The organism is Streptomyces sp. NPDC038200, assembly GCF_055600785.1.
In genome coordinates this window covers 1-225,009 of the sequence record NZ_JBVJYH010000015.1, presented here as the reverse complement: position 1 = coordinate 225,009, position 225,009 = coordinate 1, and the positions used below count along the sequence as shown (strand labels likewise).

Annotated in this window: 213 protein-coding genes, 1 tRNA gene and 2 riboswitches (1 of these 216 only partly in view); of the genes, 95 read left to right on the top strand and 119 right to left on the bottom strand. The window is 72.4% G+C overall.

Going from position 1 to position 225,009, the window contains the following annotated elements:
* The 5 genes in view from ACZ7KF_RS28100 to ACZ7KF_RS28080 are tightly spaced (each overlapping or abutting the next) and all read left to right on the top strand, a layout consistent with a single transcriptional unit that may run on beyond the window.
* Positions 1-224, top strand: the final stretch of a protein-coding gene (locus tag ACZ7KF_RS28100) for an ADP-ribosylglycohydrolase family protein (RefSeq protein WP_471080670.1). The gene continues 961 nt to the left of window position 1, outside the view; the window shows 224 of its 1,185 coding nt (coding positions 962-1,185); its start codon lies off the left edge, out of view; the stop codon is at positions 222-224.
* Complete coding sequence (locus tag ACZ7KF_RS28095) at positions 212-1,660, top strand: ADP-ribosylglycohydrolase family protein (RefSeq protein ID WP_471080667.1); 1,449 nt, start codon at positions 212-214, stop codon at positions 1,658-1,660. Before ACZ7KF_RS28100 ends, ACZ7KF_RS28095 begins: the two co-directional genes overlap by 13 nt.
* Entirely contained in the window at positions 1,657-2,550 is an 894-nt protein-coding gene (gene rbsK / locus ACZ7KF_RS28090) for a ribokinase (RefSeq protein ID WP_471080664.1), read from the top strand. The genes ACZ7KF_RS28095 and rbsK overlap by 4 nt, the downstream gene beginning before the upstream one ends.
* The gene (locus ACZ7KF_RS28085) at positions 2,547-3,752 is read left to right on the top strand and encodes a CaiB/BaiF CoA transferase family protein (protein WP_471080661.1); all 1,206 of its coding nucleotides are present in this window, start codon (positions 2,547-2,549) and stop codon (positions 3,750-3,752) included. Before rbsK ends, ACZ7KF_RS28085 begins: the two co-directional genes overlap by 4 nt.
* Complete coding sequence (locus ACZ7KF_RS28080; protein ID WP_471080658.1) at positions 3,749-4,561, top strand: HpcH/HpaI aldolase/citrate lyase family protein; 813 nt, start codon at positions 3,749-3,751, stop codon at positions 4,559-4,561. The genes ACZ7KF_RS28085 and ACZ7KF_RS28080 overlap by 4 nt, the downstream gene beginning before the upstream one ends.
* A gap of 270 nt (positions 4,562-4,831) precedes the next feature.
* Here ACZ7KF_RS28080 and lgt read toward each other — a convergent pair whose 3' ends face one another.
* The 11 genes from lgt to hisI form a co-directional block, all read right to left on the bottom strand.
* Complete coding sequence (lgt, locus tag ACZ7KF_RS28075; RefSeq protein WP_471080655.1) at positions 4,832-5,815, bottom strand: prolipoprotein diacylglyceryl transferase; 984 nt, start codon at positions 5,813-5,815, stop codon at positions 4,832-4,834.
* 82 nt (positions 5,816-5,897) lie between these two features.
* Positions 5,898-6,671, bottom strand: coding sequence for a DsbA family protein (locus tag ACZ7KF_RS28070; RefSeq protein WP_471080652.1), 774 nt, complete (start codon positions 6,669-6,671; stop codon positions 5,898-5,900).
* A 96-nt stretch (positions 6,672-6,767) separates the two neighbouring features.
* Positions 6,768-7,586: a tryptophan synthase subunit alpha gene (trpA, locus tag ACZ7KF_RS28065; protein ID WP_471080649.1), complete on the bottom strand. Its 819-nt coding sequence runs from the start codon at positions 7,584-7,586 to the stop codon at positions 6,768-6,770.
* Positions 7,583-8,866, bottom strand: coding sequence for a tryptophan synthase subunit beta (trpB, locus tag ACZ7KF_RS28060; RefSeq protein WP_471080647.1), 1,284 nt, complete (start codon positions 8,864-8,866; stop codon positions 7,583-7,585). The genes trpA and trpB overlap by 4 nt, the downstream gene beginning before the upstream one ends.
* 62 nt (positions 8,867-8,928) lie before the next feature.
* Positions 8,929-9,147 carry a tryptophan biosynthesis modulator TrpM gene (gene trpM / locus ACZ7KF_RS28055; RefSeq protein ID WP_471080644.1) on the bottom strand — a complete coding sequence of 73 codons (219 nt, stop codon included), beginning with the start codon at positions 9,145-9,147 and terminating at the stop codon, positions 8,929-8,931.
* Between the two features lie 20 nt (positions 9,148-9,167).
* Positions 9,168-9,977: an indole-3-glycerol phosphate synthase TrpC gene (trpC, locus tag ACZ7KF_RS28050; protein WP_471080641.1), complete on the bottom strand. Its 810-nt coding sequence runs from the start codon at positions 9,975-9,977 to the stop codon at positions 9,168-9,170.
* A 135-nt stretch (positions 9,978-10,112) separates the two neighbouring features.
* The gene (locus ACZ7KF_RS28045; protein WP_471080758.1) at positions 10,113-10,544 is read right to left on the bottom strand and encodes a DUF2752 domain-containing protein; all 432 of its coding nucleotides are present in this window, start codon (positions 10,542-10,544) and stop codon (positions 10,113-10,115) included.
* A gap of 190 nt (positions 10,545-10,734) precedes the next feature.
* Complete coding sequence (locus ACZ7KF_RS28040) at positions 10,735-10,992, bottom strand: HGxxPAAW family protein (RefSeq protein WP_471080638.1); 258 nt, start codon at positions 10,990-10,992, stop codon at positions 10,735-10,737.
* A 216-nt stretch (positions 10,993-11,208) separates the two neighbouring features.
* A complete protein-coding gene (locus ACZ7KF_RS28035; protein WP_471080636.1) occupies positions 11,209-11,847 on the bottom strand; it encodes a TIGR02234 family membrane protein in 639 nt (212 codons plus the stop codon).
* 70 nt (positions 11,848-11,917) lie between these two features.
* The gene (locus ACZ7KF_RS28030) at positions 11,918-13,396 is read right to left on the bottom strand and encodes an anthranilate synthase component I (RefSeq protein ID WP_471080633.1); all 1,479 of its coding nucleotides are present in this window, start codon (positions 13,394-13,396) and stop codon (positions 11,918-11,920) included.
* Between the two features lie 11 nt (positions 13,397-13,407).
* Entirely contained in the window at positions 13,408-13,809 is a 402-nt protein-coding gene (gene hisI / locus ACZ7KF_RS28025; RefSeq protein WP_471080630.1) for a phosphoribosyl-AMP cyclohydrolase, read from the bottom strand.
* A gap of 83 nt (positions 13,810-13,892) precedes the next feature.
* On the opposite strand from hisI, the gene ACZ7KF_RS28020 reads away from it, so the two are divergent.
* Positions 13,893-14,528, top strand: coding sequence for a TIGR03085 family metal-binding protein (locus ACZ7KF_RS28020; protein WP_471080627.1), 636 nt, complete (start codon positions 13,893-13,895; stop codon positions 14,526-14,528).
* Positions 14,529-14,570: 42 nt separating this feature from the next.
* Here the strand turns inward: ACZ7KF_RS28020 and ACZ7KF_RS28015 are convergent, their stop codons facing one another.
* The 10 genes from ACZ7KF_RS28015 to hisD all read right to left on the bottom strand — a co-directional run bounded on the left by ACZ7KF_RS28015 (position 14,571) and on the right by hisD (position 22,289).
* On the bottom strand, positions 14,571-15,848 hold the full coding sequence (locus ACZ7KF_RS28015; RefSeq protein WP_471080624.1) for an MFS transporter: 1,278 nt from the start codon (positions 15,846-15,848) through the stop codon (positions 14,571-14,573).
* A gap of 14 nt (positions 15,849-15,862) precedes the next feature.
* On the bottom strand, positions 15,863-16,450 hold the full coding sequence (locus ACZ7KF_RS28010; protein ID WP_471080621.1) for a helix-turn-helix domain-containing protein: 588 nt from the start codon (positions 16,448-16,450) through the stop codon (positions 15,863-15,865).
* A 114-nt stretch (positions 16,451-16,564) separates the two neighbouring features.
* The gene (hisF, locus tag ACZ7KF_RS28005; protein ID WP_471080618.1) at positions 16,565-17,320 is read right to left on the bottom strand and encodes an imidazole glycerol phosphate synthase subunit HisF; all 756 of its coding nucleotides are present in this window, start codon (positions 17,318-17,320) and stop codon (positions 16,565-16,567) included.
* A complete protein-coding gene (locus ACZ7KF_RS28000; RefSeq protein WP_471080615.1) occupies positions 17,317-17,712 on the bottom strand; it encodes a RidA family protein in 396 nt (131 codons plus the stop codon). Before ACZ7KF_RS28000 ends, hisF begins: the two co-directional genes overlap by 4 nt.
* On the bottom strand, positions 17,709-18,434 hold the full coding sequence (priA, locus tag ACZ7KF_RS27995; RefSeq protein WP_471080612.1) for a bifunctional 1-(5-phosphoribosyl)-5-((5-phosphoribosylamino)methylideneamino)imidazole-4-carboxamide isomerase/phosphoribosylanthranilate isomerase PriA: 726 nt from the start codon (positions 18,432-18,434) through the stop codon (positions 17,709-17,711). Before priA ends, ACZ7KF_RS28000 begins: the two co-directional genes overlap by 4 nt.
* Before the next feature lie 3 nt (positions 18,435-18,437).
* Positions 18,438-19,082, bottom strand: a complete 645-nt coding sequence (gene hisH, locus ACZ7KF_RS27990; protein WP_471080609.1) for an imidazole glycerol phosphate synthase subunit HisH — start codon at positions 19,080-19,082, stop codon at positions 18,438-18,440.
* On the bottom strand, positions 19,073-19,237 hold the full coding sequence (locus ACZ7KF_RS27985; protein ID WP_201838685.1) for a hypothetical protein: 165 nt from the start codon (positions 19,235-19,237) through the stop codon (positions 19,073-19,075). The genes hisH and ACZ7KF_RS27985 overlap by 10 nt, the downstream gene beginning before the upstream one ends.
* A gap of 3 nt (positions 19,238-19,240) precedes the next feature.
* Positions 19,241-19,834 carry an imidazoleglycerol-phosphate dehydratase HisB gene (hisB, locus tag ACZ7KF_RS27980; RefSeq protein ID WP_030743584.1) on the bottom strand — a complete coding sequence of 198 codons (594 nt, stop codon included), beginning with the start codon at positions 19,832-19,834 and terminating at the stop codon, positions 19,241-19,243.
* Positions 19,831-20,967 carry a histidinol-phosphate transaminase gene (locus ACZ7KF_RS27975; protein WP_471080606.1) on the bottom strand — a complete coding sequence of 379 codons (1,137 nt, stop codon included), beginning with the start codon at positions 20,965-20,967 and terminating at the stop codon, positions 19,831-19,833. Before ACZ7KF_RS27975 ends, hisB begins: the two co-directional genes overlap by 4 nt.
* Positions 20,964-22,289 (bottom strand): histidinol dehydrogenase, encoded by a 1,326-nt coding sequence (gene hisD / locus ACZ7KF_RS27970; protein ID WP_471080603.1) that lies wholly within the window; start codon positions 22,287-22,289, stop codon positions 20,964-20,966. The genes ACZ7KF_RS27975 and hisD overlap by 4 nt, the downstream gene beginning before the upstream one ends.
* A gap of 198 nt (positions 22,290-22,487) precedes the next feature.
* Here hisD and ACZ7KF_RS27965 point away from each other — a divergent pair, with 198 nt between their 5' ends.
* From ACZ7KF_RS27965 to ybaK, 4 genes are all read left to right on the top strand, one after another.
* Complete coding sequence (locus ACZ7KF_RS27965) at positions 22,488-24,065, top strand: oxidoreductase (RefSeq protein ID WP_471080600.1); 1,578 nt, start codon at positions 22,488-22,490, stop codon at positions 24,063-24,065.
* A 142-nt stretch (positions 24,066-24,207) separates the two neighbouring features.
* Positions 24,208-25,260 (top strand): hypothetical protein, encoded by a 1,053-nt coding sequence (locus ACZ7KF_RS27960; protein WP_471080597.1) that lies wholly within the window; start codon positions 24,208-24,210, stop codon positions 25,258-25,260.
* 11 nt (positions 25,261-25,271) lie between these two features.
* Positions 25,272-26,012 (top strand): LON peptidase substrate-binding domain-containing protein, encoded by a 741-nt coding sequence (locus ACZ7KF_RS27955; protein WP_471080594.1) that lies wholly within the window; start codon positions 25,272-25,274, stop codon positions 26,010-26,012.
* Positions 26,013-26,046: 34 nt separating this feature from the next.
* A complete protein-coding gene (gene ybaK, locus ACZ7KF_RS27950; RefSeq protein ID WP_471080591.1) occupies positions 26,047-26,550 on the top strand; it encodes a Cys-tRNA(Pro) deacylase in 504 nt (167 codons plus the stop codon).
* A 49-nt stretch (positions 26,551-26,599) separates the two neighbouring features.
* Here the strand turns inward: ybaK and ACZ7KF_RS27945 are convergent, their stop codons facing one another.
* The 4 genes from ACZ7KF_RS27945 to ACZ7KF_RS27930 form a co-directional block, all read right to left on the bottom strand.
* On the bottom strand, positions 26,600-27,232 hold the full coding sequence (locus ACZ7KF_RS27945) for an AAA family ATPase (RefSeq protein ID WP_471080588.1): 633 nt from the start codon (positions 27,230-27,232) through the stop codon (positions 26,600-26,602).
* A 34-nt stretch (positions 27,233-27,266) separates the two neighbouring features.
* A complete protein-coding gene (locus tag ACZ7KF_RS27940; RefSeq protein WP_471080585.1) occupies positions 27,267-28,088 on the bottom strand; it encodes an ABC transporter permease in 822 nt (273 codons plus the stop codon).
* A gap of 82 nt (positions 28,089-28,170) precedes the next feature.
* Entirely contained in the window at positions 28,171-29,181 is a 1,011-nt protein-coding gene (locus tag ACZ7KF_RS27935; protein ID WP_471080582.1) for an ABC transporter ATP-binding protein, read from the bottom strand.
* A 149-nt stretch (positions 29,182-29,330) separates the two neighbouring features.
* Positions 29,331-30,551 (bottom strand): NYN domain-containing protein, encoded by a 1,221-nt coding sequence (locus ACZ7KF_RS27930; protein WP_471080579.1) that lies wholly within the window; start codon positions 30,549-30,551, stop codon positions 29,331-29,333.
* A 226-nt stretch (positions 30,552-30,777) separates the two neighbouring features.
* Here ACZ7KF_RS27930 and ACZ7KF_RS27925 point away from each other — a divergent pair, with 226 nt between their 5' ends.
* Positions 30,778-30,954, top strand: coding sequence for a hypothetical protein (locus ACZ7KF_RS27925; RefSeq protein ID WP_225822454.1), 177 nt, complete (start codon positions 30,778-30,780; stop codon positions 30,952-30,954).
* A gap of 72 nt (positions 30,955-31,026) precedes the next feature.
* On the opposite strand, the gene dnaE is transcribed toward ACZ7KF_RS27925, so the two are convergent.
* Positions 31,027-34,566 carry a DNA polymerase III subunit alpha gene (dnaE, locus tag ACZ7KF_RS27920; protein WP_471080576.1) on the bottom strand — a complete coding sequence of 1,180 codons (3,540 nt, stop codon included), beginning with the start codon at positions 34,564-34,566 and terminating at the stop codon, positions 31,027-31,029.
* 205 nt (positions 34,567-34,771) lie between these two features.
* On the opposite strand from dnaE, the gene ACZ7KF_RS27915 reads away from it, so the two are divergent.
* From ACZ7KF_RS27915 to ACZ7KF_RS27900, 4 genes are all read left to right on the top strand, one after another.
* Positions 34,772-36,097 (top strand): DUF2252 domain-containing protein, encoded by a 1,326-nt coding sequence (locus tag ACZ7KF_RS27915; RefSeq protein WP_471080573.1) that lies wholly within the window; start codon positions 34,772-34,774, stop codon positions 36,095-36,097.
* 68 nt (positions 36,098-36,165) lie between these two features.
* Complete coding sequence (locus tag ACZ7KF_RS27910; protein WP_471080571.1) at positions 36,166-36,846, top strand: hypothetical protein; 681 nt, start codon at positions 36,166-36,168, stop codon at positions 36,844-36,846.
* A gap of 66 nt (positions 36,847-36,912) precedes the next feature.
* Positions 36,913-37,755, top strand: coding sequence for a thioredoxin domain-containing protein (locus tag ACZ7KF_RS27905; protein WP_471080568.1), 843 nt, complete (start codon positions 36,913-36,915; stop codon positions 37,753-37,755).
* A gap of 207 nt (positions 37,756-37,962) precedes the next feature.
* Positions 37,963-39,633: an alkaline phosphatase D family protein gene (locus tag ACZ7KF_RS27900; RefSeq protein WP_471080565.1), complete on the top strand. Its 1,671-nt coding sequence runs from the start codon at positions 37,963-37,965 to the stop codon at positions 39,631-39,633.
* Between the two features lie 21 nt (positions 39,634-39,654).
* Here the strand turns inward: ACZ7KF_RS27900 and ACZ7KF_RS27895 are convergent, their stop codons facing one another.
* Positions 39,655-40,224 carry a dienelactone hydrolase family protein gene (locus ACZ7KF_RS27895; RefSeq protein ID WP_471080562.1) on the bottom strand — a complete coding sequence of 190 codons (570 nt, stop codon included), beginning with the start codon at positions 40,222-40,224 and terminating at the stop codon, positions 39,655-39,657.
* 107 nt (positions 40,225-40,331) lie between these two features.
* Here ACZ7KF_RS27895 and ACZ7KF_RS27890 point away from each other — a divergent pair, with 107 nt between their 5' ends.
* A complete protein-coding gene (locus ACZ7KF_RS27890; RefSeq protein WP_471080559.1) occupies positions 40,332-41,438 on the top strand; it encodes a mechanosensitive ion channel family protein in 1,107 nt (368 codons plus the stop codon).
* A gap of 134 nt (positions 41,439-41,572) precedes the next feature.
* Here ACZ7KF_RS27890 and ACZ7KF_RS27885 read toward each other — a convergent pair whose 3' ends face one another.
* The 5 genes from ACZ7KF_RS27885 to ACZ7KF_RS27865 all read right to left on the bottom strand — a co-directional run bounded on the left by ACZ7KF_RS27885 (position 41,573) and on the right by ACZ7KF_RS27865 (position 46,553).
* Positions 41,573-43,159, bottom strand: coding sequence for a Na+/H+ antiporter (locus ACZ7KF_RS27885; RefSeq protein ID WP_471080556.1), 1,587 nt, complete (start codon positions 43,157-43,159; stop codon positions 41,573-41,575).
* 182 nt (positions 43,160-43,341) lie between these two features.
* Positions 43,342-43,809 (bottom strand): GNAT family N-acetyltransferase, encoded by a 468-nt coding sequence (locus ACZ7KF_RS27880; protein WP_471080553.1) that lies wholly within the window; start codon positions 43,807-43,809, stop codon positions 43,342-43,344.
* Entirely contained in the window at positions 43,806-44,750 is a 945-nt protein-coding gene (locus ACZ7KF_RS27875; RefSeq protein ID WP_225822442.1) for an RluA family pseudouridine synthase, read from the bottom strand. Before ACZ7KF_RS27875 ends, ACZ7KF_RS27880 begins: the two co-directional genes overlap by 4 nt.
* A 113-nt stretch (positions 44,751-44,863) precedes the next feature.
* Positions 44,864-45,499, bottom strand: a complete 636-nt coding sequence (gene lspA / locus ACZ7KF_RS27870; RefSeq protein ID WP_471080550.1) for a signal peptidase II — start codon at positions 45,497-45,499, stop codon at positions 44,864-44,866.
* Between the two features lie 67 nt (positions 45,500-45,566).
* A complete protein-coding gene (locus tag ACZ7KF_RS27865; protein ID WP_471080547.1) occupies positions 45,567-46,553 on the bottom strand; it encodes a TraR/DksA C4-type zinc finger protein in 987 nt (328 codons plus the stop codon).
* A 606-nt stretch (positions 46,554-47,159) separates the two neighbouring features.
* Between ACZ7KF_RS27865 and ileS the strand changes: the two genes are divergently transcribed.
* Positions 47,160-50,303 (top strand): isoleucine--tRNA ligase, encoded by a 3,144-nt coding sequence (gene ileS / locus ACZ7KF_RS27860; protein ID WP_471080544.1) that lies wholly within the window; start codon positions 47,160-47,162, stop codon positions 50,301-50,303.
* Positions 50,304-50,383: 80 nt separating this feature from the next.
* On the opposite strand, the gene ACZ7KF_RS27855 is transcribed toward ileS, so the two are convergent.
* The 17 genes from ACZ7KF_RS27855 to rsmH form a co-directional block, all read right to left on the bottom strand.
* Positions 50,384-50,458: transfer RNA gene (locus tag ACZ7KF_RS27855), tRNA-Ala, on the bottom strand.
* Positions 50,459-50,666: 208 nt separating this feature from the next.
* A complete protein-coding gene (locus tag ACZ7KF_RS27850) occupies positions 50,667-51,806 on the bottom strand; it encodes a DivIVA domain-containing protein (protein WP_471080541.1) in 1,140 nt (379 codons plus the stop codon).
* Between the two features lie 52 nt (positions 51,807-51,858).
* Entirely contained in the window at positions 51,859-52,149 is a 291-nt protein-coding gene (locus ACZ7KF_RS27845; protein ID WP_225822437.1) for a YggT family protein, read from the bottom strand.
* 60 nt (positions 52,150-52,209) lie between these two features.
* Entirely contained in the window at positions 52,210-52,851 is a 642-nt protein-coding gene (locus ACZ7KF_RS27840; protein WP_471080538.1) for a cell division protein SepF, read from the bottom strand.
* 128 nt (positions 52,852-52,979) lie between these two features.
* Entirely contained in the window at positions 52,980-53,699 is a 720-nt protein-coding gene (locus ACZ7KF_RS27835; RefSeq protein ID WP_471080535.1) for a YggS family pyridoxal phosphate-dependent enzyme, read from the bottom strand.
* A gap of 6 nt (positions 53,700-53,705) precedes the next feature.
* Positions 53,706-54,470 carry a peptidoglycan editing factor PgeF gene (gene pgeF / locus ACZ7KF_RS27830; RefSeq protein ID WP_471080532.1) on the bottom strand — a complete coding sequence of 255 codons (765 nt, stop codon included), beginning with the start codon at positions 54,468-54,470 and terminating at the stop codon, positions 53,706-53,708.
* Positions 54,467-55,678 carry a cell division protein FtsZ gene (gene ftsZ / locus ACZ7KF_RS27825; protein WP_471080529.1) on the bottom strand — a complete coding sequence of 404 codons (1,212 nt, stop codon included), beginning with the start codon at positions 55,676-55,678 and terminating at the stop codon, positions 54,467-54,469. Before ftsZ ends, pgeF begins: the two co-directional genes overlap by 4 nt.
* Before the next feature lie 279 nt (positions 55,679-55,957).
* The gene (locus ACZ7KF_RS27820) at positions 55,958-56,749 is read right to left on the bottom strand and encodes a cell division protein FtsQ/DivIB (RefSeq protein ID WP_471080526.1); all 792 of its coding nucleotides are present in this window, start codon (positions 56,747-56,749) and stop codon (positions 55,958-55,960) included.
* 26 nt (positions 56,750-56,775) lie between these two features.
* Positions 56,776-57,864, bottom strand: coding sequence for an undecaprenyldiphospho-muramoylpentapeptide beta-N-acetylglucosaminyltransferase (gene murG, locus ACZ7KF_RS27815; protein ID WP_471080523.1), 1,089 nt, complete (start codon positions 57,862-57,864; stop codon positions 56,776-56,778).
* 6 nt (positions 57,865-57,870) lie between these two features.
* Complete coding sequence (ftsW, locus tag ACZ7KF_RS27810; protein ID WP_471080521.1) at positions 57,871-59,232, bottom strand: putative lipid II flippase FtsW; 1,362 nt, start codon at positions 59,230-59,232, stop codon at positions 57,871-57,873.
* Positions 59,233-59,300: 68 nt separating this feature from the next.
* The gene (gene murD, locus ACZ7KF_RS27805) at positions 59,301-60,737 is read right to left on the bottom strand and encodes a UDP-N-acetylmuramoyl-L-alanine--D-glutamate ligase (protein ID WP_471080518.1); all 1,437 of its coding nucleotides are present in this window, start codon (positions 60,735-60,737) and stop codon (positions 59,301-59,303) included.
* A complete protein-coding gene (mraY, locus tag ACZ7KF_RS27800; RefSeq protein WP_225822606.1) occupies positions 60,719-61,789 on the bottom strand; it encodes a phospho-N-acetylmuramoyl-pentapeptide-transferase in 1,071 nt (356 codons plus the stop codon). Before mraY ends, murD begins: the two co-directional genes overlap by 19 nt.
* Positions 61,789-63,204 carry a UDP-N-acetylmuramoyl-tripeptide--D-alanyl-D-alanine ligase gene (locus ACZ7KF_RS27795; RefSeq protein WP_471080515.1) on the bottom strand — a complete coding sequence of 472 codons (1,416 nt, stop codon included), beginning with the start codon at positions 63,202-63,204 and terminating at the stop codon, positions 61,789-61,791. Before ACZ7KF_RS27795 ends, mraY begins: the two co-directional genes overlap by 1 nt.
* Positions 63,205-63,208: 4 nt before the next feature.
* Entirely contained in the window at positions 63,209-64,729 is a 1,521-nt protein-coding gene (locus ACZ7KF_RS27790; RefSeq protein ID WP_471080512.1) for a UDP-N-acetylmuramoyl-L-alanyl-D-glutamate--2,6-diaminopimelate ligase, read from the bottom strand.
* 177 nt (positions 64,730-64,906) lie between these two features.
* Positions 64,907-66,871 carry a peptidoglycan D,D-transpeptidase FtsI family protein gene (locus tag ACZ7KF_RS27785; protein ID WP_471080510.1) on the bottom strand — a complete coding sequence of 655 codons (1,965 nt, stop codon included), beginning with the start codon at positions 66,869-66,871 and terminating at the stop codon, positions 64,907-64,909.
* A 5-nt stretch (positions 66,872-66,876) separates the two neighbouring features.
* Positions 66,877-67,464 carry a cell division protein FtsL gene (ftsL, locus tag ACZ7KF_RS27780; RefSeq protein WP_471080507.1) on the bottom strand — a complete coding sequence of 196 codons (588 nt, stop codon included), beginning with the start codon at positions 67,462-67,464 and terminating at the stop codon, positions 66,877-66,879.
* 67 nt (positions 67,465-67,531) lie between these two features.
* Entirely contained in the window at positions 67,532-68,488 is a 957-nt protein-coding gene (gene rsmH / locus ACZ7KF_RS27775; RefSeq protein ID WP_471080504.1) for a 16S rRNA (cytosine(1402)-N(4))-methyltransferase RsmH, read from the bottom strand.
* Between the two features lie 357 nt (positions 68,489-68,845).
* On the opposite strand from rsmH, the gene ACZ7KF_RS27770 reads away from it, so the two are divergent.
* The 4 genes from ACZ7KF_RS27770 (at position 68,846) to ACZ7KF_RS27755 (ending at position 74,522) form a co-directional block, all read left to right on the top strand.
* Positions 68,846-69,457, top strand: a complete 612-nt coding sequence (locus tag ACZ7KF_RS27770; protein ID WP_471080501.1) for a beta-class carbonic anhydrase — start codon at positions 68,846-68,848, stop codon at positions 69,455-69,457.
* A 246-nt stretch (positions 69,458-69,703) separates the two neighbouring features.
* Positions 69,704-70,780 (top strand): AAA family ATPase, encoded by a 1,077-nt coding sequence (locus tag ACZ7KF_RS27765; RefSeq protein WP_471080498.1) that lies wholly within the window; start codon positions 69,704-69,706, stop codon positions 70,778-70,780.
* Positions 70,780-72,141 (top strand): DUF58 domain-containing protein, encoded by a 1,362-nt coding sequence (locus tag ACZ7KF_RS27760; protein ID WP_471080495.1) that lies wholly within the window; start codon positions 70,780-70,782, stop codon positions 72,139-72,141. Before ACZ7KF_RS27765 ends, ACZ7KF_RS27760 begins: the two co-directional genes overlap by 1 nt.
* Positions 72,138-74,522, top strand: coding sequence for a transglutaminase TgpA family protein (locus ACZ7KF_RS27755; RefSeq protein WP_471080492.1), 2,385 nt, complete (start codon positions 72,138-72,140; stop codon positions 74,520-74,522). Before ACZ7KF_RS27760 ends, ACZ7KF_RS27755 begins: the two co-directional genes overlap by 4 nt.
* A 177-nt stretch (positions 74,523-74,699) precedes the next feature.
* Here ACZ7KF_RS27755 and ACZ7KF_RS27750 read toward each other — a convergent pair whose 3' ends face one another.
* From ACZ7KF_RS27750 to ACZ7KF_RS27740, 3 genes are all read right to left on the bottom strand, one after another.
* On the bottom strand, positions 74,700-75,083 hold the full coding sequence (locus tag ACZ7KF_RS27750) for a DUF3040 domain-containing protein (protein ID WP_471080489.1): 384 nt from the start codon (positions 75,081-75,083) through the stop codon (positions 74,700-74,702).
* Positions 75,084-75,358: 275 nt separating this feature from the next.
* Positions 75,359-76,129 (bottom strand): methyltransferase, encoded by a 771-nt coding sequence (locus ACZ7KF_RS27745; RefSeq protein ID WP_471080487.1) that lies wholly within the window; start codon positions 76,127-76,129, stop codon positions 75,359-75,361.
* Between the two features lie 123 nt (positions 76,130-76,252).
* On the bottom strand, positions 76,253-76,831 hold the full coding sequence (locus ACZ7KF_RS27740) for an SAV_6107 family HEPN domain-containing protein (protein WP_471080484.1): 579 nt from the start codon (positions 76,829-76,831) through the stop codon (positions 76,253-76,255).
* 166 nt (positions 76,832-76,997) lie between these two features.
* Between ACZ7KF_RS27740 and ACZ7KF_RS27735 the strand changes: the two genes are divergently transcribed.
* From ACZ7KF_RS27735 to ACZ7KF_RS27715, 5 genes are all read left to right on the top strand, one after another.
* Positions 76,998-77,888 (top strand): ATP-binding cassette domain-containing protein, encoded by an 891-nt coding sequence (locus ACZ7KF_RS27735; RefSeq protein WP_471080481.1) that lies wholly within the window; start codon positions 76,998-77,000, stop codon positions 77,886-77,888.
* Positions 77,860-79,944, top strand: coding sequence for a YhgE/Pip family protein (locus tag ACZ7KF_RS27730; RefSeq protein ID WP_471080478.1), 2,085 nt, complete (start codon positions 77,860-77,862; stop codon positions 79,942-79,944). Before ACZ7KF_RS27735 ends, ACZ7KF_RS27730 begins: the two co-directional genes overlap by 29 nt.
* Before the next feature lie 47 nt (positions 79,945-79,991).
* Positions 79,992-80,621 carry a TetR/AcrR family transcriptional regulator gene (locus ACZ7KF_RS27725; RefSeq protein ID WP_471080475.1) on the top strand — a complete coding sequence of 210 codons (630 nt, stop codon included), beginning with the start codon at positions 79,992-79,994 and terminating at the stop codon, positions 80,619-80,621.
* A 405-nt stretch (positions 80,622-81,026) separates the two neighbouring features.
* Positions 81,027-81,629: a DUF4126 domain-containing protein gene (locus ACZ7KF_RS27720; protein WP_471080472.1), complete on the top strand. Its 603-nt coding sequence runs from the start codon at positions 81,027-81,029 to the stop codon at positions 81,627-81,629.
* 58 nt (positions 81,630-81,687) lie between these two features.
* Positions 81,688-83,199, top strand: coding sequence for a phytoene desaturase family protein (locus tag ACZ7KF_RS27715; protein ID WP_471080469.1), 1,512 nt, complete (start codon positions 81,688-81,690; stop codon positions 83,197-83,199).
* Positions 83,200-83,260: 61 nt separating this feature from the next.
* On the opposite strand, the gene ACZ7KF_RS27710 is transcribed toward ACZ7KF_RS27715, so the two are convergent.
* The 6 genes from ACZ7KF_RS27710 to ACZ7KF_RS27685 form a co-directional block, all read right to left on the bottom strand.
* Positions 83,261-84,190: an SCO2102 family sporulation regulator gene (locus ACZ7KF_RS27710; protein WP_471080466.1), complete on the bottom strand. Its 930-nt coding sequence runs from the start codon at positions 84,188-84,190 to the stop codon at positions 83,261-83,263.
* 56 nt (positions 84,191-84,246) lie between these two features.
* Positions 84,247-85,170 (bottom strand): methylenetetrahydrofolate reductase [NAD(P)H], encoded by a 924-nt coding sequence (gene metF, locus ACZ7KF_RS27705; RefSeq protein ID WP_471080463.1) that lies wholly within the window; start codon positions 85,168-85,170, stop codon positions 84,247-84,249.
* Between the two features lie 91 nt (positions 85,171-85,261).
* Positions 85,262-85,909, bottom strand: coding sequence for a thiamine phosphate synthase (gene thiE, locus ACZ7KF_RS27700; RefSeq protein ID WP_471080461.1), 648 nt, complete (start codon positions 85,907-85,909; stop codon positions 85,262-85,264).
* 92 nt (positions 85,910-86,001) lie between these two features.
* Positions 86,002-86,367 (bottom strand): Rv2175c family DNA-binding protein, encoded by a 366-nt coding sequence (locus tag ACZ7KF_RS27695; RefSeq protein WP_471080458.1) that lies wholly within the window; start codon positions 86,365-86,367, stop codon positions 86,002-86,004.
* 64 nt (positions 86,368-86,431) lie between these two features.
* A complete protein-coding gene (locus ACZ7KF_RS27690; RefSeq protein ID WP_471080455.1) occupies positions 86,432-87,664 on the bottom strand; it encodes an NAD(P)/FAD-dependent oxidoreductase in 1,233 nt (410 codons plus the stop codon).
* Positions 87,665-87,696: 32 nt separating this feature from the next.
* Positions 87,697-88,047, bottom strand: coding sequence for an avidin-fold protein (locus ACZ7KF_RS27685; RefSeq protein ID WP_471080452.1), 351 nt, complete (start codon positions 88,045-88,047; stop codon positions 87,697-87,699).
* A gap of 52 nt (positions 88,048-88,099) precedes the next feature.
* Positions 88,100-88,212, top strand: a riboswitch (TPP riboswitch).
* On the opposite strand from ACZ7KF_RS27685, the gene thiO reads away from it, so the two are divergent.
* The 6 genes from thiO (at position 88,210) to ACZ7KF_RS27655 (ending at position 94,085) form a co-directional block, all read left to right on the top strand.
* Positions 88,210-89,376 (top strand): glycine oxidase ThiO, encoded by a 1,167-nt coding sequence (gene thiO, locus ACZ7KF_RS27680; RefSeq protein ID WP_471080449.1) that lies wholly within the window; start codon positions 88,210-88,212, stop codon positions 89,374-89,376. It overlaps the preceding riboswitch by 3 nt.
* Positions 89,373-89,585, top strand: coding sequence for a sulfur carrier protein ThiS (thiS, locus tag ACZ7KF_RS27675; protein WP_471080446.1), 213 nt, complete (start codon positions 89,373-89,375; stop codon positions 89,583-89,585). The genes thiO and thiS overlap by 4 nt, the downstream gene beginning before the upstream one ends.
* A 3-nt stretch (positions 89,586-89,588) precedes the next feature.
* Positions 89,589-90,383, top strand: a complete 795-nt coding sequence (locus ACZ7KF_RS27670; protein WP_471080443.1) for a thiazole synthase — start codon at positions 89,589-89,591, stop codon at positions 90,381-90,383.
* 193 nt (positions 90,384-90,576) lie between these two features.
* On the top strand, positions 90,577-92,514 hold the full coding sequence (pknB, locus tag ACZ7KF_RS27665; protein WP_471080440.1) for a Stk1 family PASTA domain-containing Ser/Thr kinase: 1,938 nt from the start codon (positions 90,577-90,579) through the stop codon (positions 92,512-92,514).
* A 99-nt stretch (positions 92,515-92,613) separates the two neighbouring features.
* A complete protein-coding gene (locus ACZ7KF_RS27660) occupies positions 92,614-93,492 on the top strand; it encodes a deoxyribonuclease IV (protein ID WP_471080438.1) in 879 nt (292 codons plus the stop codon).
* A 74-nt stretch (positions 93,493-93,566) separates the two neighbouring features.
* Complete coding sequence (locus ACZ7KF_RS27655) at positions 93,567-94,085, top strand: DUF4396 domain-containing protein (protein WP_471080436.1); 519 nt, start codon at positions 93,567-93,569, stop codon at positions 94,083-94,085.
* Positions 94,086-94,143: 58 nt separating this feature from the next.
* On the opposite strand, the gene ACZ7KF_RS27650 is transcribed toward ACZ7KF_RS27655, so the two are convergent.
* Complete coding sequence (locus ACZ7KF_RS27650; protein ID WP_471080434.1) at positions 94,144-94,776, bottom strand: sulfite oxidase-like oxidoreductase; 633 nt, start codon at positions 94,774-94,776, stop codon at positions 94,144-94,146.
* Positions 94,777-94,949: 173 nt separating this feature from the next.
* Here ACZ7KF_RS27650 and bfr point away from each other — a divergent pair, with 173 nt between their 5' ends.
* Positions 94,950-95,465 carry a bacterioferritin gene (gene bfr / locus ACZ7KF_RS27645; RefSeq protein WP_471080432.1) on the top strand — a complete coding sequence of 172 codons (516 nt, stop codon included), beginning with the start codon at positions 94,950-94,952 and terminating at the stop codon, positions 95,463-95,465.
* A 19-nt stretch (positions 95,466-95,484) separates the two neighbouring features.
* On the opposite strand, the gene ACZ7KF_RS27640 is transcribed toward bfr, so the two are convergent.
* Both ACZ7KF_RS27640 and ACZ7KF_RS27635 read right to left on the bottom strand, forming a co-directional pair.
* Positions 95,485-95,709, bottom strand: coding sequence for a (2Fe-2S)-binding protein (locus tag ACZ7KF_RS27640; RefSeq protein WP_471080431.1), 225 nt, complete (start codon positions 95,707-95,709; stop codon positions 95,485-95,487).
* A gap of 138 nt (positions 95,710-95,847) precedes the next feature.
* The gene (locus ACZ7KF_RS27635) at positions 95,848-97,200 is read right to left on the bottom strand and encodes a class II 3-deoxy-7-phosphoheptulonate synthase (RefSeq protein ID WP_471080429.1); all 1,353 of its coding nucleotides are present in this window, start codon (positions 97,198-97,200) and stop codon (positions 95,848-95,850) included.
* A gap of 105 nt (positions 97,201-97,305) precedes the next feature.
* On the opposite strand from ACZ7KF_RS27635, the gene ACZ7KF_RS27630 reads away from it, so the two are divergent.
* Together ACZ7KF_RS27630 and ACZ7KF_RS27625 are read left to right on the top strand one after the other, a co-directional pair.
* Entirely contained in the window at positions 97,306-97,362 is a 57-nt protein-coding gene (locus ACZ7KF_RS27630) for a trp operon leader peptide (RefSeq protein ID WP_189697087.1), read from the top strand.
* Positions 97,363-97,455: 93 nt separating this feature from the next.
* Positions 97,456-99,312 carry an anthranilate synthase family protein gene (locus tag ACZ7KF_RS27625; RefSeq protein ID WP_471080426.1) on the top strand — a complete coding sequence of 619 codons (1,857 nt, stop codon included), beginning with the start codon at positions 97,456-97,458 and terminating at the stop codon, positions 99,310-99,312.
* A gap of 17 nt (positions 99,313-99,329) precedes the next feature.
* On the opposite strand, the gene ACZ7KF_RS27620 is transcribed toward ACZ7KF_RS27625, so the two are convergent.
* The 4 genes from ACZ7KF_RS27620 to ACZ7KF_RS27605 form a co-directional block, all read right to left on the bottom strand.
* The gene (locus ACZ7KF_RS27620) at positions 99,330-100,358 is read right to left on the bottom strand and encodes a 6-phosphofructokinase (RefSeq protein WP_471080423.1); all 1,029 of its coding nucleotides are present in this window, start codon (positions 100,356-100,358) and stop codon (positions 99,330-99,332) included.
* A 112-nt stretch (positions 100,359-100,470) separates the two neighbouring features.
* Entirely contained in the window at positions 100,471-101,148 is a 678-nt protein-coding gene (locus ACZ7KF_RS27615) for a response regulator (RefSeq protein ID WP_471080420.1), read from the bottom strand.
* A complete protein-coding gene (gene macS / locus ACZ7KF_RS27610) occupies positions 101,145-102,371 on the bottom strand; it encodes a MacS family sensor histidine kinase (RefSeq protein ID WP_471080417.1) in 1,227 nt (408 codons plus the stop codon). The genes ACZ7KF_RS27615 and macS overlap by 4 nt, the downstream gene beginning before the upstream one ends.
* Positions 102,372-102,413: 42 nt before the next feature.
* Positions 102,414-103,154, bottom strand: a complete 741-nt coding sequence (locus tag ACZ7KF_RS27605; protein ID WP_471080755.1) for a lysophospholipid acyltransferase family protein — start codon at positions 103,152-103,154, stop codon at positions 102,414-102,416.
* Positions 103,155-103,259: 105 nt separating this feature from the next.
* Between ACZ7KF_RS27605 and ACZ7KF_RS27600 the strand changes: the two genes are divergently transcribed.
* The 3 genes from ACZ7KF_RS27600 to ACZ7KF_RS27590 all read left to right on the top strand — a co-directional run bounded on the left by ACZ7KF_RS27600 (position 103,260) and on the right by ACZ7KF_RS27590 (position 105,455).
* Complete coding sequence (locus ACZ7KF_RS27600; RefSeq protein ID WP_471080414.1) at positions 103,260-104,039, top strand: alpha/beta hydrolase; 780 nt, start codon at positions 103,260-103,262, stop codon at positions 104,037-104,039.
* Positions 104,032-104,718: a hypothetical protein gene (locus tag ACZ7KF_RS27595; protein WP_471080411.1), complete on the top strand. Its 687-nt coding sequence runs from the start codon at positions 104,032-104,034 to the stop codon at positions 104,716-104,718. Before ACZ7KF_RS27600 ends, ACZ7KF_RS27595 begins: the two co-directional genes overlap by 8 nt.
* A 71-nt stretch (positions 104,719-104,789) precedes the next feature.
* A complete protein-coding gene (locus ACZ7KF_RS27590) occupies positions 104,790-105,455 on the top strand; it encodes a TetR/AcrR family transcriptional regulator (protein WP_471080408.1) in 666 nt (221 codons plus the stop codon).
* 7 nt (positions 105,456-105,462) lie between these two features.
* On the opposite strand, the gene ACZ7KF_RS27585 is transcribed toward ACZ7KF_RS27590, so the two are convergent.
* The 7 genes from ACZ7KF_RS27585 to ACZ7KF_RS27555 form a co-directional block, all read right to left on the bottom strand.
* Positions 105,463-106,869 (bottom strand): serine hydrolase domain-containing protein, encoded by a 1,407-nt coding sequence (locus tag ACZ7KF_RS27585; protein ID WP_471080405.1) that lies wholly within the window; start codon positions 106,867-106,869, stop codon positions 105,463-105,465.
* A gap of 108 nt (positions 106,870-106,977) precedes the next feature.
* Entirely contained in the window at positions 106,978-107,742 is a 765-nt protein-coding gene (locus ACZ7KF_RS27580; protein ID WP_471080402.1) for an endonuclease/exonuclease/phosphatase family protein, read from the bottom strand.
* 65 nt (positions 107,743-107,807) lie between these two features.
* On the bottom strand, positions 107,808-108,761 hold the full coding sequence (locus ACZ7KF_RS27575; RefSeq protein WP_030605596.1) for an ROK family glucokinase: 954 nt from the start codon (positions 108,759-108,761) through the stop codon (positions 107,808-107,810).
* Positions 108,762-108,828: 67 nt separating this feature from the next.
* A complete protein-coding gene (locus tag ACZ7KF_RS27570; protein ID WP_471080399.1) occupies positions 108,829-109,317 on the bottom strand; it encodes a DUF5304 domain-containing protein in 489 nt (162 codons plus the stop codon).
* Between the two features lie 56 nt (positions 109,318-109,373).
* Positions 109,374-110,591 carry an ArsA family ATPase gene (locus tag ACZ7KF_RS27565; protein ID WP_471080396.1) on the bottom strand — a complete coding sequence of 406 codons (1,218 nt, stop codon included), beginning with the start codon at positions 110,589-110,591 and terminating at the stop codon, positions 109,374-109,376.
* Positions 110,592-110,635: 44 nt separating this feature from the next.
* Positions 110,636-111,079 (bottom strand): SRPBCC family protein, encoded by a 444-nt coding sequence (locus tag ACZ7KF_RS27560; protein WP_471080393.1) that lies wholly within the window; start codon positions 111,077-111,079, stop codon positions 110,636-110,638.
* A 123-nt stretch (positions 111,080-111,202) separates the two neighbouring features.
* On the bottom strand, positions 111,203-111,958 hold the full coding sequence (locus ACZ7KF_RS27555) for a metallophosphoesterase family protein (RefSeq protein ID WP_471080752.1): 756 nt from the start codon (positions 111,956-111,958) through the stop codon (positions 111,203-111,205).
* A gap of 339 nt (positions 111,959-112,297) precedes the next feature.
* Between ACZ7KF_RS27555 and ACZ7KF_RS27550 the strand changes: the two genes are divergently transcribed.
* Positions 112,298-114,094, top strand: a complete 1,797-nt coding sequence (locus tag ACZ7KF_RS27550) for an AMP-dependent synthetase/ligase (RefSeq protein ID WP_471080390.1) — start codon at positions 112,298-112,300, stop codon at positions 114,092-114,094.
* Positions 114,095-114,107: 13 nt separating this feature from the next.
* Here ACZ7KF_RS27550 and ACZ7KF_RS27545 read toward each other — a convergent pair whose 3' ends face one another.
* Both ACZ7KF_RS27545 and ACZ7KF_RS27540 read right to left on the bottom strand, forming a co-directional pair.
* Entirely contained in the window at positions 114,108-115,745 is a 1,638-nt protein-coding gene (locus ACZ7KF_RS27545; RefSeq protein WP_471080387.1) for a GMC oxidoreductase, read from the bottom strand.
* A gap of 217 nt (positions 115,746-115,962) precedes the next feature.
* On the bottom strand, positions 115,963-117,105 hold the full coding sequence (locus tag ACZ7KF_RS27540) for a glycosyltransferase family 4 protein (RefSeq protein WP_471080384.1): 1,143 nt from the start codon (positions 117,103-117,105) through the stop codon (positions 115,963-115,965).
* A gap of 135 nt (positions 117,106-117,240) precedes the next feature.
* Between ACZ7KF_RS27540 and ACZ7KF_RS27535 the strand changes: the two genes are divergently transcribed.
* Positions 117,241-118,476, top strand: coding sequence for a glycosyltransferase 87 family protein (locus ACZ7KF_RS27535; protein ID WP_471080381.1), 1,236 nt, complete (start codon positions 117,241-117,243; stop codon positions 118,474-118,476).
* On the opposite strand, the gene ACZ7KF_RS27530 is transcribed toward ACZ7KF_RS27535, so the two are convergent.
* Entirely contained in the window at positions 118,437-119,759 is a 1,323-nt protein-coding gene (locus tag ACZ7KF_RS27530) for an MATE family efflux transporter (RefSeq protein ID WP_471080378.1), read from the bottom strand. The genes ACZ7KF_RS27535 and ACZ7KF_RS27530 overlap by 40 nt on opposite strands.
* A gap of 90 nt (positions 119,760-119,849) precedes the next feature.
* On the opposite strand from ACZ7KF_RS27530, the gene ACZ7KF_RS27525 reads away from it, so the two are divergent.
* Positions 119,850-120,383 (top strand): PadR family transcriptional regulator, encoded by a 534-nt coding sequence (locus ACZ7KF_RS27525; protein ID WP_471080375.1) that lies wholly within the window; start codon positions 119,850-119,852, stop codon positions 120,381-120,383.
* Here ACZ7KF_RS27525 and ACZ7KF_RS27520 read toward each other — a convergent pair.
* The 5 genes from ACZ7KF_RS27520 to ACZ7KF_RS27500 form a co-directional block, all read right to left on the bottom strand.
* Entirely contained in the window at positions 120,364-121,551 is a 1,188-nt protein-coding gene (locus ACZ7KF_RS27520) for a hypothetical protein (RefSeq protein ID WP_471080372.1), read from the bottom strand. The two genes, ACZ7KF_RS27525 and ACZ7KF_RS27520, sit on opposite strands and share 20 nt — an antisense overlap.
* 27 nt (positions 121,552-121,578) lie before the next feature.
* The gene (locus ACZ7KF_RS27515) at positions 121,579-122,592 is read right to left on the bottom strand and encodes a C40 family peptidase (RefSeq protein WP_471080369.1); all 1,014 of its coding nucleotides are present in this window, start codon (positions 122,590-122,592) and stop codon (positions 121,579-121,581) included.
* Positions 122,593-122,829: 237 nt separating this feature from the next.
* On the bottom strand, positions 122,830-123,864 hold the full coding sequence (locus tag ACZ7KF_RS27510; RefSeq protein WP_471080366.1) for a C40 family peptidase: 1,035 nt from the start codon (positions 123,862-123,864) through the stop codon (positions 122,830-122,832).
* Between the two features lie 212 nt (positions 123,865-124,076).
* Positions 124,077-125,420, bottom strand: coding sequence for an NYN domain-containing protein (locus ACZ7KF_RS27505; protein WP_471080363.1), 1,344 nt, complete (start codon positions 125,418-125,420; stop codon positions 124,077-124,079).
* A gap of 46 nt (positions 125,421-125,466) precedes the next feature.
* Positions 125,467-125,706: a hypothetical protein gene (locus ACZ7KF_RS27500; RefSeq protein WP_014672226.1), complete on the bottom strand. Its 240-nt coding sequence runs from the start codon at positions 125,704-125,706 to the stop codon at positions 125,467-125,469.
* Between the two features lie 155 nt (positions 125,707-125,861).
* Between ACZ7KF_RS27500 and ACZ7KF_RS27495 the strand changes: the two genes are divergently transcribed.
* Together ACZ7KF_RS27495 and ACZ7KF_RS27490 are read left to right on the top strand one after the other, a co-directional pair.
* The gene (locus tag ACZ7KF_RS27495; RefSeq protein WP_471080360.1) at positions 125,862-126,605 is read left to right on the top strand and encodes a rhomboid family intramembrane serine protease; all 744 of its coding nucleotides are present in this window, start codon (positions 125,862-125,864) and stop codon (positions 126,603-126,605) included.
* Entirely contained in the window at positions 126,602-126,883 is a 282-nt protein-coding gene (locus ACZ7KF_RS27490) for an Lrp/AsnC family transcriptional regulator (RefSeq protein ID WP_030742549.1), read from the top strand. Before ACZ7KF_RS27495 ends, ACZ7KF_RS27490 begins: the two co-directional genes overlap by 4 nt.
* On the opposite strand, the gene ACZ7KF_RS27485 is transcribed toward ACZ7KF_RS27490, so the two are convergent.
* From ACZ7KF_RS27485 to ctaE, 7 genes are all read right to left on the bottom strand, one after another.
* On the bottom strand, positions 126,880-129,126 hold the full coding sequence (locus ACZ7KF_RS27485) for a protein kinase domain-containing protein (protein ID WP_471080357.1): 2,247 nt from the start codon (positions 129,124-129,126) through the stop codon (positions 126,880-126,882). The genes ACZ7KF_RS27490 and ACZ7KF_RS27485 overlap by 4 nt on opposite strands.
* Positions 129,127-129,254: 128 nt before the next feature.
* On the bottom strand, positions 129,255-130,619 hold the full coding sequence (locus ACZ7KF_RS27480; protein ID WP_471080354.1) for an aminotransferase class V-fold PLP-dependent enzyme: 1,365 nt from the start codon (positions 130,617-130,619) through the stop codon (positions 129,255-129,257).
* Positions 130,620-130,762: 143 nt separating this feature from the next.
* Positions 130,763-130,879: riboswitch (SAM riboswitch) on the bottom strand.
* An 80-nt stretch (positions 130,880-130,959) separates the two neighbouring features.
* Positions 130,960-132,024 carry an anthranilate phosphoribosyltransferase gene (gene trpD / locus ACZ7KF_RS27475; protein WP_471080351.1) on the bottom strand — a complete coding sequence of 355 codons (1,065 nt, stop codon included), beginning with the start codon at positions 132,022-132,024 and terminating at the stop codon, positions 130,960-130,962.
* Between the two features lie 121 nt (positions 132,025-132,145).
* On the bottom strand, positions 132,146-133,783 hold the full coding sequence (gene qcrB, locus ACZ7KF_RS27470; RefSeq protein ID WP_471080348.1) for a cytochrome bc1 complex cytochrome b subunit: 1,638 nt from the start codon (positions 133,781-133,783) through the stop codon (positions 132,146-132,148).
* The gene (gene qcrA / locus ACZ7KF_RS27465; protein WP_471080345.1) at positions 133,780-134,838 is read right to left on the bottom strand and encodes a cytochrome bc1 complex Rieske iron-sulfur subunit; all 1,059 of its coding nucleotides are present in this window, start codon (positions 134,836-134,838) and stop codon (positions 133,780-133,782) included. The genes qcrB and qcrA overlap by 4 nt, the downstream gene beginning before the upstream one ends.
* Complete coding sequence (gene qcrC / locus ACZ7KF_RS27460; RefSeq protein ID WP_471080342.1) at positions 134,835-135,647, bottom strand: cytochrome bc1 complex diheme cytochrome c subunit; 813 nt, start codon at positions 135,645-135,647, stop codon at positions 134,835-134,837. The genes qcrA and qcrC overlap by 4 nt, the downstream gene beginning before the upstream one ends.
* Positions 135,648-135,709: 62 nt before the next feature.
* Positions 135,710-136,330 (bottom strand): aa3-type cytochrome oxidase subunit III, encoded by a 621-nt coding sequence (gene ctaE / locus ACZ7KF_RS27455; RefSeq protein WP_030348419.1) that lies wholly within the window; start codon positions 136,328-136,330, stop codon positions 135,710-135,712.
* 154 nt (positions 136,331-136,484) lie between these two features.
* Between ctaE and ACZ7KF_RS27450 the strand changes: the two genes are divergently transcribed.
* The gene (locus ACZ7KF_RS27450) at positions 136,485-136,886 is read left to right on the top strand and encodes a response regulator (protein WP_471080339.1); all 402 of its coding nucleotides are present in this window, start codon (positions 136,485-136,487) and stop codon (positions 136,884-136,886) included.
* A 107-nt stretch (positions 136,887-136,993) separates the two neighbouring features.
* On the opposite strand, the gene ACZ7KF_RS27445 is transcribed toward ACZ7KF_RS27450, so the two are convergent.
* The 4 genes from ACZ7KF_RS27445 to ctaC all read right to left on the bottom strand — a co-directional run bounded on the left by ACZ7KF_RS27445 (position 136,994) and on the right by ctaC (position 141,513).
* Entirely contained in the window at positions 136,994-138,256 is a 1,263-nt protein-coding gene (locus ACZ7KF_RS27445) for a L,D-transpeptidase (protein WP_471080336.1), read from the bottom strand.
* 169 nt (positions 138,257-138,425) lie between these two features.
* Positions 138,426-138,824 carry a cytochrome c oxidase subunit 4 gene (locus tag ACZ7KF_RS27440; protein WP_225822688.1) on the bottom strand — a complete coding sequence of 133 codons (399 nt, stop codon included), beginning with the start codon at positions 138,822-138,824 and terminating at the stop codon, positions 138,426-138,428.
* Positions 138,821-140,554 (bottom strand): aa3-type cytochrome oxidase subunit I, encoded by a 1,734-nt coding sequence (gene ctaD / locus ACZ7KF_RS27435; RefSeq protein ID WP_471080333.1) that lies wholly within the window; start codon positions 140,552-140,554, stop codon positions 138,821-138,823. The genes ACZ7KF_RS27440 and ctaD overlap by 4 nt, the downstream gene beginning before the upstream one ends.
* The gene (gene ctaC / locus ACZ7KF_RS27430; RefSeq protein WP_471080330.1) at positions 140,551-141,513 is read right to left on the bottom strand and encodes an aa3-type cytochrome oxidase subunit II; all 963 of its coding nucleotides are present in this window, start codon (positions 141,511-141,513) and stop codon (positions 140,551-140,553) included. Before ctaC ends, ctaD begins: the two co-directional genes overlap by 4 nt.
* Positions 141,514-141,829: 316 nt before the next feature.
* Here ctaC and ACZ7KF_RS27425 point away from each other — a divergent pair, with 316 nt between their 5' ends.
* The gene (locus ACZ7KF_RS27425; RefSeq protein WP_471080327.1) at positions 141,830-143,218 is read left to right on the top strand and encodes an aminotransferase class V-fold PLP-dependent enzyme; all 1,389 of its coding nucleotides are present in this window, start codon (positions 141,830-141,832) and stop codon (positions 143,216-143,218) included.
* Positions 143,219-143,418: 200 nt separating this feature from the next.
* Here ACZ7KF_RS27425 and ACZ7KF_RS27420 read toward each other — a convergent pair whose 3' ends face one another.
* Positions 143,419-144,393 (bottom strand): carbohydrate kinase family protein, encoded by a 975-nt coding sequence (locus ACZ7KF_RS27420; RefSeq protein WP_471080324.1) that lies wholly within the window; start codon positions 144,391-144,393, stop codon positions 143,419-143,421.
* Between the two features lie 130 nt (positions 144,394-144,523).
* On the opposite strand from ACZ7KF_RS27420, the gene ACZ7KF_RS27415 reads away from it, so the two are divergent.
* Both ACZ7KF_RS27415 and ACZ7KF_RS27410 read left to right on the top strand, forming a co-directional pair.
* Positions 144,524-144,733, top strand: a complete 210-nt coding sequence (locus ACZ7KF_RS27415; RefSeq protein ID WP_471080321.1) for a hypothetical protein — start codon at positions 144,524-144,526, stop codon at positions 144,731-144,733.
* Positions 144,734-144,861: 128 nt separating this feature from the next.
* Positions 144,862-146,445 carry a hypothetical protein gene (locus ACZ7KF_RS27410; protein ID WP_471080318.1) on the top strand — a complete coding sequence of 528 codons (1,584 nt, stop codon included), beginning with the start codon at positions 144,862-144,864 and terminating at the stop codon, positions 146,443-146,445.
* Positions 146,446-146,512: 67 nt separating this feature from the next.
* On the opposite strand, the gene ACZ7KF_RS27405 is transcribed toward ACZ7KF_RS27410, so the two are convergent.
* Positions 146,513-146,869 (bottom strand): iron-sulfur cluster assembly accessory protein, encoded by a 357-nt coding sequence (locus ACZ7KF_RS27405; RefSeq protein WP_030340884.1) that lies wholly within the window; start codon positions 146,867-146,869, stop codon positions 146,513-146,515.
* A gap of 260 nt (positions 146,870-147,129) precedes the next feature.
* Here ACZ7KF_RS27405 and nadA point away from each other — a divergent pair, with 260 nt between their 5' ends.
* On the top strand, positions 147,130-148,314 hold the full coding sequence (nadA, locus tag ACZ7KF_RS27400) for a quinolinate synthase NadA (protein ID WP_471080315.1): 1,185 nt from the start codon (positions 147,130-147,132) through the stop codon (positions 148,312-148,314).
* A 179-nt stretch (positions 148,315-148,493) separates the two neighbouring features.
* Here nadA and ACZ7KF_RS27395 read toward each other — a convergent pair whose 3' ends face one another.
* From ACZ7KF_RS27395 to ACZ7KF_RS27385, 3 genes are all read right to left on the bottom strand, one after another.
* Positions 148,494-151,595, bottom strand: coding sequence for an efflux RND transporter permease subunit (locus ACZ7KF_RS27395; RefSeq protein WP_471080312.1), 3,102 nt, complete (start codon positions 151,593-151,595; stop codon positions 148,494-148,496).
* Between the two features lie 204 nt (positions 151,596-151,799).
* A complete protein-coding gene (locus ACZ7KF_RS27390; protein ID WP_471080309.1) occupies positions 151,800-152,480 on the bottom strand; it encodes a response regulator in 681 nt (226 codons plus the stop codon).
* Positions 152,477-153,694 (bottom strand): sensor histidine kinase, encoded by a 1,218-nt coding sequence (locus ACZ7KF_RS27385; RefSeq protein ID WP_471080306.1) that lies wholly within the window; start codon positions 153,692-153,694, stop codon positions 152,477-152,479. Before ACZ7KF_RS27385 ends, ACZ7KF_RS27390 begins: the two co-directional genes overlap by 4 nt.
* Positions 153,695-153,984: 290 nt before the next feature.
* On the opposite strand from ACZ7KF_RS27385, the gene ACZ7KF_RS27380 reads away from it, so the two are divergent.
* Positions 153,985-155,349: a hypothetical protein gene (locus tag ACZ7KF_RS27380; RefSeq protein ID WP_471080303.1), complete on the top strand. Its 1,365-nt coding sequence runs from the start codon at positions 153,985-153,987 to the stop codon at positions 155,347-155,349.
* Positions 155,350-155,367: 18 nt separating this feature from the next.
* Here the strand turns inward: ACZ7KF_RS27380 and pspAA are convergent, their stop codons facing one another.
* Both pspAA and ACZ7KF_RS27370 read right to left on the bottom strand, forming a co-directional pair.
* Positions 155,368-155,646, bottom strand: coding sequence for a PspA-associated protein PspAA (gene pspAA, locus ACZ7KF_RS27375; protein WP_471080300.1), 279 nt, complete (start codon positions 155,644-155,646; stop codon positions 155,368-155,370).
* Positions 155,647-155,678: 32 nt separating this feature from the next.
* The gene (locus tag ACZ7KF_RS27370) at positions 155,679-156,470 is read right to left on the bottom strand and encodes a PspA/IM30 family protein (RefSeq protein ID WP_471080297.1); all 792 of its coding nucleotides are present in this window, start codon (positions 156,468-156,470) and stop codon (positions 155,679-155,681) included.
* Positions 156,471-156,716: 246 nt separating this feature from the next.
* On the opposite strand from ACZ7KF_RS27370, the gene ACZ7KF_RS27365 reads away from it, so the two are divergent.
* From ACZ7KF_RS27365 to ACZ7KF_RS27355, 3 genes are all read left to right on the top strand, one after another.
* Positions 156,717-157,343 (top strand): DUF3043 domain-containing protein, encoded by a 627-nt coding sequence (locus ACZ7KF_RS27365; RefSeq protein WP_471080294.1) that lies wholly within the window; start codon positions 156,717-156,719, stop codon positions 157,341-157,343.
* 83 nt (positions 157,344-157,426) lie between these two features.
* Positions 157,427-158,164 carry a class I SAM-dependent methyltransferase gene (locus tag ACZ7KF_RS27360; RefSeq protein WP_471080749.1) on the top strand — a complete coding sequence of 246 codons (738 nt, stop codon included), beginning with the start codon at positions 157,427-157,429 and terminating at the stop codon, positions 158,162-158,164.
* A 57-nt stretch (positions 158,165-158,221) separates the two neighbouring features.
* Positions 158,222-159,295 (top strand): S1C family serine protease, encoded by a 1,074-nt coding sequence (locus ACZ7KF_RS27355; RefSeq protein WP_471080291.1) that lies wholly within the window; start codon positions 158,222-158,224, stop codon positions 159,293-159,295.
* 36 nt (positions 159,296-159,331) lie between these two features.
* Here ACZ7KF_RS27355 and ACZ7KF_RS27350 read toward each other — a convergent pair whose 3' ends face one another.
* A complete protein-coding gene (locus tag ACZ7KF_RS27350; RefSeq protein ID WP_471080288.1) occupies positions 159,332-159,541 on the bottom strand; it encodes a hypothetical protein in 210 nt (69 codons plus the stop codon).
* An 81-nt stretch (positions 159,542-159,622) separates the two neighbouring features.
* Between ACZ7KF_RS27350 and ACZ7KF_RS27345 the strand changes: the two genes are divergently transcribed.
* The gene (locus tag ACZ7KF_RS27345; RefSeq protein ID WP_471080285.1) at positions 159,623-160,825 is read left to right on the top strand and encodes a bifunctional adenosylcobinamide kinase/adenosylcobinamide-phosphate guanylyltransferase; all 1,203 of its coding nucleotides are present in this window, start codon (positions 159,623-159,625) and stop codon (positions 160,823-160,825) included.
* Positions 160,826-160,832: 7 nt separating this feature from the next.
* Here ACZ7KF_RS27345 and ACZ7KF_RS27340 read toward each other — a convergent pair whose 3' ends face one another.
* Positions 160,833-161,816: a class I SAM-dependent methyltransferase gene (locus ACZ7KF_RS27340; RefSeq protein WP_471080282.1), complete on the bottom strand. Its 984-nt coding sequence runs from the start codon at positions 161,814-161,816 to the stop codon at positions 160,833-160,835.
* Positions 161,817-161,949: 133 nt separating this feature from the next.
* Here ACZ7KF_RS27340 and cobT point away from each other — a divergent pair, with 133 nt between their 5' ends.
* The 3 genes from cobT (at position 161,950) to ACZ7KF_RS27325 (ending at position 165,760) form a co-directional block, all read left to right on the top strand.
* Positions 161,950-163,053, top strand: a complete 1,104-nt coding sequence (gene cobT, locus ACZ7KF_RS27335) for a nicotinate-nucleotide--dimethylbenzimidazole phosphoribosyltransferase (RefSeq protein WP_471080279.1) — start codon at positions 161,950-161,952, stop codon at positions 163,051-163,053.
* A gap of 165 nt (positions 163,054-163,218) precedes the next feature.
* Positions 163,219-165,015: a phosphatidylglycerol lysyltransferase domain-containing protein gene (locus ACZ7KF_RS27330; RefSeq protein ID WP_471080276.1), complete on the top strand. Its 1,797-nt coding sequence runs from the start codon at positions 163,219-163,221 to the stop codon at positions 165,013-165,015.
* A 10-nt stretch (positions 165,016-165,025) separates the two neighbouring features.
* On the top strand, positions 165,026-165,760 hold the full coding sequence (locus ACZ7KF_RS27325) for a hypothetical protein (protein WP_471080273.1): 735 nt from the start codon (positions 165,026-165,028) through the stop codon (positions 165,758-165,760).
* Here ACZ7KF_RS27325 and ACZ7KF_RS27320 read toward each other — a convergent pair.
* Complete coding sequence (locus ACZ7KF_RS27320) at positions 165,700-166,464, bottom strand: hypothetical protein (protein WP_471080270.1); 765 nt, start codon at positions 166,462-166,464, stop codon at positions 165,700-165,702. The two genes, ACZ7KF_RS27325 and ACZ7KF_RS27320, sit on opposite strands and share 61 nt — an antisense overlap.
* A gap of 147 nt (positions 166,465-166,611) precedes the next feature.
* Here ACZ7KF_RS27320 and ACZ7KF_RS27315 point away from each other — a divergent pair, with 147 nt between their 5' ends.
* Entirely contained in the window at positions 166,612-167,406 is a 795-nt protein-coding gene (locus tag ACZ7KF_RS27315; RefSeq protein WP_471080267.1) for an adenosylcobinamide-GDP ribazoletransferase, read from the top strand.
* Here the strand turns inward: ACZ7KF_RS27315 and ACZ7KF_RS27310 are convergent.
* The gene (locus ACZ7KF_RS27310) at positions 167,387-169,423 is read right to left on the bottom strand and encodes a hypothetical protein (RefSeq protein WP_471080264.1); all 2,037 of its coding nucleotides are present in this window, start codon (positions 169,421-169,423) and stop codon (positions 167,387-167,389) included. The genes ACZ7KF_RS27315 and ACZ7KF_RS27310 overlap by 20 nt on opposite strands.
* A 345-nt stretch (positions 169,424-169,768) precedes the next feature.
* On the opposite strand from ACZ7KF_RS27310, the gene ACZ7KF_RS27305 reads away from it, so the two are divergent.
* The 7 genes from ACZ7KF_RS27305 (at position 169,769) to ACZ7KF_RS27275 (ending at position 180,354) form a co-directional block, all read left to right on the top strand.
* Positions 169,769-171,331, top strand: coding sequence for a leucyl aminopeptidase (locus ACZ7KF_RS27305; protein ID WP_471080261.1), 1,563 nt, complete (start codon positions 169,769-169,771; stop codon positions 171,329-171,331).
* A gap of 283 nt (positions 171,332-171,614) precedes the next feature.
* On the top strand, positions 171,615-173,003 hold the full coding sequence (lpdA, locus tag ACZ7KF_RS27300; protein WP_471080259.1) for a dihydrolipoyl dehydrogenase: 1,389 nt from the start codon (positions 171,615-171,617) through the stop codon (positions 173,001-173,003).
* 61 nt (positions 173,004-173,064) lie between these two features.
* On the top strand, positions 173,065-174,903 hold the full coding sequence (sucB, locus tag ACZ7KF_RS27295; protein ID WP_471080256.1) for a 2-oxoglutarate dehydrogenase, E2 component, dihydrolipoamide succinyltransferase: 1,839 nt from the start codon (positions 173,065-173,067) through the stop codon (positions 174,901-174,903).
* Between the two features lie 230 nt (positions 174,904-175,133).
* On the top strand, positions 175,134-175,757 hold the full coding sequence (locus ACZ7KF_RS27290) for a GntR family transcriptional regulator (RefSeq protein WP_225822663.1): 624 nt from the start codon (positions 175,134-175,136) through the stop codon (positions 175,755-175,757).
* Between the two features lie 259 nt (positions 175,758-176,016).
* Positions 176,017-178,719, top strand: a complete 2,703-nt coding sequence (gene aceE / locus ACZ7KF_RS27285; RefSeq protein ID WP_471080253.1) for a pyruvate dehydrogenase (acetyl-transferring), homodimeric type — start codon at positions 176,017-176,019, stop codon at positions 178,717-178,719.
* A 77-nt stretch (positions 178,720-178,796) separates the two neighbouring features.
* The gene (locus tag ACZ7KF_RS27280; RefSeq protein ID WP_471080250.1) at positions 178,797-179,780 is read left to right on the top strand and encodes a helix-turn-helix transcriptional regulator; all 984 of its coding nucleotides are present in this window, start codon (positions 178,797-178,799) and stop codon (positions 179,778-179,780) included.
* Between the two features lie 55 nt (positions 179,781-179,835).
* Positions 179,836-180,354, top strand: coding sequence for a DUF4240 domain-containing protein (locus ACZ7KF_RS27275; RefSeq protein ID WP_471080746.1), 519 nt, complete (start codon positions 179,836-179,838; stop codon positions 180,352-180,354).
* A 112-nt stretch (positions 180,355-180,466) separates the two neighbouring features.
* Here the strand turns inward: ACZ7KF_RS27275 and ACZ7KF_RS27270 are convergent, their stop codons facing one another.
* A complete protein-coding gene (locus ACZ7KF_RS27270; protein ID WP_471080247.1) occupies positions 180,467-181,387 on the bottom strand; it encodes a peptidoglycan recognition protein family protein in 921 nt (306 codons plus the stop codon).
* A 198-nt stretch (positions 181,388-181,585) separates the two neighbouring features.
* On the opposite strand from ACZ7KF_RS27270, the gene ACZ7KF_RS27265 reads away from it, so the two are divergent.
* Positions 181,586-182,770, top strand: a complete 1,185-nt coding sequence (locus ACZ7KF_RS27265) for a MarP family serine protease (RefSeq protein ID WP_471080244.1) — start codon at positions 181,586-181,588, stop codon at positions 182,768-182,770.
* Positions 182,771-182,773: 3 nt separating this feature from the next.
* Here the strand turns inward: ACZ7KF_RS27265 and ACZ7KF_RS27260 are convergent, their stop codons facing one another.
* Positions 182,774-183,262, bottom strand: a complete 489-nt coding sequence (locus ACZ7KF_RS27260) for a GNAT family N-acetyltransferase (RefSeq protein ID WP_471080241.1) — start codon at positions 183,260-183,262, stop codon at positions 182,774-182,776.
* Between the two features lie 72 nt (positions 183,263-183,334).
* On the opposite strand from ACZ7KF_RS27260, the gene ACZ7KF_RS27255 reads away from it, so the two are divergent.
* Positions 183,335-184,231, top strand: coding sequence for a TIGR01777 family oxidoreductase (locus ACZ7KF_RS27255; RefSeq protein WP_471080238.1), 897 nt, complete (start codon positions 183,335-183,337; stop codon positions 184,229-184,231).
* A 180-nt stretch (positions 184,232-184,411) separates the two neighbouring features.
* Positions 184,412-185,785: an NAD(P)/FAD-dependent oxidoreductase gene (locus tag ACZ7KF_RS27250; protein ID WP_471080235.1), complete on the top strand. Its 1,374-nt coding sequence runs from the start codon at positions 184,412-184,414 to the stop codon at positions 185,783-185,785.
* 114 nt (positions 185,786-185,899) lie between these two features.
* Here ACZ7KF_RS27250 and ACZ7KF_RS27245 read toward each other — a convergent pair whose 3' ends face one another.
* Positions 185,900-187,366 (bottom strand): regulator, encoded by a 1,467-nt coding sequence (locus ACZ7KF_RS27245; protein ID WP_471080232.1) that lies wholly within the window; start codon positions 187,364-187,366, stop codon positions 185,900-185,902.
* 235 nt (positions 187,367-187,601) lie between these two features.
* On the opposite strand from ACZ7KF_RS27245, the gene lipB reads away from it, so the two are divergent.
* The 6 genes from lipB to ACZ7KF_RS27215 all read left to right on the top strand — a co-directional run bounded on the left by lipB (position 187,602) and on the right by ACZ7KF_RS27215 (position 193,101).
* Positions 187,602-188,399, top strand: coding sequence for a lipoyl(octanoyl) transferase LipB (lipB, locus tag ACZ7KF_RS27240; protein WP_225822655.1), 798 nt, complete (start codon positions 187,602-187,604; stop codon positions 188,397-188,399).
* 125 nt (positions 188,400-188,524) lie between these two features.
* Entirely contained in the window at positions 188,525-189,490 is a 966-nt protein-coding gene (gene lipA, locus ACZ7KF_RS27235; protein WP_471080229.1) for a lipoyl synthase, read from the top strand.
* 229 nt (positions 189,491-189,719) lie between these two features.
* A complete protein-coding gene (locus ACZ7KF_RS27230) occupies positions 189,720-189,917 on the top strand; it encodes an SCO2195 family GlnR-regulated protein (protein WP_225822653.1) in 198 nt (65 codons plus the stop codon).
* 60 nt (positions 189,918-189,977) lie between these two features.
* Positions 189,978-190,679: a DUF4191 domain-containing protein gene (locus tag ACZ7KF_RS27225; protein ID WP_225822652.1), complete on the top strand. Its 702-nt coding sequence runs from the start codon at positions 189,978-189,980 to the stop codon at positions 190,677-190,679.
* Positions 190,680-190,889: 210 nt separating this feature from the next.
* Complete coding sequence (locus ACZ7KF_RS27220; protein ID WP_471080225.1) at positions 190,890-191,993, top strand: right-handed parallel beta-helix repeat-containing protein; 1,104 nt, start codon at positions 190,890-190,892, stop codon at positions 191,991-191,993.
* 43 nt (positions 191,994-192,036) lie between these two features.
* Positions 192,037-193,101: a methyltransferase gene (locus ACZ7KF_RS27215; RefSeq protein WP_471080222.1), complete on the top strand. Its 1,065-nt coding sequence runs from the start codon at positions 192,037-192,039 to the stop codon at positions 193,099-193,101.
* Between the two features lie 76 nt (positions 193,102-193,177).
* Here the strand turns inward: ACZ7KF_RS27215 and ACZ7KF_RS27210 are convergent, their stop codons facing one another.
* From ACZ7KF_RS27210 to ACZ7KF_RS27180, 7 genes are read right to left on the bottom strand one after another with little or no spacing between them, the layout of a single operon-like run.
* Positions 193,178-193,510 carry a TcmI family type II polyketide cyclase gene (locus ACZ7KF_RS27210; protein ID WP_471080219.1) on the bottom strand — a complete coding sequence of 111 codons (333 nt, stop codon included), beginning with the start codon at positions 193,508-193,510 and terminating at the stop codon, positions 193,178-193,180.
* Positions 193,511-193,531: 21 nt separating this feature from the next.
* Positions 193,532-194,011, bottom strand: a complete 480-nt coding sequence (locus tag ACZ7KF_RS27205) for an SRPBCC family protein (protein WP_471080216.1) — start codon at positions 194,009-194,011, stop codon at positions 193,532-193,534.
* A gap of 1 nt (position 194,012) precedes the next feature.
* Positions 194,013-194,267, bottom strand: coding sequence for an acyl carrier protein (locus tag ACZ7KF_RS27200; protein WP_225822647.1), 255 nt, complete (start codon positions 194,265-194,267; stop codon positions 194,013-194,015).
* 23 nt (positions 194,268-194,290) lie between these two features.
* Positions 194,291-195,535, bottom strand: a complete 1,245-nt coding sequence (locus ACZ7KF_RS27195) for a ketosynthase chain-length factor (protein WP_471080213.1) — start codon at positions 195,533-195,535, stop codon at positions 194,291-194,293.
* Between the two features lie 7 nt (positions 195,536-195,542).
* Positions 195,543-196,802 (bottom strand): beta-ketoacyl-[acyl-carrier-protein] synthase family protein, encoded by a 1,260-nt coding sequence (locus ACZ7KF_RS27190; protein WP_471080211.1) that lies wholly within the window; start codon positions 196,800-196,802, stop codon positions 195,543-195,545.
* The gene (locus ACZ7KF_RS27185; protein WP_471080208.1) at positions 196,799-197,236 is read right to left on the bottom strand and encodes a cupin domain-containing protein; all 438 of its coding nucleotides are present in this window, start codon (positions 197,234-197,236) and stop codon (positions 196,799-196,801) included. The genes ACZ7KF_RS27190 and ACZ7KF_RS27185 overlap by 4 nt, the downstream gene beginning before the upstream one ends.
* Positions 197,237-197,268: 32 nt before the next feature.
* Positions 197,269-198,351, bottom strand: coding sequence for a SchA/CurD-like domain-containing protein (locus ACZ7KF_RS27180; protein WP_471080206.1), 1,083 nt, complete (start codon positions 198,349-198,351; stop codon positions 197,269-197,271).
* Positions 198,352-198,551: 200 nt separating this feature from the next.
* Between ACZ7KF_RS27180 and ACZ7KF_RS27175 the strand changes: the two genes are divergently transcribed.
* Entirely contained in the window at positions 198,552-200,204 is a 1,653-nt protein-coding gene (locus tag ACZ7KF_RS27175) for an FAD-dependent oxidoreductase (protein WP_471080203.1), read from the top strand.
* 72 nt (positions 200,205-200,276) lie between these two features.
* Here ACZ7KF_RS27175 and ACZ7KF_RS27170 read toward each other — a convergent pair whose 3' ends face one another.
* Positions 200,277-200,744 (bottom strand): RDD family protein, encoded by a 468-nt coding sequence (locus tag ACZ7KF_RS27170; protein WP_471080200.1) that lies wholly within the window; start codon positions 200,742-200,744, stop codon positions 200,277-200,279.
* A gap of 210 nt (positions 200,745-200,954) precedes the next feature.
* Between ACZ7KF_RS27170 and glnA the strand changes: the two genes are divergently transcribed.
* The 5 genes from glnA to pspAB all read left to right on the top strand — a co-directional run bounded on the left by glnA (position 200,955) and on the right by pspAB (position 205,623).
* On the top strand, positions 200,955-202,364 hold the full coding sequence (glnA, locus tag ACZ7KF_RS27165) for a type I glutamate--ammonia ligase (protein ID WP_471080197.1): 1,410 nt from the start codon (positions 200,955-200,957) through the stop codon (positions 202,362-202,364).
* 177 nt (positions 202,365-202,541) lie between these two features.
* Positions 202,542-203,531, top strand: a complete 990-nt coding sequence (locus tag ACZ7KF_RS27160) for a GlxA family transcriptional regulator (protein WP_471080195.1) — start codon at positions 202,542-202,544, stop codon at positions 203,529-203,531.
* Positions 203,532-203,630: 99 nt separating this feature from the next.
* Positions 203,631-203,885, top strand: coding sequence for an SCO2583/SCO2584 N-terminal domain-containing protein (locus ACZ7KF_RS27155; RefSeq protein ID WP_471080193.1), 255 nt, complete (start codon positions 203,631-203,633; stop codon positions 203,883-203,885).
* Between the two features lie 229 nt (positions 203,886-204,114).
* Positions 204,115-205,035 (top strand): zinc metalloprotease HtpX, encoded by a 921-nt coding sequence (gene htpX, locus ACZ7KF_RS27150; RefSeq protein WP_471080190.1) that lies wholly within the window; start codon positions 204,115-204,117, stop codon positions 205,033-205,035.
* Positions 205,036-205,038: 3 nt separating this feature from the next.
* On the top strand, positions 205,039-205,623 hold the full coding sequence (gene pspAB / locus ACZ7KF_RS27145) for a PspA-associated protein PspAB (RefSeq protein WP_471080743.1): 585 nt from the start codon (positions 205,039-205,041) through the stop codon (positions 205,621-205,623).
* Between the two features lie 19 nt (positions 205,624-205,642).
* Here the strand turns inward: pspAB and ACZ7KF_RS27140 are convergent, their stop codons facing one another.
* A complete protein-coding gene (locus tag ACZ7KF_RS27140) occupies positions 205,643-205,912 on the bottom strand; it encodes a hypothetical protein (protein WP_471080188.1) in 270 nt (89 codons plus the stop codon).
* Positions 205,913-206,205: 293 nt separating this feature from the next.
* Here ACZ7KF_RS27140 and ACZ7KF_RS27135 point away from each other — a divergent pair, with 293 nt between their 5' ends.
* Positions 206,206-207,387, top strand: coding sequence for a winged helix DNA-binding domain-containing protein (locus tag ACZ7KF_RS27135; RefSeq protein ID WP_471080185.1), 1,182 nt, complete (start codon positions 206,206-206,208; stop codon positions 207,385-207,387).
* Positions 207,388-207,436: 49 nt separating this feature from the next.
* On the opposite strand, the gene ACZ7KF_RS27130 is transcribed toward ACZ7KF_RS27135, so the two are convergent.
* Positions 207,437-207,751, bottom strand: coding sequence for a hypothetical protein (locus ACZ7KF_RS27130; protein ID WP_471080182.1), 315 nt, complete (start codon positions 207,749-207,751; stop codon positions 207,437-207,439).
* A gap of 219 nt (positions 207,752-207,970) precedes the next feature.
* On the opposite strand from ACZ7KF_RS27130, the gene ACZ7KF_RS27125 reads away from it, so the two are divergent.
* Both ACZ7KF_RS27125 and ACZ7KF_RS27120 read left to right on the top strand, forming a co-directional pair.
* The gene (locus tag ACZ7KF_RS27125; RefSeq protein WP_471080179.1) at positions 207,971-208,339 is read left to right on the top strand and encodes an arsenate reductase family protein; all 369 of its coding nucleotides are present in this window, start codon (positions 207,971-207,973) and stop codon (positions 208,337-208,339) included.
* Positions 208,340-208,458: 119 nt separating this feature from the next.
* Positions 208,459-209,196, top strand: coding sequence for a hypothetical protein (locus ACZ7KF_RS27120; RefSeq protein WP_471080176.1), 738 nt, complete (start codon positions 208,459-208,461; stop codon positions 209,194-209,196).
* Between the two features lie 3 nt (positions 209,197-209,199).
* Here the strand turns inward: ACZ7KF_RS27120 and ACZ7KF_RS27115 are convergent, their stop codons facing one another.
* The gene (locus ACZ7KF_RS27115; RefSeq protein WP_471080173.1) at positions 209,200-210,054 is read right to left on the bottom strand and encodes an alpha/beta fold hydrolase; all 855 of its coding nucleotides are present in this window, start codon (positions 210,052-210,054) and stop codon (positions 209,200-209,202) included.
* 69 nt (positions 210,055-210,123) lie between these two features.
* Here ACZ7KF_RS27115 and ACZ7KF_RS27110 point away from each other — a divergent pair, with 69 nt between their 5' ends.
* From ACZ7KF_RS27110 to ACZ7KF_RS27075, 8 genes are all read left to right on the top strand, one after another.
* Positions 210,124-210,642 carry a MarR family winged helix-turn-helix transcriptional regulator gene (locus tag ACZ7KF_RS27110; protein ID WP_471080170.1) on the top strand — a complete coding sequence of 173 codons (519 nt, stop codon included), beginning with the start codon at positions 210,124-210,126 and terminating at the stop codon, positions 210,640-210,642.
* Between the two features lie 135 nt (positions 210,643-210,777).
* On the top strand, positions 210,778-211,809 hold the full coding sequence (gene glnII / locus ACZ7KF_RS27105) for a glutamine synthetase (protein ID WP_225822626.1): 1,032 nt from the start codon (positions 210,778-210,780) through the stop codon (positions 211,807-211,809).
* A gap of 475 nt (positions 211,810-212,284) precedes the next feature.
* Positions 212,285-212,407 carry a hypothetical protein gene (locus tag ACZ7KF_RS27100; RefSeq protein WP_471080166.1) on the top strand — a complete coding sequence of 41 codons (123 nt, stop codon included), beginning with the start codon at positions 212,285-212,287 and terminating at the stop codon, positions 212,405-212,407.
* Between the two features lie 119 nt (positions 212,408-212,526).
* Positions 212,527-213,102: a winged helix-turn-helix domain-containing protein gene (locus tag ACZ7KF_RS27095; RefSeq protein ID WP_471080163.1), complete on the top strand. Its 576-nt coding sequence runs from the start codon at positions 212,527-212,529 to the stop codon at positions 213,100-213,102.
* 61 nt (positions 213,103-213,163) lie between these two features.
* Positions 213,164-214,207 carry an NAD-dependent epimerase/dehydratase family protein gene (locus tag ACZ7KF_RS27090; RefSeq protein ID WP_471080160.1) on the top strand — a complete coding sequence of 348 codons (1,044 nt, stop codon included), beginning with the start codon at positions 213,164-213,166 and terminating at the stop codon, positions 214,205-214,207.
* A 32-nt stretch (positions 214,208-214,239) separates the two neighbouring features.
* Entirely contained in the window at positions 214,240-215,517 is a 1,278-nt protein-coding gene (locus ACZ7KF_RS27085) for a sensor histidine kinase (protein ID WP_471080157.1), read from the top strand.
* Entirely contained in the window at positions 215,502-216,155 is a 654-nt protein-coding gene (locus tag ACZ7KF_RS27080) for a LuxR C-terminal-related transcriptional regulator (RefSeq protein ID WP_471080154.1), read from the top strand. The genes ACZ7KF_RS27085 and ACZ7KF_RS27080 overlap by 16 nt, the downstream gene beginning before the upstream one ends.
* 136 nt (positions 216,156-216,291) lie before the next feature.
* Positions 216,292-217,836 (top strand): DUF1996 domain-containing protein, encoded by a 1,545-nt coding sequence (locus ACZ7KF_RS27075; RefSeq protein ID WP_471080151.1) that lies wholly within the window; start codon positions 216,292-216,294, stop codon positions 217,834-217,836.
* Between the two features lie 99 nt (positions 217,837-217,935).
* Here the strand turns inward: ACZ7KF_RS27075 and ACZ7KF_RS27070 are convergent, their stop codons facing one another.
* Entirely contained in the window at positions 217,936-218,328 is a 393-nt protein-coding gene (locus ACZ7KF_RS27070; RefSeq protein WP_471080149.1) for a hypothetical protein, read from the bottom strand.
* A 97-nt stretch (positions 218,329-218,425) separates the two neighbouring features.
* On the opposite strand from ACZ7KF_RS27070, the gene ACZ7KF_RS27065 reads away from it, so the two are divergent.
* The 5 genes from ACZ7KF_RS27065 (at position 218,426) to ACZ7KF_RS27045 (ending at position 223,686) form a co-directional block, all read left to right on the top strand.
* Positions 218,426-218,953 carry a tetratricopeptide repeat protein gene (locus ACZ7KF_RS27065; RefSeq protein WP_471080740.1) on the top strand — a complete coding sequence of 176 codons (528 nt, stop codon included), beginning with the start codon at positions 218,426-218,428 and terminating at the stop codon, positions 218,951-218,953.
* 49 nt (positions 218,954-219,002) lie between these two features.
* On the top strand, positions 219,003-220,910 hold the full coding sequence (locus ACZ7KF_RS27060) for a hypothetical protein (protein ID WP_471080146.1): 1,908 nt from the start codon (positions 219,003-219,005) through the stop codon (positions 220,908-220,910).
* A 74-nt stretch (positions 220,911-220,984) separates the two neighbouring features.
* Complete coding sequence (locus ACZ7KF_RS27055) at positions 220,985-221,884, top strand: metal-dependent hydrolase (RefSeq protein ID WP_471080143.1); 900 nt, start codon at positions 220,985-220,987, stop codon at positions 221,882-221,884.
* The gene (locus ACZ7KF_RS27050) at positions 221,884-222,933 is read left to right on the top strand and encodes a PDR/VanB family oxidoreductase (RefSeq protein ID WP_471080140.1); all 1,050 of its coding nucleotides are present in this window, start codon (positions 221,884-221,886) and stop codon (positions 222,931-222,933) included. The genes ACZ7KF_RS27055 and ACZ7KF_RS27050 overlap by 1 nt, the downstream gene beginning before the upstream one ends.
* 60 nt (positions 222,934-222,993) lie before the next feature.
* Positions 222,994-223,686, top strand: a complete 693-nt coding sequence (locus ACZ7KF_RS27045) for a TetR/AcrR family transcriptional regulator (protein WP_471080737.1) — start codon at positions 222,994-222,996, stop codon at positions 223,684-223,686.
* A 51-nt stretch (positions 223,687-223,737) separates the two neighbouring features.
* On the opposite strand, the gene ACZ7KF_RS27040 is transcribed toward ACZ7KF_RS27045, so the two are convergent.
* Positions 223,738-224,103 (bottom strand): 5-carboxymethyl-2-hydroxymuconate Delta-isomerase, encoded by a 366-nt coding sequence (locus ACZ7KF_RS27040; RefSeq protein ID WP_471080138.1) that lies wholly within the window; start codon positions 224,101-224,103, stop codon positions 223,738-223,740.
* A gap of 32 nt (positions 224,104-224,135) precedes the next feature.
* Positions 224,136-225,009 (bottom strand): alpha-1,6-glucosidase domain-containing protein (locus ACZ7KF_RS27035; RefSeq protein WP_471080135.1); only part of this gene is annotated, 874 nt, incomplete at its 5' end.

Below are 225,009 nucleotides of genomic sequence, written 5' to 3'. Positions count from 1 at the left end.
GCGACTCGATCGCCACGATGGCCGGTGCGCTCGCGGGCGCGCTCGGCTCGCCCGTGCCCGAGGAGTGGGCGAAGACGGTCGCGGACGCGAGCCGCCTGGACCTGTGGGCGCCGGCCCGCGCCCTCACCGAGGTCGCGCACGAGATCTTCGAGCGGGACGTGCGTCGCCGGCGCGCTCACGAGCAGGCGTTCACCACCCTCGGAGGCCGGCCGTGCTCCGACTGACCTGGGTCCAGCCGGAGGACCTGCTGGGCCACGAGCTGCGCCAGGCCCGGCTGGACGGGCGCGAGCCCTCGGCGATCGAGGCGCGCTGGCGGGCGGCGGGCGGGCCGGACGCGCCGGAGCGGGCGGGCGCGTCCGCGCACCGGGTCTCCCGCTATCTGCGGCTGCTGGCCGAGGACCTGCTGGACGAACTCGCCGATCTGCCCGGCCGCTTCGCCGAGGACGAGCCGACGGACCTGGCCCGCATCAAGTCCCGGTGCCCGGACTGGCCGGCGTCACCGGCCGCCCGGCGGCGGCCGGCCCGCGACCCCGGGCAGCAGGCGGCCGACCGCACCCGCACGACGGATCCGCGCCCTGCCCCGTCCGGCGTCGCCGGGGACCGCTTCCCGGCCGCCCTGGAAGCCGCCTGGCTGGGCAGGGCCATCGGCTGCCTCCTCGGCAAACCGGTGGAGAAGCTCCCGCTCGACGGCATCCGGGCTCTCGCCAAGGCGACCGGCAACTGGCCCCTCACCGCCTACTTCACCGCCCGGGGAGTCCCGGCGGACCTCCTCGCCGCCCACCCCTGGAACCGCCGCTCGGCCGCCACCTCCCTCGCCGAGAACATCGACGGCATGCCGGTGGACGACGATCTCGACTACCCGCTCCTCAACCTCCTCCTGCTCCAGCGCCACGGACGCGACTTCACCACCGACGACGTGGCGCGGCTCTGGCTCGACGAGCTGCCGCCCGGCCGTACCTTCACCGCCGAGCGCATCGCCCACCGCAATCTCCTCGCCGGTATCGAACCCCCGCACACGGCCCGGCACCGCAACCCGTTCCGCGAGTGGATCGGCGCCCTGATCCGCGCCGACATGCACGGCTGGAGCAATCCCGGCGACCCGGCCGCCGCCGCCGAACAGGCGCACCGCGACGCGGTCCTGACCCACACCGCCAACGGCGTGTACGCGGCGATGTTCACGGCCGCCACGATCGCCGCCGCCGCCACCGGCACGCACGACGTCCACGCCTGCCTGCGCGCCGGCCGCACGGTGGTCCCGACCCGCTCCCGCCTCGCGAGCGCGCTCGACCACGCCGTCCACCTGGCCACCGTCACCCCCGACTTCGACGAGGTCGTGGACGAACTCCACGCCGTCTACGCGCCCGCCCACCACTGGGTCCACGCCCTGCCCAACACCGCCCTGATCGCCGCCGCCCTCACCCACGCCGACGGCGACTTCACGGGCTCCGTCTGCCGTGCGGTGTCGGGCGGCCTGGACACCGACTCCGCCGGGGCGACCGCGGGCAGCATCGCCGGCCTCCTCGCCGGCTCCCCCGCCGCGCTCCCCGACCGCTGGCGGGCCCCGCTGAAGAACCGGCTCGCCACCACCGTCGCCGATTTCGACGGCACCGGCTTCGACACCCTCGCCCACCTCACCCACCTGGAGGCGACCCGACCATGACCCACATCGCCGTCCTCGGCAGCACGAACATGGACCTCGTCACCTATGTCGCCAAGGCCCCGCAGCGCGGGGAGACCGTGACCGGACGGGAGTTCCGCACGATCCCCGGCGGCAAGGGTGCCAACCAGGCGATCGCCGCGGCCCGCGCGGGCGCCACCGTCTCGATGATCGGCGCGGTCGGCAACGACGCCTTCGGCCTGCGGCTGCGCGACACCCTCGAACACTCCGGCGTGGACACCGACTTCCTGCGCACGGTGGAGGGCCCCTCCGGTACCGCGCACATCGTGGTGGACGACGAGGGCGGCAACGCGATCGTCGTCATCCCCGGCGCGAACGGCACCGTCGACCATCTCTCCCCCGGCGACGAGGGGGTGATCGCCACCGCCGACGCGCTGCTGCTGCAACTGGAGATCCCGCTGGCGGCGGTCGTCGCGGGCGCGGAAGCCGCCCGTCGGCACGGCGTCCGGACGGTTCTCACCCCGGCCCCGGCCCAGCCGCTGCCGCCCGAACTCCTCGCCGTCGTCGACCTGCTGGTGCCGAACGAGTACGAGGCGGTCACCCTCACCGGCCGCACCGACCCGCGCGAGGCGGCGGCCGCCCTGCTGGACCTGGTGCCGGAGGTCGTCGTCACGCTGGGCGCCACGGGCTGCCTCTTCCTCACCCGTGGCGTCGAACCGCTCGTGGTCCCCGCGCCCCGCGTGAGCGCCGTCGACTCCACGGGCGCGGGCGACACCTTCGTCGGCGCGCTCGCCGTGGCCCTCGCCGAGGAGAAACCGGTACGGGAGGCCCTGTCCTGGGCGGCTGCCGCGGCGGCGATCTCCGTCCAGCGGGAAGGGGCGTCGGCGTCGATGCCGTACCGCCCGGAGATCGATGCCCAGTACACCGCATGAGTACGACGACACGGACGCTGCCGGCCCTGGACGGCCTGCGGGTGCTGGACCTGGCGACCCTCTTCGCGGGGCCGATGGCCGCCACGCTGCTGGGGGACTTCGGCGCGGAGGTGATCAAGGTCGAGCATCCCCGGCGGCCCGACCCCTCCCGCGGTCACGGCCCGGCCAAGCACGGCGTCGGCCTGTGGTGGAAGGTGCTCGGCCGCAACAAGCGGGCCATCACCCTCGATCTGTCCACGTCCGGGGGCCGGGCCACCCTGCTGCGGCTCGCCGCCACCGCCGACGTGGTGATCGAGAACTTCCGCCCCGGCACCCTGGAGCGGTGGGACCTCGGCTGGCCCGAGCTGTCGGCGGCCAACCCCCGGCTGGTCCTCGCCCGGGTCACCGCCTTCGGCCAGTTCGGCCCGTACGCGCACCGCCCCGGCTTCGGCACCCTCGCCGAGGCGATGAGCGGCTTCGCCGCGGTCACCGGCGAACCGGACGCGGCCCCGACACTGCCGCCCTTCGGTCTCGCCGACTCGGTCGCGGGCCTGGCGACCGCGTACGCCGTGCTGACGGCGCTGGCCGCGCGCGAGCGCACCGGCGCGGGCCAGGTCGTCGACATGGCGATCATCGAACCGATCCTGTCGGTCCTCGGCCCGCACCCCACCTGGTACGACCAGCTGGGCTACGTCCAGGAACGCACCGGGAACCGGTCCGCGAACAACGCCCCGCGCAACACCTACCGCGCCGCCGACGGCACCTGGATCGCCGTCTCCACCTCCGCCCAGTCGGTGGCGGAGCGGGTGCTGCGGCTGGTGGGGCGCCCGGAGCTGATCGAGGAGCCGTGGTTCGCCACGGGTGCCGGCCGGGCCGCGCACGCCGACGTCCTGGACGAGGCGGTCGGCTCCTGGATCGCCGCCCGCCCCCGCGCCGAGGTGCTCGCGGCCTTCGAGAAGGCGGAGGCCGCGGCGGCGCCCGTGCAGGACGTCCGGGACGTCCTGGCCGACCCCCAGTACCAGGCCCTGGACACGGTCACCACCGTCGCCGACCCGGAGCTGGGGCCGCTGCGCATGCAGAACGTCCTCTTCCGCCTCTCCGCCACGCCCGGCGCGATCCGCTGGGCCGGCCGCCCGCACGGCGCCGACACGGACGCCGTCCTCACCGAGCTGGGCCTCACCCGGGCCGACCTCGCGGCTCTGCGCGCGGCGGGCGCCCTGTGAGCCGCCACCCGCTGACCTGGCTCTACGCCCCCGGCGACCGCCCGCACGTGGTCGCCAAGGCACTGGCGGCGGGCGCCGACGTGGTGGTGGTCGACCTGGAGGACGCGGTCGACCCGGACCGCAAGGGGTACGCCCGCGCGGCCACCGCGGAACTCCTGACGGAGCCGCAGCCGGTCCCGGTGCACGTCCGTGTCAACGCCCCGGAGAGCCCGTGGGCCGCCGCCGACCTCACCGCCCTGACCGGCCAGCCGGGCCTGGCCGGTCTGCGGCTCCCGAAGGTGACGGCGCCGGAGGAGGTACGGCGGGTGGCCGTGGCCACTCCGGTCCCCCTCTTCGCGCTGCTGGAGTCGGCCCTCGGCATCGAGCACGCCTACGCCATCGCGACCGCCCACCCGGCTCTGCGGGGCATCGCCCTGGGCGAGGCGGACCTCCGGGCCGACCTGGGGGTACGGGCCGACACGGGTCTCGACTGGCCGCGCTCCCGGGTGGTCGTCGCGGCCCGCGCCGCGGGTCTCGCCCCACCGCCCCAGTCGGTCCACCCCGACATCCGTGATCTGGACGGCCTCGCCGCGTCCTGCGTCCACGGCCGCGCCCTCGGCTTCCTGGGCCGCGCCGCGATCCACCCCCGGCAGCTGCCGGTGATCGAGCGGGCCTATCTGCCCACTCCGGCGGAGATCGAGCACGCGGAAACGATCATCAAGGCGGCGGCGACCGACCAGGGCGCCCAAGCCCTCCCCGACGGCCGCTTCATCGACGCGGCGGTGGTGGCCATGGCCCGGCGCACCCTGTCACTGACCGACAGAACCTGAAACCCGCCCGCCACAGAGCCTGGAACCCCGCCCGCGACCGACGCCCCTCCCCACGCAGTACCGATCACCGCACCCCGGCCGACCCGACCCGCCCCCCCGAGACGCACCCCCAGGAGGCCGGCGGTCGCCGCTGCCTCTCCCCGGTCGCGACGGCGATCGGCGGCGGCGGTGAGGGGCGGCGGTGCCGGACCCGGCTCGGCCGGCCGGTTCGTCATACGCCGAGGGCGCCCGGAAGAGTCCGGGCGCCCTCGGCGTAGGGGAAACCGGTGGTCAGCTCTTCTTGGCCGACTCCGCCTCGTCCTTCGGCGCCGGTGACTTTGCGGAGTCGCCGGCCGGCGCCCCGGCCTTCTCGTCGGCCTTGCCCTCGCCCTCGACCTCGGCAGCGGTCTCCGTGCTCTCGGCCGAACCGCCGGAGGCGCCCTCGGAGACACCGTCGGCGACGCCGGGCTCGACCACGGCCTCCCGCCCCGGCCGCTTCTTCGCCGACAGCACGATGTACACCACGGCCAGCAGGAAGACGCCCAGCGCGGTCCAGTCGTTGAGGCGGAGGCCGAGGATGTGGTGGGCGTCGTCCACCCGCATGTACTCGATCCAGCCGCGGCCCACGCAGTACGCGGCGACGTACAGGGCGAACGCCCGGCCGTGGCCCAGCTTGAAGCGGCGGTCCGCCCAGATGACCAGGAGGCCGACGCCGACGCACCACAGGGATTCGTAGAGGAAGGTCGGGTGGTAGTACCCCGGCACCCGGCCGCCCTCGGAGGAGGTGATGTGCAGCGCCCAGGGGACGTGCGTCTCACGGCCGTACAGCTCCTGGTTGAACCAGTTGCCCCAGCGGCCGATGGCCTGCGCGAACGCGATGCCGGGGGCGACGGCGTCGGCGTACGCGGGCATCGGGATGCCCCGGCGCCGCGCGCCGATCCACGCGCCGAGCGCGCCGAGCGCGATCGCGCCCCAGATGCCCAGGCCGCCCTCCCACACCTTGAAGGCGTCCACCCAGTCACGGCCCTCGCTGAAGTACAGCTCGTAGTCCGTGATGACGTGGTAGAGCCGGCCGCCGACCAGGCCGAAGGGCACGGCCCAGACGGCGATGTCGGCGACCGTGCCGGACTGCCCGCCGCGGGCGATCCAGCGCCTGTTGCCGTACCAGACGGCAACGAAGACGCCGATGATGATGCAGAAGGCGTAGCCGCGCAGCGGGATGGGGCCGAGGTACAGCACCCCGTGCGACGGGCTGGGGATGTAGGCAAGGTTCATGGCAGATCCGACGCTACCGTGCCGGGCCGTGGGGACGGCAAGCAGCCCGGCTACGGGTCCATAACGGGGGCGTGAGAAATACTCACCCGCGGCCGGCGGCCTCCACCATCTCCTTCAGCTTGGCCGGGGTCATCGTCCGGTCCTGGTAGATGTCCTTGCCGTTGAGCACCACCGTCGGCGTGCTGCTGTACCCGGCGGCCGCCATAGCCTGGTGGGACTTGTTCACCCAGCTGTCGTGGGTGCCGTTCTCGACGCATTTACGGAAGGCGGGGGTGTCCAGGCCCTTCACCTTGCCGGCCAGTTCGATCAGCTTGTCGTTGTCGGCGAAGGCGTCGTCGCTCTCCTCCGGCTGGTTCGCGTACAACACGTCGTGGTATTCGCGGAACTTGCCGGCGTCCTGGGCGCAGGCGGCGGCGTTGGCGGCGCGCAGCGAGCCGGTGCCGCCGAGATTGCCGTCGATCAGCCGGACCAGGTGGTAATCGATGCTGAGCTTGCCGGCGTCGGCCAGTTCGTGGAGTGTCGGCCGGTACGCCGCCTCGAACGCCTGGCAGGCCGGGCAGCGGAAGTCCTCCCAGACGGTGAGCGTCGACTTGGCGCCGGCCTTGCCGACCGGGATCGCGAGGCTGCCCTTGCCCTGCGCGCCCGAGGGCGCCACGGTCGGGCCCGCTTTGCTGCCCTTGTCCTTGCCGGCGTTCGCGGCGACCACGCCGATCACCGCCGCGAGGCCCAGCACACAGACGACGCTCGCGCTCACGATCAGCGTGCGCCGTCGTTTCTCCGCGGCCTTCTGCTTCTCGCGTTCGACCGCCAGCCGCTCCCGGGCGGTGCGCTTTCCGTCACGGTTCTTCTCGCTCACACCCCCAGAACGAACCGGGGAGACGCAGCGCGCCTCCCCGGCCTCAGGTCCACCCGTTCGAGTGACCGAATCGTCCGATACGGGACATCACCGGTGTTACGCCTGTCCGCGTACCCCCTTCGCCAGCTGCCCGGCCAGCTCGCGGACCGCCGCGACCCCGGAGGCCTGGTCCGGAGCGTCCAGCATCCGCTTCACGAAGGCCGAGCCGACGATGACCCCGTCCGCGAAGTCCGCGACCTCGGCGGCCTGGGCCGGGTTGGAGACACCCAGCCCGACGCAGACGGGCAGGCCGGTGCCGGTGCCACGGGTGCGCTGCACCAGTTCCTGGGCCTGCGCGCCGACGGACTCGCGGGTGCCGGTGACGCCCATCAGCGAGGCCGCGTAGACGAAGCCGCTGCCCGCCGCGGTGATCTGGGCGAGCCGCGCGTCCTTGCTGCTCGGCGCCACGACGAAGACGGTCGCGAGGCCGTGCTTCTCGGCGTGCTCCCGCCACAGGGCCGACTCCTGCACCGGCAGGTCGGGCAGGATGCAGCCGGCGCCGCCCGCCTCGGCCAGCTCGGCGGTGAACCGCTCGACGCCGTACCGGTCGATGGGGTTCCAGTACGTCATGACGAGCACCGGCTTCCCGGTGGCCTCGGACGCCTCCCGGACCGTACGCAGGACGTCCGCGATCTTGACTCCGCCCCGCAGGGCGATGTCGTCGGCGGTCTGGATGACGGGGCCGTCGAGCACCGGGTCGCTGTGCGGCAGGCCGACCTCGACGACGTCGGCGCCGCCGTCGAAGACGGCCTTGATCGCCTCGATGCCGCCGTCCACGGTGGGGAACCCGGCCGGCAGGTAGGCGATGAGCGCGGCGCGGCCCTCCGCCTTGGCGCCCGCGAGGGTGTCGGCCAGCAGCTGCATGTTCCCGCTCACTTGGCGTCCCCCTCGATCTCGGCGGTGTCGGCTTCGTTGGCGGCCACCTCGGCGTCGGTGTCGTAGAGGCCGAAGTAGCGGGCGGCGGTGTCCATGTCCTTGTCACCGCGGCCGGACAGGTTGACGACGATCAGACCGTCCTTACCCAGTTCCCTGCCGACCTCCAGGGCGCCGGCCAGGGCGTGGGCGCTCTCGATGGCCGGGATGATGCCCTCGGTGCGGGACAGCAGGCGCAGGGCCTGCATGGCCGCGTCGTCGGTGATCGCCCGGTACTCGCCGCGGCCGGAGTCGCGGAGGTAGGAGTGCTCCGGGCCGACGCCCGGGTAGTCCAGGCCGGCCGAGATCGAGTACGGCTCGGTGATCTGGCCCTCGTCGTCCTGGAGGACGTACGACCGGGAGCCGTGCAGGATGCCGGGCTCGCCCGCGGTCAGGGTGGCCGCGTGCTCGCCGGTCTCGACACCGTGCCCGGCGGGCTCGCAGCCGATGAGGCGGACGCCCTCGTCGGGGAGGAAGGCGTGGAAGAGGCCGATGGCGTTGGAGCCGCCGCCGACACAGGCGACGGCCGCGTCCGGGAGGCGGCCGGCGCGCTCCAGCAGCTGGCGGCGGGCCTCGACGCCGATGACCCGGTGGAAGTCGCGGACCATGGCCGGGAAGGGGTGCGGGCCGGCGACCGTGCCGAACAGGTAGTGGGTGTGGTCGACGTTCGCGACCCAGTCCCGGAACGCCTCGTTGATGGCGTCCTTGAGGGTGCGGCTGCCGGACTTCACGGCGACGACCTCGGCACCGAGCATGCGCATGCGGGCCACGTTGAGGGCCTGGCGGCGGGTGTCGACCTCGCCCATGTAGATCGTGCAGTCGAGGCCGAACAGCGCGCACGCGGTGGCCGTGGCGACGCCGTGCTGGCCGGCGCCGGTCTCGGCGATGACCCGGGTCTTGCCCATGCGCTTGGTGAGCAGGGCCTGGCCGAGCACGTTGTTGATCTTGTGGGAGCCGGTGTGATTGAGGTCCTCGCGCTTGAGGAACACCCGGGCGCCGCCCGCGTGTTCGGCGAACCGCGGCACCTCGGTCAGCGCGCTGGGACGGCCGGTGTAGTGAGCGAGCAGGTCGTCCAGCTCGCGGGCGAACTCGGGGTCCGCCTTCGCCTTGTCGTACTCGACGGCGACCTCGTCCACGGCGGCGACGAGCGCCTCCGGGATGAACTTGCCGCCGAACGCGCCGAAGTAGCCCTCGACGCTGGGGACCCGACCCTCCGGGTCAGGGAAGAAGAAATCACTGGGCATGCCAGAACCTCACGGTGAGTGCACGGAAGAAGACACTATGCGCCGTGGGGCATCGGGGTTGGTCAGTCGACCGCGGGCCCGTTGGGGCAGGCCGCGCGGTTCCCCGCGCCCCTGAAGGCCGGCCGCTGCCATCGCATGCCGTTCACCTGCCCGGGTTCGTCACCGATGACGTAGCGCACCCTGCGGCCGTGGACACGCCTCGCCGGGGCGCGGCAGCCCCTCGGGCGGCAGCCGCGCGCCAGGCGGGCGTACCGGTCCACGGTCGTCATGGTGACAGTCATCGTCATCAGCCTAGCGGTGATCAGCCCCGGCCGTGGCGCAGCGCCGGGTGCTCGCCGGCGGCCACCAGGTCGGCCACGGCCGCCTTCGGGTCGCGGCCGGTCACCAGGGACTCGCCGACCAGTACCGCGTCGGCGCCCGCGTTGGCGTAGGCGATCAGGTCGTGCGGGCCGCGGACTCCGGACTCGGCCACCTTCACCAGGTGCGCCGGAATCTCCGGGGCCACCCGCTCGAAGGTGCCGCGGTCGACCTCCAGCGTCTTCAGGTTGCGCGCGTTGACGCCGATGATCTTGGCGCCGGCGTCCACCGCCCGCTCGACCTCGTCCTCGTCGTGCACCTCGACGAGGGGGGTCAGGCCGATGGACACCGCGCGCTCGATCAGCGACTCCAGGGCCGACTGGTCGAGGGCCGCCACGATGAGCAGCGCGAGGTCGGCGCCGTACGCCCGGGCCTCCCACAGCTGGTACGACGTGACGATGAAGTCCTTGCGCAGGACCGGGATGTCCACCCGCGAGCGGACGGCCTCCAGGTCGGCGAGCGAGCCGCCGAAGCGGCGCTGTTCGGTGAGGACGGAGATGACGGCCGCGCCGCCCGCCTCGTAGTCCGCGGCGAGTCCGGCCGGGTCGGCGATCGCCGCCAGCGCGCCCTTGGAGGGGCTGGAGCGCTTGACCTCGCAGATCACCTTGACGCCCTCGCCCTTGAGCGCGGCCACCCCGTCCTTGGCGGCGGGGGCCTTGGCCGCACGCTCCTTGAGCTCGTCGAGGCTGACGCGTGCCTGCCGCTCCGCGAGGTCGGCACGGACTCCGTCGATGATCTCGTCGAGCACACTCACGCGAGCGGCCCCCTTTCAGACGGTGGTTCCTGCGGGCTCTGAAAACCCGTGGTCAATGCGATGGTATCCGCAGGAGGGCCGAGGCTTCGCATCCGGCGGACGCCCGGTCCCACTACCTGGACATTCGCCATTCGATCAAGGATGAAGCCAGCCACCGAACGGCAGATTCCGGACGACCGTGAACACCAGCAGCACGACGCCGACGGCCCACAGGTGTGCCGGTCCGAGGCCGGTACGCCCGGTCCGCGGCGGCCGCCCGCGCGCCGCGCGGGCCACCCACACGACCCAGAGCACGGCGAAGCCCAGACAGGCCGCCACGCCCAGCGCGTTGTCGCGCAGCGCCGCGGGGAGGTCGCCGTGGACCACGGCGTGCACGCCGCGCAGTCCGCCGCAGCCCGGGCAGTACAGGCCGGTGAGGGCGTACAGGGGGCAGACGGGGTAGTGGCCGGGTTCGTTCGGGTCGACGGCACCGACGTACGCGAAGGCCCCGGCGACGGCCGCGAACAGCCCCACGGGGACGGCCAGCCGCCGCCGGACGGACGCGGGGGCCGGGCCCGGGACGCACAGCGGGTCCCGGGCCGGGACGCTCAGCGGGCCCGGGGCCGGGACACTCGGCGGGTCCGGGGCCGGAACCGTACGGCTGTCGGCGCTCACCCGGGCATTGTCCCCCGCCGCCGCGTCAGCCGCGCGACAGACGAGAGGGGCGGCCCGCACCCCTGAGGGATGCCCGGCCGCCCCTTGTCGGAAAGCGCTGCGCTCAGCCCTCGGCGGCCACCGGCTCGCGGGTCGCGGCGGGAGCGGCGTGCTGGAAGGCGTGCGTCTGCTTCGGCTGGCCGAGGCCCATGGCGCGCATGGCGGCGCCGACCACGCCACCGAGGACCACGATCGCCATGCCGGCCCAGAAGCCGACCGGCTGGGCCATCACCATGAAGGCGCCCGCGACGCAGAAACCGATGAAGGCGATGATGACACCGGTCCAGGCGGCCGGGGTGTGACCGTGGCTGCTGCCCGCCATGACTTGCTCCTCGTTGCTGTATACGTGTCGAGCCGGACGCTCGCCGTCCATTGTCCCGTACGCGGGCGCGTGCCGGACGCGGGGGTGGCGTCTGGTTCACCACACGTCTGGTTCGCCACACAGCGGCTTCACCACACGTCTGGTTCACCGCCCAGCGGCTTCACCGGGTCGACCACGCGTCCGGTTCACCGCGTCGAGCCGGTGCGGGGCTCCGGCTCAGGCGCCCGTCGGGTCCTCGCCCCGGTCCAGGGCCTTCCAGATCTCCTCGGGCCGCTCCGGGTCGGCCGGCCGGGCCGTGCGCCGCGGGCGGGCGGTGCCGCGCTCGTAGCGGCCGGACATCGCGGGCCAGCGGCTGCCGTAGCGCAGGGCGAGCAGCCCGGCGAGCAGGATCAGCAGGCCGCCGGCCGCCGCGACGTAGGGCCAGCCGGTGTGGGTGAGCGCGTCGACCGTGGCGGAGGTGTCGCCGCTGGCCTTGGCGGCCTTCTCGTCCAGCGCCGAGCTGTCGGAGGCGGTCAGGAGGGCCGCGGCGGCGATCCCGGCACCGGAGAGCGCGAGCAGCCCGGAGACGGCGAGGCGGCCCGCCCTGCGGACGGCGAAGACGGCCACGAGCGCGGCGAGGCCCACTATGGCGAGGGCCGCGGGGACGCCCGTGACGTCACTGCCCTTGGCGGTCAGCGGGAACGCGCCGCCGGCCACCGTCGCGGTGCCCTCCGCCCAGCGCTGCCGCGTCGCGAGCAGCGCCACGGCCGCGCCGAGCGCGCCGAACAGGAGGGCCACGGCGAGGCTCCGCCGGCCGGACCGGGCGGGCGCGGCGGCTTCGGAAGAGGGGTGAGGTGCAGCTGTCACGTACTCCACTATCGCCTGAACCCCGTGCGAACCGGCACCCGGGGTTGCCATGAGAGGCATCCGGGGGCCGAGAAAGGCCCTACCGCCCCAGGCGGTTCGCCGTGTGCACCGCCCGCAGCACCGCCGCCGCCTTGTTGCGGCACTCCTGGTCCTCGGCGACCGGGTCGGAGTCGGCGACGATGCCGGCGCCGGCCTGGACGTAGGCCGTGCCGTCGCGGAGCAGGGCCGTACGGATGGCGATCGCGGTGTCGGAGTCGCCGGCGAAGTCCAGGTAGCCGACGCAGCCGCCGTACAGGCCGCGCCGGGACGGCTCCAGCTCGTCGATGATCTGCATGGCCCGGGGCTTGGGGGCGCCGGAGAGGGTGCCCGCGGGGAAGCAGGCGGTGAGCACGTCGAAGGCGGTGCGGCCGGGGGCCACCGTGCCGGTGACGGTCGAGACGATGTGCATCACGTGCGAGTAGCGCTCGATGGACATGAAGTCGACCACCTCGACCGAGCCCGGCCGGCAGACCCGGCCGAGGTCGTTGCGGCCGAGGTCGACCAGCATCAGGTGCTCGGCGCGCTCCTTGGGGTCGGCGAGCAGCTCGTCGGCGAGGGCCTGGTCCTCCTGCGGGGTGGTCCCGCGGTGCCGGGTGCCGGCGATGGGGTGGACCATCGCGCGGCCGTCCTCGACCTTGACCAGCGCCTCCGGGGAGGAGCCGACGACGTCGAACCCGTCGAAGCGGAAGAGGTACATGTACGGCGAGGGGTTGGTGGCCCGCAGGACCCGGTAGACGTCCAGGGCGCTCGCGGTGCACGGGGTCTCGAAGCGCTGGGAGGGCACCACCTGGAAGGCCTCGCCCGCGCGGATGCGCTCCTTGACGTCCTCCACCGCCGCCTGGAAGTCGGGGCCGCCCCACCGGGCGGTGTACGCGGGCAGCTCGGAGGGCGGGAGGTGGGCCGGGGGCTGGGCGACCGGGCGGGAGAGGTCGGCCTCCATGGCGTCCAGGCGGGCCACGGCGTCGGCGTACGCCTCGTCGACGCCCGTGTCCAGGTCGTTGTGGTTGATCGCGTTGGCGATCAGCAGGACCGACCCCTCCCAGTGGTCCATGACGGCGAGGTCGCTGGTGAGGAGCATGGTCAGCTCGGGCAGCCGCAGGTCGTCGCGCTCGCCGGGGCCGATCTTCTCCAGGCGGCGGACGATGTCGTAGCCCAGGTAGCCCACCATGCCGCCGGTGAAGGGCGGCAGGCCCTCCTGGTGGGGGGTGTGCAGGGCCTGGAGGGTGGCGCGCAGGGCGGCGAGGGGGTCGCCGTCGGTGGGGACGCCGACGGGCGGGGCGCCGAGCCAGTGGGCCTGTCCGTCGCGCGCGGTGAGCGTGGCGGCGCTGCGGACCCCGACGAAGGAGTACCGGGACCAGGACCGGCCGTTCTCCGCGGACTCCAGCAGGAAGGTGCCGGTGCGCTCGGCGGCGAGCTTGCGGTAGAGCGCGACGGGGGTGTCGCCGTCGGCGAGGAGCTTGCGCGTGACCGGGATGACCCGGCGGTCGGTGGCGAGCTTGCGGAACGTCTCGAGGTCCATGGCCGCTGACCTTACTGACCGGATCCGGATGCGCCGGTATCGGCGGCGCCCAGCAGCACGTCCTCGTCGAAGCAGGTGCGGGCGCCGGTGTGGCAGGCGGCGCCCACCTGGTCGACCTGGACCAGCAGGGTGTCGGCGTCGCAGTCCAGCGCCACCGACTTCACCCACTGGAAGTGACCGGAGGTGTCGCCCTTGACCCAGTACTCGCGGCGGCTGCGCGACCAGTAGGTGCAGCGGCCCGTGGTGAGCGTCCGGTGCAGCGCCTCGTCGTCCATCCAGCCGAGCATGAGCACCTCGCCGGTGTCGTACTGCTGGGCGATGGCGGGGACGAGCCCGTCGGCGCTGCGCTTGAGCCGCGCGGCGATCTCCGGGTCGAGGCTGCTGGGCCGGGGGCTGCCGGTCGTACTGGTCATGGATGCCATTGTGCCGCGCCGCACCGGCACGGTTCGGACGCCGTCCATTGGGCGGACCGATCATGTGGTCGTAGGCTTTCAGTATGTCGACCTTCGCCAAGCGTGAACGGCTCCTGTTCGCCGACCTCTTGGACACCGTCGGCCCGGACGCCGAAACCCTCTGCGAGGGCTGGCGGAGCCGGGATCTGGCCGCCCACGTGATCGTCCGCGAGCGCCGCCCCGACGCGGCCGGGGGCGCGCTGCTCAAGCCGCTCGCGGCACGCCTGGACAGGGTGATGGCCGAGTACGCCGCGAAGCCGTACGAGGAGCTGATCCAGCTGATCCGTACCGGCCCGCCCCGGTTCTCGCCGTTCCAGCTCAAGCAGGTCGACGAGGCGGCCAACATCGTCGAGTTCTACGTCCACACCGAGGACGTCCGCCGCGCCCAGCCGGACTGGGCGCCTCGCGAGCTGGATCCGGTCTTCCAGGACGCGCTGTGGTCGCGGCTGGAGCGCGTCGCGCGGCTGATGGGCCGGGGCGTGCCGACGGGCCTGGTGCTGCGCCGCCCGGACGGCCAGACGACGGTGGCGCACCGGGGCACCCCGGTGGTCACGGCCACCGGTGAGCCGTCGGAGCTGCTGATGTTCGCGTTCGGCCGGCAGAGCGCGGCCCGGGTGGAGCTGGACGGCGACGCCGACGCGATCGCGCGGCTGCACGAGTCCAAGCAGCTGGGCATCTGAGACGGCCCGGCGTCCGGGAGGAGCCCGGGGAGTGAGCCGCGGTCAGCGGGGGAGTTCGGCGCGGCGCAGGCCCGGCACGAGGAGGGCGACGGCTCCGCCCAGGCCGCAGACGGTCGCGCTGACGACGTAGACCGGGCCGAGCCCCCAGGCGCCGATCGCGGCGGCGGCGAAGGGCATGCTCAGCGGGGTGAGGCCGAGGCTGACCAGGCTGGAGACGGAGGTCACCCGGCCCAGGTAGGCGGGGTCGGTCCCGGTCTGGAGCAGTGCGCCGCACAGGGCGCCGCTGAGCCCGGTGAGCAGGCCGACGAGCACGGCCGTGGCGACGGCGGCCGTGAGGGCGGGGACGTAGGCGAGAGCGCCGACGGCCACCGCGCCCGCGGTGCACGCGCACCCGATGACCAGCCCGGCGCGGGGCAGCCGGCCCCGGACGGCCAGCAGCAGGGAGGCGGCTCCGGCGCCGACGCCGAACCCGGCGAGCACCCAGCCCATGCCGGAGGCGCCCCAGCCGCGCCGGTCGGCGAGCAGGGTCAGGCCCACGTTCAGGGGGCCGACGAAGCCCAGGTCGCCGAGGGCGATGGCGAGCATGAGCGGGCCGAGGACCCGGTGGCCGCGGACGTAGCGCAGCCCCGCCTTCAGGTCGCTCCAGGGGGTGGCGCCGGGGCGGGACGCGGCCGGGGCCCCGTCGTCGGCGCCGGGAGCGGTGCCGGTGGCGTCGGCGGGCAGCTCCCGCACCCGGAGTGACATCAGCAGCGGTACCGACAGGGCGATGAGGAGTCCGGCGAGAGCGAACGCGGCCGGGGCGCCGCCGGCCGCCACGGCGAGGCCGCCGAGCGGGGCGCCCACGACGCTCGAGAAGCGGATGGCGAGGCCGCGCATGCCGTGGACGCGGGCGAGCTGGTCCTTCCCGGTGATCCTGGCCGGGAGGGCTCCCACGGCGGGCATGAACACGGCGTCGACGACGCCGAAGACGAGTGCCAGCAGGGCGAGCGGCCACAGGCCGGGGCGGGTGAGGAACAGCAGGGCGGCCACGGCGAGGACGGCGGCGCAGCGTACGGCGTCACTGCCGATGACGACTCTGCGCGGCCCGAGCCGGTCGGCCACGACTCCCCCGCCGAGCATCAGCACGGCCCTGGGCAGCGCGCTGGCGGACATCACCAGCCCGGCCTGCGCGGGACTGCCTGTCTGGACGGCGGCCCAGGACAGGGCGAGGTAGTAGACGCTGTCGCCCAGCATCGAGGACGTGTAGGCGGCGAGCCAGCGCAGGACGTTGGGGTCGCGGTGGGCCCGCACGTCGGCGGGCGGTATGAGCGTGGCGGTCACGGAAGGCCGTCCTCTCAGACGCGGAACGGGAAGCCGTACACGTGCAGCGCGACGTGTTCACGTCCCGCGGTGTCGCCCGCGGCCTCGCGGGCGCGGCCCTGCTCGTCGTACCGCTTGAGCAGGGCGATCAGGTCTTTCCTGAGGTCGGCCAGTTCGCCGGCGGTGAGCCGGAGCAGTGACTCGGCGTCGAGGGCCGCCTCGTTCCACTCCGGCGCCCAGTGGGCGCGCTCGTCGAGGTACCTCCGGTACAGCTCGGCGCGCTGGTCCAGGAACAGCCGCGAGGCCGCCAGGTGCGCGGCCACCTTCTCGGGGGCGTCACGGAAGTCCTGGTCGCGGATGGACACGCCTTCGGAGGACGGCTGCCACCAGCGCTCACGTGCGTCGGCGCTGCGCGGCTCGGCCTCCTCCACCAGCCCGTGCTCGGCCAGCTTGCGCAGGTGGTAGCTGACCAGGGAGACGGCCTCGTCGACCTGTTCGGCCAGCTGGGAGGCGGTGGCCACCTCGCTGACGAAGAGCAGGCGGTAGAGCTTCATGCGCAGGGGATGGGCGAGCGCCTTGAGGGTGCCCGTGTCCGTGATCCGGCGGTCTTCTTCGCTGGCCATGCCACGACCCTAGATGCGAAAGAAATATTGCGCAACAACTCTTGCGCAATATTCCTTTCGTATCTCCTCATGCGAAAGCCCCGGCCACGGTGCGGCCGGGGCTGTCGCCGACGCCTAGCGGACGGGGTGTCCCGCCCCCCGCAGCGTCTCCTTCACCTCGCCGATGCGCAGGTCGCCGAAGTGGAACACCGACGCCGCCAGGACCGCGTCCGCGCCCGCCGCGACGGCCGGCGGGAAGTCGGCCAGCTTGCCGGCGCCGCCGGACGCGATCACCGGGACGGTCACGTGCTTGCGGACCGCCGCGATCATCTCCAGGTCGTAGCCGTCCTTGGTACCGTCCGCGTCCATCGAGTTGAGCAGGATCTCCCCCGCGCCCAGCTCGGCGGCCCGGTGCGCCCACTCGACGGCGTCGATGCCGGTGCCGCGCCGGCCGCCGTGGGTGGTCACCTCGAAGGATCCGGACTCGGTGCGGCGGGCGTCGACGGACAGGACCAGCACCTGGCGGCCGAAGCGCTCCGCGATCTCGCGGATCAGCTCGGGGCGGGCGATCGCCGCGGTGTTCACACCCACCTTGTCGGCGCCCGCCCGCAGCAGCTTGTCCACGTCCTCGGCCGTGCGGACGCCGCCGCCGACGGTCAGCGGGATGAACACCTGCTCGGCGGTGCGGCGCACCACGTCGTACGTCGTCTCCCGGTTGCCCGAGGACGCGGTGATGTCCAGGAACGTCAGCTCGTCGGCGCCCTCGGCGTCGTACACCTTGGCCATCTCGACGGGGTCGCCCGCGTCGCGCAGGTTCTGGAAGTTGACACCCTTGACGACCCGGCCGTTGTCCACGTCCAGGCAGGGGATGACTCGTATGGCCAGGGTCATGCCGTAGCTCCTCGGAACGCCTCCACCTCGACCTCGACGACCAGGCTGGGGTCCACGAAGCCGGAGACGATGATCATGGATGCGGCGGGCCGGACGGCGTCGAACAGCTCCTTGTGGGCACGGCCGACCTCGTCCACGTCACGCGCGTGCGTGAGGTACATGCGCGTGCGCACGACGTCGTCCCGGCCGAGCCCCACCTGCTCCAGTGCCGCCAGGGCGACCTGGAACGCGTTGACCGCCTGCTCGTACGGGCCGCCCCCGGCGATCTGTCCGTCCACGATGGAGGTACAGCCCGAGACCAGGACCAGGCCGTTCGGCAGCTCCACCGCGCGGGAGTAGCCGAACTGCTCCTCCCAGGGCGCGCCGGTCGACACGCGTCGGACGTCGCTCACTTGGCTACCGCCTCCAGGGCCTCTTCCAGGGTGAACGCCTTCGCGTACAGGGCCTTCCCGACGATGGAGCCCTCGACACCGAGGGGGACCAGTTCGGCGATGGCACGCAGGTCGTCCAGGGACGACACGCCGCCGGAGGCCACGACCGGGCGGTCCGTGGCCGCGCACACGTTCTTCAGCAGCTCCAGGTTCGGGCCCTGGAGGGTGCCGTCCTTGGCGATGTCGGTGACGACGTAGCGGGCGCAGCCCTCCTTGTCGAGGCGCGCCAGCGTCTCGTAGAGGTCGCCGCCGTCGCGGGTCCAGCCGCGGCCGCGCAGGGTGGTGCCGCGCACGTCCAGGCCGACCGCGATCTTGTCGCCGTGCTCGGCGATGACCTTGGCGACCCACTCGGGGGTCTCCAGGGCGGCGGTGCCGAGGTTGACCCGGGTGCAGCCGGTGGCGAGGGCGGCGGCGAGGGTGTCGTCGTCGCGGATGCCACCGGACAGCTCCACCTTGATGTCCATCGCCTTGGCGACCTCGGCGATCAGCTCACGGTTGTCGCCCGTGCCGAACGCGGCGTCCAGGTCGACCAGGTGCAGCCACTCGGCACCCGAGCGCTGCCAGGCGAGGGCGGCCTCCAGCGGGGAGCCGTAGGAGGTCTCGGTCCCGGACTCGCCGTGGACGAGGCGTACGGCCTGGCCGTCGCGGACGTCGACGGCGGGGAGGAGTTCGAGCTTGGCCATGGTCTACAGGGTTCCGATCCAGTTGGTGAGGAGCTGGGCGCCGGCGTCGCCGGACTTCTCGGGGTGGAACTGGGTGGCCCACAGGGCGCCGTTCTCCACGGCGGCCACGAACGGCTCGCCGTGCGTCGACCAGGTGACCTTGGGGGCCTCGATCAACGGGTTGTGCGTCTCCAGGGACCAGTCGTGGACGGCGTAGGAGTGCACGAAGTAGAAGCGGGCGTCGCTGTCCAGTCCCGCGAACAGCCGCGAGTCGGCCGGGGCGTCGACGGTGTTCCAGCCCATGTGGGGCACGACGTCGGCCTGGAGCGGCGCGACCGTGCCGGGCCACTCGTCCAGGCCCTCGGCCTCCACGCCGTGCTCGATGCCGCGCGCGAAGAGGATCTGCATGCCGACGCAGATGCCCATCACCGGGCGCCCGCCGGACAGCCGGCGGTCCACGACCCAGTCGCCGCGGGCGGCGCGCAGGCCCTGCATGCAGGCGGCGAACGCGCCGACGCCCGGCACGAGCAGGCCGTCGGCGTTCATCGCCCGGTCGAAGTCACGGGTGATCTCGACATCGGCGCCCACGCGCGCGAGGGCGCGCTCGGCGGACCGGACGTTGCCGAAGCCGTAGTCGAAGACCACGACCTTCTTGGTGCTCAATTCCACACCTCCAGCCGCAGGACGCCCGCGACCAGACACATGCCCGCGCCGATGGAGAGCAGCACGATGAGGCTCGTGGGCATCTTCTGCTTCACGAACGAGACGATGCCGCCGACCAGGAAGAGGCCGACGACGATCAGAAGGGTCGACAGACCGTTCATGGGTTAGAGCGCGCCCTTCGTGGAGGGGAGGATGCCCGCCGCGCGCGGGTCGCGCTCGGAGGCGTAGCGCAGGGCCCGGGCCAGCGCCTTGAACTGGCACTCCACGATGTGGTGCGCGTTGCGCCCGTACGGCACGTGCACGTGCAGCGCGATCTGCGCCTGGGCGACGAAGGACTCCAGGATGTGCCGGGTCATCGTCGTGTCGTACTCGCCGATCATCGGCGCCATCTTCTCGGGCTCGGTGTGCACGAGGTACGGGCGGCCGGACAGGTCGACGGTGACCTGGGCGAGGGACTCGTCCAGCGGGACCGTGCAGTTGCCGAAGCGGTAGATGCCCACCTTGTCGCCGAGGGCCTGCTTGAAGGCGGCGCCCAGCGCGAGGGCGGTGTCCTCGATGGTGTGGTGGGAGTCGATGTGCAGGTCGCCGTCGGTCTTCACGGTCAGGTCGAACAGACCGTGCCGGCCGAGCTGGTCGAGCATGTGGTCGTAGAAGCCGACACCGGTGGCGATGTCGGTCCGCCCGGTGCCGTCGAGGTCTATCTCGACCAGGACCGAGGTCTCCTTGGTGGTGCGCTCCACGCGTCCTACGCGGCTCATGCCTCAAGCTCCTTCGGGGGCGTGGGGGTGTCCCCCACGAAACACTGCACATCACGGACCGCGTCCAGGAACGCGTCGTTCTCCTCCGGGGTGCCGGCGGACACCCGCAGCCACCCCGGTACGCCGTTGTCCCGGACGAGGACGCCCCGGTCGAGGATCTTCCGCCAGGCCTCGTGGGCGTCGTCGAACCGGCCGAACTGCACGAAGTTGGCGTCGGACTCGGTGACCTCGTAGCCGATCGCGCGCAGCTCGGCGACCAGCCGATCGCGCTCCGACTTCAGCTGCTCGACGTAGCCCAGCAGCGTGTCGGTGTGCTCCAGCGCGGCCAGCGCGGTCGCCTGGGTGATCGCCGAGAGGTGGTAGGGCAGCCGGACGAGCTGGACCGCGTCCACGACGGCGGGGTCGGCGGCGAGATAGCCGAGGCGCAGGCCCGCCGCGCCGAAGGCCTTCGACATGGTGCGGGAGACGACCAGGTGCGGGCGGCCCGCGAGCAGCGGCAGCAGCGACTCGCCGTGGCTGAACTCGACGTACGCCTCGTCCACGATCACCATGGACGGCTTGGCCGCCTGCGCCGCCTCGTACAGCGCGAGGACCGTCTCGGGCGGGACCGCGTTGCCGGTGGGGTTGTTGGGGGTGGTGATGAAGACGACGTCGGGCCGGTGCTCGGCGATCGCCCGTTTCGCGGCGGCGAGGTCGATCGTGAAGTCCTCGCCTCGCGGACCGGAGATCCAGCCGGTCCCCGTCCCGCGCGCGATGAGCGCGTGCATCGAGTACGAGGGCTCGAAGCCGATCGCCGTACGCCCCGGCCCGCCGAAGGTCTGCAGCAGCTGCTGGATGACCTCGTTGGAGCCGTTGGCGGCCCAGACGTTCTCGATGCCGAGCGGGTACTTGCCCGTCTTCGTCAGGTACGTGGCCAGCTCGGCGCGGAGCTGGACCGCGTCCCGGTCCGGGTAGCGGTTCAGGTCGCGGGCGGCCGCACGGACCCGCTCCACGATCCGCTCGACCAGCGGCTCGGGCAGCGGGTAGGGGTTCTCGTTGGTGTTCAGCCGTACGGGGACGTCCAGCTGGGGCGCGCCGTAGGGGGACTTGCCGCGCAGCTCGTCCCGTACGGGGAGATCGTCGATGCCGGTCACTTGCTCGTCGGTACCTTCCAGCCGAACCTCGCCTTGATCGCGGCGCCGTGCGCGGGCAGGTCCTCCGCCTCCGCCAGCGTCACCACGTGATGCGCGACCTCGGCCAGCGCGTCCTTCGTGTAGTCCACGATGTGGATGCCGCGCAGGAAGGACTGCACCGACAGGCCCGAGGAGTGGCAGGCGCAGCCGCCGGTGGGCAGGACGTGGTTGGACCCGGCCGCGTAGTCGCCCAGCGAGACGGGGGCCCAGGGGCCGATGAAGATCGCGCCCGCGTTCCTCACCCGGTCGGCGACCGCGGCGGCGTCGGCCGTCTGGATCTCCAGGTGCTCGGCGCCGTAGGCGTCGACCACCTTCAGGCCCTCCTCGATGCCGTCCACGAGGACGATCGCGGACTGCCTGCCCTTGAGCGCGGGCACGATCCGGTCGTCGATGTGCCGGGTGGCCGCGACCTGCGGCGCCAGCTCCTTCTCCACCGCCTCCGCCAGCTCGGCGGAGTCGGTGACCAGCACGGCCGCGGCGAGCGGGTCGTGCTCGGCCTGGCTGATCAGGTCCGCGGCGATGTGCACCGGGTCGGCGGTGGAGTCCGCGAGGACCGCGATCTCGGTGGGGCCGGCCTCGGCGTCGATGCCGATCTTGCCGGTGAAGTAGCGCTTGGCGGCGGCGACCCAGATGTTGCCGGGGCCGGTGACCATGTTGGCCGGCGGGCAGGACTCGGTGCCGTGCGCGAACATCGCGACGGCGGTGGCGCCGCCGGCCGCGTAGACCTCGTCCACGCCGAGCAGGGCGCAGGCGGCGAGGATCGTCGGGTGGGGCAGGCCGCCGAAGTCGGCCTGGGGCGGGGAGGCGAGCGCGATCGACTCGACACCGGCCTCCTGGGCCGGCACGGCGTTCATGATCACGGAGGACGGGTAGACCGAGCGGCCACCGGGCGCGTACAGCCCGACGCGCTCGACCGGCACCCACTTCTCGGTGACCGAGCCGCCGGGCACGACCTGCGTGGTGTGCGTCGTACGGCGCTGCTCGCGGTGGACCAGGCGGGCGCGGCGGATGGACTCCTCCAGGGCGGCGCGCACCGCGGGGTCGAGGCCGGCGAGGGCGTCGGTGAGCGCCTGGGCCGGGACACGGACGGATTCCAGCCGTACTCCGTCGAACTTCTCGGCGAAGTCGATCAGCGCCGCGTCGCCACGATGATGCACGGCCTCGCAGATCGGACGCACCTTCTCCAGGGCGGCCGAGACGTCGAAGTCGGCTCGGGGCAGCAGGTCGCGCAGGGCGGGTCCCTCGGGGAGGGCGTCGCCGCGCAGATCGATTCGGGAGATCACAGTCCCAATTCTCTCAGACCGCCGCCGACGGCCGTCCGCGCGTATCAATGGCTGATACAGAACGTGGGCCAAAGGCTGGTACATAGGCTGGCCGGAACCCGGAAGATCAGCTTCACGCCTGGTGTTCCGGGGGTCACGCAGCGGGCATGAACGGCTGTACGAAAACCACCGAAAACCACTGAACCGGGAGGGAGCGCGGTGACCGAGGGGGCCGGCGACCGCACCGGGGACCTGCCGGACGACCTGACCGCGACCGAGGCGGGCATGTGGCAGGCCTTCCGCAACGGCAGCGTGTACGACCTGAGCAGCGGCGAGTTCGCGGTGGACGATCCGCACGGCGGGCACCCCTGGGGCCCCGAGCGGACCGTACGGGCCCGCATCGTCTGCTGGCTGCTGCTGGACGGCCCGCCGGCGCTCGCGGGCCGGGTGTCCTCGCTGAAGCTCGTGGGCGTGCGGATCACCGGCGCCCTGGACCTGTCGGGCGGCCAGGTCACGCCGTACGTGGAGCTGCGCGGCTGCCGCTTCGACGAGGAGGTGCGGCTGCCGGAGGCCCGGTTCACGACCGTACGCCTGGTGGACTGCGCGGTGCCCCGCCTGGAGGCGGCCCGGGTGCACACCGAGGGCGATCTGCACCTGCCGCGCTGCCGGTTCCCGAACGGGGTCCGGCTGACGGACGCGCACATCGGCACCGATCTGCTGCTCAACCAGGCGATCGCGTACCGCGACCGCAGCGGACGGTCGATCGCGGCGGACGGGATGACCGTCGGCCAGGACCTCCAGGCGGAGATGCTGGAGTCGCACGGCGAGTTCAGCCTGCGCGGCGCCCAGATCGGCGTCTCGCTCAGCCTGCGCGGCGCCAAGCTCGCCAACCCCTACTCCCGCTTCGCCCTCAACGCCCCCCAGATGTCGGTCGAGCGCACCCTGTACCTGACCCCGGCCGGCGTGGGCAGCCCGCTGCTGAGCGGTACGACACCCGCGCGCGGGACACGCATCCAGCGGTTCGAGTGCCAGGGCGGGGTGCGACTGGACGACGGGCGGTTCGGCGACGCCGTCGACCTGGAGCGGGCCCGGTTCGTCCTCACCGACGACCAGGAACTGTCGCTGCGCCGGGTGCAGACCCCGGAGCTGCGCTTCCTCGGGGACCGGCCGCAGCGCGGCAAGGTGGTGCTGTCCGGCGCGCGGATCGTGAACCTGGTGGACCGCGCGAGCAGCTGGCCGGGCCCGGGCAGCCTGCACATGGGCGGGTTCGCCTACGAGAGCCTGGTGCCGCAGGGCCCGTTCCCGCTGACCCTGCGCCTGGACTGGGTGGCGGCGGCCACCGCCGAGTACGCCCCGGAGCCGTACGAGCGGCTGGCCTCGGTGCTGCGCGCCGCCGGGGAGGACGAGGACGCGCGCGAGGTGCTGCTCGCCAAGCAGCGGCGGCGGCGCGAGACGCTGCCGGTGGCGGCCAAGCTCTGGGGCTACGTCCAGGACTGGACGGTCGCCTACGGCTACCGTCCGGGCCGGGCCGCCGTATGGATGGCGGTGCTGTGGGCGGCGGGCACGCTCGCGTTCGCCCACGCGGACCATCCGCCGGTCAGCCCCGGGGGCCACCCGGCCTGGAGCCCCGCACTGTTCACACTGGACCTGCTGCTGCCGGTGATCGACCTGGGCCAGGCCGCCCAGTGGCAGCTGCGCGGCGGCTGGCAGTGGCTGGCGGCGGCGATGATCCTGCTGGGCTGGGTGCTGGCGACGACGGTGGCGGCGGGCGCGAGCCGGCTGCTGCGGCGGGGCTGAGACCTCTCCGCTCCACACGACTCGCTCACATCATCCGCACATCACGTGAACATGTACGTTTTACCGGCCCTTGACCGTACGGCGTACAACCTTCCATGACTTGCCACGGCCCTCTGGCGCCGCCCCGACCTGCGGTCTTTCAATGGTCGACACCATGGCTCTGCTGCCCTCGTTCATCCGCCCCACCCGGATGACCAAACGCTCCCCGCGCCCGGCCGGCCGACCACCGGCCGGGGACGAGGCCGTGCTCGACGCGCCCGACGCCCGGCTCTCCCCCGCCCTGGTCGCGGCCGGCCGGGGCGAATACGCCGCCGCGGCCGGCCTGCTCGCCGCCACCCGCGGCGCGGCCGCGTGGGAGGACCGGGACCGGTACGTCCGGCGCCTGGCCGCCTTCGCCCGGTCCCGGCCCGAGTGGTACGAGGAGTGGCGCGCCGCCGCCCCGGACGACCCCGGGGTGCTGCTGGTCGGCACCCAGCTGGCGGTGGACCGCGCCTGGCCCTCACCGGCCCGCGCCGAGCTGCTGCGCGAGGTGAGCCCGCTCATCACCGCCGCCGCCCGCGCCGACGACCGCGACCCGGTGCCCTGGCGGATCGCGCTCGACCACGCCCGCGGCTCGCGGGCCGGGCACCGCTATTTCGGGGAGCTGTGGGAGGCGGCCGTACGGCGCGCCCCGCACCACTACGGCTGCCATGTGGCCGCCCTGCGCTATCTGAGCGTCTCCTGGCACGGCTCCCACCACGAGTGCTTCGACTTCGCCGACCGGGCCGCGCAGGACGCCCCGGCCGGGTCGCCGGTCCAGGCGCTGCCGGCCCGGGCGGCCTTCGGCTACCTCACCGACGGCTGCGGCCCCGCGGTGCCCCGCGCCCGGCTGGACGCGGCGGCCGACCGCGCCATCGCCCTGTCCGCGCGCCTCCCGGCGGCCGACCCCGGACCCGCCGAGATCCGCAACAAACTGCTGTACGTCCTGCTGCGGCTGGACCGCCGGGAGGACGCCCGCACCCAGCTCCGTCTGATCGGTCCGTACGCCACGTCCTTCCCCTGGGACCGGTTCTCCGACGACCCGCTCGGCCACTTCCTGCGGCTGCGCGAACACCTGGAGACGGCGGGCCCACGGCCCGTCCCGGCCGGGCTGTTGTCGGCGCCGCCGGAGCCCCTGGGCGGCCACGGCGGACACGCCCGCGGCGCCGACCATTAGGCTGGGGCGCCGTGACCACCGTCCGTCTCCCGCTCTTTCCGCTGAACTCGGTGCTGTTCCCCGGGCTCGTGCTGCCGCTCAACGTCTTCGAGGAGCGTTATCGCGCCATGATGCGCGAGCTGCTGAAGACCCCCGAGGACGAACCGCGCCGGTTCGCCGTCGTCACCATCCGCGACGGCCACGAGGTCGCGCCGAGCGCCCCGGGCATGCCGGATCCCACGGCACAGCCCGAACGGGGCCCGGCCGCGGGGTTCGGTCCCGAGCCGCTCCGGTCCTTCCACGGGGTGGGCTGTGTGGCGGACGCGGCGACCGTCCGGGAGCGGTCCGACGGCTCGTTCGAGGTGCTGGCGACCGGGACGACCCGGGTGCGGCTGCTGTCCGTGGACGCCTCCGGCCCGTTCCTGACCGCGGAGCTGGAGGAGCTGCCCGAGGAGCCCGGGGACGAGGCCGGCGCGCTGGCCGAGGGCGTCCTGCGCTCCTTCCGGCAGTACCAGAAGCGGCTGGCGGGCGCCCGCGAACGCTCGCTGTCCACCGGCGCCGAGCTGCCGGACGACCCGGGCGTGGTGTCGTACCTGGTGGCGGCGGCCATGGTGCACGACACGCCGACCAAGCAGCGGCTGCTCCAGGCCCCGGACACCGCGTCCCGGCTGCGGGACGAGCTGAAACTCCTTCGCGCGGAGACGGCCATCATCCGTAACCTGCCGTCGCTGCCCGCGTTCGAGCTGACGCGGGCGCCGACGAGTCTGAACTGAGGAACACCGGGAAGGCCGAGGCCGAGACACTCCGATGGCGAAGAAGTCGAAGAAGCAGCAGCAGTCCGGGGGTACGCCCGCCACGGTGGCGCTGACGGGAGCGGGCGTGGACTTCACGGTGCACGCCTACGACCACGACCCGTCCCACCCCTCCTACGGCGAGGAGGCGGCGGAGGCGATGGGCGTCTCCCCCGACCGCGTCTTCAAGACCCTGGTGGCCGACGTGGACGGCTCCCTGGTGGTCGGCGTGGTGCCGGTGGCCGGCTCCCTGGACCTGAAGGCCCTGGCGGCGGCGGTGGGCGGCAAGCGGGCGGCGATGGCCGACCCGGTCCTCGCCGAACGCACCACGGGCTACGTCCGCGGCGGCATCTCCCCGCTCGGCCAGCGCAAGAAGCTGACCACGGTCCTCGACGACTCGGCGGGGAGCCACCCCACGATCTGCGTGTCGGCGGGCCGGAGGGGGCTGGAGGTGGAACTGGCCCCGGCGGACCTGACCCGGCTGACGAACGCGATCCTCGCGCCGATCGGCCGCGGCTGACTCCGCCGGCAGATCCGGACGGCCGAGTCCGGCGGCCGGGACGCCGCGGTCAGCCCTGCGGGTACGGGGCCTCGGGATCCCGGGGCCCGAACAGCGCGGTCAGCCCCAGGTGCGCCAGCAGCCCGGCGAACGGCCAGGCCAGCAGCGCTCCCTTGGCCGAAAGCTTCAGCGGCGCCGAGAACGTCACCCCCTTGCCCACGGCCTGCGCGTGCGCGAGCACGTCCGACCCGGGACCGAGCCACACGCCCAGCCGCCAGGCCAGCAGGGACCCCAGCAGCCCGCCGAGCCCCAGCGCCACGACCGCCGGCACACCGCCACGCCGCCGCAGCAGGAACACCACGACCGCGCTGACCAGCCCGAACGCCAGGCCCAGCAGAGCGAACGTGCCGTCCACCCCGACCGCCTGCTCGCCCTCGGAGTCCTTCAGGTAGACGACCCAGCTCTTGTCGATCTCGTCACCGACCAGCGGCACGTGCGGCGCCAGCCACCACCACAGCAGCCCCAGCAGCACCCCGCCCAGCACCGACGCCACCGTGATCACGGCGGCCGTCCGTATCTCCGCCCTCATCCCGGGACCGTCCTGTTCGTACGCACCTTCCATGGGTGCCCCGGCCGGCGGCGGAGCCTGCCGGACCTGGTGCGCGGAGTCGTCGTGCGGCGGCGGAGTCAGCGGTGCGGTCACCCTGCCATCGTGCCAGGTCGCGCTGTGGGCCGCGTCACCGGACGGCGGCCCTGCGGTACGCCCAGGTCGCCACGGCCAGCGAGACGACTCCGACACCCGCACACACCCCCAGGTCAACGAGGACGACGGCCCAGTCCGGGTGTGCCCCGAACGTCCGGGCGTACGCCTCCACGCCGTACGTGGAAGGCAGCAGGTCCCGCGCCAGCCGGAGGACCTCCGGCATCCGGTCGGCCGGCAGGACACCCAGCAGCAGCGCCGCCGACATGCCCAGCTGGCCGAGGAGCGTGGCCAGCTCCGGCCGGGGCGCGAGCAGCCCGCAGGCGGCCCCCAGCCCGGCCAGCGCGGCACCGGCGAGCGGGATGACGGCCACCAGGATCCACAGGTTGGACAGGGGCAGCCCGAACAGCACGCATCCGAAGACGGCGGTCACCAGGGTGCCCGGCACGGTGAAGGAGGCGTACGCCGCCGCCGCGCCCAGCACCACCGCCGCCGGCGGCACCGGCAGTGTGGCGTAGTGATCGAGACCGCCGCTGGCCCGCAGCTGCCCGAAGTACTGCGACAGCAGGTTCAGCGCCACATAGGCGACGACCAGCACGGACGACCCCGCCACCACGGACTGGGCCTCATGGCCGCTGTCGACGACCCCGCGCATCATCACGGCGATGCCGACGGACTGGAAGGTCGCCACGAACAGCAGCGGGATCCGCGCCACCCGGGCCCGGGACAGCTGCGCCCGGTAGACGGCCGCCAGCGACGGCCACAGCCGCGCCGACGGCCCCAGCTCGGCCGCGCCGGACGCCGGCTCCGGCACGGCCCGGGAGCCGCCCGACAGAACCTCGGCGGGTACGACACTCACGACGAGCTGCTCCTCTTCCCTACGGCAGTCGCGTTCCGAACGGCAGTCGCGAAGACCCATACGCATGCGGCGGCCGGTGCGCTCATGCCTTCACCAGCCCCTGCCGGGCCGCTCCGCCCAGCGCCAGATAGACATCCTCCAGGCTGGGCGTGGCCAGCGTGAAGTCGTCCAGGGCGGCGAAGGCGGCTCCGCCGGTCACCGTCGCGACGACGGCGCGGGCCTCCTCGGGCGCGAGCCGGAGCGTCCAGCGCCGGCCGGACTCCACGGCCCGCTCGCGCAGGACGGCGACCTCGGGCACCTCCAGCGGCGCCCGCTCCCGCCACACCAGCTCGACCCGCACCTCGCCGGCGACCTGTGCCTTCAGTCCGGCGGGGGTGTCGCAGGCGATGACCCGGCCCTGGTCGAGCACGGCGACCCGGTCCAGGACCGTCTCGGCCTCGATGACGTTGTGGGTGACCAGCAGCACGGTCGTGCCGTGCTCGGCCCGCCGCCGGTCCACGGCCGCCCAGACCGCGCGCCGGGCCACCGGGTCCATGCCGGTGGTCGGCTCGTCCAGTACGAGCAGCGTCCGCCGGCCGACGAGGGCGGCGGCGAAACAGGCGAGCCGGCGCTGCCCGCCGGACAGCTTCTTCAGCGCCCGCCCGGCGATCGGGGTCAGGCCCAGTTCCTCCAGTACCGCGTCCCGCTCGGCGCGCGCCCGCCGTGCGTCCAGGCCGCGCAGGCGCCCGGTGGTCTCGGCGGCGAGGGAGACGGTCAGCTCGTCCAGGGCGGAGGACTCCTGGCCGAGGTAGGCGAGGATCCGGGCGGCCCGCTCGGGGTGCCGCACGATGTCGTGGCCGAGGATCTCGACGCTGCCCGTGTCGGGCCGCAGCAGCCCGGTGAGCTGCCGTACGAGGGTGGACTTGCCGGCGCCGTTCGGGCCGAGCAGTCCGAAGACCTCGCCGCGCCGCACCTCCAGCTCCACGCCGTCGGTGGCCCGTACCTCGGGGGTGCCCGGCGTGCCCCGCCGGCCCTTCACGGCCGGGTAGGTCTTGCCGAGCCCGCGCACGCGTACGACCTCGTCGTACCGAAGTGCCTGTCCCGCGCGCGTCATCACAAGGGACGAGACTACGGGGTCGGGGGCCTTTGCTCGCCTTCGGGGGCGGCAACGAGGGTGCGGTCGGGGCGGTCGCGGGGTCGGTCGGGGCGCCGCGAGGGTGCGGTCGGGGCGGTCGCGGGGTTCAGTCGGGGCGGTCGCGGGGTTCAGTCGGCGGTGGGCGCGTGGGGGTCGGCCGCGGCCGGGATGTCGAACTCCCGCCAGAACCCCGCCCGAATGGCGTAACGGTCGTGCTCGTCGATCTGGTCGTCCTTGTGCGCGAGCAGCCCGAACCGTGCCGCGTACCGCAGCAGCTCCCCGTCGATCCGGTGCGGGATGCGCGGGTACATCTGGGACAGCCGCTGCAGATGGCTCTGGTCGCCGAGCCGGGACATCCAGCGGCGGGCGAAGACCTGCCCCACCTCGTACGGATCGCCGCCGACGGTGGTGATGTCCTCTTCCCGGTCGGCCCACCGCTGCTCGGCGGTGGTGAGCTGGGCCAGCGTCGGCATGGAGGCCGCCTCGGCGGGCTCGGCGACCACGCCCGGCCGGTCGACCCAGCCCTTGTCGGAGGACCAGCGCAAGGTCGCGGTGGCCGGGTGCTGCACGGGCTGGGCGCCGGGGGCGCGCAGCGCGGCCAGGTCCTTGGGGGTGGGGACGCCCTTGGCGGCGGGGATCCGCTCCGCGCTGCCGTTCTCCGTCGCGGTGGCGGCCCGGTGCGCGGGCTGCTCGGCGGTGCGCTCGGCCGTCGCGGCGAGCGCGGACTCGGGCAGCGGCGCGGAGAGGATCGCGGCGATCTCGGGACGGGGCGCGGGCGGCGGGGGGCAGACTCCGGTCAGCTCCTTGGCGCGGACGGCCTGGGTGATCCAGGCACGGTCCAGCACGCGTCGCTCGTCGGCCTCGGCGACCAGGTCCTCGGACTGGTTGTAGTCGCCGTCGGCGGCCTGGACGGCCCACAGATGGACGGCGACGCCGTGCTCCTTGGCCGCCATCATGCCGGGCAGCAGATCGCCGTCGCCGGTGACGAGGACGACGTCGGAGCAGGCGCGGTTACGGGCCAGCTCGGTCAGTTCGGCGTGCATGGCCGCGTCCACGCCCTTCTGGGCCCAGCGTCCGTCGCTGCGGGTGAGGGCGCCCAGCCGGACGGTGACCCGGGGCATCACACGCAGCCGGCGGTGCTCCGGCTGGGGGACCCGGTCGGGGGCGCCGTCGAACCAGTAGATGCGCAGCAGGGGACGCTCGGTGTCGGACTCGGCGCGTTCCCGCAGGGCCTGGATCAGTGCGGTGTGGTCGACGGTGATCCGGGATCGCGAGGGCTCACCGGCGAGGAGGCTGGCGGCGGCACCCAGCAGATACCCGGCGTCCACCAGGACGATGCAGCGGTCCACGCGACTCACCCTCTTCCCGGGAGGCTTTGCTTACGGACTTCCTTCGAGTCTGCCCGACTGCGCGGGGGTTAACGGCCCGAACTCGATCTTCGGCGTGGCGTTTGTGGTACTCGTCCACCCACCCGCCCTGTCACACACGGTAATTATCCGACATGCGCCTGATGTCAGCGTATGTGAATCTGAAGCCGGCCCTGGCCCCTAGATCCCCCACAGGAGGCAGATCACCATGGCCAAGAACAAGAACCGCAAGCAGGGTGGCCCGCAGAACCGCGCCTCGCAGGCCGAGCCGGCTCACGAGCACGCGCAGCGGCCGCAGGAGACGCAGGAGTCTCCCGTGTCGCACATCCAGGGCAGCCCCGCGGATGTTGCTCGCAAGAAGCAGAAGAGCTTCGGCCACAACTAAAGGGCAGTTGAAGCCCAGGCACGCAGGAGGGGCGCACCCGTGACGGGTGCGCCCCTTCGTGTCGCGGAGGCTTCAGCCGGCCAGGCAGGACGGGCCGAGGAGCACCTTCAGGTCGCCGAAGAGCGCCGGGTCGGGCTTGACCCGGTGGCGGTCCAGGCGGAGCACGGTGGTCTTGCGCGGGCCCTGGAGCCGGATGCGGACCTCGCTGTCGCCCTTGTGGTGGCTGAGGATCTCACCGAGGCGGCTGACCATCGGCGGGGTGACCTTCACGGTCGGGATGGTGAGGATCACCGGGGCGTTGGTGCCGGCGTTGGACAGGTCGGGGACCTGGAGTTCCATGGCGACGAGCCGGGGCACGTCCTCGCGCTTGTCGAGGCGGCCCTTGACGAACACCACCGCGTCCTCGACGAGTTGGGTCGACACCAGCTGGTAGGTGGCCGGGAAGAACATGCACTCGATGGAACCGGCGAGGTCCTCGACGGTGGCGATCGCCCAGGCGTTGCCCTGCTTGGTCATCTTGCGCTGCAGACCGGAGATGATGCCGCCGATGGTGACCACCGCGCCGTCGGCGTGCTCACCGCCGGTGAGCTGGGCGATGCCCGCGTCCGCCTTGTCGGACAGCACGTGCTCCAGACCGAAGAGGGGATGGTCGGAGACGTACAGGCCGAGCATCTCCCGCTCCTGGGCGAGCAGATAGGTCTTGTCCCACTCCTCGTCGGTGAACTGCACGTCGAGTCCGAAGCCGGGCTCGTCGCCGCTCTCCTCGCCCATCCCGCCGAAGAGGTCGAACTGCCCCTCGGCCTCCTTGCGCTTGACCGCGACCACGTTGTCGATCATCGGCTCGTACTGCGCGGTCAGCCCCTTGCGGGTGTGCCCCATGGTGTCGAAGGCGCCCGCCTTGATCAGCGACTCCGTGGTGCGCTTGTTGCACGCCACCGCCTCGACCTTGTCCAGGTAGTCGGGGAAGGAGAGGTACTTCCCCTTCGCCTTGCGGCTCTTGATGATCGACTCGACCACGTTGGTGCCGACGTTGCGGACCGCCTCGAGGCCGAAGAGGATCACGTCGTCACCCTGGGCGGCGAAGTTGTGCACCGACTCGTTCACGTTCGGCGGGAGCACCTTGATCCCCATGCGGCGGCACTCGTTGAGGTAGATCGCCGACTTGTCCTTGTCGTCCTTGACCGAGGTCAGCAGCGCGGCCATGTACTCGGCGGGGTAGTTCGCCTTCAGGTACGCCGTCCAGTACGACACCAGGCCGTAGGCGGCCGAGTGCGCCTTGTTGAACGCGTAGCCGGCGAACGGCACCAGCACGTCCCACAGCGCCTGGATCGCCTCGTCGCTGTAGCCCTTCTTGCGCGCGCCCGCCTGGAAGAGCACGAAGTTCTTCGCCAGCTCCTCCGGCTTCTTCTTGCCCATCACGCGCCGCAGGATGTCGGCCTCGCCGAGCGAGTAGCCCGCGATGATCTGGGCGGCCTTCTGCACCTGCTCCTGGTAGACGATCAGGCCGTAGGTGACGGCCAGGACCTCTTCCAGGGGCTCCTCCAGCTCCTTGTGGATCGGGGTGATCTCCTGGAGCTTGTTCTTGCGCAGCGCGTAGTTCGTGTGGGAGTCCATGCCCATCGGGCCCGGACGGTAGAGCGCGGAGACGGCGGAGATGTCCTCGAAGTTGTCCGGCTTCATCAGGCGCAGCAGGGAGCGCATGGGGCCGCCGTCGAACTGGAAGACGCCGAGGGTGTCACCGCGCTGGAGCAGTTCGAAGGTCTTCGGATCGTCGAGCGGGAGGCTCAGCAGATCGATGTCCACGCCCTTGTTGGACTTCACCATCTTGACGGCGTCGTCCATGATCGTCAGGTTGCGCAGACCCAGGAAGTCCATCTTCAGCAGGCCGAGCGACTCGCAGCTCGGGTAGTCCCACTGGGTGATGGTGACCCCGTCGGTGTGCCTGACCCACACCGGGACGTGCTCGGTGATGGTCTCGCTGGACATGATCACGCCGGCCGCGTGCACACCCATCTGCCGGACCAGGCCCTCGACGCCCTTGGCGGTGTCGATGACCTTCTTCACGTCCGGCTCGTTCTCGTACATCCCGCGGATCTCGCCGGCCTCGCTGTAGCGCGGGTGCGAGGGGTCGGTGATGCCGTTCAGGTCGATGCCCTTGCCGAGGACGTCGGCGGGCATCGCCTTGGTGAGCCGGTCGCCCATCGCGTACGGGTAGCCCAGCACGCGCGCGGAGTCCTTGATCGCGTTCTTGGCCTTGATCTTGCCGTAGGTGCCGATCATGGCGACCTTGTCGGCGCCGTACTTCTCCGTGACGTACCGGATCACCTCCACGCGCCGGCGCTCGTCGAAGTCGATGTCGACATCGGGCATGGAGACGCGCTCGGGGTTGAGGAACCGCTCGAAGATCAGGCCGTGCGGGATCGGGTCGAGGTCGGTGATGCCCATGGCGTAGGCGACGATCGAACCGGCCGCGGAGCCACGGCCGGGGCCCACCGCGATGCCGTTGTTCTTGGCCCACATGATGAAGTCGGCGACCACGAGGAAGTAGCCCGGGAACCCCATCTGGATGATGACGTCCATCTCGTAGTCGGCCTGCTTCTGGCGGTCCTCCGGGATGCCGCCGGGGAAGCGGCGCTCCATGCCGCGGCGGACCTCCTCCTTGAACCAGGTGACCTCGGTGTAGCCCTCGGGGATGTCGAACTTCGGCATGAGGTTCTTCGCCTCGAACATGCCCGTCGTGTCGACCATCTCGGCCACGAGCAGCGTGTTGGCGCAGCCCTCCTGCCAGGCGTCCGAGGAGTCGATGGCGTACATCTCCTCCGTGGACTTCAGGTAGTAGCCGGTGCCGTCGAACTTGAAGCGGTCGGGGTCGGAGAGGTTCTTGCCGGTCTGGATGCACAGCAGGGCGTCGTGGGCGCCCGCCTCGTGCGCGTAGGTGTAGTGCGAGTCGTTCGTGACCAGCGGGGGGATGCCGAGCTTCCTGCCGATCTCCAGCAGGCCGTCGCGGACCCGGCGCTCGATGTCGATGCCGTGGTCCATCAGCTCCAGGAAGTACTTGTCCTTGCCGAAGATGTCCTGGTAGTCGGCGGCCGCCTTCAGGGCCTCGTCGAAGTGGCCGAGGCGCAGCCGGGTCTGCACCTCGCCGGAGGGGCAGCCGGTGGAGGCGACGATGCCCTCGGACCACTGGGCGATGGTCTCCTTGTCCATCCGGGGCCACTTCTGCAGCCAGCCCTCGGCGTAGGCGTCGGAGGAGAGCCGGAAGAGGTTGTGCAGACCGGTCCGGTTCACCGCCCACATCGTCTTGTGGGTGTAACCACCGGAACCGGAGACGTCGTCCCGCTTCTGGTGCGGCTGGCCCCACAGGACCTTGCGCTTGTTGCGCCGGGACTCGGGGGCGACATACGCCTCGATCCCGATGATCGGGGTGACTCCGGCCTTCTTCGCGGAATGGAAGAAATCGTAGGCGCCGTGCAGGTTGCCGTGATCGGACATGGCGATGTGCGTCATGCCCATCTCATTGCAGGCGTTGAACATGTCCTTCAGCCGCGCGGCACCGTCCAGCAGCGAGTACTGGGTGTGGACGTGCAGGTGCGTGAAGGGCGGCTTCGACACGGTACGGGCTCCCGGGGAAACACTCGGCGACGGGCTGGCGGACAGTTCTGGGGTCAGCGTCGAAGTCTATGCCTCGGGACTGACACTCGGACGGCTCGTCCGCGTACCTTCACCAGCGAGGGTCGCGGGCACTCCCGCGCGCCCTCGTCCGTTGGAGACGGCAGAAACGCTGTCGTACAGGCAATGCACCAGGAGGCACCCCGCGATGTCGGTCCCCCAGCTCAACGACGAGCAGCGCGGCGAGGAGATCCTCGCCGTCTTCGACACCGCCTTCGGCCGGCTCCTGGCCGCCGACCCGGCCGCGTTCCGGGTGAAGTTCCGCAAGATGGCGGCCTCGGCCTTCGCGTTCTACCGGGGCACGGCGTGCCTCTTCTACCACGATCTCGACGCCGAGAAGCGCGGCGGCCCGTACCTGGACGACCGCACCTCGCGGGTGTGGATCCACGGCGACCTGCACGCGGAGAACTTCGGCACGTACATGGACTCCAACGGCCGCCTGGTCTTCAACGTCAACGACTTCGACGAGGCCTACGTCGGCCCGTTCACCTGGGACCTCAAGCGCTTCTCGGCGTCCATCGCGCTCGTCGGCTACGCGAAGGCGCTCAGCGACGCGCAGATCACCGAGCTGGTGACGGTCTACGCCGCGGCCTACCGCGAGCGCATCCACGCCCTGGCCACGGGTGCCAAGCGGGACGAGGTGCCGCCCTTCACCCTGGACACCGCGCAGGGTCCGCTCCTGGACGCGCTGCGTGACGCCCGCTCGCTGACCCGCTTCGAGCTGCTGGACTCGATGACCGAGATCCGTGACTTCGAGCGCCGCTTCGCCCCGGGCGGCGGCTCCATCGAGCTGGACGCGGCCACCCGCTACAAGGTCCTGGCGGCCTTCGACGGCTACCTGGAGACGCTGCCGGACTCCTCCCTGGCCCGCCCCGACTCGTACCGGGTGAAGGACGTCGTGGGCCGCCGGGGCATCGGCATCGGCTCGGCGGGCCTGCCGTCGTACAACATCCTTCTGGAGGGCCACAGCGACGCCCTGGAGAACGATGTCGTGATCTACATCAAGCAGGCCCAGACCCCGGCCGTCTCCCGGCACATCACGGATCCGGCCATCGCGGAGTACTTCCAGCACGAGGGCCACCGCACGGTGATCTCCCAGCGCGCCCTGCAGGCGCACGCCGACCCGTGGCTCGGCTGGACCGAGCTGGACGGCTCCGGCCAGCTGGTCGCCGAGGTCTCGCCGTACGCGGTCGACCTGGACTGGGGCGACATCGACGACCCGGAGGAGATCGCGGCCGTCGTCGCCGACCTCGGCCGGGCCACCGCCACGATGCACGCGGCGGCGGACGACACCTCCGGCGAGTCCCTGGTGCCGTTCTCCACCGAGCGGGCCATCGACGCGGCGCTCGCGGCCGACGAGGACGGCTTCGCGCCCCTGCTGGTGGACTTCGCGCACGACTACGGCGCACGCGCGCGTGCGGACCACCAGATCTTCGTCGACCTGTTCCGCAACGGCCGGATTCCGGGGCTGTAGTCCCGGCGGATTCACAGGCACCCTTTAGGGGTCCCTTACGCGCGTACGTGACACACTCTTCTCTCGCTATGGACATCACCGGGACTCAGCTCAGAGCCGTGCGCGCGGCGCTGTTCACGGCCTTCGTCGTGACGCTCAGCACCGCGTCGCACGTGCTGCTGTCCCGTACTCCGCTGCCGCTGGCGACCGTGAGCGCGGTCGCCGGCGGGGTGTTCGTCACCGCGTACGCGCTGGCGGGCCGCGAGCGCGGCTTCGGCCGGATCGCGGCTCTGCTGATCCCGCTGGAGCTGGCCGCCGACACGGTGTTCACCACCGGTCAGCACGCCTGTTACGGCCGGGCGGGCGGCCCGGTCGCGGGTCCGCTGCGCGCGGTCGGCCTGGACGTGCTGTGCGAGGGCTCGGTGGGCACCCCGCTCGCCCAGGTGACCGGCGGTCCCGAGCGTGCCGGGGTGCTCCTCGCGCACGCCAGCCCGGCCGCCGCCTGGCTGCTGCTCGCGGCGCACATCGGCGTGGGCCTGCTGGCCGCCGCCTGGCTGCGCCGGGGCGAGCGGGCGCTGACCCAGCTGCTGCGCGCGGTGGCCGCCACCACCTTCCGGCCGCTGCTGCTCGCGGTGGCCGCGGTCGCCGTACGGCCGCTCCCGGTCCGCCGGCTGCCGCGCCCGGCCCCGCGCCGCGCCGCCGCCCGCGACCGGCTCCTCGTGCACTCCCTGGGACGGCGGGGACCACCGTGCTCACCGGCATGCGCCTGAGCACGGACAGTCCCCCTTACGTATCCCGCGTACGACGTGTGCGCGTCCCCCATGGAGATCACCACGATGAGCAAGCGGAACAGCCAGGCGGCGAAGACGGCGGCCCGGGAGCGGCTGCGCGAGGAGCGCGAGCGGCAGGCCAGGCGTGACAAGGCCAAGAGGCAGGTCGTCGTGGCCGCCTCGGTGGTGGCCGTGCTCGCCGCGGCGGGCGGCATCGGCTACGCCGTCGTCCAGATGAACAAGCCGGGCTACTGGGAAGAGCTGAAGGACGCCAAGGTCACCGCTCCGGCCCACACCACCGGCGCCAAGGGCACCACCGTCGTCATCGGCAAGGACACCGCCAAGAAGACCCTGAAGGTCTACGAGGACCCCCGCTGCCCGGTCTGCGCCTCGTTCGAGCAGACGGTCGGCGCGACGGTGAAGAAGGACCTCGACGCCGGCAAGTTCAAGATCCAGTTCGTCGGCGGCACGTTCCTGGACGGCGACGCGCTGGGCAAGGGCCAGATCGGCTCGCGCGGCGAGGGCTCGAAGAACGCCATGAGCGCGTTGGGCGCCGCGCTGAACGTCAGCCCCCAGGCGTTCCTCGACTACAAGACCGCGCTCTACTCCGCGAAGTTCCACCCGGACGAGACCGACGACAAGCTGAAGAACGACGACTACCTCATCAAGATCGCGAACACCGTCCCCGCGCTGAAGAACAACGCCACCTTCCGGAACGCGGTGAAGAAGGGCACGTACGACGCCTGGGCTCTCGCCATGTCGAAGGACTTCGACACCAACAAGGACGGCGTGAACGGCACTCCGAGCCTGGTCATGGACGGCAAGAAGCTCACCGCGGGCAGCCAGGGCAACGCGCCCATGACGGTCGCGGACTTCAACACCGCCCTCGACGCGGCGCTCAAGGGATAGCCGGGCCGCGCTCCGGTCGCCTCTCCGGACGGGAGGCGACCGGAGCGCCACGACGCACGGCGCCACCCCGTCCGGCGAGGCCGGACGCGGACGGGCGCCGCGGACACGGCCGTCCGGACCGGAGCCGGATGGCCCGCGGCTGAAGGGAGGGCGAACTTTTCCGGGTTCGCCCGCCCCGGCGCGTACCGATCAGTAACCTGATCGACCGTGACCAGTCGATACAGATCGTCGGAGGCCGCCCGCGGCCTCGACTCGCTTTCCCCTCGCCGCCGTACGGTCGTCAAGGCCGCGGCGGCGACCGCTGTCCTCGCCGGACCGCTGGCCGCCGCGCTGCCGGCCCGCGCCGCCACGGACGCCCCCGCCTTCCTGCACGGTGTCGCCTCCGGCGACCCGCTGCCCGACGGCGTGCTGCTGTGGACCCGGGTGACCCCGGCCCCGGAGGCGATACCGGGTTCCGGGCTCGGCCCGGACACCGAGGTCAGCTGGGTCGTGGCCCGGGACAAGGCGCTCACCGCCGTCGTCGCCAAGGGCTCCACCACCGCGACGGCCGCCTCCGACCACACCGTGAAGGCCGACATCCGCGGCCTGGAACCGGCCACCGACTACTGGTTCCGCTTCTCGGCCGGCGGCACCGACTCCCCGGTGGCGCGCACCCGCACCGCGCCGGCGGCGAACGCGGACGTGTCCTCCCTGCGCTTCGGCGTGGTCTCCTGCGCCAACTGGGAGGCCGGCTGGTTCTCCGCCTACCGCCATCTCGCCGCCCGCAACGACCTGGACGCCTGGCTGCACCTCGGCGACTACATCTACGAGTACAAGTCCGGCGAGTACGGGACCCGGGGCAAGGTCGTCCGCCCGCACGCGCCGGCCAACGAGATCCTCACCCTCGCCGACTACCGCATCCGGCACGCCAGGTACAAGACCGACCCCGACCTCCAGGCCCTGCACCTGAAGGCACCGGTCGTCGCGATCTGGGACGACCACGAGTTCGCGGACAACGCCTGGTCGGGCGGCGCGGTCAACCACACCGAGGGCGCCGAGGGCACCTGGACGTCCCGTCAGGCCGCCGCCAAGCAGGCCTACTTCGAGTGGATGCCGGTCCGCCCGGCCCTCGCCGGCACCACCTACCGGCGGCTGCGCTTCGGCAAGCTCGCCGACCTGTCCCTGCTGGACCTGCGTTCCTTCCGCTCCCAGCAGGCGTCCACGGCGAGCGGCTCGGTGGACGACCCGGACCGCACGCTGACCGGGCGCGCCCAGCTCGACTGGCTGAAGGCCGGCCTGCAGGCCTCCGACACCAGGTGGCGGCTGGTCGGCAACTCGGTGATGATCTCGCCGTTCTCCTTCGGCTCCCTCTCCGCCGACCTGTTCAAGCCGCTCGCCAAGCTGCTCGGGCTGCCGCAGGAGGGCATCGCCGCCAACACCGACCAGTGGGACGGCTACACCGACGACCGCCGCGAACTGCTGGCCCACCTGCGCTCCCACGCCATCGGCAACACCGTCTTCCTGACCGGTGACATCCACATGGCGTGGGCCAACGACGTGCCGGTGGACGCGGGCACCTACCCCCTGTCGGCGTCGGCGGCCACCGAGTTCGTGGTGACCTCGGTGACCTCCGACAACCTGGACGACATCGTGAAGGTGCCCGAGGGCACCGTCTCCGCGATCGCCTCCCCGGTCATCAAGGCCGCCAACCGGCACGTCCACTGGGTGGACACCGACCGGCACGGCTACGGCGTACTGGACATCACCGCCGACCGCGCGCAGATGGACTACTACGTCCTGTCCGACCGCACCGACCCGGACGCCGCCTCCAGCTGGGCGCGCTCCTACCGCACCCGCAGCGGCACGCAGAAGATCGAGCGGACCTACGACCCGGTCTGACGCCCGCGGTCCGGCCGCCCGCTACAGGCTGTCGAGGAAGCCGAGCGCCACCCGCCAGGTGGCCTCGGCCGCCTCGGCGTCGTAGTCCGGCAGCTCGGGGTCGGTGTACAGGTGCCCGGCCCCGGCGTACCGGTAGACCTCCACGTCGGCCCCCGCCCGGCCCATCTGCAGATACCAGGCGCTCAGCCAGTCGTCCGTCTCGAACGGGTCCGGCTCGGCCACGTGCAGCTGCACCGGCAGCTCGTCCACGTGCGCGTTCGGCGCGATGTCCGACGTGCCGTGCAGGAGCAGCAGTCCGCGCGCCTTGTCGTCGCCGAGGGCGAGGGTCTGGGCGACGGAGGCGCCGAGCGAGAACCCGGCGTACACCAGCCCCCGGTCCGAATAGGGAGCCGCCGCCAGCACGGCCCGCTTCAGCAGCTCCTCCTTGCCGACGGTCTCCTTGAACTCCATGCCCTCCTCGACGGTGTCGAAGGTGCGCCCCTCGAAGAGGTCCGGCGTCCACACCTCGTGGCCGGCCGCGCGCAGCCGGTCCGCGGCCTCGCGCACCGCGGGCCTGAGCCCGTAGGTCGAGTGAAAGAGCATGATGTTCATGAGGCCATGGTGCCAGCCGCCCTGCCGGGGGCCGCAGCGCGGCCGTACCCTGCACGTCTCGAAAGTCACATGTTCATGCCCCGCCGAAGCTGGTTACGTTCGGAGACATGGAGACCGTACTCCGACCCGTGATCGTGGTCGGCAGCTCCGTGGTCCTGACCGTTCTCATCGGCTGGGCCACGGACGTGCTGCTACGCAAGGCCGACGCCCGCCACAGCGAGACCCAGCTGTGGGGCCTGCTGAGGCGTGGCCGCGTCCCGTACCAGATGGTGCTGTGCGCGGCCCTGCTCAGAGGCTCCTACGACCAGGCAGAACTGCTCCAGGAGCACCGCGTCGGCGTCGGCCGGACGCTGACCCTCGTGCTCATCGGTGCCGCGGCCTGGCTGGTGATCCGGATCGCGGCGGCCGTGGTCGAGACGACGTACAGCCGCTACGCCCGTGCCCACCACGACGCCGCCCGGGTCCGTCGCGTGCGCACCCAGGTGACGCTGATCATGCGGGTGGTGGCGGCGACCGTCGCCGTGGTCGCCGTCGCCGCGATGCTGCTGACGTTCCCGGCGATGCGCGCGGCCGGCGCGTCCCTGCTGGCCTCCGCCGGAGTCCTCGGCATCGTGGCCGGTGTCGCGGCCCAGTCCACGCTGTCGAACATGTTCGCCGGGCTGCAGATCGCCTTCGGCGACATGGTCCGGATCGGGGACACCGTCGTCGTGGACGGCGAGTGGGGCACGGTCGAGGAGATCACCCTGACCTTTCTGACGGTACGGACCTGGGACGAGCGCCGGATCACCATGCCGGTGTCGTACTTCACCTCCAAACCCTTCGAGAACTGGTCCCGCGGCACCCCGCAGATGACCGGGATCGTCTACTGGCACCTCGACCACAGCGCCCCCGTGGAGGCGATGCGCGAGAGGCTGCGGGACATCCTGCGCGCGTGCCCCGCCTGGGACGGCCGCGCGTGCAGTCTGCAGGTCACGGACTCCACGCCGAACACCGTCCAGGTGCGCGCGCTGGTGACGGCGAAGGACGCGGACGACATCTGGACGGTGCGGGTCACCGTCCGGGAGCAGATGATCACCTGGCTGTCCATGGAGCACCCCTACGCGTTGCCGCGGGTGAACACCTCGGAGGCGGTGCTCCCGCCGCACCAGGTGCCCTCCCCCGACGGGGCCTCCCTCCGCAGGGCCTACGAGTTCCCGCGCACCGGCCGGGGCTGACCGGGGCGGGGCCGGCCGGCCGGCGCGAGGGCTCGGCGACATCTCCCGGTACACCGGCGCGGCCGGTGGAGGTGTCGCCGATGAACCTCGCGCGCCGGCTGTCGTTCACGCCCGGGTGATCATCGAGACGCCGCTCACCGCAGACTGCGCACGTCGAGATGGCGCAGCACCCGGTCCACGATCTCCGGATCCGCACCGGGCTCGCTGCGCGCCGCCAGCACCTCGTGCCGCGCCGCGCTGAGCATCTCCGCCTGGATGCGCCGCACCCGCTTCAGCCGCTTGACGCGCTGCCGCTGCGCCTCGCGCCGCTCCTCGTCCCCCATGTCCGGGCTGATCCGGATCCCGATGTCGAAGGCCCGACGCAGCATCTGCTCGGACAGTTCCTCGGGCAGGTCCTCCACCTGTTCGATCTCCCGCAGCCGGCGCTTGGCCGCCTTCGCGGCCCGCACCGCCAGCTCCTTCTCGAACTCCTTCTCCCGTTCGGAGTCGGCCCGCACCCCGAGCCGCTTCACCAGCCACGGCAGCGTCAGCCCCTGGAGCACCAGCGTGACGACGATCACCCCGAAGGCGATGAAGATGATCTCGTTCCGGTCGGGGAACGCGGAGCCGTCACCGGTCTTGAGCGGCACGGCGAGCGCCAGCGCCACCGAGGCCACCCCGCGCATCCCGGACCACCACATGACGACGGTCTCCCGCCAGCTCACCGGGATCTCCTCGTCGTAGTCCCGGCGGGCGTGCAGCCGCTTGGTCAGCCAGGTCGCCGGCAGCAGCCACAGCAGTCGTACGACGATCACCACGCCCACGACGGCGGCGGCCCAGCCGAGCATCTCGCCCCACCGGCCCTGGGCCGTGCGGATGGCGTTGTGCAGCTCCAGGCCGATGAGCCCGAAGGCGACGCCCGTGACGAGGGTGTCGATGATGTCCCAGAAGGTGTGCCCGGCCAGCCGGGTCATCACGTCGTCGGCGTCGGCGGCGTACTCGGCGAGGAAGAGTGCCGTGGTGAGCACGGCGAGCACGCCGGATCCGTGCAGCTTCTCCGCGAGCACGTAGGAGGCGTACGGCACCAGCAGGGTCATGCCGATCTGGAGGGTCGGATCACCGAGCAGGTCCATCAGCCTGTTCGCGCCCCAGCCCAGCACCAGGCCCACGGCCACCGCGACGACGGCGGACAGCACGAGGTCGAGCCCGGCCCGCCAGGGCGAGAACGTGCCGCTCACGGCGGCGGCGATCGCCACGTGGTATAGCACGATGGCCGTGACGTCGTTGAAGAGACCCTCGCCCTCCAGGATGGACACCAGGCGGCGCGGCAGTCCCAGTCGTCCGGCGACGCTGGTCGCGGCGACCGGGTCGGGCGGGGCGATCAGGGCGCCCAGCGCGACGGCGGCGGCGATCGGCAGGCCGGGCACGATCGCGCTGGCGACGAACGCCACGCACACCGTCGTCACGAACACCAGGGCGACGGCCAGCAGGAAGATCGGGCGGATGTTGGCCGTGAACTGCCGCCAGGAGGTCCGGCGGACGGCCGCGTAGAGCAGCGGCGGCAGCAGGGCCGGCAGGATCAGCTCCGGCGGGATGTTCACGTTCGGCACGAAGTCGGCCACCGCCAGCACCCCGCCGAACAGGGTCATCAGCACCGGCGCCGGCACCTCGAGCCGGTCCCCCAGCGGGACGCTCACCAGGGCCCCGAGCAGCAGGACGAACAACAGGACCAACTGATCCACGGACGGCGCTCCGGGGGGTCGACGATCACACGGCAGACCTCAAGCCTGCCACGGCGCCGAGCCACGGCCGTCCCGACGCCACGCGGCCCCCGCGGTCCCGGCGCGGGCCGCGCGCCGCACCCGGGCGGCCCCGGGCCCGGCGTCGGTCCGCACCGGTCCGCCGGGGGAGGCGACCGCCTCGGCTACAGGGCCCGGCGCATCGCCCGGTGCGGTATGCCGGCGTCGGGGAACTCCGGGCCGTACGCCGTGTAGCCCAGCCGCTCGTAGAAGCCCAGGGCGTGGGTCTGGGCGTGCAGGTCCACCGCCGTGAGGCCGCGCGCGCGTGCCGCGTCCTCGATGACGCGCACCAGGGCGGCGCCGACGCCGAGCCCGCGCGCCTCCCGGGAGACGGCGAGCCGCCCCAGGGAGCCGACCGCGGGGTCCCCGCCGGTCTTCGCGGCCGCCGCCTCGCCGTACAGCAGCCGGCCGGTGCCCAGCGGCGTGCCGTCCTCGCGGACCGCCAGCACATGCACGGCCACGGCGTCGTGGGCGTCGTACTCGATGTCCTCGTCGACGCCCTGCTCGACCACGAAGACCTCCTTGCGGACCGCGAAGCAGGCCTCGCGGTCGGCGGGGTCCTCGGCGACCCGGACCGAGCAGGACGGGCTCACGCCCAAGTCTCCTCCCGGACCTGGTCGAGGGCCTTCTCCAGGTCCTCGGGGTAGCCGCTCTCGAACTCCACCCAGCCGCCGTCCCCCGGGTGCTCGAAACCGAGGCGTACGGCGTGCAGCCACTGCCGGGTCAGGCCCAGCCGCTTGGCGAGGGTGGGGTCGGCGCCGTAGGTGAGGTCGCCGACGCAGGGGTGGCGGTGCGCGGACATGTGGACGCGGATCTGGTGGGTGCGGCCGGTCTCCAGCTTCACGTCCAGCAGGGAGGCGGCGCGGAACGCCTCGACGAGGTCGTAGTGGGTCACGGACGGCTTGCCGTCGGCCGTGACCGCCCACTTGTAGTCGTGGTTCGGGTGGCGGCCGATCGGGGCGTCGATCGTGCCGCTCGTCGGGTCAGGGTGGCCCTGGACCAGTGTGTGGTAGCGCTTGTCGACCGTGCGCTCCTTGAACTGGCGCTTGAGCGACGTGTACGCGTACTCCGACTTGGCGACCACCATCAGGCCCGAGGTGCCGACGTCCAGGCGGTGCACGATGCCCTGGCGCTCGGCGGCGCCGGAGGTGGAGATCCGGTACCCCGCGGCGGCGAGGCCACCGATGACGGTCGGGCCGGACCAGCCCGGCGAGGGGTGCGCGGCCACGCCGACCGGCTTGACGATCACGACCACGTCGTCGTCGTCGTGCACGATCTCCATGCCCTCGACCGGCTCGGCGACCACCTGCACCGGCGCGGGCGCCTGCGGCATCTCGACCTCCAGCCAGGCGCCGCCGCGCACCCGCTCGGACTTGCCGACCACCGCGCCGTCGACCTGGACCTTGCCGGCCGCGGCCAGCTCCGCGGCCTTCGTGCGGGAGAAGCCGAACATGCGGGAGATGGCGGCGTCGACGCGCTCGCCCTCCAGGCCGTCGGGCACGGGCAGGGTACGGATCTCGGGAATCGTGCTCACCCGTCGAGTATGCCGGACGGGCGCGGGCCCACCGAACGGGCCTGTGGACAACCGCCCCGCGACCGCCCTGCCGTACGGTCCCCGCCGTACCGGTCCCCGCGGACCGTACGGCCTCAGTCCTTGTGGACCGTGCCGTCGGGGTCCAGGCCGCGGAAGGACAGCAGCACGATCAGGATGCCGCCGCACACGATGGCGGAGTCGGCGAGGTTGAACACCGCGAAGCCCTTGGGCGCGATGAAGTCCACCACTTCGCCCTCGAAGACCCCCGGCGCCCGGAAGATCCGGTCGGTGAGGTTGCCGAGCGCGCCGCCGAGCAGCAGGCCGAGCGCGACCGCCCAGGGGAAGCTGTACAGCTTGCGGGCCAGGCGGATGATCACCACGATCACGGCCGCGGCGATCAGCGTGAAGATCACCGTGAAGGCGGCGCCGAACCCGAAGGCCGCCCCGGGATTGCGGATCGCGTGCAGCTCCAGCAGGTCCCCGACGACCCGGATCGGCGCGTGCCCCTCCAGCCGGGACACGACGAGCATCTTGCTGACCAGGTCGAGGGCGTAGGCGAACGCGGCCACCGCGAACAGCACGGCGATCCGGCGACCGCGGCCGGTCCGCCGCGCCGCCGAAGTCCGCCGCTCGCCCGCGCCGGCCTCCCCGGACGCACCGGAGCCGGCGGCCGTCGCGGCCGCCACCGTCTGTTCGCCGCCGCCGTCCGGGGTGTCCGGCGTACCGATGATGCGCTCCGCCTCTGCCACGTGAGTCCCTCAACCTAGGTGCCTGACTGAGGACGAGACTACGGCACGCCTCTGCGGGCCCCCATGCTCAGGAGCGGCGTTCCTGCTTCTGCTTGCACTCCACGCACAGGGTGGCCCTCGGGAACGCCTGCATACGGGCCTTTCCGATGGGGTTGCCGCAGTTCTCGCACAGGCCGTAGGTGCCCGCGTCCAGCCGTTCCAGGGCGCGCTCGGACTGGGTGAGCATCTCGCGCGCGTTGGCGGCCAGCGCCAGCTCGTGCTCGCGCGTGATGTTCTTGGTGCCGGTGTCGGCCTGGTCGTCGCCGGCGCCGTCCCCCGAGTCCCGCATCAGACCGACGAGGGACTCCTCGGACGAGCTGATCTCCTCCCGCAGCCGTGTCAGCTCGGACTGGAGCTCCGTGCGGGCCTCGGCGACCTCTTCCGGGGTCCAGGGGTCCTCGCCGGGGCGCACCGCCAGCTCGCCGGGCTCCGCCGCGGCGGCCCGAGCCTTGGGAACGGCGGACTGGTCCGCCGTGGCCGTGCCAGGAGTCTTCTTCGCAACCACCGTCGTGGCTCCCGTCTGCTTCGCGGCCCGCGCCGCGCCCGCTTTCTTGGCCGTGCTCTTCCCGGCCGCCTCCGTCACCGCGGCCCTGTCGGCAGCGGCTCCCGCGGGGGCCGTCTTCTGTGCGACGGTCTTCTTCGCGGCCGTCTCCTTCGTGACCCCCTCCTTCGTGACCCCCTCCTTGGCGGCCGACCGTCCGGCGGCCGGCTCCTTCGCGGCCGTCCGCTTCACGGCCGGCTCCTTCGCGGCCGTCTGCTTCACGGCCTTCTGCTTCACGGCCTTCTGCGAGGCGGCCGGCTTCCTGGCGGCCGTTCGGGCCGCGGGCTTGCCGGCCGTCACCTCGGCCGCCGTCCGCTCGCCGGCCGTCCCGGTGACGGCCGGCTTCTCGACCGCCGAGTGGTTGGCGGCCTTCTTCCTGGCGGCCGGCGTCTCCGGGGCCGTCTTCTCGGTGGCAGGCCTCGCGCCGGTCTTCCCGGTCGCCGGCTGCTGTACGGCGGTCTTCTTCGCCACCATGGCCGCGGCCCCTTCACATACTGTGATCTCGCTCGCGAATCGGTGCTGGGACGATAAATCGACTTGAGTCCCGCGGCAACGGGGCACACCGCCCGAATCGCTCGCCCGTGCCCCCCGAGCCACGGGCCTGCATCCGTTGTGCCCAGCTCCCCGACGGGTAATCCGCCGGGCCCCTCGCGCCCGGACCGCACCGGCCACGGCCTCGCCATTCGGGTCACGGGGCCCGGCCCCGGGGCCCGCGCGGCCACCCCGGGGAAAACGGGTCCGCCGCTGTCCGTGCGGCGCCGTACACTGGGCGGAGCGAGAAGCGTGGATGGGGACGAGTAGCGGCGTACGCAGCCCAGAGCGACCCGGGGACGGTGTGAGCCCGGGGGCGAGCGCGACGTGAAGATCACCCCGGAGCCGCCGGAGGAAAGCCGCAGCCGCGAGGCGACGGCCGGTAGAACCGGCTTCGCGACCCCAATGAGGGGGCTCACCGGCGCGTACGGCGCGGCGGAGGGCCAAGGAGGGTGGTACCGCGGGAGCGCGCCGCACACGGCGTAGACAGGAACGAAGGCTCTCGTCCCTCCGACGGAAGGCAGCAAGTCCGTTGGAGGATGCTCGCAGATGACAGCGCCGACGTACCGCCAGGTGCCCGCACAGGTCGACCTGCCCGCTCTTGAGCACGCCGTGCTCGACTTCTGGCGCGAGCAGAAGATCTTCGCCAAGAGCCTGGAACAGTCCGAGGGCCGCCCGGAGTGGGTGTTCTACGAGGGCCCGCCCACCGCGAACGGCATGCCGGGCGCCCATCACATCGAGGCGCGCGTCTTCAAGGACGTCTTCCCCCGCTTCCGCACCATGCGCGGCCACCACGTGGCCCGCAAGGCCGGCTGGGACTGCCACGGCCTGCCCGTCGAGCTGGCCGTCGAGAAGGAGCTGGGCTTCTCCGGCAAGCAGGACATCGAGGCGTACGGCATCGCCGAGTTCAACGCCAAGTGCCGCGAGTCCGTCACCCGGCACACCGACGCCTTCTCCGAGCTGACGACCCGCATGGGTTACTGGGTCGACCTGGACGACGCCTACCGGACCATGGACCCCGAGTACGTGGAGTCGGTCTGGTGGTCGCTGAAGGAGATCTTCAACAAGGACCTGCTCGTCCAGGACCACCGCGTCGCCCCCTGGTGCCCGCGCTGCGGCACCGGCCTGTCCGACCACGAGCTGGCGCAGGGCTACGAGACGGTCGTCGACCCGTCCGTCTACGTCCGCTTCCCGCTCACCTCCGGTCCGCTCGCCGGCCAGGCCGCGCTCCTGGTGTGGACGACGACCCCCTGGACCCTGGTGTCCAACACGGCCGTCGCCGCCCACCCCGAGGTGACCTACGTCGTCGCCACCGACGGCGAGGAGAAGCTCGTCGTCGCCGAGCCGCTCGTCGCCAAGGCGCTCGGCGAGGGCTGGGAGACCACGGGGCAGTCCTTCACCGGCGCCGAGATGGAGCGCTGGACGTACCAGCGGCCGTTCGAGCTGGTGGAGTTCCCGGAGCCGGCGCACTACGTGGTCAACGCCGAGTACGTCACCACCGAGGACGGTACGGGTCTGGTCCACCAGTCCCCCGCCTTCGGTGAGGACGACCTCAAGGTCTGCCGCTCCTACGGCCTGCCCGTGGTGAACCCGGTCCGCCCCGACGGCACCTTCGAGGAGGACGTCCCGCTGGTCGGCGGCATCTTCTTCAAGAAGGCCGACGAAAAGCTCACCGAGGACCTCTCGCAGCGCGGCCTCCTCTTCAAGCACCTGCCGTACGAACACAGCTACCCGCACTGCTGGCGCTGCCACACCGCGCTGCTCTACTACGCGCAGCCCTCCTGGTACATCCGTACGACGGCCGTCAAGGACCGCCTCGTCCAGGAGAACGAGAAGACCAACTGGTTCCCGGAGACGGTCAAGCACGGCCGCTTCGGCGACTGGCTCAACAACAACATCGACTGGGCGCTGTCCCGCAACCGCTACTGGGGCACCCCGCTGCCGATCTGGCGCTGCGAGGACGACCACCTCACCTGCGTCGGCTCCCGCGCGGAGCTGACCGAGCTGACCGGCACGGACCAGTCGGCCCTCGACCCGCACCGCCCGTACATCGACGCGGTCACCTTCGCCTGCCGCCACGACGGCTGCGGGAAGACGGCCACGCGCGTGCCCGAGGTCATCGACGCCTGGTACGACTCGGGTTCGATGCCGTTCGCGCAGTGGGGCTACCCGCACAAGAACAAGGAGCTGTTCGAGAGCCGGTACCCGGCGCAGTTCATCTCCGAGGCGATCGACCAGACCCGCGGCTGGTTCTACACGCTGATGGCCGTCGGCACGCTCGTCTTCGACAAGTCGTCGTACGAGAACGTCGTCTGCCTGGGCCACATCCTGGCCGAGGACGGCCGCAAGATGTCCAAGCACCTGGGCAACACCCTGGACCCGGTCCCGCTGATGGACCAGCACGGCGCGGACGCGGTGCGCTGGTTCATGGCGGCCGGCGGCTCCCCCTGGGCCGCACGCCGGGTCGGCCACGGCACCATCCAGGAGGTCGTCCGCAAGACGCTGCTGACGTACTGGAACACGGTCGCCTTCCAGGCGCTGTACGCCCGTACGTCGCACTGGGCGCCGTCCGCGGCGGACCCGGCCCCGGCCGAGCGCCCGGTGCTGGACCGCTGGCTGCTGTCCGAACTGCACGCGCTCACCGACCAGGTGACGCAGGCGCTGGAGGCGTACGACACCCAGCGCGCCGGCAAGCTGCTGTCCTCGTTCGTCGACGACCTGTCCAACTGGTACGTCCGCCGCTCGCGCCGCCGCTTCTGGCAGGGCGACAAGGCCGCGCTGCGCACGCTGCACGAGGTGCTGGAGACGGTCACCAAGCTGATGGCGCCGATCACCCCGTTCATCACCGAGCGGGTGTGGCAGGACCTGATCGTCCCGGTGGCCCCGGGTGCCCCCGAGTCCGTGCACCTGGCCGCCTGGCCGGAGGCGGACCTGTCGGCGATCGACCCCGAGCTGTCGCGGCAGATGGTCCTGGTCCGCCGGCTGGTGGAGCTGGGCCGCGCCACGCGCGCGGAGTCGGGCGTCAAGACCCGTCAGCCGCTGTCCCGGGCGCTGATCGCGGCCACCGGGTTCGAGTCGCTGGACCGTGAGCTGCACACGCAGATCACCGAGGAGCTGAACGTCGAGGGGCTGGCGTCGCTCAGCAAGGTCGGCGGCAGCCTGGTCGACACGACCGCGAAGGCCAACTTCCGGGCGCTCGGCAAGCGGTTCGGCAAGCGCGTCCAGGACGTGGCGAAGGCCGTCGCGGGCGCCGACGCCGCTGCCCTCTCCCTCGCCCTGCGCGAGGGCACGGCGTCCGTGGAGGTCGACGGGGAGACCGTCACCCTCGCCCCGGACGAGGTGATCATCACGGAGACCCCGCGTGAGGGCTGGTCGGTGGCCTCCGACTCCGGTGCCACGGTGGCCCTGGACCTGGAGATCACGGAGGAGCTTCGGCAGGCGGGCCTGGCCCGGGACGCGATCCGGCTGATCCAGGAGGCCCGGAAGAACAGCGGCCTCGACGTCGCCGACCGGATCGCCCTGCGCTGGACCTCCACGGACCCGGCGGTGGTCGCGGCCCTCGCCGAGCACACCGGGCTGATCGCCGACGAGGTCCTGGCGACCGACTTCGCCCAGGGCGAGGCGGACGACACGTTCGGCGAGCCCTTCGCCGACGAGGGTCTGTCGCTCACGTTCCGCCTGCGCAAGGCGTAACCGCCGGACGACCGAAGGCCCGGCCCCTCTGTGACAGAGGGGCCGGGCCTTCGGCGTCACGGACGAACGACCGGGTGCGCCGGGGCGGGCCGGATTCGAACCGGCGTCCTCCTAGATGCCATCGAGGCGCGACGACCGTCTGCGCTACGCGCCCCGGCGCACGGAGAACGTTACAGGGGCCGATCATCGGAAGCTCGTCCCTTCCGATGGGCGCCGGGTCGGGAGACCAGCGCGCGCGGTTCCCCGCGCCCCTGACGTACGTCCGCGCAACCCGCGTAAAAAGGGCGGGCCCCCGGACCGAAGTCCGGGGGCCCGCCCTGGTGACGCTGCCGACGCCGTTGTCGTACTGGTCTCAGTGACCTGTCAGTTGTCGTCCTCGTCGATCAGGAACCCGCGCATCGGCGAGGGAGCCTGGCCCATCGGGGACGGGCCCTGCGGACGGACCGGAGCCATGGGCTGGGTCATGGCCGGGGTCATCTGCTGCTGACCGCCGTACGACGGGGCGGACGGAGCGGACGAGCCGCCCATCGTCTGGTTGCCGCCGTAGGACGGGGCGCTCGCGCCGGCCGGAGCCATGGAGGGCGCCGGGGACGGCGGCAGCGAGGCGGTGGCCGGGGTGCGCGGCGGGGCCAGGGAGTCGTCGGCCTGGGTCTCCAGCTGACGCAGCTGCGACTCCAGGTACGACTTCAGGCGCGTGCGGTACTCGCGCTCGAAGCCGCGCAGGTCCTCGACCTTGCGCTCCAGCGTGGCGCGCGCGGACTCCAGGGAGCCCATGGCGACACGGTGCTTCTCCTGCGCGTCCCGCTCCAGGGCGTCGGCCTTGGCACGGGCGTCACGCTCCAGACCCTCGGCGCGGCTGCGGGCCTCGCCGACGATCTTGTTGGCCTCGGAACGGGCCTCGGCGATCGCCTGGTCGGCGGTCTGCTGGGCCAGCGAGAGGACACGGGCGGCGCTGTCGCCACCGGGACCCTGACCGGGGCCGCCCATCGGACCGCCCATGGGGCCGCCCATCGGACCGCCCATCTGCTGCTGCATGGGCGGCTGTCCGCCCATCGGGCCCTGACCCATCGGACCCTGACCCATCGGACCCTGGCCCATCGGACCGGGACCCTGAGGGCCGCCCTGACCGCCGGGACCGGCGGGCAGCTGCGGGGCACCGCTCGGCAGCTGGGGCGGACCACCCATGGGGCCACCCATCTGCTGCTGCGGCGGGCCCGATATGCCGGCGGGTACCGGAGCGCCGGGACCTCGCATGCCCTGCTGCTGGGGGTGCTGTTGCTGCTGCTCCTGCTCCGGAGGCTTGCGCATGTTCTGCTGGTTCTGCGCGGCGGCACGGGTCGCCGCGGCCAGCTTGGCCCGCAGGTCCTCGTTCTCGCGGAGCAGACGGGTCAGTTCGGCTTCGACCTCGTCGAGGAAGGCATCGACCTCGTCCTCGTCATAGCCTTCTCGGAGGCGGACGGTCGTGAACTGCTTGTTCCGCACGTCCTCGGGGGTCAACGGCATCTCTTCACCTCAACGTAGTCATCGGCAGTCGGCAAGACCGGATCGTCCACCCTCATCTCACGAAGCTGTGCGCGACGGAGATGAGAATGTAGACGATGATCATCAGTACGAAGAAGGACAGGTCGAGCGCCACGCCCCCGAGACGCAGCGGCGGGATGAACCGCCGCAGAAGCTTCAGCGGTGGATCGGTGACAGTGTAGGTGGCCTCCAGTACGACCACCATCGCCTTGCCGGGTTGCCACGAGCGGGCGAACTGGAACACGTAATCCATGACGAGCCGGAAGATGAGCACGACGAGGAACACCATCAGCGCGATGTAGATCACCTGCGCGAACACGCTCATGGCTTGTGGTTCCCTCTCCCCTGTCCAGTGCTCTTCCGTGCTGCTGTCCGGTCGTGTGTCTCAGCTCTGGTTGAAGAACCCGCCCTCTGCGATGCGGGCCTTGTCCTCCGCCGTGACATCGACGTTAGCAGGAGACAACAGGAACACCTTCTGCGTCACCCGCTCGATGCTGCCGTGAAGACCAAACACCAAACCGGCCGCAAAGTCGACAAGTCGCTTCGCATCTGTGTCATCCATCTCAGTCAGATTCATGATCACCGGGGTGCCCTCACGGAAGTGTTCCCCGATGGTACGGGCCTCGTTGTAGGTCCGGGGGTGAAGCGTGGTGATCCGGTACGGCTCTCGTTCGGACACGACCTTGGGCATGATCACCGGTGCGTTCTTCTCCAGGGACTGGCGTTCTTGTGTGATGGATGCCACGGGCGCGATGCGCGCCGGACGTCCGGATTCCGCGGCGAGCGAAGCCGCACGAGCCACCGGCTCGCGAGGCGCGGGCGGTTGCACGATTCGCACCTCTTCGTCCCTTTGGGACTGATGTGCGCCGTGCGACTGGTGTGACGACTCGTGCCGTCGGTGGTCCCGCTCCGGCTCCGGGTCCAGTTCGGGCTCGAAGTCGTCGTCGGGGTCGAATCCGCGGCCGTCGTACCCATCGTCCTCCACGAGGCCGAGGTAGACCGCCATCTTGCGCATCGCGCCGGCCATGCTCTGAGTCCTCCGCTCTGTGGTGGATCGACTGACGACTGCCAAATGCCCGCGATCCACGTGGTCGTTGTGCCCGGCTTGGCGGACACTGACCATATTTTCTGCTGTGGTCCGACTTCTTGGCGACGTTACCCGAGCCTCGGGCGGACTCCGAGTACCGCCGTACCGACGCGCACATGTGTCGCTCCGGCCGCCACGGCCTGTTCGAGGTCCGCACTCATCCCTGCCGACACCATGGTTGCAGTCGGATGGGCGCGGCGCAGGTCAGTCGACAAATCCATGAGGTGCCCGAACGCCGCCTGTTCACGCCCCGCGTACTCGCCGGTGAGCGGGGCGACGGTCATCAGCCCGTCGAGCCGCAGCCCCGGCGCCTCGGCGACGAGGTCGGCCAACTCTTCGATTCCGGCCGGGGCCACACCCCCGCGGTCACCCCTGCCGCCCGCCCCGGCGTCGAGCGCGACCTGGAGGAGACAGCCCACCTCGCGCTCCGCCCGCACCGCCTCCTTCGACAGCGCGGCGACGAGCCGGGATCGGTCGACGGACTGCACGACATCGGCATAACCGACCACGGAACGGACCTTATTGGTCTGCAACTGGCCGACAAAATGCCATTTCAGAGGCAGATCCGCACAGGCGGCGGCCTTGGGGGCCGCGTCCTGGTCGCGGTTCTCGGCGACATGGCGCACACCGAGTTCCGACAGGATCCGCACATCGCTCGCCGGGTAGGTCTTGGTGACCACGATGAGGGTCACCTCCTCCCGCTTGCGGCCGGCCGCCACGCACGCGGCGGTGATGCGCTCCTCCACCTTGGCCAGGTTTGCGGCGAGTTCGCTCTTACGGTCCGTCATGCCCCATCAGTCCAACCACACATAGCCCGCGAGCCGCCCGGTGGTGCGGTCGCGGCGGTACGAGAAGTGGTCGCCCGACTCCAGCGTGCACACCGGCGACTGCGCCCGGTCGTGCACCCCGAGCCGGTCGAGCTGCGCGTGCACGCCGGCACTCACGTCGACCGCCGGCGTGCCCCAGCTCGTTTCAGCGTGCGCCGCCGGCTCGACCGCCGCCACCTCGGCGCGCATCGTCTCCGGCACCTCGTAGCACCGGCCGCAGACGGCCGGCCCGGTCCGGGCGACGATCCGGCCCGGCTCCGCACCGAGTTCGACCATGGCCCGTACGGCGGCGGGGACGACTCCCTTGACCATGCCGGGCCGGCCCGCGTGGGCCGCGGCGGCGATTCCGGCGACCGGGTCGGCGAGCAGGACCGGCACGCAGTCGGCCGTGAGGACGGCCAGGCCGAGTCCGCGCCGGGCGGTGACGATCGCGTCGACCTCCGGCACCGGATTCCCCCCCTCGCTGCTTCGCTCGAGCGGGGGGACCCCCATGCCCCACGGCCCGTCCACCACGGCGACGTCGGCGCCGTGCACCTGGTTCATCCAGACGACCAGGTCCGGGTCCAGGCCGAGCGACTTGGCGGCCAGCTCCCGGTTGCCGCGCACCGCCTCGGGCGCGTCGCCCACCGCTCCGCCGAGGTTCAGCTCCTCATACGGAGCGGCGCTCACCCCGCCCCACCGGTCGGTGAAGGCGAAGTGCGCGCCGCTCACGCTCTCGCGCCGTCCTATCACTTGAGGAAGTCCGGAACGTCCAGTTCCTCGGCCGCGCTGTCCGCGTAGGAGGGCCGCGGCGCCGGGGGGACGGGCGGGGCGACCGGGATGTCGGCCACCGGCTCGGGCGCCGGCTCCGGCTCCTCCTTCGGCTTGACGCTGCCCAGCGAGCCGAAGGACGGACGGCTGGGCTCGCTCGGCCGGGCCGGGGCGGGCTCCTCGCGGCGGCCGGCGGCCGGCGCGGAGGCGGAACCGAGGACGTTGTCCCGGCGGGCCGGCGGCTGACCGCCGTCGAAGCCGGCCGCGATCACGGTGACACGGACCTCGTCGCCGAGGGCGTCGTCGATGACCGCGCCGAAGATGATGTTGGCCTCGGGGTGGGCGGCCTCGCTGACCAGCTGGGCGGCCTCGTTGATCTCGAACAGGCCGAGGTCGGAGCCGCCGGAGATGGAGAGCAGCACGCCCCGGGCGCCGTCGATGGACGCCTCCAGGAGCGGCGAGGAGATCGCCATCTCGGCCGCGGCCACCGCGCGGTCGTCGCCGCGGGCCGAGCCGATGCCCATGAGGGCGGAACCGGCCTCGGACATGACCGACTTGACGTCGGCGAAGTCCAGGTTGATCAGACCGGGGGTGGTGATGAGGTCGGTGATGCCCTGAACGCCGGAGAGCAGGACCTGGTCGGCGGACTTGAAGGCGTCCAGGACCGAGACCTGGCGGTCCGAGATGGACAGCAGCCGGTCGTTGGGGATGACGATGAGGGTGTCGACCTCTTCGCGCAGTTCGGCGATGCCGTCCTCGGCCTGGTTCGCGCGGCGCCGTCCCTCGAAGGTGAACGGGCGCGTGACCACGCCGATGGTGAGGGCGCCGAGCGAGCGCGCGATGTTGGCCACGACGGGCGCGCCGCCGGTGCCGGTGCCGCCGCCTTCGCCGGCCGTCACGAAGACCATGTCGGCCCCCTTGAGGACCTCCTCGATCTCCTCGCGGTGGTCCTCGGCGGCCTTGCGGCCGACGGCCGGGTTGGCTCCGGCGCCGAGTCCGCGGGTGAGTTCGCGGCCCACGTCGAGCTTGACGTCGGCGTCGCTCATCAACAGCGCCTGTGCGTCGGTGTTGATGGCGATGAACTCGACACCCTTGAGACCGACCTCGATCATCCGGTTGATGGCATTGACACCACCGCCGCCGACACCGATGACCTTGATGACTGCGAGGTAGTTCTGCGGTGCTGCCACGTCGAAGGCCTCTCGCCTCGAATTACGTTGTCGCCACCGCGCGGTGCCCCGCGCCGGGACGACAGATGCCGAATGGGACGGTCCGTAGCGCCGACCCGAACCCTAACCTTGAAGTTTAGGGTTACCAGTGTGTCTGTTCCCTGGAGTCTTCTGAACAGGACACTAAGTCGACAAGTGGCGCCCGTTCAACGAACACGCCGAACCTCCCGTTTTTCTTTTCACCCTATGTGATCAGCCATAGCGGTGCCCAACCAGGGTGCTGGCCTGCGCTGATGTGCGTCAACTCCCCGATGACGCCGGGGCGGTGGGGACGCTGACGTCGAAGTACCGCGCGTCGGGAGCTGCTTTCATGAGAGCCGTGAGGGCCCGTGCCTTGGCGCGGCCGTTCTCGCCGCTGCCCCATGCCACCGTGCGGCCGTCGCCCAGTCGCAGCGAGATGGCGTCGTAGGAACGGACTCGCACGGTCCGGGTGCTCTGCGCGACGGCGGCGGGCAGGTCGCCGGCGACCCGGACGGCCTCCCGGACCAGCCGGCCGGTGCCGAAGCGCCGGAGGCTCGCGGCACCCGAACCGGTCCGGGAGGCGGACAACTCCAGCGTCGGAACCCCTTCGGGCGCCTGCGGAACCGTTGCGAACCGGACACCGTCGTCGTCGACTTCGACGAAGTCCCCGCCCGTGCGGACGAGCAGAACCGGAGTACGCTCGCTCACTTTCAGTCCGATTCCATGCGGCCAGGAACGCACCACATCCACGGTGTCAATTCGGGGCAATTTCCGTCGAAGTCGAGCTTCGATGGCCTCCGTGTCGACGGAGATCATCGGGTCCCCGACGGGCACGTCCGCCGCCTCGCGGACCTCGGCGGGGGTCAGCACGAGCGTGCCCGACACCGAGACATGCCGGACGCGCAGCCACGCGGAGCCGTACAACACCCAGGCGGAACCGGCTCCGAGGAGCACGAGAAGAGCCAGGATGACGATCGTACGAAGCCGCAGCCTTCCGAACCTGCGGACGGGCGGCGGGCCGGACGACTCCTGCTGGCGTTCACCGCGCTCGGCGGTAGTCGGTCCGGCCACGCTCACTACCCTTTCGTCATACGGTCCTAACGGCGCGAGGCGATCGCCTCGTACACCATGCCGACGAGCAGCTCGTCGGCGTCCCGGCGGCCGAACTCGCTTGCCGAGCGGGACATCTCGTACAGCCGGTGCGGGTCGGCGAGCACGGGCAGCACGTTCTGCTGCACCCACTCGGGCGTGAGTTCCGCGTCGTCGACGAGGAGCCCGCCGCCGGCCTTGACCACCGGCTGGGCGTTGAGCCGCTGTTCGCCGTTGCCGATGGGCAGCGGAACGTACGCGGCCGGCAGCCCGACGGCGGAGAGTTCGGCGACGGTCATCGCGCCCGCGCGGCAGAGCATCATGTCGGCCGCGGCGTACGCGAGGTCCATCCGGTCCAGGTAACTTACCGGGATGTAGGGCGGCATTCCCGGCATCTGGTGCACCTGCGGCAGTTCGTTCTTCGGTCCGACCGCGTGCAGGATCTGGATTCCGGCCTGCTGGAGCCACGGGGCGACCTGCTGGACCACCTCGTTCAGCCGCCGGGCGCCCTGTGAGCCGCCGGAGACGAGCAGCGTGGGCAGGTTGGGGTCCAGACCGAAGCGGGCGCGGGCCTCCGGGCGGGCGGCGGCGCGGTCCAGCGTGGCGATGGAGCGGCGCAGCGGGATGCCGATGTAGCGGGCGTCGCGCAGCTTGCTGTCCGGGGTGGAGACGGCGACCCGGGCCGCGTACCGGGAGCCGATCTTGTTGGCCAGGCCCGGCCGGGCGTTGGCCTCGTGGATCACGATGGGCACCCCGAGGCGCTTGGCGGCCAGGTAGCCGGGCAGGGCGACATAGCCGCCGAAGCCGACCACGCAGTCGGCCTTGGTGCGCTCCAGGATCTGCTCGGCGGCCTTGATCGTGCCGCGCAGCCGGCCCGGGACGGTGATCAGCTCGGGCGTGGGCTTGCGGGGCAGGGGCACCGCCGGGATCAGCGCCAGCTCATAGCCGCGCTCCGGGACGAGCCGGGTCTCCAGACCGCGCTCCGTGCCCAGGGCCGTGATCCCCACGGTGGGGTCCTGCCTGCGCAGGGCGTCCGCGAGGGCGAGCGCGGGCTCGATGTGGCCGGCGGTCCCCCCACCGGCGAGTACGACATGCACCGAAATTCACCGCTCTCCGGACGAACGCGCCGCCGAGGCACGCCGTCTCATCGTGTTCCATCTCCGAGGCCCCCGCTCGGCACCGGAGCCTCCCGCCCGCTTTCTACCAAAGCGGGGTTGCCGCATCGCAAGCGCCGCCCGCGCAGCGGGCTCGTCGCGCGCGAAGGCGATCAGCAGCCCGATGGCGAACATGGTCGGCAGCAGGGCGGACCCTCCGTAGGAGAACAGCGGGAGAGGGACGCCGGCGATCGGCAGCAGGCCGAGCACCGCACCGATGTTGATCACCGCCTGGGCGGTGATCCAGGTGGTCACACCTCCCGCGGCATACCTCACGAAGGGGTCCTCCGTGCGTCCGGCCACGCGGATACCCGCATAGCCTAGAGCCGCGAACAGGGCGAGCACCGACAGCGTCCCCGCCAGGCCCAGTTCCTCGCCGGTGACGGCGAAGATGAAGTCCGTGTGGGCTTCCGGGAGTTGACCCCATTTTTCCACACTCGCGCCGAGGCCGGAGCCGAAGAGTCCGCCGGAGGCGAGGGCGTAGATGCCGTGCACGGCCTGCCAGCAGTCGGCGACCCCGGCCTTGGGCTCGGTGGCACCGATGCAGGCGAGCCGGGCCATCCGGTTGGGGCTGGTCTTGATCAGGAGCACCCCGATCAGGGAGGCGACCGACAGTACGCCGGCGAACAGCCGGGTCGGTGCCCCCGCGAGCCACAGCAGGCCGAACAGGACCGCTGTGAGAATGATCGCGGTGCCCATGTCGCCGCCGAGCATGATCAGCCCGAGCAGCAGGAAGGCGACCGGAACCAGCGGCACCAGCATGTGCTTCCACTGGGCCAGCAGTTTCCTCTCCTGTTTGCGGGCGATCAGGTCCGCGCCCCACAGCACCAGGGCGAGCTTGCCGAACTCGCTGGGCTGGATCTGGAAGGAGCCGCCGAGGGAGATCCAGTTCTGGTTGCCGTTGACCGCCATTCCTATCCCGGGCACCTGCACCAGGGCCATCAGGAAGACGGCACCGGCGAGGATCGGGTAGGCCAGGGCCCGGTGCAGTTTCACCGGCATGCGGGAGGCGGCGAACAGCAGTGCGCCGCCGATGAGCGCGGCGAGGAACTGCTTGCGGAAGAAGTACGACCCCGGCAGCGACAGCTGGAGCGCGGTGATCTGGGAGGCCGAGTAGACCATCACCAGGCCCAGCACGGTGATGAGCACGCTGCCGCCGACGATCAGGTAGTAGGCCGTCAGGGGCCGGTCCCAGGCCTTCCGCGCGCGCGTGTAGAGCCGCTGGACGGGGTTCTCGCGCGGGGGGCGGGAGACAGCGGGGCGCCGGGACGCCCGCTGTACGGGCGGTTTGCCGGTACGGCTACCGGGCATCGGCGCCTCCACTGAACGTCGACCGTCCCACGCGTCCCTCCCAAGATCCGCCCGGCGGGCGGCCGGGGTCAGGCGTCGAGTTCGCGGACCGCCGCCGCGAACGCGTCGCCGCGCTGGTTGTAGTTGGTGAACATGTCCATGGAAGCGCAGGCCGGGGCCAGCAGCACCGTGTCGCCGGGCCGAGCCAGCCGCTTCGCCTCCGTCACCGCCTGGAGCATCGCCCCAGTGTCGGTCCGGTCGAGGTCGACCACGGGTACTTCCGGCGCGTGTCGCGCGAGGGCCTCGCGGATCAGGGCACGATCGGCGCCGATCAGGACCGCGCCACGGAGCCGCTTCGCCGACTTGGCGACCAGTTCGTCGAAGACAGCGCCCTTCGCCAGACCGCCCGCAATCCATACGATCGGTTCATATGCCGCCAACGACGCTTCCGCGGCGTGGGTGTTGGTCGCCTTGGAGTCGTCGATGTACGCGACCCCGTCGATGTCCGCCACGTGCGCGATGCGGTGCGCGTCGGGGCGGAAGGCCCGCAGACCGTCGCGCACGGCGGTGGCGGGCACCCCGAAGGCACGCGCGAGGGCCGCCGCGGCGAGGGCGTTGGCGATGTTGTGCGGGGCCGGCGGGTTGACGTCGGAGACCTCGGCCAGCTCCTGGGCGTTCTTCTGCCGGTTCTCGACGAAGGCACGGTCGACCAGGATGCCGTCCACGACACCGAGTTGGGAGGGTCCGGGCGTGCCCAGGGTGAACCCGACGGCCCGGCAGCCCTCTTCCACGTCGGCCTCGCGCACCAGGTCCTCGGTGGCCTTGTCGGCGACGTTGTAGACGCAGGCGACCTTGTTGCCCTCGTAGATACGGCCCTTGTCGCGCGCGTACGCCTCCATGGAGCCGTGCCAGTCCAGGTGGTCCGGCGCGAGGTTGAGGACCGTCGCCGAGTGCGCCCGCAGGGAGGGCGCCCAGTGGAGCTGGTAGCTGGACAGCTCCACGGCGAGCACGTCGTACCGCTCCTCGCCGAGGACCGCGTCCAGCAGGGAGACGCCGATGTTGCCGACGGCGGCCGTGCGCAGGCCCGCGGCCCCCAGGATGGAGGCGAGCATCTGGACGGTCGTGGTCTTGCCGTTGGTGCCCGTGACGGCGAGCCAGGGGGCCGCGTCGGGCCCGCGCAGGCGCCAGGCCAGCTCCACGTCGCCCCAGACCGGCACGCCGGCCTTCCCGGCCGCCAGGAACAGCGGCTTGTCGGGCTTCCAGCCGGGCGCGGTGACGATCAGCTCGGTGCCCTCCGGCAGGGTGGCCCCGTCGCCCAGGCGCACGGTGATGCCGAGCGCCCGCAGTTCCGCGGCCTGTTCCCGCGCGCGTGCGTCGTCGCCGTCGTTGACGACCGTGACGACGGCCCCGCGCGCGTGCAGCACCTTCGCCGCCGGGACGCCGGAGACACCGAGCCCGGCGACGGTGACGTGCTTGCCCTGGAAGTCGAAGAGCTCCGAGGTGGAGGTCACTTGTCCGCTGCCCATCCCGCGTAGAAGAGGCCCAGTCCGACGATCACACAGATGCCCTGGATGATCCAGAACCGGACCACCACCAGGACCTCGGACCAGCCCTTGAGTTCGAAGTGGTGCTGGAGCGGTGCCATCCGGAAGACGCGCTTGCCGGTGAGCCGGAACGAGCCGACCTGGATGACGACCGACATGGTGATGAGGACGAACAGGCCGCCCATGATGGCCACCAGCAGCTCCGTGCGGGAGAGGATGGCCAGGCCCGTGAGGACGCCGCCGAGCGCCAGCGAGCCGGTGTCGCCCATGAAGATCTTCGCCGGCGAGGTGTTCCACCACAGGAAGCCGAGGCAGGCACCCATCAGCGCGGAGGCGACCACGGCGAGGTCCAGCGGGTCGCGCACCTCGTAGCAGGCGCCCGGGTTGGTCAGCGTGCCCGCGTTGGCGCAGGACTCCTGGAACTGCCAGACGCCGATGAACGTGTAGGCGCCGAAGACCAGCACCGAGGCGCCGGTGGCGAGGCCGTCCAGGCCGTCGGTGAGGTTCACGCCGTTCGACATCGCGAGGATCATGAACAGCGCCCAGACGACGAACAGCACGGGGCCGATCGACCAGCCGAAGTCGGTGATGAACGACAGCTTGGTGGAGGCCGGGGTGTTGCCCCGCGCGTCGGAGAACTGCAGCGAGAGCACGGCGAAGGCGATGCCGACGATCAGCTGGCCGGCCATCTTCGCCTTGGCCCGCAGACCCAGCGACCGCCGCTTGACGATCTTGATGTAGTCGTCGAGGAAGCCGACCAGGCCCATGCCGAACATCAGGCCGAGGACCAGCAGTCCGGAGTAGGTCGGCGCGTAACCGGTGATGAGCTTGCTCAGGAAGTACGCGGCGATCGTCGCCAGGATGAAGGCGATACCGCCCATGGTCGGCGTACCGCGCTTGCTGGCGTGCTCGCGCGGGCCGTCGTCACGGATGTACTGGCCGTAGCCCTTGCGGGCGAGCAGCTTGATCAGCAGCGGGGTGCCGATCAGCGTCAGGAAGAGGCCAATGACTCCTGAGAACAGGATCTGCTTCATCATCGGGCGGCGACCTCACCCTCGGCACCGGCCTCGATGAGCGCCTGGGCGACGCTTTCGAGCCCCACCGAACGGGACGCCTTCACGAGGACGACGTCCCCCGGGCGCAGCTCGCTGCGCAACAGGTCGATCGCCGCCTGTGCGTCGGACACGTGCACCGACTCCTCACCCCACGAACCCTCGTTATATGCGCCCAATTGCAGCCAGGAGGCCTCAATCCCCCCGACGGCGACGAGCTTGCTGACGTTGAGCCGGACGGCGAGCCGTCCGACGGCGTCGTGCTCGGCGAGCGCCTCGTCCCCCAGCTCGGCCATCTTGCCGAGCACCGCCCACGTGCGGCGCCCCTTGCCCATGGACGCGAGCGCCCGAAGGGCGGCCCGCATGGACTCGGGGTTGGCGTTGTAGGCGTCGTTGACGATGGTCACGCCGTCCGGGCGCTCGGTGACCTCCATGCGCCAGCGGGAGAGGGAGCCCGCCTCGGAGAGCGCGAGGGCGATCTCTTCCGCGGACATGCCCAGCTCATGGGCGACGGCGGCCGCGGCGAGCGCGTTCGACACGTGGTGCTCACCGTACAGGCGCATGGTCACATCGCTTGCACCGGAGGGTGTGTGAAGCCTGAAGGCGGGCTGTCCGCTGTCCGTGAGTCGCACGTTCTCGGCGCGTACGTCCGCTTCGGCCGACTCTCCGAAAAGGACCACCTTCGCCTGGGTACGGGAGGCCATGGCCCGGACCAACGGGTCGTCGGCGTTGAGGATCGCGGTGCCGCCGTCGGCCGCCGACGGCAGCGCCTCGACGAGTTCGCCCTTGGCCCGGGCGATCTGCTCCCGGCCGCCGAACTCGCCGATGTGGGCGGTGCCGACGTTGAGGACGAGGCCGATCCGCGGCGGGGTCAGCTCGGTGAGGTAGCGGATGTGCCCGATGCCGCGGGCGCCCATCTCCAGCACGAGGAACTTCGTCTCCTCGGTGGCGGACAGGGCGGTCAGCGGCAGCCCGATCTCGTTGTTGAGCGAGCCGGGCGTGAACACGGTCGGCGCCTTGCGCCGGAGCACCTGGGCGATGAGGTCCTTGGTGCTGGTCTTGCCGGCCGAGCCGGTCAGGGCGACGAGGGTCGCGCCGAGCCGGCGCACGACGTGCCGGGCGAGGGCACCGAGGGCGGTCTGGACGTCGTCCACCACGACGGCGGGGACGCCGACCGGCCGGGAGGCCAGGACGGCGACCGCGCCGGCCTCGGTCACCGCCCGGGCGTAGTCGTGGCCGTCCACGCGCTCGCCGACGAAGGCGGCGAACAGGCTGCCGGGCACCACCTCCCGGGAGTCCCGGACGACCGGTCCCGTGACCTGCACGGACGGATCCGGTATGTCGTGCGTCTGCCCGCCGACGACTGCTGCGATCTCGGCGAGGGAGAGGGCGATCACAAGTTCATCCCTGGGTCTTCTGGATAGCTTCGCGAAGCACCTGGCGGTCGTCGAAGGGACGGACCACGCCGGCGATGTCCTGGCCCTGCTCGTGACCCTTGCCCGCGACCAGCACGGTGTCGCCGGGGGCGGCCCGGCCCACGGCGGCGGCGACGGCGGCGGCCCGGTCCTCGAAGAGGAGCACCTCGCCGCGTTCGTGCGCGGGCACGGAGGCCGCGCCCTGGAGCATGGTCGCGAGGATCGCGAGGGGGTCCTCGGAGCGGGGGTTGTCTGAGGTGAGTACGGCCGTGTCGGCGAGCCGGGCCGCGGCGGCGCCCATCGGGGCGCGCTTGGTCTGGTCGCGGTCGCCGCCGCAGCCGAGGACGATGTGCAGGCGGCCCTTGGTGACCTTGCGCAGCGCCTTGAGCACCGACTCGACCGCGTCGGTCTTGTGGGCGTAGTCGACGACCGCGAGGTAGTCCTGCCCGGCGTCGACGCGCTCCAGACGGCCCGGGACGCCCGGTACGGCGGCGATGCCGTCGGCGGCGGCCTGCGGGTCGAGGCCGGCGGCGGCGAGGGCGACGACGGCGGCGAGGGTGTTCGCCACGTTGAACGGGCCCGGCAGCGGCGACTTGGCGTGGACGCGCTCGCCGTTCGGGCCGAGGACGGTGAACGTCGAGTCCATGGGGCCGATCTGGACGTCCTGGGCGCGCCAGTCGGCGTCGGGGTGGCCCTCGGCGGAGAAGGTGACGACCGGCACGGTCGCCTCCTCGGCGAGCCGGCGGCCGTACTCGTCGTCGGCGTTGACCACGCCGAGCCGGCTGCGTTCGGGGGTGAAGAGCTGTGCCTTGGCCCGGAAGTAGTCCTCCATGTCGGAGTGGAACTCCATGTGTTCCGGGCTGAGGTTGGTGAAGACGGCGATGTCGAAGACGCAGCCGTCGACCCGGCCGAGGACCAGGGCGTGGCTGGAGACCTCCATGGCGACCGCCTCGACGCCGCGTTCGCGCATGACGGCGAACAGGGCCTGCAGGTCGGTGGCCTCGGGGGTGGTGCGCTCGGACTTGATGCGCTCGTCGCCGATGCGCATCTCGACGGTGCCGATGAGGCCGGTGGCGCGCGCGGTCTTCAGGCCGCCCTCCACCAGGTAGGCGGTGGTGGTCTTGCCGGAGGTGCCGGTGATGCCGATCTGGAGCAGATCGCGGCCGGGGCGGCCGTAGATCGTCGCCGCCAGTTCGCCCATCCGCGCGCGCGGGTCGTCGACGACCAGGACGGGCAGGCCGGTCGCGGCGGCGCGCTCGGCGCCGCTCGGGTCGGTGAGCACGGCGACGGCGCCGAGGCCGGCGGCCTGGGTGACGAAGTCGGCGCCGTGCAGCCGGGCGCCCGGCAGGGCGGCGTACAGGTCGCCGGGGCGGACGGCGCGCGAGTCGTGGGTGATTCCCGTGACCTCGGCGGAGCCGGCCGGAGCGGCGGCACCCAGCTGATCGGCCAGTTCCGCGAGGGGTGCGGCGGAGACCTGAACCGGTCGCGGCGGTCCCGGATATGTCACGGAAGCGCCCTTCTGGGTGGTTTGGGACTGATCAGCGTGTGGCACGGCGGTGAGCGTACCGGGCGCACCCGCTCCGGAGCGAAGTGAGGGGTTCTCGGCCCCGTGGTTCCCGGCGCCGGGGGTGATCGTTGTCACGAGCTGGTTCCTGGTGTTTCCGTGCTGGTCAGGGGGAGCTGATCAGGGCTTGTAGTCGACGGGCAGGCTGGCGGCCTTCGCCCCGGTCGGCGGTACCTGGAGGGTCTTCAGGGCGAACTCCATCACCTGCTTGTAGATCGGACCGCAGATCTGGCCGCCGAAATAGCTGCCCGAGGTGGCGTTCTGGATGGCGCAGTAGACGGTGATCCGCGGTTTGTCGGCGGGGGCGAAGCCGGCGAACGACGAGGTGTAGCCGCGGTAGCGGCCGGTGGCCGGATCCACACGGTTGGCCGTGCCGGTCTTGCCCGCGACCCGGTACCCGGGGATGCGGGCCTTCACGCCGGTGCCCTGCTCGTCGTCGACGACGGACTCCAGCATCTGGGCGACGTTCTTGGCGGTCTTCGCGCTGACCACCCGGGTCTGCCGGGGCTTCGGCGCCGGGGTGAAGCGCCCGTCGGCGCCCTTGGTGCCGCGCACCAGGGTCGGCTCGACGCGGACGCCGCCGTTGGCGATGGTCGAGTACACGGAGGCGGCCTGCATGGCGTTGATGGAGAAGCCCTGGCCGAAAGGGATCGTGTACTGCTGCGAGGTGGACCACTTCTGCGGCGCCGCGAGGATGCCGGGGGTCTCGCCGGGGAAGCCGAGACCGGTGTAGCCGCCGATGCCGAACTTGCGCAGGTACGAGTAGAGGATCTTGTTGGCCTCGGGCTGGCTCTTGCCGAGTTCGCCGGTGGCCAGAATGGTGCCGATGTTGCTGGACTTGGCGAGCACGCCGTTGAGCGTGAGGTGCCAGGTGGCGTGGTCGATGTCGTCCTGGAAGAGCCGGTCGCCGCGGTGCAGCCGGTTGGGCACGACGACGTGGGTGAGCGGGGTCGCCACGTGCTGCTCCAGCACGGCCGCCATGGACATCACCTTGGCGGTGGAGCCGGGCTCGTAGGCGTCCTGGACGGCGGCGTTGCCCATCGCCTCGCCGTCCGCCTTCGACAGGTCGTTCGGGTCGAAGCCGGGCGAGTTCGCCATGGCCAGGATCTGGCCGGTGCGGGTGTCCTGGACGATGACGTAGCCGCGGTCCGCCTTGGACTTCTTCACCTGCTCGGTGATCGCGTTCTGGGCGGCCCACTGGATGTCCCGGTCGATGGTCAGCTCGACGTCGGCACCGGGGACGGCGGGCGTCTCGGTGGACCCGGCCGTGGGCACCTCCCGCCCGCCGGCCTGGGCGTAGCGGACCTTGCCCGCTTTCCCGGACAGCTGCTTGTCCAGCTTCTGCTCGACGCCGCCGCCGCCCCGGCCGTCGGCGTTGACCCAGCCCAGTATCCCGGCGGCCAGGTCGCCGTTGGGGTACACGCGCTGGCTGCTGGGGTCCGCGAAGACGCCGGCCAGCACGTTGGCGGTGGCGTGGTCCGTCTCGGCCTTGTGGGAGAGGGCGGTCTTCAGGTCCTTGATCTGCTTCCAGACCTGCGGGGTCTGCCGGGCGGCGAGCCGGGTGTAGCGGGAGTTCCTGTTCTCGGGCCGCAGCTTCTTGACGATCGCGGCCTGGTCCTGGCCGAGGATCGGGGCGAGCAGCGCGGCGGCCCGCTCCGGACCGTCGGCGATCTTCAGCTGCCGGGCGCCGAACATGGTCGGGTCGGCCGTGATGTCGTACGCGTCCTCGCTGACGGCGAGGGCGACACCGTTGCGGTCGGTGATCTCGCCGCGCTCCGCGGCCAGGGTGTGCACCACGTACCGGTCCTGCTCGGCGCGTGCCGTGTAGGAACTCGCGTCGACGGCCTGGACCTGGAGCAGCCGTACGACGAAGGCGAGCAGCACCAGGGTCAGGGCGAGGCCGACCAGGCGCAGCCGGGGCCGGGGGCTGCCGAGCCGGAGCGGGCGCGGGGGCATGGGCCGGGCCCCGCCGGGGCGCCGGACCGGCCGGGCGCCGGGGCCCGGCTGCCGCCGGACGGCGTTCCGCGGCCGGGGCGGCTTGGCGGGTCCGGGCACGCGGCGGCGCGGCGGTTCCCTGTCGGACACTTCCGTCACCTGCCGGGGGTCGGGGTGGAAAGGGACTGGGGGGCGGCGGGCGGCGCGGCTGCCGGGACGGAGGCCCCGGGGGCCGCCTGGGTCTGGGCCGGCGCGGCGGACGGCGCCACCGCGGGGGGCGCCGGGGCGGTGGGGGGCGCCGTGGGGGTGGGGGCGGCGGAGAGTCCGACGGCCGGGACCAGGGGCTCGGGGGCGAGCGGGCCGGAGAGGGTCGCGGCTTCGGGGGCGGCGCTGGGGACGCCCTTGACGGTGCCGTCGGGGTCGAGGAAGGCGGGGTCGCCGCCGGGGACCATGCCGAGTTCGCGGGCGCGGCGCTGGAGGGCGTCGGGGGACGAGTAGGCGTCGATGTCCCGTTGCAGGGCCTGCTCCTCGTCGGTGAGGTTCTTCGTCCGCTTCTGCAGGTCGGCGAGTTGGAAGGAGCCTTCGCTGAGCGCGGAGTTCAGCACCAGCAGCCCGATGAGGCCGCCGCCGAGAAGCACGACGACGAGCAGGACGAACGGGGTGCGGGCGGCTCGGGCGCGGCCGGCCGGGAAGATCCGCGCGAGTCGGGCGGCCCTTCCCTTCAGCGCGGGTTTCCTGCTCACTGCTCCCCCGGTGCGTGGGGGATGCCGCTCCCCCGGTGCGCGGGCGAAACCTTCCGACCCGTCTCGCTCACTCGACGTCCTCCCTGATGCGCTCGGCACCCCGCAGTCTGGCCGGAGCGGCGCGGCGGTTCTCGGCGATCTCTTCCTCGGTGGGAAGTTCGGCACCGCGGGTGAGCAGCTTGAGCCGCGGCTGGTAGCGCTCGGGCACGACGGGCAGTCCGGGCGGTGCGGTGGAGGTGGCTCCGGCCGCGAACACCTGCTTGACCAGCCGGTCTTCGAGCGAGTGGTACGACAGCACGGCGACGCGCCCGCCGACGTCCAGGGCCTTCACCGCGGCCGGGATCGCCCGCTCCAGGACGGACAGCTCACCGTTGACCTCGATGCGCAGCGCCTGGAAGGTGCGCTTGGCCGGGTTGCCGCCGGTGCGCTTGGCGGCCTGCGGCAGGGCGTCGCGGATGAGTTCCACGAGCCGCGCGCTGTTGTCGAACGGCTCCTTCTCGCGCTCCCGGACGATCGCGGCGACGATCCGCTTGGCCTGCTTCTCCTCGCCGTACGCGCGCAGGATGCGGACCAGTTCGCCGGCCGGGTAGGTGTTGAGGACCTCGGCCGCGCTGATGCCGGTCGTCTGGTCCATGCGCATGTCCAGGGGCGCGTCCTGGGCGTAGGCGAAGCCGCGGTCGGCCTCGTCGAGCTGCATGGAGGAGACCCCGAGGTCGAACAGCACGCCCTGCACGCGCGCGATGCGGAGCCGGCGCAGGACGTCGGGCAGCTCGTCGTACACGGCGTGCACGAGGGTGGCGCGGTCCCCGAACGGCGCCAGCCGCTCGCCGGACAGGCGCAGCGCCTCCTTGTCCCGGTCGAGGCCGATCAGCCGCGCGTCGGGGAACCGGGTCAGCAGCGCCTCGCTGTGCCCGCCGAGGCCCAGGGTGCAGTCGACGACCACCGCTCCCGGCTGCTGCAGGGCGGGCGCCAGCAGGTCCAGGCACCGCTGGAGCATCACCGGGACGTGTCGACTCTGGCTCAAAGGGGCCTCTCAGGATCCGGCGTGGGATACGCACCGCCGCGGGTCCCCGCCAGCTCGTGTAGGGGTGGCCTGCCGGCGCCGGAAGCGTCAGCCGACCGGGAGCGGAAGGAGGCCGAGCCGTACGTACGCGCCGCGCACGTGGGGAGACGGTCCGGGCGCATGCCGGGGTCTCCGGGGGTTTCACCAGCAGGGAGAGCCGCGCCTCCCGCTTCGCGCCACTTTAGTCCACCCTGTCTCGCGGTCAATCAACCGGCCTGCGCGTCGCGTACCCCGCGAGGAGCGGGGCGGTAATTCGAACGCATTCATCCGTCCGGCAGCGCTTTGCCCACCCTGTGGGTTAGCTCACAACAAGCCGCGATGACGTTCTTTGTCCCCTCTCACAGCAGGCCGGGACGTTGCGTGACCAGTAACGTCGTCGGTATGACGACTTCTGCAGCGGTACCCACTGGATCCGAAGACGCCATAACGACCGGCGGCTCTGTGACCGATCGTCTCGTCGAGGCCAACGGGCACTATGCCGAGGCCTTCACGGACCCCGGCATGGACGCCCGTCCCGTTCTGCACGTCGCCGTGGTCGCGTGCATGGACGCCCGCCTCGACCTGCACAAGGCCCTCGGCCTGCACCTCGGCGACTGTCACACCATCCGCAACGCGGGCGGTGTGGTCACCGACGACGTCATCCGGTCCCTGACCATCAGCCAGCGCAAGCTGGGCACGCGCAGCGTCGTGCTCATCCACCACACCGGCTGCGGCCTGGAGTCCCTCACGGAGGACTTCCGGAACGAGCTGGAGCTGGAGGTCGGGCAGCGTCCGGCGTGGGCGGTGGAGTCCTTCCGGGACGTGGACCAGGACGTGCGCCAGTCCATGCAGCGGGTGCGCACCTCGCCCTTCCTGCTGCACACCGACGACGTCCGCGGCTTCGTCTTCGACGTGCGCACCGGTCTGCTGCGCGAGGTCGACCCGGCCTGATCCACGAACCGGCCGTCCGCCCCGGAACGTGTCCCGCCGTCCGTATCGAAAGCGCGGTCGAAAAAGTCGTAAGACCGACATCCTGAGGGCAGTTGTCCACAGGCGAGTGACACGAATCGGTAACGGCAGCAAGAATGCGGGGTGCGGCATCACGCGGAACCTTTCCCGCGTGGTGTCCGTGTTTCGGGGTGGGCCGGTTTCGCAGCGAGAGCGTCGGCCCGGAATGTACGGGCCGAGGAGGGCCGGGTGTCGACCTATGACGATCCAGCGAGCCATGGGGGCGTCCCCGACCGGGCGTATGCGAGGGTGGGGGATGATCTGACCGCCACGGTGGAGCGGGTGCGCCGTTCGATCGAGAGCGTGATCGAGGGCAAGCCCGAGGTCGTGCGCCTCGCGCTGACCGTGCTGCTCGCCGAGGGCCACCTGCTGATCGAGGACGTCCCCGGAGTGGGCAAGACGATGCTCGCCAAGGCGCTGGCGCGGTCCATCGACTGCTCGGTGCGGCGCATCCAGTTCACGCCGGACCTGCTGCCCTCGGACATCACGGGTGTGTCCATCTGGGACCAGCAGCGCCGGGAGTTCGAGTTCAAGCCCGGCGCCATCTTCGCGCAGATCGTGATCGGCGACGAGATCAACCGCGCCTCGCCCAAGACCCAGTCGGCGCTGCTGGAGTCCCTGGAGGAACGGCAGGTCACCATCGACGGGCGGACCTACGAACTGCCCAGTCCCTTCATGGTGGTGGCCACGCAGAACCCGGTCGAGATGGAGGGCACCTATCCGCTGCCCGAGGCCCAGCGCGACCGCTTCATGGCCCGCGTCTCCGTCGGCTACCCGAGCGTCGAGGCAGAGCTGCGGATGCTCGACGTCCACGGCGGGGTCAGCCCGCTGGAGGACCTCCAGCCGGTGGCGCACGCGCACGAGATCGTGAAGCTGGTCGAGGCGGTGCGCGGGGTGCACGTCTCCGAGCCGGTCCGGCGCTACGCGGTCGAACTGGTCGCCGCCACCCGCACCCACCCCGACCTCAGACTCGGCGCCTCCCCGCGCGCGACGCTGCACCTGCTGCGCGCGGCGAAGGCCTCCGCGGCCCTCGCCGGCCGGGAGTACGCGCTGCCGGACGACGTCCAGGCGCTGGCCGTCGCCGTCCTCGCCCACCGCCTGCTGCCCACCGCCCAGGCACAGCTCAACCGCCGCACGGCCGAACAGATGGTGCTGGAGATCCTCCAGCACACGTCGGTGCCCGCGGCCCCGGGCCAGCACAGCGGCTTCCACGGCCTCGGCCGCACCATCCCGGCCTATCCGCAGCAGCCTCCGCGGAGTCTGTGATGAGCCCCGGGGGGCCGGGACCGGCGGAGACCGACCGCGGGGAGGCGGGCGGGGTCCGTACGGCGCTGTCGGGTCTCACCACCCGCGGCCGCTCCTTCCTCGCGGCCGGGACGGCCGCCGCGGTCTGCGCGTTCGTGCTGGGCCAGAACGATCTGCTGCGGGTCGGTCTGCTGCTCGCCGCGCTGCCCCTGATCTGCGCGACCGTGCTGTACCGCACGCGCTACCGGGTGGCCGCGAGCCGCCGCCTGTCCCCCGCGCGCGTACCGGCCGGCAGCGAGGCCCGGGTCCACCTGCGCATGGACAACGTCTCCCGGCTGCCCACCGGTCTGCTGATGCTCCAGGACCGGGTGCCCTACGTCCTCGGGCCGCGGCCCCGGTTCGTGCTGGACCGGGTGGAACCGGGCGGCCGCCGCGAGGTGTCCTACCGGGTCCGCTCGGACCTGCGGGGCCGCTATCCGCTGGGCCCGCTCCAGCTGCGGCTCACCGACCCCTTCGGCATGTGCGAACTGACCCGCTCCTTCGCCACGTACGACACCCTGACGGTCGTGCCGCGCGTGGTGCCGCTGGCCCCGGTCCGCTTCGGCGGCGAGGCCAAGGGGTACGGCGACGGACGGCAGCGCTCGCTGGCCCTGGCCGGCGAGGACGACGTGATCCCGCGCGGCTACCGCTACGGCGACGATCTGCGCCGGGTGCACTGGCGGTCCACCGCGCGCTACGGCGAACTGATGGTGCGCCGCGAGGAGCAGCCCCGGCGCTCCCGGTGCACCGTGCTCCTGGACACCCGCGGCGGCGCCTACGAGGGCGCGGGTCCGGACTCGGCCTTCGAGTGGGCCGTCTCCGGCGCCGCCTCGGTCCTGGTGCACATGCTGGAACGCGGCTTCTCGATACGCCTGCTGACCGACAGCGGCAGCGCGGCGCCCGGCGAGGGCGGCGACGGGTTCTCGGGCACCGGCCAGGAGACGGCGGACGCGGCCGGGCTGATGATGGACACCCTCGCGGTGATCGACCACTCCGACGGCACCGGCCTGTCCCGGGCCTACGAGACGCTGCGCGGCGGCAACGAGGGACTGCTGGTCGCCTTCCTCGGCGACCTGGACGAGGAGCAGGCCACGACGGTCGCCAAGATGGGCCGGCGCAGCGGCGGCGCCGTCGCCTTCGTGCTGGACCCCGACACCTGGGTGCGGGAGGCGACCGACGTGCCCCGGCCCGGCGACCGGCACGCGCAGCGGCTGCACCTGCTGCGCGAGGCGGGCTGGACGGCGCTGAGCGTGCCGCGCGGCGCGTCGCTGGACGAACTGTGGCGGCAGGCGGACCGGGAACGCTCCGGCCTGACCGCCCTGAGCGGGGAGGCACGGGGATGAGCGGGCGGGCACGACTGGCGCTGTGCGCGGCGGCGGCCACCCTGATGGCCTCCTGCGCACTGCTGCCGCTGGTCGCCGAGCCGACCTGGCTGCTGCAGCTGGTGCCGCTGCTGGCGATACAGACCGGGGTGGGCGCGGCGGCCCGGCGGGTGCCGCTGGGCCGGGCGCTGACCGTGGGGGCACAGGCCCTGGTCACCCTGATGCTGCTCACCCTGGTGTTCGCCCGGCGGCACGCGATCGCCGGGCTGATCCCCGGCCCGGACACCTTCCGCGCCTTCGCCGAGCTGTTCCGGCAGGGCGCGGACGACGTCAGCCAGTACGCGATACCGGCGCCGGTCACCGACGGCATCAAGCTGATGCTGATCGGCGGCGCGCTGGTGATCGGACTGCTGGTGGACGTCCTCGCGGTGACCTTGCGCAGCGCGGCCCCGGCCGGGCTGCCCCTGCTCGCGCTGTACTCGGTGGCCGCGGGGCTGTCCGGCGGCGGCGCCGACTGGCTGTGGTTCCTCGTGGCGGCGGCCGGCTATCTGATGCTGCTGCTCGCGGAGAGCCGGGAGCGGCTCGCCCAGTGGGGCCGGGTCTTCGGGGGCGCGCCCCGCACGCCCGGCGCCCCGGATCCGGGGGGCCTGGCGCCGGTGCGCACCGGACGCCGGATCGGCGCGGTCGCGCTCGGCGTGGCCCTGGTGGTGCCGCTCGCCCTGCCCGGGACAGACGGCGGTCTGCTGGACGGCACCGGCACCGGCGTGGGGGCGGGCAACGGTCACGGGGGCACGATCTCGGCGGTCAACCCGCTGGTGTCGCTGCGGGACAACCTCAACACGAACGACGACCGACAGGTGCTGTCCCTGCGGACCAGCAGCAACGACATCTCCGACCTGTATCTGCGGATCGTCTCCCTGGACGACTTCGACGGCACCACCTGGTCGCCGGCCCAGCGGCCCGTCGTCGGCCTGCCGGGCAAGCTGCCCACGCCCATCGGGCTGAGCGCGGACACCCGGCGCGGCGAGGTGCGGACGACCGTCACGGCGGCGGACACGTACGCCCAGAACTGGCTGCCGATGCCCTATCCGCCGAGCGCGGTGAAGGTCGACGGCCGGTGGCGGTACGAGCCCGTCGGGATGACCCTCGTCGGCGATCACGGACAGACCACGCGGGGTGAGACCTACCGGGTGACCAGCCTGGACGTGCGGCCGACCGCGGCCCAGCTGGCCTCCGCGGCGGAGCCGCCGGCTGCTCTGAAGAGGCAGTACACCAAGGTGCCGGCCGCGCTGCCGAAGGTGGTGGGCCGCACCGCCCGGGAGATCACCGCGGGCGCGAGCAGTCACTACGACGAGGCCGTCAAGCTCCAGGACTACTTCGCCGTCACCGGGGGCTTCCAGTACGACACCTCGGTGAAGGTGGGCCGCGGTCCCGACGCCATAGCGAAGTTCCTGAAGAAGAAGGAGGGCTTCTGCGTCCACTTCTCCTTCGCGATGGCGGCGATGGCCCGCACGCTGGGCATCCCGGCCCGGGTCGCGGTGGGCTTCGCGCCCGGCACCCCGCAGGCCGACGGCACGGTGGCGGTGAACCAGAAGGACGCGCACGCCTGGCCCGAGCTGTACTTCGAGGGCGTGGGCTGGACCCGCTTCGAGCCGACCCCCACCCGTGGCACCACGCCGTCGTACACCCAGTCGGACACGCCCGGCACCTCGCTGCCGGACGAGGCGCTGCCGTCCAAGGGGGCGTCCTCGGCGCCCTCGGCCGCGGCCTCGCCGAGCGAGAGCTGCGACGGCGGACTGCGCAGGCTGGACGCCTGCGGCAGCCCCTCCGCGGCGGCGGTCCCGCACCACGAGGACGACGGTACGGACCCGTGGTGGTGGGTGCTGACCGGACTGGGCGCGCTGCTGGTCGTGGCCGTTCCGCTGTCGCCGCTGCTGTGGCGGGAGAAGCTGCGCGGACGCCGGCTGGGCGGGCACGCCCGTGACACGGGGGGCGCGGCGGCGCACACCCTGGCCGTCTGGCAGGAGCTGACGGACAGCGCCTGGGACCACGGCATCGCGCCGGACGAGTCGCTGACCCCGCGCAGGGCCGCCGACCGGATCGTGCGGCTCGGGCAGCTGGATCCGGCGGCGGGGGCCGCCGTGCACCGGGTGGCGGACGCGGTGGAGCAGGTGCTGTACGCGCCCGCGCCGCGCCCGGCGACGGGAGCGGCGCAGGACGTGCGCCGGGTGATCGATGCGCTGCGGGCCACGGTGAACACCGGGACGCGGCTGCGGGCGCGGTTCCTGCCCCGCTCGTCGGTCCGGGTGCTGTGGGCGCTGTCGGCCCGCTGGGCGGCGGTACGGGCCCGGGTCGCGGCGGCCCGGCCGACGCTCCGGCGGCCGTCCGGGCAGCGGGGCTGACGGAGCCGGCGGGACGCGGAACCGGATCGGCAGGACGCGGAGCCGGAACGACGCGGAGGGGCGGCCACCTGATGGTGGCCGCCCCTCCGCGTCAGGTCCGAGAGGATGCCGACGATGTCTGAGGAGGTCCGGGCGATGTCCGAGGTGGTCCCGGCGCCGGTCCGCGGACCGATGGGCTCAGTGGCCCTGTTCGTCCCGCCGACGCTGCCAGCGCTGCTCGATCCGGTCCATCACGGAACGCCTCGGCCGTACCTGACGGCGGGCGGCACCCGGAGGATGCTCGCCCGGCTTCGGGGCCTTGCGCCAGCCGGTGACGGCTAGCACGGCGCACCCCAGCATGACGAGGAAACCCACCACGCTGACCCAGATCAGCTGCGCGACCATTCCGGCCATGAGGAGCGCGATACCGACGAGGAAGCCCGCGGCCGCCTGGTAGACCCGCCGCCGGGTGTACGTCCGCAGCCCGTTTCCCTCAAGCGCTGACGCGAACTTCGGATCTTCGGCGTACAGCGCTCGCTCCATCTGCTCGAGCATGCGCTGCTCGTGCTCCGAGAGCGGCACGGAGTCCTCCTCATCGTGCAGTCGCCGGGGCGACCCGGGGGGTCCCTTCAGGATAGGCAGGGAATCGCCCCCGTGAAACCCGCCCCTCTACGCCAATTGGCCAACCGGAGTCCGTCATGACCATCCGGCTCGCTGAGGCTTCCATTCCCCGGCGGCCGACCCGTCATGCCGGGCGGTGTACCTCGATCATACGGCGCAAACCCCTCGATCGGGGGGCTTGTGGCGTACTCCATCTGCGGCCAAGGCGCTGATCAGCGGCTTGTCCCGCGGTGCGCTCAGCCCTCTGCGGCACCCGCCGTCTCACCGAGCACATGAAGCTGGGTGGCGACGGAGTGGAACGCGGACAACTCGGCCGCGGCGGCCTCCAGCTTGAGCAGCGCGTCGAGGGCGCCGGGCTCGGTGTCCACCAGGACGCCGGGGACGAGGTCGGCGAAGACGCGCACGCCGTGCACCGCGCCGACCCGCAGGCCGGCGCCCTCGACCAGCGCGGTGAGCTGCTCGGCGGTGAACCGGCGGGGCATCGGGTCACCGCTGCCCCAACGGCCGTCGGGGTCCTGGAGGGCCTGGCGGGCCTCGGTGAAGTGGCCGGCGAGGGCGCGGGCGAGCACGGCCCCGCCGAGGCCGGCGGCGAGCAGGCTGAGGACGCCCTCGGAGCGCAGCGCGGCGACCGCGTTGCGCACGCCCTCGGCCGGGTCGTCCACGTACTCCAGGACGCCGTGGCACAGGACGACGTCGTAGCCGTCGCGCTCGACCACGTCGAACAGGCCGTGGGCGTCGCCCTGGACGCCCCGGACCCGGTCGGCGACGCCGGCCTCGGCGGCGCGGCGCTCCAGCGCGAACAGCGCGTTGGGGCTGGGGTCGACCACGGTGACGCGGTGGCCGAGGCGGGCGACGGGCACCGCGAAGTTGCCGCTGCCGCCTCCGGTGTCGAGGACGTCCAGCGATTCCCGGCCCGTGGCCTTGACCCGGCGGTCGAGGGCGTCCTGCAGGACCTCCCAGACCACGGCGGTACGGAGAGAGGCGCGGGGGCGCGACGGGTCCGACACGGCAGTTGACTCCTCGGCAGGGCTGGAGGGCTTCAGGCGACCCCACCCTATTGCCTCCCACGCCGTACCAGGTCATCGCGCCGGTGTACCGGCCGGTGCGTCTCGGCGGGGACGACGCCGGGGTCAGCCCGCGTCCGGGAGCCGACCGCGGGGTCCCGGTGTCCGCGGCGCCGGGCCGTCCGGTCCGTCGGTGTCCTGGCGGGGCTGGGGCAGGGCCGGCTGGAGGACCAGCATCCGCTCGACGATGCGGAGGAACATCGCCGCGTCGCGTACGAGGTCGTCGGCGTCGCGCCGCCCGGCCGCCCCCTGGATGCCCGCCTCGGCGCGGGCGCGGCGCGCGGCGCCGGAGGCGAACAGCGCGCTCCACTCGGACAGCTCCGGGGCGATCTCGGGCAGTACGTCCCAGGCACTGCGGATCCGGGCCCGGCGGCGCGGGGAGGTCTCGGGCCGGCCCCGCGCGGCGAGGACGGCGGCGGCGGTGCGCAGGGCGGCGAGGTGGGCCGTCGCATAGCGCTCGTTCGGTGTCTCCAGGACCGCGGCCTCCTCCAGTCCGGCGCGGGCCTGGGCGAGCAGGTCGAGGGCGGCGGGCGGGGCCGTGGCCCGGCGGAGCACGGGGTGCACGTCGCTCGCCGGGCCGGTCAGTGAGGGGGCAGGGCCGGTGGCGCGGCGCCGGTGGGGGGCGGCTGCGGACGAGTGGGCCATGACGAACCTCCTGTCGTCTGGGTCACGGCACGAATGCCGTATGTGCCCATCGTGAGGTATGCCACTGACAATCCGTTCTGACCTGGGCTTTTGCTTCGAGCGTGGGTTCGGGCGTATTTTTGCACTGACCAGTCAGTTCAAATACGGTGGACAGGGGGTCGGGCTTGTGGACGGCACGGACGGCACTGCCCGCGCGGTCGGCGCGGGCGTCAAGGCCGAGGGCCTCGGGCTCAAGGGACCACGGGGGTGGGCCTTCCGAGGCGTCACCGTCGACGCGGAGCCCGGCTCTCTGATCGCCGTCGAGGGCCCCTCCGGCTCCGGTCGCACGTGCCTGCTGCTCGCGCTCACCGGACGGATGAGGCCCACCAAGGGAGTTGCCACCGTCGGCGGTTTCACACTTCCCCGGCACATGGCGGCCCTGCGCCGCGTCAGCGCGGTGGCCAACGTGAGCGGTGTGACCGACCTGGAGCCGGCCCTGACCGTCGGGGAGCACCTGCGCGAGCGGGCCCTGCTCCAGCGCCGCTTCGGCGACTCCCTGCGCGAACTGCTGCACCCCCGGACACGGCGCGTCCACGAGGCGCGGCTGCGCGTCGACGCGGCGCTGGCCGCGGCCGGTCTCGACCCGGAGACCCTCCCGAAGGGCTCCCGGACGGCCGTACGCGACCTGGAGCGGCCCCAGGAACTGCGCCTGTCCCTCGCGCTGGCCCTGCTGGGCGGCCCCCGGCTGATCGGCGTCGACGACGTCGACATGAAGCTCTCGGACACCGAGCGGGCCGAGGTCTGGGACCTGTTGCGGTCCCTCACGCGCGCGGGGACGACGGTCGTGGCGGTGTGCCGCACCGCACCCGAGGACTGCGTCGCCGTCACCACGCACCGCGGCGACGACACGACGGAGCCGGGCGACGCGAGCGCCCCGGGGCACGCGGGCGGCCCGACCGCCCAGGACGACGCGGACGACGCGGACGACGACAGAACCGGCCCGAGCGACACCGAGAGCGACGATCCGAGCGACCCGAAGGAGGAGGCCGATGCGCTCACCGAGGCTGGCCGCGCTTGAGCTGAGGCGCTTCGGGCGCGGGAGTCTGCCGCGCGCCGCCCTGGTGGCGCTGCTGGTGCTGCCCCTGCTGTACGGCGCCCTGTACCTGTGGTCCTTCTGGGACCCGTACGGCCGCCTGGACCGCATCCCGGTGGCCCTGGTGAACGACGACAAGGGCGCCACGGCCGGCGGGAAGAAGATCACCGCCGGTGACGACATCGTCGACGGGCTGCGCGACAGCCGGACCTTCGAGTGGCACGAGGTCAGCGACGAGGAGGCCCGCAGGGGCGTCGAGGACGGCACGTACTACCTGTCGCTGACCATGCCCGGCGACTTCAGCAGCCGGATCGCGTCCAGTTCGGGCGGTTCCCCGGAGACCGGCGCCCTGCGGGTGCGCACCAACGACGCGAACAACTACATCGTCGGCCAGATCTCCCGCACCGTCTTCAACGAGGTGCGCTCGGCCGCGTCCACGAAGGCGTCCCGGACCTTTCTCGACAAGATCTTCGTGTCCTTCTCCGACATCCACGACAAGACGGTCACGGCGGCCCAGGGGGCCGACAAGCTGAACAGCGGCCTCGGCAAGGCCGAGAAGGGCTCCAAGGACCTCGCCGACGGCCTGAGGGAAGCCAAGGGCGGCAGCGGCAAGCTGGCCAAGGGCCTGAAGAAGCTCGACAGCGGCGCCGGCGACCTGCAGAAGGGATCGCGGCAGGTCGCCGACGGCACCCAGGCCCTCGCCGACAAGGTCGACGGCATCTACGCCGACGCGGGACCGTTCATCAAGAACAACGAGAAGACCATCGGGGACACCGCCAGGCTGGTCTCCGACTCGGCCAAGGCGGTCAAGGACAACCTGGACGTGCTGGTGAAGCTCGCACCGGGCGCCGCCAGGACCGCGCACGCGTCCTCCGCCGTCCTGGACGAGGTGTACGAGAAGCGCTGCGAGCCCGCGGCCCTCCCCGATCCGGTGTGCCCCGACCTGAAACGGGCCAGGACCGCCGCCGCCGAGGTCGCCACCGTCGCCGACGACCTCAACACGCTGATCGCGGACCAGGACGGCGACCTGAAGACGATGCGGGCCAACCTCGGCACGCTCCGGAAGCAGGCCGACGCCCTCGCCGAGCGCGCGCCGCACCTGTCCGAGGACGTCGACGACGCCGTCAAGAAGATCGACAAGCTGAACACCGGTGCGCAGAAGGTCGCCGCCGGAGCCGAGAAACTGCACACCGGGCTCGGCACCGCCCGCACCGGCGCGGTCGCGCTGGACAAGGGCATCGGCACCGCCAAGTCGGGCGCCGAGACCCTGCACGGCGGCCTGTACAAGCTGTCCGACGGCTCCGGGAAGCTGGCCGGCGGGCTGCACTCCGGCGCCAAGAAGATCCCGGACTACGACAAGCAGGACCGCGACCGGCGCACCGGCGTGATGGCCGACCCGGTCCAGCTCGCCTCCCACGACCTGCACAAGGCGCCGAACTACGGCACGGGCTTCGCCCCCTACTTCATCCCGCTGTCCCTGTGGGTCGGCGCGATGGTGGCCTACATGCTGATCCCGCCGCTCAACCGGCGTGCCCTGGCGGCCGGCTCGTCCGCCTGGCGGATCGCGCTCGCCGGCTGGCTGCCGGTGGTCGCCGTGGGCGTGCTCCAGGTGGCCGCCCTGATGGCCGTGCTGCACTGGGCGATCGGTCTGCAGATGCTGCGGGCGGCCGGCACGATCGGTTTCCTCTTCCTGGTCACGGCATGCTTCGCGGCGATCGTGCAGTGGCTGAACGCCCGCTTCGGCGCGGCCGGCCGGATCCTGGTGCTGGCGCTGCTGATGCTCCAGCTGACCTCGGCGGGCGGCACCTATCCCGTGCAGACCAGCCCCGGCTTCTTCAACGCCCTGCACCCGTTCCTGCCGATGAGCTACATCGTGGAGGCGCTGCGCCGGCTGATCACGGGCGGCGGGCTGGGCCCGGTGTGGCAGGCGTGCGGTGTGCTCGCCGCGTTCACCGCGGGCGCCCTGGCGCTGACCGCCCTCGCGGCCCGCCGCCGCCAGGTGTGGACGCTGGACCGGCTGCATCCGGAGCTGAGCCTGTGATCCCCGGGAAGCGCTCGCACGCGCGCGTACCTGTGAGAATCGGGGCCATGGAAAGCAGCAGCGCCAGGTCCGGCGGCAGCACGCGCCGCGAGGCCACCCGGCAGAAGCTCTACGAGGCGGCCGTCACGCTCATCGCCGAGCAGGGCTTCTCCGCGACCACGGTGGACGAGATCGCCGAGCGGGCCGGGGTCGCGAAGGGCACGGTCTACTACAACTTCGCGAGCAAGTCCGTTCTCTTCGAGGAGCTGCTGAGGCACGGCGTGGGCCTGCTCACCGCCTCCCTGAAGGAGGCGGCCGAGGGGACGGCACGCGCGGGCGGCGGCAAGGTGGACGCGCTGGACGCGATGATCCGCGCGGGCCTGGTCTTCATCGACCGCTACCCGGCCTTCACCCAGCTCTACGTCGCCGAACTGTGGCGCACCAACCGGGCCTGGCAGTCCACCTTGATGGTGGTGCGGCAGGAGGCCGTCGCGGTGGTGGAGGGGGTGCTGCGCGAAGGCGTGGCGGCCGGGGAGTTCAGCGACGAGATCGACGTCCAGCTGACGGCGGCGGCGCTGGTCGGCATGGTGCTGGTGGCGGCGCTGGACTGGAAGTCCTTCCAGCCGGAGCGCTCCCTGGACGACGTCCACGCGGCCCTGTCGCGGCTGCTCCAGGGGCGGGTCAGCGGCAAGGTCTGAGCGCCCCGGGGACCCCGCGGGCGCACGAGGAAGGCGCCGGTCCGTCCCGGACCGGCGCCTTCCGTTCCCCCGTGTTCCCCCGTTCCCCCGTACTTCCTCCCCCGTGTTCCCCCGTACTCCCCCGTACGGGTTCCCCCGTGCGGACCCCCGTGGTGGTCTTCCCCGAGGCCCCCCTGTCTCGCTTCCGCCGACGGATCGGCGGAAGGAGCGGCCGGCGGGCGTGCACCGTTCCGCCGCCCCGTGTCGGCGGTGCCGGGCCACGCCCCCTGCCGTGCCTCCACTCTCTCGTTCGGGCGCCCGCCGCCCCATCCGCGCAGGTACTCATCTGGCCGTCTGAGTACGTGTACTCAGCCGTCCGCGCGCGTGCCCACGACTCCCGTCCGCGGCCTGGTTACGATCGCGTCCGTGTCGGTACTCCCTCTCGTCTTCACCAGCGGCTGGGCCAGCGGCATCAACGCCTACGCGGTGGTGCTGCTCCTCGGCCTGTTCGGCGCGACGGGGGTGAGCGACGACGTTCCGCAGACGTTGCAGCGCCCCGAGGTGCTGATCGTCGCGGGCGTGCTGTTCCTCTGCGAGGCCGTCGCCGACAAGATCCCGTACGTGGACTCGCTGTGGGACTCCGCGCACACGGTGGTCCGTCCGCTCGCCGGTGCCTGGGTGGGGGCGCTGCTCGCCGGGCAGAGCGGCTCGCTCTCCGATGCGGCGGCCGGCCTGATCGGCGGTTCGACGGCGCTGGCCAGCCACACCGTCAAGACCGGCACACGGATGGCGGTCAACACCTCGCCCGAGCCGTTCAGCAACATCGTGCTGAGCCTCGCCGAGGATCTCGGGGTCGGGGGCGTCGTCACGTTCGCGATGTTCCATCCGGAGGCGGCGGCGATCGTCGCGGCCGTCCTGCTGGCCGCCGGACTGCTGACCCTGCTGTTCCTGGTCTCGCGCATCCGCCGCTTCCTGCGCCGCCGGGCCCAGCGGCGGGAGGAGCGGCGCCTGGCCTCCCGGGCCCCCTGACCCGCGCCCGGACCGCCCGGCGGCCCGGTCGTCGGTGGCGGTCGATAAAGTCGCGGTCATGGCACGGATTGCGGTGATCGGCGCCGGGACGGGCGCGATGGCGGCTGCCGCCCGGCTGGCCGTCGCGGGCCACCGGGTGGTGGTGTACGAGCGTACGGAGACGTACGGCGGTGCGGTGCGCCGGTTCGAGCGGGACGGGTTCCGCTTCGACACGGGCCCCGGGCTGCTCACCCTGCCCGCCGTCTACCGCGATCTGTTCGTCAAGACCGGCAAGGAGCCGCTGGAGGACTGCGTCGAGCTGGTCCAGGTCGACCCCTCGGCACGGCACGTCTTCGCGGACGGCAGCGAGGTGTCCCTGCCGAACGCCTCCCGCGCGGGTGTCGTCGCGGCCCTGGACGAGGCGCTGGGCGCGGGGGCGGGCGAGCGCTGGGGGGACTTCCTGGTGCGGGCCCGCGAGGCCTGGGACCGCACCCGCCGGCCGCTGCTGGAGGAGCCGTTGTGGCCCGACTGGCAGGTGCTGGCCGGCAAGGAGCCGTATCCGGCGGTGCCGCACAAGCGGCTGCTGCGCACACGCCGGGCCCGGACCCTGGCCGAGATCGCCTCCTGGGAGCTGCGCGACGAGCGCCTGGGTGCCCTGCTGATGAGCCACGCGCTCGCGTACGGCCTCGACCCCTGGACCGCTCCGGCGAGTGCCGCCGTGCTGCCGTACATGGAGCACGCCTTCGGCACCTGGTACGTGCGCGGCGGCATCCGGGAGCTGGCGCGCGCGGTGTACGAGCGGTGCCTGAAGCGGCGGGTGGAGTTCGTCTTCGGCGCCGAGGTGACCGGGATCGTGGAGAAGGACGGCCGGGCCGCGGGGGTGGAGCTGGCCGACGGCGGCGTCGCCGAGGCGGACCACGTCGTGGCGGACGTGCACCCGGCCCGGCTGCGGGACCTGACCCGGCGTCCGCCGGACGACGAGGGCGACGTACGGGCCGACCCGAGCGCCACCCCGCCCGCGCGGTTCACCCTGCTGCTCGCCCTGCGCGGCGGACGGGAGCCGGGAGCCGCGCACCGCACGGTCGTCCATCCGGCCGCCCCCGAGTCGGAGTGGGACTTCCTGGCCTCGCCGGGCGGCGACGAGCCCCCCTGTCCCACGGTGACCGTGCTGCGCCCCGACGACCCCGCGCTGCGGCCCGACGGCGCGCACGAGTCCATGGTGCTGTCCGCCACGGTGTCCACCGAGGCCGCCTGGGAGGACGAGGGCACGGTCCGGCGGTACACGGACTTCCTCCTCGAAGCCGCCGAGCGCGCGGCACCCGGACTGCGCGAGCGCCTGCTGTGGCACGAGGTGCGGGCCCCCCGCGCCACCGAGGACGAGACGGGCGCGCCCCGCGGTGCCGTGCCCGCTCCCGCGCTCGCGGCCGGCCGGGGACGCTTCCTGCACCCGGCGAACACCACGCGGCTGCCCGGTCTGTACCGGGTCGGCGGCTGGTCCCATCCGGGCGGCGGCCTCGCGCACGCCGGCATGTCGGGCGCGCTGGTGGCCGGGCTGATCGTGGAGGGGCCGGAGTTCCGCGGCTCGCAGTGAGCGGACCGGGCGCGGAGGCGGTGCCGCTTGCGAGCGGGCCGGGCCCGGGGGCTCGGTGGGCTCAGAAGCGGTACTGCTCGTCGTACCCCGCCCCGGGCTGCGGCTGCTGCCCGCCCGGCTGGTGCGGGTACGGCTGCTCCTGCGGGAGTTCACCGCCGTACGCCTCGTCGGTGCGCTGCTGCGGCACCCACACGCCGCCGGCCGGGGTCTCGCCGTATCCGCCGGGGGCGTACGGGTCCTGGGCGTAGCCCTGCTGCTGACCGTACTGCTGGCCGTACCCCTGCTCGTAGGAGCCGTAGGACTGGCTGCCGATGTACGGGTCGGAGTAGTTGGCGTAGCCCTGCTGGCCCGCGTTGTCGTAGCCGTAGCCCTGCTGGGCGTAGCCGGAGTGGTCGTAGGCGTAGCTCTGCTGGTCGTCGTCGGCCGGGCGGGCGGTGTGCGCGGTGTCGCCGTAGACGCCGTAGTTGCCGGTGTCGTCGGGGAGGGGCTGCGGCTCGTAGACGGCCGTGGTCTCGGCGGCGGTGGGCTCGGCCGCCGCGCGGGAGGCGGCGGGGGTGAAGACGTCGTCGCGGTCGTAGTCGTCGTCGTAGGCCGCGTGTGCCCGGCCGTAGGCGTCGTGTCCGGGGTCCCGGTCGTCGGCGGTCCCGGCAGACCCGGGGTCGGCGTCCGGGGCGCCCGGCTCGTGCCGCTCCGCCCTGCCGCGGCGCCGCCTGCCGGCACCGCCGGCCTCGCCGTCGGGCCGCTTGACCGCCCAGCCGGCCGCGAAGCCGCGGCGGAACGACAGCGTGACGTAGGTCTGGCCGAGTGCGAAGGCGATCGCACCCAGCCCGATCACGATGACGGACGGCATCAGCACGCCGACGACGACGCCGAGGAAGCCCGCGAAGGCGAGAAGCCGCCAGCGCAGCCGCGCCTTGTACTGCAGCAGTACCTCGCCGAGCAACCACAGCGCGACGCCGCCGAACGCGATGTAGAGGACCGTCCAGCCCATGTACGCCCCTCTCCCAGTGGCCGCTACGCAGTGTGTCGTATCGCGCTGCGGCCGGTCTAGGCCTGCGGGGGGTGGTGCAGGCCCAGGTTCTCGTAGATTTCCAGGGTCGCCGTGGAGTTGTTGAGCGTGATGAAGTGCAGTCCGGGCACTCCCTCGGCCAGCAGCCGTGCGCAGAACTCCGTGGCGAAGTCGATACCGATGGAGCGTACCGCCGCCGGATCGTCCTTCGCTGCGAGGATCCGCTCTTTCAGGACGTCCGGGAACTGGGCGTTGCTGAGCTTCGGCAACCGTTCCAGCATCTTCACGCTGGTGACCGGCAGGACCTCCGGGATCACCGGGGTGTCACAGCCCGCGGCCGCCACACGGTCGCGCAGCCGCAGATACGACTCCGGCTGGAAGAACATCTGTGTGATGGCGTAGTCGGCGCCCGCACGGCACTTGTCCACGAAGTGGGCGACGTCGGTGTCCCAGTCCGAGGAGCGCGGGTGCATCTCCGGGAACGCGGCCACGCCGACGCAGAAGTCGCCCGATTCCTTGATGAGCCGGACGAGTTCGGCCGCGTAGGCCAGGCCCCGGGGGTGCGGCACCCACTCGCCCATCGGGTCGCCGGGCGGGTCGCCCCGCACGGCGAGCATGTTGCGGATGCCGGCGTCCGCGTACTGGCCGATGATGTTGCGCAGTTCGGCGATGGAGTGGTCGACCGCGGTGAGGTGGGCGACCGGGGTCAGCGTGGTGTCGGCGACGATCTGCTGGGTCTCCTTGACCGTGCCCGCGCGGGTGGAGCCGCCGGCGCCGTAGGTCACGGAGACGAAGTCGGGGGCGACCGCCTCGACCCGCCGGAGCGCGCTCCACAGGTTCCGCTCGCCCTTGGGGGTCTTCGGCGCAGAGAACTCGAACGAGTACGTCGTCTTGCCGGTGGCGAGGATGTCGCGCACGGTGCGTGCGCGATCAGTCCTGGTCGATGCGGTTCCGAGGGCCATACCGGCAGGTTAGCCAGGGGTGGGCGGTCCCCCAACCGAACCCCGGTAATTTGCCCGAATTGCCGGTTTCCTGTCCACCCCTTGGGACAGGCTAGCCCTGTCGCAGCCGCTTCGCGAACTCCGCCGCCGCCGCGCCCGGGTCGTCCGCCTCGGTGATCGCGCGGACCACGACCACCCGCCGGGCCCCCGCGTCCAGCACCTGGTCCAGGTTGCCGAGGTCGATGCCGCCGATCGCGAACCAGGGGCGGTCGGTGCCGAGGCCCGCCGTGTACCGGACGAGGTCCAGGCCGGGGGCGTGGCGGCCGGGCTTGGTGGGGGTGGGCCAGCAGGGGCCGGTGCAGAAGTAGTCCACACCCTCCTGGACGGCGGCTGCGGCGGCCTCGGCCTCGGCGTGCGTGGAGCGGCCGATCAGCACCTGGTCGCCCAGGATCGCGCGGGCCGCGGGAACCGGCAGGTCGCCCTGGCCGAGGTGCAGCACGTCGGCGCGGGCGGCGTGGGCGACGTCGGCGCGGTCGTTGACCGCGAGCAGCTTGCCGTGCCGGGCGCAGGCGTCGGCGAAGACCTCCAGGTGCGCCAGTTCCTCGGCGGCCTCCATGCCCTTGTCCCGCAGCTGCACGATGTCGACACCGCCGGCCAGGACCGCGTCCAGGAAGGCGGGCAGGTCGCCCTGGCTCCTGCGGGCGTCCGTGCAGAGGTACAGGCGGGCGTCGGCGAGCGCGGCGCGGGCGGTGTCGGACATGCGTGGGTCCCCCCGTGGTCGGTGTCCGGCGGTGATTCCGGGCGGTGGCGTGCGGGCGTCCGGCCCGCACGCCACTGCTGCTGCGGGCCGGGTCAGACGGCGAGCGCCTGGGCGCGGCGCTTCACCTCCGTGCCGCGATTCTCGCTCAGGGCCTGCGCGGGTGTGCCGGGCAGGGTCGGGTCGGGGGTGAAGAGCCACTCGATCATCTCTTCGTCCGTGAAGCCGTCGTCCCGCAGGAGCGTCAAGGTCCCGGACAAGCCCTTGACGACCTTGTCCCCGTCGATGAAGGCGGCGGGGACGTGCAGTGCCTTGTTCTCACCTCGGCGTACGGCGATCAGCTGGCCCTCCTTGACCAGCTGCCGGACGCGTGTCACCTCGACGCCGAGCTGTTCGGCGATGTCGGGGAGGGTGAGCCAGGCAGGGACGAGAGCATCGATCTTTGCGTCAATCTCGGTCACGGAATCTAGCCTGCCATCTGCCACCGACAGTCGGAAGTCGACCACCCCCACCTGGGAGAACGTACTAGCCGGAGGTGGCGTCCTTCAGGGGGCGGGCCGGGTCCGCCAGAGCCTCGGCGTCCATGGTGCGGCCCGCCTCGATCAGGCGCCGGCCCTGGGCCAGGTCGCGGGGGCGGCCCACCGCCAGCAGGGCCACCAGCCGGTCCTCGCGCAGCCAGCACACCGTCCAGGACGGGCCCGCCGGGTCGCCGCGCCACACCAGCCGGTCGGCCGCGGCGTGGTGGCCGGCGTACTGCACGAACCGGCCGAACTGCTCGGACCAGAAGTACGGCACGGGGTCGTAGACCGCCGGGGTCTCGCCGAGGATGTTCGCGGCCACCGTGCGCGGGCCCTGGAGGGCGTTGTCCCAGTGGTGGACGAGGAGCCGTGCGCCGTAGCGGGCCGAGGGGAAGGAGGCGCAGTCGCCGACGGCGTACACGTCCGGCGCGGAGGTGCGCAGCCGGTCGTCGGTGAGGACCTCGCCGCGCGTGCCCAGCTCGATGCCGGAGCCCGCCAGCCAGGCGGTGGCGGGACGGGCGCCGATGCCGACGACGACGGCGCCCGCGGGCAGCCGGGTGCCGTCGGCGAGGACCACCTCGCCGGGCTCGACGCGCTCCACGCGCGCGTGGGTGCGCAGTTCCGTGCCGCTGTCGGCGTACCACGCGGCCATGGGCGCGGCGACCTCGGCGGGCAGGGCCCCGGCGAGCGGGTGCTCGGCGGCCTCCACGACGGTCACCGCGCAGCCCGCCTCGCGGGCGGCGGTGGCGAACTCGGCGCCGATCCAGCCCGCGCCCACGACCACGATGTCGTGCTGCCGGGCGAGGACGGGCCGCAGCCGTTCGGCGTCGTCCAGGGTGCGCAGCAGATGCACTCCCGGCACGCCCTCGGTGCCGGGCAGCGTGATCGGTTCGGCGCCGGTGGCGAGGACCAGGACGTCGTAGGGCACGAGTCCCGTCTCGGTGTCCAGCTCGTGCTCGGCCGGGCGCACCCCCCGCACCTCGCAGCCGAGCCGCAGCTCGACCCCGAGGGACTCGAAGTCCACGTCGAAGGCGGAGTCCTCGGCCTTGCCGAGCAGCACCGCCTTCGACAGCGGAGGTCGGTCGTACGGCTGGTGCGGCTCGGCGCCGATGACGGTCACGGGCCCCCGGAACCCCTGTTCCCGCAGGGCGACCGCGGTCTGCACCCCGGCCATGCCCGCGCCGACGACGACCACGCGCCGCTTCTGTGACGTGCCCTCTTCCGCTGTCTGCTCGCTCACCCGATCACCATAGACAATTGACGATCCGTCAGTCAGGGGGCGTGCTCCGTGACCTCTTCCACAACGCTCGTGCCGGAGCCGGCCTGCGACTCCCACTCCCAGGTCTCCTCCAGCCGCACCCGCCCGTCCGGCAGCTCCACGACCGCGGACACGCAGTGCCCCGAGGAGGTCGTCCCGTCGGTCTTCAGCTGGACGTAGCGGAAGTCCAGCCGGTCTCCCTCGCGGCTGCCGACCAGATGGCCGCGCACGACGTCGCCGCCCGCGTACTCGGCCCAGATCTCGCCGTCCTTCTCGTGGTACGTGAACCGGGTGCGGGTGCCCACCTGACCTGGGGCTTGGTCCGCCACGGGGGCGAGGATGAGTCCGTCGAGCGAGCGGGCCATGGGGCGGGGCTCCCTTACGAGTGGCGAGGGGGGCGGGCTAGGGTGGCCACCGTACAAGCACACGCGGGAGCCCGGACGCACCGGGCTGAGAGGGAGGCTGGCGGCCTCCGACCGTACGAACCTGATCCGGGTCATGCCGGCGAAGGGAGGGGCTGGACGCCCATGTCCTCACGTACGTCCGACGTCCTCGTCGTCGGGGGCGGAATCATCGGCCTGGTCACGGCCTGGCGGGCGGCGCAGCGCGGGCTCGCCACGGCCGTGGTGGATCCCGAGCCCGGGGGCGGGGCCGCGCAGGTCGCGGCCGGGATGCTGGCCGCGGTCACCGAGCTGCACTACGGCGAGGAGACCCTGCTCGCCCTGAACCTGGAGTCGGCCCGCCGCTACCCGGCCTTCGTGGCCGAGCTGACCGAACTGACCGGCCAGGACCTCGGCTACCGCCGCTGCGGCACCCTCGCCGTCGCGCTGGACGCCGACGACCGCGCCCACCTGCGCGAACTGCACGCGCTCCAGCAGCGCTCGGGGCTCACGTCCGAGTGGCTGTCCGGGCGGGAGTGCCGCCGTCTGGAGCCGATGCTCGCACCGGGGGTGCGCGGCGGGCTGCGGGTCGACGAGGACCACCAGATCGACCCGCGCCGGCTGGCGGCGGCCCTGGTGACCGCCTGCGAGCGGTCCGGGGTGGTGTTCCACCGCGCGTGGGCGCAGCGGCTGGACGTCGCGGGGGACCGGGCCGTGGGCGTCACCACGGCGGACGGCACCGCACTGCGCGCGGAGCGGGTGGTCCTCGCCGCCGGAAGCCTGAGCGGGCGGCTCGCGGGTGTGCCGGACGAGCTGCTGCCTCCGGTGCGGCCGGTGAAGGGGCAGGTGCTGCGGCTGACCGTGCCGCGCCGGTACGCGCCGTTCCTGAGCCGGACCGTGCGGGCCGTGGTGCGCGGCAGCCAGGTCTACCTGGTGCCCCGGGAGAACGGCGAACTGGTGGTCGGCGCCACCAGCGAGGAACTGGGCTGGGACACGACGGTCACGGCCGGCGGCGTGTACGAGCTGCTGCGCGACGCCCACGAGCTGGTGCCCGGCATCACCGAGCTGCCGCTCACCGAGACCCGGGCCGGGCTGCGCCCCGGCTCCCCCGACAACGCGCCGCTACTCGGCCCGTCCGGCCTGGCCGGGCTGCTGCTGGCCACCGGGCACTACCGCAACGGGGTGCTGCTCACGCCGGTCACCGGGGACGTGCTGGCGCACACCCTGGTCACCGGTGGACTCCCCGCAGAGGCACGTCCCTTCACCCCGCGGCGCTTCGGTGCCGCCCTGGAGCAGCTGGAGCAGCCCGCATGAACCCCTCCGTCACCGTCTCCGTCAACGGCGAGCCCCGCCAGGTCGCGCCCGGCACCGCGCTGGACGCGCTGGTGCACACCCTCACCGCGGCGCCGCGCGGGGTGGCCGCCGCCGTCAACGAAACCGTCGTCCCGCGGGCGGAATGGGCGACGACCGCCCTCGCCGAGGGCGACCGGGTCGAAGTACTCACCGCCGTACAGGGAGGCTGAGCCATGGCCGACGATCCCCTGGTCCTCGGAGACCTGACCTTCTCGTCCCGGCTGATCATGGGCACGGGCGGGGCGCCGAGCCTGGAGGTGCTGGAGCGGGCGCTGGTCGCCTCCGGCACGGAACTGACGACGGTCGCGATGCGCCGGGTGGACCCCGCCGTGCACGGCTCGGTGCTGTCGGTGCTGGAGAAGCTCGGCATCCGGGTGCTGCCGAACACGGCGGGCTGCTTCACCGCCGGCGAGGCCGTGCTGACCGCCCGGCTCGCCCGGGAGGCGCTGGGCACGGACCTGGTCAAGCTGGAGGTCATCGCCGACGAGCGGACGCTGCTGCCGGACCCGGTGGAGCTGCTGGACGCGGCGGAGACCCTGGTCGACGACGGCTTCACGGTGCTGCCGTACACCAACGACGACCCCGTGCTCGCGCGGAAGCTGGAGGACGTCGGCTGCGCGGCGGTCATGCCGCTCGGTTCGCCGATCGGCTCCGGGCTGGGCATCCGCAACCCGCACAACTTCCAGCTGATCGTGGAGCACGCGCGCGTGCCGGTGATCCTGGACGCGGGGGCCGGTACGGCGTCCGACGCGGCGCTGGCGATGGAGCTGGGGTGTGCGGGGGTGATGCTGGCGTCGGCGGTGACGCGGGCGCAGGACCCGGAGCGGATGGCCGCCGCCATGCGGCTCGCGGTGGAAGGGGGCCGGCTGGCTCGGTCGGCGGGGCGGATCCCGCGGCGGTATCTCGCGGAGGCGTCGTCCCCCGCGGCGGGCCTGGCCGTGCTGGATCCCGAGCGCCCCGCGTTCTGACCCCCCGCACGCCGGAGCCGCCCCTCGCTCGCCCGGCATGCGTCGGGAACCGGCGCCGTCGGGGGGCCGAGGGGCGCGCGTGCGGGGTCGTCGCACGCGCGTGCGTGCATCGCGTCACAGGTCGGCTTCAGTCCCGCTCCGAAGCCGGTGGGCGGGGCGGTCGTGTCGGTCCTTCCTCGTAGACTCCCCTCTCGTGGATACGACCCTTCAGGACCCCCTCGTCGGGCAGGTGCTCGACGGCCGGTACCGCGTCGACGCGCGCATCGCGGCCGGCGGGATGGCCACGGTCTACCGGGCCCTGGACACCCGCCTGGACCGCGTGCTCGCCCTGAAGGTGATGCACCCGACGCTCGCGGTGGACGGTTCGTTCGTCGAGCGGTTCATCCGGGAGGCGAAGTCCGTCGCCCGGCTCGACCACCCCAATGTGGTGCAGGTCTTCGACCAGGGGACCGACGGGTCGTACGTCTACCTGGCGATGGAGTACATCGCCGGATGCACCCTGCGGGACGTGCTGCGGGAGCGGGGCGCCGTGCAGCCGCGGGCCGCACTGGACATCCTGGAGCCGGTGCTCGCCGCGCTCGGCGCCGCGCACCGGGCCGGGTTCGTACACCGCGACATGAAGCCCGAGAACGTGCTGATAGGAGACGACGGCCGGGTCAAGGTCGCCGACTTCGGGCTGGTGCGCTCCGTGGACACGGTGACCAGCACCACGGGTGCCGTGCTCGGAACCGTCTCCTATCTCGCGCCCGAGCAGATAGAGCAGGGCACCACCGACCCGCGTGTCGACGTGTACGCATGCGGAGTGGTCCTGTACGAGATGCTGACGGGCACCAAGCCGCACGCCGGTGAGTCCCCGGCCCAGGTCCTCTACAAGCACATCCACGAGGACGTGCCGCCGCCCTCGGCGCTCGTGCCGGGGCTGCCGTTCGAACTCGACGAGCTGGTGGCGTCGGCCACCGCGCGCACCCCGGACATCCGCCCGCACGACGCCGTGGCGCTGCTCGCCCGGGTGCGCGAGGCCCGGCAGACGCTGACCGAGGCGCAGCTGGACGCGCTGCCGCCGCAGGCGCTCACCGCGGACCACGACAACGCCGAGGACCGGACGAGTGTGATCCCGCGCGCGCTGACCGTGCCCCGGCCGCTGTCGGTGAACGAGGACGCGTTCGAGGGCGCCCCGGCGGACGGCATCGACCGCACCGCCCGCTTCGGCAACCCGCCCGTGCCGTCCCGCCGGCGCCCGGCACGGCCCCCGCGCGCGGTGCTGGCCGTGATCGCGGCCGTCCTGGTGGTGCTCGGCGTGGGCACCGGGATCTGGTACATCAACTCCGGCCAGTTCACCAAGGTGCCGCCGCTGCTGGCGCAGACCGAGTCGAAGGCGGAGGACCGGCTGAAGGCGGCCGGGCTCGAGGTCGGCCAGGTCAAGCACGCCTACAGCGACACCGTCGAGCGCGGCACGGTGATCGGCAGCGACCCGGCGCCCGGCGCGCGGATCCGCGACCACGACGCGGTGACGCTGACCGTGTCGCTGGGACCGGAGACGGTGAACGTGCCGAACGTGGCGGGACAGCCGCTCGCCAAGGCGCGGGCACGGCTGAAGGCGGACGGCCTGGAGCCGGGCATGGTCACCCGCGAGTTCAGCGACGACGTCGACAAGGGCTCGGTGATCCGCACGACGCCGGACGCGGGCACCAAGCGGCACGCGGGCTCGGCGATCGCGCTGGTCGTCAGCAAGGGCAGCCCGATCGACGTGCCGGACGTCACCGGCGACGACCTGGACAGCGCGAAGGAGGAGCTGACGGACGCCGGGCTGAAGGTGAAGGTGGCCACCGCGCGGGTCAACTCCGAGTTCGACAAGGGCAAGGTCGCCACGCAGAGCCCCGGTGACGGAAGCGAGGCCGCCGAGGGCGACACCGTCACGCTGACGCTGTCCAAGGGCCCGGAGATGGTCGAGGTCCCGGACGTGGTCGGGGACAGCGTGGACGACGCCCACGAGGCACTGGAGGGCGCCGGCTTCCAGGTCGACGAGGACCGCGGGCTGCTGGGGCTGTTCGGCGACACCGTGAAGGAGCAGTCGGTGGACGGCGGTGACACGGCGCCCAAGGGCTCGACGATCACGATCACCATCCGGTGACCACCATCCGGTGACCACCATCCGGTGATCACCATCCGGTGACCCGATTCACCGGGCACCGCGGTCCGGGCGCGGGGGCGGACATGACACCCTGAACGGGTGAGTCCCGTTCAGTCCTCCCTCCCCCGCAACCCGGTCGGCGGCCATGTGCCCGTGGCCGGGGGCCTGCACTCCGTCGGGCTGTCCTACGCCCGCGACCTCCAGGCGGAGACCGTGCAGGTCTTCGTCGCCAATCCGCGCGGCTGGGCGACGCCCGCCGGGAATCCGCGGCAGGACGAGGCGTTCCGCGCGGCCTGCGCCGAGGAGTCGATCCCGGCGTACGTCCACGCTCCGTATCTGATCAACTTCGGCTCGCACACCGAGGCGACCGTGGAGCGGTCGGTGGAGTCGCTGAGGCATTCGCTGCGGCGCGGACGGGAGATCGGCGCGCGGGGTGTGGTGGTGCACACCGGGAGCGCGACCGGCGGGCGGGCGCGGGAGGTGGCGTTGAAGCAGGTGCGCACGCACATGCTGCCGCTGCTGGACGAGCTGACCCACGACGACGACCCGTTCCTGCTGCTGGAGTCGACCGCCGGGCAGGGCGCCTCGCTGTGCTCGCGCACCTGGGACTTCGGACCGTACTTCGAGGCGCTGGACGCCCACCCGAAGCTGGGCGTGTGCCTGGACACCTGCCACATCTTCGCCGCCGGGCACGATCTGACCGGGCCGAGCGGCATGCACCAGACCCTCGATCTGCTGGTGGACGCCGTGGGCGAGGGCCGGCTGAAGCTGATCCACGCCAACGACTCCCAGGACGTGGTGGGCGCGCACAAGGACCGGCACGAGAACATCGGCTCCGGCCATATCGGCGAGGACCCGTTCCGGGCGCTCATGACCCACCCCGCGACCGCCGGTGTCCCGCTGGTCATCGAGACGCCCGGCGGCAAGGAGGGGCACGCGGCGGACGTGGAGCGGCTGAAGAAACTGCGCGCGGGCTGAGCCTTGGGGAATACCCCAGGGGGGTATACGGTTCCTGTCGGGTACAGGAACCGTTACCTGACATGGGGGCAGTCATGCAGCACGAGGCACACGCGGAACATTCGGCACACACCACACACGCCGCACATTCGGCACACGGACACCACCAGGCGTCCGCCGCCACCTGGACCATGGCCGCCCAGGCCACCCTGCACTGCCTCACCGGCTGCGCCATCGGCGAGGTGCTCGGCATGGTCATCGGCACGGCGCTCGGCTGGGGAAACCTGCCGACGATGATCACGGCGATCGTGCTGGCCTTCTTCTTCGGCTACTCGCTCACCCTGCGCGGGGTGCTGAAGGCGGACGTCGACCTCCGTACCGCCCTCCGGGTGGCACTGGCCGCGGACACCCTGTCCATCGCCGTGATGGAGCTGATCGACAACGGGGTGATCCTGATCTGGCCGTCGGCGATGGACGCCACGCTGGGCGACGCGCTGTTCTGGATCTCGCTCGCGGTCTCGTTCGTGATCGCCTTCACCGTGACCACGCCGGTCAACAAGTGGATGATCGGCCGGGGCAAGGGGCACGCGGTGGTGCACCGGTACCACCACTGAGCCGACCGGGAGCACAGCCCGGGCCGCACCCGGGCCCTCCCCGGCGGGAGGGGCAGGATCAGAGCTCGGGGCCTTCCCCGGGCTCTTCCTGGTAGGAGTAGCGCTGTTCCTTCCAGGGGTCGCCGATGTTGTGGTAGCCGCGCTCCTCCCAGAAGCCGCGGCGGTCGGCGGTCATGTACTCCACACCCCGGACCCACTTGGGGCCCTTCCAGGCGTACAGGTGGGGGACGACCAGGCGGACCGGGAAGCCGTGCTCGGCGGTGAGCAGCTCGCCGTCCTTGTGGGTGGCGAAGATCGCGCGGTCGGAAGCGAAGTCCGACAGGCGCAGATTCGAGCTGAAGCCGTACTCCGCCCAGACCATCACATGGGTGACGTCCGGCGCCGGCGGGGCCAGGTCCAGGATGGCGCGGGCCGGGACCCCGCCCCACTCCGCGCCGACCATGCTGAACTTCGTCACGCAGTGCAGATCGGCCACCACGGTCGCGTACGGCAGGGCCGTGAACTCCTCGTGGTTCCAGGTGAGCTTGCCGGCGCCGGCGGTGGCGCCGAAGACGCGGAACTCCCAGCGCTCGGGCCGGAACTTCGGGACGGGCCCGTAGTGCGTGACCGGCCAGCCACGCTGGAGCCGCTGACCCGGCGGAAGCTCGGACCCTGCCGCTGCCCCAGACTCTCGCTCCACCGGATGCCCCATGTATCCATCCTGACAGACCTCGGGCAGTGCCCTTGACCATCACTCGACCAAGCGGACAACTCGGGCAAGCAAGCACTTATTTACTAAGTATGCACTTACTGGACGATCTTCACCGGCAGTGCAATCATGCGGCGCAATCGACCGACACCCGTTGTCCGGAAGGAGCACGTCGCATGCAAGGCGACCCCGAGGTCATCGAGCTGCTCAACGAACAGCTGACCGCCGAGCTGACCGCGATCAACCAGTACTTCCTGCACTCCAAGCTGCAGGACCACAAGGGGTGGACGAAGCTCGCCGAGTACACGCGGGCCGAGTCGTTCGACGAGATGCGGCACGCGGAGGTCCTCACCGACCGGATCCTGCTGCTCGACGGCCTGCCGAACTACCAGCGGCTCTTCCACGTCCGGGTCGGGCAGACGGTGACCGAGATGTTCCAGGCGGACCGGCAGATCGAGGTCGAGGCCATCGACCGGCTGCGCCGGGGCGTCCAGGTGATGCGGGAGAAGGACGACATCACGTCGGCGAACATCTTCGAGGCCATCCTGGCCGACGAGGAGCACCACATCGACTACCTGGACACCCAGCTGGAACTCGTGGACAAACTGGGTGAGGCGCTCTACCTCTCGACCCTGATCGAGCAGAGCCAGCCCGACCCCTCGGGACCGGGCACCGGCGGCTTCAAGAACTGAGCCGCCGCGACCACCGGCCTCAGGCGGCGTCGTCCAGCCGGTCCAGCGCCGGGGCGCGCCGGTCGATCAGTTCCCGGCGGGGGCAGGCCCCCCGGCCGAGGAGGGCCTGGATCCGGCGCACGCACGAGCCGCAGTCGGTACCGGCCTTGCTGGCGGAGGCTATCTGGCGCGGGGTGCAGGCGCCGTTCCCCGCATGCTCCTTGACCTGGTCCTCGGTGATGCCGAAGCAGCTGCAGACGTACACGCGGATGCACCTCCCAACGGGATCGTTGTCCTACTGCCGTCCCGTTCTCGGTGAGGCAAACCTAACCTTACCCATCCTCCGGAGGCCGCAAAAGGAGAAGGGGCGCGGATCCTGTGTGATCCGCGCCCCAGAGGACGCCTACTGGTCCCGGTACATCTCCGCCACCAGGAACGCCAGGTCCAGCGACTGGCTGCGGTTCAGCCGCGGGTCGCAGGCCGTCTCGTAGCGCTGGTGCAGGTCGTCGACGAAGATCTCGTCGCCGCCGCCCACGCACTCGGTGACGTCGTCACCGGTCAGCTCCACGTGGATGCCGCCCGGGTGGGTGCCGAGCGCCTTGTGGACCTCGAAGAAGCCCTTGACCTCGTCCAGCACGTCGTCGAAACGGCGGGTCTTGTGCCCGGAGGCCGCCTCGAAGGTGTTGCCGTGCATCGGGTCGGTCACCCAGGCCACCGTCGCGCCGGACGCCGTGACCTTCTCGACCAGCTCGGGGAGCTTGTCGCGGACCTTGCCGGCGCCCATACGGACGATGAAGGTCAGCCGGCCCGGCTCCCGCTCGGGGTCGAGGCGGTCGATGTACTGGAGCGCCTCCTCGGCCGTGGTGGTCGGGCCGAGCTTGATGCCGATGGGGTTGCGGATCCTCGAGGCGAACTCGATGTGCGCGTGGTCCAGCTGCCGGGTGCGCTCACCGATCCACACCATGTGGCCGGAGACGTCGTACAGCTTGCCGGTGCGGGAGTCGACCCGGGTCAGGGCGGACTCGTAGTCCAGCAGCAGCGCCTCGTGCGAGGAGAAGAACTCGACGGTCTTGAACTCCTCCGGGTCCGTGCCGCAGGCCCGCATGAAGTTCAGCGCGTTGTCGATCTCCCGCGCCAGCTGCTCGTAGCGCTGGCCCGACGGCGAGGTCTTCACGAAGTCCTGGTTCCAGGCGTGCACCTGGCGCAGGTCGGCGTAGCCGCCGGTGGTGAAGGCACGCACCAGGTTCAGCGTGGAGGCCGACGCGTGGTACATGCGCTTCAGCCGCTCGGGGTCCGGGATCCGGCTGGCCTCGGTGAAGTCGAAACCGTTGACGGAGTCGCCCCGGTACACCGGGAGGGTGACGCCGTCGCGGGTCTCGGTCGGCTTGGAGCGGGGCTTGGAGTACTGCCCCGCGATCCGGCCGACCTTGACCACGGGCACGGAGGCCGCGTAGGTCAGGACGGCACCCATCTGGAGCAGCGTCTTGAGCTTGTTGCGGATGTGGTCGGCGGACACCGCGTCGAACGCCTCGGCGCAGTCGCCGCCCTGGAGGAGGAACGCCTCTCCCTTGGCGACGGCCGCCATCCGGGCGCGCAGCTGGTCGCACTCGCCCGCGAAGACGAGCGGCGGATACGACTCGAGGTCCGCGATCACTGCGCGCAGAGCCTCGGTGTCGGGGTACTCGGGCTGCTGCGCCGCGGGCAGGTCTCGCCAGGTGTTGCCAGCGCTCGGGCTGGTCTTAGCGTTCACGGTCACCTCGTAAACCTTACGGGGTCATGTGGCGGTATTTTCCTCTGGCTCGAAGAGTGAGACGGAGTGATTGCCCCGTGGACACCGAAGGGGTGGGGTAGGGTTTCCTCCATGTTCGCGCATTCGATCCAGAACTGGTGGTGGACCGCTTCTCCGGCGGCCCGCTGATCGCGCGTACGAACAAGACTTCGCGAAGGCCGCCCGAGGGGCGGCCTTCGGCGTTTCCCGGGGCCGTTCCTCCTCACCCGCAGAAGAGGAACCATGGATCTGGCACAGCTGCTGCACGACCCCCGCCCCTTCGCCCTGCTCCGCCGCCGCACCCCGGGCCGCGACGAGCAGCTGGTGGAGGTGCTGGTCGGCCCGGTGACCAGCCGTGACCGGCTCGCCGACCTGCCCGCCGAGGGGCTCGCCCTCGTTCCGTTCCGGCAGATCCGCGAGCGCGGCTTCGACGTCCGCGACGACGGCACCCCGCTGCTGGTGCTGACCCCTCAGGAGTCGTACGAGATCCCGCTCGCCGAGGCGCTGTCCCGGCTCCCCGGGCACGAGGTGCGGGTCGAGGGCGGGGGCTTCGACGTCGGGGACGAGGAGTACGGCGAGATCGTCGGGCGGGTGCTGCGCGAGGAGATCGGCCGGGGCGAGGGCGCGAACTTCGTGATCCGGCGGACCTACGAGGGCGCGATCGAGGGCTTCGGCCGGGCCGACGCGCTCGCGCTGTTCCGGCGGCTGCTGGAGGGCGAGCGGGGCGCGTACTGGACGTTCGTCGTGCACATCGGCGACCGGACGCTGGTGGGGGCGAGTCCGGAGGTGCACGTCCGGATGAGCGGCGGGACCGTGGTGATGAACCCGATCAGCGGGACGTACCGCTATCCCGCCGGGGGTCCGACGCCCGAGCACCTGCTGGACTTCCTCGCCGACGGCAAGGAGATCGAGGAGCTGTCCATGGTCGTCGACGAGGAACTGAAGATGATGTGCACCGTCGGCGACAGGGGCGGGGTGGTCGTCGGCCCGCGGCTGAAGGAGATGGCGCACCTCGCGCACACCGAGTACGAGCTGCGCGGGAAGTCCTCCCTGGACGTGCGGGACGTGCTGCGGGAGACCATGTTCGCGGCGACGGTCACCGGGTCGCCGGTGCAGAACGCGTGCCGGGTGATCGAGCGCCACGAGACCGGGGGCCGCGGGTACTACGCCGGTGCCCTCGCGCTGCTGGGGCGGGACTCCGGAGGTGCGCAGACCCTCGACTCCCCCATCCTGATCCGTACCGCCGACATCTCCGCGGACGGCCGGCTGCGCGTGCCGGTCGGCGCGACCCTCGTGCGCGGCTCGGACCCGGCGGGCGAGGTGGCGGAGACCCACGCGAAGGCGGCGGGCGTGCTGGCGGCCCTCGGGGTACGGCCGTCCCGGCCGCGGGAGGAGCGGGAGCGGCCCCGGCTGGCCGACGACCCCCGGGTGCGGGCCGCGCTGGACGGGCGCCGTTCGTCGCTGGCGCCGTTCTGGCTGCGGATGCAGGAGCGGTCGGCGGACCTGGCGGGGCACGCCCTGATGATCGACGGCGAGGACACGTTCACGGCGATGCTCGCCCATGTGCTGCGGTCGAGCGGGCTGGACGTCACCGTCCGCCGGTACGACGAGCCCGGACTGCGGGGGGCGGTGCTCGCGCACGAGGGGCCGGTCGTCCTCGGTCCCGGCCCGGGCGACCCCCGTGACCTCGACGACCCCAAGATGCGGTTGCTGCGCGGCCTCACGGCCGAGGTGATCCGGACGCACCGGCACGGTGTGCTGGGCGTCTGCCTCGGGCACGAGCTGATCGCGGCGGAGCTGGGGCTGGCGATCGCCCGGAAGGAAGTGCCCCACCAGGGCGCGCAGACGGAGATCGACCTGTTCGGGCGGAGCGAGACCGTGGGCTTCTACAACAGCTTCGTGGCGACCTGCGCCGACGAGGAGGCGGAGGAGCTGGCCGCGCACGGCGTCGAGGTGAGCCGGGCCGCGAACGGCGAGGTGCACGCCGTTCGCGGGCCGGGCTTCGCCGGTGTGCAGTTCCACCCGGAGTCGGTCCTGACGCTGGACGGGGCCACGGTCGTACGGGAGCTGGTCGGCCGGCTGCGCCGCACGACCGTGTAGCCGCCGGGGGGCCGCCGTCAGCCGAAGAAGACGCCGACCTCCCGGTACAGCTCGGGGTCCACCGTCTTCAGCCTGGCCGTGGCCTCGGAGATCGGAACGCGGACGATGTCGGTGCCGCGCAGGGCGACCATCTTGCCGAAGTCGCCGTCGCGGACGCAGTCGATGGCGTGCAGGCCGAAGCGGGTGGCGAGCCAGCGGTCGAAGGCGCTGGGGGTGCCGCCGCGCTGGATGTGCCCGAGGACCGTGGTGCGGGCCTCCTTGCCGGTGCGCCTCTCGATCTCCTTGGCCAGCCACTCGCCGACCCCGGACAGCCGGACGTGCCCGAAGGAGTCGAGCGACCCGTCCTTGAGGACCACGTCGCCGTCCTTCGGCATGGCGCCCTCGGCGACGACGACGATCGGGGCGTACGACGCCTTGAAGCGGGAGGTGATCCAGGCGCACACCTGGTCGAGGTCGAAGCGCTGTTCGGGGATGAGGATGACGTTGGCGCCGCCGGCGAGCCCCGAGTGCAGTGCGATCCACCCGGCGTGACGCCCCATCACCTCGCAGACGAGGACCCGCATATGGGACTCGGCGGTGGTGTGCAGCCGGTCGATGGCCTCGGTGGCGATGTTGACGGCGGTGTCGAAACCGAAGGTGTAGTCGGTGGCGGACAGGTCGTTGTCGATGGTCTTCGGCACGCCCACGCAGGGCATGCCGTACTCGTCGGAGAGGCGCGCGGCGACGCCCAGGGTGTCCTCGCCGCCGATCGCCACGAGGGCCTCGACCTCCTGTTTGGCGAGGTTCTCCTTGATGCGGCGGATACCGCCCTCCACCTTGAGGGGGTTGGTCCGCGAGGAGCCGAGGATGGTGCCGCCGCGGGGCAGGATGCCGCGCACCGCGGGGATGTCGAGGCGTACGGTGTCGCCTTCGAGGGGGCCTCGCCAGCCGTCCCGGAAGCCGACGAAGTCATAGCCGTACTCCTGCACGCCCTTGCGTACGACGCCCCGGATGACGGCGTTGAGCCCGGGGCAGTCGCCGCCTCCGGTGAGTACTCCGACCCGCATGGAAATGTCCCTTCGCCACAGCTGCCTGACGCTCAGTCACGCTAATGGTGATTCGCGTCACATCGGGAGAGGCGGGAAGGGTGATTCGGGCGCGTTGCGCCGGGAACCGGCTCTACTCCTCGTCGAGTCCGCGCTCTATGGCGTACCGGACCAGCTCGACCCTGTTGTGCAACTGGAGCTTGCCGAGGGTGTTCTGGACGTGGTTCTGCACCGTGCGGTGGGAGATGACGAGGCGTTCGGCGATCTGCTTGTAGCTCAGGCCCTTCGCCACGAGCCGCAGCACCTCCGTCTCCCGCTCCGTCAGCCGGGGCGCGCCGGGCTCGTCGGCGTCCGGGGCGGGTGCGGGCTCGGCGGCCAGCCGCCGGTACTCGCCGAGGACCAGCCCGGCGAGGCCCGGCGTGAACACCGGGTCGCCCACGGCGGTACGGCGCACCGCGTCCAGCAGTTCCTCGGTGGAGGCCGACTTCAGCAGATAGCCGGTCGCGCCGGACTTCACGGCCTCCAGCACGTCCGCGTGCTCACCGCTCGCCGAGAGGACCAGCACGCGCAACGCCGGGTTGTGGCCGACCAGTTCCTTGCACACCTGGACGCCGGGCTTGGCGGGCAGGTTGAGGTCCAGCACGAGGACGTCGGGGGCGGCGGCCCTGGCGCGGCGGACGGCCTGCTCGCCGTCGCCGGCGGTGGCGACCACCTGGAAGCCGGACTCGGCCAGGTCACGGGCGACCGCGTCACGCCACATGGGATGGTCGTCCACCACCATGACCTTGATCGGGTCCTGCTGCTGTGTCATCGCTGCTCCGCCTTCTTCCCCCGCGCCCGCTCGGCGCCCTTCGGTACCTTCAGTTCGACTTCCGTGCCCTGTCCGGGCACGGAGACGATCTCGGCGCTGCCGCCGAGATCGCGCAGCCGCCCCCGGATGGACAGGGCCACCCCGAGCCGGCCCTCGCCCTCGGCCTGGGCGAGCCGGCCCTCGGGGATGCCGGGGCCGTCGTCCCGGACGGTCACGACGATCCCGTCCGGCTCGTCCTCGACCAGGATCCAGGCCCGGGCGTCCTCGCCGGCGTGCCGGCGGACGTTGTCCAGGGCGGCCCCGACCGCCGCGGCCACCTCGCGGGCCGCGGCCGGCGGCAGCGGCACGGGGGCACCGGGTTCGGCCAGGCTCACCCGGGCGCACGCGTAGGGGGCGAGCAGCAGGCGCAGATCGACCGGACCGTCGTCGTCCGGTTCGTCCACCGCGCGGACGACGGCGCCGGCGGCGAGGTCCTCCGAGACCCGGGACACCGGCACCAGCCCGCCCGACACCAGGGTGCGCAGGGCGACTTCCTGCTCTCCGGCCAGCCGGCCCAGCTCGGCCGCCTCCCCGCCGAGGGCCGCGCCCCGCCGCTTCACCATGGCCAGCACCTGCAGCACGCTGTCGTGGATGTCCCGGGCCAGCCGCTCCCGTTCCCGGGTCGCGGCCTCGATCTCCAGCGCGCGGGCGAGCGTGCGCTCGGAGGCGCGGGCCACCTCCACGACGTAGCCGATGGCGATGGAGGCCACCCAGACCAGGATCACGTTGTGCACGGTGTCCCGGGCGGGGTGGCCGCGCTCGACCAGGTTGACGGCCGCCACGGCCGTGGAGGCGACGGCCGCCCAGCGCCAGCCGCCCTTGATGGCGAAGGCCAGCACCGCGCCGGCGGTCCATATCGACGGCAGCGTGGGACCGCCGTCGGCGATCCGGCGGTGGCTGTCGGCGAGCGGGGTGAGCAGGATGCCCCCGAGGGCGACGGCCAGGTCGACGACCAGGAAGCGCTTGGTGCAGCTGGCCGCGCCGGAGACCTTGGGCAGGGTGGCGAGGGTCCACACGGCCAGGACGGCGTAGTAGGCGACGGCGACCCAGGGCCGGGCGAACTGGTCGTACGCGGTGGCGCACAGGCCGATCGCGTACAGCATGGTCAGGACGCGGTATCCGGCGAGCGCACGCCACAGCGGCAGCTCGACCGACATCCGCATGACGCGCTCGCGCTTGGGCATCTCCCCCGGTCCCCCCGTTTCCCCCGCCTCGCCGTGCCCGTCCTACGAATCGGCCTTCTTCTCGGCCTTCCCGGCCTTCTCCGCTTCCTTCGCCGCCTTGGCCGCCTCCGCGATCTGCCGCTTGGCGGCGGTGGCGTACATGTCGACGTACTCCTGGCCGGAGAGCTTCATGATCTCGTACATGACCTCGTCGGTCAGGGCGCGCAGCACGAACCGGTCGTGCTCCATGCCCTGGTAGCGGCTGAAGTCCATGGGCTCGCCGATGCGGATGCCGGGCCGCATCAGCTTCGGCACGACCTTGCCGGGCGGCTGGATCTTCTCCGTGTCGATCATGGCGACCGGGATGACCGGCGCGCCGGTGGCGAGGGCCACGCGCGCGAGCCCGCCGGGCTTGCCCCGGTACAGCCGGCCGTCGGGCGAGCGGGTGCCCTCGGGGTAGATGCCGAACAGCTCGCCGCGCTCCAGCACCTCTATACCGCTCTTGATCGCCGCCTCGCCGGCGCCGCGCGCCCCGGAGCGGTCCACCGGGAGCTGACCGACCCCCTTGAAGAAGGCCGCGGTGAGCCGGCCCTTCACGCCGGGGGTCGTGAAGTACTCGGCCTTGGCGATGAAGGTGACCTTGCGGTCCAGCACGGCCGGCAGGAAGAACGAGTCCGAGAAGGACAGATGGTTGCTGGCCAGGATGGCGGCACCCGTGGCCGGAATGTTCTCCAGGCCCTCCACCCAAGGCCGGAAGGCGACCTTCAGCGGGCCCCCGATGGCGACCTTCATCGTGCCGTACAACACCCGTGTGCCTCCTGTTTGCGTCGAGGAGACCTTAACCCGGAGGACCGTCAATGGGCCCGACGACCCTGGTCGGTGTCAGTGCGGTCGCGTACGGTGAAGCACATGCCAGTTCTCCCCGGAGCCGAGCCGTACCGCCACGAGGGCGGGGAGGTGGGGGTTCTCCTCTGCCACGGCTTCACCGGCTCGCCCCAGTCGCTGCGCCCCTGGGCGGAGCACCACGCGGCCCACGGCCTGACCGTGTCCCTGCCGCTGCTGCCCGGCCATGGCACGCGCTGGGAGGACATGCAGCTCACGGCCTGGCAGGACTGGTACGCGGAGGTGGACCGCGAGCTGCACGCGCTGGCCGCGCGCTGCTCCCGGGTGTTCGTCGGCGGTCTGTCGATGGGCGGGGCGCTGGCCCTCCGGCTCGCCGCCCGGCACGGCGAGCAGGTCGTGGGCGCGGTGGTCGTCAACCCGGCGAACAAGGTGCACGGCCTGTCGGCGTACGCCCTGCCGGCGGCCCGGCATCTGGTGCGGACGACCAAGGGCATCGCGAGTGACATAGCGAAGGAGGGCGCGGCGGAGCTGGGCTACGACCGGGTGCCGCTGCACGCGGCGCACTCGCTGCGCGCGGGCCTGCGCCGGCTGGACGGCGAGCTGCCCCAGGTCACCCAGCCGTTGCTGCTGCTGCGCAGCGCCCAGGACCACGTCGTCCCGGCGGCCGACTCGGCGCGGGTGCTCGGCCGGGTGTCGTCCACGGATGTCACGGAGATCGTGCTGGAACACAGCTACCACGTCGCGACGTTGGACGTGGATGCGGACCGGGTCTTCGAGGAGAGCCTCGCCTTCATCGGCCGGCTCGCACCCAGTGTCGGCAAGGAAGGGACGGCCGCAGTTGGCTGAGCACGACTCCGACCGTGAGGACCGCGAGGGCCGTGAGGACCGCGAGGGCCGTGAGGACCGCGGGGACCGCGAGCCGGACAAGCAGGAGGTGCCGTTCGACGAGGACGCCGCCTGGCGGGCGATCGTCGCCGGGTACGGCGCGGAGCCGCCGGACCCGCCGGGGGCCCGGCCCTTCAGGCCGGTGGAGGATCTCGCGCTCCCGGAGCCGAAGCCGGTCGATCCGGTGAAGGACCCGGTGGCGAACCCGGTGAAGGATCCGGTGGCGAACCCGGTGAAGGACCCGGAGAGCGAGTCCCCGCGGGCCGCGGACGACTCCGTGGACCGGCAGGCCGCCCGGCCGCTGGGCGGCTCGGTCGCCTTCGCGCCCGGTGTCGGCCCGCGTGACTTCACGCCGGCCGAGCCCTCCGACGACGACTTCGACGAGGAGGACGAGGGCCACTTCGTCCCGCCGGAGCCGCCCCCGCTGCCGACCGCGGACACGACGGCCAGGTTCGCCTGGCTCGGGGTGGTCGGCGGCCCCGTGCTGCTCCTGCTGGCCGTGCTGCTCGGCTGGGACATGACCTGGTGGCTGGCGACCGCCGGCATCGGCGGTTTCCTCGGCGGCTTCGTGACGCTGGTGACGCGGATGCGGACGGACGACGACGAGGACGAGGACCCGGGGCGCGGGGCCGTGGTCTGACGGCGGAAGGACGAGCCGGGCCGCCGCCTGAACTTTGTACAGGCGGCGGCCCGGTGACCTATCGTGGGCCCATGCCGCGCGACACGCTCACCCCGGAGACGATCGTCCGGACCGCGGTGGAGCTGCTGGACGACGAGGGCCTCGAGGGCCTGAACATGCGCAGTCTGGGCCGGCGGCTCGGCGTCGCCGCCACGGCCGTCTACTGGCACGTCCAGAACAAGGACGACCTGGTGCTGATGGCCGCCGACCATGTGTGGCGGGAGATCGAACTGCCGCCGCTGGACCCCGCCCACTGGCGCGGCACCGCCACGGCGATGGCCGACGGCCTGTACGCGATGTTCGTCCGCCATCCCTGGCTGGTGCAGGCCATCAGCTCGCACCTGCTCTACGGCACCGGCATGTCCCGCTACGACGACCATCTCCTCGGGGTCTTCGAGACCGCCGGCTGCACCGCCGAGGAGGCCGACCGCGCCGCGGGTGCCGTCTTCACCTTCGTTCTCGGCCATGCGCTCGGGGCCTCCGCCACGGCCTCCCTGACCCGCAAGCTGCGCCGGGCGGGCGGGGACCCCGAGCGGGCCTTCAAGGAGACGCTGGCGCGGGCGGCGGAGACGGCCGAGCCCTTCCCCCGGCTGCGCGCACGGCTGCACACGCCCGCGGCCACCGAGTACGCCGCCGCGCCCGAGGGCACCTTCGCGGCCGGTCTGCGGGCCCTGCTCGACGGCCTCGGCGCGCGCTGACGGCCGCTCAGCCCGCCTCCGCCGCCCGCCCGAAGAACCGGCCGGCCAGGTCGACGCCGGTCACCGTGCCGTCGGCGCCGCGGGAGAGGAATCCGCGCTGCCCCCTCAGGCCGCCCTCGGTGACGAGGTACTCGTCGCCGTCGCCGGGCAGGAAGCCGATCGCGGCGGCCGGGTGGTCCGGGGGCATCTCCGCCTCGGAGGCGGCACGGATCTCCGGCTTGATGCCGACGGCGAGCGTGAGCCGGCCCTCCCCGGCCGCGATGTCCCCGGCCGCGACGTCCTCGGCCGCGATGTCCAGGTACATGGCGTCGATCTCGTACCGCCCGGCGGCCTCCCGCGCCCGCGCCGCGTCGTACGGCAGCGGCTCCGGTTCCCGCTCGACCACGCCGAGGTACAGCTCCAGCGCGCGCTTGACCACGCTCTGGTTGAACAGATGGCCGTCGGGGCCGGCGTTGGCCAGCGAGACGACGGCGAAGTCGTGGTCCGGCACCAGCAGCAGCTCGGCGAACTGCCCGTTGCCCGAACCGCCGTGGCCGACCGTGCGGACCCCTTCGACGTCGCGCAGGAACCAGCAGATGCCGAAGCCGTCGCCGAGCGTGCTGCCCCGCAGCTCGACCGTCGGCCGCTTCATCCGGTCGAGCGTGCCGGCGGAGAGCAGGCCCTCCCCGTCGCCGAGGTGGAACCGGGCCCAGCGCAGCAGATCGCCGGCCGAGGAGACGACGCCGCCGCCCGGGTTGTCGCCCCGGGCGCCGGCCGGCCAGGCCTTCCAGGGGCGGGCGGGGGCGAGGCCGCCGTCCTCGGTGCGGTGGTGGCCGACGGCGAAGCGCCGGACCACGACGTCGTCCAGGTCGAAGACGGTGTCGGCGAGGCCCAGCGGGTTCAGCAGCAGCTCGGCCAGGGCCTTCTCGAACGGCGTTCCGGTGACGTTCTCGATCACCCGGCCGAGCAGGTTGTAGCCGGCCTGGCTGTAGGAGGCGCGGGCGCCGGGCGGCGCGATCTGCGGCAGCCGGTCCAGCCGGGCGACCCAGGCGGCCAGCGAGCCGTCGGACCCGCCGGCGTCGATCAGGTTCCAGTCCAGGCCCGCGGTGTGGTTGAGGAGGTGCAGCACGGTGATCCGCGCGGCGGCCTCCTCGTCGGCGAGCCGCAGGTCGGGGACGTAGCGGCGGACCGGCGCGGCCAGGTCCACGCGCCCCTGCTCGACCAGGCGCATGAGGGCGGTCGAGGTGAAGGTCTTGCTCACCGAGGCCACGTGGAACAGCGTGTGTTCGTCGACCGGCAGGGGGTGGCCGGCGCTGGTGACCCCGTGCGCGATGTAGCTCTCCCGGCCGCCGGTGAGGACGCCGACGCAGGCGCCCGGTATCCCGTACTCCTTCGCCGCGGCCGTGACGGACGCGGACAGTTCCGTGTGGGACATCGGTTCCCCCTGGTGCCGTTTCATGGACTCGCCGTGGACTTGAACTAAGTACAGGAAGGACAGTAGAGCGCCCGCGAACGGACGCGCAAGGGCATTCCTGTACTTAGTTCAAGCGGTCGGCCGGGTCGCGGGGACGCGGAGCGCGGCCAGCACCGGGAGGTGGTCCGTGGCCGCGGTCAGGTCGTCCCGGGTGACGCCCGGCTGGTCCACGGGGACACCGCAGCCGAGGACCTCGATGCCCTCGGTGGCGAAGATCGCGTCGATGCGCTGGTGGGGATCGGCCGGGGTGGAGGTGAACTCGCCGCCCCAGGGCGCGGTCGTACGGCAGTCCCGGAGGCTCTCGGCGAGCCGGCGGAAGGTGCGGCCGTCGGGGCGCTCGTTGAGGTCGCCGCCCGCGACGGCGTGTTCCACGCCCAGGCCGGCGAGGCGGTCGAGGAGCATGCCGCCCTGCTCGTGGCGTTCGTCCCGCTGGAGGCTGAGGTGGCAGCTGAGCACGCCCAGGCGGGCGCCGCCGAAGCGGACCACCGCGGTCGCGAAGCCCCGCCGGTGCAGCCCGGGGGTGAGCGGGAGGAGGACGTCCTCCGTGCGTTCGACGGTGGCTCGCAGACTGCACAGGATCGCCGGTCCCGCCGCCGTCGCCCCTCCGGTGAGGACGACCGTGCCGGAGGCCGCCGCGAGGCGGGCGAGCTTCTTGCGCCAGCGGAAGAAGCGGGGGGCTTCCTGGAGGAGGACCAGGTCGGGGGCGCAGGCGGCGATCACCCTGGCGAGGGCGGCGGTGTCGTCGCGCATCGAGCGGATGTTGTAGCTCAGAACCCTGATGACCGCGGAACCGTCGTCTTCCGTACGGGAGTTGGGGAGCAGGGGGGTTGCCATGCCGTCAATCTACGCCGCTCGGGGACGCGGGCGTCGCATGGCTCGGGGCGCTCGGAAGGCGAGCGTTACATGACCGGGTCGGGCTCCCGGGCCAGGTCGGCCGCGCCCACCATGCCCGCCTTGTTGCCCAGCTGGGCAGCGATCACGTCGGCCACCGGGCGCCAGTTGCCGCCCACCAGCCAGCGCTTGTACGACTTGCGGATCGGGTCGAGGACCAGGTCGCCCTCGTCGGAGAGGCCGCCGCCGACGATGAACGCGGACGGGTCGAAGAGGGAGGCCAGGTCGGCGAGGCCGGCGCCGGCCCAGCGGGCCAGCTCGCGGTAGGAGTCCACGGCGACGGGGTCGCCCTGGCGGGCGGCCATCGAGATGTGCTTGCCCTCGATGCCGTCGGGGGTGCCGTCGCCCAGCGCCAGCAGCACCTCGGCGCGCTCGGGGGTGGCGTTGGCACGCTGCTTGGCGTACCGGACCAGGGCGCGGCCGGAGGCGTACTGCTCCCAGCAGCCCTGCGAGCCGCAGCCGCACAGCAGGCCGTCCGGGACCATCCGGATGTGGCCGAACTCCGCGGCCACGCCGAAGTGGCCGCGGCGCAGCTTGTTGCCGATGATGATGCCGCCGCCGAGGCCGGTGCCGAGCGTGATGCAGATGACGTTGCGGTGGCCCTTGCCGGCGCCGAACCGGTACTCGCCCCAGGCGGCGGCGTTGGCGTCGTTCTCGACCACGACGGGGAGGCCGGTGCGGGCCTCGACCTTTTCCTTGAGCGGCTCGTTGCGCCAGTCGATGTTGGGCGCGAAGTAGACGGTGGAGCGCTGCCGGTTCACGTAACCGGCCGCACCGATGCCCACGCCGACGATCTCGTGCCCGGCGCGCGCCCCCTCCACCGCCGAGGCGATGGCGTCCACGATGGCCTCGGGCGTGGTGGGGGTCGGCACCTTGAAGGTCGAGAGGATGTTGCCTTCCTCGTCGACCACGCCGGCCGCGATCTTCGTGCCGCCGATGTCGACGCCGATGGTGAGTCCCATGAATCCCTCAGTTTCGGTCGAGCCCCGCTACGGCCAACCGTACCCGAGGCCCTGCCCCGGGAGGGCTTCAGTCCAGGTCGATGCGTTCCCCCGGGCCGGTGCCCTCGCCCCGGTCGCGCCGGTCCGCCCGGTCGTCCGCCGGGTCGGCCGTGCGGGCGGTCCAGCGCCGCTCCTGGTGGTGGACGGCGGAGCGGTAGGCGGCGAGCAGCTCGCCGCCGGCCGCGGCCAGGTGGTCGAAGACGTCCGGGTTGCGTTCCACGACGGGCTCCACGGCGGCCTTCGCCTGCTGGACGACCTGCCGCACCACCTGCTGGGCGGCGGGTCCGGCGAGGCTGCCGAGGAGCGGTGACGGGAGGCCGGACAGCTTGTCGGCCACCGCGTCCACGAGCTTCTTCAGTTCCTCGGCGGCGGAGCCCGGCGGCGGGCCGTGCTCGGCGCGGCGGCGGGCCTTCTCGGCGGCGAGGTCCTCGGCGCAGGCCGTGGCCCAGGCGTCGGCGTCGGCCGCCCTCGCCTGCTCCTTCTCGAAGGCCTCGGATGCGGGGCGCTCTTCGCTCATGGCGGCTCCTGACTACGGTTCGCCTTTACGACGTTACCCGAACGGGCGTTTTCCGTTCACCGGCGAGCGGCGGGCCACAGGTCCGGGTCCGGGGCGAAGCGGATGCGCAGTTCCCCCTCCCGCAGCGCGGCGCCGGCGACCGTGCAGCGGCGCAGGGCGGAGGGCAGCGGGACGATCCGGCGGAAGGGGCCCGCGGTGATCAGGAGTTCGTCGCCGCGCCGGATCAGGTCCAGCTCGTCCCGTATCGCGCCGGGCAGCGGCAGCTGCCAGACCAGCACGCCGTCCTCGGCGATCCGGTCGGTGACCGGCCACTCGACCGGGGTGGCCGCCGGGTTGACGGCGGGCACGTGGAGGGCGGTGAGGTCGTCGGGGCCCTGCGGGTCGCGGCCGAGGTGCGGGACGGCGTGGACGTCGTACGACTCCGACCAGTCGGCGAGCGTCTTGCGCTGCTGGGCCAGGAGGGACAGAAGGGGGGCGAGGCCCGGTGCGGGGCGGGGATCGGGCGCCGGGTGGGCGAGGTCTCCGGCGTCCGCCTCCGGCAGGGTCCGGTTGGCGATCAGGGCCTCGGTGCGCAGGCCGCGCAGGGCGAGGCCGAGGGTGGCGGTGCGGACGGCGTCGGCGCCGGCCGGGCCGGGTTCGGCGACCAGGCGCACGGTGGTGTCCCGGTCGGTGAGGACGGATTCGACCGCGGCCAGTTCGACGTCCCAGCGGGCCGCCGTCTCGTACAGCCAGTCGGCGGGCATGGGGACGCCGGCCAGCCGGCCGAGGACCGGGCGCAGGGCGCGGGCGGCCTGTCGCTCGGGCGGGAGCAGGCGGCGCAGATAGCGGCGCAGCTCCTCGGGCAGGCCGAGCAGGGTGAGGGCCGCCGGGAGGGGCGGGAGGTCGACGACGAGGAGGTCGTAGCGCTCGGAGAGGGCCGCGTCCCGCAGCGCGCGCAGGAAGGACAGTTCCTCCGCGCCGGGCAGCGGGGTGACCTCCTCGGCGTCGAGGCGGGCGGCGCCGAGCAGGTCCAGGACGTTCGCGGCGCGGGACTGGAAGGCGGTGAGGTCCTGCCGGAACCGGTCGGCCGCGTCCGGGCGCCAGGCGGTGAGGTGCGGCGCGACCTCCGTCGGCGCCGGTCCCGTCGCGGTGCCCAGTGCGACGCCCGGGGTGTCGGTGTGGTCGGCGCTGAGGAGGAGCGTACGAACGCCTTCGGCCGCGGCACGCAGTGCGGTCGCGGCGGCGACGGTGGTACGCCCGCTGCCGCCCGGGCCCGTGATCAGGATGGTGCGCATGACGGTGAACGGTACCGTCGCCCGCGGGAGCGGAACGGGGGAGGCTACTTCTCCCCCGACTCCACCCTCTTCTTCAGGCCCGCCAGCGCCCGGTCGATGATGACCTTCTCCGCCTTGCGCTTGATCATGCCCAGCATGGGGATCTTGACGTCGACCGTGAGCTGGTAGGTGACCTCGGTGGCGCCCGCGCCGGCCGGCTTCAGGAGGTAGGAGCCGTCCAGGGAGCGGAGCATCTGGGACTTGACCAGGGTCCAGGAGACCTCGTGGTCGCCGGTCCAGGTGTAGGCGAGGGTCTGGTCGTCCTTGATGGCGCCGGCGTCCATGACGAGACGGACCTTGTCGGCGCGGCCCCGCTCGTCGGCGGCGAGGACCTCCGCCTCCTTCACCTCGCCGGTCCAGTCCGGGTAGCGCGCGAAGTCGGCGATCACCGCCATGACGTCGGCCGGGGCCGCCTCGATCGTGATGCTCGAACTGGTGTGTTCCGCCATCGCCGTGGCTCCTCCGGATGCGGGCCGTGTTGAGAGCTTTTGTGTGCGCCGGGCTGCGCACGTGTGTGCAGCGTGAAGGCTACCGCGCCGCCGACCTGCCGCCTTCACCCCGTCCGACGGGCCTCACCATTCGAGCGCCCAGGGCGTGCCGGTGCCGGCGAAGTGCCCCACGTTCACACACTCGGTGGCGCCGATCCGCATCCGGCGCGCCAGCGGCTGGTGCACGTGCCCGAACAGGGCGTACCGCGGCCGGGTACGGCGGATGGCGTCGAGCAGGGCCCGGCTGCCCCGCTCGAAGCGGCGGGCGACGGTGTCGTACACCAGCTCGGGCACCTCCGGCGGGATGTGGGTGCACAGCACGTCCACCTCGCCGACGGCCTCGATCTTCGCCGCGTACTCCTCGTCGCTGATCTCGTACGGCGTCCGCATCGGGGTGCGCAGGCCGCCGCCGACGAAACCGAAGGTGCGCCCGCCGATCTCCACCCGCCGGCCGTCGAGGACCGTGGTGCCCGGCCGGGCGTACTCCGCCCACAACTGCGGCATGTCGACATTGCCGTAGGTGGCGTACGTCGGCGTGGGGAACGCGGCGAACAGCTCGGCGTACTGCTTGCGCACGGCCTGCTCGATGGCCGTGGCCCGGTCGGCGCCGATCCCGGCCCACAGCCGGGCGCCGAACTCGCGGGCCTCGGCGAACCGGCGGGCGGTGCGCAGCTCGACGATGCGGTCGGCGTTCTCCTTGCCGAACAGGTCCGGGAAGATGCCGCGCGAGTGGTCGGCGTAGTCGAGGAAGAGGACGAGGTCGCCGAGACAGATCAGGGCATCGGCACCCTCGCCGGCCCGCGCCAGGTCACGGGCGTTGCCGTGCACGTCGCTGACCACGTGGACGCGGGTCCGCCGGTTGCCGGAGCGTGTGGGTGCCATGGTGATCAAGCGTAGGCGTGTGCGGTGTGGGTGAACAGTGCCGGTCCGGCCTGCGGTTACTCGCCGGTCGGTTCACCCGTGGACTACTGTGCGCGCAGGGCGTCCCACGTGTGTGACGCAGCGAACATCTCGCCGGGACCCCCTGTCCTAGACGCCATACCGGCGGGTAACGTCCGGGCAGTCCAGTCGTGCTCTGGATTTCAACCACCGAAGTACCCGAGCACTTGCCCGAGCCTTGGACCGCACCGTCGCATCGCACAACGTCGTGGCGCCGGCGCCCTATGAGGAGCAGCAGTCTTGCGCGAGTTCAGCCTTCCGGCTTTGTACGAGGTCCCTGCGGACGGCAACCTGACCGACATCGTCCGCAGAAACGCCGCGCAGCATCCCGACGTCGCCGTCATCGCCCGCAAGACCGGCGGTGCCTGGCAGGACGTGACCGCCCGGGAGTTCCTGGCCGAGGTCCGCGCCGCCGCCAAGGGCCTCATCGCCTCCGGTGTGCAGCCGGGCGACCGGGTGGGCCTGATGTCCCGCACGCGGTACGAGTGGACTCTGCTCGACTTCGCGATCTGGAGCGCGGGCGCGATCACCGTGCCGGTGTACGAGACCAGCTCGCCGGAGCAGGTGCAGTGGATCCTGTCCGACTCGGGCGCGACGGCCTGTGTCGTGGAGCTGGAGACCCACGCGGCGGCCGTGGAGTCGGTGCGCGAGTCGCTGCCCGCGCTGAAGCACGTCTGGCAGATCGAGGCCGGGGGCGTGGCGGAGCTGGGGCGGCTCGGGCAGGACGTGTCGGACGGCGCGGTGGAGGAGCGCAGTTCGCTCGCCAAGGCCGACGACCCGGCGACCATCGTCTACACGAGCGGCACGACCGGGCGCCCCAAGGGCTGTGTGCTCACCCACCGCAGCTTCTTCGCCGAGTGCGGCAACATCGTGGAGCGGCTGCGCCCGCTGTTCCGTACCGGTGAGTGCTCGGTGCTGCTCTTCCTGCCGCTCGCGCACGTCTTCGGGCGGCTCGTGCAGATCGCGCCGATGATGGCGCCGATCAAGCTGGGCTGCGTCCCGGACATCAAGAACCTCACGGACGAACTGGCCGCGTTCCGGCCGACCCTGATCCTCGGTGTGCCGCGGGTCTTCGAGAAGGTCTACAACTCGGCCCGGGCCAAGGCGCGGGCCGAGGGCAAGGGCGGGATCTTCGACAAGGCGGCGGACACCGCCATCGCCTACAGCAAGGCGCTGGACAGCCCCTCGGGCCCGTCGTTCGGTCTGAAGGTCAAGCACAAGGTCTTCGACAAGCTGGTCTACAGCAAGCTGCGCGCGGTCCTGGGCGGCCGGGGCGAGTACGCCATCTCCGGCGGCGCCCCGCTGGGCGAGCGGCTCGGGCACTTCTTCCGCGGCATCGGCTTCACGGTGCTGGAGGGCTACGGCCTGACGGAGTCCTGTGCGGCGACCGCGTTCAACCCGTGGGACCGGCAGAAGATCGGCACGGTCGGGCAGCCGCTGCCGGGTTCGGTGGTGCGGATCGCCGACGACGGCGAGGTGCTGCTGCACGGCGAGCACCTCTTCAAGGAGTACTGGAACAACCCGGGCGCGACGGCGGAGGCGCTGGCCGACGGCTGGTTCCACACCGGTGACATCGGCACCCTCGACGAGGACGGGTATCTGCGGATCACCGGCCGGAAGAAGGAGATCATCGTCACGGCGGGCGGCAAGAACGTCGCCCCGGCGGTGATCGAGGACCGGATCCGGGCGCACGCGCTGGTCGCGGAGTGCATGGTGGTGGGCGACGGGCGGCCGTTCGTGGGCGCGCTGGTCACCCTGGACGAGGAGTTCCTGGACCGGTGGGCCGCCGAGCACGGCAAGCCGGCGGGTTCCACCGCGGCGTCGCTGCACGAGGACCCGGATCTGCTCGCGGCGATCCAGGCGGCCGTGGACGACGGCAACGCCGCGGTGTCGAAGGCGGAATCGGTGCGGAAGTTCCGCATTCTGTCCTCCCAGTTCTCGGAGGAGTCGGGCCACCTCACCCCGTCGCTGAAGCTCAAGCGGAACGTGGTGGCGAAGGACTACGCGGGCGAGATCGAGGCGATCTACGCCAAGTGATCCCGGCGGTGCCTCATGGCGCGGTGTCCTCGGCGAGGACCCGCGCCATGGTGCGTTCGGCGAGGGCCGTGATGGTGACGAAGGGGTTCACGCCGATGTTGCCGGGCACCAGCGAGCCGTCGGTGACGTAGAGGCGTTCGTAGCCCTTCACCCGGCCGTAGTCGTCGGTCGCCTTCCCGAGGACACAGCCGCCGAGGGGGTGGTACGTGAAGTCGTCGGCGAAGACCTTGCTCCCGGAGCCGAACAGGTCGTAGCGGTAGAGGGTCGCGTTGGCCCGGTTGATCCGGTCGAACAGCTTCTTGGCCATGCCCACCGACACCGCGCTCTGGGCCGCGGTCCAGCCGAGCTTCACCGTGCCGGAGGCGGAGTCGTAGGTGAAGGAGGCCCGTTCGGGGTTCTTGGTGATCGCCAGGTAGAGGCTGATCCAGTGCTCGAACCCCATGGGCAGCGGGGCGATCTCGGCGAAGACCGGGTTGTCGGCGTTGGCCCAGTCGTCGATGCCCATCACCGGCATGGTGGCCTCGTTGGCGCCGACGGTGTCCCAGACGTGGTTGGCGCGGCCGAGCATCGTGTTGCCGTTGGTGCCCCAGCCCGCGCCCACGGCGGAGTCCAGGTCCGGCAGGGTTCCGGTGTCACGGGCGCGCACGAGGAGTTCGGTGGTGCCGATGCTGCCGCCGCCGAGGAAGAGACGGGTGCAGCCGTACTGCGTGGTCCCGACGACCGCACCGGTGGTGTCGATCCGGTCGGCGGTCAGGACGTACGACCCGTCGCTCGCCCGGCTGACCGACCTCACCTTCTCCAGGGTGTGGACGGTGACGTTGCCGGTGCCGAGGGCGGCGGCCAGATAGGTCTTGTCGAGGCTGCGCTTTCCGTGGTTGTTGCCGTAGATGACCTCGCCCGCGAGGGCGGACTTCGTGGCCGTACCGGCGGCCTCCTGCTGCATGTAGCCGAAGTCGTAGACGTTCGGGACGAAGGTGGTCCTCAGCCCCGCGTTGCCGGCGGCCTTCCGCGAGGTGCGGGTGAACCGGTACCACTCGGTGGACTCGAACCACGCCGGGTCGATCGTGTTGACGCCGAGCATGGCGCGGGCGCGGGGGTAGTAGGTGCCGTACATCTCGTCGGCGTCCACGGTCGGGAACTGCTCGGTGAAGTACGACTTCAGGGGCGTGACCGCCATGCCGCCGTTGACGAGGGAGCCGCCGCCGACGCCGCGGCCGACGTAGACGGACATGTCGTCGTAGTGCACGCGGTCCAGGACGCCCGGGTAGGAGCTGATGTCCTTGTTGACCAGGTCCAGCCAGAGGAAGGTCGCCAGCGGGGCCTCCGTGCGGGTGCGGAACCACATGGAGCGCTGGTCGGGGGTGCCGGTGGAACAGAACACCTTGCCGTCGGGGCCGGCGGTGTTCCACAGCCGGCCCATCTCCAGGACGAGGGTGCGGATGCCGGCCTGGCCGAGGCGGAGGGCGGCGACCGCGCCGCCGTAGCCGGATCCGACGACGATCGCCGGGGAGTTGTCGGTGGGGGCGGGTTCGGCGGCCCGGGCGGACTGGAGACCGATACGGGTGAAGCCGAGGGTGGCCGCGGCTTGGAGCGCGGCCATGCCGAGTATGTGACGTCTCGTCATCTGACGCTGTATCAGGTTTGCTGCCATGTGCGCAGCATGGGCGGATTTTCACGTTCCGCCTAGGGGCCGCGCCAGGAAGACGACGGCGACCGGGGGCGGGCGCGGCGCGGTCCGGGGGGCCGGGTGCGGTGCGGGGGCCGGGTGTGGTGCGTGGGCGGGTGCGGGTCCTTCACGGCACGCTCGCGCGGCGCGGTCCCGGGGGGGCGGGTGCGGTGCGTGGGGGGTCCGCGGCCGTGCGGTCGCGCTACAGAAGGTCCCTGAGGGTGTCCGCCAGCAGGTCCCAGCGCCACTTCTCCTCGACCCACCGGCGGCCCCGCTCCCCCATCCGGCGGCGCAGTTCGGCGTCGCCGAGGAGGGTGACGATGCGTTCGGCGGCCTCGGCCGGCTCGCCGCCCCGGACCACCCAGCCGGTCTCCCCGTCCAGCACCGCGTCCGGGGCGCCTCCCGAGTCGCCCGCGACGACCGGCAGGCCGGTGGCGGACGCCTCCAGGTAGACGATGCCGAGGCCCTCCACGTCCAGGCCGCCGCGGCGGGTGCGGCAGGGCATGGCGAAGACGTCCCCGGCGCCGTAGTGCGCGGGCAGCTCGGACCAGGGGACCGGGCCGGTGAAGCGGACGGAGCCGGCGACACCGGTCTCGGTCGCCAGCCGGCGCAGGTCCTTCTCGTACGGTCCGCCGCCGACGATCAGCAGGACGGCGTCCGGCTCGGCGGCGAGGATCCGCGGCATGGCCCGGATCAGGGTGTCCTGGCCCTTGCGCGGCACCAGGCGGGAGACGCAGACCACGACCGGCCGGTCGGTGAGGCCGAGCCGCGCCCGGACCTCGTCGCCGCCGGATCCCGGGTGGAAGGTCTTCTCGTCGACGCCCGGCGGCAGCTGCACCATCCGCGAGGCCGCCTCCGGCGTGAGCGCGGTGGCGATCCGGGAGCGGGTGTACTCGCCCAGATAGGTGATCGTGTCCGTGCCCTCGCCGATCCGGCGCAGCAGCTGCCGGGCGGCGGGCAGCTGGGCCCAGCCCGCCTCGTGCCCGTGGGTGGTGGCCACCAGCCGCCGGGCGCCGGCCCTGCGCAGCGCGGGTGCCATCAGGCCGAGCGGGGCCGCGGCGCCGAACCACACCGAGGTGCAGCCGTGCTCGCGGAGCAGTCCGACCGCCCGCCGGGTGGCCCCCGGGGTGGGCAGCAGCATCGTCGTGCGGTCGCGGACGACGGGGAAGGGCTGCTCGGCGTCGAACGCGGCGGTGGCCTCGGCGCCCTCCCGGCCGCGCTTCCAGGTGGAGGCGTAGACGACCAGCCGGTCGGGGTCCAGGCGGAGGGCCATGTTGTGCAGGAATGCCTGGATGCCGCCCGGCCGGGGCGGGAAGTCGTTGGTGACGATCAGGGTCTTGTGCATCGCCGCCGACCCTACCGAACGGGCCGTCCCCCGGCCGGGCCCGGCCGAGCCTGTGGCATGCGCACAGGCCCGCAGGACATCATGGTCGCTCGAAGCGGATTCGAACGGCACCGGAATCGAACGGCAGGGGATCACGTGGAGACGAAAGCCGCCGCACGGTCCCTGACCCGGCTGCTCGCGACCTGGGGCGCCACCCGCGCGGTGCTGCTGCTGTTCGTGTTCCGGGTGTACGTCTTCCCGGGCCCGGACGTCACCTCGGACGTGTCGGTGATCTACCGCGGCTGGTACGAGGTGCTGCGGCAAGGAACGTTTCCGCTGGACGACGTGACCTGGCAGTACCCGCCCGCCGCGGCCCTGGCGGTCCTCTCCCCCGCCCTCCTGCCGTTCCTGTCGTACGCGCACGCCTTCTTCGTGCTGGCCTGCCTGGCCGACGTCGTCGTGCTGGTCCTGCTGCGCCACGCCGGCCGGGGCTCCGGCCGGTCGTCGCGCGGGGCCTGGATGTGGGTGGCGGGCGTGCCGCTGCTCGGGCCGACGGTGTACGCCCGCTACGACGTGATGGTGACCGCGGTGGCCGTGGCGGCGCTGCTCGCCGGGACCCGGCACCCCCGGGTGCTGGGCGCGCTGACCGCGGTCGGGGCGCTGGTGAAGGTGTGGCCGGCGCTGCTGCTGGTCGGCGCGGTGCGGCGGCGGGCGTGGGCGTCGGCGGCGGTGACCGCGGCGGGCGTCGCGCTGCTGTTCACGCTGTCCATGCCGGGCGCGTTCGCGTTCCTGACCTTCCAGCGGGACCGGGGCACCGAGGTGGAGTCGCTGGGCGCCCTGGTCTTCCATGTGGCCCGGCACTTCGGCTGGCAGGGCGAGGTGCTGCTGAACTACGGCTCGATCGAGTTCCTGGGTCCGCACGTGGACCAGGTCAGCACGGCCGCGCTGGCGCTGACCGGGGCCGCGTTCGGCTGGCTGCTGCTGTGGCGGCTGCGGGCGCGCCGTGCGGCGCCGCACACCCTCGCCGAGGCGGCCCTCACGGCGGTGCTGCTGTTCACGGTGACCAGCCGGGTGATCAGCCCGCAGTACCTGGTGTGGCTGATCGGCCTGGCCGCCGTCTGTCTCACGTACCGGGCGAGCCGCATGGCCGGCCCCGCCCTGATGATCGCGCTCGCGTCCTTCGTGACGGTCCTGGAGTTCCCGCTCGGCTTCTCCCACGTGGTGCTGAGCGACTGGTACGGCATCACGCTGCTGGCCCTGCGCAACGGCCTGCTGGTCGCGGCCACGGTCACGGCGGCCCGCCGGCTGTGGCGCTCGACCGTCCCGCCGGCCGCGACGGCCCCCTTCCCGCCTCAGGCCACCCGGGCCGAGGAGACCCCGGTCTCCTCCTGACGCGCGGACCGCCGCGTCGGCACCGCCACGGCCGCGCACTGCACGGCCATCGCGAGCGCCAGGGCCAGGCAGACGCCGGGCAGGCCGTGACCGGAGAGGGCGTACGCCAGGGGCAGCTGGACGGCGGTGCCGAGCAGGGTGATCCGCAGCAGCGCGGGCGCTCCCCCGCCGCCCTCGAAGACCCCGCCGACCGCGATGAAGCAGGCCATCAGCAGCAGGTAGGGGCCGATGCAGCGGAGGAACAGCACGCCTTGGCGGGCCACCTCGGGACCGGCGCCGAACGCGGCCATGAGCCAGGGGGCGGTGGCGGCGAACAGGACGGCGGCCAGCAGGCCCAGCGCACCGGCGAGGAGCACCGCCTGCCGGGCGATGTCCCGGCGGGCGTCCCGGCCCGCGCCCCGGGTGTGCGCGGTGTGGATGGCCGCGGCCTGGCGCACCGCGTAGCAGGCCATGGTGGCGACGTACATGACCTTGTAGGCGATCGAGTACGCGGCCACCGCCGTCACCCCGAGCCGCGCCACGATCGCCACCAGCACCAGTGTCCCGGCCTGCCGCACGGTGAAGTCGGCGGACATGGGCAGCCCGGTGGCGAGGGTGCGGCGCAGGGCGGCGGTGCGCGGCCCGGCGAGGGGCCGGGCGCGGGCGGCCGTTCGCAGCAGGGGGTCGCGGCGCAGGGCACGCAGCCCCACCGCGAGGGCCACGCTCCGGCACAGCACGGTCGAGGCGGCGGCGCCGGGGACGCCGCAGAGGTGGATCAGGGCGGGGTCGCACACCAGGATCAGCCCGTTGGCCAGCAGGGCGAGCCGCATGGGCGTGCGGGTGTCGCCCGCGCCCTTGAGGATGCCGTCGACGAGTTGCTGCACGAAGAAGACGGCCGTGCCGGGCAGGGAGATCGCGAAGTACGCGGCGGCCAGGCGCGGGGCCGGGCCCCCGCCGCCGAGCACCAGGGCGGCCAGCGGTTCGCGCAACACGAAGCCGCCCACCGCGACCACGGGCGTGATCAGCGCGCACAGCGCCCCGCCGCCGCGGACGGCGGCCCGCACGGCCGCCGGGTCGCGGGCCCCCCGGGCGTGCGCCACCAGCACCGTCGTACCGGAGGCGAAGACGAGCGCCACGCCGAGCAGCACGTTCTCCGTGTTGGTCGCGACGGCCACGGCGGCGACGGCGGCGCCGCCGAGCCGGGACACCCAGACGGTGTTGATGATCCCGGAGGCGACCGAGGCGAGGAGCGAGAGGTAGACGGGGCGGGCGAGCGAGACGAGTTGCCCCCGATGGGCGTTCACGAGTTTCCCCCTCCGATCGAAATACCTCGGTTAGAGGTATCTCGATTAGAGGTAGCATGGGTGTCCTGTCCGCTGCAACGAGGAGTTGGCGTGCTGGAGTTGTCGATCCTGGGCTTCCTCGCCGAGGAACCGCTGCACGGCTACGAGCTGAAGGAGCGCATCAAGGCGCTGAGCGGACACGTCCGCCCGGTCAGCGACGGCGCGCTGTACCCGGCCATCAACCGGCTCGTCGCCGCCGGCCTGCTCGACCAGCGCGCCGAGGACGGCGCCGGCGCCGCGCCGCGCCGCACGCTGTCCCTGACCGGGCGGGGCCGCACGGAGCTGCTGGAGCGGCTGCGCAGTCCCAAGCAGGCGGAGATCACCGACCACGTCCGCTTCAACACGGTCCTGGCCTTCCTGCGCCATCTGGACGATCCCGCCGGGCAGGCCGCCGTGCTGCGCCGCCGCCTGGAGTTCCTGGAGGCCCCGGCGAGCTTCTTCTACCGGGAGGGCGAGCCGGTGCGCGCGGAGCAGGCCGGGGACCTGTTCCGGGAGGGCATGCTGCGCGTCGCGCGGGCCACCGGGAACGCCGAGCGGGAGTGGCTGCGGGAGGCCATCGGCGTGCTCAGCCGAGCTGCGCCGTGAGGTACTCGCGCCAGCGCGCGGTGAACTGCTCCGGCGTCGTCCCGAGCACCTTCTTCAGCGCCCCCTCGACCGCGCCGGCCCGCTTGTCGTGGGCGCCGACGGACCGGTAGAACGCCCCGAGCCGGGTCGCGCCCCACCGGTCGGCGATCATCCGGCAGGCCAGCCAGCCCCCCTCGTAGGCCCGCGCCAGTTCGGTGGGCTCGCTGGTGAAACCGAAGTCCTTGTCGCCGGGGAGCGTGTCGGGCGCCTCGCCGTCCCGGACGGCGCGGGCCAGTTCCGGGGCGGCCTCGTCCGGGGCGCGGCCGGTGCCGAGATAGCCGACCCAGTCGGCGTAGCCCTCGGAGAGCCACAGCGGGGTGGCGGCGGTGGTGGCGGCCCGGGTGGCGACATGGGCCGTCTCATGGGTGAGGACGACCTGCTTGCCGAGGTCGCCGAGCACGGCGTACGCCTCGGGGTTGACCACCACCCGGTCCGCGGGCGCCGTGCCGGAACCGCCGGCCTCTCCCGTGGTGACGGCCGCGATGCCCCGGTAGTCGGCCTCGGGCGAACCCAGCAGGGCCGCCATGCCCGCCAGCGACCGCGGGACCAGGACGACGACCCGGCGGCTCCATCTCGTGCCCCACGCCCCGGAGACGGCCGGCACCGCCCGGTCGGCCAGCCGGGCGTACGGCTCCAGCCCGGCCGCGGACCCGTCGGCGCCGAGCACCAGGCTGTGCGCGCCCCGGACGGCGGCCACCGTGCCCTGGTCCCACAGCTGCTGCCCGGCCTTCCTGGCGGGCTTGTCGGCGGTGACGTACCAGTGGCCGTCGGCGGTGCGGCCGAGGGTGAGGGTGCGGCGGGCGTCGACGGGTGCCCGGTCGTAGCCGGCGACGCGGTAGCGCAGGTCGGCGTCGGCGGTGGCGCCGGAGCCGGTGCGGCGCAGAGCAGTGACCTTGTAGGCCCAGGAGGCCAGCGGGAGGGCGCGCAGCCGGGTGTACTCCGTGCGGGTGCCGGTCGCGCCGTACGCCGCCTCGTCGTGGCCGAGCAGGGCCGCCGAACGCCGGTCCAGCACCTGCTGCACCTCCGCCCGCGCCGGGTCTCCGGCAGGTTTCCCGGTACACCCGGCGAGCGGCAGCAGCAGACCGAGCCCCACCGCTCCGATGCTCCACGCCCGCCCGCGACCAGCCACTTCCCGATCGTACGGCGAGCGGCGCGGTCAGGGGCGGGTGACCGAGGAGACCGGCATCATCCCGACCGGGTCGTAGCGCACCGGAGCGCCGGGGTAGGGGGCGTGGACGACCTGGCCGTTGCCGACGTACATCGCCACATGGCTGGCGTCGGAGCGGTAGACGACCAGGTCGCCGGGGCGGGCCTGGGAGAGCGGGACCTGCCGGCCCGCGAACCGCTGCTCCTGCGAGGTGCGCGGCAGCTGGATGCCGGCCTGCGCGTACGCCCACTGCATCAGGCCGGAACAGTCGAAGCCGGAGGGGCCGTTGGCGCCCCACACGTAGGGGCGGCCGAGGGCGGAGCGGGCGGCGGCCAGGGCCGCGGCGGCACGGACGTCGGGGACGGCGGCGCCGGCCGGGCCGGGCAGGTCCGGGCGGCTGCCGCGGGAGGCCCGGTCGTAGGCGGCGCGCTCGGCGGCGGGCAGGGCGTTGATCAGCTGCCGGGCCCGGGCGAGCTTGTGCTCCACGGTCCGCTTGTGCGCGGCCACGGCCTTGCGGCTCTTCTCCAGCTCGGCGAGCTTCCCGGCCGTCTCGGAGCGCTCCTGGGCGAGTTCGCGCAGCGCGGACTGCAGCTCCTTGAGCCGCCCGGCCTGCCGGGCGCCGATGCGGTCGAGCGTGGACGCCTTGTCCAGGTAGTCGTCGGGATCGGCGGAGAAGAGCAGGGCGACCGTCGGGTCGATGCCGCCGGCCCGGTACTGGGCGCCGGCCAGCGAACCGAGCTGCTCGCGCAGGTCGTTGACGCGCTGCTGCTGGCGGGCGATGCGGTCGTGCGCCTCGCGGACCTCCCGGCGCAGCTTGCCGGCGCGCTCGTCGGCCTTGTCGTAGGCCTGGGTCGCCCGCTCCGCCTCCTCGTAGAGGCGGTCCACCTCGGCGCGGCCGTCGCCGCCGGGCGCCGCGTGCGCCGCCGGTACGGCGCCGAGCACGGCCGCCGCGGCCGACAGCATGCCCAGGACGACACCGCCCCGGTTGGATCCGGACGGTGCAAGGCGACGATGGGACCCCACGGCAGTCCTTCTGCTGGCGGACACAGGCCGTTCCCCGGCGCCTGGGGACGGGGAGGCCCCTGCGCCGGGGAAACGCGGCAGACAGTAGCCGTGCGGAGGGGGCCCGGCCAAAGGCCGTGGCGTCAACACAGACTGACGCCCCGCCGCTGACGCAGGTCACCGGCGGGGCGAGGAGTCAGTTCGGGTTTCGGTGATTCGCCCGTTCGGGCGCCACCGTGTCCCGGACGGAACGCGGGATCAGACCCGGACGCCGAACTGGAACGGCATGTTGTTGATGGACTCGTAGCGGACCACGGCACCGGTGTGCGGGGCGTGCAGCACCTGGCCGTTGCCGGCGTACAGGCCCACGTGGTGCAGGTCGCCGTAGAAGAAGACCAGATCGCCGACCTGCAGCTGGCTGGCCGAGCCGATCCGGGTGCCGATGTTCGCCTGCGCCTCGGAGGTGCGCGGGATGGAGACGCCGGCCTGGGCGTAGGCCCAGGAGGTCAGGCCCGAGCAGTCGAAGGAGGAGGGGCCGGACGCGCCGTAGACGTAGGGCGAGCCGATCTTGCTCTGGGCGGCGGAGAACGCGGCCGCGGCACGGCCCGAGGAGGGCGGGGCGTCGCCGAGGTCCACACGCTCGGTGGAGGAGCGGTTGGCGCGCTGCTGCTCGTCGGCGAGCTGCGCCTTCTCCTTGGCGGTCAGCGTGTTGAGGAGCTTCTGCGCCTCGGTGAGCTTGGCCTGGACTTCCTTCTTCTTGTTGCCCAGTTCGGTCCGGGTGGCGGAGAGGTCCTTGAGCTTCTCCGTCGCCTCGGCCCGCTCCTGGGCGAGTTCGCGCTGTTTGTCCTGGATCTTCTTCAGCGCGTCGACCTGCTGGCTGCTCAACTGGTCGAGCGTGGAGGCCTTGTCCAGGAAGTCGTCCGGGTTGGAGGACAGGAACAGCTGGACCGAGGAATCTATGCCGCCCGAGCGGTACTGGGCGGTGGCCAGCGAACCCAGGCCGTCGCGGAGCTTGTTGAGCTCCTCCTGACCGCGGGCGACGTTGTCCTGGATGGTGGAGATTTCCTTCTGCAGCTTCTGCTGCTTCTCCTTGGCGCCGTTGTACTTCTCGGTCGCCTGCTCGGCCTGCTCGTAGAGCTTGTCGACCTTCGCCTTGACCTCGTCCTTGCCGAGCTTCTCGCTCGGGGCGGCGTTGGCGGCGTTGGCGCTGAGCGCGACGGCAGCTGCGGCAGCGGTGGTGAGCACGGTCACACGGGTGCGGCTCGGCTGCTTGGGTCGACGGTGGGACGCCACGGAGGACGAACTCCTTCTTGTGAGTGATCACCCGTTCGGAGGTTCGAGCCCAGACCCTAGTGACCCAGTTGTGATCAGTTCAAATCCTCACGGCAAAAAAACCCGTCACGCCATGCATTCTTTGCACATAACTCACATGCAGTGATGCGTGATTGACCCTACGTTGCACGACGATGCGGTCAATTCGGGCATTGCCCATGTCCGTTGGACCTTCAGGACAGTCGCTTCAGAAGCACCGCAGAGGCCACCGGTCGGGCACCCGCCTTGGCCACCCCGTCGGCGACCTCGCGGTCGGTGGAGGCGACGATGACCGGACGGCCCGGCGGCTCCGCGCGCACCAGCTGGCGGATCAGCTCGTCGGCCGTGACACCCGGCTTGGAGAACAGCACCCGGACCCCGCGCGGCGGTGCGAGCAGCACCGGCGCGGCCAGTTCGGCGCCGTCGAAGACACAGGTCACCTCGGCCCCGGTCTGCGCGGCGAGCGCCGAGAGCTGCCCCAGCAGCCGGAGCCGCTGCTTCTCCAGCGGCATCTGCGGATAGCCGGTCTTGGTCACGTTGTAGCCGTCGACGACCAGATGCGCCTGCGGCAGCGCCAGAAGCTGGTCGAGAATGGCCGGATCGTTCTCGGACAGCGCCCGCGCCGCGATGTCCTTCGGGGTCATCCGTCCCGGTTCGACCGCGTCCACGGTCTCGGCCGGACGCACGGACACCGGGGGCAGGGCGAGTTCGCGCCGCAGCCCCTGGGTGGCGTCCAGCAGGGTGTCGAGCAGCAGCCGCACCCGCATGTCCTCCACGCTGCGGCCCTCGCGGGCCGCCCGGCGGGTGGCCTCCAGCGCGGCCTCGGCCTCGCCCAGGCGGGCCTTGAGCCGCCGGGACTCGCTCTCCGCGGACGACACCTGCGCCTGCGCCTCGGCGCGCGCGGCGTCGATCTCGCCCTGCACCTTGCGCAGCGCGGCCTCGCCCCGCTTCACATCGCTGAGCGCGGCCCGCAGCTTGCGGTGAAGCGACTCCGCTTCCTTCTTCGCCGACTCCAGCTCCGCGCGCAGCCGTTCGGTCTCGGCGCGGGTGTGGTCGCGGGCCTGCGCCAGCTCCGCGCGCAGCCGCTCCAGCTCGACCCGGCTCTCCTCGTCGGCCCGCTCGGCGTCCGCGCGCTGGGCCTCCTCGCCGGCCGCGGCGACCAGCTTCACCCAGCCCGCGGGGCGCAGAACATAGGCCGCAGCCGCCACGTCGAGCGGGTCCGCGGCCGGGGGCGGGGAGCCGGAGTCGAGAGCGCCGCAGAGTTCCGGCTGCGCCTCTCTGAACTTCTCCCCGATCCGCTGCCGGAACAGCGGATCGGTCTCCAGCGCCGCCGCCATCGCGTTCCCGGCGAACTTCGCCCGGCGATTGGGGGCGAACCGGGCGTACTGCCGCAACTGGGCGGGCAGTTCCGCCACGGTCAGCCCGCCGAAGCCGTCCGCGACGATCTGCACGACCCGCCGGCGCACGCCGTCGGGCAGCGGACGGTCAAGCACCTCGGCGGTGCCGTCGCCCGGCCCCCCGCCCGCGGTCTCCACCATCCGTCACACCCCAATGCCGAAAAAGCCTCTCCGGGGGCCGCTCCGCTCAGGAGCCGGCGCCCGGCCTGTCCACGAGTTCCACCTGGTCCACCGCGTTGCACCAGCGGCAGCGCACCGATTCGATGGTCTCACTGACCACCTCGCGCTCCTCCACCGTCGGCTCGCCGGCCAGGTCGAGGTGGACGTATTCGACGACCTTCGACGAGCGGGTCACGTCGAACCGGGTGAGGTTGCCGCACAGGGTGCAGCGCCAGCGTGTCGTCGCCGTCGGCAGGGGAACCGTCATCGTGACTGTTCGCTTCCTTCTGTCGTGTGCGTCCGCGCCGCTCCCCGACGCGTGTGGCTCGTAACCCTACGGCCTGGCGGGTACTCGTCGCCCGTCCGTCCACGGCGGCGAGGCGGTCTGTCAGCTTGCGTCCCGTTACGTCATGCTCTGTAGTCATGATCAGCACCTGGAGCACGGCCGTCGGCAGGACATTCAGATCGGTCCGGGGCGCCTCGGCGCCCATGACGTACGGCCTCATCGCCCTGTGCTCTCTGGTCTTCGCCCTCGGTCCGGCCTCCGGACTGGTCCCCGGGTACGGCACCGGCGACGCCCTGCTCGCCGCGCAGCGGGCGTACTTCCGGCACTGGGGCGTGGTCCCGGCCGAGCTGTTCGCCGGACCGGCCGGCGCGGCGCTCACCCCGGCCACCGCGCTCTTCGTGCACGGCAGCTGGGTGCACCTGCTCGGCAACATGCTCTTCCTCTTCGTCTTCGGGGCGATGACCGAGGAACGGATGGGCCGAGTGGAGTTCACCCTCTTCTACGTCGGCTGCGGCTACCTCGCCCTGCTGGGCTACGCGGCGGCCAACGCCGCCTCCGCACAGTCACTGGTCGGCGCGTCCGGGGCGATCTCGGCGGTCCTCGGAGCGTTCCTCTACCTGTTCCCCCGCGCGCGGGTCACCAGTCTGCTGCCGTTCCTGTTCTTCCTGCCGCTGCGCTTCCCGGCGTGGGTCGTCCTGCCGTTCTGGGCCGCCCTGCAGTGGCTGGCGGCGGAGCAGGCCTCCGACGGGCCAGGGGTGGCCTACCTCGCGCACCTGGTGGGGTTCGGTCTGGGCTTCGGCTACGCGTGGGTGCGATACGGCCGTACGGCTAGAGTGAATCCCGCCCCAGCTCCGGTCACCGAGGGAGAGAAACAGCCGTGATCACCGCGATCGTCCTGATCAAGACCAGCGTGGACCGGATCCCCGAGATCGCGGAGCGGATCGCCGCTCTGGACAGCGTCAGCGAGGTCTTCTCGGTCACCGGCACCTACGACCTGATCGCCATGGTCCGGGTCCGGCAGCACGAGGACCTCGCCGAGGTCATCCCGGCCCGGATCAGCAAGATCCCCGGCGTGGAGGCCACCGACACGCACGTCGCCTTCCGCACCTACTCCCAGCACGACCTGGAGGCCGCGTTCGCGATCGGCCTCGACAACTAACCGTCCAGCTCCACCGCGGCGATGCCGGCCCCCGAGGGGACGTAGAGGCGGCTGCCGCGCACGACCGGGGTGTGCTGGTCGTCGCCCGCGCCGTGGCCGAGGGCCGCGTTCCAGCGCTTCTTGCCGTTCAGGTCCAGTGCCCAGACGCGGTCGGCCGCGCGGGCGTACACGGTGCCGCCGGCCACCACCGCGCGGGGCTCCGCCGCACCGCCCTCGATGCCGTACGTCCAGGCGCGGGTGCCGTCGGCCGCCCGGACGCCGTACACGGTGTTCTGTTCCGTGCCGACGGCCAGCGTCCGGTTGCCCGCGGTCAGGGCCCCGGAATCGGCCTCCCGCCGCCACAGCCGCCTGCCGTCCGCGAGGCGGAAGCCCTGGCGCAGGGCGGGGGCGTCCGCGAAGAGGGTGGTACCGGCGAGGGCGACGGCCCTGACATCGGTGCCCGCGGCCACCTGCCACTTCCGCGACCCGTCCCGCGCGTCCAGCGCCAGCAGGGTGTCGCCGAAGCTGCCCGTGCAGACCACGTCGCCCCGGACGAGGGGCGTGCCGGTGGGGCCGGCCGGGGTCTTCGCGGTCCACTTCTCGGCGCCGTCGGCGGTGTAGCGGCGCAGCCCGCCCGTGTCCGTGCCGCCGACGGAGACGAGGACGTCCGTACCGAGGAGGACCGGGACGGCGTACGACCGGTCGCCGAGGGTGCGGGTCCACCGCGGGCTGCCGGAGGGGCTCACCGCGGTCAGCCGGCGCACGTCGTCGCTGTGGAAGCCCACCACGCAGTAGACGCCGTCCCGGGTGGCCACGGGGGTGGAGACGTCGTCGCCCAGCCGGACCTTCCAGCGCTTGGAGCCGTCCCGGGAGATCGCGTGCAGCACGCCGTCGGAGGTGCCCACGTAGACGACGGAGCCGTCCGGGGAGAGCCCGCAGCAGGGGCCGTCCAGGCCGCCGATGCCACCGAGGTCGTACTGCCAGCGCAGCACGGCGGGCCGGGCGGAGGCCGGCCGCCGCGTCATGCCGGAGGCCGACGCCTCGTCGGGCGGCTGGGAGCTGGCGTGCATGGTCTCGGTGCTGAACCCCCGGTCCCACAGCAGGGCACCGCCTCCCACCCCGGCCGCCCCGCCGACGAGGGCCTTCAGCAGCCGGCGTCGCCCCGGGGCGACGGGTCCCAGGCGGCGGAGAGCCGTGAGGGAGGACGTGAGAGCCGTGGCGGCCTCGGGGGGCGAGGCGGGAGCGGGGACGCCGGTGGCGGAGGTGGTGGGGTCCGCTGCAGCCGAGGCGGCTGGAGCGGGCGGGATGGCGGGCTCGGGCTCGGGGTCGCGCTCGGGCTCGGGCTCGGGCTCGGGTGCCAGGTACTCCACGCCGCTGGGGCGGTCGTCGGCGGCCGGGCGGGGCTGCGCGGCGGGGCCGTACCAGCCGGGGCGGAGGCCGGCCCGCAGGGTGTCCGAGGTGAATCCGGCGCTCGCCACCACCTCCGCCGGCTCCGGACGCTCCAGCGGGTCCTCGCGCAGACAGGCCGTCACCAGCGGCCGCACCCCCTCGGGGACACCGGACAGATCGAAGTCGCGGGTCAGGATGCGCAGCAGGACCACCGAGTCCTGCCCCTCGCCGAAGGGTTCCCGGCCGGCCGCCGCGTAGGCGAGGACCGCGCCGAGCGAGAAGACGTCGCTGGGCGGGCCGACCTGGCCGCCGTTGCGGATCTGCTCCGGCGAGACGTAGCCGACCGAGCCGACCACCGCGCCGGTGCGGGTCAGCGAGGTGGCCTCCAGGGCCCGGACGATCCCGAAGTCGATGACCCGGGGCCCGTCCGGGCCCAGCAGGATGTTCGACGGCTTGAGGTCGCGGTGCACCAGGCCCTTGGCGTGGATGGCGGCCAGCGCCTCGCCGAGCGCGGCGGCGAGGATCCGGACCGCGGGCCCGGGCAGCGCGCCGTGGTCCAGGACGGCGTCCCGCAGATTCGGCCCGGACACGAACTCCGTCGCCATCCAGGGCCGTTCGGCCTCGGTGTCGGCGTCCACGACCCGCGCGGCGTACGTCCCCGCGCCGCCGACGGTCTGGGCGGCGCGCACCTCGTGGCGGAAGCGGGCGCGGAAGGTGCGGTCCTCGGCGTGCTCGGTGCGCACGACCTTCACCGCGAGCCTGAGCCCGGTGCGGGACGCGGCGAGATACACCTCGCCCATGCCTCCCGCACCGAGTCTGCCCAGGACTTCGTACGGGCCGATGTGGCGCGGGTCGGTTGCGCGCAACGGCTGCACTCCGGGGTCCCCCTGTCCGATGTGGTGTCAGGGGGAGGTTATATGCGCCTCGTCGGCCGCCGGGTACGGAGGTACGGCGAGTGCGCGACGCCGGTGGCCCCGCGCGCCGTTCCCCGCGCGCCGGCGGCTCAGCCGACCGCCGGGACGCAGCGGCCGTCCTCCGTCCTGTACGTCCACTGCGCGCCCTGCGCGACCAGTTCCCCGACGGCGTTCACGAAGCGCTCGACGTGCTCGTCCGGCGTGCCCGCGCCGAAGCTCACCCGGATGGCGTTGAGGGACTTCTCCCCCGGGGCCGCCTCGGGGGCGCCGCACTCGCCCTGGGTCTGCGGGTCGGTGCCGAGCAGGGTGCGCACCAGGGGGTGGGCGCAGAAGAGGCCGTCGCGGACGCCGATGCCGTACTCGGCGGAGAGGGCGGCGGCGAAGTGGGAGCTGTTCCAGCCCTCGACGACGAAGGAGATGACGCCGACGCGCGGGGCGTCGTCGCCGAACAGGGAGAGGATCCTCACCTCGGGGACCGCGGCGAGGCCCTCGCGGACCTTGCTGATCAGGTGCTGCTCGCGGGCGACCAGGGTGTCCCAGCCGGCCTCGGTGAGGGTCTTGCAGGCGGAGGCGACGGCGTAGGCGCCGATGACGTTCGGGGAACCGGCCTCGTGGCGGGCGGCGCTCTCGTGCCACTCCACGTCCACTCCCCCGTCGGTGCGCCGGGTCACCTTGCGGCTGGCGCCGCCGCCCGCGAGGTACGGCTCGGCCGCCTGGAGCCAGTCGGCGCGGCCCGCGAGGACACCGGAGCCGAAGGGGGCGTACAGCTTGTGGCCGGAGAAGGCGACCCAGTCGACGTCCAGGTCGCCGATGTCGACGGGGTGGTGCGGGGCCAGCTGGGCGGCGTCCAGGACGATCCGGGCGCCGTGGGCGTGTGCGGCGGCGGCCAGTTCGCGCACCGGCCACAGCTCGCCGGTGACGTTGGAGGCGCCGGTGACACAGACCAGGGCGGGGCCGTGGGGGTCGCGGTCGGCGAGGGCCCGCTCCAGGGTCTCCACGGCCTGCCGGGGGGTGCGCGGGGCGTTGAGGTAGGTGACCTTCGCGTCCTGCCAGGGCAGCAGGGAGGCGTGGTGCTCGGTCTCGAAGACGAAGACCTGGCAGTCGGCCGGGATCACCCGGGCCAGGAGGTTGAGGGAGTCGGTGGTCGAGCGGGTGAAGACGACCTGGTCGCCCGGGCGGCAGCCGAGGAACTCGGCGACCGCCTTGCGGGCGTTCTCGAACAGGTCCGTGGAGAGCTGCGAGAGGTAGCCGGCACCGCGGTGGACGCTGCCGTAGTACGGGGCGTACGCGGCGACGTCGTCCCAGACGCGCTGGAGTGCGGGGGCGCTGGCCGCGTAGTCGAGGGCGGCGTAGGTGACTTCGCCGCCGGTGACCAGCGGCACGGTGACATCCCGGCCCAGAACGGACAGAGGGGCACAAACAGACTGGTCGGCGGCAGCGGTGGAGACAGACATGGCGAACTCCCGTGAGAGGAATACGAGAAAGAGAGAAAGGGGTGTGCGGAGGCGGGGCTCTGCGGCCCTAACGCATTCGCTTGCTCACGGAAGGCTCCCTCGACGACCAGGACCCCTGGTCCCGCGCTCGACAGCGCGCGAGGGGTCCGCGCTTGCCGTAGACCTCGCTGCCTACGGCCTGGTCTTCACCCGGGGCACCCCGCCACGGACGGAGGGTTGCCGGACAGTCGGCCGGGGCCTGATGACTGTCACTCATGACCTGGTACAGGAACGTACGCGAAATGATCGTCGTCCCGCAACCCGTGTCCGGATCGCGGGACGCTCGTCGGCCGGGACGGGGTCAGGCGTTGCTGACGGCCACCCAGCGGTCCAGCGTGCGCCTGGCCGCGCCCGAGTCGATCGACTCCGCCGCCTGCGCCATGCCGGCGCGCAGCTGCTCGGCGAGGGGCGCGTCCGTCGGCCGGAGGGCCACCAGCGCCGCCGCCGAGTTCAGCAGGACGGCGTCCCGTACGGCCCCCCGCTCGCCGTCCAGCAGTCTGCGGGCGACCTCCGCGTTGTAGGACGCGTCGGCGCCGCGCAGGGCGTCCACGGGGACGAGGTCGATGCCGACGTCCCGGGGGTCGAAGATCTCCTCCGTGACCTTGCCGTCCCGGACCACCCACACCCGGGAGGGAGCGGTGACGGTCAGCTCGTCCAGACCGTCCTCGCCCCGGAAGACCAGGGAGGAGTTGCCGCGCTCGGCGAGGACACCGGCGACGATCGGCGCCATCCGGGGGTCGGCCACACCGACGGCCTGCGACCGCACCCGGGCCGGGTTGGTCAGCGGACCGAGCACGTTGAAGGTGGTCCGGATGCCCAACTGCGCGCGGGCCGGGGCGACATGACGCAGGGAGGGGTGGAACCGCACCGCGAAGCAGATGGTGATGCCGGCTTCCTCGGCGACCTCGGCGACCCGCCGCGGGGTCAGGTTCAGGTTGATCCCGAGCTTCTCCAGCACGTCGGAGGAGCCGGAGGCCGAGGACGCGGCGCGGTTGCCGTGCTTGACGACCTTGGCGCCCGTGCCCGCGACGACGATCGAGGACATGGTGGAGATGTTCACCGTCTTGGCGCCGTCGCCGCCGGTGCCGACGATGTCGACGGCCGGCCCGGGCACCTCGATCACGTTGGCGTGCGCGTACATCGTCCGGACGAGTCCGGCGATCTCCTGGACCGTCTCGCCCTTGGCCCGCAGCGCCACCATGAACCCGGCGATCTGGGCGTCGGTCGCCTCCCCGCGCATGATCAGGTCCATCGCCCAGGCGGTGTCGTCCGCGGACAGGTCCCGGCCGTCCAGCAGACCGTTCAGCAGGACGGGCCAGGAGCGGCCCGCCGCGGTGTCGCCTCCAGCGGGGGTCACAGCGCTCATCAGCCGCTCCTTGTCCAGGTTCCTGCTTCGTCGGACACCACCCTATCCATCCCCCGGCACGGCGAAGGGCCCCGTCCGGGGTACGGACGGGGCCCTTCTGCGTGGCGTGGCGACGCGGGGATCAGTGGTGGCCGTGGCCGCTCGTGATCTCCTTGTACTCCTCGACGGTCGGCTTCGGGATCTGGTTGTCCTCGCCGTAGTAGGCGTTGCTGAGCTTGACGCGCAGCTTCTCGGACGCCGTCACCTTGCGCTCGACACCGTTCTCGTCGACCGTCGGGCCGATCTCGGCCGGCTCGTACTGGTGGTGCGCGGTGAGGGTGTGCAGCTGCTCCTGGCTGAGCGGCTCGTGGATCTCGATGAACTCACCGTGCGGCAGGCGCTTGATGATGCCGGTCTCGCGACCGTGCAGCACCTTGTCGTGGTCGCGACGCTGCAGACCCAGGCAGATCCGCTTGGTCACGATGAACGCGATGACCGGGCCGGCGAAGAAGAAGATCCGGACGAACCAGGTGACCGCGTTGATCGACAGGTGGAAGTGGGTGGCGAAGAGGTCGTTGCCACCGCCCACCAGGCCGACCATGTAGACCGTCACCCAGGCGACACCGAACGCGGTACGCGTCGGGGCGTTGCGCGGGCGGTCCAGGATGTGGTGCTCGCTCTTGTCGCCGGTGACCCAGGACTCGATGAACGGGTAGACCGCGATCGCCGCCAGGACGAGACCGAAGAGCACCAGCGGGATGAACACGCCCAGGACGAGCGTGTGGCCCCAGAAGTTGATCTCCCAGCCCGGCATGTAGCGGACCAGACCCTCGGCGAAGCCCATGTACCAGTCGGGCTGGGCGCCCGTGGACACCTGGTCCGGACGGTAGGGACCCATGGCCCAGATCGGGTTGATCTGGGCGACCGCCGCGATGGCCGCGATGACACCGAAGACCAGGAAGAAGAAGCCTCCGGCCTTGGCCATGTAGACCGGCAGCAGCGGCATGCCGACGACGTTCTTCTCGGACTTGCCGGGACCCGCGAACTGCGTGTGCTTGTGGTAGAAGACCAGGATCAGGTGCGCCACCATCAGGCCGAGCATGATGCCCGGCAGCAGCAGGATGTGGATCGAGTAGAACCGGGCGACGAAGTCGTGGCCGGGGAACTCGCCTCCGAAGAGGAACATCGAGATGTAGGTGCCGACGATCGGCATCGACAGGATGGCGCCCTCGGTGAAGCGGACACCGGTGCCGGAGAGCAGGTCGTCCGGGAGCGAGTAACCGGTGAAGCCGGTGAACATGCCGAGGACGAACAGCAGGAAGCCGAACAGCCAGTTGATCTCACGCGGCTTGCGGAACGCGCCGGTGAAGAAGACGCGCATCATGTGCACGAACATGCCGGCGAGGAAGATCAGCGCCGCCCAGTGGTGGATCTGCCGGATGAGCAGACCACCGCGCACGTCGAAGGAGATGTGCAGGGTCGAGCTGAACGCCTCGGACATCAGCTGTCCCTGGAGCGGGACGTACGAGCCGTGGTACTCCACCTCGTTCATCGACGGGTGGAAGAACAGCGTCAGATAGACACCCGTCAGGATGATGATGATGAAGCTGTACATGCACACTTCGCCCAACATGAACGACCAGTGGTCGGGGAAGATCTTGCGCATGTTGGCCTTGGCCAGGGAGTAGATCCCGAGCCGGCCGTCGGCCCAGTCGGCGATCCGCTCGCCGGCCGGAGCCTTCCCGCGGGAGCGGGACTCTTCGTTGGGTGCAGTACTCATCCGCGCTCCCAGAATGCAGGACCGACGGGCTCCTCGAAGTCGCCGAGCGCCTGGAGGTAACCCTCACTGTCCACACCGATGCGCAGCTGCGGCAGGGCGTGGCCGGCGGGGCCGAAGATCACTCGGGCACCGTCGGAGAGGTCGAAGGTGGACTGGTGGCACGGGCACAGCACGTGGTGCGTCTGCTGCTCGTACAGGGAGATCGGGCAGCCCACGTGGGTGCAGATCTTCGAGAACGCGACGATGCCCTCGTGCGACCAGTCGAGCTCGCGCTTGTCCTTGATGTTGTTCGGCTGGAGCCGGACGATCATCAGGGCGGCCTTCGCGATCTCGTTCTGGAAGTCCTCCTGGGTCTCCTCCAGGCCGTCGGGCATGGCGAAGGTGAGCGAGCCCACCGCGACGTCCTCGGGACGCAGCGGCTCGTTGGTGTTCATGTTGACCAGGCGCTTGCCCTTGGCCCACAGGGTGTGGCGGAGCTTGGTCCCCGGCGCCGGGCCGAGACCGCCGAGCAGCATGACACCGGAGAGCGGCACCAGGGCCAGCGCACCGAACATGGTGTTGCGGATCAGCTTGCGGCGGCCGAGCGCCGACTCCTTGGCACCCAGCTTGAAGTCCGCGTGCACCTTCGCGCGGACCTCGGGGGAGGCCGCGATCGCGTGCCGCTCGTCGGCGACCTCCACGTCGGACATCAGGGTCCGGGCCCAGTGGACCGCACCCGCGCCGATGCAGAACAGCGCCACACCGAGGGTGATCCCCAGCGCGAAGTTCATCGCGCTGATGTGCCCGATCGGGAAGACGAAGATCGACTTGTCGTTCGGGATCACCAGGTACGAGACGATGAAGCCGATGGTGGCCAGCATCGACACCGTGAACAGCAGGGCGACCATGCGCTCGGACCGCTTGGCGGCCCGCTCGTCGATGTCCTGGATCCGGTGCTCGTGCGGCGGCAGCCCCGGGTCGGCGAACGGGTTCTCCTCGTCCGCGACCCCTACCGCGCCATGTGCGTGGTCCTGCTCAGCGGGCAGGTTCTCTTCTGGAATGTCTTGGCTACTCATGACTTCTTGGCCTTTGCGGTCCGAGCGGCGACCCAGACGGCGACCGCGATCAGTGCGCCGAGGCCGAAGATCCAGGCGAACAGGCCCTCGGTGACCGGCCCGAGGCCGCCCAGCTCGAGGCCGCCGGGGTTCTCCGTCTGGCTGCCGTTGACCGCGTTCAGGTACGCGATGATGTCCTTCTTGTTCTTCTCCGACATCGTGGTGTCGGGGAAGGACGGCATGTTCTGCGGGCCCGTCTGCATGGCCTCGTAGATGTGCTTGGGAGCGACACCTTCCAGGCTCGGGGCGTACTTGCCCTTGGTCAGGGCGCCGCCCTTGCCGGTGAAGTTGTGGCACTGCGCGCAGTTGGTGCGGAACAGCTCGCCACCCTTGGCGATGTCCGCGCCCGCGGGGCCGTACTGCTCCTTGGTGGGCACGCTCGGACCGGCGCCCAGCGACGCGACGTACGCGGCGAGCTGGTCGATCTGGGCCTGCGTGTAGATGTTCTTCTTGCTCGGGACCTGGGCGCCCTGCGAGGTGGCGGCGGGCATACGGCCGGTGCCGACCTGGAAGTCGACAGCGGCGGCACCCACGCCGACGAGGCTCGGACCGTCGGAGGAGCCCTGGCCACCGGTGCCGTGGCAGCTGGCGCAGCCGACAGCGTAGAGCTTCTTGCCCTCCTTGATGGTCAGGGACTGGGAGGTCTCATCGGCCTGCGCCTTGCCCGCGGGCGCGAACGCGGCGTACAGCCCCCCAGTGGCCGCCAGCGCGAGGAGTAGGACGACGACCGCCGCCAGCGGATGGCGTCGTCGTGCGGAGAGCTTTTTCACGGATTACCCCGGTGTCAGGATCTTCTGCGTCGGTGCTTCTGGATGTGCGGGAGCGGTCCCGGCTACTTGATCAGGTAGATCGTGGCGAAGAGGCCGATCCAGACGACATCGACGAAGTGCCAGTAGTAGGACACGACGATGGCGGCGGTCGCCTGCTCGTGAGTGAACCTCTTGGCCATGTAGGTGCGGCCGAGGACCAGCAGGAAGGCGATGAGACCGCCCGTCACGTGCAGGCCGTGGAAGCCGGTGGTCAGGTAGAACACCGAGCCGTACGGGTCGGAGGACAGCGAGATGCCGTCCTTCTTCACCAGCTCCGTGTACTCGTAGATCTGACCGCCGATGAAGATCGCACCCATGATGAAGGTGAGGATGAACCAGCCACGGAGCTTCTTCACATCGCCGCGCTCGGCCGCGAACACGCCGAGCTGGCAGGTGAGGGAGGAGAGCACCAGGATCGTGGTGTTCGTGGCGGAGAAGGGCACGTTGAGTGCCTCCGCCTGTTCCTTCCAGTGGACCGGTCCGGTCACCGACCGGAGGGTGAAGTACATCGCGAAGAGGGCCGCGAAGAACATCAGCTCGGAACTCAGCCAGATGATGGTTCCGACGCTGGTGAGGTTCGGCCGGTTGACCGACGGGTGCGCGTGCCCGGTTTCTACTGTCGTTGCTGTCGCCACGACCGACATTATGTCGGTCGCTTATCTCGCGCTCACTCCGGGGGGTGCCGTTCGGAGTGTTGCCACCCGCCATACCGGTGTTGACGTGGTGTTCATGGGAGTAACATCCGCCCAAACGGCCCTGTCCGTCCTGTCCGTACGACGCTGACGTCTCGGAGGAACAATGCAGCCGACCGCCACGGTGCTGGTCTACAGCGACGACTCCACCACCCGCGAGCAAGTACGGCTGGCCGCCGGGCGCCGGCCGGCTCCGGACGTGCCCCTGGTGGAGTTCGTGGAGTGCGCGACCCCGGAGGCGGTGCTGCGGGAGCTGGACAAGGGCGGCATCGACGTCTGCGTGCTGGACGGCGAGGCCGTGCCGATGGGGGGCATGGGGATGTGCCGGCAGATCAAGGACGAGGTGTTCAACTGCCCGCCGGTGCTGCTGCTGATGGGCCGGCCGCAGGACGCGTGGCTGGCCACGTGGAGCCGGGCGGACGCCGCGGTGACCCTGCCGGTGGACCCGGTGGAGTTCGCCGCCTCGCTGGCCTCTCTGCTGCGCCGGAAGAGGCTGCTGAGCGCCTAGGAGCCCGGGGCGCGGGGCACCTGTGCGACCGGCGGTCCGGTGTGGCCGGTCGCGCCCGCGCGGCGGCAGCCGCACGGCGGGCAGGGCCCCGCGCCCCTCCGGCGCGCTCACAGCGCCACGGGCTGGATCCTCAGCGCGTCCCCCGGTGCCGGGCCGTCCGGCCGGCCGTTGAAGAGGGCGCTGCCCGTACGCCACTTCGCCCAGTCGACGTTCCAGTCGCCGAAGCCGTTGCCGAAGGGCTCCATGGTCTGGCCCGCGGAGTTCACGACCTTGACGATGTCGCCCTCGCGGATGTTGTCGAAGAACCACTCGGCGTTGGACGTGCTCATACCGGTGCAGCCGTGGCTGACGTTCTCGTATCCCTGGGAGCCCACGGACCAGGGGGCGGCGTGGACGTACTCGCCGGACCACGTCACCCGGGTGGCGTAGTAGACCGGCAGGTCGTAGGAGTCGGAGGTGCCCTCGGCGATGCCGACGGTGGTACCGCGCATCCGTACGAAGTACTGCTTCTCCAGTACGACCTTGACCCCGTTGCGGGTCTCGAAGCCGGGCTTGCCCGTGGTGACGGGGATCTGCTCGATCTGCTGGCCGTTCTTGTAGTACGTGAGCTGGTGCGCGGCGGCGTCCGTGACGACCTCGACCCGGTCGCCGATGGTGATCTTCACCGCTTTGGCCGCGCCGCCCCAGAGCCGGTCGTTGATCCGGATGCCGTCCAGGTTGCTGTGCGCCTGGACGGTCGCGTGGACGGGCCAGTACTCCTTGGGGCGGTAGTGGAGTTCCTTGTCGCTCACCCAGTACCAGGAGCCCTGCACGGCCGGCACCGAGTCCACTCGCAGGGCACGCTCGACGATGGCGCGCTGTGCCTTGTCCTTGATCTCCTGGTCGAGTTGGGCCGTGATCGGCTGCCCGACGCCGAAAGTCCCCTTCCCCGGCCCGAACGTGACGTTCAGGCGCTTCTTGCTGGTGGGCTCGCTGGTGTCGAACGCGAGGACCTTGCGGCCGGGCGCCCCGTCCTCGTCCTCGGTGCTCACCGTGACCGTGTAGTGGGCGTTGGAGGCCAGCGGGGAGGTGCTGTGCCAACGGCTGCCGTCGGCCGCGAGTTCGCCCGCCACATAGCGCCCTGTGGAGTCCTGGGCGGTGACGTCCGTGATACGGCCCTCACCGCTCTCGGCGGTGATCTCCAGGGGCTTGTCCGGGTCGGCCCGCTTCCCCGTCTCGGTGGGGCCGTTGAAGGAGATCTGGTCCGCCGCGTCGTACGGCCTGGCCGACAGGGGGTTGCCGTCCGAACCGCAAGCGGTGACGCCCGCGCCGAGGGCGATCACCAGCAGTGTGCAGCTGACGACGGTGCGGGTCCGCGGAGTGTGGTTCATGTGATCACGCTATGAGCTGGAGAGCCGACCGGCGCGCCGGGCAACTCGTTCGGGGGAACGGTGCTCCGGCAAAGGACGGACACGCCGGACGTCCCGGACCGCGCCGGGAACGACGGGAGCCCGGACCCTCCGTCAGGAAGGTCCGGGCTCCCGGTGCGTCCGGCGAGTCCTACTGGGTGCGGTTCTCACCGTGGTAGTACTCGAACACCCAGCCGAACAGGCCGAGCAGGATGATCGGGGCGGCGAAGTAGATCAGCCACCAGCCGACCGCGATGCTGAGGAAGGCGATGGCACCGCCGAAGCCCAGCATGAGCGGCTGCCAGCTGTGCGGGCTGAAGAAGCCCAGCTCGCCCGCCTCGTCCGCGACGTCCGCTTCCTTGTCGTCCTGGGCGCCCGCGTCGACCCGCCGGGCGGTGAAGCCCAGGTAGAAGCCGATCATGACGCTCAGGCCGAAGGCCAGGAAGAGCGCGGTGGTACCGGCCGGCTCCTTCGACCACACGCCATACACGATGGCCATGATCAGGATGAAGACGCTCAGCCAGATGAACATCCGACCCTGGATCTTCACTTGCCGGCCTCCTTGCTGCCCGCGACGGCGGTGCCGTGACCGGCGTGCTCGAGCTGCTCGAGCGCGGCGATCTCAGGGTGGTGCAGGTCGAACGCCGGGGATTCGCTGCGGATCCGCGGCAGGGTGAGGAAGTTGTGCCGCGGCGGCGGGCAGGAGGTCGCCCACTCCAGCGAGCGGCCGTAGCCCCACGGGTCGTCCACGCCGACCGGCTTGCCGTACTTGGCCGTCTTCCACACGTTGTAGAGGAACGGCAGGATCGACAGGCCGAGCAGGAACGAACTGATCGTCGAGATCGTGTTCAGGGCGGTGAAGCCGTCGGCCGCCAGGTAGTCGGCGTAACGACGCGGCATGCCCTCGGCGCCCAGCCAGTGCTGGACCAGGAAGGTGCCGTGGAAGCCGATGAACAGCGTCCAGAAGGTGATCTTGCCGAGGCGCTCGTCCAGCATCTTGCCGGTCATCTTCGGCCACCAGAAGTGGAAGCCGGAGAACATCGCGAACACGACCGTGCCGAACACCACGTAGTGGAAGTGGGCCACCACGAAGTACGAGTCGGAGACGTGGAAGTCCATCGGGGGCGAGGCCAGGATGACACCGGTCAGGCCACCGAAGGTGAAGGTGATCAGGAAGCCGACCGCCCAGAGCATCGGCGTCTCGAAGGACAACGAGCCCTTCCACATCGTGCCGATCCAGTTGAAGAACTTCACGCCGGTCGGTACGGCGATCAGGAACGTCATGAAGGAGAAGAACGGCAGCAGCACACCGCCGGTGACGTACATGTGGTGCGCCCACACCGTCACGGACAGACCGGCGATCGCGATGGTGGCCGCGATCAGACCCATGTAGCCGAACATCGGCTTGCGGGAGAAGACCGGGATGACCTCGGAGATGATGCCGAAGAACGGCAGGGCGATGATGTACACCTCTGGGTGGCCGAAGAACCAGAAGAGGTGTTGCCACAGCAGTGCGCCGCCGTTGGCCGCGTCGAAGACGTGTGAGCCGAACTTGCGGTCCGCCTCCAGGGCGAACAGCGCGGCCGCCAGGACCGGGAAGGCCAGCAGGACGAGCACCGCGGTCAGCAGCACGTTCCACACGAAGATCGGCATGCGGAACATGGTCATGCCGGGAGCGCGCATGCAGATGATCGTGGTGATGAAGTTGACCGCGCCGAGGATGGTGCCGAAGCCGGAGAAGGCCAGACCCATGATCCACATGTCGGCGCCGATGCCCGGCGAGCGGACCGCGTCCGACAGCGGGGAGTAGGCGAACCAGCCGAAGTCCGCCGCGCCCTGCGGGGTGAGGAAGCCGCCCACCGCGATGGTGGAGCCGAACAGGTAGAGCCAGTAGGCGAACATGTTCAGCCGCGGGAACGCCACATCGGGGGCACCGATCTGCAGCGGCATGATCCAGTTCGTGAAACCGGCGAACAGCGGCGTCGCGAACATCAGCAGCATGATCGTGCCGTGCATCGTGAACGCCTGGTTGAACTGCTCGTTCGACATGAACTGCAGACCGGGCCGGGCCAGCTCGGCGCGCATCAGCAGCGCCATCACGCCGCCGATCAGGAAGAACGCGAACGAGGTGACCAGATACAGCGTGCCGATCGTCTTGTGGTCGGTGGTCGTCAGCCACTTCACCACGACATTGCCGGGCTGCTTGCGCCTGACCGGCAGCTCGTCGGCGTACGAGCCATCAGCTGCCGCGGCACCCTGGGGTTCGTTGAGGATGCTCACAGGTTGTTCGTCTCCCGGTTCTTCTCGTGGCTCGTCTGCGCGATGCCGGCGGGAATGTAACCGGTCTGCCCCTTCTTGGCGAGGTCCTTGAGGTGCTGCTCGTACCGCTCGGGGGAGACGACCTTCACGTTGAACAGCATCCGGGAGTGGTCGACGCCGCAGAGTTCGGCGCACTTGCCGAGGAAGGTGCCCTCCTTGTTGGGGGTCACCTGGAAGGCGTTGGTGTGGCCCGGGATGACGTCCTGCTTCATGAGGAACGGCACCACCCAGAAGGAGTGGATGACGTCACGCGAGGTCAGGACGAAGCGAACCGTCTTGCCCTTGGGAAGCCAGAGCGTCGGACCGGGGTTCTTCGTCTGCGGGTTCCGCGTGCCGGGCGTGCCGACGTCGTAGACGCCGCCGGCGTTCGCCGGGAATTCCTTCTTGAACCGGTCCGGAATGGCGTCCAGGTTCTTGTCGGTCTTGGCATCGCCGGTGGAACCGGGGACGTTCTCGACGTAGTTGAAGCCCCAGCTCCACTGGAAGCCGACCACGTTGACCGTGACGTCGGGCTTCTTGTCGGTGAGGCTGAGGAGCTTCGACTCGTCCCGGGCCGTGAAGTAGAAGAGCACCGAGATGATGATGATCGGGACCACCGTGTACAGGGCCTCGATCGGCATGTTGTACCGGGTCTGCGGAGGAACCTCGACCTTGGTGCGGCTGCGCCGGTGGAAGATCGTGCTCCACAGGATCAGGCCCCACACCAGCACGCCGGTGGCCAGCGCGGCGGCCCAGGAGCCCTGCCACAGGGAGAGGATCCGCGGAGCCTCTTCCGTGGTCGGGGTGGGCATGCCAAGGCGGGGGAAGTCCTTGTATGTGCAACCGGTTGCGGTCGCCAGGACCAGGCCCGCGGTCAGTGCCTGCAGCAGCTTCCGCCGCATCGGGCGCCGCGGCGAGCGGTCGGAGCCGTTGGGACTCACGTAGCGCCTTCCCGAGAGTCTCGCCCGCGCGGTCGGCTGCGGCCTTCTCGCTGGTCGGTCGCCGCCCTGCGTCGGGCAGGGGTTTGGATGTTTATGCGGACCAAACCCTAGCCGACGCCCTCGGGGGGTTCGCGGGGAGGGGGGCATACGCGTCGCCTGTCACTCGGTCGGGTTGGGATCGGGCGCCCAATAGCTCGGGTTGTGGGGGTTTGACGGGCGGACGAGGGTGTGCGGCGGGGCTCGCGCCCACGGTGCGCGGCCGCATCTCGGGCCGGTCCGCGTCCCCTTACTCTCACCTGCGCTTTAACGTGGACCTGTGTCCTACTTCGACGCCGCCTCCGCCGCTCCCCTCCACCCCGTGGCCCGTCAGGCCCTGACGGCCTCTCTGGACGAAGGGTGGGCCGACCCCGCGCGGCTCTACCGGGAGGGGCGGAAGGCACGTCTGCTGCTCGACGCCGCGCGTGAGGCGGCGGCCGAGGCGATCGGCTGCCGGGCCGACGAGGTGGTGTTCACCCCGTCGGGGACCCGGGCCCTGCACAGCGGGATCGCGGGGGCGTCGGCCGGCCGGCGGCGGACCGGACGCCACCTGATCGTGTCGGCGGTCGAACACTCCTCCGTCCTCCATGCGGCGGAGGTGTTCGAGGCCGAGGGCGGAACGGTCACCCGAGTGGCCGTCGACCGGGCGGGAGCCGTCACCCCGTCGGCGTACGAGGCCGCGCTGCGCCCGGACACCGCGCTGGCCTGTCTGCAGTCGGCCAACCACGAGGTGGGCACCGTGCAGCCGGTGGCCGAGGTGGCCGAGGTGTGCCGGGCGGCCGGGGTGCCGCTGCTGGTGGACGCGGCGCAGTCGCTGGGCTGGGGGCCGGTCGAGGGCGGCTGGTCGCTGCTGGCGGCCAGCGCGCACAAGTGGGGCGGGCCGGCGGGGGTCGGACTGCTCGTCGTGCGCAAGGGGGTGCGGTTCGCCGTCCAAGGGCCGGTGGACGAGCGGGAGTCGGGCCGGGCGCCCGGGTTCGAGAACATCCCGGCGATCGTGGCGGCCGTGGCGTCGCTGCGCGCGGTCCGGGCCGAGGCGGCCCGGGAGGCGGCACGGCTGCGGGAGCTGACGGAGCGGATCCGGGCGCGGGTGCCGCGGACCGTGGCCGACGTGGAGGTGGTCGGCGACCCCGAGCGGCGGCTGCCCGGGATCGTCACCTTCTCCTGCCTCTACGTCGACGGGGAGGCGCTGCTGCACGAACTGGACCGGGCCGGTTTCTCGGTCTCCTCCGGCTCCTCCTGCACGAGCAGCACGCTGACACCCAGCCATGTGCTGAAGGCGATGGGCGTGCTGAGCGAGGGCAACGTGCGCGTGTCGCTGCCGGCGGGAACGGCCGAGGAGGACGTGGAGCGGTTCCTGGCGGTGCTGCCGGAGGCCGTCGCGGGCGTCCGGGAGAAGCTGGGCGCGCCGGCCCCGGTGACGGCCGTCCGGGCCGGGGAACCGGCCGGGGAACGGGTCGTCGACTCCCTCGGCAAGCGCTGCCCGATCCCGGTCATCGAGCTGGCCAAGGTGTTCGGTGAGGTGCCGGTGGGCGGGACGGTCCGGGTCCTGTCCGACGACGAGGCGGCCCGGCTGGACATCCCGGCGTGGTGCGAGATGCGGGGGCAGGAGTACGTCGGGGAGGAGCCGGCGGAGCGGGGCACGGCGTACCTGGTCCGACGGGTCTCCTGAAGGCGGGCCGCGGGGCGGGGTCCCGCGAGGGGCGCGGGACCGTGCCACCCGGGCGGCTCCGCCGCGGGGCGCGGGCGGCCCCGCGCGCCCACGGCGGAGAACGGCGGGCCCCGAGGCGGGCGGGTGGCCGGACCCGGCCCGGGTGAGCCCCCGGCCCGGGTGAGCCCCCGGCCCGGGTGAGCCCTCGGCCCAGTGAGCCCTCAGCCCAGGTGGGCCTTGACCTCCTCGGCGGCCGTCTCGCCGTACGCCTTGGTGAACCGCTCCATGAAGTGCCCGCGGAGCAGCCGGTACTCCTGCGTTCCCACGGTCTCGATGACCAGGGTCGCCAGCATGCAGCCCACCTGGGCGGCGCGTTCCAGCGAGACGCCCCAGGCCAGTCCCGACAGGAAGCCCGCGCGGAAGGCGTCGCCGACGCCCGTGGGGTCGGCCTTGCGCTCCTCCTCGGCGCAGCCGACCTCGATGGGGTCCTCGCCGGTCCGCTCGACGCGTACGCCCCGCGAGCCGAGCGTGGTGACCCGGTGGCCGACCTTGGCCAGGATCTCCGCGTCCGTCCAGCCCGTCTTGGACTCGATCAGGCCCTTCTCGTACTCGTTGGAGAAGAGGTACGTCGCCCCGTCCAGCAGTATCCGGATCTCCTCGCCCTCCATCCGGGCGATCTGCTGGGAGAAGTCGGCGGCGAAGGGGATGTTCCGGGAGCGGCACTCCTCCGTGTGGCGGAGCATCGCCTCGGGGTCGTCGGCGCCGATGAGGACGAGGTCGAGGCCGCCCACGCGGTCCGCGACGGTCTTCAGCTCGATCAGGCGGGCCTCGCTCATCGCGCCGGTGTAGAAGGAGCCGATCTGGTTGTGGTCGGCGTCGGTGGTGCACACGAAGCGGGCGGTGTGCAGGGTCTCGGAGATGCGGACCGAGTCGGTGTCCACACCGTGCCGGTCGAGCCAGGCCCGGTACTCGTCGAAATCGAAGCCGGCGGCGCCGACCAGGATCGGGCCGGTGCCGAGCTGGCCCATGCCGAAGGCGATGTTGGCGCCGACGCCGCCGCGCCGGACGTCCAGGTTGTCGACCAGGAAGGAGAGCGAAACCGTGTGCAGCTGGTCCGCGACGAACTGGTCGGCGAAGCGGCCGGGGAAGGTCATGAGGTGGTCGGTGGCGATGGAGCCGGTGACTGCGATGCGCACGACGGGGATTCTCCTGGGGGAGGCTGGGTTGACGGTTCACGCTACCCGGTCGGTGGCCGCCGCTGAAGCTGACAAAACTACCCGATAGTAGATCTTTCTTCGCAGCCTGTGCCGTGCCTACGGTTCGGTCATGACGAACCTCGAGGTCACCTCCCCCGCCCCGGCCGACCCGGACGGCGACCTCGCCGCGCTGCGCGGCGACTGCGCCCGGATGGCCCCGCACTGGGCGGCCCCGGAGCACGCCGAGTCCCGGCCGGTGCCGCCGTCCCTCATCCACGGGGTGAAGGTGCCGACGCGGTCCGCCCGGCTGCTGGACGCGATGTCGGACTACGGGGACTGATCCGCGGAGCGTGACGCACGGCGCGCGACCTCCGGGCGCGCGCCGGGGAACCGTGCGCTCCACTGCCGCGTCCCATCGCCGTCCCCCGCACGGGGGATGCGGCACTCGACCGAGCGAGGAGCGATGCGGTGAACACCGAGCGGCCTGAGAACTCCGGGAACGCGGAGGTTCCCGAGGCGTCCGAGGAACGTGCGGCCGGGACCGTCTCCGAGACGGCGGAAGCGTCGAAGACCTCCGAGGCCGGCCGCGGCGAGCGTCCCCGGCCGGCGCGGCGGCCCGCCGTCGTGGTGACCGCCGCCGCCGCGGCCGTGCTGCTGGTGGGCGGCGGTGGCGCGGTCATCGCGGCGCACAGCGGCACCGGTGGTTCCACCGGCGGACCGGCCGCGTCCGGAGGCGGCACTCCCCCGCCGCTCGCCCTCGACGGCTGGACGAGCAACGGCACCGGCGGTATCGCGCCCGGCGAGCCGGACCCGTACGGCACCCGGTACGTCGCACGGGGCGAGCTGCCCGCCGGGCCCGGGTCGGCGGCGGTCTACGAGCCGGGGGCCGAGGTCGGCCGGGAGCAGGTGGCCCGGCTGGCGAAGGCGCTCGGGCTCGACGGGACCCCGGTCGCCGAGGGCCGGAGCTGGCGGGTGGGCGGCCAGGACGGCTCCGGGCCGAGCCTCCGGGTGAACCGGGACGCGCCGGGCAGCTGGACCTACAGCCGGTACGCGCCCGGCACCGACAACTGCCGCAAGGTGACCGTCTGCACGCAGGACCCCGGCGCCCCGGCCGGCGACCCGGTGACCGTGGCCGAGGCCGAGCGGGCGGCGGCACCGGTGCTGAAGGCGGCGGGGCTGGGCGACGCGAAGACCGACGCGAGCCAGATCATGGGCGCCCAGCGGGTGGTGAACGCCGATCCGGTGGTCGGCGGGCTCCCCACGTACGGCTGGACGACCGGTCTGACCGTCGGCCGCAAGGGTGAGCTGGTCGGTGGCCACGGGCTGCTGGCCACGCCGGTGAAGGGCGACACGTACCCGGTGGTGGGCGCGGCGAAGACGCTGGAGCTGATGAACGGGGCGGCGAAGGGCGACCACCGGATGGGCATCGGCGGCTGCGCCGACCCGGTGCCGCTGAAGGACCGGCTGGAGCAGCCGTGCGGCGCGTCCACGGGGGTGCCGAAGCGTGCGGCGGACGCGGTCACGGTCGAGAAGGCGGTGTTCGGGCTGGCCGCGCACTCCGTCGGCGGGCGGCAGACGCTCGTACCGTCCTGGCTGTTCCAGGTGGGCGGCTCCGCGGCGCGCGGCGGATTCACGGTGACGTACCCGGCGGTCGACCCGGAGTACCTGCCGTCGGCGTCCCCGTCCCCTTCCTCGCCCCCCTCCTCGTCGCCGACCTCGGCGCCGCGGACGCCCGGGGCGCCCGGGAAGACCCGCGGCGTGCAGGTGAACGCCTACACGGCCGAGGGGCGGACGCTGAACCTGAGCTTCTTCGGCGGAGTGTGCGCCGACTACAAGACGTCGGCCCGGGAGAGCGGCGGCCGGGTGACGGTGACGGTCACCGAGAGGCCCTGGCCGGGCAAGGTGTGCGTGCTGATCGCCGAGGAGTACGTGAAGACCGTGCGGCTGGACGCGCCGCTGGGCGGGCGGACCGTGGTCGGCACCGACGGCAGCGAGGTCCCGAAGGCGAAGCCGGGCTCGCTGCGGCCGGACGCGTCGGCGCGGCCGCGCTAGCCGGGTGAGACGAAGGCGGCGGCCCCCCGAGAGGGGGCCGCCGCCTTCACCGTCAGGCCGTGACGGCTCAGCTGAAGGAGTCGCCGCAGGCGCAGGAGCCGGTCGCGTTCGGGTTGTCGATCGTGAAGCCCTGCTTCTCGATCGTGTCCACGAAGTCGACGGTGGCACCGCCCAGGTACGGAGCGCTCATACGGTCGGTGACGACCTTGACCCCGCCGAAGTCCTTCACCACGTCGCCGTCGAGCGAGCGCTCGTCGAAGAAGAGCTGGTAGCGCAGGCCGGAGCAGCCGCCGGGCTGGACGGCGACACGAAGGGCGAGGTCGTCGCGGCCTTCCTGGTCGAGCAGGGCCTTGACCTTGGCCGCGGCGGCGTCGGTCAGGATGATGCCGTCGGTGACGGTGGTGGTCTCGTCCGATACGGACATCTACATCTCTCCCGGGTTGTACGGAGACTGCTTGCCGACGAGTGCAACCGGCGCTTCCGCGGATTCATTCCGGGCCGGGCGCGTTGTCGCGTTTTTTCTGTCCCCTTCATGCTCGCATACGCCCGGGAAGGCGGACAGGGACCGGACGAGGGGCCTCGGGGGGATTCACGTCACATAGACGTTATGGCCATCGTCAAAGTGACGTGAAGCAGATATGATAGATAGCGTCAGTTAGACGAAAAGTAGAAAGGGTGCGTGCCGTGACCACCGCCCAGACCCCGGAGCTCGACGTGCAGCCGACTCCGCTCGCCCTGCTGCTGCTCGGCCGTGAGGCCGACCCGAAGAGCGAGCGGGGCGTCGAGTGTCCCGGTGACCTGCCGTCTCCGTCCGACCCCGACCTGGTCGAGCGTGCCCGCGCGGCCAAGGAGAAGCTCGGCGACAAGGTCTTCGTGCTCGGCCACCACTACCAGCGCGACGAGGTCATCCAGTTCGCCGACGTCACGGGCGACTCCTTCAAGCTGGCCCGGGACGCGGCCGCGCGCCCGGAGGCCGAGTACATCGTCTTCTGCGGTGTGCACTTCATGGCCGAGTCGGCGGACATCCTGACGTCCGAGGACCAGAAGGTCGTCCTCCCCGACCTCGCCGCCGGCTGCTCGATGGCCGACATGGCGACGGCCGAGCAGGTCGCCGAGTGCTGGGACGTGCTGACCGAGGCCGGGATAGCCGAGCAGGTGGTCCCCGTCTCCTACATGAACTCCTCCGCCGACATCAAGGCGTTCACCGGCAAGCACGGCGGCACCATCTGCACCTCGTCCAACGCCAAGCGCGCCCTGGACTGGGCGTTCGAGCAGGGCGAGAAGGTGCTGTTCCTGCCGGACCAGCACCTCGGCCGCAACACCGCCGTCCGCGACATGGGGATGTCCCTGGACGACTGCGTGGTCTACAACCCGCACAAGCCGAACGGCGGGCTGACCGCCGAGGAGCTGCGCGCGGCCAGGATGATCCTGTGGCGCGGCCACTGCTCGGTCCACGGCCGCTTCAGCCTCGACTCCGTGAACGACGTGCGCGAGCGCATCCCCGGCGTGAACGTCCTGGTCCACCCCGAGTGCAAGCACGAGGTCGTGGCCGCCGCGGACTACGTCGGCTCGACCGAGTACATCATCAAGGCCCTCGAAGCCGCCCCGGCCGGTTCCAAGTGGGCCATCGGCACCGAGCTGAACCTGGTCCGCCGCCTGGCGAACCGTTTCGCGCCCGAGGGCAAGGAGATCGTCTTCCTGGACAAGACGGTCTGCTTCTGCTCGACCATGAACCGCATCGACCTGCCGCACCTGGTCTGGGCTCTTGAGTCCCTGGCCGAGGGCAACCTGGTCAACCGCATCGAGGTCGACAAGGAGACGGAGGCGTTCGCCAAGCTGGCGCTGGAGCGGATGCTGGCGCTGCCGTAGCACGCGCGAAAGGGCCGGGTCTCGGACGAGACCCGGCCCTTTCCCGTACCGCCGGACTCCTCGGCCGCCGGAGTCCTCGGCCGTCGGAGTCCTCAGCCATCGGAGTCCTCAGCCATCGGAGTCCTCGGCTGTCGGAGTCCTCGGCTGTCGGAGTCCTCGGCCGTCGGACTTTTCCGCCGTCAGACCGCGGCCGGCTCCGGTGTCTTCTCCGCGCTCGGCTGCCTCTTCGCCGCGCGCTTCTTCGCGCGGCGCTCCTTGCGCAGCTCCAGCATCGTGTAGAGCGTCGGGACGAGGAGCAGGGTCAGCAGGGTGGAGGTGATCAGACCGCCGATGACGACCACGGCCAGGGGCTGGGCGATGAAGCCGCCCTCGCCGGTGACGCCCAGGGCCATCGGGAGCAGGGCGAAGACGGTCGCCAGCGCCGTCATCAGGATCGGGCGGAGCCGGTGCCGGCCGCCCTCGATCACGGCTTCCACCACGCCGTAGCCCTGTGCGCGGTACTGGTTGATCAGGTCGATCAGCACGATCGCGTTGGTCACCACGATGCCGATCAGCATCAGCATGCCGATCATCGCGGGGACGCCCATCGGGGTGCCGGTGGCGACCAGCAGGCCGATCGCGCCCGTCGCCGCGAACGGGATGGAGACCAGCAGGATCAGCGGCTGGGCGAGGGAGCGGAAGGTCCCCACCAGCAGCATGAAGACGATCGCGATGGCCGCCAGCATGGCCAGGCCCAGGTTCTTGAACGCGTCGTCCTGGTCGGAGCTGACGCCGCCGATCTCGGCCGTGGCCCCCGCGGGGAGCTTCAGGGCCTTGATCTTCGACTGGAGCTTGGTGCTGATCGCGCCCGTGTTGTCGCCCGTCGGCCTGGCCGTGATCGTGGCGGCGCGCTGCCCGTCGATCCGGGTCATCGACACCGGACCGTCCACCAGCTTCACCGTGGCGATGTCGCCGAGCTTCACCGGGCCGAGGCGCAGGCTCTTCAGCTGGGCCAGGGTGGTCGCGGGCTTCGCCGACCGTACGACGACGTCACGCTCGCTGTCGTCGAGGATCGCCTTGGCCGCCGTCGTACCGCGCACGGCCTGCGCCACCGCGGCGCCCAGCTTCTGGTCGTCGAACCCGGCGGCCGCCGCCCGGGCGTTCGCCCTGACCGAGATCCGCGGCACGCTCTGCGCGAGGTCGCTGCTGACGTCCGTGACGTGGTCGAGGCCGGCGACCGTGGAGCGGACCTGCTCCGCCGCCGTCCGCAGCACCCGCGCGTCGGACGCCTTCACCACGACGCTCAGGTCCTGGTTGCCGAAGCCGTCGCCCGCCGACACGGTGGTCGTACCGACGCCCTTCAGCTTCTTCAGGCCGTCCTCCAGGTGCCGCTGGACGTCGTCGTAGGACGCCGAGTCCGTCAGCATGACCTGGTAACTGGCCTGGTTGGTGTCGGTGCCGCCGCCGAAGGCCGCCATGAAGCCGGAGGAGCCCACGGTGACCTGGTAGTCCTTGACGCCGTCGGTGGCGGCCAGCAGCTTCTCGACCTTCTTCGCCTGCGCGTCGGTGGCGGCCAGGCTGGTGCCGGGCTTCAGCTTCTGCTTGACGGTGAGGACTTCCTGCTCGCCCTGGTCGAAGAAGTTCGTCTTCAGCAGGCCGCCCATGCCGAACGTGACGACCAGGACGACGAGCGCGATGAGCACGCTGGTGAGGCGGCGGCGCGTCGCGAAGCGCAGCACGGGCACGTACGCGCGCTGCAGGCGGCTCCTCGCCTCCTTCTCCTCCGCCGTGCGGCGGGCCTCCGCCGCGTCCTCGGGGGTGCCCTTCGGGGCCCGCAGGAACCAGAACGACAGGACCGGTACGACCGTCAGCGAGACCAGCAGGGAGGCCAGCAGGGCCGCCGTCACCGTGATGCTGAACGAGCCGAACAGGGCGCCCACCATGCCGCCGACCAGACCGATCGGCAGGAACACGGCGACCGTGGTGAGGGTGGAGGAGGTGACCGCGCCGGCCACCTCGCGCACCGCGGTGAGGATCGCCTCCTTGCGCTCCTCGCCGTAGCCCAGGTGGCGCTTGATGTTCTCCAGGACGACGATCGAGTCGTCGACGACCCGCCCGATGGCGATGGTCAGCGCGCCCAGCGTGAGCATGTTCAGCGACAGGCCGCGGGTCCACAGCACCAGCAGGGCGAGGACGACGGACAGCGGGATGGACACCGCGGTCACCAGGGTGGAGCGGACGGACGCCAGGAAGACCAGGATCACCAGGACCGCGAAGAGCAGGCCGAGCGCGCCCTCGGTGGTCAGGCCCTTGATGGACTTGGACACGGCCGGGCCCTGGTCGCTGACGACCGTGAGCTTCGCGCCGGCGCCGAGGTCCGCGCGCAGACCGGGCAGCTTGTCCTCGACCGCGTTCGAGATGGAGACCGCGCTGCCGTCGTGGTCCATGGTGACGTTGACGGCGAGGCTGGGCCTGCCGTCGGTGCGGGTGATCGAGTCGGCCGGGGCCGGCCGCTGCTCGACCGTGGCCACCGCACCGAGGCGCACGGGCCTGCCGTCGCCCTCGCCGGTGACCCTGAGGTCCTTGATCTGCTGCAGGGAGGTGAAGCCGCCGCCGACCTGGACGGTCCGGTTGGCGCCGTCCTCGTCGAAGGAGCCGGCCGGGACGGTCGCGCCGCCCGCCTGGAGGGCCTGGCCGAGCGCCGCGGGGGTCAGGCCCGCCCGCGCCAGCTTCGCGTCGTCCGGGGTGACGGTGACCTGGAGGTCACGGACGCCCATGACCTGGACGCGGCCGACGCCGTCGATGTCCTTCAGCGCCGGTACCACCGTCGTGTCGAGCTGGTCGGCGAGGGCCTGCTGGTCCTTGTCCGAGGTGACGGCGAGGACGACGGTCGGCATGTCGTCGGTGGAGCCGGAGACGACCTGCGGGTCGACCTCGTCCGGGAGCTGGTTGCGGGCCCGGTTCACGGCCTGCTGGACGTCGGAGACGATCCGCTTGGTGTCGTTGTCGTAGTCGAAGGACGCCATGATCACGGCGTTGCCCTCGCTCGCGGTGGAGGTGACACCGGTGACGCCGTCGACGGCCTGCAGGTTGTCCTCGATGGGCTCGATGACCTGCTTCTCGACCACGTCGGGCGAGGCACCCTGGTACGGCGCGATCACCGACACCATGGGCAGTTCTATGGTGGGCAGCAGTTGCTGCTTGATCTGGGGTATCGCGATCAGCCCGAAGGCGAGCGCGATCAGCGACACGAGCCCGACGAGGGCGCGTTGCGCGAGGCTGAATCGGGACAGCCAGGACATGGGTCAGGGTCTCTCTTCTGTGAGCGGCAGAAGTGCTTCCGCTTCCGGGTACGGAAGGGTTCCGGGTACGGAAGGGGCGGCGACGGGACGCACCGGTGAGCGCCCACCCCACCACCCTGGGCCATGCCGGAGGGCCGGTCCGTAGGCCCCAGGTCCATTTCCTTATCCGCCCCCTACTCCGCGCGCAGTACGCGCGGGTGGAGATCAGTCCATCCTCGGACGTACCAGCCCCGACTCGTACGCGATCACCACGAGCTGCGCCCGGTCCCGCGCGCCCAGCTTCGCCATGGCCCGGTTGACGTGCGTCTTCACCGTCAGCGGGCTCACCGCCAGACGCTCGGCGATCTCGTCGTTGGAGTGGCCGCCGGCGACCTGGACGAGGACCTCCCGCTCCCGGCCGGTGAGCGAGCCGAGCCGCTCGGAACGGGCCGGGTCGGGACCCTCGCCGTCGTCGCCCCGGGCGAGGAAACGGGCGATCAGGCCCTTGGTGGCGGCCGGGGAGAGCAGCGCCTCGCCACCGGACGCGACCCGGATGGCGTTCAGCAGCTCCTCCGGCTCGCTGCCCTTGCCGAGGAAGCCGGAGGCGCCGGCGCGCAGCGCCTGGACGACGTAGTCGTCGACCTCGAAGGTGGTCAGGATGACCACGCGGACCCGTGCCAGGGACGGGTCCGCGCTGATCAGCCGGGTGGCGGCGAGGCCGTCGGTGCCGGGCATCCGGATGTCCATGAGGACGACGTCGGGGCCGTGCTCCTGGGCGAGGCGGACCGCTTCCGCGCCGTCGGAGGCCTCCCCCACCACCTCCATGTCGGGCTCGGAGTCGACCAGCACCCGGAACGCGCTGCGCAGCAGTGCCTGGTCGTCGGCGAGCAGGACACGGATGGTCATACGGGTTCCCCCTGGGCCGTCGTCGTCGTGACCGGCAGGATCGCATGGACGCGGAAGCCGCCGCCGTAGCGGGGTCCGGTGGTCAGGGTGCCGCCGAGCGCGGTCACCCGCTCGCGCATGCCGAGCAGCCCGTGCCCGCCGCCGGTCTGCGGGGCGGCGGCCTCGCCCGCGCCGTCGTCGACCACGGTGACCTCCACGCTCCGTCCCACCCGTACGACGCTCACCTCGGCCCTGGCCTCGGAACCCGCGTGCTTCCGCACGTTGGTCAGGGCCTCCTGGACGATCCGGTAGGCCGCCAGGTCGACGGCGGCGGGGAGTTCGGTCCCCTGGTCGGTGCGGGCCAGGGCCACCGGCAGACCGGCGCTGCGGAAGGTGTCGGCCAGCTCCTCCAGGCGGCTCAGGCCCGGGGCGGGTTCGGTGGGCGCCTCGGGGTCGCCGGACTGGCGGAGCAGGCCGACCGTGGCGCGCAGCTCGTTCAGGGCACTGCGGCTGGCCTCGCGGACGTGGCCGAGGGCCTCCTTGGCCTGGTCGGGCCGCTTGTCCATGACGTGGGCGGCGACACCGGCCTGCACGTTCACCAGGGCGATGTGATGGGCGACGACGTCGTGCAGATCGCGGGCGATGCGCAGCCGCTCCTCGGCGACCCGGCGGCGGGCCTCCTCCTCGCGGGTGCGTTCGGCGCGTTCGGCGCGGTCCCGGATGGCCTGGACGACCGCGCGGCGGCTGCGTACGGCGTCGCCCGCGGTGGCGCCGATGCCGGTCCAGGCGAGGACGCCCAGATTCTCCTGGGCGTACCAGGGCAGGGGGCCGGCGAGCATGGCGGCGGCCGTCAGCACGGTCATGGTGAGCAGACCGAGGCGCCAGGTGGTGGGCCGGTCGGTGGTCGCGGCGACGGTGTACAGGGCGACGACGGCGGACATCGCGACCGGGGCACGCGGGTCACCGGTGACCAGCTCGACCAGGGAGACCGTGCCGGTGACGGCGAGGACCGTGCGGGGAGCGCGGCGGCGGAAGACGAGGGCCACCGCACCGGCCAGCATGAGGAGGAGGCTGAGGACGGCGGGGGTGCGCATGCCCCAGGTGATGCCGTGTTCGCCGCGGGGCACGGCGAAGGAACCGGCGACCATGCAGACCAGCACGCCCGCCGCGAGGGCCGCGTCCAGCGCCAGCGGGTGGGCCTTGAGGCTGCACCGGGCGCGTTCGAGAGTGCTCACGGAGGAACAGTACGGCGCCTTTCCGGCACCGGTGGGCGAACTGCCCGCCCCGATGCCGGCACCGCGCGGCCGACGGCACCACGGTTCCCGGGGCGCGCCCGACCGGGCGAGCGACCACAATGGAGCTGCAGCCGCCCGACGGCTTGCGCCCCCGGCCTCTGCGTCGACTGCCCGGCGCACCGTCGGCTGTTGGGCCCTTCGTCGGCCGGCCGACTCCCGGCCGTCGGGCGCTGTTGGCCGTACTCGCTCAGCCTCCTCCTCGACATCCTCCCGTCGACGAAAGGCACCCCATGCGCCGCCACTCACCGCTCTGGGCCGTCGCCGCTCTCACCCTCCTGTCGGCCGCCGCCGTCCCCGCCCGGGCCGCCTCCTACGGCACCCCCGCCATCAAGCTGTCGGCCGCCTATCTGTCCGGCGCCGTCGGGAGCACCGGCGATCCCACGGTCACCGTGACCGTCGCGCAGAGCGGCGCCGACGCCTCCGCGCTGACGGTCACCGCGACCGACAGCAGCAGGAGCGGCGTGGCCGGCACCGCCGACGTGCACGTCTCCGGCACCGGAGGCAGCCGTACCGTCGCGGTCACCGCGCACGCCCAGGGCTACGCCGACCTCACCCTGAAGGTGACCGGGCTGGGCGGCAGGACGGCCACCACGACCCTGCACTACGCGGCGTCCCCGGCCGTCCAGCACGGTGCCGACGCCCGCTATCTGACCGGCGCCTCGGACGCCTCGGCGGCCGTGGACGTCGGCGGCGGCTACCTGGTCGCCGCCAACGACGAGGACAACACCCTGCGCCTGTACGACGGCTCGGTCTCCGGCGCACCGGTGCGCAGCTGGGACCTGGACGACGCGCTCGGCGCCGACAAGGAGGTCGACATCGAGGGCGCGGCCCGCGTCGGCGACACGATCTACTGGACGGGCTCGCTGGGCAACAACAAGGACGGCGAGTTCAAGCCGGACCGGGACACGGTGTTCACGACGGCGGTCTCCGGTTCGGGCGCCGCCACCCGGCTGACCTTCGGCACCGCCGGGCACCGGCTCCGCGACGACCTGGTGGCCTGGGACGAGGCGAACGGCGGCCGGTACGGCTTCGCCGCCGCGACCGCCGACGGGCAGACCCCCAAGCAGGTCGACGGCTTCAACGTCGAGGGACTCGAATTCGCCCCCGGTTCGGCCACCACGGCCTATGTGGGCTTCCGCGCCCCGCTGGTGCCGCCGCAGACCGGCGGGAAGGCGCTGCTCGTGCCGGTGACCAACCTGGACCAGGTGGCGCGCGGGACGAAGGCGGCCTTCGGTACGCCGGTCGAGCTGGACCTCGGCGGGCTGTCCGTGCGTGATCTGCGCCGGAACTCCCAGGGGCAGTATCTGATCCTCGCCGGTTCCTGGTCCGCCGAGGACAACAGCGCCCCGTACGCCCTGTTCTCCTGGGACGGGGTCGCCGGGCACCGGCCGGTGAAGGTGCTGGACCTGCCGACGGCGGACGCGGGCGGCTGGGAGTCCGTGGTGTCCGTGCCCGACCTGACCACCGCCGGCGCCCGGGTGCAGCTGATAACGGACGACGGGGCCGCCGACCTCTACGGCGACGGCACCGACGCGAAGGACCTCACCCACCCGGAGTGGCAGAAGTCCCGCACGACCTGGTTCACGCTGAACTGACCCCGCGGCCGGGGCGGGTCAGCCCGGGATCAGTCCGTCGTCGCTGAGCAGGTCCCGGACCTCCTCCAGCGTCGCGTCGGGCGTCGGCAGGATCAGTTCGGAGGGTTCCAGCGTGTCGTCCGGCAGCGGGGTGCCCAGCCGGCGGACGGCGTCCAGGAGAGCGGTGAGCGTGCGGCGGAAGCCCTCGCCGTCGCCGCTCTCCATCTCCGCCAGCAGCTCGTCGTCCAGCTTGTTCAGCTCGGTGAGGTGGGTGTCGTCCAGCCTCACCTGGCCCTCCCCCATGATCCGTACGATCACGTCGGCCTCCTCGGCTCGGCCCCGGCGCCCGGCTACTGCTTGTCGAAGCGCGGGGTGTCCTGCGGCTGCTGCTGGGACTGCCCCTGACCGGTGCCGCCCTCGATGGCCTGCTGCGGGGAGCCCCCGGCCAGCTCGGCCTTCATGCGCTGCAGTTCCAGCTCTACATCCGTACCACCGGAGAGCCGGTCCAGCTCGGCCTGGATGTCGTCCTTGTGCATGCCGGAGGGGTCGTCCAGGGCGCCGGAGGCGAGCAGTTCGTCGATGGCGCCGGCCCGGGCCTGGAGCTGGGCGGTCTTGTCCTCGGCGCGCTGGATGGCGAGGCCGACGTCGCCCATCTCCTCGGAGATGCCGGAGAACGCCTCGCCGATGCGGGTCTGGGCCTGGGCGGCGGTGTAGGTGGCCTTGATGGTCTCCTTCTTCGTACGGAAGGCGTCCACCTTGGCCTGGAGGCGCTGGGCCGCCAGAGTGAGCTTCTCCTCCTCGCCCTGGAGGGTCGCGTGCTGTGTTTCGAGATCCGTGACCTGCTGCTGGAGTGCGGCGCGGCGCGACAGCGCCTCGCGGGCCAGGTCCTCCCGGCCGAGCGCGAGCGCCTTGCGGCCCTGGTCCTCCAGCTTGGAGGACTGCTGCTGCAGCTGGTTGAGCTGGAGTTCCAGGCGCTTGCGGCTGGTCGCCACGTCGGCGACGCCGCGCCGCACCTTCTGGAGCAGCTCCAGCTGCTTCTGGTACGAGTAGTCGAGGGTCTCGCGCGGGTCCTCGGCCCGGTCAAGGGCCTTGTTCGCCTTCGCGCGGAAGATCATCCCCATACGCTTCATGACACCGCTCATGGGCTTCGCGCGCCCCCTTCTGACGGACTCCAGCTCACAGATCCTGCGACAGGACCCACAGTACGGGCCCTGCTTCCATTACCGCACTGTCCGCGGGGTGATGCGCTCATCCCCGAGGACGACTGCGGACCGTACCGCTCCGGCCTGAGGAGTAGGTGATCCCACCGGAAGCATCTCCGATGCGTCCCCTCTGTCCCCCTGAAGACGTCCGGTGTTGCCGGATCGTTCCCCACCGGGCTGGGGTCCATGCCGGTGCAGCCCGTACCCTTGGGTTTTGTGTTCCGTAGCCGTGCCAAGGAAGAGAAGGCCCCCGCCGACAAGGCGCCGGTGACCGACTCCAAGCAGCCCCGTGATCCGCAGGCCCCCAAGGGCCGGCCGACGCCCAAGCGCAGTGAGGCCCAGTCCCAGCGCCGCAGCGTCGCCCACACGCCGACGAACCGCAAGGAGGCCGCGAAGCGCCAGCGCGAGGACCGGCGGCGGGCCCTGGAGCGCCAGCGCCAGGCCCTGGCCGGCGGCGACGAGCGGTATCTCCCCGCCCGGGACAAGGGCCCGGTCCGCCGGTTCGCCCGGGACTGGGTGGACTCGCGGTACAACGTGGCGGAGTTCTTCCTGCCGCTCGCCGTGGTCATCCTGGTGCTGAGCGTGGTGCGGGTGCCCGCGATCCAGAGCGTCGCGCTGCTGCTGTGGCTGATCGTGATCGTGCTGATCGTGCTGGACGCGGCGGTCAGCGGCTTCCGTCTGAAGAAGCGGCTCGCGGAGCGCTTCCCGGACGAGAACACGCGCGGCGCGGTCGCCTACGCGCTGATGCGGTCCCTCCAGATGCGCCGGCTCCGGCTGCCGAAGCCGCAGGTCAAGCGCGGAGAGCGGCCCTGAGCGCTGACGCTTTCACCGAAGGTGCGGCCGATGCCCGGCCGCACCGGCCGGGCGGCCTGCGTGAGGTCGTGCGCCACGAGCTGCTGGCGCGCCAGCTGGACGAGCAGATGGCCGGGCGGTTCCCGGTCGGACAGCGGCTGCGGGTGCTCGACGTGGGGATGGGCCGGGGCACACAGGCGCTGCGGCTGGCCCGGCTCGGGCACCAGGTGACCGGGGTCGAGCAGGACACGGCGCTGATCGCCGCCGCCCGCGAGACCGTGGCCCGGGAGCCGGAGGGCATCCGGGAGCGGGTCCGGCTGGTGCAGAGCGACGGCCGGGACACCGGGGTGCACTTCCTGCCGGGCAGCTTCGACGTGGTGCTGTGCCACGGCGTGCTGATGTACGTCGAGGAGCCCGACCCGCTGGTGGCGGGTCTGGCCCGGGTGCTGGCCCCGGGGGGTCTGCTCTCCCTCCTCGTCCGCAACGGCGACGCGCTCGCCATGCGGCCGGGCCTGGCCGGCGACTGGGCGGGCGCCCTGGCCGCCTTCGACACCACGGCCCGGATCCCCCGCGCCCGGTCGGAGTCGGACGGCGAACCGCCCGTCCGGCTCGGCCCGGACGCCCGCGCCGACCGCCTGGCCTCCCTCACCGCCACCCTCGACGGCATCGCCGCCCCGCTGCACGCCTGGTACGGCGTGCAGGTCTTCACGGACACGGTGGCGGACGGCGCGGCGGTCCCGGACGACCTGCACACCCTGCTCGCGGCCGAGGAGCGGGCCGGGCGCACGGACCCCTACCGCGGGGTGGCGGCGCTGCTGCATCTGTGCGGGGTACGGGGCTGAGCCCGTTCGGGGCAACAGCGCGGGCCCGGTGATCACCGCGCGGTGAGACTCGGGGGCATGGACGCTTCCCGTACCCGTGCCCTCCGGACGGTCGTCTCCGCCGCCGCGCTGCTGTGCTGCGCGGCCCTCTGCGCCGGCTGCACGGTCCCCGCCGCCGAGGCCGGCCCGGACTCCCCGGCGACCACCCGGGCGCCCGCGCCGACGACCGTGAACGACCTGCAGAGCCAGTACCTGCGGGTCATCAAGGACGTCCTGCCGTCGGTCGTGCAGATCCAGGCGAGCCAGGACCTGGGCTCGGGGGTGGTGTACGACGACAAGGGGCACATCGTCACCAACGCGCACGTGGTCGGCTCGGAGAAGACCTTCGCGGTGACCCTGGCCAACCGTCAGGAGCCGCTCACCGCGAGCCTGGTCTACTCCTACCCCGAGCAGGATCTCGCCGTGATCCGGCTGGACAAGGTGCCGCCGGGGCTGCGGCCCGCGGTGTTCGGGAACACCGAGAAGGTGGAGGTCGGCCAGATCGTGCTGGCCATGGGGTCGCCGCTGGGGCTGTCGTCCAGCGTGACCCAGGGCATCGTCTCGGCGACCGGACGGACCGTCAGCGAGGGCAGCGAGGGCGGCGGTACGGGCGCGACGATCGCGAACATGGTGCAGACGTCGGCCGCGATCAACCCCGGCAACAGCGGCGGCGCCCTGGTGAACCTCGACGGGCAGGTGATCGGCATCCCGACGCTGGCCGCGGCCGATCCGAGTCTCGGGGGCAGTGCGGCGCCCGGCATCGGATTCGCGATCCCGGTGTCGATGGTGCGGACGGTCGCCGACCAGATCATCAGGGACGGCAAGGTCGTCGACTCCGGACGGGCGGCCCTCGGCATCACCGCGCGGACGGTCCTGGACGACCGCTACCGGCCGATCGGAGTGGCCGTGGTGACCGTCCGCGCCGGCGACGCGGCCGACAAGGCGGGCCTGCGGCCCGGCGACATCATCACCGGACTGGGCGACCGGCCGATCACCTCGATCACCTCGCTCTCCGAGGCGCTGGCGGCGGACCGGCCGGGCCGGCGGACCACGGTGCGCTACCAGCGGAACGGCACCGAGAGCACGGTCGAGGTGACGCTGGGCGCGCAGTGAGGAGGGCGGCCCCTCCTCACCTCGCCGCGGATCGGGTCACGCGTCGGCGTGCAGGCTCATCGGCCCGTAGATCTCGCTGCTCTCCTCGAACAGCCGCACCTGGTCGGCCCCGCCTTCCAGCAGCTCCTTCCAGTGCTCGCCGATCCAGGACTCGGCATCCCCCTGCGTGGTGAACTCCTCGGGCAGCACCGCGGGCTGGACCTCCGTCCCGTCGGCCTTCTCGAACCGCCACGTCCATGCCGTCATGTGGGCCTCCTCTGATCCAACTCCTGCCCCGGAAGCCTAGCCGGAAGCGCAAGACCTGCCCGGACAGGCGAAAATCGACGCGTGGAAGCAACTCTGCTCGGTACCGGAGCCCCCGCGGGACTGCCTCGCCCCGACTGTCCCTGCGCCGCCTGCGCCACCGCGCTCGGGCCCGACGCGCGGGCCGCGACCGCGGTGCTCGTGGACGGTGCGCTGCTGCTCGACCTGACGCCGGGTGCGGCGTTCGCGGCGGCGCGCGCCGGGCATTCGCTGGGCGGGGTACGGCAGGTGCTGCTGTCGCATCCGCACGACGGTCCGGCGGTGGAGGTGCCGGCCGGGCTGCCGCAGCCCGGCCGGGTCCCGGACGGGCGGGAGTTGGCGCTGCTGACGGGGCATCGGGTGCGGGCCGTGGCGATGGACGCGGGCGGCACCGGGTACGCGGTGACCGGGCCGGACGGGCAGCGGCTGCTGTATCTGCCGCCGGGCGGGGCGCCGGCCGGTGTGGAGGCGGCGACGGCGGAGGCGTACGACATGGTCCTCGCGGACGTCGTGGGCCGTCCCGACGCGCTCGCCCGGCTGCGCGCGGTCGGCTCGGTCGGCCCCACCACGGACGTCCTCGCCGTCCATCTCGACCACGACGTGCCGCCCGGCCCGGAGTTGCGCCGCCGGCTCGCGGCGGCCGGGGCGCGGGCGGTGCCGGACGGTACGACGCTGGTGGTCGGGGCGTACGAGGAGGTGCCGGACGTGCCGCTGCGGACGCTGGTGCTGGGCGGGGCGCGCTCGGGCAAGTCGGTGGAGGCGGAGCGGCGGCTGGAGTCCTTCCCGGAGGTGCTGTACGTGGCGACGGGCGGCACGCGGGGCGGGGACGCCGAGTGGGCGGCACGGGTGGCCCTGCACCGGGAGCGGCGGCCGGGCTCGTGGCGTACGGCGGAGACGACCGCTCTGGTGCCGCTGCTGGCCGAGGAGGGGCCGCCGCTGCTGATCGACTGCCTGTCGCTGTGGCTGACGGACGCGATGGACTCCGTGGGGGCGTGGGACGACGCGGAGTGGGCGGGCGGGGGCGAGAAGGCGCTGCGGGAGCGGGTGCGGGAGCTGACGGAGGCGGTGCGCGGCACCCGGCGGACCGTGGTGGCCGTGTCCAACGAGGTGGGCTCGGGAATCGTCCCGGCGACCGCGTCGGGGCGGCGCTACCGGGACGAACTGGGCCGGCTGAACGCCGGATTCGCGGCCGAGTGCGAGCAGGTGCTGCTGGTCGTGGCCGGGCAGGCACTGATGCTGCGGGGGTGACGGCCCGCTACGCCCGGCCCTTTCGGGCCACGACCCGGTACGCGTTGGAGAAGCGGCTCCGGCGGAAGAGCGGGGCGAGCCCGCGGTCCACGGCCGAGGCCAGCGCCAGCGCCGGGGTCGCGGCCAGCTGGACGAGCGGGTGGGCGTGGATCAGGGACAGGGCGACGGCGGCCGACAGGTCGTGGGGGACGTGGGGGGTCTTGCGGTCCGTCACCAGAACGGTGCAGCCCAGGCTCTCCAGTTCCGCGCGGAGGTTGGCCAGGGGCAGCAGGTGGAGGTGGCGGGGCTGGCCGTACGGGAGCCACCACCTGCCGAGGAATGCGGCGAACAGGCAGCGGGGGTCGGGGACTTCGACGACCAGGTGGCCGCCGGGGCGGAGCACGGTCAGCGCGGCACGGAGTTCGGCGCGCGGGTCGGGGGCGTGCGCCAGATGGCGGAACATGGTGACCACGTCGTAGCGGGCGCGCAGCCGGGCCGCCATGCCGGGGGTCGACAGATAGCCGCGGTGCGCCTCCTCCACCCGCCCCTCCAGGAGGGCCTGCTCCACCCGGGCCGTGGGGTCCAGCCCGTCGAAGCTGGTGTACGGGAAGAACTCCTTCGCCGCCTCGGGGAAGCGGGCGTGGCCGGTGCCGACGTCCAGCCAGCTCTCCGGTTCGCGCAGGGCCGACAGGCGCCAGGCGGTGGCGCGGTGGCGGCGGCGGACTTCGTCGTCGTCGACGATGCGGGCGGCGAACCGTTCGAGTTGTCTCTCGTAGAAGTCCCGGTGGAAGAAAGCGAGTCCCTCCGCGCTGAGCCGGGGGTTCTGGAAGGTGTGGGCGCAGTCGCGGCACTGGTCGAGGACGAACGTGCCCGGCCGGTGGCGCAGCGGGTCGGGCGCGCGCAGCCGGGTGCGCAGGCTCCGGGAGCCGCACCAGGGGCAGTCCTCGCGGCGCGGCTCCTGGAAGGGGTCGAAGGGGGTGCTGATCTGCGGGGTGAGGGGCGAGATCGGCATGGGCGGCTCCCTGTGCGACATTCCGCGGCAAACCGGAACGTATGGGATACCGATCCGAGGTGCAAAGACGTCGTGGGGGTGTGGTGGCGATGTGGCGCCGGGGCGTTCGTTGCCGGGCGGTACTGTTCGGCGAATGAGCAGCCTTAATCTGGACGACTTCACCGATCTGATCGAGCGCCCGGACGGGGGCGTGCGCCGTGACGCCGAAGCCCGGCGGGAGCGCCAGATCGTGCCGCCCGGGGCGCTGGGCCGCCTCGACGAGCTGGGCGAGTGGCTGGCCGCCGCCCGGGGCGAGGTGCCGGTCCGGCCGGTCGAACGGCCGCGGGTGGTGCTGTTCGCCGGTGACCACGGTGTCGCCGGGCTGGGTGTCTCGGCGCGGCCCGCGGGCGGCGCGGAGCAGCTGGTGCGGGCCGTGCTGGAGGGCGTGAGCCCGGTGGCCGTGCTCGCGCGCCGGCTGGAGGTGCCGGTACGGGTGGTGGACATGGCCGTGGACTGCGCGCCGGACACCCTCCCGAAGGACGTGGTGCGGCACCGGGTGCGGCGGGGCAGCGGCCGTATCGACATCGAGGACGCGCTCACCCCGGAGGAGGCCGAGGCCGCCCTGCTGGCGGGCGTCGCCGTCGCGGACGAGGAGGCGGACTCGGGGACCGATCTCGTGGTGCTCGGCGATGTCAGCGTGGGCGGGACCACGGCGGCGGCGGTGCTGGTCGCCGCGTTGTGCGGGACCGACGCGTCCGTGGTGACCGGGCGGGGCGGGCTCGCGATCGACGACCTGGCGTGGATGCGGAAGTGCGCGGCGATCCGGGACGCGCTGCGGCGGGCGCGGCCGGTGCTCGGCGACCAGCTCCAGCTGCTGGCGGCCGTGGGCGGGGCGGACCTCGCGGCGATGACGGGGTTCCTGCTCCAGTGCGCGGTGCGGAAGCTTCCGGTGATCCTCGACGGGGTGGTGGCCGCCGCGTGCGCGCTGGTCGCCCAGCGGGTGGCGTTCCGGGCGCCGGACTGGTGGCTGGCCGGGCACGACAGCGGGGAGCCGGGGCAGGCGAAGGCGCTGGACCGGATGGCCCTCGAACCGGTGCTGGAGCAGGGGGTGAAGGTCGGCGAGGGCGTCGGTGCGCTGCTCGCACTGCCCCTGGTCAGGGCCGCCGCCGCGCTGGCGGCGGAACTGCCGGAGAAGCCGGAGCACGAGCAGGACGCGGAGGCCGGGCAGGTCCCGGAGCCGCAGGAGGAGACGGAGTAGCGGGGCACGGCCGGCCCGGCACCGCCGGATCCCACCGTCCGGCCGAGCGCCGTCGCGGCGGGAAGGGCCCGGTGGCGCGGGAAGCGGCGGCGATTGTCGCCGGAAAAGGGGGGCATGGCCTGAAGAGTGCGGTTCGTCGGAGCCGCGCCCATATGATCCTGCCCTATGGGAGATGTCCGGATTGCCGTGGAGCAGCGAGCCGAGGCGGAGCGGACGGACGAGCGGGCGCGGCGGTCCACCGGGGCGTCCCGGAGGGCCGCCGCCTTCGCCGTCTGGTACCTGCGGACCGTCGCCTTCATCAACTTCCTCAGCGCGGTATGGGTCTCGCTCGGCCAGGACGTGCGCCGGCACAACCAGGACGACTTCTTCACCCCGTACCTGCTGACGGCCGGCTTCGCCTCCGGTGTCTTCACCGCCTTCCTGGCGATCACCATGCGGCGCCGCAAGCGGGCCGCGTGGATCCTCAACCTGGTGGTGAGCGGGCTCTTCCTGGCCCTGTTCGCGTTCGCCATGGCGTTCCCGGAGATCCGGCGGTACGCGCAGAACTGGGTCTCCCTGGCGCTGACCGCCGCCTTCGTGGCCGCGCTGCTGGCCGGCCGCCGGGAGTTCTACGCCAAGGGCGACCGCTCCAACCCCCGGCTCGCGGCCACGGTGGCCGTCGGCGGCGGACTGGCCGCGAGCCTGCTGGCCGGGCTGCTGGTGACGGTCACGAACCAGGCCCCGGACGCGGCCCGCTCGACGTTCTTCGAGCGCTGGCACTACGGCACCCTGCGGCTGGTGTCCGTGGCGGCCGAGGAGTCCCGGTTCCCGGGCATCGACCCGCCCAACTGGGCCAACGTGGCGATCAACGTGCTCAGTACGGCCCTCGTCCTCGCCGTGCTCTACGCCGCCTTCCGTTCCCGGCGGGCCGTCGACCCGCTCACCGAGGACGACGGGAAGCAGCTGCGCGCCCTGCTCGAGCGGCACGGTGACCGCGACTCGCTCGGCTACTTCGCGCTGCGCCGGGAGAAGAGCGTGCGGTGGTCGCCGACCGGGAAGGCCGCCGTGGCCTACCGCGTCGTCGGCGGGGTGAGCCTGGCGTCCGGGGATCCGCTCGGGGACCCGGAGGCGTGGCCCGGGGCGATCGCGCCGTGGCTCGCCGAGGCGCGTGCGCACGGGTGGATCCCGGCGGTGATGGGGGCGAGCGAGGAGGCCGGGACGGTCTACGCCCGGCACGGCCTGGACGCGCTGGAGCTCGGGGACGAGGCGATCGTGGAGGTCGCCGACTTCACCCTGGAGGGCCGGGCGATGCGCACGGTCCGGCAGGCGTACAACCGGGTGAAGCGGGCCGGGTACGAGGTGCGCATCCGCCGGCACGAGGACGTCCCGGCGGACGAGATGGCGTACCTGGTCGAGCGCGCCGACGACTGGCGGGACGGCGCGACCGAGCGCGGTTTCAGCATGGCCCTGGGCCGGCTGGGGGATCCCGAGGACGGCCGGTGCGTGATGCTGGAGTGCACGGACGCCGAGGGGCGGCTGCGGGCGCTGCTCTCCTTCGTGCCGTGGGGGCCGCACGGGCTGTCCCTGGACCTCATGCGGCGGGACCGGGACTCCGACAACGGGCTGATGGAGTTCATGGTCATCGAACTGCTGCGGCGGGCCCGCGAGATCGGGATCACGCAGGTCTCACTCAACTTCGCGATGTTCCGGTCGGTCTTCGAACGTGGCGCACGCCTCGGTGCCGGACCGGTGCTGAGGCTGTGGCGGTCGCTGCTCAGCTTCTTCTCCCGCTGGTGGCAGATCGAGTCGCTGTACCGCGCCAACGCCAAGTACCGGCCCATCTGGGAGCCGCGGTTCCTGCTCTTCGAGAAGAGCGCGGACCTGCCGCGCATCGGCCTCGCCTCGGCCCGCGCGGAGGGCTTCCTGGAGGCGCCGGGACTGCCGAAGTGGCTGCACCGCAGGCACCTGGACACGCACAGATGAGGGACCATCCATGAACAGGCTCGCCCGCTGGGCCCGTGCCGAGTGGGGGCTGCTGTACGGCACCGTGCGCGAACCCCTGCGGAAACGGGGCCTGTCGGCCGTCCCGATGACGGTCTCGGCAGTGGGCCTGACGGCGTTCCTCCAGTACGTGCAGAACCAGCCGTGGGGCTACCAGATGGTGCAGAACCTGGGTGCCGTACGGGCCCAGGACCCGCTGTGGCCGGCCCTGCTGCGCACACCCCTGTCGCTGTTCGTGCCCGCGCTGGACCTGCCGGTGTGGGGGGCGCTGGTGCAGATCCTGCTGGTGTTCGGGATCGCCGAGCTGTGCCTGGGCTGGTGGCGGACGCTGGCCATCGCGTACGTCGCCACGCTCGCCGGCACCCTGTACGCGCGCCTCGGCATCACCCTCGGCCCGCACGCCCCGTTCGGGCTGCCGTGGACCGACGCGCAGGTGGTGGACACCGGCCCGTCGGCGGCCGTCGTGGGGCTCGCGGTGTTCGTGAGCTGGCGGTACGGCGCCTATGCGACGGCGGGCGCGGTGACGCTGGCGATGGTCGCCGAGGTGCTGCTGAAGGAGAACCTGGCGGGCAAGGAGCACCTGGCCGCGCTGATGGCCGTGGGACTGCTGTGTCTGCTGGCGGCGCTGCGGCACCGGGGGCCGGGCCGGCCGCGCCGCGCCCGCCGTCACCGGTGGTCGGGCAGGCGCGCCTCGCGGGGGTCGGGCTTGCCGCCGATCCAGTCCTGAACGGCGCGCATCGGGCGGGCCCAGCGGCGGTCGTGCCGGTAGGAGCGCAGGGCCGCCTTGGCGCGGGCGCGGGGGCGGCGGCCGTAGAAGCGGCGGGCCCACGGGGAGCCGGGGCGGGCGAGCCGGACGGCGCCGACGAGCGCGACCAGCGGCACGACCGCCCCGAACACCGCGATGCGGGCCTTGCCCTTGCTGAGGGCGACGAGGGAGAAGACGAAGTTGCCGGCGATGTTGGAGATGACCGTGCCGCGGTCGGCCAGCTCCTGCTGGGAGAGGTCGTTGACCCCGAACGGGGCGAACCCGGCGAGCAGCAGGCCCACCAGGGCCGCGGTGAGGACGACGGCCTCGACGCTCTTGCGGCCCTCCTCGCTCCAGTAGACGTCGTCCAGGTGCAGGATCAGCGCGAACTCGTCCAGCACCAGACCCGCGCCCACGCCGAACAGCACGGCCGAGACGGCCGCGCCGACGCCGTGCCGGTCACTGGCCACCGCGCCGAAGCCGCCGACCACGGTGAGCACGACCCCCGGGACGACGTGGTGGATGTGCAGCCCGCCCGCCTTGACGTTGCCGAACGGGCCCCGGCCGGCCCGGATCAGCCGGGTGATGACCCGGGTGACGACGAAGGCCAGCACGAAGGCGGCGAGGGCGAGCAGCAGGGGGAGCTTGCCCGGCTCGATGATGTTCCGCTCCCACCAGTGCCCCATGTGCGCACATTACTCGGATATGCCCCGCTGCCTCAGCGTCGCCCGGCCCGCGTTTCCGGGCCGGCGCCCCACGGGGCGTCGCACGGCGGGACGGTCCTTCGCCCGGGTGCGGGAAGGGCCTCCGGGGCCGCCGGGTAACCTTCGCCGGTGCTCACGTCCTCCCCTCTCGACGGCCTCCGCTTCGCCTTCGGCACGCTCACCGTGCTGCCCGTCCGGGTGCACCGCTGGGACCGCGGGGCCGCGCGCGGCGGCATGCTGTGCGCCCCGGTGGCCGGACTGGTCGTCGGGGGCTGCGCGGCCGGGCTGGGGCTGGGGCTGCTCCTCCTCGGCGCCGGTCCGCTGCTCGCCGCCGTCGCCTCGGTCGCCGTACCGGCCGCGCTGACCCGCGGGCTGCATCTCGACGGGCTCGCCGACACCGCCGACGGGCTGGGCAGCGGCAAGCCCGCCGAGGACGCGCTCAGGATCATGAAGCAGTCGGACATCGGGCCGTTCGGGGTGCTCACCCTCGTCCTGGTGCTGCTGGCCCAGGTGGCCGTACTGGCCCAGCTCTACGACGCCTCCTGGGCGCGGGGGGCCCTGGCGGCCGTGGTCTCGGCGGTCGCGGCCCGGCTGGCGCTCACCCTGGCCGCTCGCGCCGGGGTGCCGGCCGCCCGCCCGGAGGGGCTCGGGGCGGCGGTGGCCGGGGTGGTGCCGAGGGGGGCCGCGCTGGGGGTGGCGGCGGCGGTGGCGACGGCCGCCGGGGCGGCGGGTGCCTCCTTCGGCGGGTACGGCGGCGCGCGCACCGCCCTGGCGGTGGCCGTCGCCGCAGGCGTCGCCGAGCTGCTGCTGCGCCGCTGCACCCGCCGGTTCGGCGGGGTCACCGGCGATGTGTTCGGCGCGCTCGCGGAGACGGCCGCGACGACCGCGCTGGTGGTGCTGTCGCTTACGGCAGCTTCAGCGTGAGTGCCGTCTGCAGGAGTGCCGGTGACGACCACGCCGAGCGCTCGCCCGCGTACGCCGAGCCGAACGGGGTCGTGCCCAGGGCCAGTTGTTGCCTCGTCCCCTCCGGCGCGGTCACCGGGATCCGGGTCCCGGACGGCGCGGTGACCGTCACCGTCTTCCCGATGCGGTAGGCGGTGACCCTGCCGTCGTCGAGCGCGGTCCGCCACTTGGCCCGGTTCTGCAGCTCGGCTCCGATCGCGCTCTGGCGGAGGTTGACGATCGGGGCGCTGTCCGCGAACAGGGCCCGGTAGTCGGCCAGGACCCGGTCCAGCACCGGGTAGAGGATGCGGTCCTCGGCCAGGTTGGACTGGTGGACGTAGTGCGGACGGGGGTCGTTGCCCAGCACGTGCCCGAGGTCGGTGTGCGCCTCGGCGGGCACGATGTGGTCGGTGTAGCCGGTGGCGGTGTCGAGCGGTTCGGTCAGGCAGGTGGAGGCCGGGTTGTCCTCGCAGACGCCGCTGCCGCCGTCGGCTCTGGACGTGTAGATCCAGTTGTACTCGTCGGCCATCTCGGCCTTGGTGCCGACGTTGTAGTAGACGTTCATCGGGTAGCGCGGCACGGTCAGCGTGCCGCTGCCGACGGCCCGCTGCTCGGACTCGCGGGAGTTGTCCGAGGCGGTCCACCTCACCCCGTCGGCGGCGAGCGTGGGCCCGAGGCCGGGGTTGTCCTGCGGCTGCTGCGGGAGGGTCTTCAGACCCGAGTGCTCGCCGGTGACCAGCTCGCCGGGGTCGACGGAAAGCCCGTGCAGCAGAGCCCAGTTGTAGTTGTCGGAGATCTGTCCGGAGATGTCGGAGCGGCTCACCCACTTCGTCGAGCCGTCGGTGTTCTTCGCGCAGGACCACGGCACGGTCGAGGTGTCCTGGACGCAGCCGAGGAACAGATGCGTGTAGGTGTGGTTCACCCAGCGGTACTGGGCCTTGTCCGCGAGCAGCCGGTCGGTGAGCGCGTCCGTGCCGCCGTTCTCCTCCTTCCACTCCTCGCCGGCGCCCGCGTTGAACACCAGGTCGAGGGTGAAGCCGTGGCTCCGCTGCCAGGAGGCCGCGTACTGGGCGTCGGCCGCGGTCATCCGGATCGGCGCCGTGGTGTCGGTGCCCCCGTCCCCGCAGTCGATGTCGCCGGGCGTGCAGTTGCGCTCGCCGTCCCAGCGGGCGTCCGGCGCGAAGACGTCGTCGACGTGCACGGCGAAGTAGTTGCGGGCCTGCCCGAGGTGCACGCCCTGGGTCAGCCACTCGACCATGCCGCGGGCCAGCACCCGGAACTGCTGCTGGTACCGGTTGTAGGCGAAGGTCACCACCAGCTCGCGGCGGCCGTCGTGGGCGTACTCGCCGAGCAGGCTGCCGGTGCCGGTGCCGCCGGGCACGGGTGTGTCGACGTAGCTGGTGAAGCCCGTGCGGGGCTGGGCGACGAAGCCGTAACTCTCGTCCAGCGAAGGCGCGTTGTCCTCGAAGGAGAAGGCGCCCTTCAGATAGCCGAAGGGGCCCGCCAGGCCGGCGGCGGACACGGTGGCCGTGCGCCCGTCGAGCGGTCCGGCGTAGCCGTCGGCGTCGGTGTAGTCGAGCCCGACCTCGGGGTGGGCCCAGGTGGAGGCGTCGAGCTGCGGTATGCCGTACGTCCTCTCGTACGTCTCCAGGGCCGTCTGCTCGGCCGAGCCCGCGCCGAACGGGGCCTCGTTCGGCAGGACCACGCCCTGGAACCTCGCCCGGGGCCGGCCGCCCACGGTGTCGCTCAGGAAGGCGCCGGTGATCGTGGGCCGCCCGGAGTCGTCCAGGTCGACCTCGGTGTACGGGATGCCCTCGTTCGTCAGCTGGGCGGTGATCGCGCCGACGGGTCCCGCGCCGTCGTCGACGACCAGCACCCTGAGGTCGATGCGCGGATCGGTCGCCGCCGAGGCGCCCGGCGCGGCGAGCCCCAGTGTGATCATGCCGACGGCGGTGCCGGTGACGCCGGCCGCTCTCCAGCGGCGTGCGCGGTGGGCCATGACGGGTTCCTCCCCCCAGAGGGATCCCCCTGCGGTGCATCCGCGGAGAATCTGTGGAAATCATGCGAACCGGGGGGTCGGCACCCCGCCGGAACCCGATGAGTGTGGCTCAGGTCACGGGAGCGCAGGGGGGAGAAAGAGCGACGACGCCACGCGCGGGTGAACACCCGAAGGAATGAGCGAACGCCTGCACGCGCGTAGTCTCGTCCCGGGTGTTCGCCGACGGGGTGAAGGCCCCGGTTGCCACCTTCCCCCAGGCCTGGACCTAGGGTCGGCTCTCGGGCCCGGTCGACCCACCCCTCATCGGCCACAGAAACTTCACATCGGAAGCGAGATCTCACCACCGTGACTGCTCTGACTCTCAGCACCGCCGCGGCGCCCGGCCTGCGGGCCGACGCGATCGTGATCGGTGTCGCCAAGGGTGCCAAGGGGCCCGTCGTCGCGCCTGGCGCCGAGGCCGTGGACAAGGCGTACGACGGCAAGCTGGCCGGCGTCCTGGAGACCCTCGGTGCCTCGGGTGCCGAGGGCGAGCTGACGAAGCTGCCCGCGCCCACCGGCTTCAAGGCCCCGCTCGTGGTGGCGGTGGGCCTCGGCGCGCAGCCCGACGACAAGGACGCCGAGGACGCCGAGGACGGCGACACCGGCTTCGACGCCGAGGTGCTGCGCAAGGCCGCCGGCGTGGCCGCCCGCGCGCTCACCGGTTCCCGCAAGGCCGCGTTCGCGCTGCCCGTCGACAGCCCCGGCGCGATCGAGGCGATCGCCGAGGGCGTGCTCCTCGGCGCGTACTCCTTCGACACCTACAAGGAGAACGGCGGGCAGGCGAGGGGCGCCAGGGCCAAGAACGGCAAGGCGCCGCTGGCCGAGGCCACGCTGCTCGGCGGCAAGCCGCGCGACGCCGCCCACAAGGGTGCCGTCGCGCGCGCGGTCGCGGTCTCCGAGGAGCTGAACCGCGCCCGCGACCTGATCAACATGCCGCCGAACGACCTCACCCCCGCGATCTTCGCCGGCATCGCGCAGGCCGCGGCCAAGGAGCACGGCATCAAGGTGCAGGTGCTCGACGACAAGGCCCTGACCAAGGGCGGCTACGGCGGCATCCTCGGCGTCGGCGGCGGCTCGGCGGCCACCCCGCGCCTGGTGAAGCTGTCGTACACGCACCCCGCGGCGGAGAAGCACCTGGCCTTCGTCGGCAAGGGCATCACCTACGACTCGGGCGGCATCTCGCTGAAGCCGGCCGGGCACAACGAGACGATGAAGTGCGACATGAGCGGTGCCGCCGCCGTGTTCGCCGCGGTCGTCTCCGCCGCCCGTCTCGGCCTGGAGGTCAACGTCACCGGCTGGCTGGCGCTGGCCGAGAACATGCCGTCCGGCTCCGCCGTGCGCCCGGGCGACGTGCTGCGGATGTACAGCGGCAAGACGGTCGAGGTGCTCAACACCGACGCCGAGGGCCGGCTGGTCCTCGCCGACGCGCTGTGGGCGGCCTCGCTGGAGAAGCCGGACGCGATCGTGGACGTGGCCACGCTGACCGGCGCGATGATGCTGGCGCTGGGCAGCCGGACGTTCGGTGTCATGGCCAACGACGACGCGTTCCGCTCCGCGGTGTACGAGGCGGCGGAGGAGGTCGGCGAGCCGGCCTGGCCGATGCCGCTGCCGGAGCACCTGCGCAAGGGCATGGAGTCCTCGGTGGCCGACATCGCGAACATGGGCGAGCGGTGGGGCGGCGGCCTGGTCGCCGGCCTGTTCCTGCGCGAGTTCGTGGGCGAGGGCATCACCTGGGCGCACCTGGACATCGCGGGCCCCGCGTTCAACGAGGGGGGTCCGTTCGGGTACACGCCGAAGGGCGGCACGGGGTCCGCGGTGCGGACGCTGGTGCGTCTCGCCGAACTGACCGCCGCGGGCGATCTGGGCTGAGTCGCCCGACGGCCCGGCCGCTCCCGCGGTACGGCGGCCACAGGGGCGTGGGGGTTGTTCGCGCAGTTCCCCGCGCCCCTGCCGCGCGCGCGCCTTCCTTTTCGGCCGTACGTGGGGTGTCTCACACTCAGGCCCGGCGTCTCGTCCGCCTCGAACAAGTGCAAAGATGGAGCCCGGCAGGACAGGGCCCCCACCGAAGGGCCGAAGCATCAAGCGGCCGGACACCAGCCGCCTGCCGGTCATCGGAGACCGGCGTACGGCGCACATGCATGGAGGACGTGACGTGGCGAACGACGCCAGCACCGTTTTCGACCTAGTGATCCTCGGCGGTGGTAGCGGTGGTTACGCCGCGGCCCTGCGCGGAGCGCAGCTGGGCCTGGACGTCGCCCTGATCGAGAAGGACAAGGTCGGCGGCACCTGCCTGCACAAGGGGTGCATCCCCACCAAGGCCCTGCTGCACGCGGGCGAGATCGCCGACCAGGCCCGCGAGAGCGAGCAGTTCGGCGTCAAGGCCACGTTCGAGGGCATCGACGTCCCGGCCGTCCAGAAGTACAAGGACGACGTGATCTCGGGCCTGTACAAGGGACTGCAGGGGCTCATCGCCTCCCGCAAGGTCACCTACATCGAGGGTGAGGGGCGTCTGTCCTCCCCCACCTCCGTCGACGTCAACGGCCAGCGCATCCAGGGCCGCCACGTGCTGCTCGCGACCGGCTCCGTGCCGAAGTCGCTGCCGGGCCTGGAGATCGACGGCAACCGCATCATCTCGTCCGACCACGCCCTCGTCCTGGACCGCGTGCCGAAGTCCGCGATCATCCTGGGCGGCGGTGTCATCGGCGTCGAGTTCGCCTCGGCGTGGAAGTCCTTCGGCTCGGACGTCACGGTCATCGAGGGCCTCAAGCACCTCGTCCCGGTCGAGGACGAGAACTCCTCGAAGCTTCTCGAGCGCGCGTTCCGCAAGCGCGGCATCAAGTTCAACCTGGGCACCTTCTTCCAGAAGGCCGAGTACACCCAGGACGGTGTGAAGGTCACCCTGGCGGACGGCAAGGAGTTCGAGGCCGAGGTCCTCCTCGTCGCCGTCGGCCGCGGCCCGGTCTCCCAGGGCCTGGGCTACGAGGAGGCCGGGGTCGCCATGGACCGCGGCTACGTCCTCGTCGACGAGTACATGCGCACCAACGTCCCGACCATCTCCGCCGTCGGTGACCTGGTCCCGACCCTCCAGCTCGCGCACGTCGGCTTCGCCGAGGGCATCCTGGTGGCGGAGCGTCTGGCCGGTCTGAAGGTCGTTCCGATCGACTACGACGGTGTCCCGCGGGTGACGTACTGCCACCCGGAGGTCGCCTCCGTCGGCATCACCGAGGCCAAGGCCAAGGAGATCTACGGCGCGGACAAGGTCGTCGCTCTGAAGTACAACCTGGCGGGCAACGGAAAGAGCAAGATCCTCAAGACCGCGGGCGAGATCAAGCTCGTCCAGGTCAAGGACGGTGCCGTGGTCGGCGTCCACATGGTCGGCGACCGCATGGGCGAGCAGGTCGGCGAGGCCCAGCTGATCTACAACTGGGAGGCGCTGCCGGCCGAGGTCGCCCAGCTCATCCACGCCCACCCGACGCAGAACGAGGCGCTCGGCGAGGCCCACCTTGCCCTGGCCGGCAAGCCGCTGCACTCCCACGACTGAGCCTTCGGTCAACGGGCGCGACGACACAGACTTCCGCAATTCGTTAGGAGCAACCGAAACCATGGCGGTTTCCGTAACCCTTCCGGCGCTCGGCGAGAGCGTCACCGAGGGCACTGTCACCCGCTGGCTGAAGGCCGAGGGCGAGCGCGTCGAGGCCGACGAGCCGCTGCTCGAGGTCTCGACCGACAAGGTCGACACCGAGATCCCCTCGCCCGCCGCCGGCGTGCTGGCCTCCATCAAGGTCGCCGAGGACGAGACGGTCGAGGTCGGCGCCGAGCTGGCCGTCATCGACGACGGCACGGGTGCGCCCGCTGCCGCCCCGGCCCCCGCCGCCGCCGAGGCCCCCGCCGCCGAGGCCCCCGCCCCGGCCGCTCCGGTGGCCGAGGCCCCGGCCCCCGCCCCGGCCCCCGAGGCCCCGGCCGCCCCCGCCGCTCCGGCCGGTGGCGCCGAGGGCACGGACGTGGTCCTGCCCGCGCTGGGCGAGTCCGTCACCGAGGGCACCGTCACCCGCTGGCTGAAGTCGGTCGGCGACTCCGTCGAGGCCGACGAGCCGCTGCTCGAGGTCTCCACGGACAAGGTCGACACCGAGATCCCGGCGCCCACCTCCGGCGTGCTCCTGGAGATCGTGGTCGGCGAGGACGAGACCGCCGAGGTCGGCGCCAAGCTCGCCGTCATCGGTGCCCCGGGTGCCGCCCCGGCCGCCGCTCCGGCTCCGGCCGCCCCGGCCCCCGCCGCCGCCCCGGCCCCGGCTCCTGCCCCGGCCCCGGCCCCGGCTCCTGCCCCGGCCCCGGCCCCGGCTCCGGCTCCTGCCCCGGCTCCGGCCGCCGCCCCGGCCCCGGCGCCCGCCGCCGCGGCTCCGGCCCCGGCCCAGCCCGCGGCTCCGGCTCCGGCCCCGGCTCCGGCGCCCGCCCCGGCCCCGGTCGCCCCGGCCACCGCGCCCACCTCCCCGACCGCCACCCAGGCGACCGACGAGGGCGCGTACGTCACCCCGCTGGTGCGCAAGCTCGCCGCCGAGAACGGCGTCGACCTGGCCACCGTCAAGGGCACCGGCGTCGGCGGCCGTATCCGCAAGCAGGACGTCATCGCCGCCGCCGAGGCCGCGAAGGCCGCCGCCGCTCCGGCTCCGGCCGCCGCCGCTCCGGCCGCCGCCAAGAAGGCCCCGGCGCTGGAGGTCTCCCCGCTGCGCGGCCAGACCGTCAAGATGACCCGCATCCGCAAGGTCATCGGCGACAACATGGTCAAGGCGCTGCACGAGCAGGCCCAGCTGTCGTCGGTCGTCGAGGTCGACGTCACCCGTCTGATGAAGCTGCGCGCCCAGGCGAAGGACTCGTTCGCGGCCCGCGAGGGCGTCAAGCTCTCCCCGATGCCGTTCTTCGTCAAGGCCGCCGCGCAGGCGCTGAAGGCCCACCCGGTCATCAACGCCAAGATCAACGAGGCCGAGGGGACCATCACCTACTTCGACTCCGAGAACATCGGGATCGCGGTGGACTCCGAGAAGGGCCTGATGACCCCGGTCATCAAGCACGCCGGCGACCTCAACATCGCGGGCATCGCCAAGGCCACGGCGGAGCTGGCGGGCAAGGTCCGCGCCAACAAGATCACTCCGGACGAGCTGTCCGGCGCGACCTTCACCATCTCCAACACCGGTTCGCGCGGCGCGCTCTTCGACACGATCATCGTGCCGCCGGGCCAGGTCGCGATCCTCGGCATCGGTGCCACGGTCAAGCGTCCGGCCGTCATCGAGACCGAGGAGGGCACGGTCATCGGCGTCCGCGACATGACCTACCTGACCCTCTCCTACGACCACCGTCTGGTCGACGGCGCCGACGCGGCCCGTTACCTGTCGGCGGTCAAGGCGATCCTGGAGGCGGGCGCGTTCGAGGTCGAACTGGGCCTCTGACCCCGGCCGAGGCTCTCCGCGGCCTCCGCCTTCGCCGTCAGGCGGTACGGCACCCCGTCCGGAACTTTCCGGACGGGGTGTTCGTGTTTGTCTGGGTGCTCAGCGTGTAAGGCTCGTCTCACCTGCGCAAAAGCACCCCCATGCGCCCTGCCCGCGAAGCGAACCGGCCGTATTGTCTAAACGTCAAAGCCCCCGGGGGCCGCAGGACGGCCCCTCCCTAAGGAGCCCCCATGACCGCGCCCGTCGTCCACTCGCTGCGCGAGCAGATCCGCGAGCACATCGTGGAGGGAATCGTCAGCGGGCGCTGGCAGCCGGGCGAGCGCATCGTGGAGCGCCGCATCGCCACCGAGCTGGAGGTCAGCCAGACCCCGGTCCGGGAGGCCCTGCGCGAGCTGGAGTCCCTCCGCCTGATCGAGTCGGCCCCGAACAAGGGCGTCCGCGTCCGGAACCTGACGGCCGCCGACCTGGAGGAGAGCTATCCGGTGCGGGCCGGCCTGGAGGCCATCGCCGCCGAGCTGGCGGCGGAGCGGCTGGCCGAGGACTGCTCGGCCCTGGAGCCGCACGTCCTCGCCCTGTACGAGGCCGACCGCAACGCCGACGGCACCGCCCAGGTCCGGCACACGGTCGGCTTCCATCGCGAGCTGGTGCGCGCCGCGCACAACTCGGTCCTGCTGCACACGTGGGAGGGGCTCGGCATCGAGGTCTTCACGGCGCTGTCCATCCGCTGGCTGGGCACGGTGCAGCAGTCCTACGCGGAGGAGCACGAGGAGTTGGTGCAGGCCTTCAAGCGCCGGGACCCCCGCATCCCCGAGCTGGTGAAGGCGCACGTGCTGGGCTGCGCGCCGCGCGCCTGACCCAGCCGAGCACACCCACGCTCACCTGCGAAAACCCAGGTCGAACACGGCACCCGGTGCCCACTTCGAAGGCACCGGGTGCCGACTTTCTCGAAATCGAGAAGTTTTGGCCCTCAACCCTTTGATCGATCATCGATCAGGGAGTTACAGTCGCCGACGGACTTCCACCGAAGTCCGCTGCCCTGTCCTGCCAAAGACCAAGGGCACCCCCGAACCCTTACCGATGAGGGAACCCCCTTCGACTGAGGAAGGCGGCGACATGACCGACCCCCACGCCATCCAGCCGAGCGCGCTCGACCAGCTCCCGGACCGTGACCCGGAGGAGACCGCCGAATGGCAGGCCTCCCTGGACGCCGTCGCGAGGGAGGCCGGGCCGCACCGCGCCGCGTACCTGATGCGCCGCACGCTGGAGCGCGCCGAGGCGGGCGGCGTCGCGCTGCCGAAGCTCCTCGAGACGGACTACGTCAACACCATCCCCACCTCCGCCGAGCCGGGCCTGCCCGGTGACCCGGAGATGGAGGCCCGGATCACCGCGTGGAACCGCTGGAACGCGGCCGCCATGGTGACCCGCGGCGCGAAGCACGGCGTCGGCGGCCACATCGCCACCTTCGCCTCGGCGGCCTGGCTGTACGAGACCGGCTTCAACCACTTCTTCAAGGGCAAGGAGGGCGACGGCTCGGGCGACCAGCTCTACATCCAGGGCCACGCCTCCCCCGGCATCTACGCCCGTGCCTTCCTCGACGGCCGGCTCGACGAGCACCACCTGGACAACTTCCGCCAGGAGGCCGGCGGCAACGGCCTGCCGTCGTACCCGCACCCGCGGCGCCTGCCCTGGCTGTGGGAGTTCCCGACGGTCTCCATGGGCCTCGGCCCGCTCTCCGCGATCTACCAGGCGCGCTTCAACCGCTACCTGACCAACCGCGCCATCAAGGACGTCTCGGCGTCCCACGTCTGGGCCTTCCTGGGCGACGGCGAGATGGACGAGCCGGAGTCGACGGCGGCCCTCGCGCTCGCCGCCCGTGAGGAGCTGGACAACCTCACCTTCGTCATCAACTGCAACCTCCAGCGCCTGGACGGCCCGGTCCGCGCCAACTTCAAGATCGTGCAGGAGCTGGAGGCCCAGTTCCGTGGCGCCGGCTGGAACGTCGTCAAGACGCTGTGGGGCACGGCCTGGGACGAGCTGTTCGCGCTCGACACCACCGGCGCGCTCGTACGCCGCCTGCGCGAGGTACCGGACGCGCAGATCCAGACGTACCAGACCCGGGACGCCGCCTACATCCGCCAGGACTTCTTCGGCAAGGAGCCGGCGCTCGCCGAGATGGCGAAGCTGCTGAGCGACGACAAGATCCTGGAGTGCTTCCACCTCTCCCGCGGTGGTCACGAGGCCCGCAAGGTCTACGCCGCGTACAAGGCCGCCGTCGAGCACAAGGGCGCGCCGACCGTGATCCTGGCCCAGACGGTCAAGGGCCACACCCTCGGCGAGGGCTTCGCGTCGAAGAACGCCAACCACCAGATGAAGAAGCTGACGGTGGACGAGTTCAAGACGATGCGCGACCTGCTGGAGCTGCCCATCAAGGACAGCGACTTCACCGACGGCGTGGTGCCCTACGGCCACCCCGGCGCCGACTCCCCCGAGGTCCGCTACCTCCAGGAGCGCCGCGCCGCCCTCGGCGGTCCGGCCCCGGCCCGCCGCACGCACGCGCTGCCCGCGCTGCCCGCCCCCGCCGAGAAGGCCTTCGCCTCCTTCGACAAAGGCTCCGGCTCGCAGAACGTCGCCACCACCATGGCCTTCGTCCGCCTGGTCAAGGACCTGGTCCGCGACAAGGAGACCGGCAAGCGCTGGGTGCCGATCGTCCCCGACGAGGCGCGCACCTTCGGCATGGAGAGCCTCTTCCCGTCCCTGGGCATCTACTCCCCCAAGGGCCAGACGTACGAGCCGGTCGACCGCGACCAGCTGATGTACTACAAGGAGGCCAAGAACGGCCAGATCCTCAACGAGGGGATCACCGAGGCCGGTTCGATGGCCGACTTCATCGCCGCGTCCACCGCGTACGCGACGCACGGCGAGGCGATGATCCCGTTCTACATCTTCTACTCGATGTTCGGCTGGCAGCGCACCGCCGACCAGATGTGGCAGCTCGGCGACCAGCTCGGCCGCGGCTTCCTCGTCGGCGCGACGGCGGGTCGTACGACCCTCACCGGTGAGGGCCTGCAGCACGCCGACGGTCACTCCCCGGTGATCGCCGCGACCAACCCGGCGGCGCTGACGTACGACCCCGCGTTCGCCTACGAGATCGCGGTGATCGTCCGTGAGGGTCTGCGCCGGATGTACGGCGAGGCCAAGCCGGGCGAGGACCAGAACGTCTTCTACTACCTGACGGTCTACAACGAGCCGCTGCCGCAGCCGGCCAAGCCGCAGGGCCTCGGCATCGACGAGGGCATCGTCAAGGGCCTGTACCGCTTCAACACGGCGGAGTCCGCGGGCGTGACCGTGGCCGCCAACGCCCGGCGCATCCAGCTGCTGGGCTCGGGTACGGCGATCCACTGGGCGGTCGAGGCCCAGAAGCTGCTCGCCGAGGAGTGGGGCGTGGCCGCCGACGTGTGGTCCGCGACCTCCTGGTCCGAGCTGCGCCGGGACGCGATGGAGGCCGACGCGGCCCTGCTGCGCGGCGAGGAGCGCGTGCCGTACGTCCGCCAGGCGCTGCAGGGCGCCGAGGGCCCGGTCCTCGCGGTCTCCGACTACATGCGCCAGGTCCCGGACCAGATCGCGCAGTGGGTCGAGCAGGACTGGTCCTCGCTGGGCGCCGACGGCTTCGGTCTGTCGGACACCCGTGAGGCGGCCCGCCGGCACTTCGGCGTCGACGCCCCGTCGATCGTCGTCGCGGCCCTGGCGCAGCTCGCCCGGCGCGGCGAGGTCAAGGCGACGGCGGTGAAGGAGGCCCGGGAGAAGTACGGGCTGTAGTCACCTGAGGTCCTGGGAAGGGGTACGGCGGCCGCCGTGCCCCTTCTTTGTCGGTGGCCCCCGGCATCATGAGACACATGCGTGCGGCCCGGCTCATCAAGATGGTGCTCCTTCTGCAGTCCCGGCCCTCCATGACCGCCGCCGAGCTGGCCCGGGAGCTGGAGGTGTCCGAGCGGACCGTCACCCGGGACGCGCAGGCGCTGTCGGAGGCCGGGGTGCCCGTGTACGCCGACCGGGGGCGGGCCGGCGGGTACCGGCTGATCGGCGGGTACCGCACGCGGCTGACGGGGCTGGCGCGCGGCGAGGCCGAGGCCCTGTTCCTGAGCGGGGTGCCGGGGGCGCTGCGGGAGATGGGGCTGCAGGACGCGGCGTCGGCGGCCCGGCTGAAGGTGTCGGCCGCGCTGCTGCCCTCCCTGCGGGACGCCCCGGACAGTGCCGCCCAGCGGTTCCACCTGGACGCGCCCGCGTGGTTCCGGGAGCCGGAGGCACCGGCGCTGCTGCCCGCCGTCGCCGGGGCCGTGTGGGACGACCGGCGGCTCGGTGCCGTCTACCGGCGCGGGGAGGGCGTGGTCGAGCGGGAGCTGGAGCCGTACGGGCTGGTGCTGAAGGCGGGCGTCTGGTACCTGTGCGCGCGGGTGGACGGCGGTGCCTTCCGGACGTACCGGATCGACCGGTTCGACGCCGTCGAGGCCCGTGCCGAGCGCTTCGCACGGGACCCGGACTTCGATCTGCCGGGCCACTGGGCGGAGCAGGCCGAGCGGTTCGCCCGCTCGATCCTCCGTGCCGAGGTGGTCGTACGGCTCTCTCCGGAGGGCGTGCGCCGGCTGCCGCACGCCGGTGATCCGCTCGGCGCGCGGGAGGCGCTGGCCGGTGCGGGGGCGCCGGACGCCGGGGGCTGGGTGACGGTGACGCTGCCCGTGGAGTCGGAGGAGGTGGCGCACGCCCAGCTGACGGCGCTCGGGCCGGAGGCGGAGGTGCTGGCGCCGGCGAGTCTGCGGAAGCGGCTCGCGGCGGACGCGGCCCGCCTCGCGGCGCTGTATCGCGGTACGGCCGGCTCGTGACGATCGCCGTACTCCGCGTGCGGCCCACCGGCCGAGGCACGATGCTGGTGCCGTGATGGACGAGACGGAGTTCTGGGAGCTGATCGACGCCACCCGCGAGGCCGCCGAGGGCGACCCCGAGGAGCAGGCCGACGCGCTCGTGGACCGGCTGCTCCGGCTGGATCCCGAGCTGGTCCTGGACTTCGCCCGTCACTTCGAGGCCCGCTACAACCGCGCCTACCGCTGGGACCTGTGGGGGGCCGCCTGGCTGCTGCTGGACGGGTGCAGCGACGACGCGTTCGACTTCTTCCGGTGCTGGCTGATCGGCCAGGGCCGGGAGGTCTTCGAGGGCGCCCTGCACGAGCCGGACGCGCTGGCGGAGCTGCTGGGCGAGTTCGACGAGGAGATCGACGGCGACGGCGAGGAGCTGGGGTACGCGGCGGACGAGGCGTACGAGCAGCTGACCGGTGCCGTCGCGCCCGACCTGGGCATCGCCCCGGCGCCCGCCGAGCCGGAGGGCACGCCGCTGGACCTGGAGGACGACGGGGTGCTCGCGCAGCGGTACCCCCGCCTGTGGGAGCGGTTCAGGTCGTGATGCCGGGTCCAGGCGGCCGTGCGCCCGCGGATCCCGTCGGCCGGAGGGACGGCCCGGGTCCGGCCGGTCCGCCCCGGCGCGGACGCGCTGCGGTTGCTGCCGCGGCTGTCGTTCACGGTTCCCGCCTCCGGTCGGCCCGGGTCGGGCTCGACCGTGGGGCGGGGGCCTCGGAACGGGCTGCGGGCCGCCCATGAGTCCGCTGTGGACGCCGGCCCTGCAGCAGGGCGGCCTGTTCCCGGATCGCCGGGAGCCGGGCGGCGAGGGCCGCGCCGGGGCAGTCGGTCCGGAAGCCGTCCCGGTGCGCGCCGAAGGCGGGCAGAGTGGCGGTGACGCCCGCCTTGTAGCGGCTCTGGCCGCTGCTGGAGACCAGTCGGGCCCGGCCGCGCGGGTCGACGTCGGCCAGGCCGAGTTTCCAGGCGGCCAGGGCGGCGATCGCGTCGGTCATGGCCCGGGGCACGGGGACGCCGTCGGTGAAGGTGCCGAGGGCGGCGATGCCGGCGGTGCGGTGGTTGAAGCCCTGGGTGTGCGCGCCGGTGACGGCCCGTTCGACGCCGCCGGCGCGGCCCTCGTAGATGGTGCCGCAGCGGTCGACGAGGAAGTTGTAGCCGATGTCGTCCCAGCGGCGGGCCTCGGTCTGGCCGTCGTACAGATGACGGATGATGCGGGGCGCGTCGGCGCACCGGTAGTCGTTGGGCGAGTCGGTGTGGTGGAGGAAGACGGCGACCACTTTGTCGTCGTAGCGCGGCGGCGGCTGGGTGCGCCCGGTGCTGCGGTCCACCCAGGTGGAGCGCGGCACGATGCGCGGCCGGGCGGCGTGGTGGGGGACGGGCGGCCGGGCCGCCGCGGAGGGACGGTCGAGGCGGGGCAGCACGGCCTGCTCGACGCCGCGGGCGCACAGGGCCAGCGCGGCCACGGCCAGCGCCCCGGGCAGGCAGCCGAGCAGCATGAGTACCGCGCGGGGTGCCCGGACGGTGCTCAGGGCCGCTGCGGTACGCCGTTTCCCGGCCGTCAGGGCTCTTCGGACGACACGCATGATCCCACTCTCGGGTCGCTGTGCCGCGCCCGCGATGTGTGCTGTGCCACCTGGTGGAACCATCATCCCGGTCCGGGACGTTTCCGGGGGGTACACACGTACGTGACCGGTTCCGCCGCCCGGCGGTCGTCCCGCACGCGTTGCTGATCGGCGGACCGGCCCCGTCCGTACTGAGGGGTCCGAGAGAAAGGCGGCTCCGTGGACCTGCTCGACCTGGTGCTCGTACTGGTGGTCGTCGTCTACGCGGTGTCCGGATACCGGCGCGGGCTGGTGGCCGGATGCGTCTCGCTGGCCGGGTTCGTGGGTGGCGCGGTCGTCGGGGTGTGGGTGCTGCCGTGGGTGACGGGCCAGGCGGAGCGGGGCACGGCGGCGGCGACGGTGCTCGCGGTGCTGACGGTGCTGGTGCCGGCGGTGGTGGGGCACGAGCTGGCGGGCCGGCTGGCGCTGCGGCTGCGCGGGGAGCTGGACCGGGGGCCGCTGCGGGTGGCGGACGGGATAGGGGGCGCGGCGGCGAACGCGGTCGCGGTGCTGGTCGTGGCGTGGGTGGCGGCGAGCGTGCTGGCCGCGGCCCCCTCGCAGACGCTGACGACGGCGATACGGAACTCGACGCTGCTGGGCGCGGTGCAGGACGCGATGCCGCGGACCACGCCCGCGTGGTTCTCCCGGGCCACGTCGGCGCTGGCCGAGGCGGGTTTCCCGCAGGTGTTCAACCCGTTCGAGAACGAGTCGACGGCCCGGGTGCCCCGGCCGACCGGGGACAGTGTCACCCCGGCGGCGACGAGGGCGGCCAAGCTGAGCACGGTCAAGATCGAGGGCGCCGCGGGCGCCGAGGGCCGCGAGGGCAGCGGGTTCGTGTTCGCGCCGGGGCATGTGATGACCAACGCGCACGTGGTGGCCGGTATCGACCACCCGGGCGTGCGGGTCGGCGGGGTCGGGCCGTCGTACGAGGCCCGGGTGGTGCTCTTCGATCCGGACCGGGACGTGGCGGTGCTGTACGTGCCGGAGCTGCGCGCCCCGGTGCTGCGGTTCGACACCGGGGCGGCGCGCGGTGACTCGGCGGTGGTGGCGGGCTATCCGCAGGACGGGGCGCTGGACCTGCGGGCGGCGACGGTCGGGAACCGGGTGCGGGCGACCGGCCAGAACATCTACAACGACCGTACGGTCACCCGGGAGATCTACGCGATCCGCTCCACGGTCCTGCCGGGCAACTCCGGTGGACCGCTGCTGACCACCGACGGCCGGGTGTTCGGGGTGGTCTTCGCCCGCTCCACCTCGGACGCCGAGACGGGGTACGCGCTGACGGCGGACGAGGTGGCGGGCGACGCCCGGCGCGCGGCCACGGCGACGGCGCCGGTGGACACGGGCGAGCTGGTCAGTTCGTAGGGCTCACAGGGCGCGGCCCATGCACACGTCGTCGACGTAGGCGCCGTCGAGGAAGAACTCCCCCGGCAGGACGCCCTCGACGGTGAACCCCTCGGACTCGTACAGGCCCCGGGCCGGGGTGTTGTGCCCGAGCACGCGCAGGGTGAGGCGCCGTGCGCCGCGGCTGCGCGCTTCGACGGCGGCGGCCCGGATCAGCGCGCGGCCGACACCCCGCCCGCGCGCCTCCTGGGCGACGGCGATCCCCTGGATCGACAGGACGTGCGCGTTGGCGGCGAGCGGCGTCGGGGGAGCGAGCCGGACGTAGCCGAGGAGGCGCCCGTCGGCCTCGGCGACGAGGAACTGCTCCGCGGGGTGCCGTTCGTCGAAGAACGGCCCGTACGGCGGCTGCGGCCGGGGGGCCACGGCGTGCAGGGTGGACCAGGTGGCCCGGTCGAGGGCGGCCAGTTCCTCGTCGTCGTCGGCCTTGGCGATGCGTATGTACGGCTCCGGCATGGCGATCACCCTACGGCGGGTGTCCCGTGCGTCCCAAGGTGTTTTGGACGTCCGCGCGGTCATGCTGGGGGCATGGAACGTTCACGTATCGCGGTGGCCGGCGCGTCCGGTCTGATCGGCAGCGCTCTGGTGCGGTCCCTGACCGCGGACGGGCACGAGGTGGTCCGGCTGGTGCGCCGGACGCCCCGGGGCCCGGACGAGGTCCGCTGGGATCCCGCCCGGCAGTCCGTGGACGCGGCCGGGCTGATCGGCTGTGCCGCGGTGGTCAACCTGGCGGCGGCCGGGGTGGGCGACCGGCGCTGGACACCGGAGTACAAGCGGCAGCTGCGGGACAGCCGGGTCCTGGGCACGGCCGCGCTGGCCGAGGCGGTGACGGCGCTGCCCGAGCCGCCGCGGGTGTTCCTGAACGGCAGCGCGATCGGCTTCTACGGCGATACCGGCGACCGGGTGGTGGACGAGGACGCGCCGCCCGGCGACGGGTTCCTGTCGGCGCTCTGCGTGGAGTGGGAGGAGGCGGCGGCGCCCGTGGCGGCGGCGGGGGTGCGGACGGTGCTGCTGCGCACGGGGCTGGTGGTGGCGCGGGGCGGCGGGGCCTGGGGGCGGCTGTTCCCGCTGTTCCGGGCGGGACTCGGGGGGCGGCTGGGCGACGGGCGGCAGTACTGGTCGTACATCGCGCTGCACGACGAGGTCGCGGCGATCCGGCATCTTATGGACGACGAGAGTCTGTCCGGGCCGGTCAACCTGACGGCGCCGCAGCCCCTGACGAACGGTGAGATCACCGCGGCGATGGGACGGGTGCTGCGCCGGCCGACGGCGTTCGCGGTGCCCGCGCCGGTGCTGCGCGCGGTGCTCGGGGAGATGGCCGGGGACGTGCTGGGCAGTCAGCGGGTGGTGCCGAAGCGGTTGCTGGAGTCGGGGTTCCGGTTCGCGTTCCCGGGCATCGACGAGGCGATCCGAGCGGCGGAATGAGTCCCCAGACAACACGGGCGAACGAAAGTGACTGTATGCGACCTCTATGCGACCGTGCTCTGTTGATGCGCGACTACTCCTGACCGATCACGGCCCTACCCTCGTCCCGAACCCGGGTATCCCTGGAGCCCGTTGGGGGCATGACGTCTCCACCGGCCGCGCAACCACAGGAGGGGCCTCGTGCTTGAGCCCGTGTACCAGGTGGACGTCGTCATCGTGGGAGCCGGAATCGCCGGCCTCTCGGCGGCTCATCGGCTGACCAGCGCAGGAGTCACCACCACCGTCGTGGAGGCCGCCCCGTACGTCGGCGGCCGCATGTCGACGGAGAAGATCGACGGCTTCCGGCTCGACCGCATCGGACAGCTGCTGTCCACGTCCTGTCCCGAACTCCGGCTGACCCCGGGCCTGGACGCCCTGGCCGTGCGCCGCTTCGCGCCGGGGGTCCTGCTGCACCGCGACGGGCACACCCAGCGCGCGGGCGCGCCGGCGTCCGGAGGGAGCGCACGGGGCGCACGGGGCGCACTCCATGTGGTGCGGGCCCTTGCGGGCACCCCCAGGGGTGCGGCGGCCCCGCCCGCCCGCACCGGGGCACCGGTGGGCGGCGCGGTGGACCAGGCCCGCCTCGGCGCCGCGCTCGGCCGGATCGCGGCGACCCCCGTCGAACGCATCCTGGCCCGCCCGGAGATGCCGGCCGCCCAGGCGCTCGCCCGGCGCGGGGTGCCGGCGCGCACCATCGAGGGCTTTCTGCGTCCGCTGCTCGCCGCGCTGCTGTGCGATCCGGAGCTGACCACCTCCAGCAGGTGCGCCGACCTGGCGCTGCGCGCCTTCGCCGGGGGGCGGCTGGGGGTGCCGGAGGGCGGCGCGGAGGCGCTGCCCGAGCTGCTGGCCCGGTCGCTGCCGCCGGGCACCGTGCGCACCGGGGTGCGGGTCACCTCCGTGTCCACGACCTCGGTGACCACCGCCGAGCACGGGGAGATCCGCTGCCGGGCGGTGCTGCTGGCGACCGACGCGCGGGCGGCGGCCGAGCTGCTGCCGGGGCTGCGGGTGCCGGACTTCCACCCCGTGACGGTCGTCCACCACACCACGGACGAGCCGGCGGCGGCCTTCTCGACGGGCACGTCGCTGCTGCTGGACGCCGACCGGGGCGGGCCGGTGGCGCACACGGCGGTGCTCAGCAACGTGGACCCGAGCCGGGCGCCGGCCGGCCGGGTGCTGATCTCCTCGACGGTGCTGGGCCCGCCGCCGCCGGACGTGGACACCGCCGTCCGTATCCACCTCTCCCGGCTCTACGGCACCTCGACGCGCCGCTGGGAGACGCTGGCCGTGCACCACACCCCCGAGGCGGTACCGGCGATGCGCCCGCCGCACGACCTGCGCCGACCGGTACGGCTCCTGGCGGGCCTCTACGTCTGCGGCGACCACCGCGACACCAGCACGGTCCAGGGCGCCCTGCACTCCGCCCACCGGGCCGCGGCGGCGGTCCTCTCCGACCTGGGGGCGGCGGGCTCGATGCACAGCGCGGACCCGGCCCCCACGCTGCCCAGGGCGGCGTGACCACCCCCGGTTCAGCGACACCGGACGCGACCGCCGGCCCTCCCCCCGCCGCGACGGCGTCCGGCCGCGACGGCGGGGAACGGCGGTGCCGGACGCCGTCCGTCCGGGCCGTCCTCAGCCCAGGGCCGCCACCTTCTCGCGGTACCCCCGCACGGGTGCCGCGTCCCGGTACGGCTCCAGTCGGCGTTCGAACTCCTTCACGTACTCCACCGCGCGGGCGCTGCGCATCTCGGCGGCCTGGCCCGCGGCCTCCGCGGCCAGCGTGCACGCCTGGTCGAGTTCGCCGAGGCCGAGCCGGGCGGTGGCGAGGACGACCCGGCAGAACAGGCGGCTGCGGGCATAGGTGGGCGCCCGCAGCTGGAGGGAGCGCTCGGCGTGCTGGGCGGCGGCCCGGAACTGCTGCAGATCCCGGTGGCAGTGCCCGAACTCGTCGGCGAGCTGCGCCTCGTCGAAGAACCCGGCCCAGTACGGCACCTCGTCCCCGGGCCGGGCCGCCTCCAGCGCGCGCTCGGCCCGCACCAGCGCGGCGGTGCAGGCCCGCACCTCGCCCAGGACGCCGTGCGCCCGCGCCTCGGACGCGTGCAGCAGCGCCTGGACGACCGGCGGGCCGCCGGTGCCGACGCCCTGCTGGGCGACCCGGGCCAGCTGCACGGCCTCCCTGCCGTGGCCGAGGTAGACGGCCTGGCGGCTCATGGTGACCAGGACATAGGAACCGTACGCCCGGTCCCCGGCCGCCTGGGCGAGCCGCAGGGCCTGCACGAAGTAACGCTGGGCCAGTCCGTGCGCGGCGATGTCGTACGACGTCCAGCCCGCGAGCCGGGTCAGGTCGGCGGCGGCACCGAACAGGCGGCGGCCGGTCTGCTCGTCGTAGCTGCCGCGGAGCATCGGCTCGCACTCGTGCTCCAGATAGCGCACCAGCGCCTGCCGGGCGTGGCCGCCGCCGAACCGGTCGTCGAGCGTGCGGAACAGCTCGCCGACCGAGTGCAGCGCCGCGATGTCACCGCCGCTGACCTTGTGCCCGCTGCGCTCGGCCTGTCCGCGCGCCCGCGGCGGCACGAGCACCCCCGGCTGCGGCTGAGGCTTGACCGCCCCGGGTCGGCCCTGCGGCGGCACCCGGGGCGCCGGCTCGCGGGCCACCCTGTCGTCCGCCTTGCCGATCAGCCAGTCCCGGCTGGGCACGACCAGCCCCGCGGGGGTGAAGGCGATCTTGCGCAGCTCGGCATGGCTGCCGGAGTCCTTGCGCCACAGCCCGCTGACGATGTCGACGGCCTCCTCCGGGGTGGCCGCGAACTCCAGCCCGGCGTAGACCGGCGCGCAGGCGTCCAGTCCGAGGTCCTGGGCGGTGAGCCGGCGCCCGAGGCGGCGGGTGAACACCTCGGCGATGAGGGCGGGAGTCGTCCCGCGCGGCTGCTGTCCGCGCAGCCAGCGGGTGACCGAGGTCTTGTCGTATCTGAGGTCCAGCCCGTGCTCGAGGCCGAGCTGGTCGACGCGACGAGCCAGACCCGCGTTGGAGAACCCCGCCTCTGCGATGAGCGCGGCGAGCTGGCGGTTGGGGGTGCGCTGCGCGGGTCGGTCCGTCATCTGCGGTGCGGTCTCCTGCCTTCCGGGCCTTTGAAGTGCCCGGATTGCCTTTGAGCAGCCCTTATGGCCTCACGAACGGCGCGAATGTAGCGGAGAGTGAGCAGACGGTCGCATCTTTCGCCATCCATTCATCCGATCGTGTGAGGAACGCCCGCAGGGCTGACGTACGCCGGTCGGACGTACAGTGGCGTGGGCGCGATACAGGCCTGACACACCGCCGAGGGAGGCGCTTGCCGTGAGTGAGTTGCGGTTCGTCCGCATGGGGTTCGGTGCGGATGCCGTCGATTACCAAGAGGCGTGGGACGAGCAGCGCCGGGTGCACGCGGCCCGGTTCGCCGACGAGGTCCCCGACACCGTGATCCTCCTGGAGCACCCCCCGGTGTACACGGCCGGCCGGCGCACCGAGGACAGCGAGCGCCCGCTGGACGGCACCCCGGTCATCGACGTGGACCGCGGCGGCAAGATCACCTGGCACGGCCCGGGCCAGCTGGTGGGGTACCCGATCCAGAAGCTGCCCCGCCCGGTGGACGTGGTCGCGCACGTGCGGCGGCTGGAGGAGGCGATCATCCGCGCCTGTGCCGAGTTCGGTCTGGAGACCACCCGGGTCGAGGGCCGCAGCGGGGTGTGGGTGCTCGGCGACCCGGTCGAGCAGCGGCCGGCGCTCGGGGGGCTGTCCCTGGACTTCGACCCGCGGCTGACCGACGACGAGTTCGACCCCCGTCTCAACGGCCCCGAGTACGCTCCCTCCAACGCGGGCCAGCGCCGTGAGGACCGCAAGATCGCGCAGATCGGCATCCGGGTGGCCAAGGGCGTCACCATGCACGGCTTCTCGTTCAACGTGAACCCCGACATGAAGTGGTTCGACCGGATCATCCCGTGCGGGATCCGGGACGCGGGGGTGGCCTCCCTCGCGAGCGAGCTGGGCCGGGACATCTCCATCGAGGAGGTCCTGCCGGTGGTGGAGAAGCACCTGAAGGACATCCTGGAGCACGCCGAGCTGAAGCCCCGGGTGGTCGAGAAGGCCTCCGCCTGATCGCTGCCGGACTCCTCCCTCGGGAATGCGCCCTGCGGTAGCGAGGTTGGCCTCAGCGGCAGGGCGCGAACAGTACGGGCGTACCCTGGTGTACGCCGAAGAATCGAAGTCACAGGGAGCCGGTCGTGTCCGCAGTCGCACCCGACGGACGCAAGATGCTGCGCCTGGAGGTCCGCAACAGCCAGACCCCCATCGAGCGCAAGCCCGAGTGGATCAAGACCCGGGCGAAAATGGGCCCCGAATACACGAAGATGCAGAACCTCGTGAAGAGCGAGGGCCTGCACACGGTGTGCCAGGAAGCCGGCTGCCCGAACATCTACGAGTGCTGGGAGGACCGCGAGGCGACCTTCCTCATCGGCGGCGACCAGTGCACCCGGCGCTGCGACTTCTGCCAGATCGACACCGGCAAGCCCGAGGCGCTCGACCGCGACGAGCCGCGCCGGGTCGGCGAGTCCGTGGTCACCATGGACCTGAACTACGCCACCATCACCGGCGTCGCCCGCGACGACCTGGAGGACGGCGGCGCCTGGCTGTACGCCGAGACCGTGCGCCAGATCCACCGGCAGACGGCGGAGCGCGCGGCCGGGCGCACCAAGGTCGAGCTGCTCGCTCCGGACTTCAACGCGGTCCCCGAGCAGCTCGCCGAGGTCTTCGCCTCCCGCCCCGAGGTCTTCGCGCACAACGTCGAGACGGTCCCGCGGATCTTCAAGCGGATCCGCCCCGGCTTCCGCTACGAGCGCTCCCTGAAGGTCATCACCGAGGCCCGCGACTACGGCCTGGTCACCAAGTCGAACCTGATCCTCGGCATGGGCGAGACCCGCGAGGAGGTCAGCGAGGCGCTCCAGCAGCTGCACGAGGCCGGCTGCGAGCTGGTCACCATCACCCAGTACCTGCGCCCCTCCGTCCGGCACCACCCGGTGGAGCGCTGGGTGAAGCCGCAGGAGTTCGTGGAGCTGAAGGAGGAGGCCGAGCAGATCGGCTTCTCCGGTGTGATGTCCGGCCCGCTGGTGCGCTCCTCGTACCGCGCCGGCCGCCTGTACCAGATGGCCGTCGAGAAGCGTGGCACGTACATCGCCACCCAGGCGGTCTGAGCCGAGCGTGTGAATTCGCGCACAAGTTCCTACTGGCCAGTAATGGCCGACTCGACGCGGTCCTGACCGTCCTCGCTGATGAGGGCACCGTCAGGGCCGCGTCGGCGTTCCGACCGGCCGCATCAAGGCTTCACCGGCGTTTGACCGGTCGGACACGCCCTGGTAACACCAATCAGTGACTCTGGTATCACGCCCCGTATCGACACCGCTCCGAGGGGGGACCTCGATCATGCAGGCCGCGCCCGTACGCGCCACCGCCATCCCGTCCTTCACCGACGCCCTGCGCGCCGTCGAGTCCCTGCTGATGAGCGGCGGTCAGCGCACCGCCCGCCGCAACGCCTGGGCCTCCGTCCTGGAGGACCGTCGCCGGGCCAAGGACCGGGTCGAGGCCCAGCGGGTCCTGGAACAGGCCGCCACCCGCCCCTGACCGCTCCCCCGCCGGGCACTGCCGTCGTCCGCGCTCCCGGGGGCACGTAGACTTCGTGGCATGGCGAGGAAGGAAACCGCGGCGGACGCCGCGAATGCGGGGCGACTGAAGCAGATCGCCCTCACGTACAAGATGACCCGCAAGGCCGACAAGAAGATCGGTCTTGTACTCGCGGCCGTCGGCATCGGCACCCTCGGTGTCTTCCTCGCGATCGGCTTTCTGATCGGCCACCCGGTCTACCTGGGGATCTTCGGTCTGCTGGTCGCCCTGCTGGCGTCGGCGATCGTGTTCGGCCGCCGGGCCGAGCGGGCCGCCTTCGGCCAGATGGAGGGCCAGCCGGGCGCAGCGGCCGCGGTGCTGGACAACATCGGCCGGGGCTGGACGACGACTCCGGCGGTGGCGATGAACCGCAGCCAGGACGTCGTGCACCGGGCGGTCGGCAAGGCCGGCATCGTGCTGGTCGCCGAGGGCAACCCGAACCGGGTGAAGAGCCTGCTGGCCGCCGAGAAGAAGAAGATGAACCGCATCGTCGCGGACGTGCCGGTGCACGATGTGATCGTCGGCACGGGCGACGGCCAGGTGGAGCTGAAGAAGCTCCGCACGACCCTGCTGAAGTTCCCGCGGGTGCTCACCGGTCCCCAGGTGACGACCACCAACGACCGCCTGCGGGCCATGGGTGACCTGATGAGCAACATGCCGTTGCCGAAGGGCCCCATGCCCAAGGGCATGAAGCTGCCGAAGGGCGGCCCCCGGGGGCGCTGAGCGCCCCGCCGCACGTCGAGGACGGACGGCCCCACCCGCGTCGCCGGGTGGGGCCGTCCGTCGTTTCCGGGCCGCCCGTCGCACCCTCGTGCCGTCCGGCGTCGCCCTCGCACCGTCCGTCGTTTCCGGGCCGGGGCGCGCCGGCCGGTTGACACGCCGCCGAACGGAGCATCCAGCGGGGATCGGCTCCTCCCCTCCTAGCCTCAGAACGTGACAAAGCGACACATTGCGTACCTCGCATGCTCCACGACCCTCGCCGGCGCGTTCCTCGGCGCGACCCCGGCGTCGGCCGCCCACCACCAGACCCTCGTGGTGCGCCCCGGCCAGTCGATCCAGAAGGCGGTCGACGCCGCCAGGGCCGGCGACACCGTGTTCGTGCCGGCCGGCGTCTACCACGAGACCGTCACGGTCAAGACGGCCGGAGTGACCCTGCGCGGCATGGGGCCCCTCACCGTGATCCAGCCGCCCGAGAAGACCAAGTCCGCGTCGCTCGGCAAGAAGGCCCTCGGCGGGAAGGCCTCCCCCACCTGCCTCTCGGCCGGCAGCGGCATCTGCGTGGTCGGGGGCAAGAACAAGGCGCTCCGGGACGTCACCGTCTCCGACCTGACGGTGCGCGGCTTCGCCAAGACCGGCGTGTGGGCCATGGGCACCGACCGTCTGACCGTGCAGCGGGTGACCGCCGAGGACAACGGCCAGTGGGGCATCGCCCAGGAGCACTCCACCCGCGGGGTGTTCCGGGCCAACACCGCCCGGCGCAACGGGGACGCGGGCCTGTTCCTCGCCAACAACGTCAAGGCCGAGCAGGGCGCCAAGGACAGCAAGGGCGCGCTGGTCGAGCGGAACCGCCTGGAGGACAACCGCATCGGCCTCACCGTCCGCCGGCTGCGCAACCTCACCGTCACGCACAACCTCGTCACCGCCAACTGCGCGGGCGTCTTCGTCGTCGGCGACGAGAACAAGCCGAAGGCGGGCGCCCTGACCGTCAGCGAGAACCGCGTCGAGCGGAACAACAAGTACTGCGCGAAGACCGCCCGGCTGCCCTACCTCCAGGGCTCCGGCATCGTGCTGACCGGCACCGAGAAGGCCCTCGTGACCGGGAACACGGTCATCGGCCACTCGGGCAGGTCCCCGCTCTCGGGCGGCATCGTCCTCTTCAAGAGCTTCGTGGGCGTCACCAGCGAGCAGAACCGCGTCGCGGACAACTACCTGGAGAGCAACGCGCCGGCGGACCTCGTCAACCAGGAGGCCACCAAGAGCGGCAACGCCTTCGCCGGCAACGCCTGCCGGGCCTCCAAGCCCGCCGGCCTGTGCTGACCGGGCAGCCGTTCCCGACCCACGCAAGGAAGGAAGGCGGCACATGACCGCACCATCCCCCGAGGTCTCGGCTCCGGTGGAGCCGGGGGCACCCCCCTCTCCCCCGCCGTCGATGCGGCTGCGCGAGCTGGTGTTCGGGGCGGCCTGTGCCGCCGCCGTCCGCGCCGCCGCCCGGCTCGGCGTCGCCGACGCGCTCGGGGACGCCCCCATGACCGCGGAGAGCCTGGCGTCCGCGCTGCGCACCGAGCCCAAGCCGCTGCGCCGGCTGCTGCGCGCCCTGTCCTGCTACGGCGTCTTCGCCGAGCGGCCCGACGGGACGTTCGCCCACACCGAGATGTCCCGGCTGCTGCGCGAGGACGACCCGAACAGTCTGCGGGCCATCGCCATGTGGTGCACCGAGCCGTGGACCTGGGACGCCTGGCCCCGGCTGGACGAGGCGGTGCGCACCGGCCGGAACGTCGTGGAGGACCTCTACGGCAAGGAGTTCTTCACCTACCTCAACGAGGACGCCCCCGAGTCCGCGGACGTCTTCAACCGCGCGATGACCCGCTCCAGCGAGCAGTCGGCGCGGGAGGTGGCGGCTCTGCTGGACCTGTCCGGGAGCAGATCGGTCGCGGACGTCGGCGGCGGGCAGGGCCATGTGGTGGCGAGCCTGCTGGACAAGTACCCGGCGATGCGCGGCTACCTGCTCGATCTGCCGCGGGTGGTGGAGAACGCCGTGGCGCGGCTGCGCCCGGGCGGTGATCTCGCGGACCGGACCCGGATCGTGCCCGGCGACATCCGGGTGTCGGTCCCGGTCGAGGCCGACGCCTACATCATCAAGAACATCCTGGAGTGGGACGACGAGTCCACCGCCCGGCTGCTGCGCAACGTCGTCGAGGCGGGCGGGCCCGGCGCCCGGGTCGTGGTCATCGAGAACCTCGTCGACGACACCCCGTCGATGCGGTTCAGCACCGCCATGGACCTGCTGCTGCTCCTGAACGTCGGCGGGGCCAAGCACACCACCGACAGCATGGTGAGCCGGCTCCGGGCGGCGGGGCTGAGCGTCGGCGACATCCGGCCGGTCAACCCGTTCCTGCACGCGTTCGACTGCATCGTCCCCGCGTGACCGACTCCTTCCGGGAGCACACCGGTGCCGGGTCCGCGTCGCACGCGGGCCCGGCACCGGTGGTCCGGACGGGGGCTCAGGCGCCGGCGTCGCGCTCCCAGACGTAGAAGCGCTGTGCCATGGCGTCCTTCGGGGACCGCCAGGTCTCCGGGTCGTACGCGCTGACGTATGCCTGAAGGCGCTCGCTGACCTCCCTGAACTCAGGGTGCGAGGTCACCTCGGCGATGGCCGGTCCGGGCTCGCGTTCGGACTCGATGAGGTGCATGTACACGTCGCCGAACTGGAAGAGGCTGCGCCGGACCACTCCGACGAGCCCGGGCAGCTCTCCCCGGTCGGACTCCGCGAACACCTTGGCGATGCCGGGGGCGGAGCCCGGGGCCATCCGGGCGACGATCAGGGCCTGGTGCACGGTCGTCTCCTGTCGTCCGGCTCAGTCGGCCAGGGCCGGGGCGGGCCGCTGACCGGAGGCCGCCTTCTCGATCTTGTCCCGGATGAGGGCCAGCTGGACCTTGGAGTTCTTGTTGATGTTGTCGGTCATCCAGTCGTCGTCGACGGGGGCGTCCGGCTTCATCTCGAAGTCCTGGGTCCAGACCATCCGGGTGCCGGCGGGGACCTCCTCGTACCGCCAGTGGATGTTCATGAAGGCGAAGGGCCCGGTCTCCACCCGGTGCGCCTTGACGGTGAGCGCGTCGCGGTCCGGCTCCCGCTGGGAGACCCAGCTCCAGACGGTGCCGTTCTCGTCCGGGTGCATGGTCAGCCGGAAGGTCGTCTTCGCGCCCTCCCGCTTGAGGACCTCCACCGAGGCGTACTCGCTGAACAGCTGCGGCCACCGCTCCAGGTCGTTGGTCATGTCCCAGACCAGGTCCAGGGGGGCGGCGATGGTGATCTCGTTCTGGGTGTGTCCTGCCATCTCAGGCTCCTGCCATCAGGGTGCTGTTGACGAGGTTGAGGAACTGCTGCGGTGTCTTGCAGCGCTCCGCGTCCACCGGCATCGGGGTGCCGTGGGTGTTCTCCAGTTCGCCGACGATGCCGAGCAGGCCGAGCGAGTCGATGCCGAGGACGTCGAATCCGGTGTCCGGCTTCTCCTGGAGCTGCTGCGGGCTGACGGTGACCCCGGCGGCCTTCTTCATCAGCGCGGCGAGTTCTTCCACGGTGATCTTGGGCATGTGCTTCTCCTCCTTTTCTGTACTCACTGCGCGGTGCCGCGGCGCAGCACCAGCGCCGAGTTCGACCCCATGAGTCCACGGCTGAGGACCAGCGCCGTCCGCAGTTCGGCGACGCGGGCGCGCCCCGTCACGAGGTCGAGGTCGTGGCAGACGTCGAAGACGTTCGGCGTCGGCGGGATCAGGCCGTGCTCCATCGCCAGCACGGCCGCCGCGGTGTCCAGCACGGGGGCCGCGCAGTACCCGCGGCCGATGCCGGTCTTCGGCGCGGTGACCGGTACCCGCCTGCCGTGCTCGCCCAGGGCGTCGGCGAGCGCCAGCGCCTCCGCCCGGTCCGCCTCCGGCACTCCGAGGGCGTCGGCGAAGACGACGTCGACCTCCTCGGGGGCGCAGCCGGCCTCGTGCAGCGCCTGCCGGATGGCCTGGGCGAGACCGTCGCGGGACTGCGCCCAGCGGGAGGCGCCGGTGAAGGTGGCTCCGTGGCCCGCCACGACGGCCCGGATCCCGACGCCGCGGTCACGGGCGGTGGCCTCCGCCTCCACGACGAGCATCGCGCCGCCCTCGGCCGGCACGAAGCCGCACGCCCCGTCCGTGAACGGGCGGTACGCCCGGGACGGGTCGGTCTCGCGGCTCAGCTCCTCGTAGCCGAGCTGGCAGACCATCGAGTACGGCGCGAGCGGCGCCTCGGTGGAACCGGCCACGATCACGTCGGTGCCGCGCCGCACCGCCCGGGCCGCGTGGGCGAGGGCGTCCAGGCCGCCGGCCTCGTCGGAGGCGACGACCGAGCAGGGGCCCTTGAAGCCGCGGCGGATGGAGACCTGGCCGGTGCTCGCGGCGTAGAACCAGGCGATGGACTGGTACGGCCCGACGAACCGGCTGCCCTTGCCCCACAGTTGCTGGAGTTCGCGCTGGCCGAACTCGCCGCCGCCCGACCCGGCGGCGGTGACCACGCCGATGGAGTACGGGGCGTCGGGGATGCTGCCCGGCCCGAGCCGGGCGTCGTCCAGCGCGAAGTCGGCCGCGGCCATGGCGTAGTGCGTGAACCGGTCGGTCTGGACGAGGAAGCGCTCCTCGATCGTGGCCGAGGGGTCGAAGGCGCGGACCTCACCGGCCACCTTGAGGGGAAGGTGCTCGCAGCCCTCGCGGGTGATCCGGTCGAGGACGCCGAGGCCCTCCTGGGTGGCTTTCCAGAAGGTGTCGGTGCTGGTGCCGTTGGGCGCGACCACCCCGATGCCGGTGATGGCCGCTTGCCGGTCCTGCGGTTCGCTCATCGTGTCCTCACTCCCTCGGCCGGGTCAGGATCACCGCGGACTGGAAGCCGCCGAACCCGCTGCCCACGGACAGCACGCTGCTCAGTTTCCGTTCGCGGGCGACGCGCGGGACGTAGTCCAGGTCGCACTCGGGGTCGGGGATCTCGTAGTTCGCGGTCGGCGGTACGACCTGCTTGACGAGGGCCAGTACGCAGGCGACCAGTTCGATGGCGCCGATCGCCCCGAGGGAGTGCCCCACCATGGACTTGATGGAGCTCATCGGGGTGTCGTAGGCGTGGTGGCCGAGCGCCCGCTTCACGGCCGCCGTCTCGTGGCGGTCGTTCTGCCGGGTGCCGGAACCGTGCGCGTTGACGTAGTCGATCGCCGTCGGGTCGAGCCGCGCCTGGTCGAGGGCGGTCTCGACGGCCCTCGCCATCTCCAGGCCCTCCTTGGTCAGACCGGTCATGTGGTAGGCGTTGCCGAAGGTGGCGTAGCCGCCGAACTCGCAGTACACGTGGGCACCGCGGGCCCGGGCGTGTTCCAGTTCCTCCAGCACGAGCACCGCGCCGCCCTCGCCCATGACGAAGCCGTCACGGTTGTTGTCGAAGGGCCGGGAGGCGTGCGCGGGGTCGTCGTTGTTCGGGGATGTGGCCTTGATCGCGTCGAAGCAGGCCATGGTGATCGGGGAGATCGGGGAGTCCGACGCCCCCGCGATGCATATGTCCGCCCGGCCTTCCTGGACGGTGTGGAAGGCGTATCCGACGGCGTCCAGTCCGGAGGTGCAGCCGGTGGACACGGTCTGCACGGGACCCTGGGCGCCGAAGCGTTCCGCCACGGCGGAGGCCACGGTGCTGGGCGAGAACGCCCGGTGCAGCTGCGGCTCCGCCTCGGAGTGGTCGACGTCCCAGCGCTGCCCGCGATGGCTGACCAGGACGTAGTCGTGCTCCAGACGGGTGGTGCCGCCGACCGCGGTGCCCAGGGAGACGCCGACCCGCCAGGGGTCCTCCCGGCTCATGTCGAGGCCGGAGTCCCGGACCGCCTCCCCACCGGCGACCAGGGCGAACTGTATGTACCGGTCCGCCCGCTGGATCTCCTCGACGTCCAGGCCGTGCGCGGCGGGGTCGAAGTCGCACTCGGCGGCGATCCGGGACCTGAGCCCGGCCGGGTCGAAGAACGTGATGCCCCGCGTCGCGGTACGGCCTTCGGCGAGCAGGTCCCAGAACGCCGGTACGCCGATCCCGCCCGGTGCGACGATGCCTATGCCGGTGACCGCCACGCGCCGGTTCATGAGCGGACCTGTTCCCGGCCGGCCGGCTCGGCGGCGGTGGCCACGGCCTCCGTCTCCTCGGTGTCGACGTGGCCGAGGGCCGGCCGCGGGGCCAGCGGTCCCAGGTGGAAGACGATCCGCGCCTCCTCGTCGCCCACGTTGCGGAAGCGGTGGCGCATGTTCATGGGGATCATCAGCCCCTGCTCGGGCCGCAGCGGGTGCGGCTCGCCGTCCAGGTCGACCTCCAGCCGGCCGCTGAGGACGTAGACGAACTCCTCGGAGTACGGGTGGTAGTGCTCACCGATGCGGTCGCCGGGCTGCACGATGGCCACGCCCATGAAACCGCTGGTGGATCCCACCGTCGCCGGGGTGAGCATGGCGCGCAGATCGCCGCCGCGCCGGGTGTTGGGCTCGACCTCGCTGAGGTCCACGATCTTCGGAAGGTGTTTGATCACGACGTTCCTCCGTTGGTGTGCTGGCAGCCGGGTCAGGCGTCCGGCGAGCGGCGGTCGGTGACGAGGTCCATGCCGACGGGCGGGCCGTCCAGCAGGGCGCCGAGCGCGGCCTGGCGGCCCGGCTCCGGCAGGACGGTGTGTCCGCCCGAACCCGGGCGGACGTCGATCAGCCGTACGACGACGTCGTCGCGGTGGAAGATCGTGCTGCGCAGGACCGGGCTGTCCGGGTCGTCCGCCGCCGCCTCGTCCTGCTGGGCGAGCAGCTCGGCCAGCTGCATCCCGCCGCCCGGCAGGGCCGGGTAGTACAGGGCCTGCCGCTCGCCCTCGGTGAGTTCGTCCGCGGTGACGTGGTGCACGGCGGGCAGGGCCGCCCGGGTGAAGAACAGCCGTGCGGACTCCTGGTCGTCGAGGTCCCGCTCCTGCTCCAGGTACGGGTTGATGGCCTCCTCCACGGCCCGCACCTCGGGCTGCCGGGCGACGTGCCGCAGTGCCGCGAGCAGGTCGCCGCGCACCTCGATGGCGCGTACGACGCGGTTGCCGTGCATGAACAGGGAGGTGCGGCACAGCCGGGTGCTGTCGTCGACCCGCGCCTGGGGCGAGGCGTAGTTCGCCAGGATCCGCTTCACCTCCGACTCGCTGCCCGGCTTGACCGTGAAGGTCAGCGCGTGCCGGATGACGCCGTCACCGATCCGCGGTGACGTCTGGAGCCGGCGCCGCGGCGTGGAGGCGGCGGACGACTCGCCGCCCGTCTCGCGGACGATGTGGAAGCGCAGCGACCGGGTGTCGCGGACACAGCTGTGCAGCGGCTGCACCATCCGCACGTGTTCCTCGCTGTTCACCCAGGTGAGGAAGGGCGGGGCGCTCTCCCACTCGCTGGTGATGAGCCATTGGGAGGGGTTCTCGATCGACTGGCACAACTGGTCGCTGACGTGGCCGGGCACCTGCGCCACCTGGTTGCACAGTTGCTCGTAGGCCTCCAGGAACTGCTGCTGGGCGCCGTCGTAGACGTCCACGAGCAGGACGACCCGGAGACGGGAGCCGTCGAACACGGACTGGGAGACCCGTGCCGCCTGGCGCGTCAACTGGTCCGAGAGCTTTTCCGAGGTGGTGGTCATGCTGCGCTTCTCCTTCACGGGGGCAGAGGCGAACGCCGGCCGCCGATGACGCGACGTCAGCGCTCCTTGATCCTGTGCCGCTTCCCTCGGTACGCGCGACTCGCGTGAACCACGTGGGTGATTGGGTACGCAAAAGGGCCCATAAAGGGCAGAGAAACAGCAGCGCGCCTCACACCCCGCCCCCTGCCTCTGGAGCCTCGATGCAGCAGAAAGCCGATCACCAGGTGCCCGTCCTCGTCGTGGGCGGCTCTCTGGTGGGCCTGTCCCTGTCCGTCTTCCTGGGCCGTCTCGGCGTACCGCACATGCTCGTCGAGCGGCACTCCGGTACCTCGATCCACCCACGCGGCCGCGGCAACAACCTGCGGACGATGGAGTTGTTCCGGGTGGCCGGCCTGGAGCCGGACATCAAGACGGCGGCCGCGCTGCTCGCGGACAACCACGGCATCCTGCAGACCCCGACCCTGGTCGGGGACGCCGGGGAGTGGCTGTTCCGGGAGATCGACCCGGGCGGCGGACTCGCCCGGTTCAGCCCCACGACGTGGTGCCTGTGCAGCCAGAACGATCTGGAGCCGGTGCTGCTGAGGGGGGCCCGCGCGCTCGGCGGCGACCTTCGCTACTTCCACGAGATGGAATCCTTCGACCAGGACCCCGAAGGAGTGACGGCGCTCGTCCGGGACCGCGACAGCGACGAGCTGTACACGGTCCGCGCCGACTACCTGGTCGCCTGCGACGGCCCGCGCAGCCCCGTCCGGCGCCGGCTCGGCATCGGGCAGAGCGGCCACGGCGACCTCTTCGCCAACGTGAGCATCACCTTCCGTTCCAAGCTGCTCGCCGAGACCGTCGGCGACCGGCACTTCATCTGCTGCTACCTCACCAACCCGGAGGCCGACGGCGCCCTGCTGCCCGTCGACAACAAGGAGCACTGGGTCTTCCACGCCCCCTGGCACCCGGAACAGGGCGAGACGCTGGAGGAGTTCACCGAGGAGCGGCTGCAGCGGCACATCCGGCTGGCCGTCGGCGTCCCCGACCTCGACGTCGAGGTCACCGGCAAGGCGTCCTGGCGCGCCGCGGAGCGCGTCGCCGAGCGGTACACGGCCGGCAGGGTGCTGCTCGCCGGCGACTCCGCCCACGAGATGTCCCCGACCGGCGCCTTCGGCTCCAACACCGGCATCCAGGACGCGCACAACCTGGCCTGGAAGCTGTCCGCCGTCCTGGACGGCTGGGCCGGACCCGGACTGCTGGAGACGTACGACTCCGAGCGCCGGCCCGTCGCGATGGCGACCAGCGCCCGCGCCTCGGCCCGCTCCGTGGAGCACAGCCACCCCGGCTTCGCCCCCACTCCGGGCGTGGGCGGCGGCCCGCGCAGCGGCATCCTCCCCGTCGTCCTCGCCTACCGCTATCTGGAGGGCGCCGTCCTGGGCGCCGACCAGGCCCAGCCGGTCGTGCCCGACGGGGTGCGGCTGGTCGCGGACCCGGGCAGCCGGGCGCCGCACCTGTGGCTGCGCCGGGCGGGCGAGCGGCTCTCCACCGTCGACCTCTACGAGCGGTCCCTGGTGCTGCTCAGCGACGCCGGCTCGGCCGCGGGCACGGCCTGGCACGACGCGGCCCGGCGCCTCGCCACCTCGGACGGCGTACGGCTGGAGGCGTACCGGATCGGTGCGGGGGCGGACGCCGACCTGACGTACGACGGGGACGGGCCCGGCGGGGGCGACTGGGCGGCGGCGCACGGCACGACGGCCGACGGGGCGGTCCTGGTCCGGCCGGACGGGTTCGTGGCCTGGCGCACCGCCGACGCGGCCCGGGATCCGGAGGCCGAGCTGCGCCGGGTCGTGGCGGCGGTGCTGCGCCGCTGAACGGGGCCCGGAGACACCGGAGGCCACTCGCGCCGGGCGGTGCGGGTGGCCTCCGTGTCGTACGTCACGTGGTCAGACGCGGACCTCGACCGTCTTCGCGAGCCGGTCGTGCAGGCCGCGGCCGTCGCGGTCCCAGACCAGCGCGGGGATCGCGAGGCACAGCAGGACCGTGCGCAGCAGGGAGCGCCCGGGGCTGACCGTGCCGGTCTCCAGGGCCACGACCCGGATGCCGAAGAGGCGCTTGCCGGGGGTGAAGCCGACGGTGCCGAGGGTGAGGGCGCTCAGGGCGAAGAAGATGCCCAGCGCCCAGTTGCTCGTGGCCGGGCCATAGCCGTGGGTGATCAGGCCGTATGCGATCAGGACGCACAGCGCCCAGTCCACGGCGAGGGCGCCGAGCCGCCGTCCGGGCCGCGCGATCGAGTTCGGCCCCTCCTCCGGGAGACCGAGCTGCTCGCCGCGGTATCCGAAGTCGGCGCCCGCCTCCTCCATGGCCGCGCGGGGTCCGGAGAGCCACGATCCGATTGCCTGCCTGTTGTCCACGCGTCCACGGTACTGTGCCCGGTTTCGGGCACTACGCGCAGGGGTGTGTCGGGGCTACGGTGGACAGGTGGCCGGTTAACTTCTGCGAAACAAACGGGTCACGCCCGAGAAATCACCCGTCCCTAGGGTCGAGACCAGCGTGTGCCACCGCACTGGCAGCACGAACGATCTACCACCCCGGCGCGGACGGTCGGGAGTAGGAGGAGCTGGATGTTCCAGAACGCCGACGAGGCCAAGAAGTACATCGCGGACGAGGACGTCAAGTTCATCGACGTCCGCTTCTGCGACCTTCCGGGCGTCATGCAGCACTTCACGTTGCCCGCCGAGGCGTTCGACCCCGACGACGAGCAGGCCTTCGACGGGTCGTCGATCCGCGGTTTCCAGGCCATCCACGAGTCGGACATGGCCCTGCGTCCCGACCTGTCCACCGCGCGTGTCGACCCGTTCCGCCGGGACAAGACCCTCAACATCAACTTCTTCATCCACGACCCGATCACGGGCGAGCAGTACTCCCGTGACCCGCGCAACGTGGCGAAGAAGGCGGAGGCGTACCTGGCGTCGACCGGCATCGCCGACACCGCGTACTTCGGCCCCGAGGCCGAGTTCTACGTCTTCGACAGCGTGCGCTTCGCCACCTCGGCGAACGAGTCCTTCTACCACATCGACTCCGAGGCGGGCGCCTGGAACACCGGTGCGCTGGAGGACAACCGCGGGTACAAGGTCCGCTACAAGGGCGGCTACTTCCCGGTCCCGCCGGTCGACCACTTCGCCGACCTGCGCGCCGAGATCTCCCTGGAGCTGGCCAAGCAGGGCCTGAAGGTCGAGCGCCAGCACCACGAGGTGGGCACCGCCGGCCAGGCGGAGATCAACTACAAGTTCAACACGCTGCTCGCCGCCGCCGACGACCTCCAGCTCTTCAAGTACATCGTGAAGAACGTCGCCTGGCGCAACGGCAAGACCGCGACCTTCATGCCGAAGCCGATCTTCGGTGACAACGGCTCGGGCATGCACGTGCACCAGTCGCTGTGGACCAACGGCGACCCGCTGTTCTACGACGAGGCCGGTTACGCGGGCCTGTCGGACACCGCCCGCTACTACATCGGCGGCATCCTCAAGCACGCCCCGTCGCTGCTGGCCTTCACCAACCCGACGGTGAACTCGTACCACCGCCTGGTGCCGGGCTTCGAGGCGCCGATCAACCTGGTGTACTCGCAGCGCAACCGCTCCGCCGCGATGCGTATCCCGATCACCGGCTCGAACCCGAAGGCCAAGCGCGTCGAGTTCCGCGCCCCGGACTCCTCCGGCAACCCGTACCTGGCCTTCTCCGCCCTGCTCCTCGCGGGTCTGGACGGCATCAAGAACAAGATCGAGCCGGCCGAGCCGATCGACAAGGACCTGTACGAGCTGGCTCCCGAGGAGCACGCGAACGTCGCCCAGGTCCCGACCTCGCTGAACGCCGTCCTCGACGCCCTCGAGGCCGACCACGAGTTCCTCCTCCAGGGCGACGTGTTCACGTCCGACCTGATCGAGACGTGGATCGACTTCAAGCGCACCAACGAGATCGCCCCGCTCCAGCTGCGCCCGCACCCGCACGAGTTCGAGCTGTACTTCGACGTGTGACGGACGCCCCCCAGCGCCGCCGAGGCCCCGCCGCTCCCCGGAGCGGCGGGGCTTCGCCGTTGCGTCGTGCGGCGGCCGTGCCATGAGCCGCCCGCACGGCGGTATCGTCGTGCGACGTGCAGATCCGGACACGCGCCGGGCCGTCGGCTCGGGGGTGCCGGCCGAGGGGGGGATCACATGAGCGGCGTTCGGCGGTTCATCGTCATCATGCTGTTCGACGGCGTCGACCTGCTGGACGTCACCGGGCCGCCGGAGGTGTTCGCCCTGCTCCGGCGGGAGACCGACGACGAGACCGGGTACGAGGTGGCGCTGGCCGCCGAGACCATGGACCCGGTCACCACCGCCGCCGGGGTCCGCGTCCTGCCGGACCTGACGTTCGCGGAGGCGGCCGGGCGGGCCATCGACACCCTGCTGGTGCCCGGCTCGGTCGAGGTCGACGAGCAGCGCCGGGTGCACGCCCTGACCGAGCCGGCCGTCGTCGGCTGGGTCGGCACGCTCGCCGGCCGGAGCCGGCGCGTCGCCTCGGTGTGCGTGGGCGCCCACCTGCTCGCCGCGGCCGGTCTGCTCGACGGCCGGCGCGCCACCACGCACTGGTCGACGGCGCAGCAGCTCGCCGCCGACCATCCCGCGGTCGAGGTGGACGCCGACCCGATCTTCATCCGGGACGGCGGGGTGTGGACCGGCGCGGGCATCACCGCCTGTCTGGACCTGTCCCTGGCGCTCGTCTCCGAGGACTTCGGGGAGGCCGTCGCGCTGCGGGTCGCCCGCCAGTTGGTCATGTACCTGAAGCGGCCGAGCGGGCAGAGCCAGTTCAGCGTCCCCATCGAGCCCGTCTCCACCACCCGGCGGACGGCCGAGCTGCGCCACTTCGTCGCCGAGCGCATCGCCGAGCCGCTGACCATCGCCGACCTGGCCCGGCACGCCCACGTCAGCGAGCGCCAGCTCACCCGGATCTTCAAGACGGAACTCGGCATGACCCCGGCCGCCTATATCGAGGCGGCCCGCGTCGAGGTGGCCCGCAACCGGCTCGAGACCACGGACGACACCCTGGAACGCGTCGCGTCCGGCTGCGGCTTCGGCACGACCGACACCCTCATCCGGGCTTTCCGTCGCAAGCTCGACACGACACCCACCGAGTACCGGGCGCGTTTCCGCCACTCCGGCTGACCGGCTCCGGCCCCCGTGCAACCATTCCCGCTTCCCAGGATTCCTATTGTCGGGAGATCATCCCTCCCGACCGTGTCGGACGAGAGAGGTTGAACGGGGATGCCGGAACAGGACGACTGGGAGCACGAGTTCGATCACAGATGGGCGAACTCGGCCGAGCACAAGGAGCCCTCCGCCCGGGCCCGGATGCTCGCCGCCCGCTGGAAGGAGAACCCGCCGGAGCCGGCGCCCTTCCGCGCCGACCCGGACCCGGTGCCGCGCCGGTCGTCGTGGGTGTCGACGGCCGTGGTGCTCGGCTGCGTGGCCGCGGTGATCGTGCTGCTGGGGTACGCGCAGATGCGCTCGCCCTACTAGGGGCCGCTCGGCGGCGGCCACCGGGGACCGGGCGGGGAAGGCGACCGGTCGGGGCCGGAGGCCGCCGGGCCGCTGGACCGGGTCCGCGACCCGCCGGACCGCCGCGGCGCTCCGGTGACGACGTACCCGGAGCCTTTGCCGCTCCTGGGGCCGTTCGGAACCACCTCATGGGAATCGGCAGGTGCACACTGGACAGCGGGACGAGTGCCTGACTGCGGGGTGATGCAAGATGCAGAGCCGGTTCCGGAGCGATCGGCGGCTGACCGCGCGCATGGGTCTGACGCTGTTCCTGCTCGGACTGCTGTACGTGGGGTTCGTCGCCGCACTGATCGTGCTGCTGAAGTCCTGGCTGCTGGTCGTCGTCCTGATCGGGGCGATGTTCGTGGCGCAGTTCTGGTTCTCCGACCGGATCGCGATGTTCGCCATGCGCGGCCGGGTCGTGGAGCGGGAGGAGTATCCCGAGCTGCACGCCGTGGTGGACCGGCTGTGCGCGATCGCCGACCTGTCCAAGCCGGCGGTCGCCGTGTCCGAGATGGACATGCCGAACGCGTTCGCGACCGGGCGCAACGCCGATCACGCCGTGGTCTGCGTGACGACGGGGCTGCTGCGGCGGCTGGAGCCCGCGGAGCTGGAGGGCGTGCTCGCGCACGAGCTGTCGCACGTGGCGCACAAGGACGTCGCGGTGATCACGGTGGCGTCCTTCCTCGGGGTGGTCGCGGGCCTGGTCGTACGGTTCGCCTTCTACTCGCAGGTCTTCGGCGGCGGCCGCCGGGACCAGAACACCGCAGCCGTCTTCGCCGCCGTGCTGGGCGTCTCGGCGGCCGTGTACGCGATCAGCTTCCTGCTGATCCGAGCACTGTCCCGGTACCGGGAGCTGGCGGCCGACCGCGCGGCGGCGCATCTGACCGGCCGTCCCTCGGCGCTGGCGGCGGCGCTCACCAAGGTCTCCGGGGAGATCGCGCGGATCCCGACCAAGGACCTGCGCACGGCCCAGGCCTTCAACGCGTTCTACTTCACCCCGGCGACCGGCAAGGAGCCCGGCATCGAGCGGTTCTTCTCCACCCACCCGAGCCTGGAGCAGCGCCTCGCGCAGCTGGGCCGGATCTCGGAGGAGCTGGGCGAGGCCGCCACCCCGGGCAAGGCGGGCTGAGTGGTGGGGCTGCTGGACATCCTGCTGGGCCGTACGCGGCCGGTCGCGCCCGATCTCGACCAGCTGTTCGCCCTGCCGTCGGCTGCCGTGACGCTCCAGGTGGCGGCCGGCTTCACGCCGACCGGCGGCGGGGCGGTGTGCTTCGCCACGGTGGAGGGCGCGGCCTTCGAGCAGACGCACCGCGAGGTGCGGGCGCTGCTGGACGCGGACACCGACCGCACCGGCCCGCCGGTGGAGCTGTGCCGGGACGGGTACGGCTACTCCTGGCTGGTGTCCCGGCGCTCCCCCGACCAGCTGCCGCAGCTCGTCAACGACCTGCACGCGGTGAACAGCTCGCTGGAGATCAACGGCTTCGGCCCGCAATTGCTGTGCTCTTTGGCCGCGTTCACCGACGACCGCGGCCGGAAGCTGGCGCTCGTCTACCTCTACAAGCGCGGCACGTTCTATCCGTTCGCCCCGCTGCCCGGGGCCGCCGAGCGACGGGACACGGCGCTGGAGCTGCAGCTGAAGGCGGTGCTCGAGAACGATCTGCGGATCGAGCCGGACCTGGGCCGCTGGTTCCCGGTGTGGGGCGCCCCCGGCCTGTGACGGCCGGCGACGCCCCCGCTCACCGCGTCTTCTCCCGCTGCCTGCGGGTCTCGAAGGGCCGCTCACGACGGTAGCGGCGCTCCCACTTGGCCTGCCGGTCCCGGCGTTCCCGGTAGGCGCGGTAGCTGTCGGGCAGGGCGCCGGAGCCGGCCGGCGGGGTCGTACCGGGTGAGCCGCGTCCGAGCGTCGCGTACAGATACAGCAGCGCGACGGCGGCGAGCCACCAGAGATGGTCTCCGATTCCGAGGATCACCAGGACGAGGGTCCCGGTCGCGAGAATGCCACGCATGACGGACCTCCGTGGGGTGAGTGGGGTGCGGGAAGAGGCGGGTGTGCCGGTTTCGCCTCCGCTTGCTCAGCGTAGGGACGGGGTGACCGTCGGTGCATCCCGTTTTCGGGCCCGGCCGGCGGGCGCGTTCCGCGACCGCCCCGCCGGACGGGCGTCGCCGGAACACCGGCCTCCCTGCCGGACGGGCGGTCGCCAGGGGCCTCCCTGCCGGACGGGCGTCGCCGGAACAGGGGGCCGGTTGTCAGTGGCGTCGGCGAGGATGGCGACAGGACATCGTGAGGCAGGGGGCCGGCATGACGGTCGGACGGCGGCACATCGACGTGGCGGAGCGGCGGGCCCGGCTGGCCCTGCGGCACCGTCTGGCGGGCACGGCGCGGGCGGGGACCCCCGAGGAGGTCGCCGCCTCCCTGGTGGCCCTGCACGGCACGGACCCGGCGACGGTGCACCTGGCGGTGGCGGCCCGGCTGACCGACCCCGCGAAGGGGGTGCCGGAGACGGAGCGGGCGCTGTACGAGGACGGCACGCTGGTGCGGATGCACGGCATGCGGCACACGGTGTTCGTGTTCCCCGCGGAGCTGACGGCCGTCGTCCACGCCTCGACGGGCCTGGCGGTGGCCGCCCGCGAGCGCGCGAGCCTGCTGCGGGACATGGCGAGCGCGGGTGCCCCGGACGCGGCCTGGCTGGCGGAGGTCGAGGAGGCCACGCTCGCCGCGCTGGCCCGGCGCGGTCAGGCGACGGCGGCCGAGCTGGCGGCGGACGAGCCGCGCCTGCGCGAGCAGTTCGTGTACGCGGCCGGGAAGAGCTACGAGGGCGTGCACACGGTCTCGACGCGTCTGCTGCGCGTGCTGGGGGTGGAGGGCAAGGTGGTCCGGGGCCGGCCGCTCGGCTCCTGGACGTCCAGCCTGTTCCGCTGGGCGCCGGCACCGCCCCACCCCGAGCTGGACGTGACCGAGGCCCAGGCCGGCCTGCTGCGCCACTGGCTGCGGGCGTGCGGGCCGGCGACGGAGGCGGACCTGAAGTGGTGGACCGGCTGGCGGGTGACGGAGGTCCGCCGTGCGCTGTCCGCGATCGAGGCCCGGGAGGTCGCGCTGGACGAGGGCCCGGGGTACGTCGCCGACGGGGACACGGACCCGGTGGCGGCCCCCGGGGAGCCCTGGGCGGCGCTGCTGCCCGCGCTCGACCCGACGGCCATGGCCTGGCGGCAGCGTGACTGGTATCTGGATCCGGCGCTGCGCCCGCTGCTCTTCGACCGCAGCGGCAACGTGGGCCCGACGGTGTGGTGGAACGGCCGGGTGGTGGGCGGCTGGGCCCAGCGCGCGGACGGCGGGATCGTCTGGCGGATCCCGGAGGACGGCGTCCGCCGGGAGGCCGCGGACGCGGTCGCGGCGGAGGCCGAGCGGCTGGGCGACCGGCTGGGGTCGACCCGGATCACCCCGCGCTTCCGGACACCGCTGGAGCGGGAGCTGACCGTATGAGGGCGCCGGGTGCCCCGCCCGGGGCGGGGCACCCGGCGTCCCGGCTCGCTCAGCGCGAGTACCGCATCAGCGCCCGCACCATGTGGCAGGTGGTGTCGGACGGAGGACGCATCCCGATCCGCTCGGCCGTGTCGCGGATGGTGTCGTTCCGGGCCTGGTCCGGCAGATGGACCCCGGAGTCGAGAAGGGCTATGGCGAGGCGCATGGCCTTCAGGCGCCGGTTGTGCGAGACGTACCACTCGCGCGGCCGGCCGGCCGGCAGCGGTCGCTTCGCCACGGGCTCGTAGGGCGAGTCGAACAGCACGGGACGCTTGACGGTGGACTGGGTCGGCAACGGCTTCGGCTTCAGGGCGGCAGCGGGCACAGGCATCCTCCTGTCGCGGTCGGGCGGTCCCCGGGGCTCCGGCGACTTCCCTCGAACACTGCTTCCAGTCTACCGGCGGCCACTGACAATCGGGGGCTCCCGGGAGGAGGCAAAGTCGCAGGTGACCACAGAAATTGACGTGCTGTCACAGGCGAGGGCGAGGGGGCTGCCGAGGTGTCGTGAATTCGAACAGAACCGATGCCGAGTACCGTGTTCCGCATGGAGATCTGGATCAATCCGGCCTGCTCGAAGTGCCGCAGCGCGATCAGCCTGCTCGACGCCGAAGGGGCCGAGTACACCGTCCGCCGCTACCTGGAGGACGTGCCGAGCGAGGACGAGATCAGGGCCGTGCTCGACCGGCTGCACCTCGAACCGTGGGACATCACCCGCACCCAGGAGGCGGCCGCCAAGGAGCTGGGGCTGAAGGAGTGGCCGCGGGACGAGGGCGCCCGGGACCGGTGGATCGCCGCGCTCGCCGAGCACCCCAAGCTCATCCAGCGCCCGATCATCACGGCGGACGACGGAACGGCGCTGGTGGCCCGTACCGAGGAGGCCGTACGGGAGGCCATCTCCCACAACCAGAGCTGACGGTTCCTCACTTCTGCTGTGACGCAGGTTACTCAGGCGGCTCACGCGAGCGCTGAGCAACCCCGTTCGGTATCTCGTACATAGCGGCGTACGCTCCCCTACCTCTTCAGGAGGCGCGCATGTCGCGCAGGAGAACTCTCGGCACGAAGAAGAAGATCGCGCTGCTCGTCAGCGCCGCGGCGGTGGCGGGCGGCGGAGCCTTCGCCCTGGCGGCCACCTCGAACGCCGCGCAGAGCCCGCAGAACGCCAAGACGCTGTCGGCCGGGAACGCGACCGTCTGCCAGGGGCTGGCCACGGCCCACGGCAACAACGACAAGTTCATCGCGGACCAGAAGGCGAATCCGGACGCGCAGTCGGCGGCCCGGATCGCCAACCGCGAGGCGGTCATCAAACAGATCGAGGTCCAGCAGAAGGCCGCCGGATGCACCGTTGGGGAGTCGGCTCAGGACTCCCAGGGGGCGCAGAACGGCAACGCCGGCCAGCAGGGCGGCGCACAGCAGGGTGCCGGCCAGCAGGGTGCCGGCCAGCAGGCCGGGGGTGCCCAGCAGAGCGCCCAGCCTTCGCAGACCGGAGCCGCCGGAGCCGCCGGCGGCGATGCCGCGGCCTCCGGCCAGCAGGTGTGCAAGGGCTCCACCGTGACGCTCTCCGGCGAGGGCGGCGCCCCGGCCGCGTCCAGCAGCCAGTTCCCCGCGGGGACGACCCTGAAGGTCACCAACCTGGACAACAACAAGTCCACCACGGTGAAGGTCACCTCCGTCTCCGGCAGCTGCGTCCTGCTCAACAACGCCGCCTTCGAACAGGTCCGGGAACCGGGCAAGTTCCTCATCCGGCGCGCGGTCATCGAGAAGGTGGGGTGAGACTCAGGGAGCTGACAGGAAGTCCGTGAGGTGTCCGGTCAGAGCGGGCGGCGCGGCCTGCGGCAGCGCATGGTGGGAGACGTCCGGCAGTACGGCGGTCTTCGCGTGCGGCAGCAGCGCCCCGGCCCGTGCCACCACCTCACGGGGGTCATGGGTCCTGCTGTTCGCGGCCACGAGCAGCAGGACCGGCACCCGCAGGCCGCGCAGCGCGTCCGCTGCCGGGCGCGGGCCCGTCGCCGGCTTCCGGGACGGGAAGCCGGCGGCCGCCTCCTGGAGGCGGAGCCAGTCGGGATCCAGGGGCACGCCCCCGGTCTCCCACTCCAGGAAGGCGCGGACCCGGCGGGGCGTGGGCCGCACCAGCATCGGCAGGGCAGCCAGCAGGTACGCCGCCTTGAACCCGGCGAAGCACTGGGTCGGGTCCAGGAGGAACAGGCGGCGCACCCGGGCGGGCGCGCGCAGCGCGTGGTGCAGGGCGATCCAGGCGCCGTAGGAGTGCCCGCCGACGTCGGCCGCCTCGACACCGAGGCCGTCCAGTACGGCGTCCAGCCAGTCGGTCAGGTCGGCGACCGTACGGGGGTGACGGTCGCCGGCCGGGCTCCGTCCCGGGGCACCGGGCAGGTCGACGGCCAGCACCCGGCGCGTCCGGGAGAGGGCGGCGGTCTGGGCGTACCACGAGGCCGAGGTCGCCCCGCCGCCGCCCGGGAGCAGGAGCAGCGGGGGCGCGTCGCGCGGGCCGCAGGTGTTGATCCGGGTCTCACCGAAGGGCGTGGCGACCGTCAGCGCCGTCCGGTCCGCCGGCCACTTCGCCAGGACCGCGTCGTAGGCCGCGCGGAACGCGTCCTGGTCGTGTCCGTGCATGGCACCGCCCCCTTATTATCTCGCTCAGCAAGATATTCGCCGAGCGAGATGATAACCGGGAGGGTCCTCTTGTCCACCCCGTCCGGCCCCGCCCCGGGGCCCGAGCTGGAGATCGTCCACCTGCTGCGCGCCGTCGTCGTCGAACTCGGCCTGCACAGCGCCCGGTTCGCGCAGCTGCACGGCATGCACCCGACGGACGTGCGCGCCCTGATCGCGCTCATGGACGCCCGGCGCGCGGGTGAGGAGATGAGCCTCGGGCGGCTCGGGGGACTGCTCGGGCTCAACTCGGCGGGTACGACCGCGCTCGTCGACCGGCTGGAGCGGGCCGGGCACGTGCGCCGGGTGCGCGGGTCGCAGGACCGGCGGAAGGTCGTCGCGGAGGTCGAGGAGAGCGCCGTGGCACTGGGCTGGGCCTTCTTCGGGCCGCTGATCGAGCGGTCGGTGGAGTTGCTGCGCGGCTACGACGCCCCTCAGCGGGCCGCCGTCCGGGACTTCCTGGACGGCGTGCGGACAGCCGCCGCACAGGGGGCCGATACCGCGCCCGCCGACGACTCACAACGTGATCCGCGGCACAGAACCTCCAGGTAACACGGGGTTCACATACGAGCAATGACCGGGAAACGGCCCGTTGACAGGCTGCGCGGCAGATCGAGCGGCGCCCCAGTGCCGCAGCGCCGCAGCACCCGCAAGTGCGCCCGACCCACCCCGAAGGATGTGGCCCCCGTGACCTTCAAGGCTGAGTACATCTGGATCGACGGCACCGAGCCGACGGCCAAGCTCCGTTCCAAGACGAAGATCATCACGGGTGCACCGGCCGGTCTCGACGCGCTGCCGATCTGGGGCTTCGACGGATCCTCCACCAACCAGGCGGAGGGCCACTCCTCGGACCGCGTGCTCAAGCCGGTCTTCACCTGCCCGGACCCGATCCGCGGCGGCGACGACATCCTCGTGCTGTGCGAGGTCCTCGACATCGACATGACCCCGCACCGGTCCAACACGCGTGCCGCGCTGGCCGAGGTCGCCGAGCGGTTCGCCGCGCAGGAGCCGATCTTCGGCATCGAGCAGGAGTACACCTTCTTCGAGGGCACCCGTCCGCTCGGCTTCCCCGAGAACGGCTTCCCGGCCCCGCAGGGCGGCTACTACTGCGGTGTCGGCGCCGACGAGATCTTCGGCCGTGACATCGTCGAGGCCCACCTGGACAACTGCCTGAAGGCGGGTCTCGCCATCTCGGGCATCAACGCCGAGGTCATGCCCGGCCAGTGGGAGTTCCAGGTCGGCCCGGTCTCCCCGCTGGAGGTCTCCGACCACCTGTGGGTGGCCCGCTGGCTGCTGTACCGCACGGCCGAGGACTTCGGTGTCTCCGCGACCCTGGACCCGAAGCCGGTCAAGGGCGACTGGAACGGCGCGGGCGCGCACACCAACTTCTCCACCAAGGCCATGCGCGAGGGCTACGACGCGATCATCACCGCGTGCGAGGCGCTCGGCGAGGGCTCCAAGCCGCTGGACCACGTCAAGAACTACGGCGCCGGCATCGACGAGCGCCTGACGGGTCTGCACGAGACCGCCCCCTGGGACAAGTTCTCCTACGGCGTCTCCGACCGCGGTGCCTCGGTCCGCATCCCGTGGCAGGTCGAGAAGGACGGCAAGGGCTACATCGAGGACCGCCGCCCGAACGCCAACGTCGACCCCTACGTGGTGACCCGCCTGCTGGTGGACACCTGCTGCGCCGCGCTGGAGAAGGCCGGCCAGGTCTGACCCGTCCCGCTTCGCCCGAGGGGCGCCCGCTGTCACGGCGGGCGCCCCTCGCGCATATCGTGCGCCCCGCGGGGATCGAGGAGGGGCGGCCCGACCGGGGGGAGGCTCACGCACCTGTACGGACCGGCCGACGACATCCCCGCACCGCCGCGGGCGAGGGAGTCCACCGACGCCGGCGTGCGCGAGGAGGCCATGGACGAGCCGGTCTCCGCCCTGTGCCACCAGGGCGACGTCTACGACGCCTCCGCCCACGCCGTCCCCCACCTCGCCCGGCGAGCGCCGCGGTGACCCCCTGGCCGCCCCCCTGTCCGAGGAATGAGACGGCATTCCGGACACGGCGGAGCCCTCATCGTGCCCCTGACCAGCGCGGAAACCGGGGGGTCCGGGCGGATGCAACGTCAATTTCACGCCAAGGAAGCGTCCGAGCAGTGAGAGGAGGGTCCTGCCCGCCGCACGCCTCTGCTTCAATGGCCCCATGGCCGGCTTCCAGCAGATCACCGCGACGGGTCGTCACGACCTCGAGCCGTTCTGGCCTTCCCGCCAGCACCACGACTTCGACCGTGTGTGTTGCCGCGCGATGAACGCGCAGGCCCTCTAAAGCCGTACACCCCGGCCTTCGGCCAGCGCGAAACGACGTACGTCCTCCGGCGCGCCCGACCACGAATCGCGGCCGTCGTCCCACCCGGCGAACTCCTCGCGCGAAAGAGCTGACCTCTCATGGCGACCACTCGTCCCCTTTCCTCCGCTTCCTCCGCATCCACGCTCACCGCCCCCGGCCGGCACCGGCTGCGCGCCGTCGACCGCGACGAGACGGTGGACGTCGCGGACTTCCTGCCGCCGGGCGCCACGTGGCTGCCCGCGCCGCAGCACACCCTGCCCGCACTGCCCGGCCAGCCGCCGATGGTCGGCTACCTGGTGCTGGTCCCGGCCGACCAGCGGCCCCCGTTCGCCCCGGTCGCGGTCCCGGACCGGCCGGAGACCGAGGCGGAGTCCGGCCCCGAGCCGCTGGTGCGGATCGACTCCGTACAGCGCACCGCCAGCGTCGACGGCCGCGAACTCGACCTCACCTACCTGGAGTTCGAGCTGCTCGCCCACCTGGTGGCGCATCCGCACCGGGTGCACACCCGCGACCAGCTGGTCACCACGGTGTGGGGCTACGGCCATGTCGGCGACGGCCGCACCGTCGACGTGCACATCGCCCGGCTGCGCCGCAAGCTGGGCGCCCAGCACCGCCAGACCATCCAGACGGTGCGCCGGGTCGGCTACAAGTACACCCCGCCGACCGGCCGCTGACCCTTCTGCCCTCGGCAGAGTCCCGTGCCCCACGGGCCCCGGACCGGGCACGATCACCGGCATGAGACTTCTTGTGCTGGGCGGTACGGAGTTCGTGGGGCGGGCCGTGGTCGAGGCCGCGCTCGGGCGCGGCTGGGAGGTGACGGTCTTCCACCGGGGGCGGCACCGGTCCCCGGCCGGGGTGCGGGCGCTGCACGGCGACCGCACCGCGGCCGACGGCCTCGCCGCGCTGGCGGCGGACGGCGGCTCCTGGGACGCGGTGGTGGACACCTGGTCGGCCGCCCCGCGTGCCGTGCACGAGGCGGCCCGGTCGCTGCGCGGCCGGGCCGGACGGTACGTGTACGTCTCCAGCCGGTCGGTGTACGCCTGGCCCCCCGCGCCCGGCAGCGCGGAGGACGCCGCTCTGGTCGAGGGCGCCGCCGACGCCGGGGCGACGGAGTACGGGCGGGACAAGCGCGGTGGCGAACTGGCCGCCGTCGGGGCCTTCGGCGCGGCGGACTCGCTGCTGGTCCGGGCCGGGCTGATCCTCGGGCCGTACGAGAACGTCGGCCGGCTGCCCTGGTGGCTGACCCGGATCGCCCGCGGCGGCCCGGTCCTGGCTCCCGGCCCGCGCGAGCTGCCCCTTCAGTACATCGACGTGCGCGACCTCGCCGACTGGCTGCTCGGCGCGGTGGAGCGGGAGTTGAGCGGGCCGTACAACCTGGTGAGCCCGCCCGGCCACACCACCATGGGCGAGCTGCTGCAGGCGTGCCTGCACGCCACCGGCGCGGACGCGGAGCTGCGCTGGACCGACCCGCGGGTGATCCTGGACGCCGGGATCGAGCCGTGGACCGAGCTGCCGGTGTGGGTGCCGCCGGGCGGCGAGATGTACGACGCGCTGCACCGCGCGGACGTGTCCCGGGCGCTCGCGACCGGGCTGAGGTGCCGGCCCGCGGGCGAGACGGTCGCGGACACCTGGCGGTGGCTGACCGAGATCGGCGGCCGGGCACCCCAGCGGCCGGACCGCACCCACAAGGGTCTCTCCCCCGAGGCGGAGGCGAAGGTCCTGGCCGGGGCCGGGGGTGTACCTGGCACCACCCTCCGGGAGGGGCCCTCGGACGACTGACCCGGCCCGCGGCCGTCGGCGAGACTGACGGCATGAACACCGACCAGAAGAGAGACGACTTCCGCATCGTGGCCAGGGAGGCGCTGCTGGCCGCCGTGCAGGGGCTGGTGCTGGCCATCGTGGTGCTGCCGTGCGGCGTGGCGTTCCTCGTCCTGACCCTCGTCTCCCTCGCGCTCGTCCCGCTCGGCATCGGGCTCCTCACCACTCCGGCGATCCTCACCGGCGTACGGGCCCTGGCGGACGCCCGCAGGAGGCTGGCGGCGCAGTGGTGCGGGATCCGCATCCCGGCGGCGTACCAGCCGCCGCCGCAGGGCGCCACCCCCTGGACGCGGACGCTCGCCCTGCTCCGGGACCCGCAGGTGCGGCGGGACGTGCTCTGGCTGCCGGTGGACATGACCGCGGGCTTCGTCACCGCGCTGGTGCCGGCCGTGCTGGTGTTCTTCCCGGTCGAGGGGTTCCTGCTGGCGGCCGGGCTGTGGCGGGCGTACGTGCGCGGTCCGGGCGACACCTACTGGTACGCCTTCGTGCCGGTGACCGGCCAGGCGAGCGCCTTCGGCGCGGCCGCGCTCGCCGCCGTGGTCCTCGCCGTCGGCTGGCGCCGCACCCCGGCCCTGCTGACCGCGCACTTCCGGCTCACCCGGGCCGTGAACGGCGCCCCCGACGGCGCGCTCACCGAGCGGGTCCGGGTACTGACCGAGACCCGGCGTGACGCCGTGGACACCTCCGCCGCCGAGCTGCGCCGCATCGAACGGGACCTGCACGACGGCGCCCAGGCCCGGCTGGTCGCCATGGGCATGGACCTCGGCACCATCGAGATGCTGGTCGAACGGGACCCGGCGCAGGCGAAGAAGCTGATCGCCCAGGCCCGCCGGAACTCCGCGGAGGCCCTGGACGAACTGCGCGACCTGGTGCGCGGCATCCATCCGCCGGTCCTCGCCGAACGCGGGCTGGGCGACGCCGTACGGGCGCTGGCGCTCCGGCTCCCCCTGGCCACGGAGGTCACCGTGGAGCTGCCCGGCCGCGCGGACGCGCCCGTCGAGTCGGCCGGCTACTTCGCGGTCAACGAGCTGCTCACCAACGCCGTCAAGCACTCCGGCGCCGACCGGATCTGGGTCGACGTGCACCACACCGACGGCCGGCTGCGGATCACCGTCACCGACAACGGCCAGGGTGGCGCGGTGATCGGGGCCGGCTCCGGGCTCACCGGGGTCGAACGCCGACTCGGTACATTCGACGGAGTCCTGGCCGTCAGCAGCCCCGCCGGCGGTCCCACCATGGTGACCATGGAGATCCCGTGCGTGTTGTCCTAGCCGAAGACCTCTTCCTGCTGCGCGACGGGCTGGTGCGGATGCTGGAGGCCTTCGGCTTCGAGATCGCGGCGGCCGTCGAGACCGGTCCCGAACTCACCCGGGCCCTGGCGGAGCTGGCACCGGACGTCGCCGTGGTCGACGTCCGGCTGCCGCCGACACACACCGACGAGGGCCTGCAGTGCGCGCTCGCGGCCCGCAAGGCGCGGCCCGGACTGCCGGTGCTGGTGCTCTCCCAGCACGTGGAGCAGCTGTACGCGCGCGAGCTGCTCGCCGACGGCAACGGCGGGATCGGCTATCTGCTGAAGGACCGGGTGTTCGACGCGGAGCAGTTCGTGGACGCCGTACGACGGGTGGCGGCGGGCGGTACGGCAATGGATCCGCAGGTCATCCAGCAGCTGCTGTCCCGGCGGTCGGCCGGTGACCGGCCGCTCGGCCAACTCACCCCGCGCGAGCGGGAGGTGCTGGAGCTGATGGCGCAGGGCCGCTCCAACGCGGGTATCGCGGCGCAGCTGGTGGTGACGGAACGGGCGATCGCCAAACACACCTCCAACATCTTCACCAAACTCGGCCTGGAGGTGTCGGACGACGACAACCGGCGCGTCCTGGCGGTGATCGCCTATCTGGACCGGGATCGCTGACCTGCCAACTCCCGTGTTTCTGCGGAGAATTTGTGGGACCGGTGAACACCTCTGGGGCGGCGTCCGTATGGAAGGACGCCGCTTCACTCCTGTCGGGCGCCTCGATGCTGCCCCGCAAGGAAGTCAGAGGAGTTCCATGGGACGCAACACACGAAAACGCCGTACGCCGCTGGCCACCAAGGCCATAGCCGCATCGGCGGCCCTAGCGCTCGGTGGGGGCGGGCTGATCTGGGCGAACTTCTACGCCTCGGCGCACGAGTCGAGCAACCAGTCGTGGGGAGGCAACCAGACCAAGGCCTCGACGGCGCAGGCCGCGACCATCTCCTGCCCGGACGTCGGCCAGAAGCTGACGAACGTGCCCAACGCGGCCCGTCAGGGCGTGGCGACGGAGCTGGCGAACCTCGACAAGCAGATCACCGAGGCCTACGCCCGGCTCGCCTCCACCCGGCAGTCGCAGACCAACGATCCGAGCTTCGTGCAGAACGCGATCGTCGGGCCGCTCAAGGAGAAGCGGGCCGCGACGATCGACCGGATCCGGATCGACATCCAGCGGGTCGGCGGTTCCTTCGACAACGCGCTGAAGCAGCTCGCCGCCTGCACGACGCAGACCGCCAACCAGACGACCGCCGGCGGGCAGCAGCAGAACGGCGGCCAGCAACAGCAGAACGGCGGGCAGCAACAGAACGGCGGCCAGCAACAGCAGAACGGCGGGCAGCAGCAGGGCAACGCCGGTCAGCAGCAGAACGTCGGCGGACAGGCCGGCAACGGCCCGGCCGCGGCCGACTTCGTGGACATCACCAAGGTCGCGCCGAACGTCCAGGGCAAGCCGCGCCGTCTCAACAACGCGTCGACGGGCACGTTCACCACACGCTGCGGTGTGAACGCCAACAAGAACTTCAACACCGACAACGTGATCGTGGCGCCCGGTGTCACCAACGGCGCGCACCACCTGCACGACTACGTCGGCAACCAGAAGGTCAACGCGTTCTCCAGCAACAACACGTTCCTGCAGGCGGGCACCAGCTGCCAGAACCGCAGCGACCTGTCGTCGTACTACTGGCCGGTGGTCCGCATCCAGGACGGCACCCAGGACTTCGACCAGAACCGGGACGGCGGTGGCAAGGAAGGCAACGTCGGCAAGATCCTGACCCCGGTCCAGGCGCAGATCAAGTACGTCGGCAGCCCGGCGAGCAAGGTCGTCGCGATGCCGCAGTTCCTGCGCATCATCACCGGTGACGCCAAGACCACCACCAACGGTCTGGCCAACGCCAACGCGCACTGGAGCTGCACCGGGTTCGAGAACAAGGTCCAGCTGACACAGCAGTACCCGATCTGCCCGCAGGGCAGCAAGGTGGTGCGTTCGTTCGCCTTCCAGAGCTGCTGGGACGGCCAGAACGTCGACAGCGCCAACCACCGTACGCATGTCGCCTTCGCCGATCCGGCGAGCGGTGTCTGCCCGAACGGTTTCAAGGCGATCCCGCAACTGACCATGCGGCTCGTCTACAACATCAACCCGCCGACCGTGCAGAACGGCCAGGTGAAGAACGCCTACGCGGTGGACGGGTTCCCGGAGCAGTTGCACAAGGCGGCCACGGACCACGACGACTTCATCAGCGTCACGAAGAACGGTCTGGCCAACAAGATCGCCAACTGCCTCAACCGCGGGCAGAACTGCGCGTGACCCCGTGACGGGCGCCTGATCCCCGGACGGGCGCACGTCAGAAGGCCGGTGACGATTCCCCCCTCCCGTCACCGGCCTTCGTCGTGCGCGCGGGCCGCGTCAGCCGGCGTGCGCGTGGTGGTCGGTGCCGTTCTCCAGATCCCCGCCGAGCGTGCCGCGCAGCGCCTTGACCACTCCGTCCTCGCCGACGGCGACCCACTTGCGGCCGACCAGGTAGTGGCCGCCGTAGTCCTTGGCATCGTTGATCCACTCGCGCTGGCCACGGTCGGTGGCGAAGGTCGCGAGGATGAACTTCCCCTCGCCGTTGCGGCAGATGGCCTGGCGGATCTCGTCGGCGTCGGTCTGCAGGTTCGGCTTGCACTTCACCTCGGCGGCCAGACGCTCCAGGCTGCCGGTCGCGGTGGGCGGCACCGGGTCGGCGTCCCCGCCCGAGCCGCAGCCCGCCAGCGTCAGTACGGCCGCGGCGCCGAGCAGCAGTCCTGTCAACCTCATCTGTTCCTCCGGTCCTGATGTGCCAAGCATGCCCCAGCCCCTTCGGATACGGCTCCCGCGCGCGGTGCGCTCAAATCCGCTGTCCGCGCCCGTACGGATGTGCGAGGGTGACCCGGTGAACCAGAGCTGGGAAGATCGCGTGGCCGCCGCCTGGGCCTCCTTCGACGACTATCCGGAAGAGCGCGCGCACGAGTTCCGCGCGCTGATCGACACCCTCGTCGCCGAGCTGCCGGACGGCAGCCCGCTGGGCCCGTTCGAGCGGGCCTGCGCCTGGGACTCGACCGGGCACTCGGACCGGGCGGTGCCGCTCTACCGGGAGGCGCTGGCGAGCGGCCTGGGCGAGGCGAGCCCGTACAAGGGGCGCCGGGCCAAGATCCAGCTGTCCAGCTCGCTCCGGAACATCGGCGAGGCGGAGGAGGGCGTCAAGCTCCTCACGCCCGAACTGGACGCGCCCTCGGACGAGTTGGACGACGCGGTACGGGCGTGTCTCGCCCTGTGCCTGTCCTCTCTCGGCCGGGACCGCGAGGGCCTGTCCCTCGTGCTCGGCGCGCTGGCCCCCCATCTGCCGCGCTACCAGCGGTCGATGGCCAACTACGCGCGCGCCCTGGTCGAGCCGGAGGTGTGAATCACTCGTCCGGGGGTGACCAACCCCCGGCCGGCTCGTTCTCCCGGACGTGCAGTCACAGGATGTAGCCCAGCGTCACGCGCCCGCCTCCGGCCCGGTCGACGTCGAGCAGGCCGAGGCCGCGCTCGTCGAGCACTACCCCCGGCTGGTCCGGCTCGCCTACCTCGTGCTGCCACCGGGGCTCGGCCGGGGCCGCCGCGTGCTGACCGCACACGCCCTCGTCCAGCGCTCCGCGCCCCGGGGCCGCAAGCAGCCGTCCGTGCTCCCGGCCCAGGCGTCGGGCCCGGAGAGCGACCCCGGGTACGCCTGGCTGCGCGAGCGGATCCTGCGGGCGGCCCTGGAGGCGGCCCGCCCCCGCACCGGTCTGCCGCGCCTCTCCCAGCTCCCGCCGCTGCTCCCCCAGGTGTGGGGTCTGCGGCTGTTCCCGCGTTCCGGCGGTGCCGACGAACTCGCCCTGGACCAGCGGCTGTCCGCCCTGTCCGGCCCGGCCCGTGCCGCCTACGTGCTGCGCGGCCTGGAGCAACTGCCCGACCCCGACGTCCACGAGATCCTCCGGGCCGCCGGGGTGGCCGACCCCGGGGGTGCGCTGGCCTCGGCGAACAGCGTGCCCGCCCAGCCGGCGCTGCTCGCCTCCCCCGAGTTCGACCCCTGCTCGCTGCAGGCCCGGCCCACCGATCTGACGCGCCGCCGCCAGCACACCAAGGCCGCCCTCGCCGCCGCCGCCGCGCTCGCGGTGTGCGGTGTGCTGGTCGCCCTGCCGGGCGGCGGCTGGGGCCCCGACGGCGCCGCCGCGCCCGTCTACGCCGAGAACCCGGCGGCCGAGGCCGCCCTCGACCCCGGGAAACTGACCCGGGTCTCCCCCACGGCCTGGCGGACCTCGGCCCGTACCGACTTCTCGGTGTGGCCCGCGCGCGGCCCGCTCACCGGTGACCGGGCCCTGCTGCGGCGCGCCCTCGCCGTCTGGGCCCGCCCCGGGTCGACGGTCCGCGTCTCGGCGACGCCCGGCACCCCGACCGGCGGCCCGGCAGGCCCGCCCCAGCTGCTGTACGCGGGCGAGGTCGACGCCGCCCGCGTGGTGATCCTCCACGACGGCCTGCGCCTCGTCCGCTACGCCGAACCGAAGGACGGCACCCGGGGCGCGGCCCTGGACTTCGCCCGGGTCGACGGCGCGACGGACGCCACGGCGAGCGCGCTGGTCCTGGGCCGCGCCGACAGCAACGTCCGCTATCTGATCGCCCCGTGGGTGACCAAGGCGGCCCAGCGGGACCTCGCGAAGCCGGACTCGGCCGCGACACCGGTCCCGCTCGCCGACGGCGTCACCGCGCCACTGGCCAGCCGGGCCATGCAGCCCGGCACCTGCACCTCGTGGACCGTGCTCCAGCTGACCGACGCCTCCGGCACCCGGCTCGCGACCGACCTGGGCGAGCTGGTCCCGGCCCGTCTCACGGCCGGCCGGCCGGGGGCGCCGGAGGAGGCGTCCGGCGCGGAGGCACTGCGCACCTGGGCGCCGTTCGCCTGCTCCCTGGCGGCCGAGCGCTCCGCGGGCGTGCGGAGCGTCAACGCCTGGGCCTACGCCGAGCAGCCGCTGCCCGACGGCAGCGGGTCCGGCACGTGGGTGTGCACCCGGGCGGACACCTGGCGCGGCGACGGCACGCTGGCGATGGCCCAGTTCCGTACGCCGGACCGGGCAGCGGGGACGGCCGTCGCCAGGGCCACGGACGTGCCGGCCTGCGGGCCGCGCGATCCGCAGGTGCTGGCCGGGGTGCTGTGGAAGTCGGCGGCCGGGACCTGGTACCTGCTGGCGGCGGGCGGCGAGGACACGGCCTCGGTCCGGGCGACCGGCGGGGTCACCGCGTCGGGGCAGGGGCCGCTGCTGGCCGTCGAGGCGAAGCAGGGCGCGCAGGCCGACCTGAAGGGCACCCTGACGGACGGGCGGCGGATCAGCGGGCTTCACTAGCGCTGTTGACACCAGTGTAAACAAGGTGCGTCACGGGGCTTCTCAGGCGCCCTACCCGCCAGTACATTGACGCCATGTCTCACACGCAGCCTCGGCCGGTGGAATCCGAGCGGACAGCGCTCAAGGCCCGCAACGTGTCCTTCTCGTGGGAGGACACGCCGCTGCACTGGGTGCCCGGCGACCCGTTCACCACGCACACCATCAATGTGCTGCACCTGCTGCTGCCCGCCGGTGAACGGTGGTTCGTGCAGGTGTACAAGCAGGCGCTGCCCCTGATCAAGGACGACCGGCTGCGGGAGGACGTCGTCGGGTTCATCGGGCAGGAGGCCATGCACTCCCAGGCCCACGACGAGGTGCTGCCGCACCTGCGCGAGCAGGGGCTGGACCCCACCCCCTACACCGCGCAGGTCGACTGGTTCTTCGAGAAGCTGCTCGGCGACCGCACGCTGCCGCCGGGCCGGGCCCGCCGCTGGTGGCTGCTGGAGCGGGTGGCCATCATCGCGGCCATCGAGCACTACACCGCCTTCCTCGGCGACTGGGTGCTCAACGCCACCGAGCTGGACCGGCGCGGCGCCGACCCCACCATGCTGGATCTGCTGCGCTGGCACGGCGCCGAGGAGGTCGAGCACCGGTCGGTGGCCTTCGATCTGTTCCTGCACGTGGACGGCGGCTACCGGCGCCGGGTGCGCACCTGGGCGACGGCCTTCTCGGCACTGGTGTTCCTGTGGCAGCGCGGGATCCGCTTCTTCCTGGCGAACGATCCGACCCTCACCGACGCCAAGGCGTCCTTCAAGGACTTCCATCTGCGCGGCCGGCAGGGCACCCTGCCCGCCACCGGCGACATGCTCAGGTCCGTCCCCCGCTATCTCGGCCGCGGCTACCACCCGTCCCAGGACTGCTCCACCGCCCAGGCCGTGGCCTATCTGGCCGCCTCCCCCGCCGCGCTCGCCGCCGAGAAGCGGGAGGCCGCGTGATGCCGAAGCTGCGTACCGTCGCGCTCGTCGCGGGCGCCGCCCTGCTCACCCGGCGGGCCCTGCGCCGCCGGGTCCAGGGCTCGCCGCTGTGGCCGCTGCCCGCCCTGGACCCCCCGATCTCCGGCCGGCCGCGCTCGCGGGCCTGGAAGCTGCTGCTCACCGCCCACGAGACGATCGCCGACGGGGTCGTACGGCTCCGCCTGGAAGGCCCGGACCTGCCGCGCTGGGAGCCGGGGGCCCATCTCGACCTGGTGCTGCCGTCGGGGCTCGTGCGGCAGTACTCGCTGTGCGGCGACCCGGAGGACTCCTCCTCCTACACGGTGGCCGCCCGGCTGGTCGAGGACGGCCGGGGCGGCTCCCGCGAGGTGCACGAGCAGCTCACCGAGGGCATGGAGCTGGAGGTGCGCGGTCCCCGCAACCGCTTCCCGCTGGTCGACGCGCCCGCCTACGTCTTCGTCGCCGGCGGCATCGGCATCACCCCGATCCTGCCGATGCTGCGGTCCCTGCCGGACGGCACCGAGTGGCGGCTGTTGTACGGCGGGCGGACGCGCGCGTCGATGCCGTTCCTGGAGGAGGTGCGCGAGCTCGCCGGGGACCGGCTGACGGTGGTCGCCGAGGACGAGGACGGCCGGCCGGATCTGGCCGCCCTGTTCGCGGACCCGGCCGAGGGCACGGCCGTGTACTGCTGCGGCCCGGAGGGGCTGATGGCGGCGGTGGAGGAGGCGCTGCCCGAGGGGGCGGCCCTGCACCTGGAGCGGTTCGCGCCGCGCGCCGGTGCCGACGGCGACACGGAGTTCGAGCTGGAACTGCGGCGCAGCGGGCGGATCTTGTCGGTTCCTCCCGACTCGACGGTCCTGGCCGCCGTACGCCGTGCGCTGCCCGACCTCGCCTACTCCTGCGAGCAGGGATTCTGCGGCACCTGCCAACAGCGGGTGCTGGAAGGCGAGATCGACCACCGGGACGAGCTGCTGACGGACGCGGAACGGCGTGACTCGATGCTGATCTGCGTGTCCCGGGCCCGGAGCGATCGTCTGGTGCTCGACCTGTGAACACAAGCGGCCGAATTCGATCGGTAAGGTGTTCGCATGAGTATCGGGGTTCGCCGCAGGATGGGCGTCGAAGAGCGTCGGCAGCAGCTGATCGGGGTCGCGCTCGACCTGTTCAGCCGACGCTCGCCCGATGAGGTCTCCATCGACGAGATAGCCGCGGCGGCGGGCATCTCACGCCCGCTCGTCTACCACTACTTCCCGGGCAAACTCAGCCTGTACGAGGCCGCGTTGAAGCGTGCGGCGGAAGAGCTGGCGGGCCGTTTCACCGAGCCGCACGAGGGGCCGCTGGGCGCCCGGCTGCTGCGCGTGATGCGCCGCTACTTCGACTTCGTGGACGATCACGGTCCCGGCTTCTCGGCCCTGATGCGCGGCGGACCGGCGGTACCCGCGGACGGCATCGGCGCGAAGGAGCACGTCTCGGCCACCCACGCGCTCATCGACTCCGTACGGCAGGCCGCGTACGAGCAGATGCTGTCGCACCTGGGGGTGACCGTGGCGTCGCCGCGTCTGGAGCTGGTGATCCGCTCGTGGATCTCGCTCGCCGAGTCGACGGCCCTGATGTGGCTGGACGGCCGGCGGGTGCCCCGCGCCGAGCTGGAGCTGCAGCTCGTCCACGACTTCGCCGCGCTGGCCGCCGTCAGCGCCGCCTACGACGCGGACATGGCCGCTCTGCTGCGCACGATGGTGAAGGACGAGCCGGCCGACGGCCCCTTCGCGGAGCTGGTCGGCCGGCTGATCTCCCTCGGTTCCTGAACGCCCCCGGCATTCCCGGGTGCCCCGCCCCCGGGGCTTCCCGGGTGTCCGCTAGCGGTCGAACTTCCGGTACGACGGGTCGAGGTCGCGGACCTCGGCGGAGGCGTGCAGGGTGAAGTCCCCCTCCGCCACGTGCCGGCGCAGCAGTTCCAGCACGGCCTCCGTGAGCTGTGCCTTCGTCTCGGGGCTGCGGCCGGCGAGGAGCCCGACGGTCACGTGCACGACGGCGTGCGCGTGTTCCGCCGGGTCCTCGTAGCCGAACGCGGTGTACGCACCGTTGGGCCGGAACAGCGTCTTGCATGCCTCCGGCTTGGCTGCCGCGATCTCGACGGTCGCCTCGTGCAGCGCCCGCGCGAAGCCCAGGCGGTCGAAGGCGGTCTCCATGTGGTCGGAATAGTCGACGGTGATCTGCGGCATGCGCACTCCTGTTCTACGGCAACGGCCTCACCCTAGTTCTTCGCCCGGGAGAACACGGCCACGGTCCGCGCCGGGACGGTGAACGTGCCCGAGCCGGCCGCGTAGGCGGAGGTCTTCACCACCGCGTCCGCGCCCGCCGCCTGCACCGGGTGCAGGTGGTAGCGGGTACCGGCGAGGCCGCCGATGCGCTGCTCCTGCCGCTGCGGGGTGGCGTTGAGGACCACGACGAGGTCGCCCAGCTTCATGGTGATCACGCCCGGCGTCTCGTCCTGCCCGGACAGCGGGAAGGACAGCCGCTCCTGGACCTGTGCCGCCGTACCGAGGGAGAACGCCTTCTCGGTCGTGCGGATCTTCAGCAGGTCCCGGTAGGCGGCCGAGGCGCCGGTGATCTGCGGGCAGCCGACCTCGACCGTGCGCAGCAGCGGCCTGGCGTAGTCCCACTTGGAGCGGTTGTCGGCCGCCGGGGGCAGCCCGCGGCCGAAGCCGTTGCCGTCGGCGCAGTTCCAGTGGATGGCGTTGAACCAGTCCCCGCTGTCGAAGGAGTTGCGGTCCAGGGACTTCGAGCGCAGCAGGTCGGTGCCCGCCTGGGAGAGGGCCGGGCCCTGCGAGAGGGCGGCGGTGGCCATCGCCAGGACCTGCATCCGGGCCCGGTCGGCGGCGGACGTCTTCTTCGGCAGCTTGTACGTCAGTGCGTCGAACAGCGACTCGTTGTCGTGCGCGTCGACGTAGGCGAGGGCGTCGCCGGGCGCGTCCGCGTAGCCGGCGGGGGCGCCGTTGTAGTCGACCTCGGCGCCCGTCACCTGCTTGCCGCCGGTGTCCGTGAAGCGGTACTTGGCGAGGTTCCCGGTCAGGCCGACCTTGATCAGGTCCTGGTAGTGCAGCAGCCGGGCCTTCTGCTCGGCCTGC

Excerpts from the sequence above, each read along its gene's own strand:
- rbsK (WP_471080664.1), top strand. The coding sequence starts at position 1,657 with ATGACCCACATCGCCGTCCTCGGCAGCACGAACATGGACCTCGTCACC.
- ACZ7KF_RS28085 (WP_471080661.1), top strand. The coding sequence starts at position 2,547 with ATGAGTACGACGACACGGACGCTGCCGGCCCTGGACGGCCTGCGGGTG.
- lgt (WP_471080655.1), bottom strand. The coding sequence starts at position 5,815 with ATGAACCTTGCCTACATCCCCAGCCCGTCGCACGGGGTGCTGTACCTC.
- trpB (WP_471080647.1), bottom strand. The coding sequence starts at position 8,866 with ATGCCCAGTGATTTCTTCTTCCCTGACCCGGAGGGTCGGGTCCCCAGC.
- trpM (WP_471080644.1), bottom strand. The coding sequence starts at position 9,147 with ATGACTGTCACCATGACGACCGTGGACCGGTACGCCCGCCTGGCGCGC.
- ACZ7KF_RS28040 (WP_471080638.1), bottom strand. The coding sequence starts at position 10,992 with ATGGCGGGCAGCAGCCACGGTCACACCCCGGCCGCCTGGACCGGTGTC.
- ACZ7KF_RS28030 (WP_471080633.1), bottom strand. The coding sequence starts at position 13,396 with ATGGACCTCGAGACGTTCCGCAAGCTCGCCACCGACCGCCGGGTCATC.
- hisI (WP_471080630.1), bottom strand. The coding sequence starts at position 13,809 with ATGACCAGTACGACCGGCAGCCCCCGGCCCAGCAGCCTCGACCCGGAG.
- ACZ7KF_RS28020 (WP_471080627.1), top strand. The coding sequence starts at position 13,893 with ATGTCGACCTTCGCCAAGCGTGAACGGCTCCTGTTCGCCGACCTCTTG.
- ACZ7KF_RS28010 (WP_471080621.1), bottom strand. The coding sequence starts at position 16,450 with ATGGCCAGCGAAGAAGACCGCCGGATCACGGACACGGGCACCCTCAAG.
- hisF (WP_471080618.1), bottom strand. The coding sequence starts at position 17,320 with ATGACCCTGGCCATACGAGTCATCCCCTGCCTGGACGTGGACAACGGC.
- priA (WP_471080612.1), bottom strand. The coding sequence starts at position 18,434 with ATGGCCAAGCTCGAACTCCTCCCCGCCGTCGACGTCCGCGACGGCCAG.
- ACZ7KF_RS27985 (WP_201838685.1), bottom strand. The coding sequence starts at position 19,237 with ATGAACGGTCTGTCGACCCTTCTGATCGTCGTCGGCCTCTTCCTGGTC.
- hisB (WP_030743584.1), bottom strand. The coding sequence starts at position 19,834 with ATGAGCCGCGTAGGACGCGTGGAGCGCACCACCAAGGAGACCTCGGTC.
- ACZ7KF_RS27960 (WP_471080597.1), top strand. The coding sequence starts at position 24,208 with ATGGTCGACACCATGGCTCTGCTGCCCTCGTTCATCCGCCCCACCCGG.
- ybaK (WP_471080591.1), top strand. The coding sequence starts at position 26,047 with ATGGCGAAGAAGTCGAAGAAGCAGCAGCAGTCCGGGGGTACGCCCGCC.
- ACZ7KF_RS27935 (WP_471080582.1), bottom strand. The coding sequence starts at position 29,181 with ATGACGCGCGCGGGACAGGCACTTCGGTACGACGAGGTCGTACGCGTG.
- ACZ7KF_RS27925 (WP_225822454.1), top strand. The coding sequence starts at position 30,778 with ATGGCCAAGAACAAGAACCGCAAGCAGGGTGGCCCGCAGAACCGCGCC.
- ACZ7KF_RS27915 (WP_471080573.1), top strand. The coding sequence starts at position 34,772 with ATGTCGGTCCCCCAGCTCAACGACGAGCAGCGCGGCGAGGAGATCCTC.
- ACZ7KF_RS27910 (WP_471080571.1), top strand. The coding sequence starts at position 36,166 with ATGGACATCACCGGGACTCAGCTCAGAGCCGTGCGCGCGGCGCTGTTC.
- ACZ7KF_RS27905 (WP_471080568.1), top strand. The coding sequence starts at position 36,913 with ATGAGCAAGCGGAACAGCCAGGCGGCGAAGACGGCGGCCCGGGAGCGG.
- ACZ7KF_RS27895 (WP_471080562.1), bottom strand. The coding sequence starts at position 40,224 with ATGAACATCATGCTCTTTCACTCGACCTACGGGCTCAGGCCCGCGGTG.
- ACZ7KF_RS27890 (WP_471080559.1), top strand. The coding sequence starts at position 40,332 with ATGGAGACCGTACTCCGACCCGTGATCGTGGTCGGCAGCTCCGTGGTC.
- ACZ7KF_RS27865 (WP_471080547.1), bottom strand. The coding sequence starts at position 46,553 with ATGGTGGCGAAGAAGACCGCCGTACAGCAGCCGGCGACCGGGAAGACC.
- ileS (WP_471080544.1), top strand. The coding sequence starts at position 47,160 with ATGACAGCGCCGACGTACCGCCAGGTGCCCGCACAGGTCGACCTGCCC.
- ACZ7KF_RS27850 (WP_471080541.1), bottom strand. The coding sequence starts at position 51,806 with ATGCCGTTGACCCCCGAGGACGTGCGGAACAAGCAGTTCACGACCGTC.
- ACZ7KF_RS27845 (WP_225822437.1), bottom strand. The coding sequence starts at position 52,149 with ATGAGCGTGTTCGCGCAGGTGATCTACATCGCGCTGATGGTGTTCCTC.
- ACZ7KF_RS27840 (WP_471080538.1), bottom strand. The coding sequence starts at position 52,851 with ATGGCCGGCGCGATGCGCAAGATGGCGGTCTACCTCGGCCTCGTGGAG.
- ACZ7KF_RS27835 (WP_471080535.1), bottom strand. The coding sequence starts at position 53,699 with ATGACGGACCGTAAGAGCGAACTCGCCGCAAACCTGGCCAAGGTGGAG.
- ftsW (WP_471080521.1), bottom strand. The coding sequence starts at position 59,232 with ATGCCCGGTAGCCGTACCGGCAAACCGCCCGTACAGCGGGCGTCCCGG.
- murD (WP_471080518.1), bottom strand. The coding sequence starts at position 60,737 with ATGGGCAGCGGACAAGTGACCTCCACCTCGGAGCTCTTCGACTTCCAG.
- mraY (WP_225822606.1), bottom strand. The coding sequence starts at position 61,789 with ATGAAGCAGATCCTGTTCTCAGGAGTCATTGGCCTCTTCCTGACGCTG.
- ACZ7KF_RS27770 (WP_471080501.1), top strand. The coding sequence starts at position 68,846 with ATGACGTTCTTTGTCCCCTCTCACAGCAGGCCGGGACGTTGCGTGACC.
- ACZ7KF_RS27760 (WP_471080495.1), top strand. The coding sequence starts at position 70,780 with ATGAGCCCCGGGGGGCCGGGACCGGCGGAGACCGACCGCGGGGAGGCG.
- ACZ7KF_RS27755 (WP_471080492.1), top strand. The coding sequence starts at position 72,138 with ATGAGCGGGCGGGCACGACTGGCGCTGTGCGCGGCGGCGGCCACCCTG.
- ACZ7KF_RS27740 (WP_471080484.1), bottom strand. The coding sequence starts at position 76,831 with ATGGCCCACTCGTCCGCAGCCGCCCCCCACCGGCGCCGCGCCACCGGC.
- ACZ7KF_RS27730 (WP_471080478.1), top strand. The coding sequence starts at position 77,860 with ATGCGCTCACCGAGGCTGGCCGCGCTTGAGCTGAGGCGCTTCGGGCGC.
- ACZ7KF_RS27725 (WP_471080475.1), top strand. The coding sequence starts at position 79,992 with ATGGAAAGCAGCAGCGCCAGGTCCGGCGGCAGCACGCGCCGCGAGGCC.
- ACZ7KF_RS27715 (WP_471080469.1), top strand. The coding sequence starts at position 81,688 with ATGGCACGGATTGCGGTGATCGGCGCCGGGACGGGCGCGATGGCGGCT.
- ACZ7KF_RS27710 (WP_471080466.1), bottom strand. The coding sequence starts at position 84,190 with ATGGGCTGGACGGTCCTCTACATCGCGTTCGGCGGCGTCGCGCTGTGG.
- metF (WP_471080463.1), bottom strand. The coding sequence starts at position 85,170 with ATGGCCCTCGGAACCGCATCGACCAGGACTGATCGCGCACGCACCGTG.
- thiE (WP_471080461.1), bottom strand. The coding sequence starts at position 85,909 with ATGTCCGACACCGCCCGCGCCGCGCTCGCCGACGCCCGCCTGTACCTC.
- ACZ7KF_RS27685 (WP_471080452.1), bottom strand. The coding sequence starts at position 88,047 with ATGGCCCGCTCGCTCGACGGACTCATCCTCGCCCCCGTGGCGGACCAA.
- thiO (WP_471080449.1), top strand. The coding sequence starts at position 88,210 with ATGTCCTCACGTACGTCCGACGTCCTCGTCGTCGGGGGCGGAATCATC.
- thiS (WP_471080446.1), top strand. The coding sequence starts at position 89,373 with ATGAACCCCTCCGTCACCGTCTCCGTCAACGGCGAGCCCCGCCAGGTC.
- ACZ7KF_RS27670 (WP_471080443.1), top strand. The coding sequence starts at position 89,589 with ATGGCCGACGATCCCCTGGTCCTCGGAGACCTGACCTTCTCGTCCCGG.
- ACZ7KF_RS27655 (WP_471080436.1), top strand. The coding sequence starts at position 93,567 with ATGCAGCACGAGGCACACGCGGAACATTCGGCACACACCACACACGCC.
- ACZ7KF_RS27650 (WP_471080434.1), bottom strand. The coding sequence starts at position 94,776 with ATGGGGCATCCGGTGGAGCGAGAGTCTGGGGCAGCGGCAGGGTCCGAG.
- bfr (WP_471080432.1), top strand. The coding sequence starts at position 94,950 with ATGCAAGGCGACCCCGAGGTCATCGAGCTGCTCAACGAACAGCTGACC.
- ACZ7KF_RS27625 (WP_471080426.1), top strand. The coding sequence starts at position 97,456 with ATGGATCTGGCACAGCTGCTGCACGACCCCCGCCCCTTCGCCCTGCTC.
- ACZ7KF_RS27620 (WP_471080423.1), bottom strand. The coding sequence starts at position 100,358 with ATGCGGGTCGGAGTACTCACCGGAGGCGGCGACTGCCCCGGGCTCAAC.
- ACZ7KF_RS27615 (WP_471080420.1), bottom strand. The coding sequence starts at position 101,148 with ATGACACAGCAGCAGGACCCGATCAAGGTCATGGTGGTGGACGACCAT.
- macS (WP_471080417.1), bottom strand. The coding sequence starts at position 102,371 with ATGCCCAAGCGCGAGCGCGTCATGCGGATGTCGGTCGAGCTGCCGCTG.
- ACZ7KF_RS27600 (WP_471080414.1), top strand. The coding sequence starts at position 103,260 with ATGCCAGTTCTCCCCGGAGCCGAGCCGTACCGCCACGAGGGCGGGGAG.
- ACZ7KF_RS27590 (WP_471080408.1), top strand. The coding sequence starts at position 104,790 with ATGCCGCGCGACACGCTCACCCCGGAGACGATCGTCCGGACCGCGGTG.
- ACZ7KF_RS27585 (WP_471080405.1), bottom strand. The coding sequence starts at position 106,869 with ATGTCCCACACGGAACTGTCCGCGTCCGTCACGGCCGCGGCGAAGGAG.
- ACZ7KF_RS27580 (WP_471080402.1), bottom strand. The coding sequence starts at position 107,742 with ATGGCAACCCCCCTGCTCCCCAACTCCCGTACGGAAGACGACGGTTCC.
- ACZ7KF_RS27575 (WP_030605596.1), bottom strand. The coding sequence starts at position 108,761 with ATGGGACTCACCATCGGCGTCGACATCGGCGGCACGAAGATCGCGGCC.
- ACZ7KF_RS27570 (WP_471080399.1), bottom strand. The coding sequence starts at position 109,317 with ATGAGCGAAGAGCGCCCCGCATCCGAGGCCTTCGAGAAGGAGCAGGCG.
- ACZ7KF_RS27565 (WP_471080396.1), bottom strand. The coding sequence starts at position 110,591 with ATGCGCACCATCCTGATCACGGGCCCGGGCGGCAGCGGGCGTACCACC.
- ACZ7KF_RS27560 (WP_471080393.1), bottom strand. The coding sequence starts at position 111,079 with ATGGCGGAACACACCAGTTCGAGCATCACGATCGAGGCGGCCCCGGCC.
- ACZ7KF_RS27545 (WP_471080387.1), bottom strand. The coding sequence starts at position 115,745 with ATGGCAGCAAACCTGATACAGCGTCAGATGACGAGACGTCACATACTC.
- ACZ7KF_RS27540 (WP_471080384.1), bottom strand. The coding sequence starts at position 117,105 with ATGCACAAGACCCTGATCGTCACCAACGACTTCCCGCCCCGGCCGGGC.
- ACZ7KF_RS27505 (WP_471080363.1), bottom strand. The coding sequence starts at position 125,420 with ATGGTGGAGACCGCGGGCGGGGGGCCGGGCGACGGCACCGCCGAGGTG.
- ACZ7KF_RS27500 (WP_014672226.1), bottom strand. The coding sequence starts at position 125,706 with ATGACGGTTCCCCTGCCGACGGCGACGACACGCTGGCGCTGCACCCTG.
- ACZ7KF_RS27495 (WP_471080360.1), top strand. The coding sequence starts at position 125,862 with ATGATCAGCACCTGGAGCACGGCCGTCGGCAGGACATTCAGATCGGTC.
- ACZ7KF_RS27480 (WP_471080354.1), bottom strand. The coding sequence starts at position 130,619 with ATGTCTGTCTCCACCGCTGCCGCCGACCAGTCTGTTTGTGCCCCTCTG.
- trpD (WP_471080351.1), bottom strand. The coding sequence starts at position 132,024 with ATGAGCGCTGTGACCCCCGCTGGAGGCGACACCGCGGCGGGCCGCTCC.
- qcrB (WP_471080348.1), bottom strand. The coding sequence starts at position 133,783 with ATGAGTACTGCACCCAACGAAGAGTCCCGCTCCCGCGGGAAGGCTCCG.
- qcrA (WP_471080345.1), bottom strand. The coding sequence starts at position 134,838 with ATGAGTAGCCAAGACATTCCAGAAGAGAACCTGCCCGCTGAGCAGGAC.
- ctaE (WP_030348419.1), bottom strand. The coding sequence starts at position 136,330 with ATGTCGGTCGTGGCGACAGCAACGACAGTAGAAACCGGGCACGCGCAC.
- ACZ7KF_RS27450 (WP_471080339.1), top strand. The coding sequence starts at position 136,485 with ATGCAGCCGACCGCCACGGTGCTGGTCTACAGCGACGACTCCACCACC.
- ACZ7KF_RS27445 (WP_471080336.1), bottom strand. The coding sequence starts at position 138,256 with ATGAACCACACTCCGCGGACCCGCACCGTCGTCAGCTGCACACTGCTG.
- ACZ7KF_RS27415 (WP_471080321.1), top strand. The coding sequence starts at position 144,524 with ATGACGAACCTCGAGGTCACCTCCCCCGCCCCGGCCGACCCGGACGGC.
- ACZ7KF_RS27405 (WP_030340884.1), bottom strand. The coding sequence starts at position 146,869 with ATGTCCGTATCGGACGAGACCACCACCGTCACCGACGGCATCATCCTG.
- ACZ7KF_RS27395 (WP_471080312.1), bottom strand. The coding sequence starts at position 151,595 with ATGTCCTGGCTGTCCCGATTCAGCCTCGCGCAACGCGCCCTCGTCGGG.
- ACZ7KF_RS27390 (WP_471080309.1), bottom strand. The coding sequence starts at position 152,480 with ATGACCATCCGTGTCCTGCTCGCCGACGACCAGGCACTGCTGCGCAGC.
- ACZ7KF_RS27380 (WP_471080303.1), top strand. The coding sequence starts at position 153,985 with ATGCGCCGCCACTCACCGCTCTGGGCCGTCGCCGCTCTCACCCTCCTG.
- ACZ7KF_RS27370 (WP_471080297.1), bottom strand. The coding sequence starts at position 156,470 with ATGAGCGGTGTCATGAAGCGTATGGGGATGATCTTCCGCGCGAAGGCG.
- ACZ7KF_RS27365 (WP_471080294.1), top strand. The coding sequence starts at position 156,717 with ATGCCGGTGCAGCCCGTACCCTTGGGTTTTGTGTTCCGTAGCCGTGCC.
- ACZ7KF_RS27355 (WP_471080291.1), top strand. The coding sequence starts at position 158,222 with ATGGACGCTTCCCGTACCCGTGCCCTCCGGACGGTCGTCTCCGCCGCC.
- ACZ7KF_RS27350 (WP_471080288.1), bottom strand. The coding sequence starts at position 159,541 with ATGACGGCATGGACGTGGCGGTTCGAGAAGGCCGACGGGACGGAGGTC.
- ACZ7KF_RS27340 (WP_471080282.1), bottom strand. The coding sequence starts at position 161,816 with ATGCCGATCTCGCCCCTCACCCCGCAGATCAGCACCCCCTTCGACCCC.
- cobT (WP_471080279.1), top strand. The coding sequence starts at position 161,950 with ATGAGCAGCCTTAATCTGGACGACTTCACCGATCTGATCGAGCGCCCG.
- ACZ7KF_RS27330 (WP_471080276.1), top strand. The coding sequence starts at position 163,219 with ATGGGAGATGTCCGGATTGCCGTGGAGCAGCGAGCCGAGGCGGAGCGG.
- ACZ7KF_RS27325 (WP_471080273.1), top strand. The coding sequence starts at position 165,026 with ATGAACAGGCTCGCCCGCTGGGCCCGTGCCGAGTGGGGGCTGCTGTAC.
- ACZ7KF_RS27320 (WP_471080270.1), bottom strand. The coding sequence starts at position 166,464 with ATGGGGCACTGGTGGGAGCGGAACATCATCGAGCCGGGCAAGCTCCCC.
- ACZ7KF_RS27310 (WP_471080264.1), bottom strand. The coding sequence starts at position 169,423 with ATGGCCCACCGCGCACGCCGCTGGAGAGCGGCCGGCGTCACCGGCACC.
- sucB (WP_471080256.1), top strand. The coding sequence starts at position 173,065 with ATGGCGGTTTCCGTAACCCTTCCGGCGCTCGGCGAGAGCGTCACCGAG.
- ACZ7KF_RS27290 (WP_225822663.1), top strand. The coding sequence starts at position 175,134 with ATGACCGCGCCCGTCGTCCACTCGCTGCGCGAGCAGATCCGCGAGCAC.
- aceE (WP_471080253.1), top strand. The coding sequence starts at position 176,017 with ATGACCGACCCCCACGCCATCCAGCCGAGCGCGCTCGACCAGCTCCCG.
- ACZ7KF_RS27280 (WP_471080250.1), top strand. The coding sequence starts at position 178,797 with ATGCGTGCGGCCCGGCTCATCAAGATGGTGCTCCTTCTGCAGTCCCGG.
- ACZ7KF_RS27275 (WP_471080746.1), top strand. The coding sequence starts at position 179,836 with ATGGACGAGACGGAGTTCTGGGAGCTGATCGACGCCACCCGCGAGGCC.
- ACZ7KF_RS27270 (WP_471080247.1), bottom strand. The coding sequence starts at position 181,387 with ATGCGTGTCGTCCGAAGAGCCCTGACGGCCGGGAAACGGCGTACCGCA.
- ACZ7KF_RS27260 (WP_471080241.1), bottom strand. The coding sequence starts at position 183,262 with ATGCCGGAGCCGTACATACGCATCGCCAAGGCCGACGACGACGAGGAA.
- ACZ7KF_RS27255 (WP_471080238.1), top strand. The coding sequence starts at position 183,335 with ATGGAACGTTCACGTATCGCGGTGGCCGGCGCGTCCGGTCTGATCGGC.
- ACZ7KF_RS27245 (WP_471080232.1), bottom strand. The coding sequence starts at position 187,366 with ATGACGGACCGACCCGCGCAGCGCACCCCCAACCGCCAGCTCGCCGCG.
- ACZ7KF_RS27230 (WP_225822653.1), top strand. The coding sequence starts at position 189,720 with ATGCAGGCCGCGCCCGTACGCGCCACCGCCATCCCGTCCTTCACCGAC.
- ACZ7KF_RS27225 (WP_225822652.1), top strand. The coding sequence starts at position 189,978 with ATGGCGAGGAAGGAAACCGCGGCGGACGCCGCGAATGCGGGGCGACTG.
- ACZ7KF_RS27215 (WP_471080222.1), top strand. The coding sequence starts at position 192,037 with ATGACCGCACCATCCCCCGAGGTCTCGGCTCCGGTGGAGCCGGGGGCA.
- ACZ7KF_RS27205 (WP_471080216.1), bottom strand. The coding sequence starts at position 194,011 with ATGGCAGGACACACCCAGAACGAGATCACCATCGCCGCCCCCCTGGAC.
- ACZ7KF_RS27200 (WP_225822647.1), bottom strand. The coding sequence starts at position 194,267 with ATGCCCAAGATCACCGTGGAAGAACTCGCCGCGCTGATGAAGAAGGCC.
- ACZ7KF_RS27195 (WP_471080213.1), bottom strand. The coding sequence starts at position 195,535 with ATGAGCGAACCGCAGGACCGGCAAGCGGCCATCACCGGCATCGGGGTG.
- ACZ7KF_RS27190 (WP_471080211.1), bottom strand. The coding sequence starts at position 196,802 with ATGAACCGGCGCGTGGCGGTCACCGGCATAGGCATCGTCGCACCGGGC.
- ACZ7KF_RS27180 (WP_471080206.1), bottom strand. The coding sequence starts at position 198,351 with ATGACCACCACCTCGGAAAAGCTCTCGGACCAGTTGACGCGCCAGGCG.
- ACZ7KF_RS27175 (WP_471080203.1), top strand. The coding sequence starts at position 198,552 with ATGCAGCAGAAAGCCGATCACCAGGTGCCCGTCCTCGTCGTGGGCGGC.
- glnA (WP_471080197.1), top strand. The coding sequence starts at position 200,955 with ATGTTCCAGAACGCCGACGAGGCCAAGAAGTACATCGCGGACGAGGAC.
- ACZ7KF_RS27160 (WP_471080195.1), top strand. The coding sequence starts at position 202,542 with ATGAGCGGCGTTCGGCGGTTCATCGTCATCATGCTGTTCGACGGCGTC.
- ACZ7KF_RS27155 (WP_471080193.1), top strand. The coding sequence starts at position 203,631 with ATGCCGGAACAGGACGACTGGGAGCACGAGTTCGATCACAGATGGGCG.
- htpX (WP_471080190.1), top strand. The coding sequence starts at position 204,115 with ATGCAGAGCCGGTTCCGGAGCGATCGGCGGCTGACCGCGCGCATGGGT.
- ACZ7KF_RS27140 (WP_471080188.1), bottom strand. The coding sequence starts at position 205,912 with ATGCGTGGCATTCTCGCGACCGGGACCCTCGTCCTGGTGATCCTCGGA.
- ACZ7KF_RS27135 (WP_471080185.1), top strand. The coding sequence starts at position 206,206 with ATGACGGTCGGACGGCGGCACATCGACGTGGCGGAGCGGCGGGCCCGG.
- ACZ7KF_RS27125 (WP_471080179.1), top strand. The coding sequence starts at position 207,971 with ATGGAGATCTGGATCAATCCGGCCTGCTCGAAGTGCCGCAGCGCGATC.
- ACZ7KF_RS27120 (WP_471080176.1), top strand. The coding sequence starts at position 208,459 with ATGTCGCGCAGGAGAACTCTCGGCACGAAGAAGAAGATCGCGCTGCTC.
- ACZ7KF_RS27115 (WP_471080173.1), bottom strand. The coding sequence starts at position 210,054 with ATGCACGGACACGACCAGGACGCGTTCCGCGCGGCCTACGACGCGGTC.
- ACZ7KF_RS27100 (WP_471080166.1), top strand. The coding sequence starts at position 212,285 with ATGGCCGGCTTCCAGCAGATCACCGCGACGGGTCGTCACGACCTCGAG.
- ACZ7KF_RS27095 (WP_471080163.1), top strand. The coding sequence starts at position 212,527 with ATGGCGACCACTCGTCCCCTTTCCTCCGCTTCCTCCGCATCCACGCTC.
- ACZ7KF_RS27090 (WP_471080160.1), top strand. The coding sequence starts at position 213,164 with ATGAGACTTCTTGTGCTGGGCGGTACGGAGTTCGTGGGGCGGGCCGTG.
- ACZ7KF_RS27085 (WP_471080157.1), top strand. The coding sequence starts at position 214,240 with ATGAACACCGACCAGAAGAGAGACGACTTCCGCATCGTGGCCAGGGAG.
- ACZ7KF_RS27075 (WP_471080151.1), top strand. The coding sequence starts at position 216,292 with ATGGGACGCAACACACGAAAACGCCGTACGCCGCTGGCCACCAAGGCC.
- ACZ7KF_RS27070 (WP_471080149.1), bottom strand. The coding sequence starts at position 218,328 with ATGAGGTTGACAGGACTGCTGCTCGGCGCCGCGGCCGTACTGACGCTG.
- ACZ7KF_RS27065 (WP_471080740.1), top strand. The coding sequence starts at position 218,426 with ATGTGCGAGGGTGACCCGGTGAACCAGAGCTGGGAAGATCGCGTGGCC.
- ACZ7KF_RS27055 (WP_471080143.1), top strand. The coding sequence starts at position 220,985 with ATGTCTCACACGCAGCCTCGGCCGGTGGAATCCGAGCGGACAGCGCTC.
- ACZ7KF_RS27050 (WP_471080140.1), top strand. The coding sequence starts at position 221,884 with ATGCCGAAGCTGCGTACCGTCGCGCTCGTCGCGGGCGCCGCCCTGCTC.
- ACZ7KF_RS27045 (WP_471080737.1), top strand. The coding sequence starts at position 222,994 with ATGGGCGTCGAAGAGCGTCGGCAGCAGCTGATCGGGGTCGCGCTCGAC.
- ACZ7KF_RS27040 (WP_471080138.1), bottom strand. The coding sequence starts at position 224,103 with ATGCCGCAGATCACCGTCGACTATTCCGACCACATGGAGACCGCCTTC.